This window comes from Pseudoxanthomonas sp. PXM02 (assembly GCF_014851805.1).
Lineage (GTDB): Bacteria > Pseudomonadota > Gammaproteobacteria > Xanthomonadales > Xanthomonadaceae > Pseudoxanthomonas_A.
The window spans coordinates 57,139-277,081 of the sequence record NZ_JACVAK010000004.1 but is presented as its reverse complement, the minus strand read 5'-3'; the positions used below and the strand labels follow the sequence as shown (position 1 = coordinate 277,081).

Annotated in this window: 199 protein-coding genes, 2 tRNA genes and 3 pseudogenes (1 of these 204 cut by a window edge); 105 read left to right on the top strand and 99 right to left on the bottom strand. The window is 66.7% G+C overall.

Features of this window, described 5'->3' with window-relative positions:
• Positions 1-285: 285 nt before the first annotated feature.
• Both IB225_RS20675 and IB225_RS18335 read right to left on the bottom strand, forming a co-directional pair.
• A complete protein-coding gene (locus IB225_RS20675) occupies positions 286-1,872 on the bottom strand; it encodes an EAL domain-containing protein (protein ID WP_192313659.1) in 1,587 nt (528 codons plus the stop codon).
• Positions 1,873-3,060: 1,188 nt separating this feature from the next.
• Positions 3,061-3,843, bottom strand: coding sequence for a hypothetical protein (locus IB225_RS18335; RefSeq protein ID WP_192313654.1), 783 nt, complete (start codon positions 3,841-3,843; stop codon positions 3,061-3,063).
• Between the two features lie 345 nt (positions 3,844-4,188).
• On the opposite strand from IB225_RS18335, the gene IB225_RS18330 reads away from it, so the two are divergent.
• The 3 genes from IB225_RS18330 to IB225_RS18320 all read left to right on the top strand — a co-directional run bounded on the left by IB225_RS18330 (position 4,189) and on the right by IB225_RS18320 (position 6,051).
• Positions 4,189-4,785 (top strand): hypothetical protein, encoded by a 597-nt coding sequence (locus tag IB225_RS18330; protein WP_192313651.1) that lies wholly within the window; start codon positions 4,189-4,191, stop codon positions 4,783-4,785.
• 61 nt (positions 4,786-4,846) lie between these two features.
• Positions 4,847-5,446, top strand: a complete 600-nt coding sequence (locus IB225_RS18325) for a DUF2878 domain-containing protein (RefSeq protein ID WP_192313648.1) — start codon at positions 4,847-4,849, stop codon at positions 5,444-5,446.
• A 116-nt stretch (positions 5,447-5,562) separates the two neighbouring features.
• A complete protein-coding gene (locus tag IB225_RS18320) occupies positions 5,563-6,051 on the top strand; it encodes a TspO/MBR family protein (RefSeq protein WP_192313645.1) in 489 nt (162 codons plus the stop codon).
• A gap of 894 nt (positions 6,052-6,945) precedes the next feature.
• Here IB225_RS18320 and IB225_RS18310 read toward each other — a convergent pair.
• The 4 genes from IB225_RS18310 to IB225_RS18290 all read right to left on the bottom strand — a co-directional run bounded on the left by IB225_RS18310 (position 6,946) and on the right by IB225_RS18290 (position 12,941).
• The gene (locus IB225_RS18310) at positions 6,946-7,191 is read right to left on the bottom strand and encodes a hypothetical protein (RefSeq protein ID WP_192313640.1); all 246 of its coding nucleotides are present in this window, start codon (positions 7,189-7,191) and stop codon (positions 6,946-6,948) included.
• A 700-nt stretch (positions 7,192-7,891) separates the two neighbouring features.
• Positions 7,892-8,635: a response regulator transcription factor gene (locus IB225_RS18300; RefSeq protein ID WP_345776648.1), complete on the bottom strand. Its 744-nt coding sequence runs from the start codon at positions 8,633-8,635 to the stop codon at positions 7,892-7,894.
• Between the two features lie 176 nt (positions 8,636-8,811).
• Positions 8,812-10,917 (bottom strand): catalase, encoded by a 2,106-nt coding sequence (locus tag IB225_RS18295; RefSeq protein ID WP_192313634.1) that lies wholly within the window; start codon positions 10,915-10,917, stop codon positions 8,812-8,814.
• Between the two features lie 1,667 nt (positions 10,918-12,584).
• Positions 12,585-12,941 carry a BON domain-containing protein gene (locus IB225_RS18290; protein WP_192313632.1) on the bottom strand — a complete coding sequence of 119 codons (357 nt, stop codon included), beginning with the start codon at positions 12,939-12,941 and terminating at the stop codon, positions 12,585-12,587.
• Positions 12,942-13,141: 200 nt separating this feature from the next.
• On the opposite strand from IB225_RS18290, the pseudogene IB225_RS18285 reads away from it, so the two are divergent.
• Positions 13,142-13,825, top strand: a pseudogene (locus IB225_RS18285) (response regulator transcription factor); the annotation flags it as partial.
• A 599-nt stretch (positions 13,826-14,424) separates the two neighbouring features.
• On the opposite strand, the gene IB225_RS18280 reads toward IB225_RS18285, so the two are convergent.
• From IB225_RS18280 to glmS, 6 genes are all read right to left on the bottom strand, one after another.
• On the bottom strand, positions 14,425-16,545 hold the full coding sequence (locus tag IB225_RS18280) for a hypothetical protein (protein WP_345776647.1): 2,121 nt from the start codon (positions 16,543-16,545) through the stop codon (positions 14,425-14,427).
• Between the two features lie 545 nt (positions 16,546-17,090).
• Positions 17,091-18,332 carry a GAF domain-containing sensor histidine kinase gene (locus IB225_RS18270; RefSeq protein WP_192313620.1) on the bottom strand — a complete coding sequence of 414 codons (1,242 nt, stop codon included), beginning with the start codon at positions 18,330-18,332 and terminating at the stop codon, positions 17,091-17,093.
• A 260-nt stretch (positions 18,333-18,592) separates the two neighbouring features.
• On the bottom strand, positions 18,593-19,129 hold the full coding sequence (locus IB225_RS18265) for a hemerythrin domain-containing protein (RefSeq protein ID WP_225584033.1): 537 nt from the start codon (positions 19,127-19,129) through the stop codon (positions 18,593-18,595).
• A 264-nt stretch (positions 19,130-19,393) separates the two neighbouring features.
• A complete protein-coding gene (locus IB225_RS18260; protein ID WP_192313617.1) occupies positions 19,394-19,732 on the bottom strand; it encodes a hypothetical protein in 339 nt (112 codons plus the stop codon).
• A gap of 1,353 nt (positions 19,733-21,085) precedes the next feature.
• Positions 21,086-21,364 carry a BPSL0761 family protein gene (locus IB225_RS20600; RefSeq protein ID WP_305076730.1) on the bottom strand — a complete coding sequence of 93 codons (279 nt, stop codon included), beginning with the start codon at positions 21,362-21,364 and terminating at the stop codon, positions 21,086-21,088.
• Positions 21,365-21,667: 303 nt separating this feature from the next.
• Positions 21,668-23,494 carry a glutamine--fructose-6-phosphate transaminase (isomerizing) gene (glmS, locus tag IB225_RS18255; RefSeq protein WP_192313615.1) on the bottom strand — a complete coding sequence of 609 codons (1,827 nt, stop codon included), beginning with the start codon at positions 23,492-23,494 and terminating at the stop codon, positions 21,668-21,670.
• A 194-nt stretch (positions 23,495-23,688) separates the two neighbouring features.
• Between glmS and IB225_RS18250 the strand changes: the two genes are divergently transcribed.
• From IB225_RS18250 to IB225_RS18220, 7 genes and pseudogenes are all read left to right on the top strand, one after another.
• Complete coding sequence (locus IB225_RS18250) at positions 23,689-24,957, top strand: efflux RND transporter periplasmic adaptor subunit (protein ID WP_192313697.1); 1,269 nt, start codon at positions 23,689-23,691, stop codon at positions 24,955-24,957.
• 72 nt (positions 24,958-25,029) lie between these two features.
• The gene (locus tag IB225_RS18245; RefSeq protein WP_192313612.1) at positions 25,030-25,752 is read left to right on the top strand and encodes an ABC transporter ATP-binding protein; all 723 of its coding nucleotides are present in this window, start codon (positions 25,030-25,032) and stop codon (positions 25,750-25,752) included.
• Positions 25,753-25,762: 10 nt separating this feature from the next.
• Positions 25,763-27,073, top strand: coding sequence for an ABC transporter permease (locus tag IB225_RS18240; protein ID WP_192313609.1), 1,311 nt, complete (start codon positions 25,763-25,765; stop codon positions 27,071-27,073).
• A 23-nt stretch (positions 27,074-27,096) separates the two neighbouring features.
• On the top strand, positions 27,097-28,320 hold the full coding sequence (locus IB225_RS18235) for an FtsX-like permease family protein (protein ID WP_192313606.1): 1,224 nt from the start codon (positions 27,097-27,099) through the stop codon (positions 28,318-28,320).
• Positions 28,321-28,380: 60 nt separating this feature from the next.
• Positions 28,381-29,595 (top strand): ABC transporter permease, encoded by a 1,215-nt coding sequence (locus IB225_RS18230; RefSeq protein ID WP_192313603.1) that lies wholly within the window; start codon positions 28,381-28,383, stop codon positions 29,593-29,595.
• A gap of 3 nt (positions 29,596-29,598) precedes the next feature.
• Entirely contained in the window at positions 29,599-30,936 is a 1,338-nt protein-coding gene (locus IB225_RS18225; RefSeq protein ID WP_192313600.1) for a sigma-54 dependent transcriptional regulator, read from the top strand.
• Positions 30,861-32,261: pseudogene (locus IB225_RS18220) on the top strand (HAMP domain-containing sensor histidine kinase); the annotation flags it as partial. The gene IB225_RS18225 and the pseudogene IB225_RS18220, both read left to right, overlap by 76 nt.
• On the opposite strand, the gene IB225_RS18215 reads toward IB225_RS18220, so the two are convergent.
• Positions 32,258-32,878: a hypothetical protein gene (locus IB225_RS18215; RefSeq protein WP_192313594.1), complete on the bottom strand. Its 621-nt coding sequence runs from the start codon at positions 32,876-32,878 to the stop codon at positions 32,258-32,260. The pseudogene IB225_RS18220 and the gene IB225_RS18215 overlap by 4 nt on opposite strands.
• The gene (gene glmU / locus IB225_RS18210; protein ID WP_192313590.1) at positions 32,854-34,215 is read right to left on the bottom strand and encodes a bifunctional UDP-N-acetylglucosamine diphosphorylase/glucosamine-1-phosphate N-acetyltransferase GlmU; all 1,362 of its coding nucleotides are present in this window, start codon (positions 34,213-34,215) and stop codon (positions 32,854-32,856) included. The genes IB225_RS18215 and glmU overlap by 25 nt, the downstream gene beginning before the upstream one ends.
• Before the next feature lie 121 nt (positions 34,216-34,336).
• Here glmU and IB225_RS18205 point away from each other — a divergent pair, with 121 nt between their 5' ends.
• On the top strand, positions 34,337-34,741 hold the full coding sequence (locus IB225_RS18205) for a GtrA family protein (RefSeq protein WP_192313587.1): 405 nt from the start codon (positions 34,337-34,339) through the stop codon (positions 34,739-34,741).
• Between the two features lie 60 nt (positions 34,742-34,801).
• Here IB225_RS18205 and IB225_RS18200 read toward each other — a convergent pair whose 3' ends face one another.
• The 11 genes from IB225_RS18200 to IB225_RS18150 form a co-directional block, all read right to left on the bottom strand.
• Positions 34,802-35,224, bottom strand: a complete 423-nt coding sequence (locus tag IB225_RS18200; protein WP_192313584.1) for a F0F1 ATP synthase subunit epsilon — start codon at positions 35,222-35,224, stop codon at positions 34,802-34,804.
• Positions 35,225-35,303: 79 nt separating this feature from the next.
• Complete coding sequence (atpD, locus tag IB225_RS18195; protein ID WP_192313581.1) at positions 35,304-36,710, bottom strand: F0F1 ATP synthase subunit beta; 1,407 nt, start codon at positions 36,708-36,710, stop codon at positions 35,304-35,306.
• A 39-nt stretch (positions 36,711-36,749) separates the two neighbouring features.
• Entirely contained in the window at positions 36,750-37,613 is an 864-nt protein-coding gene (gene atpG / locus IB225_RS18190) for a F0F1 ATP synthase subunit gamma (protein WP_192313578.1), read from the bottom strand.
• A gap of 77 nt (positions 37,614-37,690) precedes the next feature.
• Positions 37,691-39,238 carry a F0F1 ATP synthase subunit alpha gene (gene atpA / locus IB225_RS18185; protein WP_192313575.1) on the bottom strand — a complete coding sequence of 516 codons (1,548 nt, stop codon included), beginning with the start codon at positions 39,236-39,238 and terminating at the stop codon, positions 37,691-37,693.
• 46 nt (positions 39,239-39,284) lie between these two features.
• Positions 39,285-39,812 (bottom strand): F0F1 ATP synthase subunit delta, encoded by a 528-nt coding sequence (locus IB225_RS18180; protein WP_192313572.1) that lies wholly within the window; start codon positions 39,810-39,812, stop codon positions 39,285-39,287.
• 17 nt (positions 39,813-39,829) lie between these two features.
• Positions 39,830-40,300 (bottom strand): F0F1 ATP synthase subunit B, encoded by a 471-nt coding sequence (locus IB225_RS18175; RefSeq protein WP_192313569.1) that lies wholly within the window; start codon positions 40,298-40,300, stop codon positions 39,830-39,832.
• A 106-nt stretch (positions 40,301-40,406) separates the two neighbouring features.
• Entirely contained in the window at positions 40,407-40,706 is a 300-nt protein-coding gene (gene atpE / locus IB225_RS18170) for a F0F1 ATP synthase subunit C (protein ID WP_055939490.1), read from the bottom strand.
• A 66-nt stretch (positions 40,707-40,772) separates the two neighbouring features.
• Positions 40,773-41,570 carry a F0F1 ATP synthase subunit A gene (atpB, locus tag IB225_RS18165; protein ID WP_192313566.1) on the bottom strand — a complete coding sequence of 266 codons (798 nt, stop codon included), beginning with the start codon at positions 41,568-41,570 and terminating at the stop codon, positions 40,773-40,775.
• Positions 41,571-41,598: 28 nt separating this feature from the next.
• The gene (locus IB225_RS20670) at positions 41,599-41,970 is read right to left on the bottom strand and encodes a hypothetical protein (protein WP_192313563.1); all 372 of its coding nucleotides are present in this window, start codon (positions 41,968-41,970) and stop codon (positions 41,599-41,601) included.
• Between the two features lie 302 nt (positions 41,971-42,272).
• The gene (locus IB225_RS18155) at positions 42,273-43,862 is read right to left on the bottom strand and encodes a sulfotransferase (protein WP_225584031.1); all 1,590 of its coding nucleotides are present in this window, start codon (positions 43,860-43,862) and stop codon (positions 42,273-42,275) included.
• Positions 43,863-43,895: 33 nt separating this feature from the next.
• Positions 43,896-46,319 carry a TonB-dependent receptor gene (locus IB225_RS18150; protein WP_192313556.1) on the bottom strand — a complete coding sequence of 808 codons (2,424 nt, stop codon included), beginning with the start codon at positions 46,317-46,319 and terminating at the stop codon, positions 43,896-43,898.
• 544 nt (positions 46,320-46,863) lie between these two features.
• Between IB225_RS18150 and IB225_RS18145 the strand changes: the two genes are divergently transcribed.
• Entirely contained in the window at positions 46,864-47,805 is a 942-nt protein-coding gene (locus IB225_RS18145; RefSeq protein WP_192313553.1) for a hypothetical protein, read from the top strand.
• Between the two features lie 107 nt (positions 47,806-47,912).
• Positions 47,913-48,116, top strand: a complete 204-nt coding sequence (locus IB225_RS20575) for a DUF2061 domain-containing protein (protein WP_192273739.1) — start codon at positions 47,913-47,915, stop codon at positions 48,114-48,116.
• A 36-nt stretch (positions 48,117-48,152) separates the two neighbouring features.
• Here the strand turns inward: IB225_RS20575 and IB225_RS18135 are convergent, their stop codons facing one another.
• The 10 genes from IB225_RS18135 to IB225_RS18090 all read right to left on the bottom strand — a co-directional run bounded on the left by IB225_RS18135 (position 48,153) and on the right by IB225_RS18090 (position 62,238).
• A complete protein-coding gene (locus IB225_RS18135; protein ID WP_192313550.1) occupies positions 48,153-48,761 on the bottom strand; it encodes a hypothetical protein in 609 nt (202 codons plus the stop codon).
• Positions 48,758-50,902 (bottom strand): dihydrolipoyl dehydrogenase, encoded by a 2,145-nt coding sequence (gene lpdA / locus IB225_RS18130; RefSeq protein ID WP_192313547.1) that lies wholly within the window; start codon positions 50,900-50,902, stop codon positions 48,758-48,760. Before lpdA ends, IB225_RS18135 begins: the two co-directional genes overlap by 4 nt.
• Before the next feature lie 13 nt (positions 50,903-50,915).
• Complete coding sequence (locus tag IB225_RS18125) at positions 50,916-52,346, bottom strand: dihydrolipoyllysine-residue acetyltransferase (protein ID WP_192313544.1); 1,431 nt, start codon at positions 52,344-52,346, stop codon at positions 50,916-50,918.
• Between the two features lie 208 nt (positions 52,347-52,554).
• On the bottom strand, positions 52,555-53,076 hold the full coding sequence (locus IB225_RS18120; RefSeq protein ID WP_192313541.1) for a DNA-deoxyinosine glycosylase: 522 nt from the start codon (positions 53,074-53,076) through the stop codon (positions 52,555-52,557).
• 3 nt (positions 53,077-53,079) lie between these two features.
• The gene (locus IB225_RS18115; RefSeq protein ID WP_192313538.1) at positions 53,080-53,535 is read right to left on the bottom strand and encodes a DMT family transporter; all 456 of its coding nucleotides are present in this window, start codon (positions 53,533-53,535) and stop codon (positions 53,080-53,082) included.
• Between the two features lie 70 nt (positions 53,536-53,605).
• Complete coding sequence (locus IB225_RS18110) at positions 53,606-54,847, bottom strand: MFS transporter (protein WP_192313535.1); 1,242 nt, start codon at positions 54,845-54,847, stop codon at positions 53,606-53,608.
• 168 nt (positions 54,848-55,015) lie between these two features.
• Positions 55,016-57,418, bottom strand: a complete 2,403-nt coding sequence (locus IB225_RS18105) for a TonB-dependent receptor (RefSeq protein WP_192313532.1) — start codon at positions 57,416-57,418, stop codon at positions 55,016-55,018.
• A gap of 75 nt (positions 57,419-57,493) precedes the next feature.
• Positions 57,494-60,502, bottom strand: a complete 3,009-nt coding sequence (gene pgmB / locus IB225_RS18100; protein ID WP_345776646.1) for a beta-phosphoglucomutase — start codon at positions 60,500-60,502, stop codon at positions 57,494-57,496.
• A gap of 246 nt (positions 60,503-60,748) precedes the next feature.
• The gene (locus tag IB225_RS18095; protein WP_345776645.1) at positions 60,749-61,783 is read right to left on the bottom strand and encodes a LacI family DNA-binding transcriptional regulator; all 1,035 of its coding nucleotides are present in this window, start codon (positions 61,781-61,783) and stop codon (positions 60,749-60,751) included.
• Between the two features lie 5 nt (positions 61,784-61,788).
• On the bottom strand, positions 61,789-62,238 hold the full coding sequence (locus tag IB225_RS18090; protein ID WP_192313526.1) for a DUF1801 domain-containing protein: 450 nt from the start codon (positions 62,236-62,238) through the stop codon (positions 61,789-61,791).
• A 299-nt stretch (positions 62,239-62,537) separates the two neighbouring features.
• Between IB225_RS18090 and IB225_RS18085 the strand changes: the two genes are divergently transcribed.
• A complete protein-coding gene (locus IB225_RS18085) occupies positions 62,538-63,170 on the top strand; it encodes an OmpW family outer membrane protein (RefSeq protein ID WP_192313523.1) in 633 nt (210 codons plus the stop codon).
• A gap of 91 nt (positions 63,171-63,261) precedes the next feature.
• Here IB225_RS18085 and IB225_RS18080 read toward each other — a convergent pair whose 3' ends face one another.
• Together IB225_RS18080 and IB225_RS18075 are read right to left on the bottom strand one after the other, a co-directional pair.
• Positions 63,262-63,819 carry a DUF1453 domain-containing protein gene (locus tag IB225_RS18080; protein ID WP_192313521.1) on the bottom strand — a complete coding sequence of 186 codons (558 nt, stop codon included), beginning with the start codon at positions 63,817-63,819 and terminating at the stop codon, positions 63,262-63,264.
• A gap of 30 nt (positions 63,820-63,849) precedes the next feature.
• On the bottom strand, positions 63,850-64,734 hold the full coding sequence (locus tag IB225_RS18075; protein ID WP_225584030.1) for a DMT family transporter: 885 nt from the start codon (positions 64,732-64,734) through the stop codon (positions 63,850-63,852).
• A 70-nt stretch (positions 64,735-64,804) separates the two neighbouring features.
• Here IB225_RS18075 and IB225_RS18070 point away from each other — a divergent pair, with 70 nt between their 5' ends.
• Genes IB225_RS18070 through IB225_RS18060 form a run of 3 tightly spaced genes read left to right on the top strand, consistent with a single transcriptional unit; the run spans position 64,805 to position 66,569 of the window.
• Positions 64,805-65,503, top strand: a complete 699-nt coding sequence (locus tag IB225_RS18070; protein WP_225584029.1) for a DUF2306 domain-containing protein — start codon at positions 64,805-64,807, stop codon at positions 65,501-65,503.
• Between the two features lie 30 nt (positions 65,504-65,533).
• On the top strand, positions 65,534-66,016 hold the full coding sequence (locus IB225_RS18065) for a YajQ family cyclic di-GMP-binding protein (RefSeq protein ID WP_192313519.1): 483 nt from the start codon (positions 65,534-65,536) through the stop codon (positions 66,014-66,016).
• On the top strand, positions 66,009-66,569 hold the full coding sequence (locus IB225_RS18060; protein WP_192313517.1) for a DUF1415 domain-containing protein: 561 nt from the start codon (positions 66,009-66,011) through the stop codon (positions 66,567-66,569). Before IB225_RS18065 ends, IB225_RS18060 begins: the two co-directional genes overlap by 8 nt.
• Positions 66,570-66,691: 122 nt before the next feature.
• Here IB225_RS18060 and IB225_RS18055 read toward each other — a convergent pair whose 3' ends face one another.
• From IB225_RS18055 to IB225_RS18040, 4 genes are all read right to left on the bottom strand, one after another.
• The gene (locus IB225_RS18055; RefSeq protein ID WP_192313515.1) at positions 66,692-67,144 is read right to left on the bottom strand and encodes a transposase; all 453 of its coding nucleotides are present in this window, start codon (positions 67,142-67,144) and stop codon (positions 66,692-66,694) included.
• 120 nt (positions 67,145-67,264) lie between these two features.
• Complete coding sequence (locus IB225_RS18050; protein WP_192313513.1) at positions 67,265-67,957, bottom strand: HAD family phosphatase; 693 nt, start codon at positions 67,955-67,957, stop codon at positions 67,265-67,267.
• The gene (locus IB225_RS18045) at positions 67,954-68,661 is read right to left on the bottom strand and encodes a pseudouridine synthase (RefSeq protein ID WP_192313511.1); all 708 of its coding nucleotides are present in this window, start codon (positions 68,659-68,661) and stop codon (positions 67,954-67,956) included. Before IB225_RS18045 ends, IB225_RS18050 begins: the two co-directional genes overlap by 4 nt.
• A gap of 4 nt (positions 68,662-68,665) precedes the next feature.
• Positions 68,666-69,679 carry a class I SAM-dependent methyltransferase gene (locus IB225_RS18040; RefSeq protein WP_192313684.1) on the bottom strand — a complete coding sequence of 338 codons (1,014 nt, stop codon included), beginning with the start codon at positions 69,677-69,679 and terminating at the stop codon, positions 68,666-68,668.
• A 217-nt stretch (positions 69,680-69,896) separates the two neighbouring features.
• Here IB225_RS18040 and IB225_RS20570 point away from each other — a divergent pair, with 217 nt between their 5' ends.
• From IB225_RS20570 to IB225_RS18015, 6 genes are all read left to right on the top strand, one after another.
• Positions 69,897-70,022, top strand: coding sequence for a hypothetical protein (locus tag IB225_RS20570; protein WP_255527990.1), 126 nt, complete (start codon positions 69,897-69,899; stop codon positions 70,020-70,022).
• Between the two features lie 432 nt (positions 70,023-70,454).
• Positions 70,455-70,524, top strand: a tRNA-OTHER gene (locus IB225_RS18035).
• Between the two features lie 2 nt (positions 70,525-70,526).
• Positions 70,527-70,592: transfer RNA gene (locus IB225_RS18030), tRNA-Tyr, on the top strand.
• Between the two features lie 373 nt (positions 70,593-70,965).
• Positions 70,966-72,084, top strand: a complete 1,119-nt coding sequence (locus IB225_RS18025; RefSeq protein WP_192313509.1) for a slipin family protein — start codon at positions 70,966-70,968, stop codon at positions 72,082-72,084.
• A 153-nt stretch (positions 72,085-72,237) separates the two neighbouring features.
• The gene (locus IB225_RS18020; protein WP_192313507.1) at positions 72,238-73,461 is read left to right on the top strand and encodes an RtcB family protein; all 1,224 of its coding nucleotides are present in this window, start codon (positions 72,238-72,240) and stop codon (positions 73,459-73,461) included.
• A 130-nt stretch (positions 73,462-73,591) separates the two neighbouring features.
• Positions 73,592-73,885 (top strand): hypothetical protein, encoded by a 294-nt coding sequence (locus IB225_RS18015; protein ID WP_192313505.1) that lies wholly within the window; start codon positions 73,592-73,594, stop codon positions 73,883-73,885.
• Positions 73,886-73,895: 10 nt separating this feature from the next.
• Here IB225_RS18015 and IB225_RS18010 read toward each other — a convergent pair whose 3' ends face one another.
• Positions 73,896-76,397, bottom strand: coding sequence for an FtsX-like permease family protein (locus IB225_RS18010; protein WP_192313502.1), 2,502 nt, complete (start codon positions 76,395-76,397; stop codon positions 73,896-73,898).
• A complete protein-coding gene (locus IB225_RS18005) occupies positions 76,394-77,110 on the bottom strand; it encodes an ABC transporter ATP-binding protein (protein ID WP_192313681.1) in 717 nt (238 codons plus the stop codon). Before IB225_RS18005 ends, IB225_RS18010 begins: the two co-directional genes overlap by 4 nt.
• Before the next feature lie 100 nt (positions 77,111-77,210).
• Between IB225_RS18005 and IB225_RS18000 the strand changes: the two genes are divergently transcribed.
• From IB225_RS18000 to IB225_RS17990, 3 genes are all read left to right on the top strand, one after another.
• The gene (locus tag IB225_RS18000) at positions 77,211-77,843 is read left to right on the top strand and encodes an arylesterase (protein ID WP_192313487.1); all 633 of its coding nucleotides are present in this window, start codon (positions 77,211-77,213) and stop codon (positions 77,841-77,843) included.
• A 140-nt stretch (positions 77,844-77,983) separates the two neighbouring features.
• A complete protein-coding gene (locus IB225_RS17995; RefSeq protein ID WP_192313484.1) occupies positions 77,984-78,196 on the top strand; it encodes a hypothetical protein in 213 nt (70 codons plus the stop codon).
• 92 nt (positions 78,197-78,288) lie between these two features.
• Complete coding sequence (locus IB225_RS17990) at positions 78,289-78,786, top strand: DUF1579 domain-containing protein (RefSeq protein WP_192313481.1); 498 nt, start codon at positions 78,289-78,291, stop codon at positions 78,784-78,786.
• Here the strand turns inward: IB225_RS17990 and IB225_RS17985 are convergent.
• The 4 genes from IB225_RS17985 to IB225_RS17970 all read right to left on the bottom strand — a co-directional run bounded on the left by IB225_RS17985 (position 78,776) and on the right by IB225_RS17970 (position 82,708).
• Positions 78,776-79,432, bottom strand: coding sequence for a DsbA family oxidoreductase (locus IB225_RS17985; RefSeq protein WP_192313479.1), 657 nt, complete (start codon positions 79,430-79,432; stop codon positions 78,776-78,778). The two genes, IB225_RS17990 and IB225_RS17985, sit on opposite strands and share 11 nt — an antisense overlap.
• A 10-nt stretch (positions 79,433-79,442) precedes the next feature.
• Positions 79,443-80,738: an amidohydrolase family protein gene (locus IB225_RS17980; protein WP_192313475.1), complete on the bottom strand. Its 1,296-nt coding sequence runs from the start codon at positions 80,736-80,738 to the stop codon at positions 79,443-79,445.
• A 99-nt stretch (positions 80,739-80,837) separates the two neighbouring features.
• Positions 80,838-81,872: an aldo/keto reductase gene (locus IB225_RS17975; protein WP_192313457.1), complete on the bottom strand. Its 1,035-nt coding sequence runs from the start codon at positions 81,870-81,872 to the stop codon at positions 80,838-80,840.
• Positions 81,873-81,973: 101 nt separating this feature from the next.
• Positions 81,974-82,708 (bottom strand): SDR family oxidoreductase, encoded by a 735-nt coding sequence (locus IB225_RS17970; RefSeq protein WP_192313453.1) that lies wholly within the window; start codon positions 82,706-82,708, stop codon positions 81,974-81,976.
• Between the two features lie 199 nt (positions 82,709-82,907).
• On the opposite strand from IB225_RS17970, the gene IB225_RS17965 reads away from it, so the two are divergent.
• The 7 genes from IB225_RS17965 to IB225_RS17935 all read left to right on the top strand — a co-directional run bounded on the left by IB225_RS17965 (position 82,908) and on the right by IB225_RS17935 (position 87,731).
• Positions 82,908-83,816: an AraC family transcriptional regulator gene (locus IB225_RS17965; protein ID WP_192313450.1), complete on the top strand. Its 909-nt coding sequence runs from the start codon at positions 82,908-82,910 to the stop codon at positions 83,814-83,816.
• 108 nt (positions 83,817-83,924) lie between these two features.
• On the top strand, positions 83,925-84,497 hold the full coding sequence (locus tag IB225_RS17960) for a DUF3016 domain-containing protein (RefSeq protein ID WP_192313447.1): 573 nt from the start codon (positions 83,925-83,927) through the stop codon (positions 84,495-84,497).
• Between the two features lie 143 nt (positions 84,498-84,640).
• Positions 84,641-85,108 carry a peptide-methionine (R)-S-oxide reductase MsrB gene (gene msrB, locus IB225_RS17955; RefSeq protein WP_192313444.1) on the top strand — a complete coding sequence of 156 codons (468 nt, stop codon included), beginning with the start codon at positions 84,641-84,643 and terminating at the stop codon, positions 85,106-85,108.
• Between the two features lie 88 nt (positions 85,109-85,196).
• Positions 85,197-86,240 carry a CorA family divalent cation transporter gene (locus IB225_RS17950; protein WP_192313441.1) on the top strand — a complete coding sequence of 348 codons (1,044 nt, stop codon included), beginning with the start codon at positions 85,197-85,199 and terminating at the stop codon, positions 86,238-86,240.
• A 33-nt stretch (positions 86,241-86,273) separates the two neighbouring features.
• Positions 86,274-87,047, top strand: coding sequence for a HipA family kinase (locus IB225_RS17945; protein WP_192313438.1), 774 nt, complete (start codon positions 86,274-86,276; stop codon positions 87,045-87,047).
• On the top strand, positions 87,034-87,441 hold the full coding sequence (locus tag IB225_RS17940) for a DUF3037 domain-containing protein (protein ID WP_192313435.1): 408 nt from the start codon (positions 87,034-87,036) through the stop codon (positions 87,439-87,441). The genes IB225_RS17945 and IB225_RS17940 overlap by 14 nt, the downstream gene beginning before the upstream one ends.
• The gene (locus tag IB225_RS17935) at positions 87,438-87,731 is read left to right on the top strand and encodes a DUF4031 domain-containing protein (RefSeq protein WP_192313432.1); all 294 of its coding nucleotides are present in this window, start codon (positions 87,438-87,440) and stop codon (positions 87,729-87,731) included. Before IB225_RS17940 ends, IB225_RS17935 begins: the two co-directional genes overlap by 4 nt.
• A gap of 42 nt (positions 87,732-87,773) precedes the next feature.
• On the opposite strand, the gene IB225_RS20595 is transcribed toward IB225_RS17935, so the two are convergent.
• Both IB225_RS20595 and IB225_RS17925 read right to left on the bottom strand, forming a co-directional pair.
• On the bottom strand, positions 87,774-89,624 hold the full coding sequence (locus IB225_RS20595; RefSeq protein WP_192313430.1) for a M56 family metallopeptidase: 1,851 nt from the start codon (positions 89,622-89,624) through the stop codon (positions 87,774-87,776).
• Between the two features lies 1 nt (position 89,625).
• On the bottom strand, positions 89,626-90,021 hold the full coding sequence (locus IB225_RS17925) for a BlaI/MecI/CopY family transcriptional regulator (protein WP_192313427.1): 396 nt from the start codon (positions 90,019-90,021) through the stop codon (positions 89,626-89,628).
• 163 nt (positions 90,022-90,184) lie between these two features.
• Here IB225_RS17925 and motA point away from each other — a divergent pair, with 163 nt between their 5' ends.
• Together motA and motB are read left to right on the top strand one after the other, a co-directional pair.
• On the top strand, positions 90,185-91,039 hold the full coding sequence (motA, locus tag IB225_RS17920) for a flagellar motor stator protein MotA (protein ID WP_192313424.1): 855 nt from the start codon (positions 90,185-90,187) through the stop codon (positions 91,037-91,039).
• A 9-nt stretch (positions 91,040-91,048) separates the two neighbouring features.
• Positions 91,049-92,053, top strand: a complete 1,005-nt coding sequence (gene motB / locus IB225_RS17915) for a flagellar motor protein MotB (RefSeq protein WP_192313421.1) — start codon at positions 91,049-91,051, stop codon at positions 92,051-92,053.
• A 13-nt stretch (positions 92,054-92,066) separates the two neighbouring features.
• Here the strand turns inward: motB and IB225_RS17910 are convergent, their stop codons facing one another.
• The 3 genes from IB225_RS17910 to IB225_RS17900 form a co-directional block, all read right to left on the bottom strand.
• A complete protein-coding gene (locus IB225_RS17910) occupies positions 92,067-92,489 on the bottom strand; it encodes a VOC family protein (protein ID WP_192313418.1) in 423 nt (140 codons plus the stop codon).
• Positions 92,490-92,555: 66 nt separating this feature from the next.
• Positions 92,556-95,027: a mechanosensitive ion channel domain-containing protein gene (locus tag IB225_RS17905; RefSeq protein WP_192313415.1), complete on the bottom strand. Its 2,472-nt coding sequence runs from the start codon at positions 95,025-95,027 to the stop codon at positions 92,556-92,558.
• Between the two features lie 59 nt (positions 95,028-95,086).
• Positions 95,087-95,635: a hypothetical protein gene (locus tag IB225_RS17900; protein WP_192313678.1), complete on the bottom strand. Its 549-nt coding sequence runs from the start codon at positions 95,633-95,635 to the stop codon at positions 95,087-95,089.
• Positions 95,636-95,791: 156 nt separating this feature from the next.
• Between IB225_RS17900 and IB225_RS17895 the strand changes: the two genes are divergently transcribed.
• From IB225_RS17895 to IB225_RS17885, 3 genes are all read left to right on the top strand, one after another.
• On the top strand, positions 95,792-96,502 hold the full coding sequence (locus IB225_RS17895) for a DUF6445 family protein (protein WP_192313412.1): 711 nt from the start codon (positions 95,792-95,794) through the stop codon (positions 96,500-96,502).
• A gap of 51 nt (positions 96,503-96,553) precedes the next feature.
• Positions 96,554-96,802: a DUF3297 family protein gene (locus IB225_RS17890; RefSeq protein ID WP_192313409.1), complete on the top strand. Its 249-nt coding sequence runs from the start codon at positions 96,554-96,556 to the stop codon at positions 96,800-96,802.
• Positions 96,803-96,881: 79 nt separating this feature from the next.
• Positions 96,882-97,256, top strand: coding sequence for a YciI family protein (locus tag IB225_RS17885; RefSeq protein ID WP_192313406.1), 375 nt, complete (start codon positions 96,882-96,884; stop codon positions 97,254-97,256).
• 1 nt (position 97,257) lies between these two features.
• Here the strand turns inward: IB225_RS17885 and IB225_RS17880 are convergent, their stop codons facing one another.
• The 10 genes and pseudogenes from IB225_RS17880 to IB225_RS20660 all read right to left on the bottom strand — a co-directional run.
• Positions 97,258-99,195: a prolyl oligopeptidase family serine peptidase gene (locus IB225_RS17880; RefSeq protein WP_192313403.1), complete on the bottom strand. Its 1,938-nt coding sequence runs from the start codon at positions 99,193-99,195 to the stop codon at positions 97,258-97,260.
• 97 nt (positions 99,196-99,292) lie between these two features.
• A complete protein-coding gene (locus IB225_RS17875; RefSeq protein WP_192313400.1) occupies positions 99,293-100,468 on the bottom strand; it encodes a DUF2235 domain-containing protein in 1,176 nt (391 codons plus the stop codon).
• Between the two features lie 198 nt (positions 100,469-100,666).
• Entirely contained in the window at positions 100,667-101,329 is a 663-nt protein-coding gene (locus IB225_RS17870) for a hypothetical protein (RefSeq protein WP_192313398.1), read from the bottom strand.
• An 88-nt stretch (positions 101,330-101,417) separates the two neighbouring features.
• Complete coding sequence (locus IB225_RS17865) at positions 101,418-101,825, bottom strand: glyoxalase/bleomycin resistance/extradiol dioxygenase family protein (RefSeq protein ID WP_192313396.1); 408 nt, start codon at positions 101,823-101,825, stop codon at positions 101,418-101,420.
• Between the two features lie 10 nt (positions 101,826-101,835).
• A complete protein-coding gene (locus IB225_RS17860; RefSeq protein ID WP_192313392.1) occupies positions 101,836-102,261 on the bottom strand; it encodes a YciI family protein in 426 nt (141 codons plus the stop codon).
• Between the two features lie 115 nt (positions 102,262-102,376).
• Entirely contained in the window at positions 102,377-104,476 is a 2,100-nt protein-coding gene (locus IB225_RS17855) for an SMP-30/gluconolactonase/LRE family protein (RefSeq protein WP_192313390.1), read from the bottom strand.
• Between the two features lie 73 nt (positions 104,477-104,549).
• On the bottom strand, positions 104,550-106,277 hold the full coding sequence (locus IB225_RS17850; protein WP_192313387.1) for a DUF11 domain-containing protein: 1,728 nt from the start codon (positions 106,275-106,277) through the stop codon (positions 104,550-104,552).
• A gap of 268 nt (positions 106,278-106,545) precedes the next feature.
• A complete protein-coding gene (locus tag IB225_RS17845; protein ID WP_192313384.1) occupies positions 106,546-107,286 on the bottom strand; it encodes a TonB family protein in 741 nt (246 codons plus the stop codon).
• A gap of 46 nt (positions 107,287-107,332) precedes the next feature.
• Positions 107,333-108,313 (bottom strand): isoaspartyl peptidase/L-asparaginase, encoded by a 981-nt coding sequence (locus tag IB225_RS20665; RefSeq protein ID WP_345776650.1) that lies wholly within the window; start codon positions 108,311-108,313, stop codon positions 107,333-107,335.
• A 201-nt stretch (positions 108,314-108,514) separates the two neighbouring features.
• Positions 108,515-109,090, bottom strand: a pseudogene (locus tag IB225_RS20660) (cyanophycinase); the annotation flags it as partial.
• Between the two features lie 303 nt (positions 109,091-109,393).
• On the opposite strand from IB225_RS20660, the gene IB225_RS17835 reads away from it, so the two are divergent.
• The 3 genes from IB225_RS17835 to IB225_RS17825 all read left to right on the top strand — a co-directional run bounded on the left by IB225_RS17835 (position 109,394) and on the right by IB225_RS17825 (position 114,203).
• A complete protein-coding gene (locus tag IB225_RS17835; RefSeq protein ID WP_192313381.1) occupies positions 109,394-109,987 on the top strand; it encodes a sigma-70 family RNA polymerase sigma factor in 594 nt (197 codons plus the stop codon).
• On the top strand, positions 109,965-111,017 hold the full coding sequence (locus IB225_RS17830; protein WP_192313378.1) for a FecR domain-containing protein: 1,053 nt from the start codon (positions 109,965-109,967) through the stop codon (positions 111,015-111,017). The genes IB225_RS17835 and IB225_RS17830 overlap by 23 nt, the downstream gene beginning before the upstream one ends.
• 99 nt (positions 111,018-111,116) lie before the next feature.
• On the top strand, positions 111,117-114,203 hold the full coding sequence (locus tag IB225_RS17825) for a TonB-dependent receptor (protein ID WP_192313376.1): 3,087 nt from the start codon (positions 111,117-111,119) through the stop codon (positions 114,201-114,203).
• 75 nt (positions 114,204-114,278) lie between these two features.
• Here IB225_RS17825 and IB225_RS17820 read toward each other — a convergent pair whose 3' ends face one another.
• Positions 114,279-114,839: a lysophospholipid acyltransferase family protein gene (locus tag IB225_RS17820; protein WP_192313673.1), complete on the bottom strand. Its 561-nt coding sequence runs from the start codon at positions 114,837-114,839 to the stop codon at positions 114,279-114,281.
• A gap of 40 nt (positions 114,840-114,879) precedes the next feature.
• A complete protein-coding gene (gene arfB, locus IB225_RS17815; RefSeq protein WP_192313373.1) occupies positions 114,880-115,314 on the bottom strand; it encodes an alternative ribosome rescue aminoacyl-tRNA hydrolase ArfB in 435 nt (144 codons plus the stop codon).
• A 125-nt stretch (positions 115,315-115,439) separates the two neighbouring features.
• On the opposite strand from arfB, the gene IB225_RS17810 reads away from it, so the two are divergent.
• Positions 115,440-115,997, top strand: coding sequence for a DUF2059 domain-containing protein (locus tag IB225_RS17810; protein ID WP_192313370.1), 558 nt, complete (start codon positions 115,440-115,442; stop codon positions 115,995-115,997).
• A gap of 117 nt (positions 115,998-116,114) precedes the next feature.
• Here the strand turns inward: IB225_RS17810 and ung are convergent, their stop codons facing one another.
• The 5 genes from ung to rhlB all read right to left on the bottom strand — a co-directional run bounded on the left by ung (position 116,115) and on the right by rhlB (position 121,101).
• Positions 116,115-116,822 (bottom strand): uracil-DNA glycosylase, encoded by a 708-nt coding sequence (gene ung, locus IB225_RS17805; protein WP_192313368.1) that lies wholly within the window; start codon positions 116,820-116,822, stop codon positions 116,115-116,117.
• A 4-nt stretch (positions 116,823-116,826) separates the two neighbouring features.
• Complete coding sequence (locus IB225_RS17800; RefSeq protein ID WP_192313366.1) at positions 116,827-117,666, bottom strand: response regulator; 840 nt, start codon at positions 117,664-117,666, stop codon at positions 116,827-116,829.
• Positions 117,667-117,681: 15 nt separating this feature from the next.
• Positions 117,682-118,626: a permease-like cell division protein FtsX gene (gene ftsX, locus IB225_RS17795; RefSeq protein ID WP_192313364.1), complete on the bottom strand. Its 945-nt coding sequence runs from the start codon at positions 118,624-118,626 to the stop codon at positions 117,682-117,684.
• Positions 118,623-119,309 (bottom strand): cell division ATP-binding protein FtsE, encoded by a 687-nt coding sequence (gene ftsE, locus IB225_RS17790; protein WP_192313362.1) that lies wholly within the window; start codon positions 119,307-119,309, stop codon positions 118,623-118,625. Before ftsE ends, ftsX begins: the two co-directional genes overlap by 4 nt.
• Before the next feature lie 103 nt (positions 119,310-119,412).
• Positions 119,413-121,101 carry an ATP-dependent RNA helicase RhlB gene (rhlB, locus tag IB225_RS17785; RefSeq protein ID WP_192313360.1) on the bottom strand — a complete coding sequence of 563 codons (1,689 nt, stop codon included), beginning with the start codon at positions 121,099-121,101 and terminating at the stop codon, positions 119,413-119,415.
• 226 nt (positions 121,102-121,327) lie between these two features.
• Between rhlB and trxA the strand changes: the two genes are divergently transcribed.
• Positions 121,328-121,669: a thioredoxin TrxA gene (gene trxA, locus IB225_RS17780; protein ID WP_062350453.1), complete on the top strand. Its 342-nt coding sequence runs from the start codon at positions 121,328-121,330 to the stop codon at positions 121,667-121,669.
• Positions 121,670-121,875: 206 nt separating this feature from the next.
• Positions 121,876-123,579, top strand: coding sequence for a transcription termination factor Rho (rho, locus tag IB225_RS17775; protein ID WP_192313358.1), 1,704 nt, complete (start codon positions 121,876-121,878; stop codon positions 123,577-123,579).
• Positions 123,580-123,711: 132 nt separating this feature from the next.
• Here the strand turns inward: rho and IB225_RS17770 are convergent, their stop codons facing one another.
• Positions 123,712-124,584, bottom strand: a complete 873-nt coding sequence (locus IB225_RS17770) for a protein tonB (protein ID WP_192313356.1) — start codon at positions 124,582-124,584, stop codon at positions 123,712-123,714.
• Positions 124,585-124,657: 73 nt separating this feature from the next.
• Here IB225_RS17770 and IB225_RS17765 point away from each other — a divergent pair, with 73 nt between their 5' ends.
• The gene (locus IB225_RS17765; RefSeq protein WP_192313354.1) at positions 124,658-126,454 is read left to right on the top strand and encodes a monovalent cation:proton antiporter-2 (CPA2) family protein; all 1,797 of its coding nucleotides are present in this window, start codon (positions 124,658-124,660) and stop codon (positions 126,452-126,454) included.
• A gap of 12 nt (positions 126,455-126,466) precedes the next feature.
• Here the strand turns inward: IB225_RS17765 and IB225_RS17760 are convergent, their stop codons facing one another.
• Both IB225_RS17760 and IB225_RS17755 read right to left on the bottom strand, forming a co-directional pair.
• Complete coding sequence (locus tag IB225_RS17760; protein ID WP_192313352.1) at positions 126,467-129,766, bottom strand: ankyrin repeat domain-containing protein; 3,300 nt, start codon at positions 129,764-129,766, stop codon at positions 126,467-126,469.
• A complete protein-coding gene (locus IB225_RS17755) occupies positions 129,759-130,016 on the bottom strand; it encodes a YcgL domain-containing protein (RefSeq protein WP_192313349.1) in 258 nt (85 codons plus the stop codon). Before IB225_RS17755 ends, IB225_RS17760 begins: the two co-directional genes overlap by 8 nt.
• A 163-nt stretch (positions 130,017-130,179) precedes the next feature.
• Here IB225_RS17755 and IB225_RS17750 point away from each other — a divergent pair, with 163 nt between their 5' ends.
• The 3 genes from IB225_RS17750 to hemF are packed head-to-tail and all read left to right on the top strand — an operon-like array spanning position 130,180 to position 134,056.
• Positions 130,180-132,543: a S9 family peptidase gene (locus IB225_RS17750; protein WP_192313346.1), complete on the top strand. Its 2,364-nt coding sequence runs from the start codon at positions 130,180-130,182 to the stop codon at positions 132,541-132,543.
• Positions 132,544-132,546: 3 nt separating this feature from the next.
• Positions 132,547-133,116 (top strand): hypothetical protein, encoded by a 570-nt coding sequence (locus tag IB225_RS17745; protein ID WP_192313332.1) that lies wholly within the window; start codon positions 132,547-132,549, stop codon positions 133,114-133,116.
• Positions 133,117-133,126: 10 nt separating this feature from the next.
• Positions 133,127-134,056 carry an oxygen-dependent coproporphyrinogen oxidase gene (gene hemF / locus IB225_RS17740; RefSeq protein WP_192313329.1) on the top strand — a complete coding sequence of 310 codons (930 nt, stop codon included), beginning with the start codon at positions 133,127-133,129 and terminating at the stop codon, positions 134,054-134,056.
• A 59-nt stretch (positions 134,057-134,115) separates the two neighbouring features.
• Here the strand turns inward: hemF and IB225_RS17735 are convergent, their stop codons facing one another.
• Together IB225_RS17735 and polA are read right to left on the bottom strand one after the other, a co-directional pair.
• The gene (locus IB225_RS17735) at positions 134,116-134,628 is read right to left on the bottom strand and encodes a YetF domain-containing protein (RefSeq protein ID WP_192313326.1); all 513 of its coding nucleotides are present in this window, start codon (positions 134,626-134,628) and stop codon (positions 134,116-134,118) included.
• Positions 134,629-134,997: 369 nt separating this feature from the next.
• On the bottom strand, positions 134,998-137,775 hold the full coding sequence (gene polA, locus IB225_RS17730) for a DNA polymerase I (protein ID WP_192313323.1): 2,778 nt from the start codon (positions 137,773-137,775) through the stop codon (positions 134,998-135,000).
• A gap of 106 nt (positions 137,776-137,881) precedes the next feature.
• Between polA and IB225_RS17725 the strand changes: the two genes are divergently transcribed.
• On the top strand, positions 137,882-138,175 hold the full coding sequence (locus IB225_RS17725) for a DUF2782 domain-containing protein (protein WP_192313319.1): 294 nt from the start codon (positions 137,882-137,884) through the stop codon (positions 138,173-138,175).
• Positions 138,176-138,185: 10 nt separating this feature from the next.
• Here IB225_RS17725 and IB225_RS17720 read toward each other — a convergent pair whose 3' ends face one another.
• The 4 genes from IB225_RS17720 to IB225_RS17705 all read right to left on the bottom strand — a co-directional run bounded on the left by IB225_RS17720 (position 138,186) and on the right by IB225_RS17705 (position 142,089).
• Positions 138,186-138,632, bottom strand: a complete 447-nt coding sequence (locus IB225_RS17720; protein WP_192313316.1) for a universal stress protein — start codon at positions 138,630-138,632, stop codon at positions 138,186-138,188.
• 80 nt (positions 138,633-138,712) lie between these two features.
• Positions 138,713-140,914 carry a DNA helicase II gene (gene uvrD / locus IB225_RS17715; RefSeq protein ID WP_192313313.1) on the bottom strand — a complete coding sequence of 734 codons (2,202 nt, stop codon included), beginning with the start codon at positions 140,912-140,914 and terminating at the stop codon, positions 138,713-138,715.
• 49 nt (positions 140,915-140,963) lie between these two features.
• The gene (locus tag IB225_RS17710; RefSeq protein WP_345776644.1) at positions 140,964-141,464 is read right to left on the bottom strand and encodes a GNAT family N-acetyltransferase; all 501 of its coding nucleotides are present in this window, start codon (positions 141,462-141,464) and stop codon (positions 140,964-140,966) included.
• A 4-nt stretch (positions 141,465-141,468) separates the two neighbouring features.
• Complete coding sequence (locus IB225_RS17705) at positions 141,469-142,089, bottom strand: TIGR00645 family protein (protein ID WP_192313307.1); 621 nt, start codon at positions 142,087-142,089, stop codon at positions 141,469-141,471.
• 109 nt (positions 142,090-142,198) lie between these two features.
• Here IB225_RS17705 and IB225_RS17700 point away from each other — a divergent pair, with 109 nt between their 5' ends.
• The 3 genes from IB225_RS17700 (at position 142,199) to IB225_RS17690 (ending at position 145,663) form a co-directional block, all read left to right on the top strand.
• Positions 142,199-142,915 (top strand): glutathione binding-like protein, encoded by a 717-nt coding sequence (locus IB225_RS17700; RefSeq protein WP_192313304.1) that lies wholly within the window; start codon positions 142,199-142,201, stop codon positions 142,913-142,915.
• 64 nt (positions 142,916-142,979) lie between these two features.
• Positions 142,980-145,205 (top strand): S9 family peptidase, encoded by a 2,226-nt coding sequence (locus IB225_RS17695; protein WP_192313301.1) that lies wholly within the window; start codon positions 142,980-142,982, stop codon positions 145,203-145,205.
• A gap of 20 nt (positions 145,206-145,225) precedes the next feature.
• On the top strand, positions 145,226-145,663 hold the full coding sequence (locus IB225_RS17690) for a cytochrome c oxidase assembly factor Coa1 family protein (RefSeq protein WP_192313298.1): 438 nt from the start codon (positions 145,226-145,228) through the stop codon (positions 145,661-145,663).
• Positions 145,664-145,712: 49 nt separating this feature from the next.
• Here the strand turns inward: IB225_RS17690 and IB225_RS17685 are convergent, their stop codons facing one another.
• Entirely contained in the window at positions 145,713-151,646 is a 5,934-nt protein-coding gene (locus IB225_RS17685) for an alpha-2-macroglobulin family protein (RefSeq protein WP_192313296.1), read from the bottom strand.
• An 89-nt stretch (positions 151,647-151,735) separates the two neighbouring features.
• Positions 151,736-152,200 carry a hypothetical protein gene (locus tag IB225_RS17680; RefSeq protein ID WP_192313293.1) on the bottom strand — a complete coding sequence of 155 codons (465 nt, stop codon included), beginning with the start codon at positions 152,198-152,200 and terminating at the stop codon, positions 151,736-151,738.
• A gap of 131 nt (positions 152,201-152,331) precedes the next feature.
• On the opposite strand from IB225_RS17680, the gene IB225_RS17675 reads away from it, so the two are divergent.
• The 3 genes from IB225_RS17675 to hemB all read left to right on the top strand — a co-directional run bounded on the left by IB225_RS17675 (position 152,332) and on the right by hemB (position 154,759).
• Complete coding sequence (locus IB225_RS17675; RefSeq protein ID WP_192313290.1) at positions 152,332-153,351, top strand: pteridine-dependent deoxygenase; 1,020 nt, start codon at positions 152,332-152,334, stop codon at positions 153,349-153,351.
• Positions 153,352-153,423: 72 nt separating this feature from the next.
• The gene (locus IB225_RS17670; protein ID WP_192313288.1) at positions 153,424-153,672 is read left to right on the top strand and encodes a hypothetical protein; all 249 of its coding nucleotides are present in this window, start codon (positions 153,424-153,426) and stop codon (positions 153,670-153,672) included.
• Positions 153,673-153,769: 97 nt separating this feature from the next.
• Positions 153,770-154,759, top strand: coding sequence for a porphobilinogen synthase (gene hemB / locus IB225_RS17665; protein ID WP_192313285.1), 990 nt, complete (start codon positions 153,770-153,772; stop codon positions 154,757-154,759).
• Between the two features lie 132 nt (positions 154,760-154,891).
• Here the strand turns inward: hemB and IB225_RS17660 are convergent, their stop codons facing one another.
• Positions 154,892-155,617, bottom strand: coding sequence for an outer membrane beta-barrel protein (locus IB225_RS17660; protein WP_192313281.1), 726 nt, complete (start codon positions 155,615-155,617; stop codon positions 154,892-154,894).
• Positions 155,618-156,050: 433 nt separating this feature from the next.
• Here IB225_RS17660 and IB225_RS17655 point away from each other — a divergent pair, with 433 nt between their 5' ends.
• From IB225_RS17655 to IB225_RS17635, 5 genes are all read left to right on the top strand, one after another.
• Positions 156,051-156,842, top strand: a complete 792-nt coding sequence (locus tag IB225_RS17655; protein ID WP_192313278.1) for a hypothetical protein — start codon at positions 156,051-156,053, stop codon at positions 156,840-156,842.
• A gap of 266 nt (positions 156,843-157,108) precedes the next feature.
• Entirely contained in the window at positions 157,109-157,957 is an 849-nt protein-coding gene (gene aroE / locus IB225_RS17650) for a shikimate dehydrogenase (RefSeq protein ID WP_192313275.1), read from the top strand.
• A 10-nt stretch (positions 157,958-157,967) separates the two neighbouring features.
• Positions 157,968-158,831 (top strand): hypothetical protein, encoded by an 864-nt coding sequence (locus tag IB225_RS17645; RefSeq protein WP_192313272.1) that lies wholly within the window; start codon positions 157,968-157,970, stop codon positions 158,829-158,831.
• A 63-nt stretch (positions 158,832-158,894) separates the two neighbouring features.
• Positions 158,895-159,245: a hypothetical protein gene (locus IB225_RS17640; RefSeq protein ID WP_192313269.1), complete on the top strand. Its 351-nt coding sequence runs from the start codon at positions 158,895-158,897 to the stop codon at positions 159,243-159,245.
• A gap of 79 nt (positions 159,246-159,324) precedes the next feature.
• Positions 159,325-160,098, top strand: coding sequence for a ThuA domain-containing protein (locus IB225_RS17635; protein ID WP_192313266.1), 774 nt, complete (start codon positions 159,325-159,327; stop codon positions 160,096-160,098).
• 13 nt (positions 160,099-160,111) lie between these two features.
• Here the strand turns inward: IB225_RS17635 and IB225_RS17630 are convergent, their stop codons facing one another.
• From IB225_RS17630 to IB225_RS17595, 8 genes are read right to left on the bottom strand one after another with little or no spacing between them, the layout of a single operon-like run.
• The gene (locus IB225_RS17630) at positions 160,112-161,128 is read right to left on the bottom strand and encodes a DUF4380 domain-containing protein (RefSeq protein WP_192313263.1); all 1,017 of its coding nucleotides are present in this window, start codon (positions 161,126-161,128) and stop codon (positions 160,112-160,114) included.
• Between the two features lie 8 nt (positions 161,129-161,136).
• Complete coding sequence (locus tag IB225_RS17625) at positions 161,137-162,435, bottom strand: DUF58 domain-containing protein (protein WP_192313260.1); 1,299 nt, start codon at positions 162,433-162,435, stop codon at positions 161,137-161,139.
• Entirely contained in the window at positions 162,432-163,433 is a 1,002-nt protein-coding gene (locus tag IB225_RS17620; protein ID WP_192313257.1) for a MoxR family ATPase, read from the bottom strand. Before IB225_RS17620 ends, IB225_RS17625 begins: the two co-directional genes overlap by 4 nt.
• Positions 163,430-164,629 carry a DUF4350 domain-containing protein gene (locus IB225_RS17615; protein ID WP_192313254.1) on the bottom strand — a complete coding sequence of 400 codons (1,200 nt, stop codon included), beginning with the start codon at positions 164,627-164,629 and terminating at the stop codon, positions 163,430-163,432. Before IB225_RS17615 ends, IB225_RS17620 begins: the two co-directional genes overlap by 4 nt.
• Positions 164,626-166,200 (bottom strand): DUF4129 domain-containing protein, encoded by a 1,575-nt coding sequence (locus IB225_RS17610; RefSeq protein WP_192313251.1) that lies wholly within the window; start codon positions 166,198-166,200, stop codon positions 164,626-164,628. The genes IB225_RS17615 and IB225_RS17610 overlap by 4 nt, the downstream gene beginning before the upstream one ends.
• On the bottom strand, positions 166,190-167,188 hold the full coding sequence (locus IB225_RS17605) for a stage II sporulation protein M (RefSeq protein ID WP_192313249.1): 999 nt from the start codon (positions 167,186-167,188) through the stop codon (positions 166,190-166,192). Before IB225_RS17605 ends, IB225_RS17610 begins: the two co-directional genes overlap by 11 nt.
• Positions 167,185-167,865 carry an RDD family protein gene (locus IB225_RS17600; RefSeq protein ID WP_192313246.1) on the bottom strand — a complete coding sequence of 227 codons (681 nt, stop codon included), beginning with the start codon at positions 167,863-167,865 and terminating at the stop codon, positions 167,185-167,187. Before IB225_RS17600 ends, IB225_RS17605 begins: the two co-directional genes overlap by 4 nt.
• The gene (locus IB225_RS17595; protein ID WP_192313241.1) at positions 167,865-168,371 is read right to left on the bottom strand and encodes an RDD family protein; all 507 of its coding nucleotides are present in this window, start codon (positions 168,369-168,371) and stop codon (positions 167,865-167,867) included. The genes IB225_RS17600 and IB225_RS17595 overlap by 1 nt, the downstream gene beginning before the upstream one ends.
• A gap of 81 nt (positions 168,372-168,452) precedes the next feature.
• Here IB225_RS17595 and IB225_RS17590 point away from each other — a divergent pair, with 81 nt between their 5' ends.
• Together IB225_RS17590 and IB225_RS17585 are read left to right on the top strand one after the other, a co-directional pair.
• Positions 168,453-168,737 carry a YkgJ family cysteine cluster protein gene (locus IB225_RS17590; RefSeq protein ID WP_192313239.1) on the top strand — a complete coding sequence of 95 codons (285 nt, stop codon included), beginning with the start codon at positions 168,453-168,455 and terminating at the stop codon, positions 168,735-168,737.
• 10 nt (positions 168,738-168,747) lie between these two features.
• The gene (locus tag IB225_RS17585; RefSeq protein WP_192313236.1) at positions 168,748-169,392 is read left to right on the top strand and encodes a Pr6Pr family membrane protein; all 645 of its coding nucleotides are present in this window, start codon (positions 168,748-168,750) and stop codon (positions 169,390-169,392) included.
• Between the two features lie 6 nt (positions 169,393-169,398).
• Here IB225_RS17585 and IB225_RS17580 read toward each other — a convergent pair whose 3' ends face one another.
• A complete protein-coding gene (locus IB225_RS17580; RefSeq protein ID WP_192313233.1) occupies positions 169,399-169,776 on the bottom strand; it encodes a VOC family protein in 378 nt (125 codons plus the stop codon).
• A gap of 38 nt (positions 169,777-169,814) precedes the next feature.
• Positions 169,815-170,363, bottom strand: coding sequence for a gamma carbonic anhydrase family protein (locus IB225_RS17575; RefSeq protein ID WP_192313671.1), 549 nt, complete (start codon positions 170,361-170,363; stop codon positions 169,815-169,817).
• A 61-nt stretch (positions 170,364-170,424) separates the two neighbouring features.
• Between IB225_RS17575 and IB225_RS17570 the strand changes: the two genes are divergently transcribed.
• From IB225_RS17570 to IB225_RS17530, 9 genes are all read left to right on the top strand, one after another.
• Entirely contained in the window at positions 170,425-171,951 is a 1,527-nt protein-coding gene (locus tag IB225_RS17570) for a coniferyl aldehyde dehydrogenase (protein WP_192313230.1), read from the top strand.
• 6 nt (positions 171,952-171,957) lie between these two features.
• Complete coding sequence (locus tag IB225_RS17565) at positions 171,958-172,446, top strand: hypothetical protein (protein WP_192313227.1); 489 nt, start codon at positions 171,958-171,960, stop codon at positions 172,444-172,446.
• 75 nt (positions 172,447-172,521) lie between these two features.
• Positions 172,522-174,078 carry an MFS transporter gene (locus IB225_RS17560; RefSeq protein ID WP_192313224.1) on the top strand — a complete coding sequence of 519 codons (1,557 nt, stop codon included), beginning with the start codon at positions 172,522-172,524 and terminating at the stop codon, positions 174,076-174,078.
• Positions 174,079-174,218: 140 nt separating this feature from the next.
• Positions 174,219-175,019, top strand: a complete 801-nt coding sequence (locus IB225_RS17555) for a DUF4198 domain-containing protein (RefSeq protein WP_192313221.1) — start codon at positions 174,219-174,221, stop codon at positions 175,017-175,019.
• A 24-nt stretch (positions 175,020-175,043) separates the two neighbouring features.
• Positions 175,044-175,946 (top strand): EF-hand domain-containing protein, encoded by a 903-nt coding sequence (locus IB225_RS17550; protein WP_192313218.1) that lies wholly within the window; start codon positions 175,044-175,046, stop codon positions 175,944-175,946.
• A 31-nt stretch (positions 175,947-175,977) separates the two neighbouring features.
• A complete protein-coding gene (locus IB225_RS17545) occupies positions 175,978-177,420 on the top strand; it encodes a DUF2271 domain-containing protein (protein ID WP_192313215.1) in 1,443 nt (480 codons plus the stop codon).
• A 127-nt stretch (positions 177,421-177,547) separates the two neighbouring features.
• A complete protein-coding gene (locus IB225_RS17540) occupies positions 177,548-179,917 on the top strand; it encodes a TonB-dependent hemoglobin/transferrin/lactoferrin family receptor (protein ID WP_192313212.1) in 2,370 nt (789 codons plus the stop codon).
• 115 nt (positions 179,918-180,032) lie between these two features.
• A complete protein-coding gene (gene xth, locus IB225_RS17535) occupies positions 180,033-180,803 on the top strand; it encodes an exodeoxyribonuclease III (protein WP_192313209.1) in 771 nt (256 codons plus the stop codon).
• 137 nt (positions 180,804-180,940) lie between these two features.
• On the top strand, positions 180,941-181,549 hold the full coding sequence (locus IB225_RS17530; RefSeq protein ID WP_192313206.1) for a hypothetical protein: 609 nt from the start codon (positions 180,941-180,943) through the stop codon (positions 181,547-181,549).
• A 69-nt stretch (positions 181,550-181,618) separates the two neighbouring features.
• On the opposite strand, the gene IB225_RS17525 is transcribed toward IB225_RS17530, so the two are convergent.
• Positions 181,619-181,885 carry a GlsB/YeaQ/YmgE family stress response membrane protein gene (locus tag IB225_RS17525; protein WP_192313203.1) on the bottom strand — a complete coding sequence of 89 codons (267 nt, stop codon included), beginning with the start codon at positions 181,883-181,885 and terminating at the stop codon, positions 181,619-181,621.
• 174 nt (positions 181,886-182,059) lie between these two features.
• Between IB225_RS17525 and IB225_RS17520 the strand changes: the two genes are divergently transcribed.
• The 19 genes from IB225_RS17520 to IB225_RS17430 all read left to right on the top strand — a co-directional run bounded on the left by IB225_RS17520 (position 182,060) and on the right by IB225_RS17430 (position 198,929).
• Complete coding sequence (locus IB225_RS17520; protein WP_192313201.1) at positions 182,060-182,674, top strand: 4'-phosphopantetheinyl transferase superfamily protein; 615 nt, start codon at positions 182,060-182,062, stop codon at positions 182,672-182,674.
• 7 nt (positions 182,675-182,681) lie between these two features.
• Positions 182,682-183,338 (top strand): 16S rRNA (guanine(527)-N(7))-methyltransferase RsmG, encoded by a 657-nt coding sequence (rsmG, locus tag IB225_RS17515; RefSeq protein WP_192313199.1) that lies wholly within the window; start codon positions 182,682-182,684, stop codon positions 183,336-183,338.
• A gap of 185 nt (positions 183,339-183,523) precedes the next feature.
• Positions 183,524-184,321, top strand: a complete 798-nt coding sequence (locus IB225_RS17510; RefSeq protein WP_192313197.1) for an AAA family ATPase — start codon at positions 183,524-183,526, stop codon at positions 184,319-184,321.
• Positions 184,321-185,217: a ParB/RepB/Spo0J family partition protein gene (locus tag IB225_RS17505; RefSeq protein WP_192273861.1), complete on the top strand. Its 897-nt coding sequence runs from the start codon at positions 184,321-184,323 to the stop codon at positions 185,215-185,217. Before IB225_RS17510 ends, IB225_RS17505 begins: the two co-directional genes overlap by 1 nt.
• A gap of 175 nt (positions 185,218-185,392) precedes the next feature.
• The gene (locus tag IB225_RS17500; RefSeq protein WP_345776643.1) at positions 185,393-187,156 is read left to right on the top strand and encodes a DUF885 family protein; all 1,764 of its coding nucleotides are present in this window, start codon (positions 185,393-185,395) and stop codon (positions 187,154-187,156) included.
• 278 nt (positions 187,157-187,434) lie between these two features.
• Complete coding sequence (gene rpmB / locus IB225_RS17495) at positions 187,435-187,671, top strand: 50S ribosomal protein L28 (protein ID WP_093489741.1); 237 nt, start codon at positions 187,435-187,437, stop codon at positions 187,669-187,671.
• Positions 187,672-187,684: 13 nt separating this feature from the next.
• Positions 187,685-187,849, top strand: a complete 165-nt coding sequence (gene rpmG, locus IB225_RS17490) for a 50S ribosomal protein L33 (RefSeq protein WP_027070918.1) — start codon at positions 187,685-187,687, stop codon at positions 187,847-187,849.
• Between the two features lie 257 nt (positions 187,850-188,106).
• A complete protein-coding gene (cls, locus tag IB225_RS17485; RefSeq protein ID WP_192313193.1) occupies positions 188,107-189,516 on the top strand; it encodes a cardiolipin synthase in 1,410 nt (469 codons plus the stop codon).
• A gap of 49 nt (positions 189,517-189,565) precedes the next feature.
• On the top strand, positions 189,566-190,960 hold the full coding sequence (locus IB225_RS17480) for an FAD/NAD(P)-binding protein (RefSeq protein WP_192313191.1): 1,395 nt from the start codon (positions 189,566-189,568) through the stop codon (positions 190,958-190,960).
• A gap of 63 nt (positions 190,961-191,023) precedes the next feature.
• On the top strand, positions 191,024-194,488 hold the full coding sequence (locus IB225_RS17475; protein ID WP_192313189.1) for a PAS domain-containing hybrid sensor histidine kinase/response regulator: 3,465 nt from the start codon (positions 191,024-191,026) through the stop codon (positions 194,486-194,488).
• A gap of 127 nt (positions 194,489-194,615) precedes the next feature.
• Positions 194,616-194,960, top strand: a complete 345-nt coding sequence (locus tag IB225_RS17470) for a hypothetical protein (RefSeq protein WP_192313187.1) — start codon at positions 194,616-194,618, stop codon at positions 194,958-194,960.
• Between the two features lie 62 nt (positions 194,961-195,022).
• Entirely contained in the window at positions 195,023-195,508 is a 486-nt protein-coding gene (locus IB225_RS17465; RefSeq protein ID WP_192313184.1) for a hypothetical protein, read from the top strand.
• 24 nt (positions 195,509-195,532) lie between these two features.
• Positions 195,533-195,967: a hypothetical protein gene (locus IB225_RS17460; RefSeq protein WP_192313181.1), complete on the top strand. Its 435-nt coding sequence runs from the start codon at positions 195,533-195,535 to the stop codon at positions 195,965-195,967.
• Between the two features lie 57 nt (positions 195,968-196,024).
• Positions 196,025-196,465: a hypothetical protein gene (locus IB225_RS17455; protein ID WP_192313178.1), complete on the top strand. Its 441-nt coding sequence runs from the start codon at positions 196,025-196,027 to the stop codon at positions 196,463-196,465.
• 210 nt (positions 196,466-196,675) lie between these two features.
• Positions 196,676-197,170, top strand: a complete 495-nt coding sequence (locus IB225_RS17450) for an HIT family protein (RefSeq protein ID WP_192313175.1) — start codon at positions 196,676-196,678, stop codon at positions 197,168-197,170.
• A 113-nt stretch (positions 197,171-197,283) separates the two neighbouring features.
• The gene (locus IB225_RS17445; protein ID WP_192313173.1) at positions 197,284-197,511 is read left to right on the top strand and encodes a hypothetical protein; all 228 of its coding nucleotides are present in this window, start codon (positions 197,284-197,286) and stop codon (positions 197,509-197,511) included.
• Positions 197,512-197,606: 95 nt separating this feature from the next.
• Positions 197,607-198,080: a hypothetical protein gene (locus IB225_RS17440; protein WP_192313170.1), complete on the top strand. Its 474-nt coding sequence runs from the start codon at positions 197,607-197,609 to the stop codon at positions 198,078-198,080.
• A 41-nt stretch (positions 198,081-198,121) separates the two neighbouring features.
• The gene (locus tag IB225_RS17435; RefSeq protein WP_192313166.1) at positions 198,122-198,496 is read left to right on the top strand and encodes an antibiotic biosynthesis monooxygenase family protein; all 375 of its coding nucleotides are present in this window, start codon (positions 198,122-198,124) and stop codon (positions 198,494-198,496) included.
• A 40-nt stretch (positions 198,497-198,536) separates the two neighbouring features.
• Positions 198,537-198,929 (top strand): Na+:solute symporter, encoded by a 393-nt coding sequence (locus IB225_RS17430; RefSeq protein WP_192313163.1) that lies wholly within the window; start codon positions 198,537-198,539, stop codon positions 198,927-198,929.
• A 33-nt stretch (positions 198,930-198,962) separates the two neighbouring features.
• Here IB225_RS17430 and IB225_RS17425 read toward each other — a convergent pair whose 3' ends face one another.
• Both IB225_RS17425 and acs read right to left on the bottom strand, forming a co-directional pair.
• Positions 198,963-199,631, bottom strand: a complete 669-nt coding sequence (locus IB225_RS17425; protein ID WP_192313160.1) for a response regulator transcription factor — start codon at positions 199,629-199,631, stop codon at positions 198,963-198,965.
• A 117-nt stretch (positions 199,632-199,748) separates the two neighbouring features.
• Entirely contained in the window at positions 199,749-201,692 is a 1,944-nt protein-coding gene (gene acs / locus IB225_RS17420) for an acetate--CoA ligase (RefSeq protein WP_192313157.1), read from the bottom strand.
• Positions 201,693-202,013: 321 nt separating this feature from the next.
• On the opposite strand from acs, the gene IB225_RS17415 reads away from it, so the two are divergent.
• The 4 genes from IB225_RS17415 to IB225_RS17400 all read left to right on the top strand — a co-directional run bounded on the left by IB225_RS17415 (position 202,014) and on the right by IB225_RS17400 (position 206,166).
• Positions 202,014-203,396: a DcaP family trimeric outer membrane transporter gene (locus tag IB225_RS17415; protein ID WP_192313154.1), complete on the top strand. Its 1,383-nt coding sequence runs from the start codon at positions 202,014-202,016 to the stop codon at positions 203,394-203,396.
• Positions 203,397-203,407: 11 nt separating this feature from the next.
• Positions 203,408-205,072, top strand: coding sequence for an MFS transporter (locus IB225_RS17410; RefSeq protein ID WP_192313152.1), 1,665 nt, complete (start codon positions 203,408-203,410; stop codon positions 205,070-205,072).
• Between the two features lie 123 nt (positions 205,073-205,195).
• The gene (locus IB225_RS17405; protein WP_192313149.1) at positions 205,196-205,576 is read left to right on the top strand and encodes a tautomerase family protein; all 381 of its coding nucleotides are present in this window, start codon (positions 205,196-205,198) and stop codon (positions 205,574-205,576) included.
• Between the two features lie 173 nt (positions 205,577-205,749).
• The gene (locus IB225_RS17400) at positions 205,750-206,166 is read left to right on the top strand and encodes a hypothetical protein (protein ID WP_192313146.1); all 417 of its coding nucleotides are present in this window, start codon (positions 205,750-205,752) and stop codon (positions 206,164-206,166) included.
• Positions 206,167-206,192: 26 nt separating this feature from the next.
• Here the strand turns inward: IB225_RS17400 and IB225_RS17395 are convergent, their stop codons facing one another.
• The gene (locus IB225_RS17395; RefSeq protein ID WP_192313143.1) at positions 206,193-206,525 is read right to left on the bottom strand and encodes a hypothetical protein; all 333 of its coding nucleotides are present in this window, start codon (positions 206,523-206,525) and stop codon (positions 206,193-206,195) included.
• Between the two features lie 119 nt (positions 206,526-206,644).
• Here IB225_RS17395 and IB225_RS17390 point away from each other — a divergent pair, with 119 nt between their 5' ends.
• From IB225_RS17390 to IB225_RS17375, 4 genes are all read left to right on the top strand, one after another.
• Positions 206,645-207,478 carry an ATP-binding cassette domain-containing protein gene (locus IB225_RS17390; protein WP_192313141.1) on the top strand — a complete coding sequence of 278 codons (834 nt, stop codon included), beginning with the start codon at positions 206,645-206,647 and terminating at the stop codon, positions 207,476-207,478.
• Positions 207,471-208,289 (top strand): bifunctional DNA-formamidopyrimidine glycosylase/DNA-(apurinic or apyrimidinic site) lyase, encoded by an 819-nt coding sequence (gene mutM / locus IB225_RS17385; RefSeq protein WP_192313138.1) that lies wholly within the window; start codon positions 207,471-207,473, stop codon positions 208,287-208,289. Before IB225_RS17390 ends, mutM begins: the two co-directional genes overlap by 8 nt.
• An 80-nt stretch (positions 208,290-208,369) precedes the next feature.
• Positions 208,370-208,936, top strand: a complete 567-nt coding sequence (locus tag IB225_RS17380; protein WP_162338950.1) for an ECF-type sigma factor — start codon at positions 208,370-208,372, stop codon at positions 208,934-208,936.
• Between the two features lie 24 nt (positions 208,937-208,960).
• Complete coding sequence (locus IB225_RS17375) at positions 208,961-211,765, top strand: serine/threonine-protein kinase (protein WP_192313135.1); 2,805 nt, start codon at positions 208,961-208,963, stop codon at positions 211,763-211,765.
• Positions 211,766-211,771: 6 nt separating this feature from the next.
• Here IB225_RS17375 and IB225_RS17370 read toward each other — a convergent pair whose 3' ends face one another.
• Positions 211,772-212,395, bottom strand: coding sequence for a thymidine kinase (locus tag IB225_RS17370; protein WP_192313132.1), 624 nt, complete (start codon positions 212,393-212,395; stop codon positions 211,772-211,774).
• 55 nt (positions 212,396-212,450) lie between these two features.
• On the bottom strand, positions 212,451-213,191 hold the full coding sequence (locus tag IB225_RS17365; protein ID WP_225584022.1) for a sel1 repeat family protein: 741 nt from the start codon (positions 213,189-213,191) through the stop codon (positions 212,451-212,453).
• A gap of 111 nt (positions 213,192-213,302) precedes the next feature.
• Between IB225_RS17365 and IB225_RS17360 the strand changes: the two genes are divergently transcribed.
• From IB225_RS17360 to IB225_RS17350, 3 genes are read left to right on the top strand one after another with little or no spacing between them, the layout of a single operon-like run.
• Entirely contained in the window at positions 213,303-215,279 is a 1,977-nt protein-coding gene (locus IB225_RS17360; RefSeq protein ID WP_192313128.1) for a UvrD-helicase domain-containing protein, read from the top strand.
• 56 nt (positions 215,280-215,335) lie between these two features.
• The gene (locus IB225_RS17355; protein ID WP_192313125.1) at positions 215,336-215,716 is read left to right on the top strand and encodes a hypothetical protein; all 381 of its coding nucleotides are present in this window, start codon (positions 215,336-215,338) and stop codon (positions 215,714-215,716) included.
• Positions 215,717-215,736: 20 nt separating this feature from the next.
• On the top strand, positions 215,737-216,111 hold the full coding sequence (locus IB225_RS17350) for a VOC family protein (protein ID WP_192313122.1): 375 nt from the start codon (positions 215,737-215,739) through the stop codon (positions 216,109-216,111).
• A gap of 14 nt (positions 216,112-216,125) precedes the next feature.
• Here the strand turns inward: IB225_RS17350 and IB225_RS17345 are convergent, their stop codons facing one another.
• Both IB225_RS17345 and IB225_RS17340 read right to left on the bottom strand, forming a co-directional pair.
• Positions 216,126-216,518: an Imm50 family immunity protein gene (locus IB225_RS17345; protein ID WP_192313119.1), complete on the bottom strand. Its 393-nt coding sequence runs from the start codon at positions 216,516-216,518 to the stop codon at positions 216,126-216,128.
• A 7-nt stretch (positions 216,519-216,525) separates the two neighbouring features.
• Positions 216,526-217,179, bottom strand: coding sequence for a DUF480 domain-containing protein (locus IB225_RS17340; protein WP_192313116.1), 654 nt, complete (start codon positions 217,177-217,179; stop codon positions 216,526-216,528).
• 114 nt (positions 217,180-217,293) lie between these two features.
• On the opposite strand from IB225_RS17340, the gene IB225_RS17335 reads away from it, so the two are divergent.
• From IB225_RS17335 to IB225_RS17325, 3 genes are all read left to right on the top strand, one after another.
• Positions 217,294-218,208, top strand: coding sequence for a 5'-nucleotidase, lipoprotein e(P4) family (locus IB225_RS17335; protein ID WP_192313113.1), 915 nt, complete (start codon positions 217,294-217,296; stop codon positions 218,206-218,208).
• Positions 218,205-218,930: an orotidine-5'-phosphate decarboxylase gene (gene pyrF / locus IB225_RS17330; protein ID WP_192313705.1), complete on the top strand. Its 726-nt coding sequence runs from the start codon at positions 218,205-218,207 to the stop codon at positions 218,928-218,930. The genes IB225_RS17335 and pyrF overlap by 4 nt, the downstream gene beginning before the upstream one ends.
• Before the next feature lie 259 nt (positions 218,931-219,189).
• Positions 219,190-219,943, top strand: the 5' portion of a protein-coding gene (locus IB225_RS17325) for a hypothetical protein (RefSeq protein ID WP_192313098.1). It continues 179 nt past the right edge of the window; 754 of the gene's 933 nt are visible here — the first part of the coding sequence; it begins with the start codon at positions 219,190-219,192; its stop codon lies beyond the right edge, outside the window.

The window sequence follows — 219,943 nt, the reverse complement described above, 5'->3', positions numbered from 1 at the left end:
CAGCGATCCCACATCAGTGCCTTCTGGGTGTCGGTGTAGTAGATCCTTTTCCTGCGCTTCATCCGCAACACTCCTGCTGCCTACGCAGCTATCCGTGTGTTGCGTCGATCATATGAATCCGCGGTCGGAAGCGGACACTGAGCAACCGCACTTACCCGCTGGCCGCCGGGGGGGCCACTACGTAGTGGCAGGGGCACGAGCGCGTCGACATCGATAGGGAATACCGCACTGGTTGTGTTCAAGCAGTCACAATGCTGGTTGGACGCGCTCGGAAGATTCCTTTTCTCAGGAGCCAGGTCTTGGACTTCCCAAGACAGCTTCCAGCTCTGCGACCCTTTGCTCTAGCTCCACCTCGCGAGTGATATCGGAGAAGGCTCCGAACCATCGCTCTACTACGCCATCTACAATTTGAGGGCGCGCTCGGCTACGAACCCAACGCCAAGTGCCCACAGGCCACTCCACACGGAACCGCGTTTCGAACGGCAAGCCCGTGGGTAGCCAGGCCAACCAATGCTCACGAACCCGCGCGCGATCATCCGAGTTCATCCTCAAGTACCAGGAGTTAAGTCGGTCCTCGAGGCTACGGCCTTGCGGTTCGTCGGCCATCGGGCTGATATAGCTAAGTGAACCGTCCGGCTCGGCTATCCACATGACGGTCGGACTGAGTTCAACAGAGTTCCTGTACTGACGCTCGCTGTCGTGAAGTGCCAGCTCCGCACGCTTTCGCGCTGTTATGTCGAGCGATACGACCGAAAGACCAAGAAGCAAGCCTGCGTCATCCACGACTCTGTGGTGATAGATGAGGTAAATCTCCTGAGTCCCGGGAAACTGAAACTCCAGAGGATCTCCTTGCTCGCCAAGTAGCTTTCTATCGACGATCTCCTCAATCATCGTCGCCACTTCTGTACTAAAAATCTCCCGAATTGTTCTGCCCACAACTTGCTCGGGTGGCTTATCGAGCATTTTGCAAAACGCCCCGTTCGCTGCGACATGGCGTTTGGCGGTATCGACGAAACAGAGACCCACAGGCGAAGCCGTGTACAACGTTTCCAGCTGATACTGGCGGTGATATGGGGACAGGGTGACTGAACTTTCGACGCTTACCGGAGTCGCTCCCGGACCCAGAAAAAGATGCGCATCCTCCGCTGCAGCCGGCCGCCCAAATAGCCAGCCCTGGCCGTACTCGCAGCCGAGCCGCCTTAGAAAATCAGCGTGTTCCGGTGTCTCGACGGATTCGGCAACCACTGGAATTTCAAGAGAATGACCCAGCCCGACAATTGCAGAAATGATTCTTCTGCTATCAGCGTCGATGTCAATTCTTCGGATGAACCCACCATCTATCTTGATCTCGTCGAAATCAATCTCGTTGAGCCTTGCTAGGCTCGAGAAGCCCGCTCCGAAGTCGTCCAGGACGACCTTCATTCCCTTCTTCTTAAGTAATTGGACGGCACGCCTAACTGCCTGCTCGTCTTCAACCAGCTCCGCCTCCGTCATCTCAATTCGAACGCGGCTGAAAGCGAAGCCCGCTTCAGTAACTGCATCCGCTAGCAGGGTCATCGCCTGAACATCCTGCATCAGGCTGGGTGGGACGTTGAAGGCCAGGTAGAAATCATGGGGCCACGCGCTAGCTGAAGTGCACGCGCTTCGGATCAAGTTGTAGGTCAGAATTGCGAGAAGAGACTTTGCCTGTGCTGCGGGAATGAACTCTTCAGGGGAGACTGGACCGAGTTCGCTGTCAGTCCAGCGAGCCAACACCTCAAACCCGACCGTTCGGGTGGAACGAAGATGGACGATAGGCTGAAAGACGGGCGCTATGTGTTGGAAGCATACTGCCTCAGCAATACGGTCATGAACTGATCGGCGAACTATCACTTTACTGCCTCATCAATTCAGGGTGCTCAGTGTAAGTCAGCAGTCATCTTGTTAGTTCTGCTTAGCGATGGACGGTGCAAACGGCCCGTCTGAGGGACCCGTGCTCAACTAGATGTACGAGGCAGATTGTCTCAAGACATTGGGCAAGCACCCACGTGTACCAAGCATAGCCCATGCGTCACAACCCATCGCGCTGCACTTCTTTGGACGCGCGCACAGATTCCGATATGTGCGTTCAGTGCATCTGGGTCAAGCTATAGCCCGATAGAAGATGTCTTTGGGTATAGCGTTCGCGTTTCGATTTTCTTTGTATTGAGGTTGAAATGCGTAGGCGAGCACCAGGAGGCGCGTTCATGAGTACGCGTACGGAGTTCAGCGACGAAGACCTTCCACCTGTTCTCAGAAGACTAATTTCAGAAGGAAGACTTAGAGACTATGTGCTCATTGAGCTATACGCCGCGCCGCCATTGAGCATGGAGCGTCTAGTCAAGTTGCAGGCGGGAGATCTACTTCCCCGCCCCGACGATTCGGCTTCACTCTACTTTCTCCATGGAGGTGGACTTCGAAAGATCCATGTGGATGACGACGGACTGTTTGCTATCCGCGCATGGGTCGAACTCGCCAAGTTGGAAGCTACGGACTACCTGTTTCCTTCCGCGAGATCGATGCGTGGACACCTTTGCTCGAGGCAAGCTCGCAGGATCATTGCCGCGCAGTTCCATAGTGCTGACGGAACCATTGTTGACAGCGAGCAAGCTTGGAAAGCCGAACTAGGGAACAGCTTCAAGTGTAGAGTGAGCCGCCGGCCTTGGATCGAATGTGTAAGAGCTCAGTCTGGCGAGAAATGCGTCACGCACTGTGAAGGCATGCCAGCTCCAAAGGTCATACGGCCCTTCCGCAAGCACGGCGTCTTGAAGCCGATATAACCGCGCGAGCAAGAGTGAGTTCTAGCATTTGGAAATTCTCCCTAAGTATCGGCCATCGCAGGTACGACTTTAAGGATGCAGTTGCCGTGCCCTCCCAAAGTAGGGGTTCGAACAAGCCAGTCGGCCGACGTCCGCTGTCGACCGATAACGGACATGGATCTGGATTAATGGAGGCGCCTGCTTGATGGGCGCCTCCATTGCGTCAGTGATCAACGTCGAGCGTTGGCGACGGCCACGTTGCCGTGCCCGCCGTTGGATGTTTTCAAAAGTCCCAGCGGCCGGCGATGGAAAGAGGTATTGAGACGCGACTGCCGGTGTCGTTGATGGCCGCCAGACCGAGCCCGCCGATCGCGGAATCGTCGTCGGAGAGATCGTCGATGTAGTTCACCCCTGCAGCGAGTGTCATGCTGAAGCGCTCGGTGAACGAGATCTGTGCGCCGGCCTCAAGCCCCCCGCTCAGCGCCCAGCCCTTCTCGTAGAAAGGCGCATTCGGGATCGTGATCGCGGCGTCGGGGATCTCGAAGGTGGCCCGGATCACGTCGGTTTCGGTCGCACCCAGGCGTGCCGCAAAGAACGGCCTGACCCGGCCACCGCCGCGAAAGAAGCGCCGGTAACCCGCCTCCCACGTGTACGCGTCATAGCTCGAGAACCTTCCGAAGACGTCTAGCTCGGCATCGAGCGCCGGCACGTATGCCGCACCGACGCGCACGCGGCCTTCGTCGGCGCTGGTCTCCCTCGCCTGAAGGAATACTTCGCTCCGATCACTCAGTCCATAGCCCAGTTCCAAGCCCAACGACCTGGCCGTGCCGTAGATCTGCTCGTGGCTGCGGGAGCGAATGCGCAACTCCGCACTGACACCTGCAAGTGCGGGATTCAACGGACCGAGATCCGGCACCTGCGCCACAGCGCCGGAGTGGACGTCGCCGCTGATCGGCATGTCAACGCCGCCCGAAACCGACATGGAGAACTTGCCTTCTTCTGGACCTGCCGCGTAGACGGGGCCGGCCACCACCAACATCAATGCGCCAAGAATCTTGGTATTCATGTGCCACTCCCAGGGGTTGAGTCAGCTGCTTACTGTCTGTAAGCCAATCCGCTACGCGCTGACCGAAGGAGAAGATTCAAGGGAGAGCGCGAATGTAAGCGGGGTTTCAAAAGACCTCACGCGTTATGCACGTTGCTGTATCGGCTGGCGCCGCTAGTCGGCACACGTTGCTGCTTGCTTTGCAGCCGCATCTATCCGACACCGCCTTTCGTAAGCGCAGCACCAAACGTCTCACGCGCCGTTTGCTGAGGCAGGTCGTGTAATCCCTGCCGCTCGCATGACCGATCTCGCGTGTCCTTGTTGAAGGTTCTTCCCCTGAGTACTTACATCACAGGAACACAGACCATGAATACGCTTCGGCTTTGCTGCTATGCCCTCGTTACGGCAGCCCTCATCCCCGCATCCGCCTTGGCCGCGCCCACGGTCAATACGCTGGGCGGCGACACCCGTGTGCAGCTTTCCGGCGACTTTGTCGGTGCACTTACCTCCCTTGGTGTTTCAGTGCGTGCCTCTTATCCGGCCCGCTTGCGTGGGGCCAACGCCGCCTTTCCCATTCCGGGAGGCGAACTGGATCTGGGCAACCTGAAAGGCGAAGTGGATCATGCCGGCGGATTGTCCCTGCAAGCGGGCGGCACTCAGGTCAACCTCAGTAGCTACACCATCGATACGACCGGCGCTGCTCCAGTACTCACCGGGCTGGTGAAAGTCAATGACAGCGTGCTGGGACGGCTGCCGTTGTTCGACATCACGCTGGTCAGCGCTCCCATCGTCCGAGGGCTGCATTCGCGCGCGGGCTCGGTGCAGCTGAATGACGTGCAGCTGACTCTCAACGCCGATGCTGCTGTCGCGCTGAATACTGTCTTCAATGTCACCGCATTCCAGGCCGGATTGCCAATAGGGACCGCGAGGGTGAATACGTACTTCTACGAACCTTCGCCTTGAGGGTTCTTGCGTGGACGAAGACCGGGGGCGTACTCCCGGTCTTCCTACTATTGGACACGCTATGAGCGAGCGTCATACGCCTGTCGAACTAAGCGCTCCGCAGCGGCATGGCGTATTGCCCATCCTCGTCAATGTGCTGGGCAATCAACTTGTATGGCTGGTCGCAGTCATTGCAGCTGGGAAAGACATGGCGTGGCCGGGCGTACTGGCGAGCGCTGTCTTCGTCGGCCTTCATCTAAGAGTGGCGCGCACGCCTTTGGTAGAGCTCAAGTTGGTTGTAGCAGCCATCGGCTGCGGATTGCTGGTGGACGGCGTAGCCGGCTCACAAGGATGGCTGGTGTATCGCGCTGCCCCACTGGGTAGCGCGATCGCTGCACCCTGGATTCTCGCGCTGTGGGCGGCGCTGGCAGTCACCCTGACCGTGTCGATGCACGGTCTGCAGCGTCGGTTGTGGTTGGCGATGATAGTGGGCGGCATCGGCGGACCGCTCGCTTACCTTGCGGCGGCACGAGGTTGGGGATCTGTGGCGCTGGTAAATCCGGAATGGGTGGGTCTGCTTTGGCTGGGCTCGGCGTGGGCAGTTGCACTGCCCGGACTGCTCTGGGCGGCTCGTTACTTAACCGCTACCACCTTACGACGTCGCAAAACCTCATCTGCGTGATTCCAGGATCTCTTCTTTGTCGTCGGCATCACGCCAAGGTGCTCCACACTAGCGAGGCAGGCTGGAGCTCTGCACTCCTCTCGTCTCAAGTCCGTAACTTCATCTAGGAAGGTCTCATGACGCGTACGCAACAGGTGGTTGGCTTGGCTGGGTGGCTACTGCTTTGCTACGCCGCGGCAGGGGTCGGGGCGGTGGCCTCGGTACACGCGGACGTCTTCTATAAGAGTTTGACGCTGCCTTCGTGGGCACCGCCTGCGAGTGTCTTTGGGCCGGTGTGGACCGTGCTCTACGGCGCCATGGGTGTGGCCGCCTGGCTGGTGTGGCAAAACGGTGGCTGGGCGAAGCACCAAGGGGTGTTGACCCTGTTCCTAGCGCAGTTGGCAGTGAACACCTTGTGGAGCTGGCTGTTCTTTCATTGGCAACGAGGCGATTGGGCGTTCGCCGATATCGTCGCTCTATGGCTGCTCATCATCGCTACCCTGATCGGCTTTTGGCGGGTGAGGCGAAGTGCGGGGCTGTTGATGTTGCCTTACCTGGCCTGGGTCAGCTTCGCATCGGTACTGAATCTCGCCGCCTGGAAGCTCAATCCACTCGTGCTTGGTTGAGCAAGTACTTGGCTTGGTAGTAAAGAAGAAAGACTAAATATCTGTAGCCCTCGCTACACAGGGACTCGCAGGTCACTTTAGCTGGCCGAGAATGGGCCAATAGTAGCTGTATGCTCGGATATCTCAGGTTTTTAAGGGAGCGAAACGATGTCAATAAATGCCAAGCTGCCTCCTGAGCTCTCCTGGCGTCAGGAGTTGGATCAACACACGCTCTATTTGGATGACATTCCAGTTGTCCGTGTGGAGCCCATGGTTCGCGGCCTGATGGTTCGTACACTTGTTCATGGGCCACGCTTGAGTGCCCAAGAGATGATGGTTCGCTCGGTGGATCGCGGTAAGGTCCTGGCAAATCGCTGGGCAACGGCACGCCTTACCGTAATCCGGGAAACGTGCTCTAACTGCATCCAGCACGGAATAGACAGTAAGAATGAGGCTTCCGAACCGCCCTCTATTGCCCGCTGGCTTCAGACATGATCGGCCGTCCAGCGCTACGCAAAGACCCCCACATTCCCTCAGAGCGAGCTGTCAGGTGACAGGATCCATGGCAAATCGCATTCGTTAGGCCAGGTTGGATGCCTCCCTGACACAGACGCAGTTAGCTGAGCCTTTAGGCGTCAACCGAAGTGCAGTGGCGCAATGGGAGCGAGTAGAGGGCGGAACCCAGCCCAGTATTAGCCATCTCATCCAGATTGCTGAGATGACCCAGGTTGCTTTTGAGTGGCTGGCAACGGGACACGGAAATGCTCAAAAGCGCCGTCCCTCAAAACCACTTAAGAACGAGATCGATTACGCAAGAGACGCCTACGAATCTGCCTGTCTTCAGTCGCTCAGGCGAATACCTGCTCGCCGTCGCGGCTTGGTCGCTCATCTGCTGAGCGAGCTCACGAGTAGACGCTAGAACGAGCGGTTCAACCAGCCCGGGTACCCAGCGAGCATGATGTTCGCCACTCGCTCATCCATCAGGATCGCGCCGTTCAAGCGCATGTGATCTTCAATAAACTTCCGGCCGGCGGTATCCCGAGAGAGGAATCGCATGTCGGGTGCGCGATCCTTCAATTCGGAAGTGTGCGAGGCAGGTATCGGATCGTCAGCCGGGCACACGAAGTACCCACCGTCAACGCGGTAGAGGTTCAGTCTCATGGAGCGGCTAATGCGGTTCCCGGCCGCTAGGTGTACTGCAGGTCGCAGTAGATGGGGCGCACAATATCAAAGAGCCCTTGGCGAAACCTGAATTATTCAGGTTCGCGCTTTTAGCCAGATTGCACGAGCGGGTTGCCCCCTTCTGGCTGTGTAAAATCGCCTCCCGCAGGGCGTCTGCCCGGACATGGGAAAACCAGGGTGTCTTCGAAGTTAAGTGCGCTCGCCTACGTGAGTCGAGCAACCGAGCAGTTGGACAGCACTAGGCTCAGGAGCCTATTAACAGACGCTATCGAATTCAATGGAAAGCACGATCTTTCGGGCGCTTTGGTCTTCGACGGCTCCTGCTTTTTTCAGTACATCGAGGGACCCCGTGGCAGCCTATCCGAGGCAGTCTCGCGCATCCGCGCGTCTCGATCCCACTTAGTTCTGCTTCATCTCATGGACGGTCCGGTTGCCGCGCGGCGCTTCGAGGGATGGGAGATGTTTTACCGCGACGGCGCTGCGTCCGGGATCGAAGGGTTGAATTGGCTGCCAGGCAGGGAACCGCAAGGCGACCTCAAAAGGGATTTGGTTGCAAATTCACTAAGCTACTTCTGGCGTAACTTCGACAAGGATGTTTCGCCAGCCCGCCACATCTGAAAAGCGCCGGCCTCTGACCAAGAAGCCGGACAAAGTCCCGAGCGAATGGAGATGGAGCGAATCAGCCCGCCGCAGAAGCTAGCGGGGGCTGGTCGTTAGTGTCCTGACTTTGGCTGTGACTGAGGTCCGCGAGGCGATAGCCTGCACTTTGAACCGTTTGCAGAAGCGGACTACTGAAATCCTTATCGATTCCCTTCCGAAGATTGTAGAGATGGCTTCTCAGCACATCCGAATCAGGCAGGTCGTCACCCCAGATTTCGCGCTCGATCTCTCGACGGGTCACCACGCGTGGAGACTCGCGCATCAAGATCTGAAGCAATTGGGTGGCAACGCGCGAAAGATGAAGCTCTTTGCCCGCGCGTATCGCCCGCTGACTCGCGGGGTCGTAAGTGAGATCACCGACGCGCAAGGCTTTTCCACACAGTTGCTTACGGTTGCGACGGATGACCGCGCGCAGACGGGCCTCTAGTTCCTGCGCAGCAAAGGGCTTGGTGAGGTAGTCATCTACTCCGAGCTCCAACCCTCGGATCTTGTCCTCAAGCGTGTCGCGGGCCGTCACCATGATGATGGGGGTCGACATCCGGGACTCTTTCCGCAGTTTACGAACCACCTCCAGACCGTCCATACGCGGCATGTTGCCATCGAGCACGATCGCGTCGTAGCGGTTCTCCAGAGCTAGCCGATAGCCCTCAATGCCATCTACCGCATAGTCAACGTCCAGTCCCCTGGTCTCTAGGTAGCTGCCGACCGCTTCTGCAAGGATTCGATTGTCCTCAACAAGAAGGATGATCCCGGAATTAGACACGCTGTCGCCCCACCCCTGTCAGTTTCACTAAACTGAATCAAGGCTCGTCATGGCGATGTGAAGAAGACGGCGGCGACCCGAGACGTTGCCTTTGAGACTCACGGCCGGCGCGACAGATGGGAACCACCGCTCCCGGCTAGAAAATGGTGGTTGTGAGATATCGATCATCCCCACGGTCAAGCCAAGGATCGCACTTTCTTCTCCCGGTCCCACTGGCGCTTGCGTGCGGCCGCGATGAAGGCCTGCGTCAGATCGGCATCCATCACGCCGGCATCGCGACCGATGCCAGCCGCTTTCAACACAGGCTGCGCGCCGGCATCGGCGCCGATCGCTTTCAGGTGTCCGAACGCGTCGCGCACGAAGTCGACGGCGGCGGCTTCCTTGGCCAACCGCTTGCCCGCGTCGGGGGACAGGATCAGCGCCACCGCATCAAACAGCACCGACGGGGTACCGGCCAGTTGCCCGTCGGCCGCCAGACGCGAACCATCGTCCAGCGTCGCGCCGTCCAGCCGCGGGGCGACGATCTTGACGGTGGCGCCTTCGCGCTCGATCGCCTTCCCCAGCGCCTTGACCACGGCGGCATCCGAGCCATCGTCCACCAGCAGGCCGATGCAACGACCCTCCAGCGTGTCCCGCATCCGGTCGATGATGCGCAATGCCGGCGACGGCGGCAGGTCCTTCGGCTTGACGGCGGCAGGCGGGGCGTCCGGCAGCGACGTCATGCCCAGTCCATCGCGCACCCGTTCCGCCAGTGCCGGGTCGACGTGGCGAAGGTGACCGACGACGGCATCGCGCACATGCGGCGTCTGCACCTTGGACAACTCGAACACCAGCGCCGACGCGATGTGTGCCTGTTCGTGCTTGCCCTGGCTGCGGAAGAACAGGCGTGCCTGGCTGTAGTGATCGGCGAAGGACGCCGGCCGGAGGCGTTGCTTGCCGCCCGCCTCCGTCGTCGTGGCATGGCTGCGGAACCCCTGCGGCGTCTCGCGCGGCGAATCGGGCTGCAGCGAACTGGGCTCGTAGTTGACCCGCCCTTTCGGAACGGACATCTGCATGTGGCCGTCGCGTTGCAGATTGGCGAAGGGACACTTCGGCGCGTTGACCGGGAGCTGGTGGAAGTTGGGACCGCCCAGGCGCGAGAGCTGGGTATCGAGGTAGGAGAACAACCGCCCCTGCAGCAGCGGATCGTCGCTGAAGTCGATACCGGGCACGATGTTCGCCGGGCAGTATGCCACCTGTTCGGTCTCGGCGAAGAAGTTGTCGGGCCAGCGGTCCAGCACCATGCGGCCGATGATCGTCAGCGGAATCGTCTCTTCGGGGATCAGCTTGGTCGGGTCCAGATGGTCGAACGGAAATCCGTCCGCCTGTTCTTCCGTAAACAGCTGCACGCCCAGATCCCACGCCGGGAACGCGCCGGCCTGGATCGCCTCGAACAAGTCGCGTCGGTGGAAATCGTTGTCGGCGGCCTGCAGCTTCAGCGCCTCGTCCCACACCGTGGACTGGATGCCGAGGACAGGACGCCAGTGGAACTTCACGAAGGTGGAGCGTCCCTGCGCATCGAGCAGCCGGAAGCTGTGCACGCCGAAGCCTTCGATGGTCCGCAACGAGCGCGGGATCGTGCGGTCGCTCATCGCCCACATGATCATGTGCATGGTCTCCGGCGTCAGCGACACGAAATCCCAGAACGTATCGTGCGCACTGCCGGCCTGCGGAAAGCCGCGGTCGGGCTCCATCTTCACCGAGTGCACGACGTCGGGGAACTTCATCGCGTCCTGGATGAAGAACACCGGGATGTTGTTCCCCACCAGGTCCCAGTTGCCCTCGCCTGTATAGAACTTGACCGCGAAGCCGCGGACATCGCGCGGCGTGTCCACCGAGCCCGCGCCGCCGGCCACCGTGGAGAAGCGCGTGAATACGGGCGTGCGCACGCCCACCTCGCTGAGCACCTTGGCCGTCGTGTACTTGCCCAGCGATTTCTTCAGTTCGAAATAGCCGTGCGCGGCCGTGCCCCGCGCGTGGACGATCCGCTCGGGAATGCGCTCATGGTCGAAGTGGGTGATCTTCTCCCGCAGGATGAAGTCTTCCAGCAGCGTCGGCCCGCGCGGCGCGCTGCGCAGCGAGTTCTGGTTGTCGGCCACCGGGATGCCCTGATTGGTGGTCAACGGCGGATGCCGCCCGCCCGCCAGGTCATGGCGCTCGTCGCCGCCGCCACGCGTCGCCGCCTGCGTCTTGGATGTCTTGGCTGTCTTGGGGGTACTGGCGGGCTTCTTCTGGCTGGCCATGGCATATCCGTCCGGAGTCGAGGGGGGAACGTACGGGGGCTGGCGCGAGCGTCGCGTCGCGGACGATCGGCGAGCATGCTGTGTGCGGCCGCCAGCCCGGCACCGAGCCGTCGCTGCATCCGGCCGGATCCTCGCCCATCTGCTACGCGCATCTTCCACAGGCGGCGTGACTACGATGTGCACTCTGGATTGTCGCGCGGTAGCTGAAAGCGTTGCACCTAGTTGCCGGCCGCATTGCTTGAGGCCTCGTAAAGCTTCGATGTTCGCAGTTCGGCCGGACCAGACCTTGCCTATGCCGGAGGCGTAGCAGAAGCCAGCTAGGCGTTGACATGGCATCTACACGAACTCCGTAACGTTCAGCTTTCACACTCACCAGATGGAGGATGAAAGCCATGTCCACTAGCGTCCAGCTGCCGCCGGACTACGTCTGGGAAGAAGACAACGGTGAGCAAATCCTCTCTCTCAATGGTTATCCCCTCGTGCGCGTCGCCCCTGTAGGGTCGGCCTGGCGAGTCGAGACGCTACTGGAGGTTCCGGATATCACGCCTCAGCAGGTGGCTGTGCGACGTGCGGAGTACGGAAGGGGCTGGGCCAACCGTTGGGTGTTGCAGCGTCAGCGGCTTATAGCTCCGGCATGCGGACGCCCGGAATTGGCACCGCCCGTGGTCCATGGACCGCCCCGCCGGATCTTTGCTTGGCAAATGCCCAGTTGGGCGCGAGCATCTTGACGGGGCATTCGATCTGGTCGCTCAAGTCGTCAACTGCATTTAAGGACAGGGCTCGCACTCTGCATGGTGTTGGCTTGAGGGGGCACGGCTTGGAAGCGACCGGAACAGGCGTGATTCCGCTATATGCCTCTACCAACCGTTTTGCCGGCCAAGTTCACGAAGATGCGATGCGGCGACCGCTGTCGTGAGGACGTGCTCAAATTCCGTTGCGTCTGAGTAGATCATAGAGGCGGCGGCCTAATCGGTTGGCACGTGTCGGCGATGCGTTGACGCTAGCACTACATCCAACGCGAGAAAATTCCTCAAATCACTCGCAGGAAATCAGCATGAACACGTCTCTGGCGCCCAGCTTCTATTGGCGCGAGAGCCCGCATGATGGCGACCCGTTCAAGGTCAACCCCCATCGCACGGCCCACACGCTTTACTGCGCCCAGCATCCGATCGCTCGAGTACAGCCCTCGGGCTTAGGGCTTGCTGTCCACTTCCTGGGTCAGACTATCGACACCCCCGGTCGACCTGTGGCGGTCCCGACGGTCAAGAGGGGGAAAGTGTTTGTAGAGAACTGGATCCGTGATCGAGAAGCGAGTGTGATCGCTGCGTATCAGGCACAGCAATTCCCCTACCTCTCAGGGCCGTGCGGCTCGCTTTCAACCGCTCGCAAATGCGTAGGCCCGTAGTCACCGCCTTAGTCGCGATGAAATCTGAGCTCAACTGGATCAATCTTGGAGCTCATTCGCGAAGGTCAATCTGAGTTCCAACTGCGCGAGTGCATAGAAGATAAAGGCCTATGCCAGGATACGCGGCGAGGTCTAAGACCGTCTTTCCTGAGACAACGAAATCTCCCCGCTGCGCATGTAGTCATCGACTACGCGAGCAGCGGGGGAGGCATGAAGCCCTTAATAGCGACGCGCTCACACGAAACGCATCGCGCCTGCAAGCTCAGCGGGCAGCAATCTTCAAGCCTGCCGATTCCACTGTCTTGACGCCCTTAATTCCACGAGCAACCTTCAGCGCCTTGTCCTTCTCAGCCTGAGACGAGATGGTGCCCGAAAGGGTAACCACGCCGTTGACGGTCTCGACCTTGATTTCCGTGCCGGGCACATTGGAGCTGGCCAGCAAATCAGCTTTTACCTTCGTTGTAATCCAAGTGTCATCGACCGGCTGGGCCGACTCCTTGTGCTGCGAGTGTTCCGCCGTCGTTTTTGGCTTATCACCTTCTCCGTAGGCGGAAGCCAGGCCTGGCATCGCGAGCACTGCAACTGCAAGCGCGGAAAGCGTCATGTTCGAAATTTTCATCAGTCTTCTCCAAGGTGTGAGGTCTAGAATTCGTAGTCCTCAGCGTCGCCCTCGATTGCAGCGCTTCGGACTTGCAGGCTGACCCCCAACCTGTAGCTGCACCGTGAATTCTCTCGCTTAAGCTGAACGGGTGCCTTTCACGGTCGGATGACGATTGGTGAAGCAAAGTCAGTAAAGATGACTTAAGGGAAGGTAGTGCCATGTCTGCTTTTGCACTCGTTCTAATCGTCGAGGACGACCATTTCGTCGCTGAAAGAGTAGGCAGCTACCTGGAAGCCAGAGGGATGCAAGTCGACTATGCCCATGACGGCGCGGAATGCTACCGACTAGCAGCCGAGAATCGATACGACGCGATTGTTCTGGACGGACATCTTCCCCGCCTAGATGGTTTAGAGATCGTGAGAATGCTCCGGAACGAAGCTCGCATCTCAACGCCGATCATCATGGTGACAGGCAGAGATCAATTAGAAGACAAGGTCGATGGCTTGGAACGAGGGGTAGATGACTACCTGACGAAGCCGTTCTCCACACGCGAGCTGGAAGCGAGACTGATCGCAGTGATTCGTAGGAATCGTCGGGAGATCGGGCGTGAGGTGCTCAGAGTAGGAGATCTATCGTTTGATCCGGCTTGCCATCGCATTCAACGAGGAGGTAAGGAGATTGAGCTGTCACCCTCCGCTACCAAGCTTTTGAACATACTAATGCGAGAGTCGCCCCGGGTTGTAAGCCGTCGAGAGATCGAACGCGAGCTCTGGGGGGATGCCGTCCCAGATTCCGATGTTTTGCGTAGCCAGCTCTACAACCTCAGAAGGGTGATAGATCGTGGCTTTGAGAATCAGCTCCTACATACAGTACAGAGTTCTGGCTATCGCATCGCCGACCTTGACGCCACTCGCAAAAGGCCGGCATCCGCGTTGGCGGCATATAGATCTTCGAACTCAGCGATGAGTGCAGATACCTTGCTTTCTGATTCTATGGGCAGCGCGCACTAAGCATCAGCGTGCGCTGATCTTTTGTTTCGGCGTTCGCGCATGTTCTCCACCCCTGCGACGCATCTCTGATAATTGTCAACTTAGAAGCGACGAAGGTGGTGCGCGTTGCCGCCCTGCGTATGCACAGCAATCACTTCTAGAATGAAGGCCTGCTCCTGGGATCTAGAGACTGAAGCTCAGCGCGACAGCTATGGCTGATCAGCGCTACACATGTCCGCTATAGGCCAGAAGCGGACTCTGAGCCGGAGGCTTACCCCAACATGCCCTCGACGGGTGCCATCTTTTAGTCCATCACGCCGGTTCGGCCTCCGCAATTTCCAGCTGCCATCGAGGATGGCTTGGTGCGATACATGCAGACGGTGTAGTTCCAACCGGGAACGGTCCTTCAGGCGACGCGCGATTTTCCCACAGATGCCAAGGGTCGCCGCGCTCCCTCCCGAAAAGACTGCCCAGCCGGCGAAATGTACGCACCCGCTGCGCCGCGCGACCGACTACTCGCTCTCCTTCAGCAGGGCCGGGCGAGCGTCGTACCAGTCGCGCGCACCGACGATATGCATCTTTCGCTGTCCGTCATGCAGCTCCATGCCCATCCCGAGCAAGCCCCAGCGTGCGTAGAGGTCGCCCGCTGGCGCGCCCGCCGCGATGCGCATGCGCGCCTTCAGGTCGAAGCGTTCGTTGCTGGCTTCGACGCGGTCCAGCACGATCTCTCCGCCGCGAATGCGCAGATCGCCAGTGGCCCGCGCCTGGCCAGCATCGACCAGGTTGCCTACCCATCCAGGGAAAGCGTCGTGCTCTGCGAACAGGCCCAGCAGCACGCTGGCGTCGCGCATCTCCACCTGGCCGCGGCCGGCCACTTCGAACGGTTCCTGCCAGTCGATCTCCCCTTGCGTTAGCCGCATGCGTGCCCACCAGCCGGCATCGGCGCCGGACGATTCCAGCCGCACGCCGTCCAGATGCACCGCCATTTCGTCGAGAGCATAGCGACGCCCGCCCTTCGCAACCCGCGACAGACGGCTGTCCAAGACTAGGTTGCCGGCTAGGCGCGACGGACCCAGCGCAAAGCGCACGTCCTGGCCGCGCATTTGCATGCGTCCACCGAGCATTTCGCCGGCATGGTCCAGGCGGATGTCGGCGCTGGCGCTGGCGCTGCCACCGAGCAGTCGCGCGCTCTGGGCAGGCATGTAGCGGTTGTAGCTGCGCAGGTCCGGCACCTGTGCGTCTACGAAATGCAGGTGCGCATCCAGGTTCTCGTGGAACTGGGCCAGTGGACCGGTGGACAGCAGGTCCAGGCGCAGGTCACGGCCGCGCAGGTCGATGCTCTCCGGAGCCGCGATGGGAGCTAAGGTGAATTGCTGCATCACAATCGCGATGGTGGTGTGCCGTGAGGCGTCGTCCTCGCCACGCATGCGCAGGCGTGCCCGGGCCTGCCCACTGAACCGGTTGTCGAGGACGCGCGCCTGCAGCTGCGCATCCTCCACGTCGACGCGGCTGCCCGCCTGCATTGCGCCAGCGTCCAGACGCACGTCGGCATCCAGGTTGGCGCGGCCGTTGATCTCCAGCCACGGGATGTCGTCCAGGAACACGTCGATCCAGCGCAGCGGCATCGCCGGCCAGCGGGTGCGCACGGTGCCGCCCAACGCGCGCAGCGGCCGCAGCCAGTCGTCTGGGCCAAGGCGGCGATCGTCCACGCGCAGGTCGGCCGCCAGCCAAGGCGCGCCCTCGGAGGTGGGCGGCATCCGTGCCGCCAACGCGATCGCTTCGCGCCGAGTGCGCAGGGCCACGCCCAGCGGATGCCGCACTGCCTCCCCGTCGACGCCGCGCGAGAAGACCGGCGCCGACCAGTCCAGCCAGCTGTCCGGCATCAGCGCGCCGCGGCTCAGGGTCAGGTTGGCTCGCAAACGGCCCGTGGCGCCGCGGGCACCCAGCGGTAATGCCTGGCCGTGGTGGGCGACCAGGTCGATGCCCGGCGCCGGGCCGTCCACCCGCATGCGCGCGTGCATGAGTCCCACTTTCTCGGCCCCGTGCGCGCGCTCGCGCGTGTGCAGGGGCAGCGAGATCTCGAAGTCCAGCCGCCCGTCGCGCATCACCTCGACCTCGCCCACCTGCAGGATCGCATCGGGCATATGCAGGGTAGACGGGCCCACTTCCATCGCCCCGCCCTGCAGCCGTTTGCGGAAGACAAAGCGCGCCTGCCCATGCCCGCGTACGCGGGCATCATAGAAATCCATGCGCAGCAAGCTGGGGGTGGTGATCGCGTCGAAACTCAGCTCCCACGGCAGCTTACCCGGGCGTTTGATGGTGGGTTTATCCTCGGCCACGCGCTGCACGTGCACCGAGACGTCCGCGGCACGGATAGTGCCGAAACCCACTTCGCGCCACAGCAGCGGCACCAGCTTAATCCGTCCGTCGGCACGGGGACTGGCGACAAACCAGCGGTTGGTACGTGCATGGCCGCCCAGGACCACGCCGTGGGCATGGATGTGTCCCGGGTAGGCACTAAGGGCCCAGTCCCACCGTGCCTGGAATCGATCCGGCTTGCGGTTGATGACCTGCTCGCCAATGGACGTGTTGAGGAACACGTTGGCGGCCAGCAGGTACACAAGGTACAGCACCAAAAGCACAGAGCCGGCGCGGCGCAACGAGCGGCGGTGTCTGCAGCACCACGAGTTGAAGGATTCCATGAACATGCGCCAAGTATTACCGAGCCGCCGTGAGGATGGCCTGCAAAAGGGGCGTTCGCGCGGCGATCACCCCTCTTTGCGGTGCAGGCGACGGGCATGGGCATGCGGACGCCGTTAGTGGATACGTAACCTCCCAGCGCGAAACCCGGTCTCAGCTTCAGTAAGGGGCTTGGTTCGCGAGGCTGCTTCTGACCCGCGACTCGGACCATGGCTCTCGGACTGGATCATTACCCTGCATTTCGGTTCAGTGTGGGGACTACCAATGAAACTATTGGTCAGCGCAATCGGTGTCATCATTTGCATACTGAGTTTGACCGTCGTTGTCGCCTGGTGGCGAGAGGCGCACGGTCAGAGACGAAGGCTGGAAGGTCCAAGCTTGGAGGGGCTCGCCGCTAGGTGTATGTCAGCTATCGGCCAGAAGCGGACATGCCACCTTGCACCGAATTACGTTCATCCGGCGATGACCTATCTCTGAATCAGAGGCTCGAGAGAGGCATCTGAAATTCGAAGATCGTGCCGCTGTCTTCAGCGGACATGACGTGTAAGGTGCCGTCGTGCGCGATGGCGATCTGGGATGCGATGTACAAGCCAAGACCCAAACCCTCTTCCGGTCGAGCGGCCCCCTGGCGATCGAATGGTTCGAATATGCGTCCGATCTTGGTTGGCGGAATCGCCCCGCGATTGGCGACACTGAGACAGAACACGCCGTCCTCCGTGCTACTGATGACTTGTATGACTGACTCCGGGCTCCCATGGATCACCGCGTTGATAAGCAGGTTGCTCAATAGCTGGGAAATTCGATACTGATCGCACAAGACCCTCTCCGTAATGTCGGTCGATGAGGTGAATGTGCGCTCAGGATGTGCCTGCCTGATTTCGTCGATTACCGCATCCAGGCTACGTGCGAGATCCTCGTTCACTTCCTTGCGCACAAGCATTCCCCCACCTAGGCGCCCGCGCGCAAAGTCCATGGTGACTTCAACGAGCTCGTATATGCGCGCCGCACTTTGCTTGACATGACCAACAAGCTTGAGTTGCTTCTTGTCCAGCTTACTTGTACCTATGATCTCGGCCGCCATGGTTATTGACTGCAATGGGTTGCGGAGATCATGAGCCAGGACAGCAATGAACTCTTCGCGGAGTTTTGCTACCCCGTTGGCGAGCAGTAGGCTATTCTTCGACTCGTCGAGATCGAGTCTTGACTGCGCGAGCGACATCTCGCGTGACGTTGCCTCCGAACTCGCGCGTGTCCGGTCATCCGCACTGTCGACATGCAAGCCGTACAGGTTGGCAAGCCTCTGCATGGATTCCACCTCTTTCATGGAGATGGGGCGAGGATCCGGATCGAAGGCGCATAGCGTTCCAAATAGCGCGCCATCGCGAGTTACCAAAGGCACGGCCACATAACTCCGAAAGCCCATAGTCGCGGGAATGTAGTCATGGTCCAGGCTCGGACCCTTCTCCGCGTCGGAAATGCAGAGGGGGGTGCGTGTATCTTTTACCTTCTTGCACAAAGTAAGTTCGGCATCGAGTCGGGTGCCCCTCCGGATGCCATAACCGGCTCGATCAATAGCATCGAGCGCGATCCAGCTTTCGCGTGTGACGCGAGCGGCCACCGCGCACCGCATCCCGGTAATAACTGCAACAAGCTCCAGGATGTCGCGACTTCCCGTAGAGGAAGTCACGACAGACCCCTCAATCACTGCCTCGCTATGCATGCTCTTCCCCTTGGACTACGAGGAAGGTGCGCTACTTAAGGATCACTGTCCAATCACAGGTCAAGCGAAACTGAATCGTTAAGCTTTGTGCGCAACAAAGCGGGTGCGTCTTACTCGATCCGAAAGGCAAATCGAAACCGTCGCCTATTCGTCGGGACTTATCGACGCTCGACTGGCGCCGCAGCTTGATAGAGAGTGGCATATGCATGGCGAAGACCCTCCTTGTCCTTCCATGTGCATCGCCTTGCAAGCCGGCTCCCTTACGCTACAGGTTTGGGGCTCGGCTGCTTCAATGCATTTGCAAGCGCGGCATCCGCATCCGGCGAACCCTTCCATTGATCATATTCCTCGTCCATGACGGCCAACTCTTCCTTGGAAAACAGCTTCCTGGCCATCTTGAACATCGTGGTTTCCTCTTCCTTGGCATGGTGATCAACAAACTCGCCCAGCACCTTGGCAGACCCCGCGAACTCGACCGAGCCGGTGTCTTTCGTCTTCAGATCCGGCAGCACCGCAAGTTCAACCGCGCGATGCTCCTGCAATGCTTCCGCGTGCGACTTGAGACCCTCCCTATCTGCTCGCGCTTTGAATGCCGGGTAGAACACGAGCTCTTCCCACTTGGCATGCGGGATCAAACCGCTCTCGATCTCGTTAAGTATGTGGCCGCGTGACTTCTTCGCCCGATCAGTGGTCTTTTCCATATCGGCGAATAGCTGGCGAAGTTCATCGTGCTCGCTCTTCAACGTTTTGAGGATGTCGCGCATCTGGCTAGTTTCCTGTTGATGGGTAAGCAGCATGCGCCTATCGGGTGAGCGCGGGGTGACGAGTTCGGAGTAGCGAATCCTAGAGAGATGTCGAGGCGGGAAGAAAGCCGCACGCAACCAGGTAGCGCGTAGCATCCTCCCGGATCCGTATCTGATGTTCTCGATCACCAGAGGCAAGCAGGGGCTTCATGGCACTTTCCAAGCGTGCACGCAGCGCCTCGTCACGAAGTCCGGCTCCATGCATCGCGCGAGCTTCAGTCTCGAATGATTCCCATGCCTCGTTGGACCAAAGAGGCGTCATGTTCTGCGTGGCGTCCAGTCAGCCAGCTCCCTGGCATAGGAAAAGCGCGGAACTAAGTACGGCAGCAGCGGCACGAGATCGTCTCGTCCGCACGCATGGGCGATGATGTGCTGCCGCTCCATCGTCCAGCTCTCTGCCTTCAATTTTCCAATCTCGACGGTTCGCACAGCGAACCGAAGCGGCGTAAGACCAGGGGCTTTGAGCAATGATCGGAGCACCCAAACGTCGCGATCAGGGTCAATTTGTATGAGGGCGTGTTCGCCCAGATGCAGGATGTGCTGATCTCCCTCCTGCCGCCATTCATACTCCAGCGAGAGCTTACGAGTGCTAGGCATGTGCAGGATACCTACGATGGGACAAACCACACTACGCCGTCGTCGTTGCGCTACCGTGAGGACGCCGCATTGACGACCGACGACATTTCCCGTCGAGGGGCAAACAACAACTGGGGCAACAACTGACGAAAGACTACCGCCCGTCGGTCCAGCGAACGGACTGTAGACTGCCGTCTAGCCCTAAGGCTGCACACGGTCGTCATGTTAGTCGGCGCATGGTGAGTTACCGACAACCTTGTCGGTGGAGATGCATCATGAGCAGCATCAAGAGCAGACCGGACCAACCACAGCGAAAGACGCCCGCGGCAGTCGCCGGCGAACGACCAGAAAAGGCCGTAACGGGTAAAGATATGAAGCCCGCTAACTCGCCAGGGAAGGGCCAGCAGCGCAATCCCAGCAAGCGATCCTGAGCGGGAAAGCGATTCGACATCGCTTTGGCGCTGGCCGTCGTTTTCGTAAACGTCCAGCGCCGGATTCAGCACTCGGCGAGCCGCACTCATGACCGTAGACCATACCAGCGCGGCTGGTGCGCTCATGAAGAAGATCTGCTACCAACTGACGCCTTCGGCCAGCACCACCATGTCGCCTTGCTCCCGCTGTTCCAGGCCAAGCCCTGGCGGACAACCTTGCGCCTACTGCTTGACGAGCGAGCTCGGGAAACTGATAGAGAATCATGGGGCGGCGGTGCGCTGGCTCGAATCTACCAGGCAAACCACCCAGGACGAGAACACGGTCCTTAGATACGCCCGTCAACTTCCTGAAGTCGGCTGACCATAGCCGCTCCCCAAGGGAGGGCAAGTACGCAAGGATGCGTCAAATGCATGCCCGCCAAACCTAGAGTGAGCTGGATATGAGAACGCCATCGGAGATTCGCTCTCTGTTGCAAGAAAGCTTGGCTCGGCTACGAGATGGTCAGGTCGGGAATCCTCGCGAGTTCCTGCAGAAGCTGAGAATCCATCTGCTGTGTGACGTGCCTGGAGAGATGGAGCTCAGCATTCTTGAGGGTTTGGCACTGTTGGACGCTAGGTTTGACGCCCAGGCGTCTGAACTATTCACTTTGAGTGAGCTAGCGCCTCCGCCTGACTAAAACCCTTATGCAGAGCGCCGCCAAGCTTTCAACTGTGGATGTCCGCTTTGGGTCGGTAGCTGCCATCAGCGTCGATCAAAGCCACGTAGCTTCACATGATCGAGCGGATTCTCTGACCGCGCCCAGCTTTACGTTCGCCATGGAGTTCTGTCCAGCGAGTTGGGAGATGTCCAACAGGCTGGCGGAGGTGCCCAGTTCATTTGGTGCCGCTGCCCAGAGTGTTTGGCGGCGATGTCCAGCATGCTTGTGGATGAATACCCAGGGTCTTAACCCTCTCCCGGCCATCCGAGCCTTGTGGAGTGTCGCAGGACGGTGAAACACCAATCACCCTCTTCAGGTAGGGCGTTCTCTGGCGATGCCAGTCCAATACTCAGGACCGAATCTCGTAGGGACTCGACTATCCACGCGACATCTTCGATCGTTGGGAAATGCCGCGAGATCGTCACGGCCCTTCGCCGAAGAGCCAGCGGGAGTGACTCGTCCTGGGCGATGTCGATAAAGAAGCCACCGGCCCACAGCAGCGCCCTAGTTCTCTCATCTGGCATGGTCATGCTTGATCCCCGTTCTAGAACGTTTCGAAGACCATCCCCCATGCTTGTCGCGCAAGCTGAGACTAAACGGAACATGCTTGGCATACAGCGAGCTGCATGCCCCACGCAATGAGCTGCGATGTTGCTTGGCAGCCCTCGGGCCTGTAGATGGCTACCGACCCCGGGGCAACTCACTCGTACACGCACTTCTCGTGAGTTGGACCATCTATTAGTTCGAACCTCCAAGCTAGTTGGACCAACTATTAGCAAGTTGGACCAACTATTAGCTCGTACCATTTCCGGCATTGCAGGGTGCGGTTACTCCACCGTCACCGACTTGGCGAGGTTGCGTGGCTTGTCCACGTCGGTGCCGCGCGCCAGCGCGGTGTGGTAAGCCAGCAGCTGCACCGGGATGGTGTGCACGATGGGGCTGAGCACGCCGACGTGGCGCGGCGTGCGGATCACGTGCACGCCTTCCGATTCGCTGAAGTGGCTGTCCTGGTCGGTGAACACGAACAGCTCACCGCCGCGCGCGCGCACTTCCTGCATGTTGGACTTCACCTTCTCCAGCAGCACGTCGTTCGGCGCGATCACCACCACCGGCATGTCGGCATCGACCAGCGCCAGCGGACCGTGCTTCAGCTCGCCGGCCGGATAGGCCTCGGCGTGGATGTAGGAGATTTCCTTCAGCTTGAGCGCGCCTTCCAATGCGATCGGATAGTGCAGGCCGCGACCGAGGAACAGCGCGTCCGACTTCGGCGCGAAACGCTCCGCCCACGCCGCGATCTGCGGCTCCAGGTTCAGCGCATGCTGCACGCTGCCCGGCAGATGGCGCAGCTGCTCCAGGTAGTCGGCCTCCTGCTCCGGCGTGACCTTGCCGCGCAGCTTGCCCAGCACCACAGTCAGCTGGAACAGCGCCGCCAGCTGCGTGGTGAAGGCCTTGGTCGACGCCACGCCGATCTCGGCACCGGCGCGTGTGTAGCAGACCAGCTCGCTGGCGCGCGGGATCGCGCTTTCCGGCACGTTGCAGATCGACAGCGTGTGCTGGTGACCCAGCGACTTGGCGTACTTCAGCGCTTCCATCGTGTCCAGCGTTTCGCCGGACTGCGAAATGGTGACGATCAGGTGCTTCGGATTCGCATACGCAGCGCGGTAGCGGTACTCGCTGGCGATCTCGACGTTGCACGGCAGCCCCGAGATGGCTTCCAGCCAGTAGCGCGCCGTCATGCCGGCGTAGTAGCTGGTGCCGCAGGCGAGGATCTGTACGCCCTCGATATCGCGCAGCGCCGCTTCGGCGTTCGCGCCGAACAGCGCCGGCGAGAAGCCGCCGTCGACCACCGCCTCGATGGTGTCGGCGATCGCGCGCGGCTGCTCGTGGATTTCCTTCTGCATGAAGTGGCGGTACGGGCCGAGCTCCAGCGAGGCCAGCGACACGTCGGAGACGTGCACGTCGCGTTCGACGGGCTGGTCCTTGCCGTCGAACACCTTGACGGCTTCGCGCGTGACCTCGGCGGTGTCGCCCTCTTCCAGGAAGATCACGCGGCGCGTGGCCTGGATGATCGCCGAGACGTCCGACGCGATGAAGTTCTCGCCTTCACCCAGGCCGATCAGCAGCGGGCAGCCCATACGGGCGCACACCATGCGATCCGGTTCCTTGCGGCTCACCACGGCCAGCGCGTAGGCACCCGTCAGTTCCTTCACTGTGCGCTGCAGCGCGCCCAGCAGGTCGTCACCGCCCTTCAGGTGATGGTGCATCAGGTGGGCGATCACTTCCGTGTCGGTCTGCGACTCGAACACGTAGCCGAGCGCGCGCAGCTTCTCGCGCTGTTCCTCGTGGTTCTCGATGATGCCGTTGTGCACCAGCGCCACGCCGTGGCTGATGTGCGGATGCGCGTTGGCTTCGGTGACGCCGCCATGGGTGGCCCAGCGCGTATGCCCGATGCCCAGGCTGGCATTGAAGCCCTCGGCGGCGGCGGCGCCCTCCATCTCGGCCACGCGGCCGGTACGGCGCACGCGGCGGACGTCCGGTCCGTCGACCACCGCGATACCCGCGGAATCGTAGCCCCGGTATTCCAGCCGCTTCAGTCCCTCGATCAGTACCGGTACCACGTCGCGATCGGCGATCGCGCCCACAATTCCGCACATAGGCCTGTGTCTTCCATCAGAGTCAAACGAGTGGACATTCTACGTGTCCGGTACTGGACAGGCCCTGTCCGCACGGTGTCCGCGGACACCCGGACAGTCGTCCGCACTGGACAACCCCCTTTCAAATCAACCGCTTGCGTTTGGCACGCATCCTGCTGATACCTGCAGGTCATTCCAAAGAACGCATGCCACCGATGATTCGGGACACCTCCGCGCAAGACCGAGTGCTCAGCTCCTCGCAGATCCGTCCGGCCTGGCGCCGCTGGGTGTGGCCCGCGGCCGGTGCCGCCCTGCTGCTGGTCGGCATCGTCTTCGCCGCCCGCGGCTGGCTGGCGGGGACGGCCTCGGTGGACGGCGCGCGACTGCGCATCGCCGAGGTAACCCGCGGCGACCTGGTCCGCGACATCGCCGCCGACGGCCGCGTCATCGCCGCCAACAGCCCCACGCTGTATGCCATCGCCGGCGGCGTGGTCACCCTGAAGGTGGTCGCGGGCGACAAGGTCACCCAGGGCCAGCCGCTGGCCGAGATCGACAGCCCCGAGCTGCGCAGCAAGCTGGCGCAGGAGCAGACCACGCTGGCCGGTCTGGAAGCCGAGGCGAGCCGCGCGATGCTGGACGCCAGCGTCACCCGCGCCAACGCGCAGAAAGCGCTGGATCAGGCCGGTATCGAACGCCAGGCCGCCGAGCGCACGCTGCAACGCTACCAGCGCGGCTACGACGGCGGCGCGGTGCCGCAGGTCGACGTGCTGGAGGCGCAGGACAACCTGCGCAAGAGCGAGATCGCGCTGTCTCACGCGCAGAAGGATGCCGGCCTGCAGGGCCAGGGTGCCGGTCTCGATGCACGTAACAAGCAGTTGCTGGCCGAGCGCCAGCGCGCGGTGGTCGCCGAAGTACAGCGCCAGGTCGATGCGCTGACGCTGCGTGCGCCCTTCGATGGCCAGGTCGGCCAGGTGCAGGCCGTGCAGCGCTCCAACGTGGCGATCAACGCGCCGGTGCTGAGCGTGGTGGACCTGTCGGTGTTCGAAGTCGAAATCAAGGTGCCGGAGAGCTTCGCGCGCGACCTCGCCATCGGCATGCCGGCCACGCTGACCAGCGCCGGCCAGCCGTACCCCGGCGAGATCTCCGCGGTATCGCCGGAAGTGGTGGGCGGCGAAGTCGTCACCCGTCTGCGCTTCTCCGACAAGCAGCCGCCGGGCCTGCGCCAGAACCAGCGCCTGTCCGCACGCATCCTGATGGACACGCGCCGCAACGTGCTGATGGTCGAGCGCGGCCCGTTCCTCGAACAGGGCGGCGGTCGCTACGCCTACGTCATGGACGGCAGCTCCGCCGTGCGCCGTCCGGTGCAGCTGGGCGTCAGCAGCCTGAGCAATGTCGAAGTGCTGGGCGGCCTGCAGCCCGGCGACAGGATCGTGGTGTCCGGCAGCGACCTGTTCGGCGATGCCGAGCGCGTCTCGGTCAACTGATCTCTCTTCCCATCCTCCCCCGCTCCCTCCCCCACGTCCTCCCGAACCCGACACCCGAAGAAGGAACCCGTCATGCTTGAGATGCGCCAAGTCGCCAAGGTCTACCGCACCGAACAGGTGGAAACGCATGCGCTGCGTTCGCTCGACCTGCATGTCCGCGAGGGCGAGTTCGTCGCGGTCACCGGCCCGTCGGGTTCGGGCAAGACCACCTTCCTCAACATCGCCGGCCTGCTGGAGACCTTCACCGGCGGCCAGTTCCTGCTCGACGGCCAGGACGTCAGCCATCTCGGCGACGACGCGCGCTCGCGGCTGCGCAACCAGAAGATCGGCTTCATCTTCCAGGGCTTCAACCTGATCCCCGACCTGAACCTGTTCGACAACGTCGACGTGCCGCTGCGCTATCGCGGCATGCCCGCGGCCGAACGCAAGCAGCGCATCGAGGACGCGTTGGCCCGCGTGGGCCTGGGCTCGCGCATGAAGCATTTCCCGGCCGAACTGTCGGGCGGCCAGCAGCAGCGCACCGCGATCGCGCGCGCGCTCGCCGGCAGTCCGCGCCTGCTGCTGGCGGACGAACCGACCGGCAACCTCGACTCGCAGATGGCACGCGGCGTGATGGAACTGCTGGAGGAGATCAACCGCCAGGGCACGACCATCATCATGGTCACGCACGATCCCGAACTGGCCGCGCGCGCGCAGCGCAACGTGCACATCGTGGACGGCATGGCCACCGACCTGTCGGTGGAACCCGCGCTGATCCGCGCGGCGCACGCCACCGAAGCCAACGCCTCCGCCTGAGGACACCGCCATGTTCGGCTACTACTTCACCCTCGCGCTGCGCAGCTTCAAGCGCAACAAGGCGCTGACCTTCCTGATGGTGCTGGCCATCGCGCTGGGCATCGGCGCCAGCATGACCACGCTGACCGTGTTCTACGTGCTGTCCGGCGACCCGATACCGCAGAAGAGCGACAAGCTGTTCTATCCGCGCCTGGATCCGCGCTCGATGAACGGCTTCACGCCCGGCGAGGAGCCCGAAGACCAGTTCACCCGCTTCGACGCGGAACGGCTGCTGCGCGACAAGAAGGGCGATCGCCAGGCGCTGATGACCGGCGGCGCATCGTCGGTGGAATCGGAAGACGGCAAGATCGAGCCGTTCCGCATTGATTCGCGCTACACCACGGCGGACTTCTTCCCGATGTTCGACGTGCCGTTCCGCTACGGCAATGGCTGGTCGGCCGCCGACGATGAATCGCGCGCCCGCGTGGCGGTGATCTCCAAGGCGCTCAACGACAAGCTGTTCGGCGGCGCCAACAGCGTCGGTCGCGACCTGAAGGCGTCGGGCAACACCTTCCGCATCATCGGCGTGCTGGATGAGTGGCGTCCCGCACCGAAGTTCTACGACATGACGCAGGATCGTTTCACCGAAGTGGAACAGCTGTTCGTGCCGTTCTGGACCTCGCGCACGCTGAAGATGGGCACGCAGGGCAACATGAACTGCTGGGGCGATTCGAGCACCGAAGAGGAAGGCTCGCAGGGACCGAATGCACCGTGCTCGTGGCTGCAGTACTGGGTGGAACTGGGTACGCCGGCGAAGGTGGAAGCGTACAAGCAGTACCTGGCCAACTACTCCGACCAGCAGCGCGCGGCGGGCCGCTTCGAGCGTCCGACGAATGTCGATCTGCACAACGTGATGCAGTGGCTGGACAAGCAGGGTGCGGTGCCCGGCGACGTGCGCCTGCAGGTGTGGCTGGCGTTCGGCTTCCTGGCCGTCTGCCTGCTCAACACCGTCGGCCTGCTGCTGGCGAAGTTCCTCGGCCGCGCCTCGCAGATCGGCGTGCGCCGCGCGCTTGGCGCCACCCGCAAGGCAATCTTCGCGCAATGCCTGGTCGAAGCCGGCACGGTCGGACTCGTGGGCGGCGTGCTGGGTCTGGTGCTGGCCTGGCTGGGCCTGCTGGCGGTCCGCCAGCAGCCAGCGGGTTATGCCGACCTGGCCCACATGGATCTGAAGATGCTGCTGGCCACCTTCGCGTTGGCGATCATCGCCAGCCTACTCGCGGGGATGTTGCCCGCGTGGCGCGCGATGCAGGTGACGCCCGCCATCCAGCTCAAGAGCCAGTGACCCATCCATCCAAGAGGCACGTCATGGACATCCGCCCCATTCTTTCCACCCTGGCCCGCCACAAGACGGCCGCCGCGCTGATCGTGCTGGAAGTGGCGCTGTCGTGCGCCATCATCTGCAACGCGGTCTTCCTGATCACCCAGCGACTGGAGCGCATCGACCGCCCCACCGGCCTGGCCAACGAGGAGATCGTGCGCATCAGCATGGGCAACCTCGGCGAGAACCCCGAGGCCGATGCACTGGTGAAGCAGGACGTCGCCAGCCTGCGCGCACTGCCGGGCGTCAAGGCCGCCGGCAGCATCAACCATGTGCCGTTCGACAACTCGTCGTGGAACAGCTCCATCCAGCTGGCGCCGGAACAGGAGCGGCCAAGCGCGCTGGCCAACGTCTATCTCGGCGACGCGGTCATCGACACGCTGGGGCTGAAGCTGGCGGAAGGCCGCGACTTCAACGCCGACGAGTACGTCAACTGGACCGAGATCAACAAGCAGAACGCCAGGGTGATGATGCCGGCAGTGATCATCAGTCGCGAGCTGGCGAACAAGCTGTTCCCTGGCGAGAGCGCGATCGGCAAGAACATCTACGCGTGGAATGCCGACAACGCGCCTCATCGCGTGATCGGCGTGGTCGACCGTCTGATCCGCACCAATGACAACGGCGGACCGGCCGAAGCCGGCTACACGATGATCCTGCCGGCGAAGGACCTGACGATGGGCGTGTTCGTACTGCGCACCACGCCGGATCGTCGCGCCGAGGTGCAGAAGGCGGCGATCGCCACGCTGGAGAAGAACAGCGCACGCCGGCTGATCCTGCGCGAGGGCACGTTCACCGACATCATGCAGGACTACTACCGCGGCGACCGCGCGATGGCATGGCTGCTGCTGACCGTGATCGTCTCGTTGCTGGTCGTCACCGCGTTGGGCATCGTCGGCCTGGCCAGCTTCTGGGTGCAGCAGCGCACCAAGCAGATCGGCATCCGCCGGGCGCTGGGCGCGACGAAGGGACAGATCCTGCGTTACTTCCAGACCGAGAACTTCCTGCTGGCGACCATCGGCATCGTCATCGGCATGATCCTCGCGTACGGCATCAACCAGCTGCTGATGGGCAAGTACGAGCTGCCCCGCCTGCCGCTGCTGTACCTGCCGGTCGGTGCAGTGCTGCTGTGGCTGCTCGGCCAGGTCGCGGTGTACGGGCCCGCGCGCAAGGCCGCGTCGGTACCGCCGGCGGTGGCGACGCGCACCGCCTGATCCCACGTTTCCATCACGCCGTGCACGCCCGTGGGCGTGCACGGCCGAAGGGATACCTCCATGCCCGCTTCTTCCTTCCTGCTGCTGGGTCGTCCCCATGCAGGCACGGGATGGCTCGCGCTGCAGCTCGCCATCGGCATGGTGCTGTGCGCATACGCCTGGCAGGCCTTGCTGGCAGCGCACGCGCAAAGGGCGGCACCCACCGGCATCGATGACGACCGCGTGCTGGTCGTGCCCTGGTTCCAGCCGGCGCATGGCGAAGATCCCGGTAGCGCTTCGGTCGTCCGGACGTTGCGTGCGTTGCCGGACGTCGAGTCGGTCGCGGTCGGCAACCAGACGCCATACGGCACCAGCGCCTGGAGCGCACACGTATGGGCCGGCGACGAAGTGCGATCGCGCCCGTTGGCCACCGTCTACCTTGCGGACGAGGCCTTTCTGTCGACACTGGGGTTGGCGCCCTCGCAAGGCCGTCGTTTCGCAACATCCGAGTACCAGGACTACACCGGCGACCAGCGTCGCCTGCATACCGATCCGGCGCCAGCCCTCCTCTCTGCAGCACTCGCGCAGCGCCTGTACGGCACGGCCGATCCCGTGGGGCGTACGCTGCAGGTGCTACCCGGCAAACAACTGCGTGTCGTCGGCGTGATACCGACGATCCCGCTGCCCGCCACCGCGCACCGCCCGGATGGCACGGCGCTCGTGCTGCCCGTCCGCATGACGCGTGCCGGCGACGCCCACTTCTTCGTACGCCACACGGGACATACCGATGCTCTCGCCATGCGGATACGCAGTCAGCTTGCCGCGCGGTATCCCGACGCCGCGATCGCCGCGCCCGTCAGCCTGATGGAACTGCGTGCGCACGCATCCTCGGGAGCGATGCGGCATGCCTGGACATCGGTGATCGCCTGCCTCGCCTGGTGGCTGTCGACACTGGGAATGCTGGTGCTCGGCGGTCACCGCTGGGTACACGATCATCGGCAGGAACTCAGCCTCCGCCGGGCCTTCGGCGCGAGCAGTGCGCAGCTGGCCCACCGGCTGCGATGGGAATACCTGCTGCTGGCAGCCGTCGCAGCGCTGTCCGCCGTCATCATCGCCGCCGTGCTGTTGCCGCGCCTGGTGCCGGCATGGATGGCGTCGGCCTCCTCTCCCTGGATCCTGCCGGTGGCAACGGTTGTCACCGCCGTGCTTGTGCAACTCGCCGCCACGTGGCCCGCCCGCATGGTCCGGCGCATTCCACCGCACCTCGTCAGTCGCAGCCCTTCGGTTAGGCTATAGCGCATGCCCACCATCCTCGTCATCGACGACAACCTGGCCGTCAGCACGGCCCTCAACGTGCTGTTCTCGCTGCACGACATCGACACGCTGCATGCCGAGTCGCCGGAAGCGGGGCTGGCACTGCTGCGGGAACAGCACGTCGACCTGGTCATCCAGGACATGAACTTCACCCAGGACACCACCTCGGGGGATGAAGGCGAGCAGCTGTTCACCGACATCCGCGCGCAGTGGCCGGACATGCCGGTGATCCTGCTGACTGCGTGGACGCATCTCGAAGCCGCGGTGAACCTGGTGAAAGCCGGCGCCGCCGACTACGTCGCCAAGCCCTGGGACGACCGCAAGCTGCTGGCCACGGTCAACACGCTGCTGGAGCTTTCCGAAGCGCGCAGCGAACTGGAACGGCGCCGCAGCCGCGAGCGCCGTGGCCGCGACCAACTGTCCAGCAAGTACGACCTGCGCAACCTGGTGTTCGAGGACCCCGCCAGCGAACGTGTCGTCGCGCTCGCCTGCCAGGTGGCGCGTTCGGACCTGCCGGTGCTGATCACCGGACCGAATGGCGCAGGCAAGGAGAAGATCGCCGAAATCATCCAGGCCAACTCCAGCGTCCGCGCGGGCGCCTTCGTCACGCTCAACTGCGGCGCGCTGCCGTCGGAGCTGATCGAAGCGGAACTGTTCGGTGCGGATGCCGGCGCCTATACCGGCGCCAACAAGGCGCGCGAGGGCAAGTTCGAAGCCGCCGATGGCGGCACGCTGTTCCTCGACGAGATCGGCAACCTGCCGCTGACCGGACAGATGAAGCTGCTGCGCGTGCTGGAAACCGGGCGCTTCGAACGCCTCGGCTCCAACCGCGAGCGGCACGTCACCGTGCGCGTGATCAGCGCAACCAACGCCGACCTGCCCGCGATGATCCGCGACGGCAGCTTCCGCGAAGACCTGTACTACCGGCTCAACGCGATCGAACTGGCGTTGCCGCCACTGGCCGAGCGACCCGGCGACATCCTGCCGCTGGCCGAGCGCTTCCGGCCCGCCGACAAGCCGCTGGGCGAGAGCGCGCGCGCCGCGCTGCTGCGCCACACGTGGCCCGGCAACGTGCGCGAGCTGCGCAACGTCATCCAGCGCGCCGGGCTGCTGGCGATGGGCGACCGCATCGAAGCCGCGGACCTCAACCTGCCGCGCCCGGCGCCCGTCCGTGCCGCTGTCATTGCAGAACCCGAGCGCGCGGATATCGAAGCCGCCATCGCGCGCGCCGGTGGTGTTATCGCGCAGGCCGCCGCCGACCTGGGCATGAGCCGGCAGGCGCTGTACCGGCGCATGGAACGCTTCGGCATCAAGGCGCCATGATCCGTCGCTCGCTCGCCGGCCGCGTGCTGTCCTGGCTGCTGCCGCTGCTCGCGCTGGCGGTGGTGATGCCGGTCGTGCTGTCGCACTGGATCGGCGACGATGTCGTGGCCGTGCTGGTCTCCGCCATCGTCGTGCTGCCGCTGGCGATGTGGGCGATCCGCCGCGGCCTGCGCAGCACGTACTCGCTGTTCCGCGCATTGGCCGGCAGCGTCAACAGCTACCGCGACGGCGAATACAACTTCGGTATCCACTGGCGTGGCAACGACGAGCTTGCGGAACTGGTGCAGGCGCATTCGTCCCTGGGCGACGTACTGCGCGAACAGCGCCTGAGCCTGGTCGAGCGCGAGCTGCTGCTCGACACCATGGTGCAGAACACGCCGGTGGCCATGCTGCTGGTCGCGCCCGGCGGCGACGGCGTCCGTCGGGTCGTCTTCGCCAACGTGGCGGCACGCAAGCTGCTGCACAGTGGCTGGAAGCTGGAAGGCCAGGACTACGACGCGTTGATCGGCGCCGCGCCGGTCGAGATGCGCGAAGCCCTCGCCCGTGGCGGCGACAGCCTGTTCGCCATCGGCAGCGAGGAAGAAGACGGCGAGGAACAGGTCTACCACCTCGCGCGCCGCAGCTTCCGCCTCAACGGACGCCCGCACGAACTGCTCCTGCTGCGCCTGCTGACCAGCGAACTGCGCCGGCAGGAAGTGATGACGTGGAAAAAGGTCATCCGTGTGATCAGCCACGAACTCAACAATTCGCTCGCGCCGGTAGCCTCGCTCGCGCACTCGGGTGCCGAACTCGTGCGCCGCGGCCGCCACGAGCGGCTGGAGGAAGTGTTCGGCACCATCGAGGACCGCGCGCGTCACCTGGAAGGCTTCATCCGCGGCTATGCCCGCTTCGCCAAGCTGCCCTCGCCGCAGCTGCAGACGGTGCACTGGCGTGCGTTCTTCGAAGGACTGCAACGGCAGATCGGTTTCGATCTGCTGATGACCGAAACGGAGATCGATGGCCGCATCGACGTGGCGCAGCTGGAACAGGCGCTCCTCAACCTGCTGAAGAACGCGCACGAGTCCGGCACGACGCCCGAGGGCGTATCCGTGCGACTCACGCGCCTGCCCGGCTGGCTGCGCATCGAGGTGATGGACCGCGGCACCGGTATGAACGATGCCGTGCTGCAGAACGCGCTGGTGCCGTTCTATTCCACCAAGCGCAACGGTACCGGCCTGGGCCTCGCACTGACCCGCGAGATCATCGAAGCGCACGGCGGGCGACTGTCGCTGCATAACCGCGAGGGTGGCGGGTTGTGCGTGTCGATCCAGCTGCCGGAAGTCTAGATCCGTCCGTACCGCTCGTGGGCCAGGTTACGCATGATGCGCCGCCGCGCCATCGCGCCCGCGAACAGGCTTCCCTTGTGGATCAGCAGTAGTTCGGCGCGCCGGACCTTTGCCACGTCTGACGACAGCAACGTCGCGGATACGGAAGACCAGAATCTGTCCCTCCCCCGACGGTGCATGAATTTGCACATCGCGAAGAACTCGCGGGATGCCGCCCGGTCGAGGTACCGCAAGGCTGCCCGTTCAAGCTGGGACAGTTCTCTTGCTTGAAGCGGACAATGCGCCAGCCAACGCCAGAGATGCTCCTTCAGGTAGCCCGAACGAAAGTGCATCGGATCAGCGAGCAAGAAGACGACGGCAGTCTGCAGCGCCACAAGATCCTGCTGCCTGACGCGATTCAGCATCACAGTCCCACCCGGGTACACCAAGTGTTCGAACTCCCGGTGGAAATCCTTGCAGGCATCGGCCCATACCGACCAGTGCTCCTTGGACAGTTGCCGATCCAAGAACGTGGCCTTGATGCGGCTTCTCAGCCGATTGAGCTCCGCCGAGCCGCGCAGGATGTGGCCGACGCTCACCATGCGAACGCGAGCTACTTCTTCACCGGCCGCTGCCACCCTTCGATGCTGACCTGGCGCGCACGCGCGACCGTCAACGTGTCGGCCGGCGCATTCTTCGAGATCACCGAGCCCGCGCCGATCGTGGCGCCGTCGGCCAGCGTGACCGGCGCGACCAGCGACGAATTGGAGCCAACGAAGACGCGGTCGCCGATGGTGGTGACGAACTTGTTCACACCATCGTAGTTGCAGGTAATGGTGCCGGCACCGATGTTGGTGCCGGTGCCGATCACGGTATCGCCGAGATAGGTCAGGTGGTTGGCCTTGCTGCCCACGCCGATGCGCGCGTTCTTCGTTTCCACGAAGTTGCCGACATGCACGCCGTCCGCGAGTTGCGTGCCCGGGCGAAGACGCGCGTAGGGACCGATCAATGCGGCGCCTTCGCTGACGACACCTTCCAGGTCGCAGTGCGCGCGCACCAGCGTGCCGGCAGCGAGCTTCACGTCCTTGAGACGGCAGAACGGACCGATGACGACACCGTCGCCCAGTTCGACCTCGCCTTCCAGCACCACGTCGACGTCGATCTGCACATCGCGGCCGACCGTCACCGTGCCACGTTGATCGAAACGGGCGGGATCGATCAGGCGCGCGCCCTGCGTGCACAGCGCACGCGCGGCGCGCAGCTGGTAGGCGCGTTCGAGCTGCGACAGCTGCCAGGGATCGTTGGCGCCTTCGGCTTCGATCGGCTCGCCGACCAGCACCATTTCCGCGGGCGTGAACTCTTCCGCCGCCATCGCGAACACGTCGGTCAGGTAGTACTCGCCCTGCGCATTGTTGTTGGACAGCCGTGCGAGCCAGCCCTTCAGCGCGCTGGCGTCGGCGGCGATGATGCCGGTGTTGATGGTGCGGATGCGGCGCTGGTCTTCGTCGGCGTCCTTGTGCTCGACGATGGCGGCCACGCGACCCGCTTCATCGCGGACGATGCGGCCATAGCCGGCGGGATCGATCGGTTCGGCGACCAGCACCGCCAGGCGACCCGGCGCATCCAGCAGGCGCTGCAGGGTTTCACTGCGGGTCAGTGGCACGTCGCCGTACAGCACCAGCACGCGCGCACCGTCGGGAATCTCCGGCATCGCCTGCGCCACCGCATGGCCGGTGCCGAGTTGCTGCGCCTGGTGCGCCCAATGCAGATCGGGCTGGTCGGCGAACGCGGCCTGCACCTGGTCGCCCCCGTGGCCGTAGACCACGTGCACACCCGCCGGCGACAGCGCACGCGCCGCGTCGATCACATGCCCCAGCATCGGCCGTCCGGCAACCGGCTGCAGCACCTTGGGCAACGCGGACTTCATGCGCTTGCCCTCGCCGGCGGCGAGGATCACGACGTGCAATGGCTTCATCTGGACTTCCCTGGGTAAATGCGTGGTGCGAAGAGATCGCATGGTAACAACTCCTTTCCCGAACGCAGATCGCGTCCGGGGCGTGCCACCGGGACCGATACCCGCAGGTAACATGGCGTGTATGACGCCTTCCGCCCCCCGCCACACGCTGTTCCGCCAAGGCGGCAGCTTCATCGTGGTCGGCCTGCTGCAACTGCTGCTGGACTGGCTGCTGTTCGTGGCGCTGACCGCACTGGGCATCGCCGCCGCGCCCGCTAATCTGGCCGGCCGCATCGGCGGCGCGGTGCTCGGTTTCTGGTTGAACGGGCGGGTGACGTTCGCGCAGGCGGGCAACGCCCGGCTGGGCTGGTGGCGCTTCGCCAAGTTCCTGCTGGTCTGGATCCCGTTGACCGCGATCAGCACGCTGGCCATCACCTGGGTCGCCGGCACGCTGGGGCTCGCGCATGCCTGGCTGGCCAAGCCGTTGGTGGAGGGCGCACTGGCGGTGGTCGCGTTCTTCCTGTGGCGGCACGTGGTGTACCGCTGACGACGGAAACGAAAACGCCGGCGCGAGGCCGGCGTTCCGATGACGCGATGGCGACCGACCTCAGTGCTTGAGGTTCTTGCGCAGGCGCTCCAGCGCGCTGAGCTGGGCGATGCTCATGGCCAGCTGGGCCTGGGCTTCCTCGATGCTCATCTTCGGATCCTGCTTGGACAGGATGCGCTCGGCTTCTTCCTTGGCCTTGCGGACCGAGGCTTCGTCGATGTCCTGCGCGCGGATCGCGGTGTCGGCCAGCACGGTGACGACCTGCGGCTGCACTTCCAGGATGCCGCCGGAAATGGCGAAGTCCAGCTGCTCGCCGGAGGCCAGCGTCACCACCACCTTGCCCGGCTTCAGGCGGGTGATCAGCGGCGCGTGCTTCGGCGCGATGCCGAGTTCGCCCAGCTCGCCGGTGGCGACGACCAGGGTGGCTTCACCGTGGAAGATCTCCTGCTCGGCACTGACGATGTCGCAACGGATGGTGCTCATGGAACTCTCTTTGGCTCGTGGGGCGGGCCGAAGCCCGCCGGACGTTCACGCGATGGCGGAGTGACCCGCCGCGCGTCGCTTACGCCTTTTCGGCGAGCTTCTTGGCCTTCTCGACCGCTTCTTCGATGCCGCCGACCATGTAGAACGCCTGCTCCGGCAGGTGGTCGTACTCGCCGTCGACGATCGCCTTGAAGCCGCGGATCGTGTCCTTCAGCGCGACGTACTTGCCCGGCGAACCGGTGAACACTTCGGCCACGTGGAACGGCTGGCTGAAGAAACGCTCGATCTTGCGGGCGCGCGACACGGCCTGCTTGTCTTCTTCGGACAGCTCGTCCATGCCGAGGATGGCGATGATGTCCTTCAGTTCCTTGTACTTCTGCAGCGTCGACTGCACGCGGCGCGCGGTGTCGTAGTGCTCGTGGCCGATGACGTTCGGGTCCAGCTGGCGGCTGGTCGAGTCGAGCGGATCCACGGCCGGGTAGATACCCAGCGAAGCGATGTTACGGCTCAGCACGACGGTCGCGTCCAAGTGGGCGAACGTGGTGGCCGGCGACGGGTCGGTCAGGTCGTCCGCGGGCACGTACACGGCCTGGATCGAGGTGATCGAACCGGTCTTGGTCGAGGTGATGCGCTCCTGCAGGACGCCCATTTCCTCGGCCAGCGTCGGCTGGTAACCCACGGCCGACGGCATGCGGCCCAGCAGCGCCGACACTTCGGTACCGGCCAGCGTGTAGCGGTAGATGTTGTCGACGAACAGCAGCACGTCCTTGCCCTTGCCGGACGCGTCCTTCTCGTCGCGGAAGTACTCGGCCATGGTCAGGCCGGTCAGCGCGACGCGCAGGCGGTTGCCCGGCGGCTCGTTCATCTGGCCGTACACCATCGCGACCTTGTCGAGGACGTTGGAGTCCTTCATCTCGTGGTAGAAGTCGTTGCCCTCGCGGGTACGCTCGCCCACGCCGGCGAACACGGACAGACCCGAGTGCGCCTTGGCGATGTTGTTGATCAGTTCCATCATGTTGACGGTCTTGCCGACGCCGGCGCCGCCGAACAGGCCGACCTTGCCGCCCTTGGCGAACGGGCACATCAGGTCGATGACCTTGATGCCGGTTTCCAGCAGGTCGTTGGCCGAGGACTGGTCCTCGTACGACGGGGCCGAACGGTGGATTTCCCAATGGTCGGATGCCTGCACCGGGCCGGCTTCGTCGATCGGGTTGCCCAGCACGTCCATGATGCGGCCCAGCGTGCCTGCGCCGACCGGCACCGAGATCGCCTTGTCGGTGTTCACGGCCACCAGGTTGCGCTTCAGGCCGTCGGTCGAACCGAGGGCGATGGTGCGCACGACGCCGTCGCCGAGCTGCTGCTGCACTTCGAGCGTGATGGCGGTGTTTTCCACCTTCAGCGCGTCGTACACCTTCGGCACTTCGTTGCGCGCGAATTCGACGTCAACCACCGCGCCGATGATCTGAACGATCTTGCCCTGACTCATTGCTGCATTCCTCTAGATGAATTCTTGTGACTACGCGCGTCAGACTGCCGCCGCGCCGCCGACGATTTCGGAAATTTCCTGGGTGATCGCCGCCTGGCGGGCCTTGTTGTAGACCAGCTGCAGGGTACCGATGAGCTTGTTGGCGTTGTCGCTGGCGGCCTTCATGGCCACCATGCGCGCCGCGTGTTCAGAAGCGATGTTTTCCAGCACGGCCTGGTACACCAGCGATTCGATGTAGCGCGTGATCACGTGGTCGAGCACGGTCTCGGCATCGGGTTCGTAGATGTAGTCCCAGTCGTGGTGCGCGACCTGCGTCTCCGACGCCGGCAGCGGCAGCAGCTGGTCGAACGCGGCGCGCTGGGTCATCGTGTTGACGAAGTCGTTGTAGACGACGAACACGCGATCCAGCTTGCCTTCGGTATAGGCGTCCAGCATCACCTTGATCACGCCGATCAGCTGGTCCAGCTTGGGCGCATCGCCCAGGTGGGACACGCTGGCCAGCATGTTGACCTTCACGCGACGGAAGTACACCGAGGCCTTCTGGCCGATGGTGACCACGTCGACCTCGACGCCCTTCTCGTTCCACTGGCGGATCTCGCCCAGCATCTTGCGGAACAGGTTGTTGTTCAGGCCGCCGGCCAGGCCGCGGTCGGACGACACGATGATGAAGCCGACGCGCTTGACGTCCTTGCGCTCCACCATGAAGGGATGCTGGTAATCGGTATTGGCCTGGGCCAGGTGACCGATCACCTGCTTCATCGCGCGCGCGTACGGGCGCGAAGTCTTCATGCGGTCCTGGGCCTTGCGGATCTTGGAGGCCGAGACCATCTCGAGCGCGCGCGTCACCTTGCGGGTGTTCTGCACGCTCTTGATCTTGGTTTTGATTTCGCGTCCGCCTGCCATCTCTTCTTCCCGTAGAGCGGAGCTCTGCTCCGCTTTAGTGTCCGATCAGCGGAGCAAGCTCCGCTCTACACGTCGTATTACCAGGTACCGGTCTGCTTGAACTCGGCGATGCCCTTCTTGAAGGTGCCTTCGATCTCGTCGTTCCAGTTGCCGGTGTTGTTGACCGCGTCGACCAGCGCACCCTGGGTGTTGGTGAAGTGCGCGTGCAGCGCGTCTTCGAACGCCAGGATCTTGTTGACCGGCACGTCATCCAGGTAACCCTCGTTGACGGCGTAGATGGACAGCGCCTGCAGGGCGATGGACATCGGCGCGTACTGCTTCTGCTTCATCAGCTCGGTGACGCGCTGGCCGCGCTCCAGCTGCTTGCGGGTGGCTTCGTCCAGGTCGGAGGCGAACTGCGCGAACGCAGCCAGCTCACGGTACTGGGCGAGCGAGATGCGGATGCCGCCCGACAGCTTCTTGATGATCTTGGTCTGGGCCGCACCACCGACGCGCGACACCGAGATACCGGCGTTCACGGCCGGGCGGATGCCGGCGTTGAACAGGTCGGTTTCCAGGAAGATCTGGCCGTCGGTGATCGAGATCACGTTGGTCGGCACGAACGCGGACACGTCGCCGGCCTGCGTTTCGATGATCGGCAGCGCCGTCAGCGAACCGGTCTTGCCGGTGACCTTGCCTTCGGTGAACTTCTCCACGTACTCCTCGGACACGCGGGCGGCGCGCTCGAGCAGGCGGGAGTGCAGGTAGAACACGTCGCCCGGGTAGGCTTCGCGGCCCGGCGGACGCTTCAGCAGCAGCGAGATCTGGCGGTAGGCCACGGCCTGCTTGGACAGATCGTCGTACACGATCAGGGCGTCCTGGCCGCGGTCCATGAAGTACTCACCCATGGTGCAGCCGGAGTAGGCGCTGATGTACTGCATCGCGGCCGACTCGGAGGCGGTGGCGGCGACGACCACGGTGTGGGCCAGCGCGCCGTTCTCTTCCAGCTTGCGCACGATGTTGGCCACGGTCGAGGCCTTCTGGCCGATCGCGACGTACACGCACTTGATGCCGGTGCCCTTCTGGTTGATCACGGCGTCGATCGCCATCGCGGTCTTGCCGGTCTGGCGGTCGCCGATGATCAGCTCGCGCTGGCCACGGCCGATCGGGATCATGGCGTCGACCGACTTGTAACCGGTCTGCACGGGCTGGTCGACCGACTTGCGCCAGATCACGCCCGGGGCCACGCGCTCCACCGGCGCGGTCAGTGAGGTGCCCAGCGGGCCCTTGCCGTCGATCGGCTCGCCCAGCGCGTTCACCACGCGGCCGAGCATTTCCGGACCGACCGGCACTTCCAGGATGCGGCCGGTGGTCTTGGCCACGTCGCCTTCGCGCAGGTGCTCGTAGTCGCCCAGGACCACGGCGCCCACCGAATCGCGCTCCAGGTTCAGCGCCAGTGCGTAGGTGCTGTTGGGCAGCTCGATCATTTCGCCCTGCATCACGTCGGCCAGGCCGAAGATGCGCACGATGCCGTCCGACACGGAGGTGACCGTGCCTTCATTGCGCGACTCCGCGGCCAGCTTGACCTTCTCGATACGGGTCTTGATCAGGTCGCTGATTTCAGAGGGGTTGAGCGTGGTAGCCATGGGTAAGTCCTGTGTGCCGGCTTGCGCGCGGCGGTTCAATGGGAATTCAGTGCGTCAGCGCCGACTGCAGGCGCGCCAGCTTGCCCTTCAGCGAGCCGTCGATCACCACGCTGCCGGCATCGATCACGGCGCCGCCGATCAGCGATGCGTCGACCGACGTCTCGACCTCGATCTCGCGGCCGAAGCGCTTCTTCAGCGCCACCTTGATCTGGTCGAGTTCGGCCGACGGCAGCGCCGTCGCCGAGGTGACCTTGGCCTTCACGATGTGCTCGGCCTCGGCCCGCAGTTCCTCGAACAGGCCGGCGATCTCCGGCAGCTGCGCCAGGCGGCGCGCATCGGCGAGCACGGCGAGGAATCGCGAGAACGACTCGCTCGCGCCTTCCGGCGCCAGCAGCGTCACCGCTTCGGCGGGCAGCAGGCGCGGGTTGGGCAGCAGCGCGGCCACGCGCGGGTCCGCCGCGGCATGCGCGGCGAAACCCAGCGCCTGCGACCAGGCAGCGAGAGCACCTTCGCCGTGCGCGGTCGCGAAAGCGGCGCGGGCGTAGGGACGGGCGACGGTAAGGGCCTGGCTCATCGATCAGATCGTCCGGATCAGATTTCGGCAGCGAGTTCGTCGAGCAGCGCCTTGTGGGCGTTGGCGTCGATCTCGCGCTTCAGCAGCTTCTCGGCACCACTGACGGCCAGCGCGGACACCTGCTTGCGCAGGTCTTCGCGGGCACGCGTGGCGGCGGCGTCGATCTCGGCTTCGGCCAGCGCCTTCTGGCGGTTGGCTTCGGCGATCGCTTCGTTCTTGGCCGCGTCGACGATCTGGTTGGCGCGCGCGTGGGCCTGGTCGATGATCTCGTTGGCCTTGACGCGGGCTTCCTTCAACGCCTCGTTGACTTGGTCCTCGGCCTGCTCCAGATCGCGCTTGGCGCGGTCTGCAGCAGCGAGGCCGTCAGCGATCTTCTGCTGGCGTTCTTCGATGGCAGCCAGCAGCGGCGGCCAGATTTTGGTCGCAATGATCCAGATCAGACCGGCGAAGGCCAGCGCCTGGGCGAACAGAGTGAGATTGATATTCATCGTAAACCTGCCGGTGATGAAGGGCCCGCGCAAATCGCGCCGGCCCAGCTACGCCTGGTGACTGACCGCGGGCGGAAGCCCTACGGTCAGGCGTGCACGCGACGGATCAGCCCGCCAGCTTGGCCAGCTGCTCGGTGAAGATCGTGATGAACGGGCTGGCGAAGGCGAACAGCAGGCCGACGGCGACCGAGATGATGAACGCGGCGTCGATCAGGCCGGCGGTGATGAACATGCGCACCTGCAGGACCGGGATCAGTTCCGGCTGGCGGGCAGCCGATTCCAGGAACTTGCCGGCCATGATGGCCAGACCCAGGCCGGCGCCCAGCGCGGCCAGACCGATCATGATGCCGATGGCGAGGGCGGTCGAAGCCTGGACCTGGGCGAGGTTGGTGAGGATGCTTTCCATGGTGATCTCCGGAACTTAAGTGCTTGAAAGGTGGATGGTACGAAGCGAAACGGTGAAGCGGAAACGTTAGTGGCTGTCTTCCGACAAGCTGAGGTAGACGATCGACAGCATCATGAAGATGAAGGCCTGCAGCGGGATGACCAGCAGGTGGAACAGCATCCAGCCGAGGCCGAACGCCGCGCCGCCGAGCATGCCCACGATGCCCGCGCCGCCCAGCACCCAGATCAGCAGGAAGACGATCTCGCCGCCGAACATGTTGCCGAACAGTCGCATCGCCAGCGAAATGGGCTTGCTGACCCATTCGACGATGTTGAGGATCAGGTTGAACGGCATCATCCACTTGCCGAACGGCGCCGTCAGGAATTCGTGTGCGAAACCGCCCAGGCCCTTCGAGCGGAAGGCGAAGACCAGCATCAGGAAGAACACGCTGATCGACATGCCGAGGGTGGCGTTGACGTCGGCGGTGGGAACCGGCTTCCAGTAGTGCACGCCCATCAGTTCGAGCGGCTTGGCGATGAAGTCTGCCGGGATCATCTTCAGCAGGTTCATCATCAGGATCCAGAAGAAGATGGTGATCGCGATGGGCGTCACCAGCTTGCTGGTCCCGTGGTAGGTGTCGCGGGCCTGCTTGTCGACGAACTCGAGCATGATCTCGACGAACGCCTGCCACTTGCCCGGCACGCCGGCGGTGGCCTTGCGCGTGGCCAGCCAGAAGGCGAACACGATGACCAGGCCCATCAGCACGGCGGTCACGAAGGTGTCGACGTTGATCGTCCAGAACGGACCCTCACCGCCCACCTGGGCCGTGAGGTTCTTCAGGTGGTGCTGGATGTAGCTGGTGGGAGTCAGAGCTTCGCCCGCCATGAGTCGGAAACCTTTCGTCTAGATTGGGTTATCGCTGCTTGCCGGCCACGACCAGCACCTGTGCCACCAGTCCGGTGATCACGCCCGCCAGCAATGGCAGCGGGGGCAGCTTGTACAGCCCCGCGCCTATCACCAGCACGCCAATCACCACGACCCACTTCACCACCATCCCCGCGACCAGCCTCAACATCGCCGAGACGGCCCCGAGGACACCGCCACCGAACGCCATCCAGGCCGCCAGCAGCGCACCAGCCACGATCGCCAGCCCTCCGACAGCCGCTGCGACCGCCTGGGGCACGCCCCGGAGCAGGAACAGCAGCGCGACCAGCAGTACCGCCCCCGTCTGCCAGACAGCGGCGCGCAACACTAGCCGCCGGCCCGTAGCGACGGAATTCAGCACACGAAAGCCCTACGGAATTGGCGGGTAAGAGGCAGTAAAGCGCCTCGGCCGAGCCGCAAAAGTATAGCAGCGGGACAATTTCCGGGACAACCGCCAAAGGTCGAAAGACGGTCCGCGGGCACGATCTGCCCGCAGCCCTTGTGCCCGCTGCGTGTAACCGTTTCCCTATTCAGAATTTTCCCGGAAATTCTTCGGAACTTTGACGGAAACCGCCTGTCAGTCCCTGCAAGGCCTGCTGCTCAACTTCCTCGTCCGATGCTCCGCCACAGGCCTTCCACGAAGCCCCGGCTGCCCCCGGGGCTTCACTTTTCCAGGCTGCCGCCGGTCTCCACGCCCCCCGCCTCCAGCAGCCGGCGCAGGTCGGACAACTGGGGCGCATAGTGCCTCCAGCGCCCCAAGGCCGAGCGGTACAGCGGCTGGCGCACCTGGACCGCGCTGGCCGTCGCCACCGGTTGCGGGTTCTGGTGGAAGTCCAGGCAGGCGTCGTCCCAGGGCAACCCGCAGAACGCGAGCAGCCGGCGGGCGGCGATCTCCGGCTCGCTGACGATGTCCTCATACGCCACCTCCAGCAGCCTCTCCGGCAGGATCTCACGCCAGTGCGCGACGAGCCGATCGAAATGGAGGTAGTAGCGGCCGGTGTCCAGCAGATCGTTGGCGTAGTCGAAGTACGGGGTGTTGAGCGCGAACAACTGGCGGAAGTTGGACAGGCAGCTGTCCAGTGGATGGCGCCGCAGGCAAACGATCCGTGCACGCGGCAGTGCACGCGCGATGTACGCGGCGTAGAGGAAGTTGTGCGGCAGCTTGTCGATGAAATGCGCCGTCCCGCCCGTATCCGGTCGGGTGCTGGCCACGTAGTCGGCCCCCAGCTTCCGCCAGTCCAGCGCCGACGCGCGACGGATCGTGTCCGGGTCCAGCAGGTGGCGCGTGGCGCTGCCACTGGCGCGCTTCAGCAGCACGCCGAAGTTCTGCAGCTCGCCCGCCGCATGTACCTGCGGATGCGATGACAGGATGCGTTCGACGAGCGTCGTGCCGGTGCGCGGCAGTCCGACCACGAACAACGGCTCGCGACTGTCATGCCCCTCGTCCGACGGAATCGGCACCGGGAAGGCCTCTCTCAATGCGTCGAACAGCGCCGCGTCGCGCTCCGGCCGGTAGTCCAGCACGCCGCGCCGCGCATGCTTGCCCGCCTGCAGGTGCGAGAAGGCGTGCGCATGGTCGCCCAGATCTTCGTATTCCTTGAACAGTGCGTGATGGACATGCAGCTGTGCATCCGCGTCGCCGCCGGTCTCCGCCAGCACCGCATGCAGTCGCTGCAGGTGGTTGGACTCCGGCGTCTGGCGGCGGAGGCGGGAAAGCGAGGAGTGGGCGCGCCAGTGAAGGGGATCCTGCGCCAGACAGGCTTCGTACTCCTGCTCGGCGGCGTCGAACTCTCCGCAGAAGGTCAGCGACGACGCCAGGTTGTATCGATACGCGGCGTGCGTCGGCATAACCGAGACGGCATGACGGAACAACGCGACCGCGCGCACGTGCGCATTGGCACGACTGTAGACGACGCCCAGCGCATCCAGCGTGCGCGCATCCCGGGGGGCCAGAGCCAACGCCCGGTCCGCCGCAACGACCGCCTCCGCAGGGCGTTGCAGCAACGACAGTGCGCGCGCGTGCTGCGCCCACGCGTCCGCGTGGCCGGGAGCGAGTTCTGTCACGCGCTGGAGCTGGGCGGCCGCGGCCTGCGCCCGCTGTCGCTCCAGCAATGCCACCCCCAGCGCGAAACGCACCGGCACATCGTCCGGACGGGCCTGCAACCAGGCCATGGCCAGCCGCTCCATCGCCCCCCAGTCGCGGCGGCGCCACGCATCGGCCAGCGCCGCCGGCAGCGCCGGGGCATCGCTCATGCGCATGCCCCGGCCGTCACGCGACGCGTGTCGTCAGAAGCGATATGTGAAATCCACGCCGACGCGGCGGGGCTCCAGCACCGCCTTGTAGTAGCTGCGCAGCGCGAAGGAGTAGTCGGCCACGCCATCGCCATCCGGATCGCCGTCGATCGAGCGGATGAAGGCCGGCGTGCTGCGGATACCGGTCGCGGCGTACTTGTCGAACAGGTTGCGCACATACAGGCGGACGTCCCACTTGTCGCCGAACAGCGTCCACGCCACGTTGTGCGTGCTGTAGCCCGGCAGGATTTCGCCATTGTTGCGCAGCCCGACCCGTGAATAGACATCGCCCTGGGCGTGGACGCTGTAATCCATGCTCCAGGCCCAGCCGTTGGCAAGTGGCCGGTAATAGTTCAACGAGAGGTTCGCCTGCTGCTCCGGAGAACCGGGCAGGCGATCGCCGTCGAGCGCATCCTGGCCGCCCACGATGCCGATGGCATCCTGCGTCAGTTCCGCCTGGTTGTACGAGTAGCTGAAGTTCGCGCGCAACCCTTCCAGCAGCCGCGCAGCCACACTCAGTTCCACACCCCGGCTTTCCGCCGTGCCGCCGTTGACGGTGATCGGCAGGTTGCCGTTGACCGTCGTGCCGGCGACCTGGATGTCTTCCCAGTCGATGTAGTACAGCGCGCCATTGACGACCAGCCGACCATCCAGCCAGCTGCTCTTGATCCCGATTTCATGGTTGCGCGTCTTGTCCGGCTGGATCAGCAGTTCGTTGGGCAAGGCGCAGACGTTCTGCTCGGGCGGCAGCGGATCGGGGCAGGAAGGAATGACGTTCGATCCGCCCGGCCGGTAGCCCTCGCTGACGGTGAAGTAGCCCAGCAACCTGTCGTTGAACTGGTAGGCGGTGTTGAACTTGAAGATGGAGTCCTTGTCCGAAACACGCACCGCTTCCAGCGCCGGCACGATTTCGGTCGGGCCGCGCTCACCCAGCGCCGTGTAAAGCAGCGGCAGGTCGAAGCCCGAGGTGGCATCGACCTTGTAGTCGAAGCGTCGTGCACCGACGGTGACGCTCCACTTGTCGGTGATGTCGTAGTCCAGCTCACCGAACAGCGCGCGCTCTTCGAAGCGCGTGTCCGCCAGCGAGTAGTACTCGATCTCGTCGGGGCGATCCACGCCCCAATAGGCCGGCAGGCCTGGCGTGTACTCGATGCTGGTGCCGTAGGTGTCCGCGCGGTTGTAGAACGCGCCGACGATCCAGTTCCACGGACCTTCCGTGTTGGACACCAGGCGGAGCTCCTGGTTGTAGCGCTTCTGCTCGGTCTCCTCGTGGGTGAACGCGGAGAACGTCGGGAAATCCTCGTAACCGTATTCGAAGTTGAGGAGCAGATCGGTCTGGTCGCGCTGACCGTCGTCGGTGTATTCCGAATAGCCGGTGGCCGAGGTCAGCGTCGCGAAGCCAAGATCAGCATTCAGCTCCAGGCTCAGCAGATGGTTCTCGCGATCGTTCGGTTCGAGGTAGCGCTGCGCGGAGACATAGCGTCCGGTGCCGAACGCCTCGCGATGATTGATCGTGCGTCCGCCGGCTTCCTGCTTCTGGTAGTAGTACGACAGGTCCGCCGTGACCGACGGCGTGAATTCGTAGCGGAAGCCCAGCCGGCTGGTCAGCACGTCGGTGTAGTTGGCGTCCTTGACGTAGCGCAGGTTGGCCGCGACGTCGGCAGGATCGGAGGGGTCCGGCTGCGGGTTGGAGACGCCGCCTTCCCGCACCACGTAACCGTAGTCGATGAAACCCGGATCCTCCACGTAGGCCACGGCCGCGCGGAACGCGCCCTTCTCGCCGACCGGCAGGTTGACGGTGAAGCGCGCCTCGCTGCCGACGTCATCCGACTTGCTCATGACATTCAGGCCACCACCGACGACGAACGAGGTCTCGCCCAGCACCGGACGGGCCGGCAGGTAGCGGATGGCGCCGCCCAGCGTGCCCGCACCGTACAGCGTGCCCTGCGGACCGAGCAGGGCTTCCACACGATCGATGTCGATCAGGCGGAAATCCATGAACAGCGGGATGTCGCCGATGTACTGCGCCACCACGCCACCGCCATCGATGTTGCCGTCATAACCGGCGAGACTGTCGACGTTGAGGCCACGCACCACCAGCTTGTTGGCGTCGCGTCCGCCCTGGTCCACCAGGAACAGGCCCGGCACGGTCCGGACCAGGTCGGCGAGATCCTTCAGTCCCTGCTGTTCGATATCGGTCCCGGTGACCGCCGTGATGTTGATCGGCACCTCCTGCACGCTTTCCTCGCGCCGCGTGGCGGTCACCGTGACCGTGTCCAGATCCGTGGCAGAGCGCGCCGCACCCTCGGGCGCTTCCTGCGCCAGTGCAGGCAGCGCGATGGTCGCCAGCAACAGGTGGGTCGCCAATGCGAGTGGCGTACGACGGAACGGCTGGGCGTTGCGGGGGCGTTTCTTCATGCAGCACTCCGGGAAAGGGTCGAGGTGGTGCTCGCACGCGACGCATGCGGCACATCGTCTGAAGCAGGAGCCAGGACATGGGCGCACGCATCATCGGCATGGTCTGGCGACCATGTGCTGCGTGGGGCATGGCGGTGCAGGAGGCAGTGCGATCGCACGACGGCTTTTCCGGGCACACGACGACGGCGCGCATGCAGCGCGCCATGTCCTGTAAAGCCTCCCGATCAACGGAATATCACCGCGCGCGCAGCATCGTCAACGATCCCGCATGCTCATCGCGCAACTTTGTTTCCGCTGCACATCGCAGGTGCACCGATGCACTTTGTTGGGGCGATTTCGCGAGGCTTGGGCGCATCCATGCGACGGCGGGCGCGGCCATCTCACCGCACACGATGGCCGCTGCACCCCATGTTCAAGCCACCGCCGTAACCTCTCTTCGTGTCGGCGCAAGCAGGCGTACGCAGGCGCGGGCCGTTCATTCAATTCACCCTATGACGACCCTTCGATGGCGAGGGTAGAGGCTCTCCCCCTGCATGGAACGCCCATGAAACGGCCTCGCCCCCATCGCACGCACGTGCTCGCGTCCGCTCTCGCCTGCCTTCCGCTGTCGTGCTTCTCAATGACCGCATCGGCACAGGACTTCGCCGAAGACGCGCGCTTCGAGCTCCGGCTGTCGGCCTTCAATCCGGAGGCCAACATCCGATTCGACGGCACGGGGGTCGCCACCGACGGCGAACAGTCGGAAGACCTCGCCGCGTCGGGCGGCATCGATGCCGATGGCCGCTGGCGTCCGCGCGGCGAACTCGCCTTCAACATGACCCCGCGCCAGTCGCTGCGCCTGAACTACTACGACTACCGGCGCGACCAGTCGTGGAATTTCGACGGTGACTGGATCGACCCCGGGAACATCTTCGACGAGGTCGAGGTTCCGGGCGAGCCGGTCGAAGTCCCCGCCATCGACGTGGACGGCCGCATCAGCTTCGAACTGGCCAGCCTGAACTACGACTTCGCCGTCATCGATACGCCCCGCTTCCAGTGGGGCCTGGGCGCGGGCATCACCCATGCGACACTCGAAGCGCGCGGGACAGGCACGAGCACGGGCACCGGCGAGGTGGAGCCCCAATGGGAGACGTTCCACTGGAAGCGCGACGGCACCTCGCCCAACCTGCATACCCGATTGAGCTGGTCGCCCACGCCGCGGCTCCGCCTTGAGGCACAGGCCCAATATCTGGATACCCGCTGGGGCGATTTCATCGACGAGCGCGGCCATTTCGAGCGCGGCGGCCTGCTGGTCGAGTATCTGGTCACCGAGCGCCTCGGCATTCACGTGGGCTATGACTGGTTCCGCCTGAAGCTCAGCGACGATTACCGCGGCTCGTTCGAGGCGCCCGCCGAGTCCGGCGTCGGCACCGTCGATGTCACCGGCAAGATGACGGGCGAGTTCAAGGTCCACGGCCCCATGGCCGGCGTGACCTTCCGGTTCTGAGCGGCGCTCATTGATAGCCATTGGCTATGGAATCGAGCAGATCGTTTCATTGGACGGCCGGCGCGGGGCGCCCATACTTGAGACCAGTTCTCATCTGGAGCCCCACCGTGAACAAGACCCTCAGCTTCGCGATCCTGCATTTCGCGGTGGCCTTCACTCTGGGCTACCTGTTCACCGGCAGCCTGCTGGTGGGCGGCGCGCTGGCGCTGATCGAGCCGGCCACCAATACAGTGGTGTTCCACTTCCATGAAAAGGTGTGGAAGCGGATCGAGGCACGGCGCGCGGCGAAAGCGATGCCATTGCCCGCATGAGGCGCACAACGAAAGAGAAAGAGTAGAGAATCCGGCCTACGGATTGCCCAGCGCCCTGTCCAACGCCTCGGACTGACGTCTGCGCTCGATGCATGTCGCATCGTCGGAAGGTGGCCCCGAATCCAAGTCGCAGGGATGCATGGGGCGGCCTGAGGCGACGTTTTCGCGTAGGCCTGCCAACAGCAGGTGATCGAAGCCCAGGTACGCCCCCAGATTTACGATCCGCGACTCGCACGCCGACGGTTTAAGCACCGTGCCCGGCTGATCCCAGAACAGCAGCAGGAAATCTCCCGGCGCAACGCCCCTCGTGCACCCGGTTGCCAATTCGTATTCCAACCGGGGGATCCCGGTCAGCGCCTTGCCCTTGATCTGCTCCACCAGCACGTAACGAGCGACGGCTCCCCCGGTTTGATACGGGGTTCCGTACAGCCTGGCCGACGAGGGAGTGTCGCCAAGAAAATCCCGCAGCGCGGACTCGCGCACCAGCTCGACAGCAGAAACCCGGACCAAGGCGACGTAGGCGTTCCGCGCCGCCAGATCGTCAAGGTCGCGCGAGTCCACCGGGCCACAGGTACACGCCAGCGCAGCGGCGCTGGAGGCCAACAAGGCCCCCGCCAACCAGACGCGGGCCAGTAGGCGGATCACTTCTTCTTCGGGATGTACAGGTCGGTGATCGTGCCTTCGTAGACTTCGGCCGCCATCGCCACCGATTCGCTGAGCGTGGGGTGCGGGTGGATGGTTGCACCGATGTCGCCCGCTTCCGCGCCCATCTCGATCGCCAGCGCCAGTTCACTGATCAGGTCGCCCGCATGCACGCCGACGATGCCGGCGCCGATGATGCGGTGGGTGTGCTCGTCGAAGATCAGCTTGGTCGAACCCTCGCCGCGGCCGATGCCGACCGCACGCGCGGACGCGACCCACGGGAACTTGCCCACGCCGATCTTCAGGCCCTTGGCCTTGGCTTCGGTCTCGGTCACGCCGACCCACGCGATTTCCGGATCGGTGTAGGCCACCGACGGGATCACCCGCGCGACCCACTCCTTCTTCTCGCCGGCCGCCACTTCCGCCGCCAGCTTGCCCTCGTGCGTCGCCTTGTGCGCCAGCATCGGCTGGCCGACCAGGTCGCCGATGGCGAAGATGTGCGGCACGTTGGTGCGCATCTGCGCATCGACGGGCACGAAGCCACGATCGGTGACGGTAACGCCGGCCTTGTCGGCATCCAGCTTGCCGCCGTTCGGCGAACGGCCGACCGCAACCAGCACGCGATCCCACGTGCCCGATTCGAGTTCCGGCTTCTGGCCTTCGGTGGCGCTTTCGAAGCCGACGGTGATGCCCTTCTTCGACGCTTCGACCTTGGCGGCCTTGGTCTTCAGGTGCACGGCCACGCCCTGCTTCTTCAAACGGTCGGCCAGCGGCTTCACCAGGTCCTTGTCGGCGCCCGGCATCAGCTGGTCCATGAATTCGACCACGGTGACTTCGGCACCCAGTGCGCGGTACACCGTCGCCATCTCCAGGCCGATGATGCCGCCACCGACGACGAGCAGCTTCTTCGGCACGTCGGCCAGCTGCAGCGCGTCGGTGGAATCCATCACGCGCGGGTCGTCCCACGGGAAGTTCGGCAGCTTCACCGCCTGCGAACCGGCGGCGATGATGCACTGCTCGAAGCGCAGCAGCTGCGTCTTGCCGTCGCTGCCCACGATCTCCAGCTCGTTCGGCGAGACGAACTTCGCCACGCCGGTGATCGTACGCACCTTGCGCTGCTTGGCCATGCCGGCCAGGCCCTTGGTGAACTGGCCGACGACCTTGTCCTGCTTGAAGCCGCGCAGCTTGTCGATGTCGATCTTCGGCTTGCCGAAGCTGATGCCGATGTCTTCGGAGTGCGAGGCTTCCTCGATCAGTGCCGCTGCGTGCAGCAGCGCCTTCGACGGAATGCAGCCGACATTGAGGCAGACGCCGCCGAGCGCTTCATAACGTTCGATCAGCACGGTATCCAGGCCAAGGTCGGCGGCGCGGAACGCGGCGGTGTAGCCGCCCGGGCCGGAACCGATCACGACGATGCGGCATTCGATGTCGGCCGGCTTGCCGGTGCCCAGCGCCGGCTTCGGCGCCGAGGTCGTCGGTGCGGCGGGTGCTGCCGGGGACGGTGCCACCGGCGCGGCCTTGGCCGGCGCCGCAGCGGCGCCCTCGCCTTCCAGGATCGCGACCAGGCTGCCCTCGGCCAGTTCGTCGCCGAGCTTGACCTTGATTTCCTTCACCACGCCGGCGGCCGGCGACGGGACTTCCATCGTCGCCTTGTCCGATTCCAGCGTGACCAGGCCTTGGTCCTTCTTCACCGTGTCGCCCACGGCGACCAGGATCTCGATGACCGGCACACCGTCGTAGTCGCCGATATCGGGGACCTTGGCTTCGATCAAACCACCGCCACCGGCAGCTGCCGGTGCGGCCGCCGGCGCCGCGACGACAGGTGCGGGTGCAGCGGCGGGCGTCGGTGCAGGCGCGGCGGGGGCTGCAGGCACAGCCGGGGCCGGCGTGGACGCGGCAGCACCTTCGGCTTCCAGCACGGCCACCACACTGCCTTCGGACAGGGTGTCGCCCAGCTTGACCTTGATTTCCTTCACCACACCGGCGGCCGAGGACGGCACTTCCAGCGTGGCCTTGTCGGACTCCAGCGTCACCAGGCCCTGGTCCTTCTTCACCGTGTCGCCGACGGCGACCAGGATTTCGATGACCGGCACATCGCTGTAATCGCCGATGTCGGGGACTTTGACTTCGATCGTGTTCGCCATGGTCTCGGTCTCCTTACAGCAGCACGCGGCGCATGTCGCCGAGCAACTGGGCGAGATAGGCGGTGAAGCGCGCGGCGGCAGCGCCGTCGATCACGCGGTGGTCGTAGCTCAGCGACAGCGGCAGCATCAGGCGCGGCTGGAACTGCTTGCCGTCCCACACCGGCTGGATCGACGACTTGGACACGCCGAGGATGGCGACTTCCGGCGCATTGACGATGGGCGTGAACGCCACGCCGCCGATGCCGCCCAGCGAGGAGATCGAGAAGCAGCCGCCCGACATCTCGGCCGGGCCCAACTTGCCTTCGCGCGCCTTCTTCGCCAGCTCGCCGCTTTCCTGCGCGATCTCGTTGACGCCCTTCTTGTCGACGTCGCGGATCACCGGCACGACCAGGCCGTTCGGCGTGTCGGCGGCGAAGCCGACATGGAAATACTTCTTCAGCGTGAGGTTCTCGCCGCTGGCATCCAGCGAGGCGTTGAAGTCGGGGAACTTCTTCAGCGCCGAGACGCTGGCCTTCATCAGGAAGGCGAGCATGGTCAGCTTGATGCCGGCCTTCTCGTTTTCCTTGTTCAGCGCCACGCGCAGCGCTTCCAGGTCGGTGATGTCGGCGTGGTCGTGCTGGGTGACGTGCGGGATCATCGCCCAGTTGCGCGCCAGGTTGGCGCCGGAAATCTTCTTGATGCGCGACAGCTGGACGACTTCGGTCTCGCCGAACTTGCTGAAGTCCACCTTCGGCCACGGCAGCAGGTTGAGCCCGCCACCCGCGGCGACCGGCGCGCCTGCGGCTGCCGGCGCGGCCACGCCGCCCGCCAGCGCGCCCTTGACGTACTTCTGCACGTCTTCCTTGCTGATGCGGCCACCGCGCTCGGTGCCTTTCACCTGGTTGAGGTCCACGCCCAGCTCGCGCGCGAACAGGCGCACTGCAGGGCTGGCGTAGGCGACCTTCTCCGGCAGCACGCGGTCGGCCTTGAACTCGACCGGCGGGGTGCGCGGCGGCGACGCTTCGGGATCGATGCCCGGCTTGTCGTCCAACACGCGCGACGCGGCGGGCGCGACCGCCGGTGCGGCGCGCTCCTGCGCGATCTCGCGCTGAGCGATCTTGTCCGGCGTCGGCGAGACGGCGACCGGCTCGACCTTCGCGCCGGTCTCGGCGGCGGCCGTCGGGGCCGGTGCGGCGGCGGCCGGCTTGGCCTCGGCAGCGCCTTTACTGACTTCGATCAGCGCGACGACGGCGCCCTCGGCCAGTTCGTCGCCGAGCTTGACCTTGATCTCCTTCACCACGCCGGAGAACGCGGACGGCACTTCCATCGTCGCCTTGTCCGATTCCAGCGTCACCAGGCCCTGGTCCTTCTTCACCGTGTCGCCCACGGCCACCAGGATTTCGATCACCGGTACGCCGTCGTAGTCACCGATATCGGGGACTTTGGCTTCCTTGATGTCGGACATGGCGTTACTCCGGTGGGGGCGTGAAGAGGGGAACCCCTATTGTGGCCGGCACGACGCGATGCGCCAACCATTCATTGGTGTTATTTGCTGTCCATGGCGGGACATTGCGGGCCGCCGGTGCCGCGTCACGGCGGCATCACGCGCTGCGCCGCACGCAGTGGTATCGCTTTGGTCGGACCCCAGTGCGCCACGATACGCTGCCGCATTGTCAGCCGCGGACACGCAGCAAAGGCGCAATCGCGTCCCATGCCGCGCGCAGCCGCTCGTACTGGAAGGAGGCGTTGGCAGGACTGGTCGATGGCAGCGCGAACACGACTGGCCGCTGCGTCTGCGGCAGCTGCGGCTCGACATGACGACGGAACGCCTCGGCGGCCTTTCCTCCATTCAGCGCGATCGCCTGGATGCTGCGATGCGCCACCAGCAGGTCGGCCACCGGGTTGGCGACCTCGGTCCCGCGCACGATGCTGGCGTCCAGGCTGCCACGACGTTCGCACTGGCCGATGACATCCCATAGGCCGACGCCGCCCTCATGCAAGCCACGCATGCGTGCTTCATACGGCAGGTCGGTCGAGAACCCGCACAGCGACGCCATCAGCGGCCAGAACCGGTTACGGGGATGCGCGTAGTAACGTGCGGCGTGCAACGAGGCATCGCCCGGCATCGACCCCAGCACCAGCACGCGGCAGTCCGCGCCGATGCTCGGCGGCAGACCGGTCAGCAGATCACCCACCCCTCAAGCGCCCGCGGACTGCCAGGGCTTCACCACCAGCAGCGCGCCGGCGACCACCAGCAACAGGCCGACCACGCGCAACGCATCCACCGGCTGCCGCGCGTGCAGCACGCCGTAATGGTCCAGCACGACCGAACCCACCAGCTGCCCGGCGACCACCAGGCAGATCAGCGATGCCGCGCCCAATCGCGGCACCAGCAATGTCGCCGAAGCGACGAACACCGCGCCAATCGCGCCACCCATCCATGCCCACCACGGCACCTTCGCAAGTGCGGTAGGCACGAACACCGGGCGCGTCAGCAGCCACCAGGCAAGCAGGACGCCCGTGCCCACAAGGAACGAGCACAGCGACGCGAACAGCGGCCCGAAGGTCTGCCGGCCGAGCGACGCATTGATCAGTGCCTGCAACGGCAACAGCATGCCGATGAACAGGGCCAGGGCCACGCCGGTCGCGTTCATGCGTCGTCTCGTGTTCGGGGAGCGACACGATACGCCACCCCTCTTGCGAGGTGGCGTCAACGCCCGCACGTTACGCCGCCAGCGGAATGCCTGGACGCTTCGACACTGCGCGCTGCAGCAGCGCCATCGACACTAGCAGCATCGCCATCGGCGCCAGCAGCAGGTAGAACGCCCGCGAGCCGTCGAAGTGCGCGAACAGCTGGCCGGTCACGTACGAACCGGTGGTGCCGCCCAGTGCGGAGAACACGACGATGAGCCCGGTCATCGCTGCGTGCCGCGACTTCGGCAGCGCACTGAGCACCACCGAATTGATCGCCGGGTAGATCGGCGCCATCAGCAGGCCGATCATCGGGAACACGTACGCGGCAGCAGGTGCGTTCCACCACGTCATGCCCTCGCGCGCCTGCACGTTGGCCGCCAGCGGCAGGGCCAGCAACACCAGCACCGCCATCGCCACCACGCACGCGGACAGCAGCCAGAACCACGGGATGCGCCGCAGCAGCACGCCGCCACCCAACCGTCCCAGCGCCAGTGAGCCGGCGAAGATGCTGGCCGCCTGCACGCTGAGCGTGGTGGGCAGGTGCAGGATCTCGCGGTTGAACGTCGGCAGCCACGTGTTGATCGCCTGTTCCATCAGCACGTAGAGGAAGGCCGACACCAGGAACACCACCACCAGCGGCAACGCGAGCAGGCGGAACATGTCGATGAAGGACTCGCCCGCAGCGTGCCCATCCTGCGCCGCACGCTCGTCCAGCGTGCAGGTCGCCAGCAGCACGACAACGGCAATGCACATCGCCGCCAGCACCCAGTAGACATCCAGCCACACCGGATCGCCCGGCATGTCGGCATTGATGAAGGCCGCGAACAGCCACGCGCTGCCGAGGATGCCGACCATGAACCAGCCTTCCACCGTGCTGGTCAACGCGGCATGCGCCTTGGGTCCTTCGGTCAGCAGGCCGATGCTGGAATAGACCGACACCTTCACCAGCGCGAACGCCACGCCCACCGTGGTGAACAGCAGTTTGGTCGCCCAGAACGCCTGCAGCATCGGCATCGCCACGCAGGCGGCGGCGACCAGCAGCAGGCCGAGCATCATCGCGCGGCGGTAGCCCAGTCGCGGCAGGAACGAGGCCACCAGGAACGAGGTGACCGCGATCGGCAGGTCCTTGAACGCCTCCAGCAGGCTGGCGTCGGCCTTGGTGATGCCGAAGCCCTGGATGGACTGCAGGATCACCGTGCCCACGGAGTTCAACAGCATGGCGAAGATCATGTACGTCAGGATCATCGCCAGGATCATGCGGGTGCGCGTCATGGGCGGTACCGGAAGAGTCGTGCGCATCCTAGCCGCATCGGCCGGACCGCGAGGCGGATCGCCGCGCCGGAGCCGGCGCGGCGACCATCAGGAGAGTGCATCCGCCACCACGCCGGGGAGAGACGGCGCAGGGCGGATGCGCGCCCGCGGGGTCGCGGGCGGAAGGCATCACCAGCGGTACGCGACGGAAGCCTGGTACGACGTGCCTTCCAGCGGACGGCCCATGAACACGCCGCCACTGGTCGCGTTGCCCAGCACGCGGGCATTGCCCTCGGTCAGCGCGATCTCGTCGGTGACGTTGCGGCCCGAGAAGGTGAACTCCCAGTGGTCGCCCACATGCGCGCTGGCACCGATGTCCCAGGTGTCGTACGACGGCAGCACCTGGCCGTTCGCGGGATCGGAGTACCGGTCACCCACGTGCGTGTAGGTGGCGAACGCCTTCAGGTCGCCCCACGGCAGCGACCAGTAGTAGCTGGGCGTCAGCCGCGCGCGGAACTTCGGCTGGCGCACTACCTGGTTGCCGTCGTAGGTGGCGAAGTCGCCGTACTTGGCGCGCAGCCAGGTTGCGTTCCACGCCAGTTCGAAACCGCCGGCGGGACGCCACGCACCCTCGAACTCCAGGCCACGCGCCTTCGAGTCGCCGATGATCACGACGTTGTTGCCGTTGTTGTCGAACGCCTGGTAGCGCAGGCCGGTGAAGTCGTTGAAGAACGCGGTCAGGTACATCTCGTACGTCTCGCCGCCCGCCTTCAGGCCCAGCTCGTACTGGTCGATCTCGGTCTTGTTGTTGGCGCCATCGCGCAGGTTGTCGAACTGCGGGAAGGTGAAGCCCGAGTTGACGCGACCGAACAGGCTGACGTTGTCGTTGAGCGTGTAGTTCAGGCCGGCCGTCCAGGACACATCGCTGTCGTTCTGGTCGATGCTGCGCGGCGTGGTGGAGACGGACGTGGCGTTGTCGTACAGCGTGTTCTGATCGCCGTCCAGGTCGACCGTGATCGGGTCCCACACCGTGCCGTTCACTTCCTGCCGCTCGTAGCGCACGCCGGCATCCAGGCGGATGCGGTCGTTGACGGTCCACTCGTCGGCGATGAAGAAGGCGGTGTTCTGGCCGTCGTAGTCGCCGCGGATGTTGTAGAACGCGTTGCCGACGAAGCCGTCACGCGTCGCCACGCGACCATCGGACAGCGCCAGGTTCACCCGGCGGGCGTTGTCCTGCGCCGTCAGCAGCATGTTGTTGCCCAGCCACCAGCGGTCCTTGGACGAGTAGTCCGCGTAGTACACGCCGAAGGTCAGCGAGTTGCTGTCGGTCAGGTCGACGCTGAAGCGCAGGTCGTTGGTGAACGAGCTGATTTCCTTCTCCACCACCCAGAAGCCCGCCGTCAGCACCTGCTGGTTCGGATCCACCGCGCCACCGCCATTGACGAACGTGCCGGTGCCGGTCACGCCCGCGCCGTAGGTGTCGGTGATGTAGGACGACAGCGTCTGCGGGTTGGCGCCGGTGAACAGCGCGTAGGTCGGCGCATCGCCCTTGATGTAGTTGAACTTGTCGCTGATGGTCCAGTTGCCGACGTACCAGTCCAGCGAACCGCCGAACACGTCGATGTCCACGCCGCGGCCATCGGCCAGGTCGCGCGTCATCGTCTGGTTGCCGACGCCGGTCGGCAGCGTCACGCGACGGAAGTCGTCGCCGACCAGCGTGCCGGTGGTCGCGTCCAGGCCGGGGAAGCTGGAGATGTCTTCGCCGTTGTTGCGCGAGACCAGCGGCACCGCGGTGTAGAAGGTGTTCTTGTCATCGGTGTGACGGGCGTAGAGGTTGAACTCGCCTTCGGCCCAGCGCTTGGTCAGCGCGGCGCTCAGCTGGCCGCCCTTCTCGACCGGGAAGCCCGTCTGGCGCACGCCGTCGGTCTCGCGGTAGAAGCCGCCCACGCTGTAGTACCAGCCACTCTCGGCGCTCAGCGGACCGCCACTGTAGAAGTCGACGCGCTGCAGGCTGTCGGTACCCAGCGTCACGCGCACCAGGCCTTCCGGCGTGTCCTCGCCCTTCTTCTGGATGAAGTTGACCGTGACGCCCGGCTGGCCGTTGGAGTAGATCGGGCTGGGACCGCCACGCAGGCCTTCGACGCGCGCGATGGTGTCGTCGATGCGGAACAGCGTGGTGTTCTCGAGGAACGACAGGGTCGGCGGCGGAAAGATCGGCGAGCCGTCCAGCTGCAGGGTGAAGAACGGCGCGTCGCCTTCCGACGGCATGCCGCGCACGAAGACGTTGGCGCCGGTACCGCCGCCGCTGGCCTCGGCCCACACGCCCGGCACGATCTTCAGCAGGTCGGCAGTGCTGGTGGGTGCGGTTTCCTGGATCTGCTCGGGCGTCGCCGTGCTGATCGAGAAGCTGGCGTCGCGCTTGCGCAGTCCCTTGAACTTGGCGGTACCGCTGACGACGACGGCGTCCAGCGTGGTCGCGTCGTCCTTTGCGGCGGCCGGGGCGGCGTCCTGTGCGGCGGCCAGCGTCGGCGCGAGCGCCATCGCGATGGCGGCCGACAGGGCGTAGCGCATCGGGTGCTTGCTGTGTTTCATGGTCTCTCCCTCCACGTAATGCGATTGTTGTTGTAGTGACAGGCTGCCCGCCGCGGCTTCTGTGGCCCCGTGCGGTCAAGGCGAAACGAACGTCCTCAGGTCGAAATCGGCGATGCGGGGAATCACGGCATCGGCGTGGCGCAGCGCACGCGCATCGCCGATCCCGATGGCCGCCATGCCCGCGGCATGGATGGCCTCGACGCCGGCAGCGGCGTCTTCCACGCCGATGCAGCGGTGCGCCGGTACGCCCAGTGCGGCGGCGACATCCAGGAAGATGGCCGGGTCCGGCTTGGCGCGCACGATGCGACCGGCATCGGCGATGTAGTCGAAGCAGTCGGCGATACCCAGCTTGTCGAGCAGCGCCGGCGCATTGCGGCTGGCCGAGGCCAGCCCCAGCTTCAGCCCGGCCGCACGCGCGGCATCCAGCACCTCGCGCACGCCGTCGAACAGATCCTGCGGGCCGACGCTGGCGATTTCCTGCACGTAGTAGCCATTCTTGGTGTCGGCCAGCGCGCGCTTCTCGTCGGGCGTGTAAGCACGCGACGCACGCTCCAGGATGATCTCCAGCGATGCCATCCGGTCCACGCCCTTGAGCCGCTCGTTGACCTGCAGGTCGAAGGGCACGCCGATCTCGTCGGCCAGACGCTTCCAGGCGCGGTAATGCGTGTGTGCGGTATCGGTCAGCACGCCATCCAGGTCGAAGACCAGCGCATCGCAGACGCGCGGAAAGGTCGCCTTCGGCGGTGTCGGCACGGCCAGCGGCAGCACGGCCTCGCGACCCAGCGTGAGCACCACTTCACTACCGGCGTGCCGGAAGGCCAGCCTGTCGCCTTCATCCAGCCGGTAGCGCACGCCACGTGCGTCCACATCCACCCGCAGCGCGCACCCGAGCCAGCGCAGGTTGAAGCCATAACCCGTCCATGCCGCCGGCAGCGTGGGCGCAAATGCCAGGCGTCCGTCCGCCACACGCAAGCCGCCGAAGCCCTGCACCAGGCCCAGCCAGCTGCCCGCCATCGCGGCCATGTGCACGCCGTGGTCGGTGTTGCCGTGCAGGTCGTCCAGGTCCACGCGCAGGCTTGCATCGAAGTAACGCCACGCCTTCTCGTCCTGCCCCACTTCACTGGCGAGGATGCCGAACACCGGCGCCGACAGCGTGGAGTCGTGCGTGGTGACGGCTTCGTAGTAGTCGAAGTCGCGGCGCTTGCTGCCCGCGTCGATGCCATCGCCCGCCAGCACCAGCGCCATCACCACGTCGGCCTGCTTGCAGACCTGGTGGCGGTATAGCGTGAGCGGGTGGTAATCGAGCAGCAGCGGACGATGCGGTCCTTCGCGCTTCGGGAACGGCCAGCGCGGCTTGCCGAGGAAGTCGTCGTCCTGCGGATGGATACCCAGCGCTTCGTCGACCGGCAGATGCATGGCATCGGCGGCGCGCTGCCAGAGAACGACTTCATCGGCATCCAGTCCGATGCGCGATGCCAGCGCGGCGAGTGCCTGCGGCCGTTCGGCCGACAGCCGCGACCACGCGTCCACAGCGCGCTCAAGGTGCCGCTGCGCCATGCGGTTGGTGTACCAGTTGTTGTTGACCAGGGTGGTGTATTCGTCCGGACCGGTCACTTCATGGATGCAGAACGCACCACCGAGTCGCGGATTGAAGTGTCCGGCCTGTGGCCAGATGCGCGCCGTCTCGAAAAGAATCTCGGCGCCAGCCTCGCTGAGGAAGTCGAGATCATCGCTGGCGTCGAGATAAAGCCCGATCCCGTACGCGATGGCGGCGTTGATGTGGTACGCCGCCGAGCCGCTGGGATAGTGCGCGGAACATTCGCGGCCGGCGATCGTGCGCCACGGATAGAGCGCGCCGCGCGGATGGTTCATCGCGCGTGCGGTCTCGCGTGCGCCGTCCAGCGTGCGGTAGCGGTACATCAGCATGGCGCGCGCCACGTCCGGCGCGGTGAACGCCATCACCGGCAGCACGAAGGCCTCGGTATCCCAGAAGCAGTGGCCTTCGTAACCCTCGCCGGTGATGCCCTTGGCGGCGGTGCCGGTGATGCCGTCGCGGCCGGCGGACTGCAGCAGGTGGAACAGATTGAAGCGCAGCGCAAGTTCCGCCGCGGGATCGCCGTCCACCGACAATCCGGCACGCTGCCAGAACGCGCGCATCGCCTCGGCCTGCGCCTCGGCGATGGCCTCGAAGCCCGCCGATTGCGCGCGCGTTAGGACCGCATCCACGCCATCGGCCGCGGTGCCGTTGCCATCGTCGTAGACGACGAACTTCTCGATCACCACCGACGCGCTAGGCGTCAGGGTGGAGACGAAACGCTGCTCGACGCGCCCCACCCCGGCCGTTGCGCTCTCGAAGATCAGGCCCGGCGACAGACGGTGCTGCTGTGCGCAGACCAGCGCCATGTCACTGTGGTGCGTGCGCTGCGCGAGGCGCGCGCCATCGGCATCGGCGTGTTCGTCGGAAACCTGCAGGTCCTTGCCGCCATGCACGCCGATGCGCGGATCATCGCCCTGCTCGATCGCCTGGCGGCCCGTCTCGATGGACGAGCACAGCGCCAGCGGGCCGGTGTAGTCGACGGAGGCCACTTCGAAACGGATCGCCAGCAGCGCGCGCTCCGCCAGCGGCACCACGCGACGTGCGGTGATCTCAAGTGTGTGGCCTTGCGGCGTTTTCAGGCGCAGGCGGCGATGCAATGCACCGGCCTCCAGATCCAACGTGCGCTCGAACTCGAGCCACTCGGTTTCGGACAGGCGCAGCGGCTGGTCGCCGAACTGCAGCCGGATGTGTTTGCCTTCGGCCACCGGCACGCGCGTGTCGGTACTGCGGGTGAAGCCGGGGAAACGCTCGTGGTAGTGGATAGGGTTCTGTTCGTACACGCTGGACAGGAAGGTCCCGTCGCTGGCGCTGTCACCCTCTTCCAGCGCGCCGCGCACGCCCAGCGTGCCGTTTGCCAGGGCGAACAGGGTTTCGTCACGCGCAGCCCGCGCGGCGTCGAAACCCCGCTGCGTGAGCCGCCACGGGTCGGTCGGACCCTGGCGCTCCTGCGTTGCCACCCCTGCTGTCTGTTCCCGACGCTCTTCCACCGACATCCCCACGCTGACCTGATCATTCCGGGCCGACAGCCCGGGGCGGAGGCAAGCTAGGAGCCGTTGTTATCGATGTCAAGTTATCGATGTCAGATCACGACACAGCGGGTAAGCCGGTTCCGCCAACATGGGGGCCAGGGCAAGGAAAAACATTGAGATTCAACGGACTACAGCTCTTTTCCGGTCCCGCACCCGGCCGGACTGTCCACCGGGTGGACGCTGCGATGCAGCAGTTTCCTGCGCTCAGGTCGCGCGGACCACCAGATGCGTGGGCAGCGTCTCGGAGACGGCCGCTTCCCCCTCGATCAGGGCGCGGACCTTGCGCGCCAGCAGCACGCCGGCGTCGATGAAGTTCTGGTGCACCGAGGTCAGCGGCGGCACGTAGGTCGCGCCCAGCGGCGTGTCGTCGTAGCCGATCACGGAGACGTCCTCCGGCACGCGGCGGCCACGCTCGATCAGCGCCCGGATCGCACCGATGGCCAGCAGGTCGCTGGCGGCAAACAGGGCGTCGACCTGCGGATGCGCCTGCAGCAACGCGTGGACGGCATCGGCGCCCGCACCGACGGTGAAGCTGGCGACGCTGGGCGTCAGCGGGGTGATCCCGTGCCGGGCCAGCGTCGCGGCGAAACCGTCCAGGCGTTCGGCGAACTCGCCATGGGCCGGATCGCCAAGGAACGCCGGCCGACGACGCCCCAGCGCGATGAAACGTTCCGCCGCCAGCGTGCCGCCGCGATGGTTGTCGCTGCCGACCACCACCTGCGACTCGTGCCGGCTGACCGCGCCCCAGACGACCATCGGCCGCCCCCAGCGCTGCACGGCATGCATGGCATCTTCGTGCGCGCCCTGGCCGAGCAGGATCACGCCGTCGGCGGCCTGCACGTTCGGCAGCGAACCACCCTGCAGTGACGTCAGCAGCACGCTGTAACCGGTGGAGGTTAGCTCCTGGGTGATGCCGCCCAGCAGATCGAGCGGATACGGCCCCGACATCTGCCGTTCGACGGTGGGTTTCATTTCCACCACCACCGCCACCGTCATACTGCGGCGGAGCTTGAGATTGCGCGCGCTCACGTTGAACGCGTAGCCGTACTGCTGCGCCACCTCGCGCACCCGCGCCCGCGTTTCCGCGTTGACCAGCGGGCTGTCGCGCAGGGCGCGCGATACCGTGATCGCCGATACACCGGCCACTTTCGCCAGATCCGCCATCGTCAGGTGATCGCCGGGCGACGGCATCTCCGTCCGGGCGCGTCCGGTGCGCGGCTTGCGTTTGGCAGGGGGCATGCGGGTCACTTCCGTGCGCGGCTGGCTTCGTATTGTGCAATATGCGCGTCCACTGGCGTCGACGCGATCACCGCTCCGATCACGTCGGGCAGCAGGTCATCCAGCGCCTTGAAGCGCAGGCAGCTCTTGCCCATGTCCAGCCGCTTGCCGGCATCCGCATAGGCATTGCGAAGTACGACGTCCTGGGCGGAGTTCGCGTAGCACGTCGTCAGGTACAGCGCGTAGTACTGCTTCTGCGCCGCCAGCGCGACGTACGACAGCGGCTGCTTGTTGTAGGTGGTCGGGTAGCGCGACAGCGGTATCTCCCAGCAGACCATGCCCCAGCTCATCGTCTCGACATAACCCTCGGGCACATACCGGTTGACCAGGTCGCGTACCGCCGACACCACGATCCGCCGCTCCTCCGGCAGTTCCGCCAGATAGTCCTCGACCGTCTTCGCCTTGCTGCTCGCCATGGTGGACACCCCGTGTTGCGCGAACAGTAGCGCAGCGGCGTGGCCGCGTCATGCCGTTCGGCCAAACGCCCGCCATCGCCCCGACGAATGAACAAATGCGGCGTTCCGGCTCAGCCACATGCAGACACCGTGAAATACCTGCCGTAAACCGCGACATATCCATTGCGTTGTCGATCGATTCACGTCGCGGGGTAGGGGGCATTCATGCGTGGCTGGTTACGGTGCGCTCGCCCTGACGGCAATGACGCATCACGCATTGCACGGAAGGGACATAAGAAAACAGAACAGGAGATTCCTGCATGACGTCCATTCGAACCCTCACGATTGCCCTGGCTTCCCTCATCGCCGTTCCGGCCTTTGCGCAGGACGCAACGACAGATACCGGCGCTTCCACGTCCAGCAAGCGTTTTGCCGTGGTGGGTGGCGCCGCCATCCTCAAGCCCGACCGCGATCCCGCGCCCGGCCTGAAGATCGATGGCGATGTCGCGCCCGTGATCAGCGCCAGTTGGTATGCCACCGACAACATCGCGGTGGAACTGTGGGGTGCGGCCGACAAGTTCAACCATCGCGTGAAGGCCGATGGCGCCGGCAAGATCGGCACTGTCGACCAGCAGCCGATCGCGTTGAGCGGCCAGTACCACTTCGGCACGCCCGACAAGGTGATGCGCCCGTTCGTGGGTCTGGGCTATTACGAGTCCAACTTCAGCAACGAGACGATCGGTGGTGACGGCGCCCATGTGGGCCTCGAGACCGCCAAGGGCGCGATCGCCACGGCCGGCATCGACTTCAACATCAACGAAACCTGGTTCGCGCGCACTGATGCGCGCTACATGAAGGGCGACGCCGGTGTGCGCGTCGCCGGCCAGGGCACCGGCGAAGAACTGACCATCGACCCGTGGGTCGTGGGGGTGGGTATCGGCGCGCGCTTCTGATCCATCGCTCCAACGCGTCGGTACAGCGGCGGGCTTCCGGGTCCGCCGCTTCTTTTTGTGTGGTGCGGAACGTGCCCTGTCGCCGAACCCGTCAGCGCGCGCCGTAGCCGCGCAACCGCTCCAGCCGGGCGACGCGCCACTTCACGCACCAGGCGTAGACCAGGTAATAGCCCAGCAGCAGGCCGCCCACCGCCAGCAGGCTGCCGTGCCCGCTCAGCAGCGCATGCGTGGCCGGCACACTGTCCGAACGCCAGTACTGCACCATCTGCACCGTGCCCCACACGATGCGGCCCGCCACGATGGCGACCAGCAGCAGCGCCAGCCAGGCATTGGGCTGGTAGTACACGCCTTGCGGCGCCACGTCCCAGCGCGTCAGCCATACGCCGATCAGGCCGAGGACGCCACCTGCGGCCAGCCCCATACCTGCGCCGACCAGGCTGTCAGGCCACCAGAACAGGCCGAACGCGCTGACCGCGACGAAGATCGCCACCGACACCAGCAGGCTCCAGGCATTGAGCGTCAGCAGCCAGCCACGCGCCATGCGGCGTGCGCGACCGTAGCGGTAGCGCTGCCACAACGAGAGCGGCAACAGCACCACCCACAGCGCGAGCAGCAGGAACACGAACACCAGGACGAGGACGATAGGCATGGCCGCATCATGCCGCAAAACAACGGATCGTCAGGGATGCTCCGCTTCCACGTGCACCTTTTCCCGCCGCAGCAGGTACAGGCCGCTGGCGACGATGATGCCGGCACCGATCCAGGTGACGCCGTCCGGCAGCACCGACCACAGCGCCACGTCCAGCAGCACGCCCCACAGCAACGCGGTGTACTCCAGCGGTGCGATCAGCGACGCCTCGCCGCGGCGGAAGGCTTCGGTCAGCGCCACCTGTGCCAGCGATCCGGAGACGCCGACGCCCGCGATGATCCAGCCATGCGCCGGCTGCAACGGCTTCCACGCCGGCAAGGCCAGCAGCAAGGCGCCCAGCGAGAGCATCACGACGAACCAGAACACCATCGCCTGCGTACTGTCGCGCTGCGCCAGCATGCGCACGGTGACCGCACCCATGGCGTAGCAGATGGCCGCGATGAGGATCGCCAGCCCGCCACCGGTCAGCATGCCTTCGCCGGTCGGCCGCAGGATCACCAGCACGCCGACCAGACCGATGCCGATCGCAATCCATCGTGCCGTACCCACCTTTTCCTTCAGCAGCGGCCCGGCCATCGCGGTGACCAGCAGCGGTGCGACGAAGGTGATCGCATACGCCGTGGACAACGGCATGGTGCGCAGGCCATAGACGAACCCCGCCATCATCGCCACGCCCAGCGCGCCACGCAGCAGATGCAGTGGCCAGTACACGTGCAGCAGCGAACGCACCGGTACCGTGGCCAGCACCCACAGCGCGACGAGCGGGAGCGATGAAAGGCCACGCAGCGCGGCGACCTGCAGCGGCGGGTAGTGCGAGGAAAGCAGCTTCAGGCCCGCGTCCATCAGGGCGAACATCAGGACGGCCGCCAGCATCAGCAGGACGGCGGAAGCCAGCGAAGGACGGGGCGGAGTCATGCGGCATTATCGCCTCGCCGCGTCGACGCGCGTGCGCTACCCTGCGCCCACCCACCCGAAAGGCAGGCCGATGACAGGGAACGCCGCACGCACCCGTCGATCCCCGCGTTCGCGCCTGCCGTTGCGCCTGACCTGGGCCGCCCTGTGGTTGCTGCTCGGGTTCGTCAGCCTCGAGTTCCTGCTCGCCGCCTACGGCAAGTACCGGCACCTCGATTCGGCTGCCTACGGCATGTTCATGACGCGACGCAGCTGGCTGTGGCTGCATCTCGCCGGCGGCCTCACCACCGTGCTGCTCGGGCCGGTGCAGTTCCTGACGCAGTTGCGCCTGCGCAGTCCACGACTGCATCGTCTGGCGGGCCGCGTCTATCTGGTCGGCCTGCTGGTGGCGGCCATCGGCGCCACTGGACTGATCGCCACCTCACCGGCGCCGTTCGCCATCCGCCTGGCATTCGCTGCAACGGCTCTGGCCTGGCTCACCACCGCCTTGACAGGACTGATCGCGATCCGCCGGCGCGACGTGGACAGGCACCGGCGCTGGATGACGCGCAACTACGCGGTGACGCTGGCCCCGATCATCTTCCGCCTCTCGTTGCCGGTCGCGATCGCCAGCGGATTGGCGCCTTCCCCCACGCTGATCGCCACGCTGCTGTGGTGCAGCTGGATCGTCCCCCTGCTCGCCTGCGAGACCGTCCGTCGCGTGGCAGGCATGGCGCGCTCCCTGTCCCGGCCACCGTCCACGGACGGGGCCGCGCTTGCCGACACACGGTAGAATTCCGCGCCCCGCTACAGGATTTCCCCCATGCCCTCTTTCGACGTCGTCTCCGAAGTCAACGTCCACGAGCTGACCAATGCCGTGGACCAGGCCAACCGCGAACTGTCCACCCGATTCGACTTCAAGGGCGTGGACGCCAAGTTCGTGCTGGAAGAGAAGCTGATCACCCAGTCCGCGCCCAGCGACTTCCAGCTCAAGCAGATGACCGACATCCTGCGTGCGCGCCTGATCGCGCGCCAGATCGATGCGCGCTGCCTGGAGTTCGGCGACGTGGAAACCAACCTGGCCGGTGCACGCCAGAAGATCACCGTCCAGCAGGGCATCGAGCAGAAGCTGGCCAAGAAGATCGTCTCGACCATCAAGGACGCCAAGCTGAAGGTCGAAGCGCAGATCAACGGCGACAAGCTGCGTGTCACCGGCAAGAAGCGTGACGACCTGCAGGACGTCATTGCGCTGCTGAAGAAGACCGAATTCGAGCTGCCGCTGCAGTTTGACAACTTCCGTGACTGATACGCCCGACACCGTCGAGGGCAGCGACCCGATCGACGCGACCCGCCGCTGGGTGGAGCGCGCCGTGATCGGGCTCAACCTGTGCCCGTTCGCCAAGGCGGTGTACGTGAAGCAGCAGGTCCGCTTCGTACTGAGTGATGCCAGCACGCCCGAAGCGCTGCTGGAGGAGCTGGCCGAAGAACTGGTGCTGTTGCGCGACACCGATCCCGATCAGGTCGACACCACGCTGATCGTGCACCCGGATGTGTTGACGGACTTCCTGGACTACAACGACTTCCTCGAAAACGCGGACGCTGCGGTCGAGGCGCTGGACCTGCAGGGCGAGATCCAGGTGGCCAGCTTCCACCCGGACTACCAGTTCGCCGGCACCATGCCGGACGACATCAGCAACTACACCAACCGCTCGCCCTACCCCACCCTGCACCTGCTGCGCGAAGCCAGCATTGACCGCGCGGTGGAAGCCTTCCCTGATCCCGACGTGATCGTCGAGCGCAACGTGAAGACGCTGGATGCGCTGGGGCATGCGGGGTGGCAGAAGCTGTTTGCGGAGTAACGGGATCGCTCGTGATATGGGGCGCGGGGATGTTGGGTGCGGAAATGTTCGGTGCAGCGGTGTCGGGTGTGGGAGCGACGTAAGTCGCGATGCTTTTCCTTCGCCAAAACGCATAGTGGCGATCAGAGCCAGACCGCATCCCACCACGCATACTCCGCCACGCTTCGCGCCAATCCGGCGCGCAAGGGATTGGCCACGATGTAGCGTCCCGCCGCGACAATCGACGGCCCGCTGCGCAATGCATGATCGTGGAATCCCTTCTCCCACACGATGCCGGATTCGGGGTGATTCAGGCGAATGAATCGGCCGCTGTTGGATTTCAATCGCTGCACCGTTGTCGACAAGCTATCCAGCGAACCGAGCTCGATCACGCCATGCCAGTGGTCCGGCATCAGCACCCAGCACAGCAGCCTGGAGCGATACCACAACCGTGATGAGGTCATCGCGCGGCAGGCATCCATGGCGCGTTCCGGCTGAAGGAAGAGCGGACGGCGATTCGCGGTCGTGAAGGTCACCATGTAGACCTGACCGGCCTGGGAGGAGCGGCCTTTTCTCAGTTCCGAATAGCCCGACATCGCTTACCTCCTGTGGACGAAGGTAAGCATGGCAAGCACAGCATAGAGCGCCATCGGAGAACCGCTTGCCGGGGTATCGGCTTTTCACGGGAACGCTTCGCGACTTACGTCGCTCCCACATCAGACATCCGGATGTGTCGTCAGCCGCCGCTCCAGCAACACGCGCGCCTCGTCGAGCGATGGCAGGATCAGATGGCCGAGCGCACGCACGGTGTCGTCGGGCTCGAGCAGATCGGGGATCTGGATCGGGTACATGCCTGCGGCCAGTGCGGCGCGCACGCCGGTCGGTGAGTCTTCGAGGACCAGACATTGCACCGGATCGACGCCCAACGAGCGCGCGGCCAGCAGGTAGACATCGGGCGCGGGCTTGGGGTGCTCGACATCGCTGCTGGTGCAGATGGCATCGAAGCGCGGCAACAGGCCAGAAGCCTCCAGCTTCTTCAGCGCCAACGGCCGGCGCGTCGACGTGGCGACGGCACGGGGAATGCCGCGCGCCTGCAGGAAGTCCAGCATCGCCAGGATGCCCGGACGGTGCGGAACACCAGCAGCGACCACCGCGTCGTACAGCACGTGCGACCGCTGCAGGATGAGGTTGCGCTGCGTCTCTCCGACCGCTTCATCCAGCAGGTGCCGGCACACGGCTTCGCTGTGACCGACCATCGCCAGCCACAGCACGTCCGGCAGATCGTGTCCGAGCTCGCGCGCAGCCTCCGCGAGGCAACCGATGATCGCGCGCTCGCTGTCGAGCATCAGCCCGTCCATGTCGAAGATCACCGCCGTCGGCGTGAACGGCAGCGACAACGACGTCGTCATGCGGCGCCCCCGAACAAACGCTGCAGGTCGCTGTCGTCGAGGATACGCCATTCGCCCGGCGCCAGACCGTCCAATGTCAGTCCGCCGACGCGGCTGCGATGCAGCGCTTCAACGTGGTTGCCGACGGCGGCGAACATGCGGCGCACCTGGTGGTAGCGCCCTTCGGTCAGCGTCAGGTGCCCATGGCGCGGATCGATCACCTCGAGTCCCGCGGGCGCCAGCGGCGTCTGCTCCGACTCCAGCATCAGCGTGCCACTGGCGAAGATCGCACCCTCGTCGCCGCGCAGATCCTGCGCCAGCGTTGCGTCGTACACCTTCGGCAGGTTGGCCTTCGGCGAAATGATCCGGTGCAGCAACCCGCCGTCGTCGGTGAGCAGCAGCAGACCGCTGGTTTCGCGATCCAGCCGCCCCACCGTCGACAGCACCGGCGAGCGATCGCGGAAGCGCGACGGAAACAGGTCGTAGACGATGCGCCCCGTGTCCTTGGTCGAACAGGTGTAACCCACCGGCTTGTGCAGCAGTATGGTCAGGCCGGGCGCAGGATCCAGCGGCTCGCCATCCACGCGGATGGCGTCGTGGTCGACCGGGTCGTCGGCATACAACACCTCGCCGCCTGCATCCGTGATGCGACCCTCGCGGAACATCCACTGCACCTGCTTGCGGCTGCCGTAGCCGAGGTTGGCGATGTGCTTGACGATCTTCATGCGCTCAGCGCCTCGCCTTCGTGGCCGCGATCACCTTGAAACCATCGCGCTCGCCGGCCACCCGTACCTCACCGAAGCTGTCGTTCAAGGTCTGCTCGTACGGCAGGTGACGGTTGGCCACCAGCCACAACCGTCCACCCGGCTTCAGCGCCGAAGCAGCTACGGTGATGAATCGCTGGCCGATGTCGGGTCGATCCGCTCGACTCTGCGTGTGGAACGGCGGATTGCTGACGATGAAGTCGTAACGTTCCGGCAAACCACCGGTCACGTCGTGCCAGCGGAAATCGATGCGTGCGGATGACGTCACCGCGCCCAGGTTCTCTTTGGCCAGAGCGAGTGCTCGCGCTTCTGCCTCGTAGAGATCCAGTCCCGTAATACCCGGGCAGCGTTCCAGCAACGCGAGTGACAGGAAGCCCCATCCCGCGCCGAGATCCGCACCATGGCCGCTGATGTCGTTCGGCAGGCATTCGACGAGCAGCGCGGAGGCAGGATCGATGCGATTCCAGGCGAACACGCCAGGACGGCTGAGGAAGCGACCGTTCTCGATGCGGCGTGGCGCGTCGAGCGCGGCCCACTGCCGTAGCAGTGCCTCATCCGTTCCTTCGCCGAGCGCGCGAGTCCAGAACGTACGGCAATGGAACTTGGTCAGCGTGCCCGCGATGCCGGTGAGTTGCTTCAGGTCCGCCTCTCCAGACTTCGCCCCCTCGTTGTTGGTCATCGAAGCGACGACGATGCCGCCAGGTTGGGCCAGTTGCAGCGCACGCGCCAACAATGCACGCGCCTCTTCGCGCTGTCGCGGCGGCAGTACCAGCACCAGCGGATAGCGCGCACCGTCCGAGGCGGCATCGGCAACGACGCGCAACCCCGCGCGCTCCAGCAGTTCGGCATCCGGACGGAAACTCTGCTCGCAGACCAGTTGCGCCAGCGGGAACTGGCGCAACGCAGCACCGTCGCGCGCACGCAGGAACAGCACCGGTCCGGAAGGCCAGGTGAGCGGACCCTGTGCGAAGGGCAGCATCAATGCGTCGAGCGCGGGATCGGAGAATCGAGAGGCCACGGGCGGCACGCGAGGGGAAGGAGGACGCCATTCTAGCGGCTGGCCACTGGCGACCGTTTCCGACACCGCTCATCGGCTGCGCAAAACAAAATTAAAAAAGTGTTGCGCGAACAAAACAACCGGCGTATCGTGCGCGGCCTTCGGCCCCTGCGGCTGTTTTTTCACCAGACTGATTTCCATGAAGCCCGCGTACGACACCGCCAACACGCTCGACCTGCAGCCATCGCGCTGCGGCCTGCGCGTGCGTGCGTATGCCTTCGATGCCAAGCACGGCAACGAATCCGCACGGCATCTGGATACCTGACATCGGCTGACTCCCTGGGAGATCGGCCACCCCGATCTCCCGAGGAACGCGAACGCCCTCGGGTCGCAAGTCCCGGGGGCGTTTTGTTTTCAGCGTTCGCGGAGGATGCGCATGCATCGACCAGGTTTTTTCCATTCCACCACGGAAGTTTCTTTCCGCCCTGGAGCATCCGGGTAGCGCGTCCACGCGTCCCGAGGCAGGGGCGCGGCTGCGACCGGCGCATGTGCGCTGCGTTGTGATGCTTCGACGCGAGCGGCGCGGGGAATGGACACCACAAGGGCGCATCGCGCCCGAACGAATTGCCGGTTGGCGACAGCCGGCAATGAGGAGCATCGATCGAACACGCTACAGCGGTACGGGTTTGGATCCCGTCCGGTGCGCGCGGCGCTGCCGTGGCGTATGCCGAAGCGTGGGAGAAGGTGTTCCTCGAGCGGACGAAAGCTCAGCGGCAGAGCAGCGGCGCAAGCCGTTGGCCACCGGTTCGAATCCGGTTCGTCCACCACTGGATAGCTCAGATGGGTAGAGCATCGGACAGTAAATCCGACGGTCGCGGGTTCGACTCCCGCTCCAACGCCTGCAAGGGCACATGACCTTTCACGTCATGACACCGGGACGCATGTCCCACCCAGGAAACGCCCCGTGTGGCGCGACGTCTTTCCGCGAAGGACTGCAGGAAGACGACACGTCGCAGCGGGGACGGTGCCGGCACCGCGCCCTCGACGCGGATGCGCGTGGCGCTCGATGCGATCTCCGGATCGGATTGTCGCCACGACGCCTCCGCCGACAGCGCCGGCTGTCCGCACCGTCTCCGTCCAGGGGCGTTTCCGCCTTCTTCCGTCGGCTGCAGGTTGCAGCCGGCACTCCACCGTCGCGGAGTTCGATCCGTCGCGACGATGCAGACAACCCGGATCGAACCACCAGAGCCAACAAGGAGAACAACGCCATGTTCTGGACCAAGAGGGTCGTGATCGGTGACGGCGAGCGCGGCCTGGTGTATCGCAACCGTCGGTTCGAGCGTGTGCTCGCGCCGGGTGTGTACCGCTGGTTCGACCCGATGGGTCGCACCGAGGTGCGCTTCTTCAACATCGCCGCGCCGGAGTACAGCGGCCACGACGTCGACGCGCTGATCGTCGGCCTGGGCGAGCGCCTGGGCGAGACCTTCGTCTGCGCCGACATCGGGGTGGACCAGGTGGGCCTGGTGCTGAAGAACGGCAAGCTGGAAGACGTGCTGCCGCCCGGCACGCGGCGCCTGTACTGGATCGGCCTGGTGAAGGTCGAGGTGCAGACGGTGACGCTGGCCTCGCTGGAAGTGGACGCCGCCGTCGCGCGTCGTCTGCGCCAGCTGGGCTCGCTGTCGAAGCTGGCCGTGGTGGCCGATGTGCCGGCGGAGTTTGCCGGCCTGGTGTTCATCGACGGCAAGCTCGAGCGCACGCTCGCGGCAGGTAGCTACGCCTTCTGGAACTTCCGGAAGAACGTGGTGGTGGAGGTGGTCGACCTGCGCATGCAGACGATCGAGGTCTCGGGCCAGGAGCTGTTGACCCGTGACAAGGTCAGCCTGCGCGTGAACCTGGCCGCGAGCACCCGCGTCACTGACGTGGTGGCATCGCGCACCAAGGTGGCCAAGGTCGGCGACTTCGTCTACCGCGAACTGCAGTACGGCCTGCGCAAGGCGGTCTCCGCCAAGACGCTGGACGAACTGCTGGGCGACAAGGCCTCGCTGGACGCCGACATCTTCGCCTACGTGCGCGGCCAGTTGACCGGCCTCGGCGTGGACGTGCTGGGCGTCGGCGTGAAGGACGTGATCCTGCCGGGCGAGATGAAGGAGATTCTCAACGCGGTGGTGCAGGCGGAGAAGCAGGCGCAGGCCAACGTGATCCGTCGTCGCGAGGAGGCGAACGCCACGCGTTCCCTGCTCAACACCGCCAAGCTGATCGACGAATCGCCGGTGCTGATGCGCCTGAAGGAGCTCGAGGCGCTGGAAAAGGTCACCGAGAAGATCGACAAGCTCACCGTGTTCGGCGGCCTGGATGGCGTGCTGAAGCAGCTGGTGACGTTGAAGTAGTAGTGCGCTGCCCCTTCCCCCGCATGCGGGGGAAGGCTGGGATGGGGGCAAACGGAGCACGGGAGACGGATCGACCGCGCATGTGTACGCCCCCACCTCAACCCTCCCCCGTGAACGGGGGAGGGGGCTTTATCCATTCAATGGAATGACGACATGAACATGCAATCCCAATTCGAACTGCTGCATGCCGAGCACAGCACCACGCCGATCAAGGGCTGGGTGCGCGGCGTGCCGCTGGACCAGGGCGCCCACGAGCAGCTGCGGAACATCGCGGCGATCCCCTTCGTCGGCCCGTGGGTCGCGGTGATGCCCGACGTGCACCTGGGCAAGGGCGCCACCGTGGGCTCGGTCATCCCGACCCGCGGCGCCATCATCCCGGCCGCCGTCGGCGTGGACATCGGCTGCGGCATGGCCGCAGTACGCACCACGCTGCGCGCGAAGGACCTGCCCGACAACCTGGCGCAGTTGCGCTCGAGCATCGAACGCAGCGTGCCGGTCGGCAACGGCCGCGGTGGCGAGCACTGGAAGCTACCCGACAGCATCGCCACCCGCATCGCGCAGTCGGGGCTGGAGCCGCGCCTGGAGGCGATCAAGCAGAAGCACCGCAAGATCCGCACCGACAAGCTGGACCGCCAGATCGGCACGCTGGGCGGCGGCAACCACTTCATCGAGATCTGCCTGGACGAGGCCGACGCGGTGTGGGTGATGCTGCACAGCGGTTCGCGCGGCACCGGCAACCTGATCGGCACGTACTTCATCGAACGCGCGCGCGAGCAGTTGGCGCACCGCGTGCTCGGCTTCCACCTGCCGGACAAGGACCTGGCCTTCTTCATGGAAGGCGAGCCCCTGTTCGACGACTACGTGGAAGCGGTGTCGTGGGCACAGGACTACGCCCGCGAGAACCGTGAAGCGATGATGTCGCGCGTGCTGGCCGAGATGCGCCAACGCCTGCCGAAGTTCCAGTTGGAGAAGATGGCGGTCAACTGCCACCACAACTACGTGCAGAAGGAGACGCATGGCGGCGTGGATCTGCTGGTCACCCGCAAGGGCGCGGTGAGCGCGCGTGCCGGCGAGCTGGGGATCATTCCCGGCAGCATGGGCGCGAAGAGCTTCATCGTGCGCGGCAAGGGCAACGCGGACAGCTTCCACAGCTGCAGCCACGGCGCCGGTCGCGTGCTGAGCCGTACCGCCGCGCGCCAGCAGATCACGCTGTCGCAGCACCGCGAGGCCACGGCGCACGTCGAGTGCCGCAAGGACGCCGGTGTGATCGACGAATCGCCGGCCGCCTACAAGGACATCGATGCCGTCATGGCCGCGCAGTCCGACCTGGTGGAGGTGGTCCACACACTGCGCCAGGTAGTGTGCATCAAGGGGTGAGCTTCGGCTCGCCCCTTCTTTTATTCAGCTTTGCCAAACGCTTCGTTCGCACTCGCGCAATGTTTGCTTGACCCTGCGCGAACATCGCGGCTGCCAGACTCGCGATCATCGTCCTGCCGGAGAGTGGAAGATGAGAGCGTTGTTCGTAGGTGGCGTGGTGGATAACAGCGAGATGGACCTGGAAGGCGGACGCCCGCCGGTCCACTATCCCGAGAACAGCGGCGGCGGCCACGCACGCTATCGCCTGCATCAGGTCGGTGAACGTGCGGACGGCAGCATCGCCTACGCGGTGTACGGTGCGCCCGATCTGCCCGAGGACGAGATCGAGCGCGTGATCGAAGAACGGGCTTACGAACGCCGCTTCGATGCGATGCCGGTGCGGGCCGAGGACTTCGCCAGCGACGACGACGGTCGTCGTCACTAGCCTGACTTCATCATCCCTGCAGTTCGCGCAGCGTTACCGATGGCGGTGCGTCCAGCACCTTGCGTGTCGCGAACAGGCCGGCACCCAGCGCGGCCAGCATGCCGAGGCCGCCACCGATGGCGGCCAGCTGCCAGTTCGCCTTCCATGGCAGGTCGAACACCTGCGTGGCCACCACGCCTGAAAGCACGGACGCTGCGATGGCCGCCACCAGTCCTGCCAGCAGTCCGATGGCCGCGAACTCCGACGCCTGCGCCAAACGCAGCTGGCGACGGCTGCCGCCCAGTACGCGCATCACGCCGCCTTCCAGCAGCCGCTCGTCCTGGCTCGCGCTCACCGCGGCCATCAGCACCAGCAGGCCCGCCGCCAGCGAGAACCAGAACACCACCTGCACCACCTGCGAGACCTGCTCCGCCGTGCTGCGCACCTGGTTCAGCACCGCCTCGACGTCGATCACCGACAGGTTCGGGAACTGGTTGACCAGTTCGCGCGTAAACGCGCTATCGCCGGCAGGCACGCTGACCGCAGTGATGTAGCTGGCCGAGTAGCCGTCCAGCGCGCCCGGCGAGGCGACGACGAAGAAGTTGGGGCGGAAGCTTTCCCAGTCCACGCTGCGCAGGCTGGTGATGCGGCCCTCGAAGCGCTGGCCGGCGATGTCGAACGCGACCTGGTCGCCCAGTTTCCAGCCCAGTCCTTCAGCGAAGTCCTCTTCGACCGACAGTTCGGGCGAGGACGGCGTGCGTCCGGTCCAGAATTCGCCTGCCGTGACCTTGTTGTCGTCGCGCAGCGTCGCGGCCATCGACAGGTTGAACTCGCGATCCGCGCGACGCTGGGTGCGCTCGTCGGCCTCTTCGTAGTCGGCGCCGCTGGTGGGCTTGCCGTTGAGCTCGACCAGGCGACCGCGGATCATCGGGTACAGGTCGACCGTCGACAGCCCACGCGCCTGCATGAATGTCTTCACCGGATCCACCTGGTCCGGCTGCACGTTGATGATGAAGCGGTTCGGCGCGTTGGCGGAGAGCGCCAGCTGCCAGCGATCCAGCAGGTCGGTGCGCACGAAGGTCAGCAACAGCAACGCCATCAGCCCGAGGCCGAGTGCGGACACCTGCGCGATGGACGTCCCCGCGCGACGGCTGACATTGGCCAGCCCGTAGCGCAGGCTGCCCCGCAGGCGCGAACGCAGGCGGCGCACCAGCACGATCAGCATCCATGCCAGCAGCGCGAGCACGGCCAGCGTCCCGATGATGCCGACCAGCATCGCCGTGCCGAGCGTCGGTGAACCCGCCTTCCACCACAGCAGCGCACCCAGGCCAACGAAGCCGGTCAGTGCCACCAGCCAGGCGCTCGGCTCGGTACGGTCGAGATCACGACGCAGCACGCGCAGCGCAGGAACACGGCGCAGCGCCAGCACCGGCGGTGCGCCGAAGGCAAGCAGCACGATCATGCCGACGCCATAGCCTTGCAAGGCCGGCATCACGCCCGCCGGCGGAATATCGATCTTCAACGACTGCTGCAGCCAGCTGCCGATACCCCACTGCAGTCCGAACGCGATCAGCACACCGACCGTGCAGGCGGCCAACCCCAACAACACCAGTTCGCCGACATGGATGCCGACCAGCGTGCGCTGCTGCGCACCGAGGCAGCGCATCACCGCGGTGCCCGACAGATGGCGCTCGCTGTGCCGGCGCGCCGCCATCGCGACGGCGACGGCGGCCAGTACGACGGATACCAATGCGGCTAGGCCGAGGAAGCGGCTGGCGCGATCCAGCGCGGAGCGCACTTCCGGGCGTGCGTCCTGGATCGTCTCCATGCGCTGGCCGCGCACGAGCTGCGGCTTCACCGCCGCGGTGAAGGTTTCGACCGCTGCGGCGTCACCCGCGACGACCAGGCGATAGCGCAGGCGACTGCCTTCCTGCACCAGGCCGGTGGACGGCAGGTCGGCGAGATTGAGGAAGACCTTGGGTGCGACATTGAAGTAATCGAGCGCCGCATCGGGCTCTTGCGCCACCAGCGCTGCGAGCTTCAACGAGCGCGTGCCGATGCCGATCTCGTCGCCCAGCTTGGCGCCCAGCGTCTCCGCGCCTGCCTGGCTGATCCATAGTGTGCCCGGCGCAGGAATGCCGCCGGCATCGCGTTCGGCGCCACCAGCGCGATCGATCACGCGGAAGCTGCCGCGCAGTGGAAAGCCCTCGCCCAGCGCGCGCAGGTCGCCCAGCGACAGCGATTCGCCGGCGCGGATCATGCTCTGCAGTTCCTGCGTTTCGGTCACACGGAGGCCGGGCGCTGCGGCGAGTGCGCGCAGGGCATCGGTTGGCGGCGCATCACCGCGCACGACGACATCGCCGCCCAGCAGCCGGTTCGCTTCGATCGCCAGCGCACGTTCGGCGCGATCGGTGACGAAGCCGACGGCGGTGACGGCGACGACCGCCAGCACCAGCGCCGCGAACAGGATGCGGACGTCACCGGCAGCGAGATCACGCCGCAGTTGGCGCCACGCCAGCGCCAGCGTCCTCATGCGGCAGCGCCCTGCAGGCGACCGGCATCCAACCGGATCAGGCGCTGGCAGCGCGCCGCGAGATGGTCGTCATGCGTCACCAGCACGAGCGTGGTACCGGCATCGGCATTCAGCGCGAACAGCAGTTCGACGATGGCCTGCCCGGTGTGCGTGTCGAGGTTGCCGGTGGGCTCGTCCGCGAACAGCAACGACGGCCGCGTGACGAACGCACGTGCGAGCGCCACGCGCTGCTGCTCACCCCCCGACAACTGGCGCGGGTAATGGCCGAGGCGCTGGCCGAGGCCGACCTTCTCCAGGATCTGCCGTGCCGGGCCTTCCACATCGGTGTCGCCACGCAGCTCCAGCGGCAGCATGACGTTCTCCAGCGCTGTCAGCGACGGCAGCAGCTGGAAGCTCTGGAACACGAAGCCGACCTTGTCGCCGCGCACGCGGGCGCGGCCGTCTTCGTCCATGTCGGAGAGGCGCTCGCCGTCCAGCGTCACCGTGCCCGCACTCGGGACGTCGAGGCCGGCCAGCAGCGACAGCAGCGTGCTCTTGCCCGAGCCCGACGCACCCACGATCGCGACCGTATCGCCATGTTCGATGCGGAACCCGATGTCGTCGAGTATCGTCAGTGCGCCCTCGGGCAGCGGTACATGCTTGCCAAGTCCCTGCACATCCAGGACGGCGTGGCGGGTGGCGGCTTCAGGGTGGAGTCTGCTGGCGTCGGCCATGATCGTCTCGTCGGTCATTTCGTGAATCATCGGGAGCGTGGATTAAATGTTTCTTAATTTGATCAGGTATGGGGTCCCTCGCGCACGCCTGCAATGGGCCATGGGCTTGTCGCTGCTGCTGCTCGTCGCATTATTCGCACGTCCGGTCGCAGCGCAGACGGCATCGGCTGCACCGGCGAAGGGCGCTCGCACCATCCTGGTGATGGGCGATTCGTTGTCCGCCGCTTACGGGCTGGCGCCGACGCAGGGCTGGGTGTCGCTCACGGCAGACCGCATCGGCAAGACCAAGCCTGGCTGGCGCGTGGTCAATGCCAGTATCAGCGGCGAAACCACCGCGGGTGGTGCGGCACGCATCTCGGCGGAACTGCAGCGCCACACGCCTGCCGTCGTCGTCATTGCGCTGGGCGCCAACGACGGCCTGCGCGGTCTGCCGCTCGCACAGAGCCGCGCCAACCTGGAAAAGATGATCAAGGCGGCGCAGGCCACGAAGGCGAAGGTGCTGCTGGTCGGGATGCGCATGCCGCCCAACTTCGGTCCCGAATACACGCGCGGCTTCGAACAGAACTTCACTGCGCTGTCCAGGCAGTACAGCACCGCGCTGCTGCCGTTCCTGCTGGAACCGATCGCGCTGGACCGCAACGCCTACCAGGCCGACAACCTGCACCCGGTCGCCAGTGCCCAGCCCAAGCTGCGCGACCACGTGTGGAAGGCGCTGGAGCCGCTGCTGCGCTGACGGCAGCCCGGGTATCGCGCCTACAGCGGCGTAGGACTTTTCCTACCCGCATTCGGGGCGTCCGCCGAATGTGATAACTGACACATTCGCGCACAGTGCGCACGCCGGTTCCCTGCCCGGCGTGTTGACTGGAGTCCGTTATGCCCCGCCTGCTGTTCACCATCGCCGCCAATGACAAAGGCTGGCAACTCTACGAAGGCCAGTACGGCCGCAACTGGTTCGACAACCTCGGCGATGCGCGCGAGAGCGCCAAGCTGCTCGCCGCCACCCTGCACCAGCACCATGGCATCCCCACCGCCGTGGTCGTCGAGATGCCGAGCAACGAAGCCATCCTGCTGGCCCGCCACGGCTGATCCCTGACCCTCGCGCAATGCGGACATGCCACCGCGGCCGGGCGCCTCGACCGGGTGGCATGATGCCCGCTCCCTTCACGGAGGCGGGCACCATGGGAAAAGAAGCATTCGAAGCATCGCTTGCGAGCGGCCCGCACCGGCAACTGGCGCAGATGGCCGGCGACTGGGAAGGCAGCTTCCGCCTGTGGTTCATCCCGGACGAACTCGCCTGCGAAGCGCCGCAGCGCGGGCGCATCCGCAGCGTGCTGGGCGGTCGCTTCCTGATCCACGAGTACGAAAGCTGCTACAACGACGAACCGATCGAAGGTGTCGTGATGTACGGCTACCACCTGGACGAAGGACGCTGGGAATCCGCCTGGGTGGAAAGTTTCGGCACTGGCAGCAGCATCATGTTCTCGACCGGCGGCGGCGGCTCGCTCCCCGATGTGCTCGGCAGCTACGGCGACGGGCAGGGTGGCCCGCGCTGGGGCTGGCGCACGACGCTGGAGCAGCCCGATCCGGACACGCTGGTGATCACCATGTTCAACATCAACCCGCAGGGCGAAGAGACGCGTGCGGTGGAGACGCGCTACACCCGCGTCAGCCGTTGAGTCCGGCCAGCTGCCGCAGGGCCTGTTCGAACACCTCGACCGGCTGGCCGCCCTGCACCAGGTGGCGGTCGTTGAAGATCACCGACGGCACCGCACGAATGCCGTGCTGCTGGTAGAAGTGCTCGCGCTCGCGGACCTGCGCAGCGAAGGCATCCGTCTCCAGGACACGTCTCGCTTCGACGACGTCGAGACCCGCTTCGCCCGTGATCGCCACCAGGGTTTCGCGGTCGGACACGTTGCGTCCTTCGCCGTGGTAGGCCTGCAGCAGCGCACGCTTGAGCGCGTGCTGCGGCGCTTCGCCGAGCCCGCCCGCCCAGTGCAGCAGGCGGTGCGCGTCGAAGGTGTTGTAGATATGGTCGCGCTTCTGCAGGTCGATGCGCACGCCCAGCGCTTCGCCGCGCTGGCGTAGTGCCTCACCGTTCTGCGCCAGCTGCTCCGCGCTCATCCCGTACTTCCTGCCGAGATGCTCGGCGATCGACTCGCCCTGCGGCCCCATGTCGGGATTCAACTCGAACGGCTGGAAATGCAGTTCGACCTGCAGGTCGCCACCGACATTCGCCATTGCGCGCTCGAGGGCCGCCAGACCGATCGCACACCAGGGGCAGGCGACGTCGGAGACGAAATCGATCTTCACGGGGTTGGACATGCGGTGCGCCTCATTCGCTCGCGGTGTTCTTGTAGACGCGACCCTGCTTCATCACGAAGCCGACGTTCTCCAGCACGGCCACGTCCTGCAGCGGATCGCCATCGACGGCGATCAGGTCGGCGTAATAGCCCGGCTTCAGCACGCCCGCGTCCTTGTCGACGCCGAACAGGCGCGCGTTGACGACGGTGGCGGAGCGGATCGCCTGCAGCGGGGTCATGCCGAACTGCACCATGCGCGAGAACTGGCGCGCATTGAGGCCGTGCGGATAGACGCCGCCATCGGTGCCGAACCCCATGATCACGCCGGCCTGGTGTGCCTTGCGGAAGTTCTCGCGCTGGGTCGCGCCGACGCGGCGCTCCTTCTCCAGCGACTCCGGCAGGAAGCCGGCCTTCTCGCCTTCACCGAGGATGTATTCGGTGTTGTAGATGTCCATCACCAGCACGGTGCCGTTCTTCTTCGCCAGCGCGATGCCGGCGTCGTCGATGAAGCTCGCGTGCTCGATGGAGTCCACGCCGGCCAGCAGCGCGTTGCGGATGCCGGTGGCGCCGTGCGCGTGCGAGGCGACCTTGCGGCCCAGCGCATGCGCCTCGTCGACGAGCGCCGTCAGTTCTTCCAGCGAATACTGGGGCGCGCCGACTTCAGTGCCCTTCGACAGCACCCCGCCGGTGGAGCAGGTCTTGATGAAGTCGGCACCGAACTTGACGTTCTGCCGCACCTTCTGGCGCGCGGCCCAGGGACCGTCGGCAACACCCTCGCCCACCGCCTTGTACTCGGCCGGCAGCAGGTTGTTGTCGCTGCAGTGGCCACCGGTGATGCCGATGGAGACGCCACCGGCAAGGATGCGCGGACCGTCGACTTCACCCGCGGCGATCGCATCGCGCAAGGCCACGTCGGCGTAACCGGGCGAGCCCGGTACGCGCACGGTGGTGAAGCCGGCCAGCAGTGTGGTGCGCGCGTTCTTCGCGCCCTTGATGGCGGCCGCCGGCAGCGAGATTGCCAGGCGGCGATAGCCTTGCAGATCGGCATCGCCATGCAGGTGCACGTGCGCATCCATCAGACCTGGCAGCACGGTCCTGTTCGACAGGTCGTGGACGGTGGCGCCGGCGGGCACCGGCGTACTCGCCGCGGGACCGATGGCGGTGATGCGCGCATCCTCGATGACGATGGCCTGGTCGGTCAGCAGGCGGCCGGACTCGACATCCAGCAGGCGCCCTGCCTTGACGTACGTGGTGGCCGCGAACGCGGGCGCACAGGCGACGGTCAGGACAGCGGCAAGGACATTCACCACACGAGCGTGCAGGCGCATCGGCACTCCAGGGACGGAAACAGGACCGCGCGACTCTAGCAGGCCGCGCGATCCTTCAAGACGAAGCAGGGCGAGCATTCCCGCCCTGCGCCCACGACATCAGACCGGCGTGGGATTGCGATAGGCGAAGCCGGCCTGGTGCCAGTACGGGTACGGCTTCGGACGCTGGCTCGCCTTGTCCAGCTTCGCCACCTGCTCGGCCGACAGGTTCCAGCCCACCGCGCCGAGGTTCTGCTTCAGCTGCTCCTCGTTGCGCGCGCCGATCACCACGGTACTGACGGTGGGACGCTGCAGCAGCCAGTTCAGTGCGACCTGCGGGATCGACTTGCCGGTTTCCTGTGCGACCTCGTCCAGGGCATCGACCACGTCGTACAGATACTCCAGATCGACCTGCGGACCCGCGTCCTGCGCGGTCTGCGATTGCAGGCGACTGTTCTCCGGCAGCGGCTGGCCACGGCGGATCTTGCCGGTCAGGCGACCCCAGCCCAGCGGGCTCCATACGACCGCACCGACACCCTGGTCGGCAGCCAGCGGCATCAGCTCCCACTCGTAATCGCGACCCACCAGCGAGTAGTACGCCTGGTGCGCCACATAGCGCGACCAGCCGTGACGGTCGGCGGCCGCGAGCGACTTCATCAAATGCCAGCCGGAGAAATTGGACACGCCCAGATAGCGGATCTTGCCGGCCTTCACCAGCGTGTCCAGCGTGGACAGCACTTCTTCCACCGGCGGGCGCGCATCGAAGCCGTGCAGCTGGAACAGGTCAATGTAGTCGGTGCCGAGCCGCTTGAGTGCGGCATCGACGGCGTTGATGAGGTGGTGGCGTGAGGAGCCGACCTGGTTCTCGCCGTCACCGAAGCGGAAGGTGGCCTTGGTGGAAATGATCAGCGCATCGCGCGGCTTGCCCTTGATGGCTTCGCCGAGGATTTCCTCGGCCGCGCCCTTCGAGTAGACGTCGGCGCTGTCGAACATGTTCAGCCCGGCATCGAGGCAGACATCGACCAGGCGGCGCGCTTCGGCCACGTCGGTGCTGCCCCATGCACTGAACAATGCGCCTTGCCCGCCGAACGTGCCGGTACCGAAGGAAAGGACGGGCACGCGGAAGCCGGACGCGCCGAGATAGCGGTATTCCATGGAGGGGTGTTCCAGAAGCGGGGGAGTGCGCCATTGCACTCCCCCGCCGCTGCCGCGGCAACCCCGACGATGGAAAACTTCGTTGCCGGCAGATGGAACGGTCAGTAGGCGCTGGCGGTCGGACGCACGATGATCTCGCTGACATCGACATCAGCGGGCTGCTCGATCGCGTAGGCCATCGCGCGCGCGATGGCGTCCGCGGGGATCGCGATCTGGCGGAACTGCTCCATGCCTGCCTTCGCATCGGGATCGGTGATGGTGCTGGCCAGTTCGCTGGTGGTCACGCCGGGCGAGATGACGGTGACGCGGATGTCCTGGTGCTCCTGGCGCAAGCCTTCGGAGATGGCGACCACCGCGTACTTGGTGGCGCAGTAGACCGCTGCGGTCGGATAGACGGCATGGCCGCCGATGGAGGACACGTTGATGACCTGCCCACCACCCTGCGCCTGCATCACCGGCAAGGCCGCTGCGATGCCGTGCAGCACACCACGGATGTTGACGTCGACCATCGCGTTCCATTCGTCGATCTTCAGCGCGGCCAGCGGCGACAGCGGCATCACGCCTGCGTTGTTGATGATCACGTCGAGCCGGCCGAATTCGCTGCGGGCGAAATCGACGAACGCCTGCACGTCATCAAGGCGGGTGACGTCGAGCGCACGCTGGCGCGCGACGCCGCCATCCGCTTCGATCTCGGCGACGAGCTTTTCAAGACGGTCGGTGCGGCGCGCACCCAGCACGACCCTGGCGCCACGGCGGGCGAGTTCGCGCGCGGCGGCTTCGCCGATGCCGCTGCTGGCGCCGGTGATGGCGATGACTTTTCCTTCGATTCCGGACATGGGACACCTCGTTGGGGGAAGCTCGGCACGGGCTGTGCCGGGACGGAGCGCAGTCTGGGCGCCATGACGGGAACGCCGATATCCGGTTCCTCCACGATCCTTGCCCGATCCTGCGGGGGTCGCCCGCGAGCCATTCCATCCCGCGGCCCGCTGCGTAGACTCGCTCCCATCCCTTCTGCCCGTCCCGCAGGCACGCCCCATGCCCGATACCCCCCCGCAACTCGACGACCGCGTCCGCGAACTGGCCCGGCTGATTGAACGATCCACCGGCGAGGACGGTTTCCACACCACCGCGATCCCGGCTCTGAACTTCTCGCGGCTCAGCGCGCCGATGGCGCTGCCGGCGCGGGGCGTGCAGGAGGCGGCGCTGTGCCTGATCGTGCAGGGCGCCAAGCGCGCGATCCTCGCCGACGAGGTCTACGAGTACGACGCCAGCCGTTTCGTGGTGGCGTCGGTCGACCTGCCGGTAACCGGGCAGGTGACGGAAGCCTCCGCCGAAGCGCCCTACCTGTGCCTGGTGCTGAAACTGTCCGCCGCCACCATCGCCGAGATGGTCACCGAAGCCGAGTCGGCAAAAGCGCCGCTGCCACCGCCGTCGCGCGGCCTGTTCGTGCAGCCCAGCAGCGTCGAGATGGTGGACGCGGCGATCCGGCTGGTGAAACTGCTCGACACGCCGCGCGACATCCCGTTGCTGGCGCCGCTGATCGAACGCGAGATCCTCTACCGCGTGCTGTGCAGCCCGCAGGGCGCGATGCTGCGCCACATCGGCATCGCCGACAGCCAGGGCCAGCGTGTGGCCAAAGCCATCCATTGGCTGCGCGAGCACTACGCCAAGCCGCTGCGCATCGACCACATCGCGCGCGAGGTGCACATGAGCGCGTCGGCGTTGCACCACCACTTCAAGGCCGTCACGGCGATGAGCCCGTTGCAGTACCAGAAGCAGCTGCGCCTGCAGGAAGCGCGTCGGTTGATGCTCAGCGAAGTGCTGGATGCCGCCAGCGCCGGCCACCGCGTGGGCTACGAAAGCCCGTCGCAGTTCAGCCGCGAGTACAGCCGCATGTTCGGCGCGCCGCCGGTGCGCGACGTGGAGCGTCTGCGCAGCCTCTGAACGGCTCGGAAACCGCGACTGAATGCGGTGCGACGCGGAGCGGCCATCCCCGTTGTCCGACCCTGCCGCCGGGCGCACACTCCATGTGACACCCACGGAGGATCCGCCATGAAGGCGCCTGCCCTGCTGCTTACCGCCCTCGTCGCGCTGGCTTCCGCTGCGCCCGGCATGGCGGCCCCCAAGAACGTGACCGATCCCGACCTGCCGCGCAGCGTGCCTGCGGATGGCGGCGCCGTCAGCGTCAGCTGGACCGACCCCGCGAAGTTCAGCGACATCAAGTACAGCGGTAACCGCTGGGAATCCGCGCGCGGCACCTGGGTCACCCAGCTTGCCACCTACCTGCGCGACGAGGCGGGTCAGCGTCTCGCGCGCGGACAGACCCTGGACGTCACCATTTCGGACATCGACCGAGCGGGCCGTTACGAGCCTACGGCCCGCGCCGGCCTGGATGACATCCGCATCGTCAAGGACATCTATCCGCCACGCATGACCCTCACGTTCACCCTGAAGGGCGCGGATGGACAGGTGGTCGCCGAAGGCGAACGCAAGCTGGTCGACCACGCTTTCCTGATGGGCGCACAGATCAACAGTAACGACAACCTCCGCTACGAAAAACGCCTGATCGACGACTGGTTGCGCAAGGAGTTCCGCGACAGCCCGGCGCTCACTTCGACGCCCTGATTCCGCTTCCGGGCGTCACCACGACCTGAAGGCCCCGCTCAACGCGGGGCTTTCGCGTTTCCGCCGCTGCGCATGGGAGCGCGCGTCTTGCGCGCCATTGCACCCGGCACCATATAAGGGCTGCATACCCAAGGAGTCTCCGCATGACCGCCTTCGACCTGACCCCGCCCACCGATGCGCAGCGCGACACCCTGGTCGCGGGACTGAGCGACGAGGAAGCGCGCGTACTGCTGCACCACGGCACCGAGACGCCGTTCTGCGGCGTGTTCCTCGACAACAAGCTGGATGGCGTCTACACCTGCCGCCTGTGCGGACTGCCACTGTTCCGCTCGAGTGCGAAGTTCGACTCGGGCACAGGCTGGCCCAGCTTCTTCCAGCCCGTCGACGAGGCCCATGTCGGCCGCATCCGCGACGCAAGTTACGGCATGATCCGCACCGAGATCGTCTGCGCCCGCTGCCAGTCGCACCTGGGCCATGTGTTCCCCGATGGCCCGCCACCGACCGGCGAACGCCACTGCCTGAATTCGGTCTCGCTGGCCTTCACCCCCAACGGCGAGGCTTTGCCAGACCCGTTGCAGCGTGGCGGCGCGGAAGCACAGCCTGCCGGATAGCTGGCCCTGCGCCTGTCATAAGACCGGCACATGACGGCGGTAGCCTGACCGTCATTTCCCTGACCCGTGGCTGCCGCACGCCTGCAACATGTTGCCGCCTGTCGCACCGAACGCGTCCGCCGCGCCACTCGCCGCCCTTCCGGGCGCCCTGTGGCTGTACCGCATCGATGCGGAGGGTCGCGCGCAGCCCGCGAGCGCGGTGGCGCCTGACGCCGCGGAACCGGACGCCTGGCACTGGCTGCACCTGGATCTCAGCGATGCGCGGAGCGCCCATCTGGCTGCGACGCTGCCGCTTCCCGACGAAGCGCGCACCGCGCTGCTGTCTCCCGACACCTACGTCAGCCTGCAGCGCGACGAGGAGGCCACGCATGGCGTGTTCGTCGACTGGACGCACCAGCGCGGCGTGGACCTCGCGGCTGAGGGCCAGCTGCGCGGCGATGACGGCATCGGCTGGCTGCATTTCGCACTGACGCCCGCGTTGCTGGTCACCGCGCGCCGCCAGCCGCTGCGGTCGGTGGAAGCCGCACGCCGCAGCATCGCCGGGCAGGCTCGCGTCGGCTCTCCCGTCCGGCTGCTGGAGGCGATCGTCGAGCGCTTCGCCGATACGGTGGAGCGCAGCAGCGACAGCCTGTCGACGCGGCTGGACCGCATCGAGGACCGTGTGCTCGCCGACAGCATCGGCGAGGAACGGCGCGACCTCGCCCAGTTGCGGCACCAGACCGTCCGCCTGCATCGGCCGCTCACCGCCATGCGCCGCGTGCTCAAGCAGTTCGAGCAGCGCCACGTCACCGAGGAGGACGACGACCTCCTGGCGACGGTGTCCCGCCTCAACCAGCGCTTCGATGACCTCGACGGCGACGTCGCCACACTGCAGGAACGCGCGCGCCTGCTGCAGGATGAAGTGGCCGCGAAGCTGGCCGAGCGCACCAACCGGCATCTGTACGTGCTGTCGATGGTCACGGCGCTCCTGCTGCCGCCCAGCCTGGTCGCCGGCCTGTTCGGCATGAACCTGCCCGGCCTGCCGTTCGCGCACAGCACGCATGGCCTGGCCTTCGCCCTGCTGCTCGGCGTGGCATCGAGCGTGGCCGTATATCTGGCGCTGCGTCGCATGGGAGTGTCGCGTTCCACCTGAGCCATCGACCCGGTCGGGTATCCTGACGGCCTGATGACGCTCCCTCTCCGCACTGCCACCCGTTACGTCACCCCGCTGCGCGAAGGCGGCTCGATGCCCGCCGTGGTCGAAGCCGACGACGACGGCCTGTATGTCCTGAAATTCCGTGGTGCTGGCCAGGGCCCGAAAGCGCTGGTGGCCGAACTGATCGCCGGCGGCTTGGCCAAGGCGCTGCAGTTGCCGATGCCCGACCTGGCGCTGATGGAACTGGACGCCGATCTCGCGCGCACGGAAGGCGATCCGGAAATCCAGGACCTGATCAAGGCCAGCGCCGGGCTCAACCTGGCGATGGATTACCTGCCCGGCGCGGTGAACTTCGACCCGGTCGCCGAACAGCCGGATGCCGACCTGGCCTCGCGCATCGTCTGGTTCGATGCCTTCATCAGCAATGTCGACCGCACCGCGCGCAACACCAACCTGCTGATGTGGCATCGCAGGCTGTACCTGATCGATCACGGGGCGGCGCTGTACTTCCACCATGGCTGGGACGGCGAAGTGTCGGGCGCCGGCAGACCGTTTCCGCTGATCCGCGACCACGTACTGCTGCGCTGGGCCTCGCGCTTGGCGGATGTCGATGCGGAACTGGCGTCGCGCCTCTCCGACAACGTGATCGCCGACATCGTCGCCAACGTGCCCGACGCGTGGCTGCAGGGCCCGGATGCCTTCGGCGATCCGGCGACGCAGCGCGCGGCGTATGTGGCGTACCTCACGCGGCGCGTGGCGGAGCGCGATGCGTTCGTGCAGGAGGCGATCCGTGCACGCGCATGACACCTACGACTACGCGGTGATCCGCGTGGTGCCGCGCGTGGAGCGGGAAGAGTTCGTCAACGTCGGCATCATCCTGTCGTGCGAGCGCGCGGGCTTCCTCGAGGCGCGCATCGAACTCGACGAAGCGCGCCTGCGCGGGCTCGATCCCACGCTGGACATCGAATCGCTGCGCCGCCACCTGGACACCATTCCCGCCATCTGCCGTGGCGGCGAAGCCGCCGCGCCGATCGGCCTGCTGGCGCCGCGCGCCCGCTTCCACTGGCTGACGGCCAAGCGCAGTTCCATCATCCAGACCTCGCCGGTGCACATGGGCCGCTGCGGCGACCTGCCGGCGACGCTGGAACACCTAATGGACCGCATGGTGCGGCCACCGAAGGCCACCGCGCCGCGATGAGCGTCTACGTGGACGATCCGGTGACGCTCTGGCGCGGACAGCGCTGGGCCCACCTGATGGCCGACACGCTGGACGAGCTGCATGCGATGGCGGCACGACTGGGAATGCCGCGGCGCGCCTTCCAGGACAAACGCAGCGGCGCGCACTACGACGTCAACGAAGCCTTGCGCGAGGAAGCATTGCGACTCGGCGCCGTCGCCATCTCGCGCCACTGCGACCGCGAACAGGTCCGCGCGATCATCCGCGTCGCGCGATCGCAGTGGAGCGGGCTGGACGCGGACGCGTCCTGATCGGCGTGCCGCGGACACCACGGTCCGCGGCGACCCCATTCTTCAGAGTTGCTGCGCCTTGCCGCTGCGGATGGCTTCGCCCAGCAGACGATCCACGTCGCGGTGCATCTTGTCGGTCGCCGCCATCTGCTTGCGCGCCAACGCTTCCTGCTGCCGCGCGAGCGGCTCCTGCTGGCGGGCCAGGACTTCCTGCTGGCGGGCCAACGCTTCCTGTTCGTCCTGCAGCGCCTTCATGCGGCGGTCGTTGGCAGCATCGCGTGTGGCGTCGCCGCGCAGGGCGGCGGCGGCCTGCCCGGTGGCGATCTCCGACATCTTCTCGCCCAGCTCGCCCTGCTTCGAGCCCAATTCGCCCTGGCGTTCGCCGAGTGCACCCTGCTGTTCGCCGAGCTTGCCCTGCTGCTCACCCAGCGCCTGGACGGGCGCATGCGCCGCCTTCATCTGCTGCACCGTGGCGGCATCGCGCACCACGTATTGCTTGCCGTTCTTCCGCACCCAGATAACCGGGGCATTGCCCTGCTGCAGACGCTGCGCCGTGCGGATGTCGTCGCTGTGGCCGGCCATGGTCACGTCGTCGCCGTCGATGAGCACGTAGGCATCGCCGTTGCGCGAGTTCCCGATGCTCATCGTGCCGGACATGCGGAGTGCCGGCGGCGGCGGCGGCGACGGCGGCGTAACCTTTGGCGCCGGCGGAGGTGCAGGCGGCGCGGGCACTGCGACCTTCGGCGGCGCGGGTGGTGCGGGCGGCGCAGGCATGTCGGTCGCAGCTGCGACGAGGACCGGTTGCGGTGCCGCCGTCGGGGTGGGCGCAATGACGGGATCGGCGACGGGGGCAGGTGTGGGCGTCGCTGCGGGCGCCACCACCGGAGGGACCACGGGCGCGGTGCGCGCGGTCACGCGGTAGGGAATGACGGCCAGCGCCATGATGCCGATGATCAGCACCAGCGCGCCTTCGCGGAGTGGGGAATCGGTGGACTGCAACATCATCAGTCTCCTCTTGAGAATGCGGAACGTGGGGGAGGCACCCGCAAGCGCGGGAGCGGAGGCAGGCGAGACGCCCAGCTTCACCAGCAGGCGTCCGTAGTCGTGGGCGGCGTGGTGTTCGTCCGCGAGCACGACGGCATCGCAGGCGACCTCACGGGCAAAGCCGTACTCGCGCGCCGCCAGGTGCGCGACGGGATGGAAGAAGAACAGGTGCTGCGCCAGCGCCGGCATCCACGCCCACCACAGGTCGCGACGCTGCAGATGGGCCAGCTCGTGGTGCAGCACCATGTGCAGGTCGTCGTCGCCCATGCCGGCGATGTTCGCGGCCGGCAACATCAGCACGGGGCGCCAGGGACGGGCCAGCATCGGCGAATCGATCTCGTCGCTGACCAGCAGCACGGGAGCGGCCGCGACATCCAGTCGACGCACCAGGGTGTGGTAGACCGCGCGCGCACGGCGATCCCGGCACGGGCGGGCGCGTTCGATCTGACCGCGCAAACGCCAGGCATGGCGCAGCGTGTTCGCCAGCATTACCGCGATACCCGCCAGCCAGGCGGCCAGCAGGAGGACACCGAGATCGAACCGGGATTCCTGCATCACCGGCGCGGAGAGGTCCAGCGCGGTCGTGGCGGATGCCGTCGCCATCGTCGCGGGCAGGGACGCGGCCGTGATCGTCGCAACCGGCACCGTGACGGACTCCGCCGGTAGCAGCGGCAATGCGACCGGTGCATGCCAGACCAGCCCGACCACCATCTGTGTGGCGACCAGCCACCACAGCCAGGCGCGGGTACGCGCATCCAGCCGCGGCAGGTAACGGCACAACGCCCAGACGAGAGCGGCGAGCATCAGGGATTGCAGGCCGACCGCGAGCAGGCGGTCCATCACGGCATCGGCGAAGGCGACGAGGTCCATCTCAGCCCTCCTTCCGCTTCGACTGCAGGTTGGCGACGAGCGCTTCCAGTTCCGCCAGTTCGTCGTCGCTTACCTCGGTGCGCTGCGACATCCACGCCACGAACGGCGACAGCGAGCCCTGCAGCGTCTTCTCGACGAAGCTGCCCACCGCGCTGCGCATCACGTCCTCGGACTGCGCGACCGGTGCATAGCGATACACGCCGTCCACCTGGCGACGCCGCAGATAGGTTTTGGCACGCAGCCGCTCCATCATGGTCAGCACGGTGGAGCGGGCCAGTCCGCGGGCCTCGCCGAAGGCGGCGGCCACCTCGCCAACGCTGGCCTCGCCGTGCTCGGAAAGATGCTGGAGCAGCGCCAGTTCCTGGTCGCCGATGGACTTGCGGGCCTTGCCGGACATGGGTTCACCTGGTGACTACAGTTGTCGTCAACATGCCCGTGACGACAATTGTAGTCAACCCTGCCGAAGGTCATCCCGAAGGGCTGGCCGACGAACGGTCGCCGCTCAAGAAACCGGGCGACAGGCCGATCCTTGGGTGACCCCACCCTGCGGCCGCGTCGTCATGCTCATCATCGTCGGATTCATCATCGTCACGCTCAGCGTGATCGGCGGCTACCTTGGCGCGCACGGCAAGCTGGCCGCCCTGTGGCAACCGTTCGAGCTGGTCATCATCGGCGGCGCCGCACTGGGCGCCTTCATGGCGAGCAATCCGACCAAGGTCGTCAAGAGCACGCTCGCGGCCACGCTGTCGGTGTTCAAGGGCGCCAAGTACAAGTCCGGCGACTACCTGGACGTACTGACGCTCATCCACGAGATGCTCAACAAGGCGCGCCGCGACGGCTTCATGTCGCTGGAAGAGCACATCGAGAACCCGGCCAACAGCCCACTGTTCCAGAAGTACCCCAAGATCCTCGCCGACCACCACCTGCTCGACTTCCTCACCGAGTGCCTGCGCCTGATGGTGGGCAGCAACATCGAACCGCACGAACTGGAACCGCTGCTCGAACTGGAGCTGGAAAAGCACCACCACGAGGCGATGGCGCCCGCGCACGCGCTGCAGAAGGTCTCCGACGGCCTGCCCGGCTTCGGCATCGTGGCCGCGGTGCTGGGCATCATCGTGACGATGGGTTCGATCGGCGGCGACATCGCCGCGGTCGGCGCGCACGTCGCGGCCGCGCTGGTCGGTACGTTCCTCGGCATCCTGCTGGCCTACGGCTTCGTCTCGCCGCTGGCCGCTGCGATCGAAGCGCAGGTGGAACAGGACAGCCGCATGTACGAGTCGGTGAAGACCGCCCTGCTCGCCTGCCTGCGCGGCTACAACCCGGCCGTCGCGCTGGAGTTCGCCCGCAAGACGCTGCCCTCGGACGTACGCCCGCCGTTCGCCGAGTTCGAAGCGCACCTCAAGGCCAACAAGTAAGCCACGGCGATGAGCGAGCAGCGTCCCACCATCATCGTCCGCCGCGTCAAGAAGGTCGCCGGTGGCGGTCATCATGGCGGCTCGTGGAAGGTCGCCTATGCGGACTTCGTCACCGCGATGATGGCGTTCTTCCTGGTGATGTGGCTGATGGGTGCCACCACCAACAAGGATCGCGCCGCGATCTCGGAGTACTTCCGCAATCCCAGTCCGCTGAGCGGCAAGAGCTTCTCGCCGGCACCGGGTCCGAACGGGCCGGGCGGCGCCAGCACCTCGATGATCAAGCTCGGCGGCACGATGGACCTGCCCAAGGGCGACAGCGACGAGCCGTTCGCCAAGCCGCCAGGCCAGGGCGAGGAGGCCAGCGAGGAACAGCAGAAGGCGCAGGAGAAGCAGCGCCTGGAAACGCTGATGCAGGCGTTGCAGGAAGCCATCGGCAAGAGCCAGGCGCTGGAACCGTTCAAGGACCAGCTGCTGCTGGACCTCACGCCGGAAGGCCTGCGCATCCAGATCGTCGACCAGCAAAACCGGCCGATGTTCGACCTGGGCGGCACGGTGCTGAAACCGTACACGCAGGCCATCCTGGCCGAGCTGGCCGGCTTCGTGAACCAGGTGCCGAACCACATCAGCATCACCGGCCATACCGACACCACCCAGTACGCGTCCAACCGCGGCTACACCAACTGGGAACTCAGTGCCGAGCGTGCCAACGCCGCACGTCGCGCCCTGGTGATCGGCGGCATGCAGGAAGACAAGGTGTCGCGCGTGGTCGGCCTGTCGTCGTCGGTGCTGTTCGACAAGCAGAATCCGCAGAACCCGATCAACCGCCGCATCAGCATCGTGGTGATGACCAAGGCCGCGGAAGAAGCACTGCAGGGCGAAGGCAACCTGCTGGCGCCGGGCGCTCCGCTGCCGGACGCTGACACGGCGATGCCGGATGCGCCGGTGGAAGCGGTCGCCGAGTCCACGTCGGCGCCGGCCATGCCCGCCACCGCACGGGATGCGGTAGCGCCCTGAGCCATCGCGTGGCTCAGCGGCCCTCGGCGGCCCCTTTCAACTCGATCGTGTTGCCGTCCGGATCCTTGAAGTAGAGCGACAGTCCGTCGCCCTCTGCACCGAAGTTCACCTCGGCCGGCCCGTCGGGTGTGATGCCGAACTGCGCAAGGTGCGCGACCAGCGCGGGTTCGTCGAACGGCTCGATGCGCAGGCACAGATGATCGACGTTGCGCCCCTCGTTCCCCGCGGGGGCGCCACCGCGCGCACCGAGTTTCCCGTCGATGCCCACCAGATCGATCATCGACGTGCCCGCGCGCAGGTGCACCAGCCCCAGATGCTCGCGCCGTCGCTCGACCTGACATCCCAGCACCTCACCATAGAAATCGACACTGCGTGCAAGGTCGCGTACGCGCAGCACCACATGGTCAATGCGCTGGAGGTCGAAGGGTCGTGTCATGGCGATGTTCCTGGGGCTTTCCCTGGCGACGAACGGCGGCGCACGGGATCGACAGGACCGGCGTGATCACTTCGGCGCAGGATCCGCAGGCGGCTCCGTTCGTGGCAACAGCGAACGAAGGATGTCGTCGGAGACCGAGCGCACGTGCAGGTCCTGTTGCGGGAACGGGATCTCGATGCCGGCCTCCGCCAGCGCCGCATGCAGCCGCGTCATCAGCTCGCTGCGGATCGTGGACCAGTCGTCGAAGCGCTGCGTCCATGCGCGGATGGCGAAGTCCAGCGAACTCGCACCGAAGCCGGTGAACAGCACCGCCGGCGCCGGATCCTCGGCGATGCCCGGCGTCGAGCGCGTGGTTTCCTGCAGCAGCTGCATCACCCGCGTCACGTCACTGCCGTAGGCCACACCCAGGTCGACGTCGACGCGTCGGTTCTGGTCGGTCAGCGTCCAGTTGGTCAGCTTGTCGGCCAGCAGCATGCCGTTCGGCACGACCACGTCGGCGCCGTCGTACGTGCGAACCGTGGTGGCACGCATGCCGATGGCGCGGACGCGACCCGTGGTGCCGCTGATGTCCACCGCGTCGCCCGGTTGCACCGGGCGCTCGAACATCAGGATCAGGCCGGACACGAAGTTCTTCACTACGTCCTGCAGGCCCAGACCGATGCCGACGCCCAGTGCTCCGAACAGGAAGGCCAACTGGCCGATCTTGAAGCCCGCGGCCGACAGTGCGGCCAGCAAACCCAGCAGCAACAGCGCGTAGTAACTGAGCGAGGCCACGCTGTTGCCGACACCGCGCGGCAGCGACATGCGCGGCAGCACCTCTTCGCGCAACAGCGCGCGCAGCGTCCGTGCGACCCACACCGCCATCACCACGCCGATGACGAAGACGAGCACGTGTCCCAGGCTGATGGACAGTTCGCCGTACTCGAACCGGTGCGTCACGATCGCCTTCACCGTGTCGTACACCGGCCGGAACACGCGGAAGCGGCTCATCGTGTAGGCGAACCAGCCGATCACCGCGGCCACCCGCGCCCAGCGCGCGACCGATTCCAGCAGCGTCCCGCCATGCCGGCGCATCAGCCACAGGCGCCGCACGGCCCGTCGCGCGCCCAACCGTCGCAACAAGGCCTCGAACACGGTCACCGCCGCGTAGAGCACCAGGGCGAAGTAGCCGCTTTCGATGATGCCGGACGCGAGCATCTCGGCCAGCGACACGTTGCCCACCACGTTGGCGCCGATCGATACCAGCAGGACGGCGACGCCCGCCCATGCGAGTGCATGCACCAGCCGGCCCGCGCGCCCCGCGAGGCCGGCAAACCGCTGACCACGCGAACGCCACAGCAGCCAGCCCGTCGCTGCCAGCGCCAGTACCGCCAGCACCAGGAAGTACATGCGGTACAGGTAGTCGCTGGCCATCAGCAGCACCGACAGTCGCTGCAGCAGATAGAACGCCGTCGCCAGGTACGGCCACGGGCCGAGCAGTCGCCGCCCCTGCTGCGGCATCAGCCGCAGCACCGGCACCAGTGCCACCAGCATGGCGACCTGGTGCACGAACAGAGGCGCATTCGGTTCCAGCACCAGCACGCCGATCATCGACAGCAGCAGCCAGGTCGAGAACGGACGCCGGATGACGCGCGCCTCGGCATCCGTCGCCAGCACTGCAGAGGGATCCACACCGCGGCGCCGATGGCGCCATGCCACCCACAGCAGCACGGGCAGCAACAGGATCTGCAGGATGTGCAGCAGCCGTTGGTTGCCCATGTCCGCGGCGGCGTACTGGGCGACGAAACTGTTTTCCGACTGGATCTGGCGGGTCAGTGTGCCCGCCAGATCCTCGCGCAGCGTCGTGGTGTCCTGCGCACGCCACAGCGGCGATGCGTCCAGCCGCAGCAGGCGACGATCGGCGTAGGCGATCGCATCATCGACCGCCTGCTGGCCGGACTGGATGCGGGCCGCCAGCAGGTTGGCGCGCCGTCCCAGGCCGATCTGTTCGGCCAACGGCGCCGACAGCGCCTGCTCGGCCTGCTGCAGCCGTGCCGCCACCGCGTCCACGCGCGAACTCAGCGCAGCCGGCGTGCTGTCGGCCGCCATACTTTTGCGTGTCAGGTCCCAGTCGGCGCGTCGCAGTGCCAGTTCGGCAGCATCCTCCGCGTAGGGCGCGACCGCCGCCTGCATGTCGGCGCGCCAGCGCGCGTACTGCCGCGCGTCGAACTTCCAGTGGCGCTCCATGCTCTCCAGTCGCACCACCGGCAGCGTCCGCAGTTCACCGTACGCGAACAGGCCGTTCTTCTGCGCCACCGACTGTTCGATGGCCGCCAGCCGCGGCACCAGCCGGCCCAGCGGGTTGCCGCGGGCCGCGCGCAGCGACACTTCTTCCGCATAGCGCTCGTCGGCATCGGCGCGCCCGGGAACATCGGCGAGTGCGATCGCTTCGGGCGCCTTGGGCTTGGCCGGCGACAGCAGCGTGGTCGCGTCCTGCGCCCACGCACCGGGCACCGCGGAGAACAGCAGGCAGACAAGGCAGGCCAGCAGCACGCGCATCACGGGATCCTTCCGGTGCAGGGACTCCCGGAGTCTAGCGCGGCCGCCACGGGCGGCGATCAGAACGCGTCGCTGCCCGGCCGGATCTCAACGCCCATCACGGCGGCCAGCTGCTGCATGCCGTCGTCGTCGCGACGCAGCGCCATCCATCCGGCGTAGGCATCGCTGCCGGTGTTCCAGTTCCACAGCGTGTAGCCGTGCTCGCGCAGGCGGTCGTAGGCGACGGCCATCAGCGCGGGGACGTCGGTGGCGTCAAGGAAGTCCTCGTCGCTGCTGTCGCCGCCCCAGTCAATCTCGATGGCATAGCGCGCGGCGAGCTGGTTGACGCAGTCGATGAAGGACTCCGCGTCCTTCCAGTCCACATAGAAGCCGGACGTCCAGTCGATCGCGTCCTTCAGCGTCCACAGCACCTGGTCGGGCTCCGTGCCCTCCTCGCCGCCGGCATCGCGGTAAACCGCGAACTGCCGCAGCGCGGTTTCCTCGTCGCCGGGATTGATCAGGACCAGCAGGTTCCAGACCAGCGCCTCGGTGTCGTCCAGGTCCATGTCGTCGTCATCGTCGAACGCATGGCGGAAGTTGTCGTCGGGATCGAACTCGTGGTCGGGCAGGCTCATGGCGGGCGGTACGGAAGCGGACAGGCGGCGCCATGGTACGCGCCTGTTCCCGTGAAGTCCGTCGATATGCCCGGGTGGTTCCGTCGCGGCCCTCCCGGGTCTATCGTGTCGTCGCCGGCCCACATGCCGGCCTGCCGGGGAGGCCGCGCCATGTTCAACCCGCGTCCCGAGGTGCAGCAGGTGGCCATCGGCCATGGCCATGTCTGCATCATCATCGACGACGCACTGCTGGCACCGGAGCGGCTCCCCGCCTTCGCCGAGGCGTACCGCGAAGACTTCCAGCCCGCGCCGCCCGCGCTGTTCCCCGGCCTGCACCTGCGCATGCCGGAGGACTTCACCGCGCTGCTGCACGAGGTGGTCCGTGATCACGCGCGTCGCGCCCTGGGTGTACGCCGTGTGCTGCGCAGTGCCAGCCTGCTGTCATTGGTCACCTCGCCCGTGACGCAGCTCGCGCCGACGCACTGGCTGCCGCGGCGGCAGCGCGCCTTCGCGCCGGACCAGTGCCTCGTGGCAGCCGAACTGTTCCTGTTCCACGACGCCGCGCTCGGCGGCACGCATTTCTTCCTGCCGCGCGTATCGCCGCAGCAGGTGGAGCAGCTCGAACACGACGCCGACGCGCTGTCGCCGGAGGAATTCTCCGCGCGCCATGCGCTCGCGGCCGGCTATCCGCAGGCATCGGGTGCCGCGTTCACCCATGCCCTGACGGTGCCGGCTCGCTGGAACCGGCTGCTGATCCACGATGGGAGCGCCTTCCGCGCACCCGCGATCGCCGATCCCGCCCGGCTCAGCGCCGATCCGCGCCACGGCAGGCTGACGCTGCGGGCCACGCTGGCCTGCAGCCGCAACCGCGTGGCCTGGTGAACGCCACGCTTCGGTTATCCTTGCGCCCCGTTCTCCGCACGATGCCCTCCCATGTCCGATACGCCTCCCGACCGCCTGTCCTCCGATCCGCGCAGCCCGTTCCATGATGCGGTCGCCATGGATCGCGGCGTGGGCATCCGCTTCAACGGCGTCGAGCGCGACAACGTGGAGGAGTACTGCATCAGCGAGGGCTGGGTGCGCGTGCCGGTGGGCAAGTCGAAGGACCGTCGCGGCAACCCGATGACGATGAAGGTCAAGGGCGCCGTGGAAGCCTGGTACCGCTCGCCCGCCGCGGAGTGACCGCGACCGGGCCGCGGCACATGGCCTGAACCTGAGCGCGTGGCACAATCCCGGCCTGCATCGCATGCCGGGAGGGCGCATGAAGTTCCTGTTGATGATCTACACGGACGATTCCCTGCTCGAAGCGCTGCCCGATGGCGCGTTCGACCAGATGATGCACGGCTGCATCACCCACGCCGACGAACTGAAGGCCGGGGGCACCCTGATCGAATCGCAGCAGCTGGAGCACGGCAGCACCGCGCGCACCGTGCGCGTGCGTGATGGCAAAACGAGCATCGTCGATGGCCCGTTTGCCGAGACGAAGGAAATCCTGGGGGGCTACAACCTGATCGAGGCCGACAGCCTCGACGAGGCGGTGAGGATCGCGCAGGAGTTTCCGTGGATCGGCACCGGCAGCATCGAGGTGCGGCCGGTGCGCGACTTCGACGAAGTGCGCAGGCGCGTCGGCGCCTGAGCTACTTCGCCTTCGCGCCACCCAAGTGGCGCGACAGGAAATCCAGCAACCGGGTGTAGTAGGTGCGCTGGTTGGCTTCGGCGTAGAAGCCATGCCCCTCGGTACGCACGTACAGCGTTTCCACCGGCACGTTGGCGGCCTTCAGGGCCTTCTCCATGCGCTCGCTGTGGGCTTGCGGCGCGATCTCGTCCTTGCCACCCGCCGCCAGGAAGACCGGTACGCGGATGCGCTGTGCCAGCAGGTTGGGCGACACCTCAGCCAGCGTGGCGCGGTCGTCGCTTATCCAGTCGTCCGCCCAGTTGCGACCGGCCTGGCTGTCGCGGGAATCCTGCTTGTGCATCAGCGCCAGGTCGTACACACCGACATAGCCCGCGGCGCAGCGGTAGAGCTCCGGCTCCTTCGCCACGCCCATCAGCGATGCGTAAGCACCGTAGCTGGCGCCGTACAGGCAGATCCGCTGCGGATCGGCGATCTTCTGCTCGATCGCCCAGCGCGTGGCGTCGGTGATGTCGTCCTGCATCGTGCGGCCCCATTGCCGTGCCCCCACGTGCTGGAAGCGCCGGCCATAATTGCCTGATCCCCGGTAGTTCAGGCGCAGCACCGCGTAGCCTGCGCGCACCAGCATCTCTGCCTCGTCATTGATTTCCCAGCCGTCGGCAATACCGAACGGGCCGCCGTGCGGCATCACGACCAGCGGCATGGGGGCATCACGGCCCTCGCGCGGCCGGTTCAGGTAGCCGTACAACGGCAGTCCATCGCGCGCGCGCAGGGAGACCAGTTCGCTGGGCGCCAACGTCGCCGGATCCAGCCAGCTGCGACGACTGAAAATCAGGTCGGCAGAGTTGTCGGTCGTATCGAACAGGTAGAAGTCGCCCGGACTGGTGTCGCTCCACACGTACACCACTTTCAGCCGGCCATCGCGCGTACCGGAGGTGACCCGGATCGACGAGCCGGGAAATGCGCGCTCCAGCTTGCGGTAAAGGCGCGCCGTCGGCGACTTCTCGTCGAAGAACGCCGTACGCAACTTCCCGTGCATGAAGAAACTGCCGACCGGTGTGCGCCCGTCGTCGGCATAGATGATGTCGTAAGGATCGACGACCGGATCGCGCAGGATCTCCGTGCGCGTGCCGGCAACGGTATCCAGCGCGACGATGGCATCCGGTCCGTTCGCCCGCTGCGCCTGGAGGTAGGCGGTCACACCATCGGCAGACATCCCGAGCGGCCACTCCACCAGACCCGTCTTCGCCTCGTCGTTGACCAGCGCCCATGACGCATCTTCGTTGGCGCGGTGGTAGAGCTTGCTTACGTTGTCGTCGCCTGCTCCGTGCGCGAAACGCACGTGGCGGGCCGCATCGACAGTAAAGCTGGCCCTGCGCACCGGCGCGGTCGCCACGGTCGTCATGCTGCCACTGAGCACATCCAGCCTTTCCACCCGCGTGCTGGGTGTCGATGTATCCAGCGCATACATGCCGACCAGCACCTTGCGAGGATCTTCGGGGAGCGTGTCGATCAGGTAGGCGGCACGGGGTTGCAGTTCCGTGCCGTCCAGTCCGTAGCGTCCGAAGATCTGGCGCCGCTTGGTACCGTCCGCATCGGTCGCGTACAGCTCGCCGGTGGGATACGGCTTGTCGCGGGAACCGTATTTCTTTGCGACAGACACGACGACGCGCTGGTCGCTGACCCACCACACGTTGCTGATGACGCTGTCGCTACCGGCGTGGATCTTGGACGTCACCTCTTTGTCGGCGCGCCGCACCACCGCCAGGATGGTCTGGTCCTCCAGCGGCACCGTCATCGCGTAGTACTCGCCGGTCGGCGAGATCTTCAAGGTCTCCAGCACGTCCCTCTTCAGGAACGGCTGCAGATCCACCTGTGCCTGCGCCAGCGGCGCCAGCAGGCATCCCAGCAGGATGCCCGCACTCCTTGTTCCCCACCCCATGGACGCCTCCCGTGGCATCGCGTATCCCCGCGCGGATTAAAGCGCAGCGCCCCGGTGGCGGACAAGCGCACGCGGTCACGTCACCGCAACGACGGACTCAGCGCGCCAGCGCGGCCGGCTCCTGCTGCCGCTCGACCGGCGGCGCCCGCGTGGCGGCCTCGGCCTCCAGCCGCTGCTGGCCACCCTGCAGCCATGCCTGTCCGGCTTCGCCCTGCAGTTCATCGCGCGAGATACGTTCGATCGCGCCACCGTCGCCGCGCTTCGCGGCTTCGAGCAGCCGTTCGACCATGCCGCCTTCGCGGGCGGGCTCCGCCGATACCGGCTGCGTCGTCGGTGCCGGGCCGATCTCGACCGGACGCCACGACAGTGCCGACGCCATCGCCTCGTTGCGCGGCTGCGCATCCAGGCAGTCGATCCTGCACAGCGAAGAGGGGGCCAGCTCTTCCTGCATGCCACGCGTCCCGGCCTTGTCGTAGACCGAGGTGCGGTAGAAGAACTGGTGCTCTTCCGAGCGATGGATGACGTTGCGGGCGGGATCGGTCGGCTCTTCGCGCTTTTCCAGGTAAGGCCGGTCACTCAATCCGTTGAGGTAGTCGATCATCACGTTGCCACTGCTGATGGCGATACCGTCCTGCGTGTAGCCGCCGCCGATATCGCTGTGCGCGCCGGCCACGGTGACATTGAGGAAGCGTCCGCCTTCGGTCACACCGGGATCGAGGATGCGCGTGGACTGGAACAGGTTGCGCCGCTCGTCGTCGGCGGTGATCTGGAAACCCGACACGACCGACGGCGGCAACCGGCGATCGTGGTCGCGCGGTTCGCCGGTACCGACGGGATCGAACAGGCCGACGGCCTGGATGACGGTGCCGGGTTCGCGCAAATTGGGACGCGTGGGCTCAAGCCGCTCGATATGGCCATTGCGGTCGCGTACCACCTTCATGTCCGCAGGGTCCTGAATGCCGCGCTCCTCCACCATTCGCGTGAACCCCGCAGCCTGTTCGGCGCCACGACTGAATCCGATGGCGGCGAGACGAATGTCCGCATCGGGGTTGTCCCTCAACCATAGCGCGGACTTACGGATGAACTGGAGATACATCTCCTCCATGCGTGACTCATAAGTCCCGCCGTGCATCAAGTCGACAACGCCAGCCAGTCCTTCCTGCGTGCCGGGACCTTCGACGTATCCATGCCCAATGGTGGGATCTTTCAACTGTTCAAGCTGTTTTGCGATCAGCGCCACATTGGTGTGGTTCTCGGGCGCATCCTTGGACATGCTGTTGCCTGTTCCATCGAAAGCAGCAACAAAAAGTCGATGGTTTGGCTCGCTGCCATCACGCAACAGCGGCACTGAGAAATCTCCCAGCTGCCTGCTGGCTTCGGGGAAACTCGCGAGGTCGGATGCCGCTGCCGGTATCGTACTGACCCCATCAGGATGCCGTTCTCCGCCCATGCTCCACTCCTTGGAGGTGTGTCAGTATGTTTTCGTCCAGGCCAGGACCAGATCGTCGCGAAAACCGCTGTACTTGTTCCCCGGAATCTGCAATTCCCGCGTAGGTATGAATGCCCGCATGTAAACATTGATGGTGCGATCGTTCACTTCCAGGATTACGTCGGGATCCGTGATGGATACGCCCTCCCGGATGTCCTCGCGCGGTACCCGATGCAGGATCTTCCTGTCGTGGAAGATATCGGCAACATCCACGTCGGCTTCGTGCTCCACCCCATCCTTCGACCGCCATTTCACATGGGCGGGAGGCGGAAAGTTCCGTCGCGCAATGTGACCCGCGCTGAGCAACTGCGAGTGCGTCCCCTTGTACGACGACACCGGGGGACTGACCTCGTCGTCCCGGTCCACGCCATGAGTGAAGCCGCTATAGGTAATCCTGCAGCCGATCGTGTCGAAGCAGTGCGCGCCGAAGTTGTGCTGTACGAACGTCAGCGGCCAGTCGGCGACCGTGTTGTCGATCTTGCCGATCGTCCTTCCGTTGTCCGATTCCTGCGTCATCGCCATGCCCTGGCATCCTGCGGTTGAAATGATCATCGCCGAGACCAGCGCCAGCGAACGTGCTTGGCGCGGCGAACCTCGATGGGGTGACGGCTTCCTGCCCTGCATGGGATCGGCCTCTCGCGTCATGCGTGACGTCTTCTGTACGACAGAAGCGCCATGCACGCAAGCTTTCACCTGTGAATTACTGCACACGCGCCGCGTACATTCATGTACATCAAGCCGATGGCGCTGCCGCATCATCCATGTGCACGACTTCCCACTGATGACCATCCAGGTCCTGGAAACTGCGCTGGTACATGAAGCCGTAGTCCTTGGCCTCGAGCGTCTCGCTGCCGCCCGCCGCAAGCGCCTTGTCCGCCAGCGCATCGACGCCGGCACGCGTATCGGCCGACAGACACAGGATCACTTCTGTCTGCGCGCGCGCATCGCAGATCGTCTTGCGCGTGAAGCCCTGGAAGAACGGTTCCACCAACAGCATCACGTAGATGGTGTCGCTGATGACGATGCAGGCGGCGTTCTCGTCGGTGAACTGGGGGTTGTTCGCATAGCCGAGGGCCGCGAAGAAGGCCTTGGATTTTTCCAGGTCGCGGACCGGCAGGTTGACGAAGATCTGGGTGGTCATGGTCGATGCCTCAGGCCTGGGTCTGCGACTGGATCTGCGCGGCAAGGCGCGCTTCCTGCTCGCGAAGCTCGGGGGTCAGTTCGTCGCCGAAATCATCGGCTTCGAACACGGGTCGCAGCTCGATCTCCTCGCCGCCGTCGAACGGCGCACGCTTGATCCATTCGATCGCCTCGTCGAAGTTGCGCACCTGCCACAGCCAGAACCCCGCGATCAGTTCCTTGGCTTCGCCGAAGGGTCCATCGATGACGGTGCGCTGCCTGCCGTCGAAACGCACGCGCGCGCCGCGCGAGGTGGGGTGCAGGCCTTCGCCGGCCAGCATGATGCCGGCCTTGACCAGCGCTTCGTTGAACTTGCCCATCTCCGCCAGCTGTTCGGTGCTGGGCATCCGACCGGCTTCGGTATCGGCGTTTGCTTTCACGATGACCATGACGCGCATTGCAGTCTCCTGTCATGCAACCGGACGCTCCGGCCGCTTTCAGGATAACGACGAACGGACATGGCGCGGATCGACATGGTCCGGCGCGATGGGCAGCGACGGGTTGGGCGTCGCCCTACTGCAGGCGCAGCTTCAGGTCGCGACGGCCTTGCGCTTCGTTGCCACTGTAGTCGCGCGCGGTGATCCTCAGGAGGTAGTCCCCGGGCGACAGCTCACCTGCCTGCCACGTGCCCTCGCCCCACGCACCCTCGCGGACGGTATTGGTGACGCTGTACTTGAAGCGGGTCACCGCACTGCCGTGCACCGTGATGCCGCTGCCCGCCGCATAGGCGACCTGCACGGCGTCGTCGGACGGCAGCCGGCGGAAGTCGAGGTTCATGCGCGGCGACTCGAAGCCGGCGACCGGCGTGCCGTCGTCGTGGAGCAGCTGGTAGCCCACGGCGTACAAGCCCAGCCGACGACGCGGCAGATTGCCGTCCACCTGGTCCCACGCGTCCACCACGATGCGTACACCCTGCAGTTCGCGCGGCACCAGCACGCGGCCATCCTGGCGCTGGTCGATGGGCTGGTCCAGCGTGTCGAACAGCGCGACTTCGTCGATGCGTGGCGGATAGGTGTCGGTGAAACCGGTGAAGCCGAGCGCGATGGCATTGCGCTCGTAGCCTGAGGGTCCGATCGACAGGTGCACGTGCGCCATGCGGTTGATCGTGCCGAGTGCGTCGCCCGCGGCGAAACGCGTGCCCCGACGCACGCGGATGCGGCTGGGGTCACCGCTCAGGTCGTGCAGCAGCTGGAAGCGCGTGGGATCGAGCAGATCGCCACGCGGCGTGCGACCGACACGCATGTGGATGTAGTCCAGCGGCCCCACGCCCAGTCCTTCGCTCAGGCCATCGAAATTCCACGCGGCGGACGGACTGCTGACCTTGCCGTCGGCGATGGCAAGCACCGTGGCGCCGACATCGCCCCGGATGTCGAGACCGCCATGCAGGTGATGCCGGCTCTCGCCCTGGTAATCGCCACGCACTTCGCCCAGCGTGCCTACGACTTCGTGCCAGCCATCCTGCGGTTGCAGCGGCCACCGACCGGCGGTGGCGGGCAAGGGATCGTCCTGCGACGGTCCGACGATCGCGGCCACGGGCGTCGCGCCCGCCGGCAGCGGCGCGATCCCGTGCACGCGATGACTGCCCGCGTCGGTGAACTGCACACGGCCTGCGGGATCCACGGCCAGTCCGGCTGTGCGCGACAGCCGTTGTCCGGGCAGATGGCCGGCAAGCGCGTGCCAGCGACCGTCGCGCATCACCTGCATCACGCGACCGGTGAACAGCTCGCCGACATACAGGTTGCCGTCGTGCGTCAGCGCCAGCGACAGCGGGCGGCGCGGACCGGCCTGCGTCGGCAGGTCGGGCTGCATCGGCAACGTAACGACGTTGCCCTGCGGCCCGATGCGGCGGATGGCGTCGTTGCGCAGGTCGGCCACCCAGACCACGCCGGTCGCATCCACGGCTATCCCGGTGGGCGTGTCGAAGCGCGCCTCGCTGCCCGAACCATCGAAAAAACCGGGGGCATCGCCACCAGCCAGTGTGGTGACCTGGCCATCCCGGTCGATCAGGCGGATGCGGTCGTTGTAGGTGTCCGCCACATAGATGCGGCCGCGGCCATCCACCGCCACGCCGATGGGACCGTTGAACTGTGCCTGCAGCGCCGGGCCGTCACGGAAGCCAGCCTCGCCGGTCCCGGCGATCGTGGTCACGACGCCGGCCGGGGTGACCTTACGGATGGCATGGTTGCCGGTGTCGGCCACGTAGAGGTTGCCGTGGGCGTCCCGCGCCAGCGCGGACGGCGTGTGGAATGCGGCGGCCGCGCCCATGCCATCGGCAAAGCCTTCATTGCCACCGGCGAGCGTCGACACGACGCCATCGCGCGCGATGCGCCGGATACGGTTGCTGTCGCCGGCGTCGGCGACGTAGCGCGTGCCGTCCTCCATCACGACGATGCCCCAGGGATCGTCGAAGCGGGCTTGCAGGCCCGGGCCATCCTGCGTCCCTCGCACGCCGTCACCGGCGACCAGCGACAGCTGGCCGGCCCAGCCGAAGGGCGTGACGGGCGGACCTGCCTCGGGCACGGGAACGGGAAAACGCGGCGTGACCAGGAAGGTCGCGGCCAGGGCGAGGGTGGTCAGTATCACCACCGCCCACAGCCAGGCGGTACGGCTCATTGCATCAGGACGGCGAAGAACGGTGCCGCATCATGGGGACTCGGGGCGCGCTTGGGAAGCGCGCCCGCTGCCCTCACAGCCCGCTGGCGGTCACCTGGCACGGCACGGTGAAGGTCAGCATGCCGCCCGAGGGAAGCGTCGGCACCGCCACGCCGCTGCTGACGAGCGTCGGCAGCGCGGCCGCACCAGGACACGCGGCGCCGCCGCTGGCGGTGCAGCTGATCGGATTGCCGGACGCCGGACAGGTCAGGCCCGCGCCCGGCGTGTCGCTGACCACGGTGCCATCGGCGGCGGAAGGGCCGGCATTGGAGACGACCACGGTGAAGTTCCTCACCTGCCCGCTGGTCACCGCGCCGCCGGTGGTCGACTTGACCACCGACACGTCGGTCACGCGCGCGCTGTTGGTGATCGTGCACACGATCGCCTGGCCCGCATGTGCACTGGCCACGGTCAGCGTGTTGCCGCTGAGGCTGCCGCCGCTGCACGACCAGGCGCTGGCCGTGTAGGTTCGCGCATTGCCCGCGCCCAGCGTCTCCGCCAGCGTGATGACGTTGCCCGGCACGACCTGCACGGGGGTGCCCGTATCCGTCTCGGCTGCGCTGTTGGCAACGGACGACAGGGAAGCGGCGTTTGCGCCGCCCGTGGCCGACAGCGCCGCGGTGTCGTTGATGGCCGCGTTCACCCAGGTCTTGGCCAGTGCCAGCGACGCGGTCGCACTGTTGGTCAGGGTGCAGGTGATGGTCTGGTTGGCGCGGTAGTCACCGGCGGCGACGGTCAGCTGGCGGTTCGCCGCGTTGATCGTGGCCGGCACCGTGGCGCCGCTCTGGTCGGTGCAAGCCCCTGCGGTCAGCACGTAGCCGTTGGGCACGGTGGGCTCGGCCAGCGTGATCGCCGCGGCATGGTTGGTCACGGCGAACGTCGACGAGGAAACCGGCGTGTTCTGCGCCGTCGTGGCCAGGTTGAACGTCTGCGACAGGGCGCCGCTCGCACTGAGGCCGAACGTACCGGTGCCGCCCGTCGACTGCTTGCGCACGATGAGGTTGGAACCGGCAAAGCTCCAGCGCAGTTCCAGTTCGTCGCCCGCGCCCGGATCGCCCACCATCTCCACCGAGAACGTCAGGCTGGTGATGCCGGTGCCGTTGAAGCGGATCGATCCGCAGCCGGTGCCGTTGGTGGACGTCAGGCAGTCCGACGTGCCCGAGGCGTTGCCGAAGGTGCCACCCGTCGTGCGCTGGAAGCGCGACTGCGCCGGGGTGACCGAGAACTGCGTGTTGCCCGACAGGCGCTCCAGCGCGACCGCGCCGCCCGTCGCAGCGAACGAGGTCAGCTGCCAGCGCGTGCTGTTGGGCCGGTTGGTGTCGTAGAAACCGCCGATGCGGTCCACGTGCAGCACCGGGTTGTCGACCGGCTTGCTGAAGGTGAACACGTAGTTCCGCGCGCCGGAGGCGTTGTAGACCATCGTCAGCGAGGTGCCGCCGTTGACGGTGCCGCCGTAGGGGTCGTTCCAGTAATTGGTGTTGTTGAACGTCCCGTTCGCGTACGCCTCGCTGGCCACGCCGGTCAGGGTTACGGTGATGCCGTTGACGGTGGTGCTCGCCGAGGAGGCGCCGGTGGTCGTCCAGCTGCCGGTGATCAGCGCCAGCGCCGATCCCGCCACCAGCAGGCTGGCGAGCAGCAGGCCGGCCTGCGAGGCGCGACGACGCCAGCCGCGATGTGCGGCGAGCGGGGCGTTGACGGAAGAAGGCAGACGTGTGGAGCGAGCGCCCTGCGGACGCAAGGCATCAATAGCGCGGTACGACATCGATGAACGGATCCCCTGACGCTTCTGTGGAAGAGGCGCTCCCCAGGTCTCGTCCGACACAGACCTTATTGCTTGCCCCCTGTGGCAAGCCGACCCAAGACGCCTTCCAGGCAAGGAGGGGCCGACCGCAAATGTGATCTGTATCTTAACTTACAGGGTTCACATTTGCGACACGGGTCACAGTGGGCTCCGCCGTACCCACTCCGGAGGGATCAGCGGCTGCCAGCCCGCCACGCAATCCCTGCCCCGCCCCGAACCGGATCGGCCGTCAGCCTGCGTCCCGCAGCTTGAACGGAGAATCCAGCACGACAGGGCGCGGCGCATTGCCGTCCTGACCGGTGGCCGCCTGGCATTCGGCGGATTGCAGGTCGGCCTCACGACGCTCTTTCCTGAGTCGACTGAGGGATCCCCCGGGAATAGCGAACGTGACCGGATACGCCACCCGCGTGGCAATCGGCATGCCGGCTACCTGTTCCGGCAGGTAGCGGATAGACGCCACCCATTCCCGCAGCGCCGGCTCGAAAACCTTCAACGAACCGGACACCGTTTCTATCGACTCGATCTTCGCGCGACCATCCGTTTCAATCCGGGTCACCACACGGAAGCTGCCCTCCTTGTCGTCACGGGCAGCTCTGGCGGGATAGCGCGGCGGCGGCGGCAGCGATGCGCCGCCTGCATAACCCGGCCCATGGTTCCGGTAATTCATCGCCAGACTCATGCCGTCGCCCGGAAGCGGGGCCAGGCAGGCATTCAGGAATACATGGGTGACACCTGCCATCGGTACGCCGTTGACCTGCGCCGGTTCGAACCGCCATGTCATGACGCGCTGTTCGACGAGTGCGCGGATGGCCTCAGGCAGCGTTTCACCCGCCTGCACCTGTTGCGGCACACCTTGATCATCAAGGATCACGCGTGCATTGGCATGGAACTTGACTGCCTCGTTCTTTGCCTCCCCTGCTGACGCCGCTGACGCGAACGCCAGCAGGCCGACCCACAGCGCCCTCTTCATGCCCGCCCCCTCCTTGATGGTGAGACGAGCATAACGCCATCCCGCCTCAGCGCGCAGGCAGCGGATCTTCCTTGTAGATCGCCACGTGCGGGACGCCGTCGGCGCCGATCCAGCCGCGGTACATGCCTTCGGTGTTGAACGGGAAGGCCATGCTGCCGTCGGCGCCCAGCGCGATGGCGCCGCCGTCGCCGCCGGCCTTGGGGATGTCGCGGTTGATCACGCCTTCCGAGGCGCGCGCGATGCTGTGCCCGGCCAGGCGCACGCGGGCGCAGACTTCGTGGGCGGCGGCCGCGCGGATGTAGTACTCACCCCAGCCGGTGCCCGAGAACGCGCAGCGGTCATCGGCCCAGGTGCCCGCGCCGATGATCGGCGAGTCGCCGACGCGGCCGTAGCGCTTGTTGGTCATGCCACCGGTCGACGTACCCGCGGCCAGCTGGCCCTTCGCGTCGAGCGCCAGTGCGCCGACGGTGCCGAAGTAGGCCTTGCCCGGCAGTTCGAGCGACGTGTTGCTCGCCTGCGCCTGCTTCTCTTCCTTCAGCGCGTTCTGCAGCTGCTGCCAGCGCTTCTCGGTGCGGAAGTACGAAGGATTGACCAGTGTGATGCCCTGCTCCTTCGCGAACGCCTCGGCGCCGCCACCGACCATCATCACGTGGCGCGACTTGTCCATTACCGCGCGCGCCAGCGTGATCGGGTTCTTGACGCGGTGCACGCCGGCCACGGCACCGGCCTTGCCGGTGGCGCCGTCCATGATCGAGGAATCCAGTTCGTTCTTGCCGTCGTGGGTGAACACCGCGCCGCGACCGGCATTGAACTGCGGCGCATCCTCCAGCACGGTGATCGCGGCAGTCACGGCATCCAGCGCCGGCTTGCCGGCCGTGAGTTGCGCGTGGCCCGCGCGCAGCGCCGCTTCCAGCGCTTTGCGTGCCGCGTCTTCGTCAGCCGGCGTCATGCCGGCGCGCTCGACGCCGGCACCGCCGTGGATCACCAGCAGCGGCGAATCCAGCGCCACCAGCACGCCGTTGCGCACGGCGTAATGACGCTCGGCGGCGGGCCTGTCGACGCGACCGCTCGGCAGGTGCAGTACGGAGTCGACACCGGCGATGACCGTGTCGACGCGATCGAGGTTCATCGCCTCGTCTTCGACCTGCTTCTGCGCGAAGCCGCCCTTGACCACCGTGGCGCCAGCACCCGGCGCAGTGGCATACACGCGCGCGCTGCCGTCGCCTTCCACCGCGACCGCAGCGTCCTCGTCCACACCGAGTCCGAGGATCGGGCGACCGGCCATCGACTCGGCCTTGGCGACGAACGCGATCAGGCGGCCGAGACGGTTGCGCTCACTGAAGTGCGTGTCGGTCAGCACGCCCTTCAGCAGGGCCAGCTGCAGGAAGCCGGTCTCGATGGTGTTGTCGGCACCGAGCGGATCGGCCAGCGCGCGCGGGCTGATCTGGCTGCCGCCGTCCATCGCGCCGTACAGGTACTCGCCCTGCATCGCCAGGCCGGCGCTCGTTCCGCCGAGCGGCTTGCCTGCGCGCACATGCGCGTCCAGCGCCGCACCCACCGGCGTGCCGCGCCAGTAGCGCACGTAACGCGACTGGTCGCCACCGGCCAGAAAGATGCCGTCGGCGCGCTTCAGGCTGCGCAGTACGGCGGGATCGCTGGCGCTTTCGCGATCGCTGAACACGTAGGTTTCAACGGAAACGATGCCGCCGACCTCGTTGAAGAATTCCTCGCCGATCTCACCGGCCTGCGACGCACGCAGCACGACGATGTGGCCATTGCCGGCCTTCTTAATGAACCAGTGCATGGCATCGAAGTTGCGGTCGCCGCCGCCCATCAGCAGCAGGCCCGGCTGCACCTGTCCCGGCGTTTTCGCCGTGGTGTCGCCGAGCACGTAGTGCGCGGGCTTGGCGGCGAGCGCCGGCAAGGACAAGGCGAGCGCCACCACGCAGATCGCGCCGCGCTGCAACATGCCGAAGACTGACACCATGCCGTCGTACTCCCAGGTCGAAGGTCGCGGCAGGATGCCACGCACCGATGACGAAGTGAGACGAACCGGCGGCGGTGTTCCCCCATGCGGAAGCGTTCGCGCTTGGGCTAGAGTGCGGACATGCCCACCGAATTCGACGATTGGTTCGTCCGCGAAGTGCTCGTCCACGAACGGGCGCTGGCGATGTTCCTGCAGCGCAGCTGGCCGCACCGCGACGAATGGCACGACCTGCGCCAGGAGGTCTACGCGCGGGTCTATGAAGCCGCCGGGCGCGCGCGTCCCGATGCGCCCAAGGCCTTCCTGTTCGCCACCGCGCGCCACCTGATGACCGACCGCCTGCGCCGCAGCCGGGTGGTGTCGATCGAGCCAGTGGGTGATTTCGAGTCCTCGAACGTCTACCTGATCGACGAGGTGTCGCCCGAGCGGTGGACCGGGACCCGACAGGCGCTCAAGCGCGTGGTCGAGGCCCTGGACCGGCTCCCCGACCGTTGCCGCGAAGTGGTGTGGCTGCGGCGCGTTGAGGAACTGCCGCAGAAGGACGTCGCCCGTCGACTGGGCATCAGCGAGAAGACCGTGGAAAAGCATTTGGCCAAAGGGATGCGCCTGATCGCCGACCACCTGTACGGCGGCGACGCCGTGCCTGCGCTGGACGGGCGACGTGCCCGGCCCGTCATGGACGAGGACGAAGCACATGGCCGACAGCAGACAGATTGAAGCGCAGGCCGCCGACTGGCTGGCCCGGCGCGACGCGGAGGACTGGACGACAGGCGAGCAGCAGGCACTGGATGCCTGGCTGTCGGCGTCGTCGCGGCACAAGGTCGCCTTCCTGCGCGTGCAGTCCGCCTGGAACGAGACCGGTCGCCTGCAGGCACTGGCCGCCGGCCTGCCCGCGGGCACGCTGCCGGCGCGTGCGGGTTCGGCGATCGCCTCTGACGCAACCGGCGCGGCTCCCGATCTGCGCGATCTCCGCTTCGCTCCCCGGGACCGCAGCACCCCGCGCCGCCGCGGATGGCAGCACGGCATCGCGGCGGCGCTGACCCTGGTCGCGCTCGGTTCCGCCGCGTGGGGCAGCTGGCAGCTGACCGGTCGCGAGCAGGCCAGCTATGCCAGCGGCGTCGGCCAGATCCAGACCGTCACGCTGCCGGATGGCTCCGTCGCCACGTTGAGCAGCGACAGCCGCGTGGATGTGCAGATCAGCCGCGGCGAGCGGCACGTAGCGTTGGCGAAAGGCGAAGCGTTCTTCGACGTCGCCCACGACACGCGGCGGCCGTTCGTGGTCGAGACGGATGGACGTCGCGTCGCAGCGGTAGGCACGCGCTTCTCCGTGCGGCGGGATCCGCAGGAAATCCGTGTGGTGGTGACCGAGGGCAAGGTGCGGCTGGAGAGCCGCCCCGCTCCGGACGGCACCGCGCAGCCGGTGTCGCTGCTACCGGCCGGCAGCGTGGCCACCGCCGGTCGCAACGGCGTGCTGGTGCGCTCGCTGCCGGTGGCCGAGGCGGAGCGCTTCCTGGAATGGCGCGACGGTTTCCTGACCTTCGACGACACCTCGCTGGCGGACGCCGCCGCCGAGTTCAACCGCTTCAACACGCGCAAGCTGGAACTGGGCGACGCCGCCGTCGCCGACCTGCGCGTGGGCGGCAACTTCCGCTGGTCCAATGCCGACGGCTTCGCGCACCTGCTGGAGCAGGGATTTCCGGTGCGCGCGGAGCGGCATGCGGACCGCATCGTGCTGCACACACGCTAGGCCCCCACCGCCACGACGAAGGTCATGGGGGGATTTGCGCGGTTCGTTCGTCCTGATAGCCAACAGGCGCCATTCCGAGCGCCCCCGGGGAGAGAGTCGATGCGGTATCCAGTGCGCATGCTGTTGTTGAGTGCGGCCTGTAGTGCGGCGCTTGCCGCGCAGGCCCAGGCGGCCCCGGGCCGCATCGATCTGCCAGCAGGGGAGCTGGCTACGGCGTTGAACACGTTGGCCAAGCAGTCCGGCACGCAGCTGGTCTACCGTGCCGATCAGTTGAAGGGCCGACGCACCACGGGAGTGCAGGGCGCCACCTCGACCGACCAGGCGCTTGACCGCCTGCTGCAGGGCAGCGGCTTCCAGGCCAAGCGCGATGCCTCCGGCGCCGTGCTGATCGTGCAGGCCGACACCGCGCCCCGTCGCGCACCGGCGCCGCGTCCCGCGCCTCAGGAGGCGCCTCCCGGCGGCGGCGCGCAAGCCGAAGAACCCGTAACCCAGTTGGAGACCCTGCAGGTCACCGGCTCGCGCATCAAACGTGCGGAAATAGAGGGCCCCGCGCCGATCACCGTGGTGACCGCCGAGCAGATCCAGGCCGCCGGCCTGACATCGGTCGCCGATGTGCTGCGCTCGCTGAGCCAGAACAGCGGCAGTGTCTATGGCCAGCAGAACACCACCAACGCGCAGTCCACGCCTGGCGCACAAGCCGTCGATCTGCGAGGCCTGGGCCCCAACCACACGCTGGTGTTGATCAATGGCCGCCGCGTCGCCGACTTTCCGCTGCCATTGAACGGACGCAGCAACTTCACCGACATCGGCAACATCCCGCTCGGCATGATCGATCGCATGGAAGTGCTGACCGGCAGCGCGTCTGCCGTCTACGGATCCGACGCGATGGCCGGCGTGATCAACTTCATCCTGAAGAAGTCCACCGACGGCACCATCATCGACTACCGCTACGGTGATACCGAACGCGGTGGTGGCGAATCCCACAAGCTGACGCTGACCACCGGCTTCGAACGCGGCAACTTCAGTGGCATCGTCGGTGTGGAATTGCTCGACAAGCGACCGTTGTGGGGTTTCGAACGGCGTAACCAGGACTCGACCTTCGATGCCCCGACGGAGGAGCGCCGCCTCCCCCGCATGACAGCGCAGCTCTACGACTGGGACAACGACCTCAACGTGTCGCCGACCGACGACTGTGCCAGCATGGCCGGCTTGAACGAAGGCACCACGGTGCTGGCGGAAGATCCGGACTACGGCACGTACTGCGGCAGCGACCGCGCCATCGCCTACCGCACCATCCAGAACGAACGTCGCGGCATCACGGCCTACGGCGCGTTCGAGTACCGGATCAACGACAACCTGTCCTGGTTCGCCGACGTGCAGGCCGGCCGCCAGACCGTCAAGCTGCTGACCGGCACCAACGGCAATCTCGCGGCCAGCGACCACATGGGCTGGGAGTTCCACGATCCCGCGTCGACCAACAACTACCGCAACAAGGTCTTCTACAACGCCGCCACGGAGCGCTACGAGATCTGGTCGCGCCAGTTCACGCCGGAGGAGACCGGCGGCCTGCGCAACCGCATGAACACCACCACCCAGAAGACGCTGGCGGTGACTACCGGTTTCACTGGCGCCTTCGGCGACGCATGGAACTGGGAAGCGGCCTACAACCACTCCGAGTACAAGGCCGACGTGGAAATGCCGCGGATCCGCGCGGCGGCGGCCAACGAACTGTTCCTCGGCCCGCTGCTGGGTTACGACGACGACGGCTACGCCATCTACAACGCCGATCCGTCGCGTCTGTTCAGGCCGCTGACGACTGCCGAGTTCGACTCGATCGCCGCGATGTCCACCTGGCATCCCGTGGCGAAGAACGACAACGTCAGCTTCACCACGGACAACTCCAACCTGTTCTCCATGCCGGCCGGCGACGCCGGCTTCGCGGCGGCGATCGAGTACGGCCGCCAGTCGTATCGCATCAACCCTGACCCGCTGGCGTTGACCGAAGATGCCTACTACGGCCCGCGTTACGGCGACGGCAGCGGTGACCGCAATCGCTGGAGCGCCGCGGCCGAACTGCGCCTGCCGGTGGCCTCCACGCTGGAAGCCAGCCTTGCGGGTCGTTACGACCGCTACAGCTACGGCAACAAGAATCCAGGCAAGTTCACCTACAGCGCCGGCCTGGAGTGGCGCCCGGTCGACACCCTGCTGGTGCGCGGCTCCTATGGCACCGGCTTCCGTGCGCCTGACATGCACTACTTGTTCGCCGGAGACGACTACTACCGCACGCGCTACGCGACCGACTACTACATGTGCCGGACCGACGAGCCGGGCTACAGCAACGACGAGTGCTACGACGATGGCAGCTGGGATGGCGCCACGTTCGACGTCTATACCGGCAACATGGACCTGGACGTCGAAACCAGCCGTTCGGCCTCGGTGGGCTTCGTCTGGTCGCCGACTGCCAACTTCGATCTGGCGGTGGACTACTACCGGATCCGCGTGATGAACCAGGTCCAGACACAGGACCGCGAACTGCTGCGCAGCACCGAAGCCGACTGCCGCCTCGGCGTCACCGACAGCGGGGCGAGCGTCGACATCAATTCGCCCACCTGCGTGGATGCGCTGGCCCGTGTGATCCGTGATGCCGACGGCTACATCACCAGCGTGCACTTCAGCCCGATCAACATCGCCAACGAAGAAACCTCGGGCATCGACGTCACCGCCAACTACCGGCTGCAGACCGCCAATGCCGGCGACTTCCGCTTCAGCGGCAGCTACACCTGGGCCGACGAGCACACGCGCCAGCAGTACCCGGGCGACCCTGAAGAAGACATGCTGGACGTCAGCTTCAGCGCCACCACCCTGCCCCGCCACAAAGGCAACCTGGGCATGAGCTGGGACCGCAACGCGTGGGGAGCCAGCCTGTTCGGCAACTATCTGGGCAAGGTGGCCAACTACGCCAACGATGCGTGGACCGAAGCGACCTGGCGCTTCAATGCGGGCGCGCGCTACGACGTTACCGATCACCTGCGGGTATCGCTGACCGTCAACAACCTGCTGGACAAGATGCCGCCACGCGACGCAACGTGGTCCAACTACCCGTACTACGACACGTCATGGTTCGATTCCATGGGCCGGAGTTATTACCTGCAGGTCACGTGGAAGCTGGGTGGCGAGAAGCTGTAACTCATTGCCTGCGCCATCTACAACGAAAACCCGCCGAAAGGCGGGTTTTTCTTTGCCGTTGAGGCGGATCGGCGTCTACACCGTCCCGCGATTCTTCCCTTGCCACGGCCGGTACCACGCCCGGATCGCCGCCATGTCGGTCTCCATGTCGCCGGTCGGGTAGTACACATCACCAATGCCGACGATCTTGTCCGGATAATGGAAGTACGCCATCAGGATCGGTACCTGCGCCTGGTGGGCGATCTTCAGGAAACCGCCCTTCCACTTGTCCACGCGCTTGCGCGTGCCTTCCGGCGTCAGCGCGAACCACATCTTCTCGGAGGTACGGATCATCCGCACCGCCTGCTCCACCGTGCCCTGCGGCGAACTGCGATCCACCGGCACCACGCCGAGCTTGCGCAGCAGCGGCGACAGCGGCCACCAGAACAGCTGCGCCTTGCCCAGCACGCGTACCTGGAAGCCCATCGCGATCTTCGCCGCCATGCCCCAGATGCCGTCCCAGTTGGACGAGTGCGGCGCGACGATCATCACCAGCTTGGGCAGGTCCGGCAGCGTGCCCACGATCTTCCAGCCGAAGATCCGCAGGAAGGTGCGGCCCATCCAGCGGGTGAACCGGTTGGGCGGCACCTGCGGCATGTTGGGCGGGATGACAGGAACGATGTCGTGGCTCAAACGGTTACTCCCAAGTGTTCTTCTGCGAACGTCCGCGCTTGACCTGGCTGCGCTCGCGCTTGGCATCCAGGCGACGCGCCTTCGCCGCACGCGACGGTTTGGTGGCGACGCGCTTCTTCGGCACGATCAAGGCGGCGGCGATGATGGCCGCCAACCGCTCGCGCGCATCCTGCCGATTGCGGTCCTGCGTGCGGAAGCGCTGGGCGTCGATCACCAGCACGCCCTCGTCGGTCAGGCGACGGTCGCGCCGGGTCAGCAGACGCTCGCGCAGCGCATCCGGCAGCGACGGCGAACCGGCCACGTCGAAGCGAAGCTCCACCGCGGTCGCCACCTTGTTGACGTTCTGGCCGCCGGCCCCGCTCGCACGCACGAAGCGCTCGACCAGTTCGTCGTCCGGAATCGCCAGCGTCGGCGTGATCTCGAGTGCGGTGCTCCCCATGCGGCGGATTGTAGTCAGGATGGACGTCAGTTCGTAGCGTACTGGCGCAGGATGGGCGCCAGTTAACACCAGATTTACTCCCCGGCAGGCACCCTGTGCCCCCGTTCCAGTCCGCCCGCCACCGCATGATCGCCTCTTCGCCGAACGCGGCCCGCCTGCTCCCCCGCCTCTTCGTCATCGTCGCGCTGGCGGTTGCCGCGCCGGCCTTCGCCGCCGAACCCTCCGATGCCGATATCGACCGCCTGCTGAAGGCCTCGCGCGCCGAGAGCCTGCTGGCGGGGGTGGTCCCGCAGATGGAGGCGGTGCAGCAGCAGGAGTTCGACAAGCATTTCGCGGGCAAGGAAATGACCGAGGAGCAGAAGACCGAGGTCGCCCGCATCCAGGCCAAGACCCAGGAGATCGTGCGCAGGGCGCTGTCGTGGGAAGAGATGCGGCCGGTCTACCTGGACGTCTACAAGAAGACCTACACGCGCGACGATGTGCGCGCGATCACCAAGTTCTACGAAAGCGCGGCCGGCCAGCGCATGCTCGACAAGAATCCGGCGCTGATGCAGAACATCATGAGCGCCGTGCAGCAGAAGATGGTGCCGATGCTGGAAGAGCTGCAGGGCGAGATTAAGAACATCCCGGTCACACCGCCGCCGCCTGTCTCGCCGCCGCAGAAGCGGCGTCGTACGCGCTGAGGCCGGATCCAGGATCTTCGGCTGTGAGAGCGACGTAAGTCGCGATGAAGCCTTACCGGTGGATCATCGCGACTTACGTCGCTCCCACACCAACCTGCACGACAGCACACGCTCGCCTCAGAGCACCAGCTGATCCTGCGGCGGCAGTCGCCAGTCGATCGGCGTCTGCCCGCGCTGCGCGAGGTACTGGTTGGTCGCGCTGAAGTGCCCGCAACCCAGGAAGCCACGATGTGCCGACAGCGGTGACGGGTGCGGCGCACGCAGCACGCGATGGCGGCGCGTATCGATCACCTTGCCCTTGGCCTGCGCGTAGCTGCCCCACAGCAGGAACACCAGCCCCTCGCGCTCGCGAGCCAGCGTCTCGATGGCGTGGTCGGTGAAGCCTTCCCAGCCCTTGCCCTGATGGGCACCCGCGCGGCCGTCCTCTACCGTCAGCACGGCATTGAGCAGCAGCACGCCCTGCCGTGCCCACGGCAGCAGGCACCCATGGTTGGGCGGCGCGATGCCGAGGTCGGCGTTGATTTCCTTGTAGATGTTCACCAGCGACGGCGGCACTGGCACGCCCGGGAGCACAGAGAAGCACAGTCCATGCGCCTGTCCAGGCCCGTGGTACGGGTCCTGTCCGAGGATCACCACTTTCACTGCATCGAACGGCGTGGCATCGAACGCGGCGAAGATCTGCGGGCCCGGCGGGTAGATGCGCGCGCCCGCCGCTTTGCGCTGGCGCAGGAAGGCCGACAGTTCCTGCATCTCGGGCCGCACCAGCCAATCGCCGATGCGCGCCTTCCACGAGGGTTCCAGCCTGACGCGGTCGTCGTCCGTCATGCGCTCAGACCAGACTGCGCGATTCGTCCATGCGCGCAAGGCGCAACTGGAACAGCACCTTGGTCACCAGCAGGCGTTCGGCGATCGGCTTCAGCACCAGGTCGTTGGCGCCCGCCTGCAGCAGTTCGGCCTGGTTGTCGCGGTTGCTGTCGCCGGTCATCACCAGGATGGGCAGGCGGCGCTTGCCGTAGGCGAAATCGATGCGGATACGCTGCACGATGTCGCGCCCGCTCAGTTCGCCCTTCAGGATCACGTCGGTCAGCACCAGGTCGAACTTGTGCGTGGACAGGCCCAGCGATTCGGCGGTGAGCAGCGCGAAGGCGTCTTCCGCCTTCATCACGTGCACCACGTTGAGCGACTGCCGCTCCAGCATGCGCCGCGTGGTCTCTGCAACGACCCGGCTGTCCTCGATGTAGAGGATGGTCGCGCCGACCACCGGCTCGGGCTGCACGTAGCCGCGGATGAAGGCCGCCAGCGCCTCGTGGCCCAGCGCCTTGTCGAAATAGTCGGTGACGAACTCGGTGAAGCGGCGCTCTTCCAGGTGCTGCTGCGCATCGCCGGAAACGACGATGACCGGCACGTACGCCTGCCCGGCCGCTTCGCGCACACTGCGCGCGATCTCCATGCCGTCGCCATCGGGCAACGCCAGCGCGGTGGTCACCAGATGCACCTCGCCGCTCGCCAGCGCCTCGCGCGCCTCGGCGATGCTGGCGCAGCCGATCACCTCGACGCCCGGCAGCTCGCGCTGCAGCACGTCGGCGATCAACTTGCGGACCAGCTTCGACCCGTCCACCACCATCACGCGGGGTGCGTCGCTGATCAGATGCCGGAGCTCTTGGGCCATGAAGGTGCGGAAGGTTCAGGTTTCAGTCGGGCGAGTCTGCCGCAAGAAGTGGCCGGTCACCAGCCACGCCCCGAGCCAACCGATGATCGTGGCCGCTACGACGACGGCCGTGGCCGCCACCGGATCCAGCCCGACGAGCACGAACGGGCTGCCATAGCTGCGTGCCAGCGCGGCCAGCGGCTCGCGCAAGGCAAGGGCCGCCAGCGTCAGCAAACCGAGCGCCAGCGCACCCGCCGCCAGGCCGTACCAGGCCCCCAGGTAGACGAAGGGCCGACGGATGAAGCCATCGCTCGCGCCCAGCAGCTGCAGCACGCCGATTTCCTCGCGCCGCGACTGGATGTCCAGGCGCACGGTGTTGCCGACCACCAGCAGTGCGCCCAGGCCGAACAACGCCGCGAGCACCCAGACCAGTCGCTTGCCGAAGCCCATCCAGCCCGCGAGGCGCTCGCGCCAGGCGGCATCGTGCTGCAGCAGGTCGGTCTCGGGCAACGCCTCCAGCGCGGCGACCAGCCGTGCCTCGTCACCCTCGGGCACCACCACCAGCAGGCTGGGCAACGGATTGCCATCCAGCAGGTCCAGCGAACCCGCCAGGCCGCTGCGCTCGCGGAACTCCGCCAGGCCCTGCTCGGGCGTGCGCAGCTCGACGCGGGCGACGTCGTCGCGGCCGCGCAGTACTTCCGCCAGCGCCTGCGCACGCGCCACGGAGGTCTCGGTCTTGAGGAACAGATCGATCTCGCGGGACTGCTGCACGTCACCAGCGAACTGCCCGACGTTCTGCAGCGCCAGCCACAGGCCGAGCGGCAATACGAACGCCACCGCCATCACGCCGATCGTCAGCAACGTGGCCCACGGGCGACGCACGGTACGACCCAGGCTGGCGACGAAACTGTAGAGGTGCTGGTCCAGCCAGATGCCGAATCCGGAGCGCGCCTGCGCGCGACTGTTCTTCGCGTCGCTCATTCGGCCAGGTCCGCCGGGGAAATGTCGTCGACCAGCTTGCCGTGGTCCAGGATCAGCACGCGCTTCTTCATGCGCTTCAGCAATGACAGGTCGTGGCTGACGACCAGCACGCTGGTGCCGCGCTCCGGCATGGAGGCGAACAGCGACATGATCTCCGCCGCCAGCGTCGGATCGAGATTGCCGGTCGGTTCGTCGGCCACCAGCAGGCGCGGCTCGGCGACGATCGCGCGCGCGATACCGACACGCTGCTGCTCGCCGGCCGACAGCTGCGTGGGCAATGCGTTCTCGCGATGGCCCAGGCCCAGCCGCGCCAACACTTCGCGCACACGCTTGCCGATGTCGCCACGACGGTCGCCGCGCAGGATCAGCGGTAGCGAGACGTTCTCCATCACCGTGCGCTCGGTCAGCAGGCGATGGTCCTGGTAGACCGCGCCGACCTCGCGACGATGCAGCGGAATGCGGCCGCCGCGCACCTTCAACAGGTTCCTGCCGCCGAAGACCACCGCACCACGGCTGGGTCGCTCGCTCAGGTGGATCAGCTTGAGCAGCGTGCTCTTGCCGGCACCCGAGTGCCCGGTGACGAACAGCATCTCGCCCTCCGCCACCTCGAAGCTGACGTCCTCCAGCGCCGCATGGCCGCCGGGGTACTGCTTGCTGACGTTTTCGAATCGAAGGACGCTCATGTGCGTCGATTATGCCGGACCGGTCGAGACACTGGCGATGCCGTCGAGGAAAAGAAAAAGCCGGGACATGCCCGGCTTCTCCTCATGCACGCGATGCCGTGGCTCAGCCGCCGGACACCAGCGAGCGGATCTTGCGGCCCAGCCGGGTCAGGAAGCCGGCACTGTCGTCGGCGGGCTTGGGCGCGGTCGCGGGTTTCGCGGCAACCGGTGCGGCATTCGCCACGACGCCTTCGGCACCTTCCAGCGGACGACCATGACGGCGACGGCGACGCTTGCGCGGCTTGCGCTCGCCTTCCGGCAAGGCAGCGACACCAGCGCGCGCTTCTTCGTTCGCGGGGCGAGGCGCCTGCGGCTTGGCCGCTTCGCCTTCCGGACGCGGTGCGCGCGGCGGACGCGGCTTGCCATCGGCCGAGCGCGGTCCTTCGCGGCGACCACCCTCACGGCGGCCACCGTCGCGACGACCGGCTCCGCCGGCACCACCCGGCTTGCGGCCACCGCCACGACGCTCTTCGTCGGCGGCTTTCTGCTCGCGCGCTTCGCGGAAGATCTGGCTGACGCTTTCTTCTTCCTCTTCGCCCTCGCCGGCGACCGGCTTCGGACGCTCCGGACGCGGCAACGCGGTCAGCAGCTCCGCGGTGACCGGCTCGGACGGGATCTTCTGCTCGATGTACGCCTCGATATCGGGCAGCGACATCGCATACCGCTCGCAGGCGAAGCTGATCGCATCGCCCTCGGCACCAAGGCGCGCGGTGCGGCCGATGCGGTGCACGTAGTCTTCGGCATCGAACGGCAGATCGTAATTGAACACGTGCGACACGCCGTCGATGTGCAGGCCGCGCGCGGCGACATCGGTGGCCACCAGCAGTTCCAGCTGGCCCGCCTGGAAGCGCTTCAGCAATGACTCGCGCTTCTTCTGCGGCACGTCGCCGGACAGAACGCCGACACGGTAGCCGGCGCGCTCAAGTGCACGCGCAACGCGCTCGACGAACGCCTTGGTGTTGACGAACACCATCGTGCGCGCGCCTTCGCTGCGCGACAGCAGGCCGATCAGCAGCGGGATCTTTTCTTCATCGGCCGGGTAGTACAGCTTCTGCCGCACCTTGGCCGCGGTGATGAACTCGGTCTCGACGACGAGCTTCTCCGGCTCGTTCATATGCTCGTACGCCAGCTCCAGCACGCGGTGCGACAGCGTGGCCGAGAACAGCAGCGTCTGCCGCGTGGTGCGCTCGGGCATGCGGCGCAGCAGGAAGCGGATGTCCTTGATGAAGCCGAGGTCGAACATGCGGTCGGCTTCGTCCAGCACGCACATCTCGCAGGCGTGCAGGCTGACCACCTTGTGCTGCTTGACGTAGTCGATCAGACGGCCCGGCGTGGCGATGATGACGTCCACGCCCTTCTGCAACAGTTCGCGCTGCTTGTCGTAATCCACGCCACCGTAGACCAGCGCGAAGCGCAGGCCGAGGTCGGCGCCGAACTTCACCGCATCCTTGTGGATCTGGATGGCGAGCTCGCGGGTAGGCGCCAGGATCAGCGCGCGCGGATCCTCGGGCTTGCGTTCGGCCAACGCGGGGCGGCTCAACAGGCGGTTCATCACCGCGACCAGGAACGCCAGCGTCTTGCCGGTACCGGTCTGCGCCTGGCCAGCGACGTCGCCGCCCGCCAAGGCGACCGGCAGCGTCATCGCCTGGATCGGCGTGCAACGGGAGAACCCTGCGCCTTCCAGGCCGGCGAGCAACGCCGGATGCAGGTCGAACGAGGAGAAAGTGATGTCGGTTAACGGTTTGTCGCTCATGCCTTCTTCTTTGCGTCGCTGTGTTCCGCGCGCGTCTCTTATGAATGCGGTGGGTGTGCTTGCAACGGCCTGACCGGCGTCGCACACTGCGCCCCCTGTGCCGGGTTGCGCGACCACCTGGGAACCCTTGAATAAGGTCGCGGAACGCCCCAGTTTACCCCAATAGTGGTGGCCGTCCCGGCCCGAACCCGTCCGCGCCCGCCCGCGGACCCCGCAGGAGATCCCCGTGAGCGACAAAGTGACCCACGTCGGCGATGCCGATTTCGATGCTGCCGTGCTGCAGTCCGGCGAGCCGGTGCTGGTGGACTTCTGGGCCGAATGGTGCGGCCCGTGCAAGATGATTTCGCCGGTCCTCGACGAGCTGGCCGAAACCTACGGTGGCAAGCTGAAGGTCGCCAAGGTCAACGTGGACGAGAACCGCGCCACCGCCATCAAGTACCACGTGCGCTCCATCCCGATGCTGCTGCTGTTCAAGGACGGCCAGATCCAGGCTACCCAGATCGGCGCCGTCGGCAAGGGTCAGCTGACCCAGATGATCGACAAGGCCCTGGGCTCCCAGGCCGCCTGATCGCCCCGCGCCCCGTCCATTGCCGGGGCGCTGGCTGAATCCGTTCGAACCCACGCCCCTGGCGCGTCTTGCCGCCATACCGGGCCGGTGGTAGTGTCAAGCCCGAAATCCGGCGCAGGGGATGCGCCGCACCCATCTGAATACCCACTCTTCTTTTCACCCGCCGCCGCAACGCCGGCGCTCGCCACCTAGCGAGGATTCGCAACTTGTCCGACAGCAGCAACGAAACCGGCGCCCCCGCCGAGAAGCGCGTGCGCAAAACGCGCGCCCCGAAAACCCCGACCGCCGACGCCGCCGCACCGGCCGAGCGCGCGCCCGACATCGCGCCGCCGCTCCCGCTGCCGCCCGTCGCGGCCGAACGCGCCCCGGCGCCGCCCGCACCGTCCGCACCCGCACCGTCCCATGACGGCGGCGGCGAAGCCCCCGCCCCGCAGGCGCAGGGCGGCGGCCAGCAGCATGAAGGCGGCGACCAGCGCGACGGCAACCGCTTCAATAACAACAACCGCCGCGACCGTTTCCGCAACCGCCGCGAACGCAATCGCGATCGGCAGGGCCATGACGGCATGCCCCAGGACGGCGGCAACGGTGGCGGCCAGCAGGAGAACTACGTGCCCCGGCAGCCGCCGAGCGTGCCGGAGGGCTTCCCGCAGTACTCGCTGGGCGACCTCAAGCGCATGCCCGCGCCCAAGCTGCTGGATATCGCCGAGCAGCTGAACATCCAGGAAGGCGTGGCCCGCGCGCGCAAGCAGGACGTGATCTTCGCGCTGCTGAAGGTGCTGACCCGCCACGGTGAAGGCGTTGCCGCCGACGGCGTACTGGAAATCCTGCCGGACGGCTTCGGCTTCCTGCGCGCCGCCGAGGCCAGTTACCTGGCCGGTCCGGACGACGTGTACATCAGCCCCAGCCAGATCCGCCGCTTCAACCTGCGCACCGGCGATCACCTGGCCGGCCGCATCCGCTGGCCGAAGGACGGCGAGCGGTACTTCGCGCTGTCGACCATCGACACGATCAACGGCGAGCCACTGGAAGCGTCGAAGAACAAGGTGCTGTTCGAGAACCTGACGCCGCTGTTCCCGCGCCGCCGCTTCACCCTGGAGCGCGGCAACGGCTCGTCGGAAGACATCGCCGGCCGCATCCTCGACCTGATGGCGCCGCAGGGCAAGGGCCAGCGCGCCCTGATCGTGTCGCCGCCGAAGGCCGGCAAGACGATCATGATGCAGCAGATCGCCACCGCCATCACCACCAACCACCCGGACGTGCACCTGATCGTGCTGCTGGTGGACGAGCGTCCGGAAGAAGTGACCGAAATGCAGCGCACCGTGCGCGGCGAAGTGGTCAGCTCCACGTTCGACGAGCCGGCCGCGCGCCACGTGCAGGTCGCCGAAATGGTGATCGAGCGCGCCAAGCGCCTGGTCGAGCACAAGAAGGATGTGGTGATCATGCTGGACTCGATCACCCGCCTGGCCCGTGCCTACAACAACGTCGTGCCCAGCTCCGGCAAGGTGCTGACCGGCGGCGTGGACGCCAACGCCCTGCACCGCCCGAAGCGTTTCTTCGGCGCGGCGCGCAACGTGGAAGAAGGTGGTTCGCTGACCATCATCGCCACCGCGCTGGTCGAGACCGGCAGCAAGATGGACGAGGTGATCTACGAAGAGTTCAAGGGCACCGGCAACAGCGAAGTGCACCTGAACCGTCGCATCACCGAGAAGCGCGTCTACCCGGCCATCGACATCAACCGCTCGGGCACCCGCCGCGAGGACCTGCTGATCGAACCGGAGCTGCTGCAGAAGATCTGGATCCTGCGCAAGCTGCTGCACCCGATGGACGAAATCGCCGCGATGGAGTTCCTGCTGGACAAGATGAAGAACACCAAGTCCAACGACGAGTTCTTCAGCTCGATGAAGCGCTGATCCGGCGAAGGAAAGAAAAACGCCCCGCATTGCGGGGCGTTTTTTCTTCTGCATGCCGGAAGCGGCGGGAACGATCCCGCATCGCGTGCTTCAGCCTGACTCCGTACCCGCCGTCTCCACGGGGTGACTGCGTCAGGCGCCGTCCAGCGGCGTCAACAGCTTGGGGCCGCGGCTCGCGCCCGCCAGATGTATGCCGCCTTCGGCCAGCGTATCCGGGGAGAAGCCGGGACGGTCTTCGTCCGGCGCCCAAGCCGGGCGCGTGCGCGGTCCTGGAATGTAGACCTCCCACTTTCCATAGCGCAGCCGCTCGCTGCCCTGGAACGAGAAGTCCACGGGAACACGCACCAGCCAGTGGGGCTGGCCCGCCTGCTCGCCAGCGGTCGGCGGAACGAACGTCCACTTGCGTGCCGCCTGCATCGCCGCGTCCGCGAACCGCTGGCGGTACTGCGACATCTGCGCCTCACTCCCGATGATGCGCAGGTTGACCTGCTCGGTGGCCACGTCGCCCACGGTGCCGTCACGCTCTACCCGGACCAGCAGGTACGCGATGCCTTGCGCACCACTTTGCGCAGGGCCGACCGGGTAGCGTGGCGGGGTCATCACGTTGCCGCTGACCTGTTCGTTGGCAGGTACCGCCTTGCCGTCGCTGAAATCCGCCCCCCGGATGGACACGCGCATCTGGCCATCGCCGATCGACGTGCCGACCAGCCGCGCGCTCATCTGCGTCACCGCCCGTCGTGCGACACCATCGACCAACGTAGGCTCGAACTGCCAGGCCATGACGTTGCGGTCGACGAAGTCCGCGATGCCCTTGGGCAGTTTGTCCCGCTCATCCAGCACCACCTGTTCGACACCGCCATCGGTGGCGATATGGATGGTTCCGGTCACCCGGAGGCTCGCCTCGGTCTGCTTGCGGACGGCCCCCGGCCCCTGCGCACCCGCCCCTTGCGTCACGACCAGGGCGGCCAGCAAGGCCAGCGCACGCCATACGATTCCCTGCTTCATCACGCTCTCCCTTTTCCATGGAAGCGGCCCATGCCGGGCGCGTCGCCCGCATACTAGCCGCCTGAGGTGATGCATGCACGGTAGTGGTCTGGAGTTGGCGCTGGTGTTCCTGCTGGCCGCGGTGATCGCGGTGCCGGTGTTCAAGCGCTTTGGCCTGGGGGCGGTGTTGGCCTACCTGGTGGCCGGCGTGGTGCTGGGCCCGGACGGGCTGGCGCTGGTGCGAGATGCGGACCGCATCCTCAATGCGGCCGAGATCGGCGTGGTGATGATGCTGTTCGTCATCGGCCTGGAACTGTCGCCGTCCCGCCTGCGCGTAATGCGAAAACCGGTGTTCGGTGCTGGCGGCCTGCAGGTACTGTTGAGCGCCGTGGTACTGGGCGGGATCGCGCTGGCCTTCGAGCACCACTGGAAGACCGCGCTGGTGATCGGGCTGGGCCTGGCGTTGTCATCCACCGCGGTCAGCCTGCAGCTGCTCGCCGAGCACAAGGAGCTCACCAGCGAACATGGCCGGCTCGGCTTCGCGATCCTGCTGTTCCAGGACCTGGTGGCGATTCCGTTGCTCGCCGCGATCCCGCTGCTTGGCGGTGCGAAGAACGAGACGCTGACGTGGACGATGGTGCTCCACGCCGTGGGCGCCATCGCGATCGTGATCCTCGGCGGACGGCTGGTGCTGCGCCAGTTGTTCCGCATCGTCGCACGCACGCGCATGCCGGAAGTGTTCACCGCCACCGCGCTGCTGGTGGTGCTGGGCATCGCCTGGTTCATGCAGCTGGCCGGGCTGAGCGCCGGCCTCGGCGCGTTCCTCGCCGGCGTGCTGCTGTCGGATTCGGAATTCCGCCACGAACTGGAATCGCAGATCGATCCGTTCAAGGGACTGCTGCTGGGCCTGTTCTTCATCGCCGTCGGCATGGACATCGATCTCGACGCGGTGGTGAAGGAACCCGGACTGGTCGCGGCAGGCGTGGCGGTCCTGCTGACGGTGAAGTTCGGCCTGCTGTTCGGCATCGGCCGCTGGCCCGGACGGCTGGATCCCCGCGGTGCGCTGATGCTCGCCGGCACGCTGTGGCTCGGGGGCGAGTTCGCGTTCGTGGTCTTCAGCGAAGCGGCGCGCGTGAAGCTGATGGACGCGGAACTGCGCAACCAGCTGACCGCCATCGTCGGCGTATCGATGGCATTGACGCCGTTGTTGCTGCTGGGCTTGCATCGCCTGCTGGCCGAGGTGAAGCACAAGCCTTCCGCCGCGCCGCGCACGTTCGACGAGATCCCGGACGAACAGCCGCAGGTGCTGATCGCCGGCATGGGCCGCTTCGGCCAGATCGTCGCGCGCCTGCTGACCGCGCAGCGGATTCCGTTCGTCGCGCTGGAGCACAGCCCGGACACCGTCGATACGCTGCGGCGGTTCGGCAACATCCGGCTGTATTACGGCGATCCGACCCGCCCCGACCTGCTGCGGTCCGCTGGTGCGCAGCACGTGAAGGTGTTCGTCATCGCGATGGACGATCCCGACACCAACATCAAGGCGACGCGACTGATCCGTCGCATGTATCCGGACGCACGCGTGCTGGCGCGCGCACGCAACCGCCAGCATGCGTGGCGACTGATGGACCTGAGCGCGGAGGCGTATCGCGAAACGCTGGGCTCGAGCCTGGAGATGGCGCAACAAGTGCTGGTGGAGCTGGGCCTGCCGCCGGAAACCGCGGCAGAGCACGCCCGCCGTTTCCGCCAGCACGACGAGAAACTGCTGCGCGCGCAATACCTGGTCTATGACGATGACGGCGCAGTGATCCAGACCGCGCGCGATGCGGTCAGCGACCTGGAGAAACTGTTCGAAGCCGACGCGACCGGCGAGGACGCGCCACCAGCGCGCTGACGCGGGTCCGCGTCAGCCGCGGTCGCGCAGGAAGCGCGCCATCGAGGCGCCGGCGCCCGGCGTGGCGGGTACGAACTCCGCCGCCACATCGATGAAGCCTCGCATCACCGCGATTTCGCGCGGCGTGCGGTTCAACGTGTCGCGCAGCTCCGGATCGGCACCGGCACGCAGCAGGCGACTGACCACGCGCAACAGGCCGTGCAGCGACGCCAGGTGCAGCGGACCGAAGCCACGCGGGTCCTGCACGTCCAGCGACACGCCTTCGTCCAGCAGGCGCTCCAGGCCGGCCAGCACCACCTCTTCATCGCAGGCGGTGCCCGGTTCGGCGCGGGCGCCCAGCAGCAGGAGCAACGGCGTCACCGCGCCGGCCGCGGTCTGGTCGAACTCCGCGCCGGACAGCAGCAGCGTATCCAGCAGCGCGACCAGTCGCGGCTTCTCGCGGGCCGTGAAGCCGTAGAGCGCGGCGCAGTGCAGCGGCGTCAGCCCCTGCGCATCGCCGGCATGGACGTTGGCGCCCGCCGTGATCAGGCGCGCGGCGATCTCGGGCAGGCCGAGCGCGGCCGCGAGCATCAGCACGGTGACGCCACCGGGCAGGCGATGTTCGATGTCGGCACCGGCCGCGAGCAGCGCGCCGACGATTTCGACCTGGCGCATGCTCACCGCCGCCGACAGCGGCGTCGCGCCCGTGTTGGCGGCGCGTTGCGGATCGGCGCCCCGCGCGAGCAGCAGCTCGACCGTGGACGCAGCGCCACCACCCGCCGCGCGCAGCAGCGCGGTGCAGCCCTGGGCATCCGGCGAATCGACATCGAAACCGAGATCCAACAAACGGCGCACGGCATCGCGGTCGCCCGCCATTGCCGCGGCCGGCAGGTCCGCCGGACGCAGCGCGCGACGTGGCAACGACCACACGCGCCAGTCGAGCCAGTCGGCGAGATCACGACGGCCGCAGGCCAGTGCGACGCCCAGCGGTGTCTGCCCGTCGGCGGCACGGGCATCGGGCGACGCGCCCTTCGCGATGAGCTGCTTGAGTGCGGTCTCGCGCCCCAGCACGGCCGCCAGGTGCAGCGCCGTCATGCCATGGCTGTCGCGCGCCTCGCGGTCCACGCCGATATCCAGCAGGCGGTCGAGCACGCGCTGCCAGCCCAGCCGCACGGCCAGCGACAGCGCGGGATCGCCTTGCGACGAAGACGCGAACGGATCGGCGCCGCGCTCGATCAGGTCGAGCGCACTGGACTCCAGCACACGCGCCGCCTGATCGTCCGCCGCGCAGGCCGCCATGAAGCGCGCGAGTCCACCGGCACCTGCGGGAGATACGCCGCGCGCGAGCAGCGTCGCCACGGCCGGCTGGCCCGCCGGCCCCTCGGACAGCAGCGCGAACAGCAGCGTGTCGCCATCGGCATTCCGGCTTTCCGCGTCGGCACCGTGGCGCAGCAGCCAAGACAGCCGCGCCGGGCGTTGCATGTCCTTGTCATGCAGCAGCGCGCCGAGTTCTTCGCGCGAGCTCAGGCGCGCCAGTGCATCGAGTCCGTCGAACTGTCCGCTTGCCAGTCCTTCCCGCAGCAGCGCCGACGGCGCGCGGTCGGGGGGTGTTTCGTCGTCGGCCGCCGCAACGGCCGTCGGCAGTGCGTAACCGGGATCCAGCGCGGACACGAGTGCCCAGCGACCGGCTTCCGCCGCGACATCGACCGCACGTCGGTCCTGCGCATCAGTAGCGGCCGGGTCCACGCCCCATTCCAGCAGGCGACGCACCAGCACCGGCGACGCGAGCTCGGCCGTGCAGGCCAGCATCAGCGCGGTGCGGCGCTCGGCATCCACCGCGTGGCGATCGGCACCGGCGTCCGCCAGCTTTTCCAGCACCGTCAGGTGTGCGCCGCGCGCCGCGTCCAGCCAGGGCGTGCGCTGCTGTCCATCGCGCGCGTGCACGTCGGCGCCGGCCGCCAGCAGGGTAGTGGCGATCTCGGCATGGCCGGCGAACGCGGCCTCGTGCAGCGCGCTGCGGCGCTGTCCATCGCGCGCATCGACCTTGGCCTTGTGCTTGAGCAGCAGCTGGACGCCGGCCGGATCGTCTTCTTCCGTCGACGCGGCCGCCAGCAGCACCGGTTGTCCGCCTTGCGGATCCGGCCGCGCGCCGCGCTCGAGGAGGAACTTGGCCAACCGCCAGTTGCCTGCCACGCAGGCCACGCCCAGCGGTGTGAGACCGTCGTGGTTCAGCGCATCCAGTTCCGCCGCCGCGTCGCGCAGCAGCGCCACCACGCCGGGATCGGAGCTGCGGGCAGCATGGTGCAGCGGCGTGTTGCCATCGGCATCGGCGATGCGCGGATCGGCACCGTTGGCCAGCAGCGTGGTGACCGCATCGGGCCGGCCATGCCAGCTGTCGCGGGTTGCCGCGAGCAGCGGGGTGACGCCGGCATGCGCATGGTTGAGGTCGACGCCGTGCGCGATCAGCGTGCGCAGCAGGCGCAGATCGGGCAGCACGGCCGCCAGCGCGCCGAGGCTGCGCTGGTCGCGCGCGCCCTCCGCCGGCAATGCGTGCGCGTCAGCGCCGGCGTCGATGAATTCCAGTGCGCGATCGACGCGTCCGGTGCGGGCCGCTTCGAACAGCGCCTGTTCCAGGTCCAGATCCTGCGCGGGGTGTTCGCCTGCCGTCGTAACAACAGGCACCTCGCCGTCGTCGCTATCCGGCATTTCCACCACCGGCAGCACGCCCGCGCCATCGAGACGCTGCACGCCCCAGTGCAACAACGGCAGCAGCAGCGCATACGCCAGCGCGGAACCCGTGCGCGCTGCCTCGGGCACCAGGCCGGGCCAGGCCAGGCAGAGACCGCCACCGACCGCGAGCGCGAGCAAGGTCGCCACGGCCAGACCACGCCAGGCGTGGAAGTCGCGCTCCACCAGGCCCCGCCAGTGCGCGGACAGGGCGCCGCCATCGCGTTCCAGCCCATGCCAGAGCGGCCAGGTGCGCCACAAGCCGACGATGACGGCGCCGACCACCGCGCTGACGCCCAGCGCCGCCGGCAGGCTGCCGCTGTCGTGCAGGGACGCCAGGGGCCAGGCCAGCAGCGCGGCGCTGCCGACGAACGCGACCGCCCAGGCCAGCAGCAGCGCCGGCAGGTCTTCGCGCCATGCGCGGGCGGGCGCCAGCACCCGCGTGCCGCGCAGCCACGAGACACCCAGCGCAACGGCAGGCTGCGCCAGGCAGGCGGTGAGCGCGGCGATCACGCCCCCCGCCCAGCCACCGACGCCCGCCAACAGCAGGCCGGCCAGCAGGGTGGCGATGGCAATGGGGCGGGTCTGCAGGCGCGACTCAGGCATCGGCACGAACGCGGGGATCGGGTTGCGGCGGGAACTGGATGTGGAAGCCGCGCGCCGACAGGTTTTCGCGGACCACGGCGGCATCCTCGCGTGCCAGTTTCCGGTCAGGGGTCAGGGCCACTTCCAGCACGAACGACAGATCACCCAACTGGGTACGCAACGGTTCCGGCACGAGGGTGAAGTCGTCGCGCTTCGCCAGGTAGACGAACGTGTCAGCCTTGCGCTGGCTCTTGTAGACGTAGGCTTGCATCCGCGCGTATCGCGCCCCGCGTGTGGACAAGCGGGGATTGTGCGGGAAATGCCTTATGCGCGAAACCCGCACGCGTTCACGCCGAAGCATGACCATCGGCGGCCGGAGCCGCGTGGCGGGACTGGTACTCTTGGCCTCTTCACTTCGCACTAACGGATGCCCGATGCGCCCCGCCCTGCTCGCCTTGCTGCTGCCGCTCGCCCTCGCCCCGTCGGCGATGGCCCAGACCTCCGCGCCGCTGACGATCGAACAGGCCATGGCCGAGCCGGACTGGATCGGTCCGCCGGTGGAGCGCGCCTGGTGGGCCTGGGACGGCCGGCAGGTGCAGTACGATCTCAAGCGCGACAGCAGCCTCGTGCGCGATACCTTCGAACAGAGCCTGGACGGCAGCGCCGCGCAGCGCGTCGGCGACGACCGGCGCGCGACGCTGGACGCCGCGAATCCGGTCTACGACACCGGTCGCCAGCGGATGCTGCTGTCGCGCAACGGCGACCTGTTCGTACGCGACCTGCGCAGCGGCGCACTGACCCAGGTCACCCGCACCAACGAGGCGGAACAGCAGGCACGCTTCGCCCAGGACGGCGCCGTCATCTGGCGCGCGGGTGCCACCTGGTATCGCTGGACCGCAGGCAACGGCACGTCGACGGTCGCCGAACTCAAGACCGAACGCGATCCGCTCGCACCGCCCAAGGCCGACGCCCTGCGCGAACAGCAGCTGCGCACCATCCGCACACTCGCCGAAGACCGCGCCCAGCGCGAAGCCGCCATGAAGCAGGCCGAGACCTGGCGCAAGGCCGATCCCACCCGTGCACCCGCACCGATCTACCTCGGCAACGAGGTCGAGATCGAATCCAGCTCGCTGTCGCCGAATGGCCGCTGGCTGCTGGTGGTGACGCGCAAGAAGGGCGCCGATGCGGGACAGGGCGGCAAGATGCCCAAGTACATCACCGAGTCCGGTTACGAGGAGTTCCAGGACGTGCGCACGCGCGTGGGTCGCAACGCGCCGCTGCCGCACGCACTGTGGCGGGTGGACCTGGCCGCCGGCAGCGTGAAGCCGCTCGCCTTCGATCCGCTGCCCGGCATCGACAAGGACCCGCTGGCCGCGCTGCGCAAGGCGGCCAACAAGGATCCGTTGAAGGGCAATCGCGACGTGCGCGTGGAGAACGACGGCGACGGCGGCATCGCCTGGACGAACGACGGCACGCAGGTCGCCGTGCAGATCCATGCGGTGGACAACAAGGACCGCTGGATTGCGACGGTCGATCTGGCGGACGCGAAGCTGCAGCCCCGCCACCGACTGACCGATACGGCATGGGTGAACTGGGGCTTCAACCAGTTCGGCTGGCTGCCCGACAACCGCACGCTGTGGCTACTGTCGGAAGAGTCCGGCTACTCGCATCTCTACACCGCGACCGGCGCCGAAAAGTTCCGCGCGCGCACCTCAGGCAAGTGGGAAGTCTCCGAACCCGAGATCGCTCCGGATGGCAACGGCTTCCTGTTCCTCTGCAACCGCGCGTGGCCGGGCGACTACGAAGTCTGCAAGCTCGATCTGGCCAGCAACCAGCTGCGCGAAGTCACTGCGCTGGATGGCGTGGAAAGCTTCAGCACGTCTCCGGACGGACGCCAGCTGCTGGTCCGCCACTCGCGCAGCTACACGCCGGCGCAACTGTCGGTCGTGGGTATCGAGGGCGGTGACGCGAAGGCGTTGACCGACACCCGCACCGCCGCCTTCAAGGCCCGCGAGTGGATCGAACCCCAGTACGTCCAGGTACCGTCCAAGCACGGCGCAGGCGTGGTGTGGGGCAAGTACTACGGCCCGAAGACGATGGAACCGGGCAAGCGCTATCCCATCGTGATGTTCGTGCACGGCGCGGGCTACCTGCAGAACGTCAGCGCGCGCTATCCCAACTACTTCCGCGAGCAGATGTTCCACCACCTGCTGGTGGAGCGCGGCTACATCGTGCTCGACCTGGATTACCGCGCCAGCGAAGGCTACGGCCGCGACTGGCGCACGGCGATCTACCGCAACATGGGCCACCCGGAACTCGAGGACTATCTGGACGGTCTGGACTGGCTGGTCGAACAGAAACAGGGCGACCGCGACCGCGCCGGCATCTACGGCGGCAGCTACGGTGGCTTCATGACCTTCATGGCGCTGTTCCGCGAACCCGGCAAGTTCAAGGCCGGCGCCGCGCTGCGGCCGGTGGTGGACTGGACGCAGTACAACCACGAGTACACCAGCAACATCCTCAACACGCCGGAATTGGATCCCGAGGCGTACCGCGCTTCGTCGCCGATCGAGTACGCCGCCGGCCTGCAGGACCACTTGTTGATTGCGCACGGCATGATCGACGACAACGTGTTCTTCAAGGATTCGGTGGTGCTGACGCAGAAGCTGATCGAACTGCGCAAGGACAACTGGGAACTGGCGGCTTATCCGCTGGAGCGCCACGGCTTCACGCGCTCGGATTCCTGGCTGGACGAGTACAAGCGCGTGCTCAAGCTGTTCGAGCAGAACCTGAAGTAACCGATGGCGCCCGCTCCGGCCAGCACCACCGGTTCGGCTTTCGTCACCGTCACGGCGAAGGTGTCGATCGCCATCGGCATCTTCGCCACGCTTTACGCCGCGGTGCAGGTCATCGCGGCCCTGATCCTGCTGGGCCAGGTGGACAGCGATGCCGTGCTCGGCTTTCTGGCAACCCAGTCGGTGCCTGGACCCGTGCTGTGGGTGCTGACGCACCTGACCACGATCGCCGTCGTCTTCCTCGCCGTGTGCGCCGCGTTCCTCGCCGTATCGGTGGGCCTGCTGCGCCGCCGGGCGTGGGGATGGTGGGGCTTCGTGCTCTTCATGGTCGTCGGCGCGGCCCTCAACTTCGTCGGAATCGCGGCCATCGACGGCACGTTCGCCTGGATACAGGCGCTGCCCCGCCAGCCGGGACTCGAACAGATGCAGGCGGAACTGGTGGCGCTGCGCCTGCTGACGCTGGCCACGCTGTGGGTAAGCGCGCTCGTGTTCGCAGTGCTGCACGCACTGGTGGTCTGGCAGCTCTGCCGGCCAGGCGTGCGGGCGGAATTCGGGATGCTTGGATCGCCCCGTTAGAATGCGCCGCATGAACGACATCACGCCCGTCCGCGACTATCTGACCGATCTGCAGGACCGCATCTGCGCTGCCATCGAAGCTGCCGATGGCAGCGCCCGCTTCCGCGAGGATGCATGGTCGCGACCGCCGGGCGATACGTCACCGATTCGCGGTGGTGGTCGCACGCGGATCCTGCGAGACGGTGCGGTGTTCGAACAGGCCGGCATCGGCTTTTCGGACGTGTCGGGCGACCGGCTGCCGCCCTCCGCATCGGCGCATCGTCCGGAACTCGCGGGCGCATCATGGCGCGCGGTCGGTGTGTCGCTGGTTTTCCACCCGCGTAATCCCTACCTGCCGACCACGCACGCCAACGTGCGCCACTTCCGTGCCGAGCGCGATGGCGAGACGGTGGCATGGTGGTTCGGCGGCGGCTTCGACCTGACGCCGTTCTATCCGGTCGATGACGATGTCCGGCACTGGCACCGCACCGCACGCGACCTGTGCGAGCCGTTTGGCGGCCAAGCGCGCTACGACGCGCACAAGCGCTGGTGCGACGAGTATTTCTTCCTCAAGCATCGCAACGAGACGCGCGGCGTCGGCGGACTGTTCTTCGACGACCTGAGCGAGGACTTCGACAAGGACTTCGCCTACCTGCGTGCCGTGGGCGATGGATTTCTCGACGCTTATCTGCCAATCGTCGCGCGCCGCAAGGATGCGGACTATGGCGAACGCGAGCGGCAGTTCCAGCTCTATCGCCGTGGACGCTATGTCGAGTTCAACCTGGTCTACGACCGCGGCACGCTGTTCGGCCTGCAGAGTGGCGGGCGCGCCGAGTCCATCCTGATGAGCCTGCCCCCGCTGGTACGTTGGGAGTACGGCTTCGCGCCGGAAGACGGCAGCGACGAGCAGCGACTGGCGGACTATCTGCGTCCCCGCGACTGGCTGAGCGAGCTGGCCTGAACTACGCTCTGGTAGGAGCGACGTAAGTCGCGATCGTGATCCCGATGCTCCGTCGCGACTTACGTCGCTCCCACGCCAGGGATTTCCTGCTGTCGCGGCACCACCGTGATGTGGCCATTGTTTTCCAGGACGGCCAAGCGGACATCGGCGATGTCCAGGCAACCGGCATCGCGCATCGCCTTCTCGAAGTCTTCGTGGCTGATCAGCTCTCTTCGCAGCACATCGCGATAGACCTGCCCGTCGCGGGCCAACAGCACGGGCACGCCTTCCACCCAGCGCTCCACCTTAGGCGAACGTGCCGATGCCAGGCCCACGATCCAGTTCAATGCGATCAGCGTGGCCGCAAGCAGCAGCCCGCCGCCCACCGAGGTGTCCTGGCCGAGCAACGCGTTCTGCACCGCATTGCCGAGCAGCACGACCAGCAGCATGTCGAAGGGCGTGAACTGGCCCATCGTGCGCTTGCCGGTCATGCGGATCATCGCCAGCAGGAGGAAATAGACCACGCAGGCCCGCAGCACGAAGGCCCACCAAGGCATGGCGAGATGGAACATGTCGTCGAACGTCGTGCTCATGCCTCACCCGCTGGCTCAGGGACTGAGCGCACGGTAGCGCACGCGGGGCTGGGCAAACGATGGGCAATAAAAAGCCCCGCAGACCAGGGGGAGATCGGCGGGGCCAGGGGAGCGGGACCTGGGGAGGGGTCGTCGCTCCGGGGGAGATCGCTCCAGGGGATGGGAGAGATCAGTGACAGACGTTGCATCTGTCACGGGCTATATGACCACTCCGCACATGGATGGTTCGTGAAGATTCCGGTTAAAAAACCGTAAGATTCAGGAGGAATTCATTTTATTGAACTCATCGGTATACAAATATACCTGACGGGATTTTCCTGAAGCTTGCGCAAGTCCATGTTCCGGAAGGGAAACCGTTTTCAGCCCCGTCTAATGGGCCTCTTCCCAGTTATCGCCGACCCCGCTATCGACCACCAGCGGGACGCTCAGTTGCGCCGCTGCCGCCATCCGGGCTGACGCCTCTTTCAGCAAAGTCGGCACGAATTCGGCTTCGGCCTCGAAGACCAGTTCATCGTGTACCTGCAGGATCATCAGGGCCTGCTCGCGATGTCCGGCCAGCCATGCATCCACCCCGATCATCGCGCGCTTGATGATGTCCGCCGCCGTCCCCTGCATGGGCGCATTGATCGCCGCGCGCTCGGCACCGGCACGCTGCCCCTGGGTGCCCTTGTTGATGTATTCCAGGTACAGGCGGCGGCCGAATACGGTTTCGACGTAGCCCAGCTCGCGCGCCTGCTGGCGGGTGCGCTCCATGTAGTCGCGCACGCCCGGATACCGGCTGAAATACAGCGCGATGTAATCCTGCGCCTCGCCGCGCGCGATGCCCAGCTGGCGCGCCAGGCCGAAGGCGCTCATGCCGTACATCAGGCCGAAGTTGATCGCCTTCGCGGCACGGCGTTCGTTGCCGGTGACGTCTTCCAGCTTCCGGCCGAACACTTCCGCGGCCGTCGCCTTGTGGATGTCCGCGCCCGACTCGAACGCGCGCACGAGACCAGGATCCTGCGACAGGTGCGCCATGATCCGAAGCTCGATCTGCGAGTAGTCGCAGGCGACCAGCTTGCGGCCGGGCGGCGCGACGAAGGCCTTGCGGATGCGGCGGCCATCGTCGGTGCGGATCGGGATGTTCTGCAGGTTGGGATCGGTCGATGACAGCCGCCCTGTCGCGGCGCCCGCCTGGTGGTAACTGGTGTGCACACGGCCGGTATCAGGATTGACCATTTCCGGCAGTTTGTCGGTATAAGTGCTGCGCAACTTGGCGAGGCCGCGATACTCGAGAATCACGCGTGGCAGCTCGTGCTGGTCCGCGATGGCTTCGAGCGCTTCCTCATTGGTGCTGGGCTGGCCGGTCGGCGTCTTCACCAGCACCGGCAACTTCAGCTCGTCGAACAAGAGCGCCTGCAGCTGCTTCGGCGAGTCGAGATTGAACGTGCGGCCAGCCAGCTCGGTGGCCTTCTGCTGCGCGGCCAGCATGCGCTTGGACAGGTCGGCGCTCTGGCGACGCAGTTCGTCGCCATCGATCATCACGCCATTGGCTTCGATGCGCGCCAGCACAGGAACCAGCGGCATCTCGATGTCGCGGTAGACGCTTTCGAGCCCCGGCTCGGACGCCAGCTTCGGTGCGATCACGCGGTGAAGCCTCAGCGTGATGTCGGCATCTTCGGCGGCGTAGCGAGTGGCGTCATCGACGGCCACCTGCGAGAACGGGATCTGCTTGGCGCCCTTGCCCGCCACCTCTTCGTACTTGACGGTGTCGTAGCCGAGGAAGCGCTTGGCCAGGCTGTCCATATCGTGGCGGTTGCTGCCGGCATTCAGCACGAAGCTCTCCAGCATCGTGTCATCCGCATACCCCTGTACCTCCACACCGTGCCGGCGCAGTACGTGCAGGTCGTATTTGCCGTGCTGGCCCAGCTTGCGCTTGCCGGGATCCGCCAGCACAGGCGTGAGCGCCGCAAGTACGGCGTCGCGATCGAGCTGCGGCGGCGCGCCGGGATAGTCGTGCCCCACCGGCACGTACACGGCCTTGCCTGTATCGGTCGCGAAGCTCAGGCCGACCAGATTGGCCTGCATCGGATCAAGGCTGTCGGTCTCGGTGTCGAAGGCGAACTCATCCGCTTTCTGCAGGCGTGCCACCAGCGCATCGAGCTGCGCGGGCTCCGTTACCGCCGCGTACTCGCCCGCCACGCCCAACGCGGGATCGACGGGCGCATCATCGGAGGTGGATGCAGAGACGCGTCCCGTGCCGCGCGCGCGGCCAGGCTCCTTCTCGGCCACCGACGCTGCGTCGATCGCGCCGCCTTCAAGCTCCTTCAGCGCCTGCTTGAAACCATAGCGCGCGTACAGTTCGCGCAGCTGCTCGACATGGCGCTCGCGAAGCTGCAGATCGGAGACCGTCTGCTCCAGCGCCACGTCCGTCTTGATGGTCGTCAGCTCGCGATTCAGCGGCAGGCGATCCAACGCATCGCGCAGGCTTTCGCCGATCTTGCCGCCGATCTTATCTGCGTTGGCGATCACGCCATCGAGGGTGTCGAACTCCGCCAGCCACTTGGCGGCCGTCTTGGGTCCGCACTTGGGCACACCGGGAATGTTGTCCACGGTGTCACCCATCAGCGCCAGGTAATCGATGATCTGGTCGGCGCGCACGCCGAACTTCTCGATCACCGCCTCGTCCGAGTCCAACCGGCTACCCGTCATGGTGTTGACCAGCGCCACGTGTGGCCGCACGAGCTGTGCCATGTCCTTGTCGCCGGAGGAGACGATTACCTCGATACCCTGCGCTGCACCCTGCAGCGCGAGCGTTCCGATGACGTCATCGGCCTCGACACCCGGCACCCGAAGAATCGGAAACCCGAGTGCGGTGACGATCTCCAGCAAGGGCTCGATCTGCATGCGCAGGTCGTCCGGCATCGGCGGGCGCTGGGCCTTGTATTCCGGATAGAGCTCGTCCCGGAACGTCTTGCCCGGCGCATCGACCACGAACGCGACATAGTCCGGCCGTTCCTTGAGGTACGCGCGCAGCATGTTCACCACACCGAACAGCGCACCGGTGGGAAATCCGTCCGGGGCGGTCAGTTCGCGACCCTGTGCCTTGATGGCGTGATAGGCGCGGTAGAGGTAGTTGTAGCCGTCGATCAGTACGAGTCGTTTCATGCGGACATTCTACGCCCCGCCCCTGCGCACGGCGTCACGTGCGTGGTGCCGCAATGGGCGCATAATCGGGCCAACACTCCCCCGATCGGACGCCCGCATGAACCGCATGACGACCCTTGCCCTGCCGTTGTCCTGCCTGTTGGCGATGGCGGGCTGCGCCTCGACCGGCAGCAACCCCGCCGATGTGGATCTCGCCAACGCCCAGGTGGCCGTGCGCACGGAGAAGAACGGCGACACCATCGAGGAGTACCGTGTGTCCGGCAACCTGCGCATGGTCAAGGTCACGCCCTCGCGCGGCGCGCCCTATTACCTGTACGACTCCGATGGCGACGGCCGCCTGGACAAGAGCAAGGACAACAGCGACGTCTCGCCGGTGTACTGGAAGCTCTACGGCTGGTGACAATCCGCGCTCAGCGGATCACCAGCACCGGCACACCACAGCGGGCGAGCACTTCGCTGGTCTGGCTGCCCAATAGCAGGCGACCCAGCGCGCGCCGGCCATGCGAGGCCATGACGATCAGATCGCAAGCTTCGCGTTCGGCCGTGTCCACGATCGCTTCCGCCGCATAGCGGTCGGCCACGTGCAGCAGTTGCGGCGTGACGCCCGCCTGTTGCGCCTGTCCGGTGACGGCATCCAGCACCTTGCGGGCGGCCTCGTCGCGGGCGTTCTGGAAATCCGGCAGCGAGGTCGCCACCGCGCTCCAGCCCAGCGCATCGTCGAAGCCGGTGTTGATCGGCTCACTGACCGTCAGCACCGTTGCCTTGGCCTGCAGTTGCCGGGCCAGCGCGAAGCCATGCTCCACACCCTTGGCGGCCCGCTCCGAACCGTCGGTCGCGATCAGGATATGCCGGTACATGCCGCACCTCATGGTGATGGGATGCGGCCATTACACGCGCGGCCGGTGTAGGGCGCCGTGATCTGGATCAATCGCGACGGTTACACCGCCTGAAGGTTCGCGTAGGCCAGCACCAGCCACTTGCTGCCTTCACTGTCGAAGTTGACCTGGACACGCGCATGCGCGCCGCTGCCCTCGTAATCGGTCACTACGCCATGGCCGAACTTCGCATGCGTGACGGTCTGGCCCAGCTTGAGCCCCGGCGTTTCCAGGCTCGCGTGGCCCGGTGTGGCGCGGGTCGCGAAACCCGATGCCGGCCGACTGACCTGCACACGCGGCCGCACCTCGTTGATCAGGCTCGCCGGAATCTCGCGCAGGAAGCGCGACGGGATGCCATACATGTCCTGGCCATGCAGGCGGCGCGCTTCGGCATAGCTCAGCACCAGCTTCTGGCGTGCGCGCGTGATGCCCACGTAGGCGAGCCGACGCTCTTCTTCCAGCCGTCCGCTCTCGTCCAGCGAGCGGTTGCTGGGGAACAGGCCTTCTTCGAGGCCTGCGAGGAACACCAGCGGGAACTCCAGGCCCTTCGCCGAATGCAGGGTCATCAGTTGCACGCCGTCCTCGCCCGCCTCGACCTGCCCCTCACCGGCCTCCAGCGCCGCGTAGGACAGGAACGCCACCAGCTCGCTCATGCCTTCCTGACCATCTTCTTCCGCGGCGATGTCCTCGCGACGCACGAAGCGCGAGGCCACCGACACCAGTTCGTCGAGGTTCTCGGTGCGGGATTCGGAATCCAGTCCGCCCCGGCTTTCGCGCGCCCAGTGCTCGCGCAGGCCGGACCGCGCGAGGACATGGTCGACGCGTTCGGCCAGCGTCATCTCGGCGGTCTCCTCCGCCAGCTGGTCCACCAGCGCGGCGAAGGCCGCCAGGGCGTTGCGTGCGCGACCCGCAAGCTCGCTGCCCTGTGCTGCCAGCGAGGCGGCCCCCCATAGCGACACGCGCGCACCACGCGCGAGCCGGCGCACTTCATCCAGCGTGCGTTCGCCGATGCCGCGCGTGGGCGTGTTGACCACGCGCTCGAAGGCGGCATCGTCGGCACGGTTGGCCATGAGGCGCAGGTAGGCCAGCGCATCCTTGATTTCGGCACGCTCGAAGAAGCGCATGCCGCCATAGACGCGATACGGCACCTGCTCGGACAGCAGCGCCTCTTCGAAGGCGCGCGACTGCGCGTTGCTGCGGTAAAGGATGGCGGCGTCACCCAGACTCCCGCCGTCGCGCACCCACTGGCGGATGCGCTCGACGACGAAGCGCGCTTCGTCCATCTCGTTGTAGGCCGCGTAGAGATCGATCGGCTCGCCGTCACCGGTGTCGGTCCACAGCTGCTTGCCGATGCGTCCCGGGTTGTGTGCGATCACCGCATTGGCTGCGCCCAGGATGTTGGCACTGGAGCGGTAGTTCTGCTCCAGCCGGATGGTCCGCGCGGACGGATAGTCGCGCAGGAACTGCTGCATGTTCTCGACCTTCGCACCGCGCCAGCCGTAGATGCTCTGGTCGTCGTCGCCGACCACGAAGACGTGCCCGGTGTCACCCGCGAGCACGCGCACGAAGGCGTACTGGATGGCATTGGTGTCCTGGAACTCGTCCACCAGGATCTGCCGGAAGCGCGTGCGGTAGTGGGCCAGCAACGCCGGCGTGTCGCGCAGCAGCTCGTGTGCACGCAGCAGCAGTTCGGCGAAATCGACCAGCCCGGCGCGATCGCAGCGCTCCTGGTAACCGGCATAGACCTGCCGGCGTACGTCCAGCCAGTCGTCGTTCGGCGCCGGCTGGATGTGCTCGGGCCGGCGGCCTTCGTCCTTCTGTTCGTTGATCCACCAGGTGAGCTGCTTGGGCGGGTACTTGCCCTCGTCCAGCTCCATCGCCTGCACCACGCGCTTGACCAGTCGCTGCTGGTCATCGCTGTCGAGCACCTGGAAGGTCTCGGGCAGCTTCGCTTCCTGCCAGTGCAGCCGCAGCAGGCGGTGTGCCAGGCCATGGAAGGTGCCGATCCACATGCCGCGACTGCCGGTGCGCAGCTGCAGGTCGGCACGCGCGCGCATTTCGCCGGCGGCCTTGTTGGTGAACGTCACCGCCAGGATGCCGTGGGTGGGCACGCCATGGACTTCGTTGAGCCAAGCGATGCGGTGGGTCAGTACGCGGGTCTTGCCGGAACCGGCACCGGCCAGCACCAGGTAATGTCCGGGTTCGGCGGAAACGGCGTCGCGCTGGGCGGGATTCAGGTCGTCGAGCAGGTGGGAAACATCCATCCGCCCATTTTACGGCCTGTAGCAGCCCACACCCTGAGACGCGGGCCGTTCAGGCCAGTTCGGCGACCTGCATGGACACCTGCTTGCGGCCTTCGTCCAGCCACTGCCGGCCGGTTTCGACGAAGCCGTGGCGCGCATGGAACAGGCGCGACGGCTCATTGGGCGGCACCACGTTGAACTCGCAGGTGATGCGTGGGATGCCGCGCTCGCGGGCGAAGGCGAACAGGTCGGCATACAGGCGCGACCCCAGCCTGTGTCCCTGCACCGACGCATCGACGACGATGCGGTCGACATAGAGGAAGTCCGCATGGCGCGCGGCGAACCAGCCGAAGTTGTCGTTGCGGTAGGCGGCGCCGGCACGCATCGCCAACAGGAAGGCGACGACGCGGCCGTCCAGCGCGGCTACGCGGTGGTAGGCCGACAGGGACGCAAGCTCGCGGACCCTGTCCGCATCCATCGGACTGGTATGACGGACCTCTGATTCGTTCAGCGCGACAATGGCGGCGATATCGCCCTCGTTCGCATCCCGGATCAGCGGTTCGGCCGTCACGGGATCAGTGCGCGGCGTGCTTGGCAGGAACTCCGCCATTCATCAGCTTGTCCGTCCACGCGATGCCGATCGCCGACAGGATGAAGACGCAGTGGATGATCGTCTGCCACAGCACGCCATCCGGCGTCAGCTGGGTGCATTGCGTGCTGGTGATCGCCATTTCGGCCTTCATCTGCGCCAGTTGCGCGGGCGTGCAGAACGGCAGGCCGTTTAGGGCGCCGGCCGCGATGAAGGTCTTCAGCAGGTGGATCGAGGAGATGCCGATGATCGCCATCGCCAGCTTCACCTTCAGCACCGATGCATTGACGTGGCTCAGCCACTCCGGCTGGTCGGGATGGCCTTCCAGGCGCAGGCGCGACACGAAGGTCTCGTAACCGCCGACGATCACCATGACCAACAGGTTGGAGATCATCACCACGTCGATCAGGCCCAGCACGATCAGCATGATCTCCTGCTCGCCAAGTCCAGGCGCGCGATGGATCAGATGCCACAGCTCCTTGCCGAACAGGAACACATAGACGCACTGCGCCACGATCAGGCCCAGGTACAACGGCAGCTGCAGCCAGCGCGATGCGAAGATCAGGCCGGGCAGGAAGGCGGGACGGGCGTTCGGCGAGGGGGACATGGGGGAACAGTCATTTCCAAGGATGGCGCAGGGTACCGGCCGGATTTGACGCTGCCAAGTCTGCGCGGACCGCTAGACTCGGAGGCCTCCCCCTGCTGTGGACTCCGCCATGATCGACCTCTATTACTGGCCCACGCCCAACGGCCACAAGATCACCCTGCTGCTGGAAGAGCTGGCCGAAGCCGGTGCGAAGCTCGATTACCGCATCGTGCCGGTGAACATCGGCAAGGGCGACCAGTTCAAACCGGAGTACCTGGCGTTCTCGCCCAACAACAAGATGCCGGCGATCATCGACCATGCGCCCGCCGACGGCGGCGAGCCGATCAGCGTGTTCGAATCCGGCGCGATCCTGCTGTACTTGGCCAACAAGGCCGGCCGCTTCTTCGGCACCGACACGCGACAGAAGGTGGCGGTGAACCAGTGGCTGATGTGGCAGATGGGCGGCCTGGGCCCGATGAGCGGGCAGTACGGCCACTTCACCGTGTACGCGCCGGAGAAGATCCCGTACGCCATCGATCGCTATACGCGCGAAGTACAACGCCTGCTCGGCGTGCTGGACACGCAGCTGGCGAAGCATGCCTTCGTCGCCGGCGACGATTACAGCATCGCCGACATGGCGATCCATCCGTGGGTCAACGCCTATGACAAGGCACCGCTGGACTTGTCGCCGTATCCGCACCTGCAGCGCTGGCAGGCCGCCATCGCGGCGCGTCCTGCCGTGCAGCGCGCGTACGCGCTGAAGACGCAGGTGAATCCGGATGCCGGCAAGCCGCTGACCGACGAGGAACGCAAGCTCCTGTTCGGCCAGGGCGCGACGAAGGCCTGAGGAACCCGCGCGGGCGTTCGCGGCATAATCCGGGGCTGACCGGCCCCGCCGCCCGAGAAATCCGATGCGCCTTGCCCTGTTCGCCCTGATGACCCTCGCCACTACCCTGCCCGCCCACGCCGAGAAGCTCACGCTGGAAGCCATCACCGGCAGCGCGCCGCTGTCGGGCCCCACGCTGATCAAGCCGCAGGTCGCGCCGGATGGGTCCCGCGTGACCTTCCTGCGCGGCAAGGACAGCGACCGCAACCGGCTGGACCTGTGGGAATACGACATCACCAGCAGGCAGACGCGCCTGCTGGTGGATTCGTCGGTGGTGCTGCCAGGCGATGAAGTGCTCAGCGACGAAGAAAAGGCGCGCCGCGAGCGCCAGCGCATCGCCGCGCTGTCGGGCATCGTCGACTACCAGTGGTCGCCGGACGGCAAGGCGCTGCTGTTCCCGCTCGGTGGCGAGCTGTATTTCTACGACCTCACCAGGTCCGGCAAGGACGCTGTTCGCAAGTTGACGAATGGCGGCGGCTTCGCCACCGATCCGAAGATCTCGCCGAAGGGCGGCTTCGTCAGCTTCATCCGCAACCGCAACCTGTGGGTCATCGCCCTCGCTGATGACAGGGAAGTGCAACTGACCCGCGACGGCAGCGACACGATCGGCAACGGCGTGGCCGAGTTCGTCGCTGACGAGGAAATGGACCGCCACACCGGCTACTGGTGGGCGCCGGACGATTCGGCCATTGCCTTCGCCCGCATCGACGAAACACCGGTGCCGATCCAGAAGCGCTACGAGGTCTATCCCGACCGCACGGAAGTGATCGAGCAGCGCTACCCGGCAGCCGGCGATCACAACGTACTGGTGCAGCTGGGCGTGATCGCGCCGAAGGCGGCCGCGAAGCCGACATGGATCGACCTTGGCGCCGAGAAGGACATCTATCTCGCGTGCGTGGACTGGCGCGATCCGCAGCGCCTGACCTTCCAGCGCCAGTCGCGCGACCAGAAGAAGCTCGAACTGATTGAGACCACGCTGGCCAGCGGCAAGCAGCGCACGCTGGTGGAAGAAACATCGAAGACCTGGGTGCCGTTGCACAACGACCTGCGCTTCCTGAAGGACGGGCGTTTCCTGTGGTCGTCGGAGCGTCACGGATTCGAGCATCTTTACCTGGCGTCGGAGGACGGTGCGGCGCTGTCGCAGCTGACCCATGGCGACTGGGTAGTGGACAGCCTGCTCGCCGTGGATGAGGGACGCGGCCTGGCCTACGTCAGCGGGACGCATGAGGGTGCCATCGAAGGCCACGTCTATGCCGTGCCGCTGTCGGGCGGCGAACCGCGCCGCCTGACGCAGGCGGCTGGCGTGCACGCCGCCAGCTTCGCGCGCAATGCCAGCGTTTTCGTCGACAGCTGGTCCAGCGACACCGTGCTGCCGCAGATCGAACTGTTCAAGGCCGATGGCACGAAGCTCGCGACGCTGCTGGAGAACGATGCCGCCGACGCCGGGCATCCGTATGCCCAGTATCGCGCCGCACACCAGCCGACCACGTTCGGCACGCTGACAGCGGCCGATGGCACCACGCCACTGCACTACAGTCTGATCAAGCCGGCCGGCTTCGATCCGAAGAAGAAGTATCCGGTCGTCGTGTTCGTCTACGGCGGCCCCGCCGCGCAGACCGTTACCCGCGCCTGGCCCGGCCGCAGCGACGCCTTCTTCAACCAGTACCTGGCCCAGCAGGGCTACGTGGTGTTCTCGCTGGACAACCGCGGCACGCCGCGTCGTGGGGCAGCGTTCGGCGGCGCGCTCTATGGCAAGCAGGGTACGGTGGAAGTGGACGACCAGCTGCGCGGCGTGGAATGGCTGAAGTCGCAGTCGTTCGTCGATCCGGCGCGCATCGGCGTGCACGGCTGGTCCAATGGCGGCTACATGACGCTGATGCTGCTGGCCAAGCACAGCGAGGCCTATGCCTGCGGTGTGTCGGGGGCGCCGGTCACCGACTGGGCGCTGTACGACACCCACTACACCGAGCGCTACATGGACCTGCCGAAGGCGAACGAGGCCGGCTACCGCGAGGCCAGCGTGTTCACCCACCTGGACGGCCTGCGCTCGAAGCTGCTGCTGATCCACGGCATGGCCGACGACAACGTGCTGTTCACCAACTCGACCAAGCTGATGAGTGACCTGCAGAAGCGCGGTACCCCGTTCGAGCTGATGACCTACCCGGGCGCCAAGCACGGCCTGCGTGGCAGCGACCTGCTGCACCGCTACCGGCTGACCGAGGACTTCTTCGCCCGCTGCCTGAAACCCTGATCCAACCCAGGAGCCCCGCGATGTCGACGCACGTCCCTGCAGCACCCGGCTGGTGGCAGCGCAACTGGAAGTGGTGCGTTCCCGTGCTGGTCGCGCTGCTGCTTGCCTTGTTCGCCGCCTGCGTCATCGGCTTCCTGGCGCTCATCTTCGGCGCCATCAAGTCCGCCGGCCCCTACCAGCACGCAGTGGCAAGGGCGCAAGCCGACCCTGCCGTGATCGCCGCATTGGGCGAACCGATTGCGACCGGCTGGTTCGTCCAGGGCAACATCAGCGTTGACGGCGCGAGTGGCAAGGCCGACCTGGCGATTCCGCTGGACGGCGCACGCGCCGACGGCACGCTGTATGTCGTTGCGGAAAAGCGCGCCGGCGAATGGCGCTACGAAACGCTGGCCGTGAATGTCGACGGCGGCGAACGCATCGTGCTGGAGGACGACGCGTCGCCCACGCCAGACCGCTGATTCCTCCGCAAGACCACACGGTGGCCCGAAGACCACCGTGTGTGCGGACTCAGGGTGAAGTCGAAGGCAAGATCCGGAGGCGATCCGCCGCCGTGCGCGCATGGCTGGCATTGCCGTACATCAACTCCGCCGTGGCCGGCGCGGCCAGGTAGTCGCCCGCGTTCCCCACCCGCGCGAAGTAGTGCACTTCGTGCCGCCCCGCCGGCAGGTAGTCGGCGTAGAACTTGGGCGCACGCGGATCCAGCTTGCGCGTGCGGAACGCCCCACCGCCGGTCGACGACACCTGCTGGAGGTCGAGCCCCGCCACCGCGGACAGCGCGAGATCGGTCGGCCGCAGGCCACCGGGCACGTCGTCGGTCAGCGCGACGAAGTGGCGTGGCGAGGCCGTCTGTACGACCAGCGTGACGCGGATCCAGTCCCCTTCCTGCACAGGCTGCGCGCCTGGCACCTGCCACTGCCCGCCGCGCAGCACCTCGTAACGGCGCGCAAGCGACAGGCCGACGGCCGAGGCACGCGCACGCGTGGCGTCCTCGTGGTAGCCGACGTCGGCCACGTATCCCAGCCATGCGCGTTGGCCGGGCGCCTGGGCCAGGGCGAGTGTTTCGCCCGGCGCGGGCGCCTGCGGAACCGACCAGCGCGCGCGGTTCTCGCCCGCCGGCAACGACAGCGTGGACTGCTGCGTCCCCAGCGACGCCTGCACCGTCGCCGGCTGCGCCGGACCTGTCGCCGTCGCGCCCTGCATCGCCACCAGGCAGTACGCGCCTGTCTGCGTGTCGACGCTGGCCGTCCCACCGGCGTACAGATCCACCAGGCCCTTCAACAACGCGTCGCGCACCTGCGCATCCGCGAGCGCGGGATGGTCGTTCAACACGCCGATCAGCGCGCACTGTTCGCGCATCCGCGAGCCCATCCAGCGGGCCCAGCCGTCATCGCGATCGAGTCGCCGGGCCAGGCCGCGCGCGGGGAACCGCGCCAGCACCGACGCCAGCGCGTCGGGCGCCGCCGTGTGCCGGGCGTCCGCCAGCGCGCGCAGACCGCTGATCCGTGCAGGCAGCGCCAGCGAATCCCACGACACCCACAGGTTGTCCAGGCTCGCACGATCCGAGCGCACGGCCGCCGCCGCGAGGGCGGCGTCGTTGCGGTCACCGGGCTCGATGCCCTGCGCGCGCGCCGCGGCCTCATCGCCGGCCCTTGCAGCAGCATCGGCGGCATCAGCCGCCGCGTCAGCCGCGGCGGCCGCTGCGAATCTGGCCTGCGTTTCTGCATCGGCGTCGGCCGGCGGTGCGACCAACCGACGCGGTGTCGCGTCCTCCGGCGAAGGCAGCGGCTGGTCGCGGAGGAAGTCGCGCGCATCCTCCTCCACCTGCCCGGGTACGGCGTACCCTCGCTGGCGCAGCCAGGCGAAGGCCTGCAGCGTGTAGGCGGTCAGCGCGACCTGGCCGCGCGTGCCGAAGCCGCCGTCGTCCATGGCTGCCTCTTCCGCGAAGTAGCGCATGCCGCCTTCTTCGCCCTGGAAGACGGCCGCGTTGTCCAGCGCCTCCTTTACCGCCGCGGCTGCGTCCGGCCAGGTAGCGTTATCGCCGCGTTCGACGGCCAGCGCCGCGCCCACCGCGCGGCTGAGGATCTGTTCCCAACAGCGGTGCGGATAGGCATGCAGGTCGCGCGTCCAGCGCTCGACCAGGCCCGTGCCGCCACGACTGACCTCCACCACCAGACGGGGATCACGGGCGTCCGCAGGCAGGGCCGGCACATCGAGCGCGACCGGCGCATCGTCCAGCCATCCCGCCTGCACGCGACGTGCGGCAACCAGCGGCGACGCCACGTCGATCGGGGCGGCAATGGCGTCGCGGCCCGTCGCGGCCTCCACCGACGCCACGACCTGTACCGACCCCACCTGGGTGGGTTCGATGGTGGTGGCGATACCGGCCTGGCCGCGTGCGGCCAGCGTCAACGCGTGTTCGCCGGCTTCGGTCTGGGTGACGCCTTCGCCCTGGATCGCGATGCGCGCCTGCACCGGGAGTGCGCTGTCACCCGCCTGCCGCAGGTGCGCGGCCAGCCGTGCGCGGTCGCCCGGATACAGGCGCACCGGCACCTGCAGCCGCGCTTCCACCGGCAGGCCGACTTCCAGCGCCGCATCGGCCTGCTCGAAGCCGTCGTCCACGTCGCCACTCCAGGCCACCGCGCGCCACCGGGTCAGGTTGTCGGGCAGCGCGACATCGAAGCTGCGCGACTCTCCCGGCGCCAGCACGATACCGGCCTGCCAGAACGCGGTATCGGCGAAGTGCGTGCGGACGCGCGCCAGCGGCGACTGCGTGCTGCCCTGCTCGCGCGGCCGCAGGTCGGTCGGCGGGCGCTCGCCGGCCTGGAAGACGTCGGACGGCTCGATGCGGGAGCCGGTGACTTCCACCTTGTCGAGCGCGGCACCGCCGGTTGCGTCAAATGCCAGCGAGGCGGCCGGCGGAGGCGGGGGTGGCGGCGCGGGTGGCGAAGGTGCAGAGAGGATGTCCGTCGGCCGCGGTTCGGCGATCTCCATCAACGGCGCCTGGGGCGGTGGCGGCAGCGATGAGGTGCGGGGCGGAGACAGTGCCCTGCCCTGCGCAGGCGCTTCGCGGTCGCCCTCCACCGCGCGCGGCCATGGCAACGCCCAGGTCCAGCCGTTGCTGCGCCACTGGTGGAAACCGATCGGCCACGCGAAACCGTATTCCTGCTCGCGTCCCAGCCAGTGGGTGCCCAGCGGATCGGCGTACGCCAGCCATTGCCCGGCCATCGCACGCAGGGCGTCGTCGGTGACGGCGACCGCGACCTGCCGCGGACGGTCGCTGGTGTTGGTCAGCACCAGTCGCGCCGGTTGTCCGGGACGTGCCTCGTCTGCCCGCAGCGACACCGTCACCGCCGGCGCGGCCTTCGGACGGGGAGCGGTGATGTCGATGCTGGCGCTGCGCAGCGGCAGCGGTGCGCGGTACCCGGGGGCGGCTTCGGCGACCTCACCGCGGTCACGGATATGCACGCCGATGGTCAGGCGTCCTTGGGTGCCCGGCGGCAGACGCAACGCGACGTCCTGCGTACCGGCCTGCACCTCGGCCACCTGATAGCCGACCAGCGCCCCGTGCTGGCGGAACACGAACAGTGCGGTGGCCCGCGCTTGCGGCTGCGTCAGCACCACGCTGATCGGCTCGCCCGGGAGCGCCTCGCTGCGACCCGGTGCCAGGCTGATCTCGCGCGACGCGGCGGCGACGGAATCGCCAGCCCAGACGTACTGCACCATCGTCGCGGGCGCGGCGTCGCCGCTGCGGGCCACCAGGCGGTAGCGGCCGCTGCGTGTGCGCGGCACGTCGCAGGCGGCGCGTTGCCCTGCAACGAGTGTGCAGATCGCCACCCGCTTGCCGACCACGTCCTCGCGTACCTGCCAGTCCTGCCCCAGGTAATCCACCTGCACCTCGACGGGCGCGGCATCGACCTCGTTGCCGTTGGCATCGATGACGACTGTCTGCAGTTGCAGCGGCGAGCGTGCATCCCACCAGCGCGGGTCGGTGCGCAGGCCGACGTAGCGTGCATGGCGGGCGTAGCGGCTCTTCGCGGCGTTGCTGACCGTGCCTTCGCGCTCGTCGGGCTTGGCCTCCACCACCGCCTGCAGGGTGCCAAATGCGGGCGGCTGCAAATACGGCTCCTTTCCTTCCGGGAAGGCCACCGGCAGCGCGATGCGCGCCTTGCCATCGGCATCGGTGCGCACACGCGTGGCCGGCGGTGCCAGCGCGATGCCGCCGCGCCCCGCGCCCGAGAGGACATCAACGAAGGTGTAGTCCGCATATCGCGGATAGGCCTCGCCCAACGGCAGGCCGGTCAACAGGGTGCTGATGCGCTCGAGCGGCATGTCGGCCGCCGGGCCGCCGGAGTAGTACCCGGCTTCGACGTCGAACACGAACGTGTCGCCCTCGCGCAGCACGCGGTCTTGAGTGTCGGCGCGCGCCCACAGATCCTGCGCGCGATACGTGCCGACGAAGAAGCAGGCGCCGCTCTCTTCGTCGGTATCGGGCAGCCCGATGCAGTAGGTGCCGTCGGTCAGGTGCACGGGCAACGCCAGTTCGGCATGGATGACGCCTTGCGCATCCGGCGTCGCCTGCCATCGCAGGATGGTCTTGGCTTCTTCCGTGGCGACCAGGGCCAACTCGAGCGGCTCCGGTCGCGCGATGTGCTGCAGTCGACCCCCGACGCGTTCGCGTTGCCACAACTGGTACTGGACCTTGGCGCCGGCGATGTACAGCGGCCGGTCGCTGACGCCCCACAGATGACGGCGCGCCGACGCACCCAGCCTCATGCCGTAGCGCTGGCTTGCGCCCAGCGGCAACACCGCGCGCTCGGCCCGGGCACCGCTGCCGCGCGTGGCGCGCAGCCACCACCGCGGATACTCCCCCTCCAGCGCGTCCGGCAGGACATAACCTGCCGGCAGGGACAGCCGGGCGACGCCATCCCCATCCGTGCGGGCTTCCGACAGCGTGCTGGCCACCGCGTCGGCGGACGCCTGCAGCATGAGTTCGACGCGCGCACCGGCGACCGCGTCGTCCTCCGCCCAGGCCTGCGCCCAGACGATCACTTCGCGCTCGCCGGTCCACGCGGTCAAGTCGAAGGCCGGTGCGGCGAACTCCACGCCAGCGGACTGGCGCGTGTAGCGCGAACGACCGGCGGCGGCGGACTGGACCTCCCAGCGCGTCCATCCTCCCTCGCGCAGCGCGCGATCATCGACCGGCGATGTCACCGCCACACGGCTGTTGGATGGCGCGGCCGGCACGCGTGCCTCGCCCGCCTGCATGGCGTTGCCCAGCGCGGTGACACGCAACGGCGCACCGGTCGCGTTGATGCCCTCCAGCCGCGACGCGGGCAACGCACGGCCATCGAGCAGCACACGTTCACCGGGCGCCTTCAGACTCGGTTGCGCATCGGTCGTGGTCACGTCGAGCGTCAGCGGAACCAGCGACGCGCCGGTCGCCGTGACCATGTCATCCCACGCCAGCGACAGCTGCGTCTTGGCCGCCGCCACGGTCAGCTGCACGACCGCGCCCGGTGCCAGCACGTCGTACGCGGCACGCCCTCCGCCGTAATAGGGACTGCCCGCATGCCAACCGGCCACGACCACACCGGCCGGCAGACGCGCAGCGAACCGCTCGCGCGACGCGGCATCGGGCATCCGCGACAACACCACCTGGATCGGTTCGCCCGGCAGGCACGCCAGCGTCGCGCGCGTGACCGGTCCGTCGAGCGTGCGCACCTCGTCGCGCTGCCGGCACGAGATTTGGCGCACGCGGAAGGATTCGTTCGCATGTGCGGACAGCAACGTCGCGTCCTGCGTTCCCCTCAGTTCGCCCGCCTCGCTCCGCAGCCCGGGCAGCACGTGCAGTTGGACACGCGTGTCGCTGCCGACGTCGCCGGAAAGCCGCACTTCGAAGCGATGCCCGCCTCCCTCGTAGCGGTACCGCTGCCGGCGTTCGATCGCATAGGGCACGTCACGCTCGCCGATCCGCACGCGCAGCACGGCCTGTACGTCGGCAGCCGTCATCGCCATGTTGCCGACGACGCTGAAACGCGGCGTGCCGTCGTCGCCCCACGCTTCCACGTAGGCGTTCAGTGCCGGACGCTCGGTTTCGGCGTGCAGCACCTGCGCCGGGATGGCCTTGCCCTGCTGGGTCAGCAGGCCCGGGGCGAGGTCGATGCGATAGCGGGTCGCGAGGCGCGGTTCGGCGGGACGCTCGATCGCGCACAGCAGCAGGACGTCATCGTCCCAGTGGCACGCCAGCGGCAGCGCAGGCGTTGTACGCACGACATCGCGGTGGACCTGGTTGTCCCAGACCCGCATGGGCTCTGCGAATTCCAGTTGCAACCCGCCATAGGAGAAGTCGGCTTCGACCGGCGGATCCGCCGCGTGCACCGCGAAGGCCCATCCCGCCATCCCCAACAGCCAACCCCATGCCGCAATGCGCTGACGTCGCATGCCGTCCCCCATCGGTGTCCGTTCCGGACCCGATGCTGCCTGCGATCAGGCGCAAACGCCACCCGGCCCGACGGGGCCGGCGCGGCGGATCAGGGATTCTTCGGCGGTGCGTCGGGCACTACGAGGGTCGGATCGACCGGCGTGCCGGGCGGCACGTAGATCGCCACGCCCGCGGCCTGCTTCTGCGTGGTCGGGATGCCCATGCTCAGGCCACCACCGGAATGGCGACCGTAGCTGCCGGCACCCACCGACATGCCGACCGGCGAACCGCTGGAGCCGACGCCCAGCAGCACAATGCCGTTCGCGCCGAGGGCGGCGGCTTCGCGCTTGAGGCGGGCCACGGCGGCATCGGTCTGGCCCTGGGTGCCGAAGCCGACGGCGCTCTTGGATTCCAGCTGCGCGATTTCCTGCGATCCCGCGGGCGCGGTGCGGTAGACCTGCACCTGGGCGGGATCGACGGCGGGACGTGCCTGACCGAGCATGACCTTGGAGCTGCTGGCACAACCGGCCACCAGCAGGGCGGCGAACAACACGGGTGCGATGCGGAGCGTCATGGGGCTTCTCCCTTCGGGTCAAGGCGATCTTCCGCCGCAGGGCCTGAATGTTGGCACAGCCCGGCAACGCCGGGCGTGACGGGGTGGGCGGGTTATCATTTCGCCCAGACCATGTCCCCGTTTCCTGCACGATGAGCTCCGCCCCCGACCATCCACCCGCACCGCAGCGGCTGGCCGTCGACTACATCCACGCCCCGACGCCGCAGGCGTTGCTGGGCCTGCCGGAAACCCTGGCCGTGTTCGGCTTCGGCGCACTGGCCCCCGCGACCAGCGCCATCGACGATCCGCGCTATCTGCGCGTGCCGCTGTCGCCGCTGCGCGAAGCGGCGGCGCCCTATGAAGTCTGGCGCGCGACCGGACCGGTGGTGACCGGCCGCGACGGCGCGGTGCGCTACAGCCACGACGGCACGCTGATGTTCGGCGTGGTGGAGTGGGAAGAGCCCGAAGGCGGCATCCTGCACGCCAGTGCGCATGCCTACGCGGCGATGGCCGCGTTCTGGCGCGACAGCGGATATCCGCACCTGCTGCGGATATGGAACTATTTCGACGCGATCACCGATGGCGACGGTGATGCCGAGCGCTACCGGCAATTCTGCGTTGGCCGCGTGCAGGGCCTGGGTGAAGTCGACACCCGCGTGCTGCCGGCGGCCACCGCGATCGGCAGCCGCGACGGACGCCGCATCTTGCAGGTGTACTGGCTGGCCGCGCGCGAGCCCGGTTTGCCACTGGAAAATCCGCGCCAGGTCAGCGCCTACCGTTACCCACGCGAGTACGGTCCGCAATCGCCCAGCTTCGCGCGCGCCCTGCTGCCGCCCTCGCCGCGCGTGCCGCTGCTGCTGTCGGGCACGGCCAGCATCGTCGGCCACGCCTCGCAGCACGCCGACTCGCTGCGTGCGCAGCTCGACGAAACACTGACCAACCTCGACAGCCTGCTCGGCGCGGCGCGCACGCACGCCCCCTCGCTGCCGCCGCACATGGACACGAGCTCGCGCCTGAAGGTCTACGTGAGCGATGCCGACGATGCCGATGCCGTCGCCGCGCAGCTCGAAGCCCGGCTCGGCACGCGCGTACCGTGGCTGATGCTGCACGCCGACGTCTGCCGGCGCGAACTGCTGGTCGAGATCGAGGGCATGCACGGCGTCGTGGCTTGAAGCCACGGTCGCGCGTCCGCATAGTGGGTCCATGAGGCGCCACGTCGCGCGCCGTATCGCGGAGCACGTTCGATGGGACTGATCAGCCTGCTGTGGGGCATCGTGGCGATGCTGTGGATGGTATTGGCCCTCATTCCGTTGCTCGGATGGGGCAACTGGTTCCTGATCCCCTTCGCCGCCGTGGGCGCGATCATCGCCGCCGTCGGCATCCTGTTCACCCGCACCGAGAACCGCGGCCGCGCCAAGGCCGGACTGGTGCTCAACGGCATCGTCATCGTGGTGGGCATCATCCGCCTGTCGCTGGGCGGCGGCGTCATCTGATCCCGGGGCGGACGCAGCGTTCCGCGCTGCGACCGCCTGTCGCAGGCCGCTTCCACGGGCACCGGCGTATCATTCGCCGCTCTGCCAGGAGCCCGTGATGGCCTACCCCCACATCCGCCCCCGCCGCATGCGCCGCGACGAGTTCTCCCGTCGCCTGATGCGCGAGCACGTGCTGAGCACCAACGATCTGATCTACCCCGTGTTCGTGCACGAGGAGAAGGGCCGCGCGCCCGTGGCGTCGATGCCCGGCGTCGAGCGACTGTCGATCGATGAGCTGCTGCGCGTGGGCGAGGAAGCGCTGGAACTCGGCGTGCCGGTGCTGGACCTGTTCGGCGTGCCCGATCCTTCAGCGAAGACCGCCGACGGCCGCATCGCCTGGGACGAGGACGGCATCATTCCGCGCGCGATCCGCGCGCTGAAGGCGCGTTTCCCCGAACTGGGCGTGATGAGCGACCAGGCGCTGGACCCGTACACCACGCATGGCCAGGACGGCCTGATCGACGACACCGGCTACATCCTCAACGACGAGACGATCGACGCGCTGGTGAAGCAGTCGCTGGCGCACGCGGCCGCAGGCGTCGACATCCTGTCGCCCAGCGACATGATGGATGGCCGCATCGGCGCGATCCGTGCGGCACTGGAGAACGCGGGCTACATCAACACCCGCATCATGTCGTACGCCGCCAAGTACGCCAGCGCTTTCTATGGCCCGTTCCGCAGCGCAGTGGGCAGCGCCGGAAACCTCGGCAAGGGCAACAAGTTCACCTACCAGATGGACCCGGCGAACTCGAACGAAGCACTGCACGAGATCGCGCTGGACCTGGAGGAAGGCGCCGACATGGTGATGGTCAAGCCCGGCCTGCCCTACCTGGACGTGATCCGCCGGGTGAAGGACGAGTTCGGCGTGCCGACGTTCGCGTACCAGGTCAGTGGCGAGTACGCCATGATCAAGGCCGCGTCTGCGAACGGCTGGCTGGACGAGAAGGCTTGCGCACTCGAAGCACTGACCGCCTTCAAGCGCGCCGGTGCCGATGGCGTGCTGACTTACTTCGCACTGGATGCGGCGCGCTGGCTGCGAAGCGGCTGAGAGGGACAGCGTCGTCATCCGCGATGCGCGGCATGACGATGCAGGCGAGTCGGTGGGTCTGAGCGCCCGACCGGATGTCGCATCACCGCAAGGAAAAACGGGAGCCTGTTGGCTCCCGTTTCCGTTGCTGCCTCAGAAGCGGGCTTCGATGCCTAGCATCACCGTGTCGGCACGGTTGAAATCGCAGTCGTAGTCGTAGTCATCGCAGTCCTCATCCGCATACTCGTCCGCGTAGACGAACGCGGTGTAGCCCAGGCTGACGTTGAAGTGGCGATTGATGTCCACGCCGATGGCCAGGCCGGCGTAGCCGCCGTCCGTGGAGAAGGTGCTATCGGAGTACTCCTGTTCGGCATCGAAGTAGCCGCCGCGCACCGTGGCGAACCACGGGCTGTCGCCGAAGTTCATGCGGGCATTCGCACCGACGGCCTTGTAGGTGGCCTTCGACACGTCATAGCCACGGTAGTTCGTGCTGTCCAGCCGACCACCCGACAGTTCCACGCCGACCTGCGCCCACGGGCCCGCCTGCCAGCGGTAACCGGCGCTGACCGCCACGGTGTCCTGTTCGACGTCTTCATAGATCCAGCCCTGGCCAGCCTGCAGGCCGACGAAGAAGCCGCCGTTTTCTTCGGCTTCACGCGCCGGGGCAGGCGCGACGTAAGGCGCCGGTGCGGCGTATGCCGGCGCTGCCGCGGGTGCGGGTGCGGCCGGCTGCGTCGTCGGTGTCGCGGCCTGGGTGGGCGCAGGCTGCGGCGCTTCCTTGTTGCGGAACGCTTCGTACGCCGGCGAGACGGACTGCGCCTGCGCGTGCAGGGCAAAGGCCGCGAGTGCGAGCGGCAGGTAACGGAACAACGGCTTCATCGTGTTTCCCCTTTCGATAGTGGTGGATTCCCCGCGTCCTCGCGGTATCGGCGGGGCGGATCGGTGTCGTGCGGCTGACGATGCCGACGGATGTGCGTGCGTCGGCCTGCCGCCGCTCCGTTTCCGGTCGACGCGCATTCCTCGCAGTGGCAGAGTTCGTTGGAAGGCAGTCGGACTCCCCAGTCCGCCTGCCTGTCGCCATGCTCCCTGGCACACCCCCTCCGGCGGCGGCACATTGCAGCGCGGTGCACAGCCTGTCAAGCGGACGCCTGTTGACCCACGTTGCGCTGGATGGGACACCTTGCCTCCGCGACAACTGAAGATGATCTTGCACCGTCGCGCACCGACCCGACCCACTCCGTGTCGCCAACGGCTTCCCAGGCCCACGCATCCTCACAACCAATCCCTAGTAGAGTGGGATAAGGAGTCCCAAATGAAAACGAACAGGAACCGAGTACTGGCTGTCGCGGTGATTCTGTTGGTGATGGTGGCGGGCTTCACCTGCTTGCGTGACCCGGTCCGCCACAAGACATCCTCCAATGGAGAAGGAACGCTGGAGGGCTCTGGGAACACAGGCTACGGTGAAGTTGATAGCCGGGTTGGCGGGCAAATTCATATACCGCCTTCCGCTGGCGCACCCCATCGGGGTGGCATCAAGGCTTCGGAGTCCGGATACAAGTGGGACGCCTCAAATCCTGGCATCGCCTCAAGCGCGGAGGATGCGGCCTGGCTAGAGCAGAACGGCTTTCCCGGCCCTGCCGTTGAGGCACACCTAAGAAGCATCCCGATGACGGAACTCAAGGCTCTGGCGGACATGGGGAACCAAGCAGCGACCGCCATCTACGCCTACCGAGCATCTACAGAGGGTGCGAGCAAGGTGGACGTTCTTAGGCTTCTCAATAAAAGTGCAAGTTCTGGATCGGTCTATGCCATTAAAACAGCCGGGGACATTTTTCTGACCGTTGATGGGTTTCGCGACCCGGTTATGGCAAGCGCCTATTACCGGCTTCAGGCCAGAGCAGGCGACCAAGCCGGATTTGCGCAGAACGCTTTGGTTCAAGGACAGCTTGCAGACGAACAGCGCTTGCGTGCAATGACACTTGAAGAAGCGTTGTGGCGGGACTCACGTCTCTCCGATGCATTTCCTGCCAGCGGGGATCCACGCCCGGGCTTCAGGGCATTCATAGACCAGGCTACTGAACCATCTGCCAATCAGGGAGGCTGACGGATCTTGATGAGGCGGCCGTTCGCTTAGGTGTAGTGCACACTCCCGTGAACAGTATCTCTCGCACGAAGCCTGCGATACGTTGTCGCCAAACACGGAGAGGTTGCTAGGTGCGTTAGCCCATGATCGGCGTCAGCGGAGCCCTCGAACATCCGGACCAGGCGCGTGGCTGCGCAGCCGTAGCGACGCAGAGTAGACTGCCTGCACAAGCGGGGGCTGCACGTGTTTCCCCGCGCCCTCCATCCAACGACGGGATCTAGCACTCCATGTCCAGCCATCGCTACGCCGTCTTCGGCCACCCCGTCGCCCACTCGCTGTCGCCGCGCATTCATGCAGCCTTCGCGCAGCAGGTGGGCATCCCGCTCGAGTACACGGCCATCGACACCGCGGCGCACGACTTCGTCGCCACGCTCGACCGCTTTGTCGGCGAAGGGGGATCAGGCGCGAACGTCACCCTGCCGCTGAAGGAGGCTGCTTTCGCGATCTGCGCGCATACCAGCGATCGCGCCCGGCGCGCCGGTGCGGTCAACACGCTGATCCGCAACGACGGCCAGTGGCATGGCGACAACACCGATGGCGTTGGGCTGGTGCGCGATCTCACCGACCGGCATGGCCTGGACCTGCGCGCCCGCCGTGCACTGCTGCTCGGCGCCGGTGGGGCCGCGCGCGGCGTCGCCCCCGCGCTGCTGGATGCGGGCATCAGCGAACTGATCATCGTCAACCGCACCGCGGAACGTGCGGACGCGCTGGCCGACGCGCTGGGCGAACCCGACCGCGCGCACTCGCGCTACTGGGACGACCTGCGCAACCTCGGCGACTTTTCGCTGATCGTCAACGCCACGTCGGCCGCGCGCCAGGACCAGGGCGAGTTCACCCTGCCGTTCGGCCTCGCCACGCCGCGCACGCTGGCGGTGGACCTCAACTATGGCGAAGCTGCGATTCCCTTCCTTGCCTGGGCGCGCGCCGCCGGCTGCCACGACGCGGTGGACGGGCTGGGCATGCTGGTCGAGCAGGCAGCGGAAGCCTTCGAACGCTGGCACGGCGTGCGACCGGAAACCGATGCGGTCTATGCGGCGTTGCGCGGCAAGGACAAAGTGCTGGTGACGGCGGATTGAGGACGCGTCCTTGCTGCGTTGTCTCACCTGTGCATGGCTGGTCCTACTCTCGTTCGCCGCGTGGGCGGGCGACGAGCGGACCGACGACGCACCGCTGAGCGATTGGGTCGAGATGCCGATTCCCGCCGAAACCCAGCGCGCTGATCGTCTTGTCTGGGAATACGCGGGCAACTACTCGCCGATCACTTGGCATGTGTCCCGCCGCGACGGCGTCACCATCGCCACCCGAGAGTCGTGCTCCTCCTCGGCTGCCGCCAGGCCATCGTTCCTGCCCTCTCCCGGAAAGCACGATGACGGGATCCTCGCCCAGCGCGTCGACGATGGCTGGCTGGTGGCGTTCAACATGGGCGAGTTCGGCGCGACGCTCTACTGGTACAGCGTCGACGGCGCGTCGCGCTACCAGATCTCTTCCGATCACATCGTGGCCTTCTTCCCATGGAAGGGCCAATGGCACGCTATCGAGGGCCTCGCCCATCTGGGGTCGTCGGACGGCACGCTTGTGGCGCTCGACAACTTCCAGGGCCAGTGGCGAGCGCAAGCAGTCATGACCCTGCCTGGCGCACCCTGCGCCGTGGCCGTCACCGACAACGACGACCTGCTGATCACGCTGTACGAGGCTCTGGTGCGCGTCGATGCGGCGTCCAATCTACATTTCCTCCTGACACCAGCACCTTGGAGCTTCTTCGGCCCCACCTCGTCGGCATGGGACGAACGCACGGGTGCCCTGCACATCGGCATGCGGCAGTACGTGGCCCGTTACGAACCGGCGACCTCGACGCTGACGATGCTCGCACCCTCGCCTTCGGACATCCATCGGCTTACGCCGGATGAAGAGCGTCGCATCCGCCGACAAGCCCTGCTGACAGGCGAGTGACGCCGCGCTGAAGGTCTTGATGGCTTTGCGATAAAGTGGACATCCATCGACGCGGAGTGATTCATGGACGGATTTTTCACCCAGATGCTGACCATGCTCGGCTATCAGCTGCCCGAACTGCTCGCTTGCGTGGCAAGCGCCGCGATGCTGGCGATGTGGGCACCCCCGGTGCCGGGACGCAAACTGGCGCTGGCCGGCATCGCGCTGATGCTGCTGACCACGCTGCTGCGTGGCGTGACGAGCGTTTGGCAGGCATGGGTGATCAACAGCGCCACCGACGGCTATGCCTCGCTGAGCGGGATGATGGGTTTGTTCAGCGCCTTCGGCATGCTGCTGGGCGTCATCTCCGCGGCCGGCCTGGTCATGCTGGCCTGGGGCGCCTGCAAGGCGATGCAGGCGGCGCGCGCGGCCTAGGCGATATCCGCATACACGGCGCTGAAAACGGAATAGCGCGGCGACACCCGGCGAGGACCCGCCGGGCTAGCATCGCGCCATGAAACGCTTCCTGCTGCTGGTCCTGCTCTGCCTCCCTGCCCCTGCCCTGCCCGCGTTCGCGCAGGGCCAGTTCAAGGTGCTGGTGGTCGCCATTCCCAACCGCTACCACCACGACTACGCCGTGGTGGCCAAGCCGCAGTTCGAACGCATGGCGCAGGTGCATGGGTTCGACCTGACCTGGTCATGGAACAGCACGCCCTTCGACGGCGACCTGTCGCCCTACGCCGCGATCGTGCTGCTCAACACGCCCGGCGACGAACTGAAAGGCGAGCAGCGCGGAAAGCTGGAAGCCTATGTGCGTAGTGGCGGCGGCGTGATGGCCGTGCACCGCGCACTGATCTTCAATCCGCCGGGCGACTGGCCCTGGTTCGAACGGCTGATCGGCCGCACCTTCCGCATCCATCCGATGGTGCAGACGGCCACCGTGCATGTGGAAGACCCCGCCTTCCCTGCCACGTTCGGCCTGCCATCGCGCTGGGTGTGGACGGACGAGTGGTACGAGTTCAACGCACCGGTCACGCGTGGTCTGCGCACCGTGCTCAGCGTGGACGAGGGCAGCTACGACCCGACCCGGATCTGGCCGGGCCAGACCGCCCACGGCATGGGCAAGGAGCACCCGGTCGCGTGGTACCACGTCTACGACGGAGGCCGCGTGTTCGTCACGTCGCTCGGACATACCCCTGCGCTGTACGACGAACCGCGCTACCTTGCGCACCTGTACGGCGGACTCTGGTGGACGGCGACCGGCAAAGGCATCGACGCGTCGCGCTGAGGCAGTGCCTCGCTCAGTGCGCGTCGACGCAGAGATCCAGCTGTTCGCACAGGAATGCGACCTGCGCCTCCTGCGTCTCCGGTCCGTCGTAAGGCCGCACCGTCCAACGCTCCTGCGCCTGCATCGCCTCACCGGGCTCGAGCGTGCGGAAGGGCGCATGCACTTCCATTTCCAGCAGACCGGCCTGCAGATCGAGTGCGTGGTCGAGATAGAGCTCGACCTGGCCCTGTTCGGGATGGATCGCCGAACGCGGCTGGTGCTCGAAGCGGATCACGAACGCCTGTCCATCGGCGAAGCCCGCCATCCAGCCCGCCGAAGGCTGCAGGAACACCTTGCCACGACGCAACGCCGCGTCGGGTGGCGCGGGCAGGAGCGAGAACACGCCACCCTCGATCCGCCAGGCCGGTGCGGTTTCTTCGGCTGCCTCAACGCGCACGTCGCGCGCATCGGCGACCGGCACGTAGACGCGCGTGGCGGCCGACGTCCGTGTGTTGAACCACAGGTCACGCGACAGAGGACGTTCGCGGATGTTGCGCGCGATCGCCGTCACGACAAGGGTGGATGGATCTGCGGGGTCGAACGCGAACGATTTGAGCAATCGCACGCCGGTGACCGGGCTGTCGACGCCCTCCAGCACCAGTCGCTCGGGCGAGCGCGCGACCACATGTGTGGTCGCGAATGCGAGGTACGGATCCGGCGGCCAGACCGCCTTCGCGGCGCGACGCGAGGAGTTCACGTCCTGGTCGGACCACCAGCCGCTCTGCGGCCCCAGCCACACGTCGTGGCCGAGATAGCCGATGTCATCGGCCTCCGGCGACACCGCCGGCGCGGGTTGCGACACGACCGGCTCGCCGATCTTGATCAGGTTGGGGCGACCTATGCGCCCGGCATGCAGCAGACGGCCACCCAGTGCGGGCGTGATCTCGACGACCATCTCCGTCGACTGCAGGCGGATGCGTTCGACCTCCGCCGCGTGCGCGAACCCGGTGGCCAGGCAGAGCGCGAGCAGGGGCGTGGCGAGCGTGCGCATGCGCGCGACTACAGCACGCCGTCGCGCTTGACCGCCAGGTAGCGCTCCACCAGCGCGCCCGGCAGTTCGTCGCTGGTGACGTCCAGCACCATGACCCGATGGCTGCGCAACGCGTCGTGCGCCGCCGTGCGCTGCTCCAGATAGCGCGCGACGGCGCCGGCATGGATCGCGCCCTGCAGGTCATGCACGTCGTTGTCCAGCGCATCGTCCAGCGAGGTCTCGCGCAGGCTGGCCACGCACACCAGGTGCCGCTTCTGCAGCAGGCGTACCGCAGCGAGCAGGTCGTCGATGTCCTCGTCGCGAACGTTGGTGACCAGCATCACCAGCGCGCGGCGGCGCTGGCGCAGGCTCAGCTCAGTGGCGGCGGCCAGGTAGTCGGTGGCCACCGGGCGTGGCTGCAGGTCGTAACTGGCGCGCAGCAGCGTGTCGATCGCGGCCATGCCGCGTTGCGGCGCGACCCAGCGGCTGTCGCCGCCGGCGGCGAACAGGCCCACGCCATCGCCCTGCCGCAGCGCCAGGTACGACACCACCAGCGACGCATTGAGCACGTGGTCGAAATGGCCCAGTTCGTCCTCGCGCGCCATCATCCGGCGACCGGTGTCGATCAGCATCACCAGCTGCTGGTTCTTCTCGTCCTGGTACTCGCGCGAGATCAGCTTGCGCGAGCGCGCCGTGGCCTTCCAGTCGACCTGGCGCAGGCTGTCGCCGACGCGGTACTCGCGCATCTGGTGGAAGTCGGTGCCTTCGCCACGTCGCCGCTTCAGGTGTGCGCCGACAAGCCGCGAGGCCTGTTCGGCACTGAACAGTGCAAAGCGCGTCAGCGGCGCGAAGTTGGGGTACACGCGCACCCGCTGCGGCGCACCGGTGACGCGCAACTGCCGCCACAGCGCCAGCGGCGAGCGCAGGCGCAGCTGCACGCCATCGAAATGCGCATCGCCGCGCGCCGCGGGACGCAGGCGATAGGTGATGCGGGTCGCCGACATCGGCGCCAGCGTCAGCTGACGCGGCAGGCCGGTCGACGGCCAGGCGCCCGGATGCAGGTCGAACACCTCCAGCCGCTGCCGCACCCGCGACTCGAACAGCAGTGCGACGTCGCGGTCGATGCCCAGCGGCAGCGCCTCAGGCACTTCGCGCACGATCTCCGGCGTGGGTCGGGTGCGCAGCCTCCAGGCATCCAGCCCCGCGATCACCAGCACCGTGGCGCCGACCAGCTGCCATTGCCACAGCGGCCAGCCGAGGAACGGCACGGCCAGGCCGGCCAGCCCCCAGCCTGCCATCAGCGCGACGAGCAGCGGCGCAGGCCTCATTTACGCGGCGCGTCTACTTTCGCCAGCAGCGCACGCAACGCATCGTCCGGCGACTGCCCTTCGATCTGCAGTTCGGGGGCGAGGGTGATGCGATGGCGGAGCGCCGGGCGGGCGATGTCGCGCACGTCGTCCGGCGTGACGAAATCGCGCCCCTGCAGCACCGCCTGCGCGCGTGCCGCGCGCACCAGTGCGATGCTGCCGCGCGGACCCGCGCCCAGCGCGATGCCCGGCCACTTGCGGGTGGCGGCGACGATGCGCACCGCGTAGTCGATCACTTCCGGATCCACGCGCACGGCCGCGGTCTCGCGCTGCATGGCCGCGATATCGGCGGCGCCCACGACGCGCTTGACCTGCGACAGATCGAAGTCGGCGGCGGTGCGGCCGGTGGTGATCGCGTCGACCATGCGCTTCTCGTCGTCCAGCGCGGGGTAGTCGATCAGCACTTTCAGCAGGAAGCGGTCGAGCTGTGCTTCCGGCAGCGGGTACGTGCCTTCCTGTTCCACCGGGTTCTGCGTGGCCAGCGCGATGAAGGGCGGCGACAGCTCGAACGATTTGCCTTCGATGGTCACCTGGCCTTCCTGCATCACTTCCAGCAGGGCCGACTGCGTCTTCGCGGGTGCGCGGTTGATTTCGTCGGCCAGCAGGATATTGGTGAACACCGGACCGCGTCGGATCTGGAAACTCTCGGTCTTCGGGTCGTACACCGCGTGGCCGCTGACATCGCTGGGCATCAGGTCGGACGTGAACTGCACGCGCGCGTAGCTCAGCTCCAGCGCCTGCGCCAGCGCGCGGACCAGCAGCGTCTTGCCGAGGCCGGGCACGCCCTCGATGAGTACGTGGCCGCCGGCCAGCAGTGCGATCAGGATCTGGTCCAGCACGTCGGGCTGGCCAATGAAGGCCTTGGACACTTCCTCGCGCACGGCCTCGACGCGCTGGGACAGCGCGTTGCCGGGCGTCGGCGGAAGCGCGGGCGGCGCGGCGGCGGTCTCGTCGTTCATAGGCGGTTTCTCAGTTGGATCAGCAGGGAGATGCGGTCACGGAATGCCTGCCGGTCGTGCGAGGCAGGAACATTGAGGGCGGTGCGGATGCGCTCGGCGGGCTGGCCGGTGCGCTCGGCGATGGCAACGATCTGCGGCTCGCCGGTGAGTGCGGCGGCGACCGGATCGCGGCGGCGCAGGCGCGCGAGGAAGGCCTGCCGCACGGCGGCATACAGCATGACGCCGCGGCCATAACGATAGAGATGCTCGCCGCTGGCGCGCACATGCTCGAGCAACGAACGGCGCTCGCCGGCGGGCGACGGCAACGCCGGGCCGAACCGCTGCATGCGCATCCACAGCCAGGCCGCGAGCGCGAGCAGCAGCGGCGCCCACACCATCCAGCCGTGCAGGTACAGCGTGCGCCACAGCGACGGCATCTCGGCCGCATAGACCAGGTGCATGGTGCCCTGGCGATAGTTGGGGGCCAGCACCTGCCGCGCGAGCGCGCGGTGCGGGCCATCGCGCAGGCCACCGTTCGGCGGCGCGTCCAGCGCTTCCTGCATGAAGCCGCGCGCGCCCGTATTGGCGAGGAAATCGAAATCGGCCAGCACGTCGACGTGACCCTTCCCCACGGCGAGGCGGGCATAGACGTAGCCGCCCTGCAGGTCGCCCCACGCCAGTTCGGGCACCACCTGGTCGAAGGCGAAGCGGCGGCCGCGGCAGAACTCCACGTGATGATCCTCGCCTTCCACCTGGAAGTCCTCGCATGACGGCGTCTCGTCCACCAGCCATGCCGACAGCAGGTCCAGCATCACCGATTGCGGTGCATCCTCCCCCGCGGTGTCTTCGCCCGGCGAGTACAGCGGCGTCCGGATCAGCAGATGGCCACCGTCCTCCACCCAGGCAAGCAGCCGCTCGGCCTCCGGCGGCGACAGCGCGCGTGGATCGTTGAACAGCAGCAGCGTGTCGCTGCGTCCGAGTGCGTTGTCGTCCAGCATCAGCCGCTGGCGCGCGTTGACCTTCACGCCGTCGGCTTCCAGTGTTTTCGCCAGCGCGTACAACGGGTTGTACGCGGCCTCGCCGGAGGGCGGCAGATGCAGCGTCTTGTCGACGCGATGGAACGTGTGCCGGAACCACGCGCCGAGCAGCGCCAGCACCACCAGCAGGAGGAGCACGCCCGCGCCCACCACGCGACCATTGCGGCGCGCGGCGGTCATGCGGCCCACCCGTAACGCTGCTGCAGCTCGCCGACCAGCGCATCGAACTCGTCGTCGCCAGGCAGCCGTTCGCCGTAAGCCGCGTACTGCCAGATGCGCACGATGCGCGCGAAGACCTGGCGATCCTCCGCCTGCGGCATGCGTCGCGACGCGCGCAGGCATTCGGCTTCGGTCGCACCCGGCGGCAGCACGATGTCGGCGCGCTGGCTCATGCTGTCCACGCTTGCCCGGTAGAGCAGCGCCAGCGCATGGCGCGGACGACCGTCGCGCCACAGGGCGCGCGCCGCGGTGCCGATGTCGTCGGGCAGCGCCTCCGGCAACACCAGGGCATCGGTCTGCGGGGCTTCCGGCGCAAACGCCGCAGGCCGGGCGATACCGCGCATCCACGGCCACCAGTAGCGCACGGTGACCAGCAGGGCCAGCACCAGCACGCCGACCACGATCCACAAGCCCCATTCACCGATGAACGCCAACACTGCGCCGATGCCACCGAGCAGGGCGCTGTCGGGATTCCGTGCCTGCTCGGGCTTCTTATCGGCAGGGTTGCGGCGCTCCCAACCGGACTGCACGTGCTCGCGGCCGAGCAACGGATCGCGATAGGCCTCGTCAGCGGCCTTGCGGAAGGCACGATCGTCGACGCGCTGGTCGCCGAACACGATCGGCAGGGTCGGCGGCGTCGGCTTCCCTTCGTCCTCTTCCGCGTCCTCCGCGGTGGGCGCCGACGCGACCGGCGGCGCACCGTGACGCTCCTGCGCATCCGCGACGCCGCTCATGCTCATGCCCACTGCGACGACCAGCACGAGCGGTGCGGCCGCGGCCAGTCGCGCGCGCAGCTTGCGGAACACGATCTCCAGATCCCAGGCCTCGATCTGCGTGCGCCGGTTGAGGTACAGGCCGAAGCCGGCGCCGACGTAGAACGGTTCGACCACGCTGATCGCGGCCCAGACCAGCACGTTCCACGCCAGCTCCAGCCAGACCGGCCATTCGATGGCCACTATCCGGAATGCCGCCTGCATGCTGTCCGGCAGCAGGTCCTGCGGCAGGTACATCACCACGGCCAGGACGCCGCCCAGCACCAGGGCACCCTGGAACAGCAGGCAGATCCAGGTCAGCAGAATTGCCGTGCCGTAGGCCTGACCGCCCAGCACGCGGCGACGCTGGCGCAGGCGCTCGCCCTGCACGCCTTCCAGCAGGTCGATCGGCATATACAGCGAGCGCACCGGACTGAGGCGGCGCCAGGTGAGCAGGTGCGGCAGCGTGCGCAAACCCCATCCCAGCTGCGCACGCAGGGTTTCGCGCGTGCCCGGCACGCTGCCGAACACCGCGCGCGACATGACGTACAGCGGGATGCGGTCGAACGCCGGCTTCAGCCACCACATCACCAGCGCGGCCAGCCAGAACTGGTCGATCCACCAGGCGCCCAGGTTCAGCAGCGCGAACACCGGCAGCGTCAGCCACAGCCACGGCTTCCAGATGGCGCCGGCATGCCGGCGCACCAGCGCCATGCCGAGCTCGATGGCCTCCCAGTCCGAGCGCGCACGCAGGCGGACGGTGAGCTGTTCAATCCTCATCGGCCACCCCGCGTCCGGCGACGCCCAGCCACACCGCCACCAGCGTCCACAGCACGCCGGACACGCTGTACTTCACCGCGGCCGGAATCGACTGCGTCGACGACCAGAAGGCTTCGATGAACGCCGCCACCAGCAGCATGAAGGCCACGCCCAGGCACAGCTTTGCGCCCTTCACGCCGGCGACGGCCAACGCATCTATTCGGCTTCGCTGTCCCGGAGCCACCAGGCTCAGGCCGAGGCGAAGTCCGGCGCCGCCCGCCAGCACGATGGCCGTCAGTTCGAACGGCGCGTGCCCGCACACGAAACGCCACAGCGGATCGCCGTAACCGATCTGCTGCAGATGGCCGAACACGGTGCCGATGCCGATGCCGTTGACGATCAGCACGACCAGCGCACCGATGCCTGCCACCAGTCCCCCGGCAAAGGTCTTCAGGCCGATGCTGATGTTGTTCCAGATGTAGAGGCCGAACATCTGCCAGTCGCTGCCGCTCTCGCGGCCGAGCGCATGACTCGGGTCGCTGGGGTCGTACATGCGTTCGTACATCGCCACCTGCTCGGGCGACGCGATGCTGTACACCAGCTCCGGCCGGAACTGCAGCAGCACGAACATCAGCACCAGCGGGAACACGAACACCGCCGCCGCCACCCACATGCAGCCGGCCTCGCTGCGTACCAGCCGCGGGAACTCCGCCAGCAGGAAGCGCACCGCACGCTGCCAGCGCGGCGGCGGCGTGCGGTACAGCACACCATGCCCGCCCTGCATCAGCGCCTGCAGGCGATCCACCACCATCGGGCTGTAACCGCGGCGGCGCGCCAGCGCGAGATGCTGGCAGATGCGCCGGTAGCGCGCCGGCACGTCCTCGTCGGTCAGCTCGCCGGCGTTGCGCTCGCGACGGGCGCGCCGCGCGTTGTCGCCGCGCGCATGCAGCCACGATTCGAAGGCGAGCCATTCCGCCTGGTGGCGGGCGACGAACTGTTCCTGCCTCATCGACGCCCCAACAGCCAGTTGGCCATGCCGTACAGCCGCTGCACGCCCGCCTGCCCCTGGGCGGCGGTGATCGGCTGGGCGAGATTGGCCAGTTCCTCCTGGCGCGAGGCCGTCAGCTGCGGCGCGCGCTCGCCGAACGCGACGATCGCGCCCTGTTCTTCCGGCAGCAGTTGCGCCGGGGGCACGAATACCGTGTTGACCGGCGCGGGCACATGGCTGGGCTCGCGTTCGACATGCACGACCAGCGTGCCGGCCACCATGTCGCCGAGCCGGCGTGCGTAAGGATCGGCCAGGCAGGCGACCAGCCCGGTCGCGTAGCCGAAGGGCAGCATGTCGACGGTCCGCAGCAGATTGCGCGTGATCGCCGCCAGCCAGCCTACCGGCGCGCCATCGGCCGCCACCACGCGCAACCCCAGCGCCTTCTTGCCGGGCGTCTGTCCGCGCCAGACCGATTCCAGCACGATCGGATAAGCCCAGAACAGCAGGAACATCACGATCAGGTGCAGGCCCTCGCCCACTTTCCCCAGTAGGGTGAGGAATATCGCCATGACCATGACGATGCCGAGGCGGATCGCCAGGTCGATGCCCCATGCCAACGCGCGCGGCACCGGTCCGGCGGCCGGCAGGTGCAGGCCGACGCCTTCGGGCGTGACCACTTCGCGGTAGGTATCCAGCATCAGGCCTGCACCACGATCGTGTCGGCCATCCGGTCGTGCAGGCAGCGGCGATCCTCGCTGAAGATCATCAGGGGATCGATCAACGAGAACAGATGCCCGATGCAGGGAATGGCGCTGATGATCATCGGAATGACATAGCGCAGGCCCAGCAGTCGGGCGGCGCCGCACCGCGTGCCGTCGGGGCGGACCACGCGCAGGCCGAACCAGCGTTTCGCAAGCGTTTGTCCGTCGCGCACCAGCAGGACGATATTGAGGATGACCAGCGCGATGCCCAGCGGCGTCCCGATCCAGGCCGCGGGCACCAGCACCTCCGTCCACCGGGACAGGTCTTCCAGCAGAAGCAGATAGGCCGGCAACAGCAGGATCGTGATCATCAGGTTGTCCACGATCACCGCGCCCAGCCGCACCGCACGGCTGCCCGGCACCAGCGGCGCCGTGCCGGCCGGAATCTCGGCGATGGGCGCGGGTGCGGCATACGGATTGGCGTGCTGGTTGGCGCTTTCCATGCGTGATCCCCTGTACCCCGCGACTTTAGCCGCGAACGCCATCCTTGCCCAGCCACGACAGGCCCTACACTGCGCGTCATCGTGAATACCGCCTTCTCCTGTCGATCCGGTTGCGCCGCCTGCTGTACCGCGCCGTCGATCACCTCGCCGATCCCGGGCATGCCGCAGGGCAAGCCGGCCGGTGTGCCATGCGTGCAGCTGGACGAAGCCTTGCGCTGCCGGCTGTTTGGCAAGCCCGAGCGCCCGGCGTTCTGCGGCACGCTGAAGCCCGGCGCCGACATGTGCGGCGCCAGCTGGCAGGACGCGATGGCGCTGCTGGCCGCGCTCGAACGCGCCACCGCCCCGGTCACCGCTTCCCCTCCCTAGGAGACGCCGCATGCAGCGGATCTGGAACCTGATCCTCGCCGTGGCGATCGCCGCCACCGTGATCGCCCAGCTGGTACTGCTGCTCGCGGGCGGCGCGGACGTGAACACCGCGCCCTCCGCGGCACCGGTGCCGCTACCGACACGGCTGCTGCGCTTCTTCAGCTACTTCACCGTGCAAAGCAATCTGCTGGTGCTTGCCGCGGCGATCACCCTGGTCATCGATCCGCAACGCGACGGCAAATTCTGGCGCGTACTGCGGCTGGATGGACTGCTGGGCATCGCAGTGACGGGCGTGGTGTCCGCGACGTTGCTGGCGGGACTGATCCATCCGGTCGGCATCGGCGTGTGGATCAATGCCGGCTTCCACCAGTTCTCGCCGGTGTGGACGCTGGTCGGCTGGCTGCTGCTGGGTCCGCGACCGCGGGTGGACATGGGCACCATCGCGCTCGCTTTCATCTGGCCGACGGCATGGCTGGCCTACACGATGGTGCACGGCGCACTGACGGGCTGGTACCCGTATCCCTTCCTCAATGCGGACAAGCTGGGCTACGGACAGGTCAGCATCACGCTGGTGGTCATCCTGGCCGCCGCGCTCGCCACCGCGTTCGCGTTCCATGTGCTGGAACGGTGGCTGCCGCCGTCGCGCACGCGCTGACCCGCGCTACGCCACCTGGGTGGAAATCCACCAGGTGGTGCCGCCGGCATCGCGGAAGCCGCCGCGGCGATCACCGTCGCCTTTCTCTCCCGGCGCCTGCACACGCTCCGCGCCCGCTTCCAGTGCGCGCGCCCAGGTCGCATCGACGTCGGGTACATAGAGATGTACGTGGCTGGCGATGGGCGGCCACCCATCCATGCGGTCGGCCAGCATCAGCACGGTGTCGTCGATACGGACTTCCGCGTGCCCCAGCCGGTCGCCCATGGGATGCATCCGCAGCGGCTCGGCACCGAACACGGTCTTGAGGAAATCGATCGTGCGCTGCGCGCCATCGACCACGAGATACGGGGCCACCGAGGTGTAGCCGTCCGGTTTCCAGGCCATGTGTTTCTCCCAGGCGGCGCGGGGCGCGCCGCCGGCCATCATGCCGTCGGGGATGTTGGCGACAGGTAACGGTCTTTCAGCTTGACGTAGTGGCCGGCCGAGTAATGCAGGCTCTCGATTTCCTTGTCGGTGAGCTTGCGTGCGAAGCGGGCGGGATTGCCCAGCCACAGCTCGGCTTCACCGACCACCTTGCCCGGACCCAGCACCGCACCGGCACCGAGGAAACCGTACTTTTTCACCGTCGCACCGTCGAGGATGCAGGCGCCCATGCCGATCAGGCAGAGGTCCTCGACAGTGCAGGCATGGATGATGGTGCCGTGGCCGATGGTGACGTCGGCGCCGATCAGCGTGGGATAGCCGGCCTTGTTGTACGGACTGTGGTGGCTGACGTGGACGATGGTGCCGTCCTGCACGTTGGTGCGCGCACCGACCCGGATGAAGTTGACGTCGCCGCGCAGGATGGTGCCCGGCCAGACGGAGACGTCTTCGGCCAGTTCGACATCGCCGATCACCGTGGCGGCGGGGTCGACATAGACACGCGGCCCGAGGACGGGAAAGCGGTCAAGGTAGGGGCGCAGGGCGGTCATCTTCGTATCCATGCCGGGATTGTAGTGCGCCGGCCCGAAAGGGAAGGCATACACTCGGCCCATGACGACCTTCCCGCACGCCGCCACGACCGCCGCCAATGCGGCCATCACCGCTGCCAACGCCGCGATCGCGGCGGCGACGACGGACGATGCCTCCGCTCCCGCCAGCAACGCACCCGAGCCCGACGGCGATACGCCGGTAGCCGACCTGGCCCCCACGCTGCAGCGACTGCGTGAGGCCTGGCAGGCGCGCAAGCCCGACTACGCGCAGCGTCGCGACGACCTCCAGCGGCTGCGCGATGCGCTGAAGCGGCGACTGCCGGAGATGGCCGACACCATCGCCGCCGATTTCGGCCACCGCTCGCGCCATGAAACGCTGATCGCCGACGGCATGACGGTGCTCAACGAGATCGACCACCTTGCCTCGCACCTGCGTCGCTGGATGAAACCGAAGCGTGTCGGCGTCGGCTGGCGCTTCTGGCCGGCGCGCGCCGAGATCCGGCAGGCACCGGTGGGCGTGGTCGGCGTGATCGCGCCGTGGAATTACCCGGTCAACCTGGCGCTGATTCCGCTGGCGACCGCGATCGCCGCCGGCAACCATGTCTATCTGAAGCCTTCGGAACACACGCCGCGCACGACCGCCTTCCTGCGCTCGCTGCTGGCCGAGGTCTTCCCGCCGGAACGCATCAGCGTCGCCGCCGGTGGTGCCGAGGTGGCGGGCGCGTTCGCCGCATTGCCGTTCGACCACCTGGTGTTCACCGGCTCCACCGCGGTCGGCCGCAAGGTGATGGCCGCCGCCGCGCCGAACCTGACGCCGTTGACGCTGGAGTTGGGCGGCAAGTCGCCGGCCATCGTCTGCGACGATTTCCCCGTGAACCAGGCGGCGGCGCGACTGGCGACCGGCAAGTGGTTCAACGGCGGGCAGACCTGCATCGCGCCGGACTACGTGCTCCTGGTCGGCCCGCAACGCCGTGACGCGCTGGTGCAGGCGTTGCGGGACGAGGTCGCTGCACGCTACGGCGATCTGTCCGACGCCGGCGACTTCACCCGCATCATCAACGACGGCCAGTTCGCGCGCCTGGACGGCTACTTGGACGACGCGCGCCAGCGCGGCCATGAGGTCATCCCGCTCGCGGCGAAGCACGACCGCGCGCAGCGCCTGTTCGCACCGACCGTGGTGATCGAGCCGGGCGACGACGCGAAAGTGATGCAGGACGAGATCTTCGGCCCGATCCTGCCGATCCGCACGGTCGGCTCGCTGGACGAAGCGCTGGCCTACGTCAACGCGCACGACCGGCCGCTGGCGTTGTACCCCTTCAGCCACGACCGCGCGCGGGTGGAGAAGATCCTGCGCACGACGCTGGCCGGCGGTGTGACCGTCAACGACACGGTGCTGCACTTCGGCATCAACGCACTGCCGTTCGGCGGCATCGGCCCCAGCGGCATGGGCGCGTACCACGGTCGCTCGGGGTTCGATGCGATGAGCAAGGCGCTGCCGGTGCTGTGGCAGCCGCGCCGCGCCGGCAGCGACCTGCTGAAGCCGCCGTACTCGAAGGTCGCGCGGTTCATCGATTTCATCATCCGCTAGCCACGCATGCGCAAGCTCCTCCGCAGCAGCACCCGCACTGACCTGCGCGTCTACATGTTGTTGCTGGTCGGCGGCATGTTCGTATACGCCGGCCTGACCGTGGACCCTGCCAGCAACTGCGACCCCAGTGGGCGCGAGTGCGCCCCTTGGCTGGTACCGGTGGTCTTCGTGATGGGTTTCGTGTTTGCCGGCACCGCGCTGGCGATGCTGGTGCATGTGCGTCGCTGGGGCAGCCGACTGGATCTGGATACTCGCACGCTGTGGTGGTGGGACGACGAGATCGCTCCTGGCGAACACGCGATTACGCTGGACCGGATCGCGAGGATCCGCGTGCAACGCCCGGAGGAGAGCGACGACCGCGTTTTCCTCTACGACCACGATGGCGCGCTGCTGCGCTTCCCGTCCGAGCGTGGCGTCCCCTACGATGCGATCCAGTGGGCCAAGGACCTGGCCACGCACTTCCCGCATATCCGGGTGGACGTGGAAGGCGGCTGAGCCGCAGCGCCACTCCAGGTCGAAAGCCGCTCCGCCCGTTCGTCGTACGGGATAACACGCTGCTGACGGACTCCCATGTCGATCTCTTCCGTACCTGCCAAAGCCACCCGCCGCGAATGGATCGGGCTGGCGATCATCGCCCTGCCCTGCATGGTCTACGCGATGGACCTGACCGTGCTGAACCTGGCGCTGCCGGCCATCAGCGCCGAGCTGGACCCCAGCGCCAGCCAGTTGCTGTGGATCGTCGATGTCTACGGCTTCCTGGTCGCGGGCTTCCTGATCACGATGGGCACGCTGGGCGACCGCATTGGTCGGCGCAAGCTGTTGCTGATCGGCGCGGCCGCGTTCGCCGCGGCATCGGTCCTGGCCGCGTTCTCGCGCAGCGCGGAAATGTTGATCGCGATGCGCGCGCTGCTGGGCGTGGCCGGCGCCACCCTGGCGCCCTCGACGATGTCGCTGATCCGCAACATGTTCCATGACGAGCACGAACGGCAGTTCGCGATCGGCGTGTGGATCGCGGCGTTCTCGGTGGGCGGTGCCATCGGGCCGCTGGTCGGCGGCCTGCTGCTGCAATGGTGGTGGTGGGGCGCAGCCTTCCTGGCGGCGGTGCCGGTGATGGTGCTGCTGCTGGTACTGGGTCCGAAGCTGCTCCCCGAATACCGCGATCCCGACGCCGGCAAACTCGATCCACTCAGCATGGTGCAGTCGCTGTTCGCGGTGCTCGCAGGCGTGTACGGCCTGAAGCGCATCGCCGAGTACGGCATCGATCCGCGCGGCATCGCCGTACTGCTGGTCGGTATTGCGCTGGGCGTACTGTTCGTGCGGCGACAGAAGCACCTGCCCTATCCCTTCCTCGACGTGACCCTGTTCCAACGGCCCGCGTTTTCCGCCGCCATCGTCGCCTACGCGCTGGCGGGCCTGTCGATGATGGGCGTGTACATCTTCATGACCCAGTACCTGCAACTGGTGCTGGGCCTGACGCCGCTGCAGGCCGGGATCGCGACGATTCCGTGGTCGCTGTGCTTCACCGTCGGGTCGCTGCTGGCACCGCGGCTGGCCCGGCACTGGGGCGCGCGACGGGTGATGGTGCGCGGGCTGCTGTTCGCCGCGCTCGGTTTCGGCATCACCGCGCTGGTGGCGCCACCGTACGGACTGTGGATCCTGATCGCCGGCATGCTGGCGATGAGCCTGGGCATGGCGCCGGTGTTCACCGTCGGCAACGAACTGATCATCACCACCGCGCCGCCGGAGCGCGCAGGTGCGGCATCGGCGCTCGCCGAGACCAGCGCCGAACTCAGCGGTGCGCTGGGCATCGCCGTGCTCGGCAGCGCCGGCATGCTGGCTTACCGGTTGTGGCTGGACCCCGCCCTGCCCGCGACGCTGGGCGAGGCCGATGCCGTGCGTGCGCTGTCGACGCTGGGGGGCGCGGTGACGGTCGCCGGCGAGCTCGGCGGCACGGCGGGCACGGTCGTCGCCGACACCGCGCGCACCGCCTTCACCGGTGCCATGCGCGCCATCGCGGTGTTCGGCATGGCGATGATGCTGCTGGCCGCGTGGATGGCCGCGCGGCTGATGCGCGACGGCGAGGGAGCGGGTCATGCGGTGACGATGGCGGCCGACGCGGACGGCTGATTCCGATGACCTCCGCCGCATGCGGAGGACGCGATTCAGTTGTGTGACGACTCATTCATCGTCATACTTCACGCGTTCAGCCAGCACTCGACCGTCTCTCCCGGTCCCGCCAGCGATTCACCGTCTGACAGGACCCGCACATGAGACTGGCGCCCCTCTTCGCCGGCATTTTCGCCTGCGTCTTCGCCGCATCGGCTTCGGCCCACACGCCCTACCTTGCTCCCAGCACGTTCGCGCCACGCGCGGGCGACACCGTCGCGCTGGATGCCGCGTTCGCCGAGACCTTCTTCGTTCCTGAAACGGTCTTCGACAACAGCCGCTTCACCGTCATCGGTCCCGACGGCAAGGAAGCCGCGCTCGACAGCGTGCAATTGCTGAAAGTCCGCGCGGTGGCCGAGCACACGCTGCCGAAGGGCACGACCGGTACCTACCGCTTCAGCACCGGGCCGCGCCTGGGCGCGCTGTTCCGCACCTGGGAACTCAACGGCAAGCAGGAAAGCTCGCGCGATCCCGCGGCGAAGATCCCGGCGGGTGCGAAGGTGATCTCGAACTTCCAGTCGCTGACGCTGGCTGAAACCTACGTCACCGTCGGAGAACCCGGGCAGGCCGCATTGCAGCCGCGCGGCAAGGGCATCGAACTGGTGCCGGTCACCCACCCCAACGATCTGTTCGTCGGCGAGACGTTCGATTTCACCGTGCAGTACGACGGCAAGCCGTTGGCCGACCAGAAAGTGGAAGTCACCGAAGCGGTGTGGACCTCGGACCGCAAGCCGCAGGTGGTGACGGTGCTGACCGACGCGCAGGGCAAGGCCAGCATCAAGCTGGAACGCGCCGGTACCTGGCTCGCGCTGACGCGCTATCGCACCAAGGCCCCGGCCGGCGGGCCGGTCGACGAATACAGCAACAGCTACACGCTGACGTTCCGCGTGCTGGAACAGTAACCCCCCACTTCACCGGAGACCTCCATGAAACCTGGCCTGCTCGCCAGCGCGTGCACATGCGCGCTGCTGTCCGCCCCCGCCTTCGCCCAGCAAGGGCCCGCGCCGCGTCCGCTCGTCGGCGGCCATGGCAACAACATCACCGCCTTCATCGCGCAGCATGACGCGAACGCCGATGGCCGCCTGACGTGGGAGGAGTTCGACGCCTTCCGCCGCGACCGTTTCGACGCCACCGACGCCAATGGCGACGGCACCGTCGACGTGGAGGAGTACGTGCAGGAGTTCGAGGACCGCATGCGCGAGGAGATGGAACAGGGTCGGGGCGAACAGGTCGAGCAGACCCGGCGTCGCTTCGCGGCGCTGGACCCCGACAAGGACGGCCACGTCTCGCGTGCCGAGTTCGACGCGTCCGGCGAACGCGTCTGGACGGAGGGGCAGAAGGCCCTGGCGGGCAGCAAGGACGCCAAGGACGGTGACGCGAAGACCGAGGCCGCTGCCGAACGATTCGACCGCCGCCCCAACCGCCTGGCACTGCCCAGCAGCCATACAGCCGAAGGCTTTCTGGCGCTGTACGACGGCAACGGCGACGGCAAGGTGGAGCGCAGCGAGTTCGACCAGGCGCGCACCACGCAGTTCACGCGCACCGACACCAACGGTGACGGGCGCCTGGGCCGGGACGAGTACCTGGCCGAGTACGAGGACCGCCTCGATCGCCACATCGCCACGCAGACCGGCGGCTCGGACAAGCAGACGCGTGTGCGCTTCGGCGCGCTGGACACCGACAAGGACGGCAAGATGACGTTCGCCGAGTACCAGGTGTCGGGCAAGCGCACGTTCGATGCGGCAGACCGCAACCACGACGGCGTGGTCGATGCTGCGGACGCCAAGCTGCCGCCCCCGCCGCGTACAGAGCGGCCTGCCGCGAACTGAGGCGGAAGATCGCATGGGGATGCGAGTGTCGATGAGGCTCCAGGGGATGGGCCTGTGGCTGGCTCTGGTCAGCCCAGGCCTCATGGCCGCACCGGTGCAGGTGCAGCGCGAGGGCGTACTGGGCACGTCGTTCGAGATGCAGGTCGACGGCGGTGGCGCACGCGGCGCACGCGCGGTCGATGCCGCGCTGGACGAAATCGCCCGGCTCGAACAGCAGCTCAGCACTTGGCGCGATGACAGTGCGTTGTCGCACTACAACGACGGCCACCTGCGCACCGAGCGGCTGCCTGACGCCGTTGCAGGCGTGCTGGCGGCATGCGAGCGCTGGCGGATCGAGACGGACGGTGCTTTCAGCTGCCGTCTCGGCGGCCTGATCGCGCAATGGCGCCAGGCGGACGCGAGCGATCAGTTGCCCGAACGGGCGGCGCTGCGTCGTCAGGCACGCGCACTGTCGGCCTTGCCCGCCCCCACGGACGGCCCGCTGGATCCGGCTGCCGGCCTGCGCTTCGATGTCGACGGCATCGCCAAGGGCTACATTCTGGATCGCGCGCTCGCGAGCGCCCGGCGCGCTGCACCGAAGGCCTCCGGCATCCGCATCGATATCGGCGGCGACGCCGTCTACTGGGGTCATCCGGAAAACCGTGACGCTTGGCGCGTCGACGTCGCCGACCCGAAGCAGCCCATCGACAACCAGCCCGGCATCGCGCACGTGCGACTGGCCTCGCAAGCCATCGCGGCGAGTGGCCATCACAGTCGCGGCTACGCCATCGGGCGGCGGCACCTGAGCCACATCCTCGATCCGCAGGACGGCTGGCCCGTGAGCTACGCGCCGACTGCCACCGTCATCGCCACGGACGCCGCCACCGCCGACGCACTGGCGACCGCCCTCAGCGTGATGCCGATCCGCGAGGGCATTGCCCTGGTGGATCGCATCGACGGCGCCGCCGCCCTGGTGGTGTCGGACGCCGGGATTCCGTTTGCATCGGCGCGCTGGCCGGCAGCTCTGGTGAAGGACGAGGCCGCGCCTTCGCCTGCCGTCCCGACCGTCGTCATCGACTATGAAATCCCCGCGATCAAGGCAGACCGCTACCGCAAGCCCTATCTCGCGGTGTGGATCGAACGCGAGGACGGACGCGCGGTGCGTCAGCTGCATGTCCTGGGCGACCGCTCGCGCTGGTTGAGCGAACTGCCGCGCTGGTGGCGTCACTACGGCCGCAACGATCCGGCCGGCGCCCTCGGCATTGCGCGCCCGACCCGTGCAGCCGGTCACTACACCCTGGCGTGGGATGGCCGCGACGACCGTGGCGAACCGATGCCGGCCGGACGCTACGTATTGCGGGTTGAAGCCGCACGCGAGCACGGCGGACACGAAGACATCGCGCTGCCCTTCCCGCTGGGCGGCGGCGCCTCGCCCCTGCAGCACCAGGGTACGACCGAAATCGGCCGCCTGCTGCTGCGCTACGACAAGACGTAGCCGCTTTTCCTTCTCAACGGCGCGATCCCGCGCCATCCCAGCGACGTACTTCCGCCATCGCGGCCGCAGCCAGGATTGGAGCGCTCCCATCGAAGCGCATGTTATTTCCTGACTGTGGAGTCACACCATGAAGTTGTCCCCCCACCTGCTGGCGCTGGCCATCGCGTCGTGCCTGTCGCTGCCCGCCCACGCGGATACGCCCGCCGACCCGAATGGCGCGCAGACGCTGGATACCATCGAGGTCAAGGCCCAGCGTGAGCGCCAGCAGTCCACCAACCAGAACGTCACCACCCTGAGCAGCAAGGATCTGCAGCAGCAGGGTGCGCAGAGCATGGAAGATGCGATCCGCTACGTGCCGGGCGTCGAAATGGTCGACCTGGGCCGCGCAGGCTTCAACGGCTTCAACATCCGTGGCCTGGAAGCCGACCGCGTCTCCATCACGCTCGACGGCCTGAGCTTCCCGCAGAGCATGGACCCCGGCACCTACCAGCCCTATGAGTTCTTCCGCTCGGGTCGTGGCAGCGTCGACATGGAAGCCGTGAAGAGCGTCGAGATCATCAAGGGCGCCGACGCGATCACCGCCGGCAGCGGCGCGCTGAGCGGTGCGGTGATGTTCACCACCAAGGATCCATCCGACTTCCTCGCGCCCACCGGCAACGACACCGCGGGTGCGATCAAGTACGCGTACACCGGCAGCAACGACGAGAGCGCCGGCACGCTGACCTTCGCCAACCGCACCGGCCGGTTCGAATCGCTGCTGGTCTATACCAAGCGCGAAGGCCACGAAACCGAATCGTTCTACGACACCACGATCAACCGCATGGGCCCGGGCCGTCGCACGCCGGATCCCATCGATCGCGAAAGCGACAACCTGCTGGCCAAGGCGAATTTCCTGATCAGCGACACGCAGACGTTCGGCCTGATCTACGAGCGCGCGCGCACCACCGGCCATGTGAACAACTGGACCCGCAGCGACGGTACGGGTTCGTACTACGAGCGTTCCGCGGTGGACCGCAGCGATCGCGACCGCTATGGCGTGAAGTACACGTGGAAGGCCGGCGTGGCGGCTTTCGACACGCTGGAAGCGACGGTCGACCGCCAGGAGAACTACATCCAGGGCCAGACCAACGTGCTGGTCGCCAGCGGCATGTCAGGCAACACGCGCTGCTCGGTGACGGCGCTGTGTTCGCGACAGGAGTTCCGCTGGGACACGCAGGAGCGCGACCGCGCCGCCGTGGACCTGGACAAGTCGTTCGAAACCGGCGGCGTGCGCCACGCACTGGTCTACGGTGCGGCCTGGCAGCAGGCGGACATCGACTGGAACTCGGTCGACTCGCGCTGGAACAACGCGGGCCAGCTGGTCAGCCGCGATACCGATCCCTCGCTGTGGCCGAATACCCGCGAGACGTCCTGGACGGTCTACGCCCGCGACAAGATCCGCCTGCTGGAAGATCGCCTGACGCTCACCGGCGGACTGCGCTACGACAGCTACAAGTACACGCCGAAGGCGCGCCCCGGCTCGGACGGCGATTCCGGCTACACGGACGGCGGCGGCAGCGTCGGCGTGTCCGAATTCCGTTCGCCGACCTGGAACCTGGGCGCCGATTTCCGCATCACCGACACGCAGTCGCTGTGGGCGCAGGTGGGCCGCGGCTTCCGGGCGCCCAGCGTCAACGACATGTACGGCACCTCGTCCACCACGCAGGTCACGCGCGTCTCCGACGGTGCCACGGTCACGGTGCCGGACGGCAAGAGCAATCCGGATCTCGATGCCGAGCGCAGCCTCAACCTCGAACTGGGCTGGCGCTACAGCAGCGACCGCCTGCGCCTGGGCGTGTCGGCCTTCCACGACACCTACAGCGACTTCATCGACACTGCGGACTTCGTCGGCGACCCGACCGTGCAGTACAGCACCGTCGTGGGCGGCCAGACGGTCATCACCAACGGCTACATCTACACCATGCCGATCAACCGCGGCGAAGTGAAGGTCAAGGGCATCGAAGCCGAGGGCATGTGGCTGCTGGCCGACGACTGGATGGCGCGTCTCGCTTACTCGTACAACGAAGGCGAAGACAACGACGGTGAGCCGCTGGGCAGCATCGTCCCGGCCAAGGCCGTGCTGGGCCTGAACTACGTCGCACCCTCGCGGCGCTGGAACGTCACCGCCAACGTCACCCACCAGGAAGACAAGGATCCTTCGGACTACGGTCGCAGCATCACCAACTCCAGCTACGGCGCGGAAGTGGTGCCGGTGTACGCCTACAAGGCGCGCGCCTACACGCTGCTGGACCTGTTCGGCAGCTACGACATCACGAAGAACCTGCATCTCACTGCCGGTGTCTACAACGTGTTCGACAAGGAGTACTACCTGTGGAACCGCGTGCGTACCGCCGGCGCCGGCAATGCGGTGTTCTCGGGCTCCACCAGCGCCGCCGGCATCGGTCGCTGGTCGCAGCCGGGCCGCAACGTCCGCGTGACCCTCAGCTGGTCGTTCTGAGGCATTGAGTGGAAGGGCTGGCCCCACGTGGGCCAGCCCGCCGCTCGCCGGAAGTGATGCGCGGTAAGATGCGCCCGCGGACTCACGCCTCGTCCCGGGCACACTGACAACGAACATGCGCATCGCCAGCTGGAACGTCAATTCGCTCAACGTGCGCCTGCCGCACCTCACGCAGTGGCTGGGCACGTTCGCACCGGACGTCGTCGGCCTGCAGGAGACGAAGCTGGAGGACCACCGCTTCCCCGATACCGCACTGGCGGAAGCGGGCTACCGCAGCGTGTTCGCCGGGCAGAAGACCTACAACGGCGTGGCACTGCTGTCGCGCGAGCCGATCAGCGATGTGCACATCGGCATTCCCGGGTTCGAGGACGAGCAGAAGCGCGTGATCGCCGCGACCGTCGGCGATGTACGCATCATCAACCTGTACGTGGTCAACGGCCAGGACGTCGGCACCGACAAGTACGCCTACAAGCTGCGCTGGCTGGACGCCGTGCACGACTGGATCGCCGACGAACTGCAGGCGCATCCGAAGCTGGTGGTGATGGGCGACTTCAACATCGCACCCGACGACCGCGACGTGTTCGACCCCAAGGTCTGGAACGACGACCACATTCTCACCTCCACCGCCGAGCGCGCGGCGCTGCAGCGCCTCTACGGCCTTGGACTGCACGATGCCTTCCGCCTGCACAGCGACGAAGCCAACGTCTACAGCTGGTGGGATTACCGGATGGGCGGCCTGCGCCGCAACCTGGGACTGCGCATCGACCTGACGCTGGTGTCCGATGCGCTGCGTGCGAGTGCGGTCGAATCCGGCATCGATCGCGAGCCGCGCACCTGGGATCGCCCCAGCGACCACGCACCGGCGTGGGTGCGGCTGGGCGGCTGATCGGAAGCACTGCGCCTCGCCACGTTTGCGACGAAGAGTGGCTGTGCGTCGCCAGGACGAACGCCGACGCCGTCATCTCACAGCGGGTCCCGCACTACGCTGCCACGGCCACTGAGGCAGCACCCACAAGGACCTTCATGCATCGCTTTCCGCGTGCGGCCGCTCCGGACCGCGCCATTGCCACACCGTTGTCGATCCGCGTCCGTCGCGCGCTCTGTACGGCACTCATCGCGTTCTCATGGCCGCTCCCGGCCATCGCGGACGACACCCCGGCGCAGGCTGCGTTCGCTCAACTCAAATCCCTTGTCGGGGAGTGGCGCGGCGTATTTCCCAGCGGCAGGGAACACACGGTCAGCTACCGGCTCACCGCTGGCGGCAGCACGCTGGTGGAAACCTGGACCCTGTCGCCCACGCGCGAGTCGATGACGCTCTATGCGCTGGACGGCGACCGCCTGTTGGCGACGCACTATTGCCCGCAGGGCAACCAGCCGAGACTGCGCTTCGAGGGGATCGATGAAGAGGGTCGCTATCGCTTCGAGTTCGTCGACGGGACCAACCTGCAGGTGGCGGATCGCAGCCATCAGCACCGTTTCTGGCTGGCGTTCGATGACGCGGACCACTACCGCCGTGCCGAGCACTATGTCCGCAACGTGCCGTCCGGAGAGTCACCGATGGAAAGCGCCGCATCCGAGGACGACGATGCGGTCGTCTACACGCGGATCGTGGCGGACAGACCCGCGCACTGACGCGATAAGGAAAAGGCCCGGATGATCGGGCCCTTTCCATCGCGCTGCAGGTAGAGCGCGGCGGGACCGCTACCTCGCGCGACCGCGGGTGAACAGGTTGACGATCAGCAGCAGGACCACGGCGCCGATGAACGCGGTGATCAGGAAGCCGACCCAGCCGCCACCAAGTCCAAGTCCCAGCGTCGGCAGCAACCAGCCGCCGAGGAAACCACCGATGATGCCGACCACCACATTCAGGATGATGCCTTGCGACCCGTCGCGCTTCATCACGATGCTGGCCAGCCAACCGGCGATGCCACCCACGATCAGATAGATCAGAATACCTGTAGGACTCATGACGCTTCCTCCCTTGAATGGACAAGGCCCCACGACGCGGGGCACGCTTGAATCTTCGACCTACGACGTGAAGCCGTCGTTATTCCACATGGGGGAAGCGTCCGTGCCTGCGTTTCATAACGCCAACCCTGCGGGCATGCACGCTGTGCCGCACCACGCGACGGATGCCCGAACGTGAACTGGCGTGACGCCCCCGCAGATTGGCGGCTCGACGATGTGTCGCTCTGGCTGCTGCCGCACGCCGCCCGTCAGCGCGGCGAACCCTCTGCCCGCGAAAAGCTTGCACAGGTCCTCGCACAGCCGCCGCATGCCCTGCCGATCACCCGTGACGCACAGGGGCGGCCGCATTTCATCGCGCCGCTGCATCACCTGGAGACCGGCTGGAGCCACAGCGGCGACGCGCTGCTGCTGGCGCTGGGCGAAGACGTGGAACTGGGCGTGGACATCGAACGCCTGCGCCCGCGCCCGCGCGCGATGGAAGTCGCCGAGCGCTTCTACCACCCCGAAGAGATCGCGTGGCTGCGCGCGGTCGACGACGATGCGCGCCTGCTGGCCTTCGTGCGCCTGTGGTGCTGCAAGGAGGCGGTGCTGAAGACGCACGGCCAGGGCATTTCCTTCGGCCTGCACCGCTTCCATGTGGCGCTCGGCGACGGATCTCCCCGCCTGGTGGCGTGCGATCCGGGGCTGGGCCGACCCGACGACTGGCGCCTGCACGAGTGGGCACCGCAACCGGACTATCGCGCCGCGCTGGCCTGGCACCCGCGGGGCCGGCGCGAAGGCCTGCGATAATGCCGCGATGAACGACACCGCCTTTCCCGCCGACCTGCGCGACACCCTGCACCACGGGCTTGCCGCACTCGGCCTCGATGCCGACGCGCTGGCGCCGCGCCTGCTGGCCTACCTGGCCCTGCTCGACCGCTGGAACAAGACCTACAACCTCACCGCGATCCGCGACCCGCGCGAGATGGTCACGCGCCATCTGCTGGACTCGCTGGCGATGCATCCGTTCGTCGACGATCTCGCCGCCGGTGGCGGTGCGTTGGCCGACCTCGGTACCGGCCCCGGCCTGCCCGGCATTCCGCTGGCGATCGCCAAACCCGGCCTGCGCGTCACGCTGGTGGAGAGCAACGGCAAGAAGGCGCGCTTCCTGCGCGAAGCGGTGCGCACGCTGAAACTGGACAACGCGCGCGTGGCGGAATCGCGTGCCGAAGCACTCGACGAACCGCAGGCCTACGACGCGCTCACTGCGCGCGCACTCGACGTGCTCGCCGGCATCATCGAGGTCGGCGGTCATCTGCTGAAGCCCGGTGGCGCGCTGCTGGCGATGAAGGGCGTGCGACCCGACGAAGAGATCGCCGCCCTGCCTGCCGGCTGGTCGGTGGCCACCATCGAGCCCCTCACCGTGCCGGGCCTGGTCGGCGAACGGCACATGGTCGTCGTTCGCCGCGACTGAACCGCGCACCGCACCGGTGCGCGCGGCGTAACTCCTTGATATGACTGAGCGCCCCTCGGGGTCGTCGTTGGGGAACGCGGCCCGATGACCGGACGCAGCCCGCGCGTCCGTTGGGATGATTTCGCACGCCCGCTCCCGAGCCCGCATAATCCCCCCTCACCCCGTATCCGATAAGGCGCCCTCGCATGGCCCGCATCATTGCCATTGCCAACCAGAAAGGCGGTGTCGGCAAGACCACCACCGCCGTGAACCTGGCCGCCGCGCTCGCGCGCGCGCCGCAGCGGGTGCTGCTGGTCGACCTGGATGCGCAGGGCAACGCGACGATGGGCAGCGGCGTGGACAAGCGCGAGGTCGAGGCCTCGACCTGCGACGTGCTGCTGGGCGAGGTGGAAGCGAAGGCGGCGGTGGTGACCACGGCCGAAGGCTTCGACCTGATGCCGGGCAACATCGACCTGACCGCGGCGGAAATCCAGCTGATGGAATCCGACGGTCGCGAGCAGCGTCTGAAGAGCGCGCTGCAACCGCTGCGTGGCGACTACGATTTCATCATCATCGACTGCCCGCCGGCGCTGTCGCTGCTCACGCTCAATGCGCTGACCGCGGCCGACTCGGTGCTGGTGCCGATGCAGTGCGAGTACTACGCGCTGGAAGGCCTGTCGGCGCTGATGGAAACCATCGACGCGCTGCGCGCGCGCCTGAATCCCGGCCTGGAGATCGAAGGCGTGCTGCGCACGATGTTCGACATCCGTAACAACCTGGCCAACGCCGTCTCCGGCGAACTGACCACGCATTTCGGCGACAAGGTGTTCCGCACCATCGTGCCGCGCAACGTGCGCGTGGCCGAGGCGCCCAGCCACGGCCAGAGCATCGTCGGCTACGACCGCGCCTCGCGCGGCGGCGTGGCCTACCTGGGCCTGGCCGGCGAGATCCTGCGCCGCGCGGCCGACCGCAAGAAGCAACAGAAGCACATGGAGCACGCGTGATGAGCGCCCCGAAGAAACGCGGCCTGGGTCGCGGACTGGAAGCCCTGCTCGGCCCGAAGGCCGCCGAGACGCCGCCGCCGGAAGCCCAGCCGGGCGAAGCGCTGCGCACGTTGCCGGTGCAGCAGCTGCAACCGGGAAAGTACCAGCCGCGCATGCAGATGGATGCCTCCAAGCTCACCGAGCTGGCGGAATCGATCAAGGCGCAGGGCGTGATCCAGCCGATCGTCGTGCGCGAGCTGTCGCCGGGCAAGTTCGAGATCGTCGCCGGCGAACGCCGCTGGCGCGCCTCGCAGGAAGCTGGCCTGGCCGAAGTGCCGGTGGTCGTGCGCGAACTGGACGACCGCACCGTCATCGCGATGGCGCTGATCGAGAACATCCAGCGCGAAGACCTCAATCCGCTGGAAGAAGCGCAATCGCTGCAGCGGCTGATCAACGAATTCTCGCTGACCCACGCCGAAGCGGCGGAAGCCGTCGGCCGGTCGCGCGCCGCCGTGTCCAACCTGCTGCGCCTGCTGGAACTGCCGCCGGCGATCCGCGCGCTGCTGGAAGCGCGTCGTCTGGAAATGGGCCACGCACGTGCATTGCTGACACTGTCGCCGGACCTGGCCAGCAAGCTGGCGTCCGATGCGGCCGAACAGGGCTGGTCGGTGCGCGAAGTCGAGCACCGCGCGCAGCAATTCGCCGCGGGCAAGGTGCCGGTCACCGGCAAGAAAGCCAAGCCGACCAAGGCTGCGCCTCAGCCCGACATCGCCTCGCTGGAGACCGAACTGTCCGAGAGCCTCGGCACCCGCGTCACCATCGCCCACGGCCGCGGCGGCAAGGGCAAGCTGATCATCCAGTACACCGACTTGGACACGCTGGACGGCGTGCTCGAGCGCCTGCGTCCGAAGGCCTGACGCGCGCAGGATGCCGGCTGTGGGAGCTACGTAAGTCGCGAGCTTTTGCCGATCGGCGCGTCTGCCTCACCGCTATCGCGACTTACGTCGCTCCCACAAGGACGGGTGTTACCGCCCGGACGGGCACATCGGCCCTGCATTACCATCCGGTTTCCGCTTCCACCGGATGTACGCCTTGAACCTCCGCACCGCCGCCCTCCTGCTCGCCTGCGCCCCGCTGCACGCGCTCGCCTTCGCTCCGTCCGATGCCGACAAGCGCTTCCAGGCCTTGTATGAGAAGGAGTGGAAGTGGCGCCAGGAGCAGACCGGCCAGGCCGACGAAGACACCGACACCAGCGGCGACAAACGCGGCCTGCCGGACGTCGGCGCCGACGCGCAGCAGGCACGGTTGAAGGTGTGGGAGCAGGTGCTGAAGGACCTCGACGGCATCGACGCCAAGGCGCTGTCGCCGGAAAACCGCATCAACCTGGCGATCTATCGCCCACAGGTCGAGAACCTGGTCGACGAAGTACGTCTGGGCGCCTACGAGATGCCATTCAATTCGGACTCGTCGTTCTGGTCGAACCTGTCGTTCATGGCGCGCCGCCCGATGAAGACGGCGAACGATTACCGCGCCTACGCCGCGCGCCTGCGCGACGTGCCGCGCTACTTCGACCAGCACATCGCGAACATGCGCAGCGGCCTGAAGCGCGGCTTCACCGTGCCGCGCGCGGTGCTCGACGGCCGCGACGTGTCGATCGCCGCGGTCGCGGATCTGAAGGATCCGGAACAGTCCACGTTCTACGCGCCCTACAAGAAGATGCCCGCCAGCATTCCCGCTGCGGAGCAGGAGGCGCTGCGCAAGGAAGTGCGTGATGCCATCAGCCAGCAGGTGGTGCCGGCGTTCGGCACGCTGCTGACCTTCTTCCGCAGCGAGTACGTGCCGCAGGCACGCACCACGCTGGCGGCGGAAGCCATGCCCGGCGGTAAGGCGTTCTACGCACAGCAGATCCGCGAATACACCACGCTCGACCTCAGCGCCGAGCAGATCCACCAGATCGGCCTGAAGGAAGTGGCGCGCATCCAGGCCGAGATGCAGGAGGTCATCAAGCAGACCGGCTTCAAGGGCACGTTCGCCGAGTTCCTGACCTTCCTGCGCACCGATCCGCAGTTCTACGCGAAGACGCCGCAACAATTGCTCGACCGCGCCGCGTGGATCTCCAAGCGCGTCGACGGCGAAGTCGGCAAGTACATCGGTACGCTGCCGCGCGGGCGCTTCACCATCGTCGAAGTGCCGGCCGACATCGCGCCGTTCTGGACCGCGGGCCGTGGCGGCCTGGGCACGTACTGGCTGAACACCTACGACCTGCCCTCGCGTCCGCTGTACAACCTGCCGGCGCTGACGCTCCACGAGTCCTCGCCGGGCCACTCGCTGCAGGCCGCGCTGGCGCAGGAGCAGGGCGAGCAGCCCGCCTTCCGACGCGACAACTACATCTCCGCCTATGGCGAGGGCTGGGCGCTGTACACCGAGAAGCTGGGCAAGGAGATGGGCATCTACGAGACGCCCTACGAGGACTTCGGCCGGCTGACCTACGAGATGTGGCGCGCCACCCGCCTGGTCATCGACACCGGCGTGCACCACAAGGGCTGGACCCGCGACCAGGCCCTGGCCTACCTGCGCGACCACACCGCCCTGTCCGAGCACGAGGTCACCACCGAGGTGGACCGTTACATCTCCTGGCCGGCCCAGGCGCTGAGCTACAAGCTGGGCGAGATCGCCATCGTCCGCCTGCGCGGCGAGGCCGAGCAGGCACTGGGGCCGAAGTTCGACGTGAAGGCCTTCCACGACGCCGTGCTGAAGCAGGGCTCGGTGACCCTCCCGGTGCTGGAAAGCCAGATCCGCGCCTTCATCGCCGAGAGCAAGGCCGGCCCGGCCAAGCCGGCGGCGGCCGCGCCCTGAGGCGGGGTGGGCCCGGACCCACCTTCCCCGATCACGCATCCGCGCCCTTGTAGGAGGGGCGGATCTGCCCTAAGTGGTTGCGGCACAAGGGAAACATCGGCATAATGCGCGGCTCGCTGCGTCCGGCCTTGCCGGATCTGCGGCCGGAAACGCGATTCCGGCTTGTGTCCGCAGCGGTTTACCTACCGTATCGCGTGGTGTCCGACCTGCTTTGCAGGCCGTCCGCCGGGCCGCCGTCTCCCGGGCTATGGGCGACACAATTACCTATCGAGGTGCGTATGTCCCGCGTATGCCAAGTCACCGGCAAGCGTGTGCAGACCGGTAACAACGTCTCGCACGCCAACAACAAGACCCGTCGTCGTTTCCTGCCCAACCTGCACGAGCGCCGCTTCTGGGTCGCCAGCGAAAACCGCTGGGTCAAGCTGAAAGTGTCCGCGCACGCCCTGCGCACCATCGACAAGAACGGCATCGACTCCGTTCTGGCCGAGCTGCGCGCCCGCGGCGAAAAGGTCTGAGGAGTAACTACACATGGCATCCAAGCGCGACAAGATCCGTCTGATCTCCTCGGCCAACACCGGCCACTTCTACACGACGGACAAGAACAAGAAGAACACCCCGGGCAAGATGGAAATCAAGAAGTACGACCCGGTCGTGCGCAAGCACGTGATCTACAAGGAAGGCAAGATCAAGTGATCTAGTGGCGCGTTCGCGACGCGAACGCCTTTGCCACCAGGTCATCCCCGCGCAGGCGGGGATCCAGCGCCTCAAGGAAAACCCCGCTTCGGCGGGGTTTTCTGTTTTCCGGCTTCGGCTGGCGAAAAGCCGCCCCTCATCCGCCCTGCGGGCACCTTCTCCCCGCGCCGCGAGGAGAAGGGATCATCGTTCGGGTTTTCTTTTGCCCGCTCCCGACGCCAGAATCACCGCAGCCCCTTTCCGGACGGATGCGCTGCATGGAGTGGTCCTACGGCACCGCCCTGCTGATCGTCGACTGGCTGATCCGCTTGGCCGCCCTTTGGTGGATTCCCAGTCGCACCTCACCTGCCGCCGCGCGCAGCTGGCTGCTGCTGGTAGGCTTCGTGCCCCTGCTCGGGTTGCCGTTGTACCTGCTGCTCGGCCATCCGTGGCTGTCGCGCGAACGCATCGAGCGCCAGGCGCGCGCGTCCGACCTGATTCGCGAGGAACAGCGCCCGCTCAGCGCGCTGCGCTGGACCCCGCACGACGGCGCCGCCGCCGAAATGGCCCCGCTGATCGAACGCCAGGGCGCCTTCATGCCCACCCACGGCAACGCGGTGACGCTGCTGGACGATTACGACGCCTCGTTGCGCGCGCTGCTCGACGATGTCGACGCGGCCAAGCAGCAGGTGCACCTGCTGTATTACCTGATGTTCGACGATGCCGTCGGCGAAGCCGTCACCGCCGCGCTCTGCCGTGCAACGGCGCGCGGCGTGACCTGCCGGCTGCTGCTGGATGCGGTCGGCGCCAAGCGCGGCCTGCGCTCCTATGCCCCGCGCCTTCGCGCGGCCGGCGTGCAGGTGCACGCCATGCTGCCCGGCGGCCTGCAGTGGCGCCGCAGCGGACGCATGGACCTGCGTAACCACCGCAAGGTGGCGGTGATCGACAACCGCGTCGGCTATGTCGGCTCGCAGAACCTGGCCGATGCCACCTTCGTGGCCGGCCATCCGAACCGCGAGCTGGTCGCCCGCGTCCAGGGGCCGGTGGTGTCGCATCTGGAAGGCGTCTTCGCCAGCGACTGGTACATCGAGACCGGCGAACGTCTCGACGTGCAGCCCGACCTCAGCGTGCAGGCGCAGGATGTCGCCACGCAGCTGCTGCCCAGCGGGCCAGCCTACCCATTCGAGAACGCGCGCGACACGGTCAATGCGCTGATCCATCTCGCCAGCCGCAAGGTCGTGCTGACCACGCCCTACTTCGTGCCCGACGACGCCACGCTCAGCGCGCTGCGGATCGCTGCGCTGTCCGGCGTCGACGTGCAGCTGGTGCTGTCCGCCACCAACAACCAGACGCTGACCGCGTGGGCGCAGCAGTCGTATTACGAGGAACTGCTTGCCTGCGGGGTAAAGATCGCGCTGTACCGGCCGCATTTCCTGCATGCGAAACACCTGACGGTGGACGACGACATGGCCCTCGTCGGCTCGATCAACCTGGATATCCGTTCGTTCGCACTCAATGCCGAGATCGGCCTGGTCTGCTACGACGCCGGCGTGGTGGCGCGCATCCGCGCGATCGAGGCCGACTACCTGGCGCACGCCGACCATGTCGATCGCGACACCTGGCGCCGACGGCCCGGCTGGCAACGCAGCCGCGAAGGCGTCGCCCGGCTGGCCGACTCGCTGATGTAGCGGCATCGCGCCGCAGGGGCGCCGGCGCCTGTTCGCCTACAATGGCGGCATGACTTCCGCGACCGACACGCCCCTGCCGCCCTGCGACCTTGCGATCATCGGCGGCGGCGCCGGTGGCGTGCTGGCGGCCATGCAGGCGCTGCGCCGCGCCACCACGCCGCTGCGCATCGTGATGATCGAGCCGCGCGACGTGCTGGCGCAGGGCGTGGCCTATGCGACGACCTATGGCGAGCACGTGCTGAACGTGCCTGCCGGCCGCATGAGCGCGTTCGATGATCAGCCTGCGGATTTCCTGGACTACGTCGTCGCCACCACGCCACCGGATGGCCCCGATCGCGAGACGCTGGCGCATGCCTTCATCGCACGCCGTCGCTACGGCGACTATCTGCGCACGCGGCTGCAGGAGACGATCGCGGCCAGCCCTGCCTCGCTGCAGGTCGTGCACGACACCGTGTCCGAACTGGATGCGCGCAACGACAGTGCGACGCTGCATCTGACAAACCACGGCCCGCTGGATGCAAGCGGCGTAGTGCTCGCCGTCGGCAACACGCCGAAGCCACTGCCGGCCCGCGGCGCGCCGCAACTGCCCGAGGGCCGTTCGCTGGCGGCGTGGGACTTCGACGCGGTGAAGGCGATTCCTGCCGATGCCGAGCTCTGCATCGTCGGCTCCGGCCTCAGCATGGTCGACACCGTGCTCAGCCTGGCCGACAACGGCCACACCGGCGCGATCCACGTGCTGTCGCGGCACGCCCTGCTGCCGCTGCCGCATTGCCACGGCGCCGCGGCAAGCTACGATCCTGCGCCGTTGCAGGCCATGGACCTGCGCGCACGCATGCGCTTCCTGCGCAACGCGGCAAAGCAGGCGGTCGCCGATGGACTGCCCTGGCAGGCGGCGATGGAACGGATCCGACCGCATGGGCAGGCGCTGTGGCAGTCATTGTCGATCCCCGACCAGCGCCGCTTCCTGCGCCATGTCGTGCGCCAGTGGGACGTACACCGCCACCGTATTGCGCCGGAAGTGCACGCCATCCTGCAGGCGCTGCTCGATCGCGGCCAGCTGCGCCTGCATCGCGGCCGCCTGGACACGGTGATGCACGACGGCCGCTATCTGCGCGTCACCACGCACACCCGCGACGGCCGCACCGACGAGTTCGATGTCGACTACGTGGTCAATGCCACCGGCGTGGAGATGCGCGCGCAGACGATGCGCAACCCGCTGCTGCACGACCTGCTCGGCAAGGGCCACGCACAGCCGGGTCCCCATGGCATTGGCCTGAAGGCGGCCCGCGACGGTCGCATGGTCGATGCCGAGGGCACCGCGCAGCCGCGCGTGTTCATCCTCGGCAGCTTGCGCATCGGCTGCGTGTGGGAAAGCATCGCGATCCCCGAGCTGCGCGGCCAGGCCGAAACCGCCGTGCGCGAGCTGCTGTTTCCAACCCCCTGAACGGGCGCCGCGACACGCAACAGCCGGTACACTCGACGGCGTTCTGAGCGCCGGGAGAGGGCGTTGGTTTCCAGCTGGATCCTGCTGTTGGTGTCGGTCGGCTACGCCGCGCTGCTGTTCGGCGTGGCGTGGTGGGGCGATCGCCGCCCGATGTACCCCGACCGCCCGTGGCTGCGTCCGGTGGTCTACAGCCTGGCACTGGCGGTGTACTGCTCGTCGTGGACGTTCTACGGCGCGGTCGGCAGCGCGGTACGCAATGGCCTGGGTTACCTGCCGATCTACCTCGGCCCGGTCCTGCTGCTGCTGTTCGGCTGGCGCATCATCGAACGGCTGGCGCTGATCGCGCGCAGCGAGAACACCGTCTCCATCGCCGACTTCATCTCCTCGCGCTACGGACGTTCGCGCCGTCTCGCCGCGCTGGTCACGGTGATCGCACTGATCGGCGTGGTGCCGTATCTCGCGCTGCAGTACAAGGCCGTGGCGATGAGCCTGAGCGTACTCAGCGGCGACGGTGGCGACAGCACGCACGGCTTCTTCACCGACCCCGCGCTGTACGTCGCGCTGCTGATGGCGCTGTTCGCCGCGCTGTTCGGCACCCGCCAGGTCGATGCGACGGAGCACCACCACGGCATGATGCTGGCGATCTCGCTGGAATCGGTGGTCAAGCTGGTCGCGATGATCGCGGTGGGCGTGTTCGCCTACCTGTGGCTGGACGACAACGCGTTCCGCGTCACCGACTCGGCACGCACGCTGTTCGAGAACGCCCCACCGGTGGGTTTCATCGCGCAGACCCTGCTCGGTTTCCTGGCGATCGTCTGCCTGCCACGCCAGTTCCACGTGGCGGTGGTGGAATGCAGCGATGTCGGCGACATCCGCAAGGCACGCTGGCTGTTCGGCGGCTATCTCGCCCTGTTCTCGCTGATGGTGGTGCCGGTCGCGGCCGCCGGCGCATCGCTGTTCGGCGGCACCAGCGTGGCCGACGACAGCTACGTGCTCGCGCTGCCGCTGGCGGAAGGACGCACCGCGCTGGCGATCATCGCCTACGTCGGCGGCTTCTCCGCCGCTACCGGCATGGTGATCGTGGCGAGCATCGCACTGGCGACGATGGTCAGCAACGATCTGATCATGCCGGTGTTGCTGCGTCGCGGCTGGGGGCAGCGGCATGCCGAGGCCGACGTTGCTTCCCGCGTGCTGTGGATCCGCCGCGTGGCGATCCTGCTGCTCGCGCTGACGGCCTACTCGTACTACCGCAGCAGCAGTAACGACAGCACGCTGGCGTCGTACGGCCTGATGGCGTTCGCCGCGGTCGCGCAGTTCGCACCCGGCCTGATCGGTGGCCTGTATTGGCGCGGCGCCAGCCGCCGCGGCGTGGAAGCCGGCATGGTGCTCGGCTTTGCGACATGGATCTACACGCTGCTGTTGCCGACGATGACGCAGGCCGGCTGGTTCGGCCTGACCTGGCTGCACGACGGTCCGTTCGGCATCCACTGGCTGCGTCCCCAGCAGCTGTTCGGCCTGAGCGGCTGGGACACGCTGACGCACGGTACGTTCTGGTCGCTGCTGGTCAACACCGGCACGATGATGATCGTGTCCGCGCGCTCGCGTCCTGGCGTGGACGAGCGCCTGCGTGCCGCGCCGTTCCTCGATCCGTACGCACAGCGTCCTGCGCTGGTCGCTGGCGAGTGGCCAGGCAGCGTGCGCGTCGGCGACCTGCGCACGCTGGCAGAACGCGTGGTCGGCGAGCGTCATGCGCGTCGTGCCTTTGCCGAACAGGCGCAGGTGCTGGAACGCGAACTGCAACCGAACGCACCGGCCGATCGCGCCTGGGTGCAGTTCACCGAGCGCCTGCTTGCCGCCGCGATCGGCGCCGCGTCCGCACGCATCGTGCTGACCAGCGTGCTGCGCGGCTCGGGCATGGAACTGGGTGAAGTGGTGGCGGTGCTCGACCAGGCCGGCCAGGAACTGCGCTTCAACCGCGAGATCCTGTCCACCACGCTGGAGAACATCAGCGCCGGCGTCAGCGTGGTCGATCCCGACATGCGCCTGGTCGCCTGGAACCGCCGCTACCAGCAGATGTTCGGCTATCCGGACGGCATGCTGTACGTGGGGCGCCCGGTCGCCGACCTGATCCGCTACAACGCCGAACGCGGCGAGTTGGGCGAGGGCGACATCGATGCGCAGATCAACAAACGCATCCGCTACATGCGCGCCGGTTCGCCGCATATCTTCGAGCGCGTGCGCGCCGATGGCCAGGTGATCGAAATGCGCGGCCAGCCGCTGCCCGGCGGCGGCTACGTCACCAGCTACAACGACATCACCGACTTCAAGCACGCCGAAGCGCAGTTGCTGGAAACCAACGAGACGCTGGAACAGCGCGTCGCCGAACGCAGCGAGGCGGCCGAACATGCGCAGCAGTCGCGCACGCGTTTCCTCGCGGCGATCAGCCATGACGTGCTGCAACCGCTGAACGCCGCGCGCCTGTTCGTCAGTGCCCTGCGCGACAGCGAACAGGGTGCGGACGATCAGGCACAGGAGCGCAAGCACCTGGCCGAACGCGTCGATGCTTCGCTGCGCGCCGCGGAGGAACTGCTGGACGGCCTGCTCGACGTCTCGCGTCTGGATGCGGGCGGCCTGCATACGCAGATCACCGACTTCGATGCCGGCGAACTGCTGCGCGAACTGGCGGCGCAGTACGCACCGGTCGCATCTGGCCGAGGCCTGAAGCTGCACGTGCGCGCGCGCGCGATCCCCGTCCGCAGCGACCGTCGCCTTCTGCGCCGCGTGCTGCAGAACTTCCTCGCCAACGCGCTGCGCTACACGCGCGAGGGCCGCATCGTGATCGGCATGCGCGTACACGGAGAGCGCATCGCGCTGCAGGTATGGGATACCGGCCCTGGTATTCCCGAGAACCACATGCGGCAGATCTACAACGAGTTCCACCGCTACCAGCAGCCGTTCGACTGGGGCGAGCGCGGCCTCGGCCTGGGCCTGTCGATCTGCCAGCGCATCTCGCGCCTCTTGCAACATGAGCTGGACGCACGCAGCACGGTGGACCGCGGCAGCATGTTCTCCATCGTCGTGCCGCGTGGCGCGGCGCTGAGCGAACGACGTACATCGCGCCGCGCGCTGTCCAGCGATTCGCTGGCCGGCCTGCGCGTGCTGTGCGTGGACAACGACCGCGAGATCATCGATGGCATGCAGGCGCTGCTCGGGCGCTGGCAGGTGGACGTCATCACCGCAACGACGGTGGATGAGGCGCTGGAGAAGATCGCCGAAGGTCCGGCGGTGATGCTGGTGGATTACCACCTGCACGACCGCCTCGATGGCCTCGCCACGCTCGACGCGCTGCGCGCCGCCAGCCCCGGCCCCATCGCGGGCGCTCTGCTCACTGCGGACGGCCGCGATGAACTGAAGCGCGAAGCCCGCGAGCGCGGCTACCGCCTGCTCACCAAACCGGTGAAGCCCGCCTCGCTACGCGCGTTCCTGGCGGCACATCATGTCCCGGCGGCGTTGCCCTCCGCTGATTGATCAGGCGGCCGACAGCGCGCATCACCTTCACTGATCGGAAAGCCTTCCGTCGTTGACGCCCTTCCCTTCCCAGCTGAATACTCCGCGCTATCACCCCGAAATGGGGCCTATTAGGCGTTAGGTGCTCATGAAGCCCATCGAGGTTTTCGTTCTTTTCGGCTCTGGTTACCTGTGTGGCCTGTCCACCACTAGTGGTTTCATTCTGCAAGGGCTCAAAAAGATCTTCGCAAACCGCTGGAACAAACGCCTTGAGGCGACATGGATCGCGGCCTGGGCCTTCCATGCCATTGTCTGCAGCCTGATGACCGTATTGCTCATCGCGCTCGCCGTTGTTGGGGATCAGCCGGGCCGCCCAGACTACTGGCCTCGCTTCACGGTCTATGCCCTAGGCGTCCTCGGCGGAATGGCGTTTGTTTTCTTGTCCGCTCATTTGGTAAACATTGGCGCGCGCAATTGGCGGGAGCGCGCCTAACAATCCATCCAAGCCGAACCCGCTTCGTGGGTCGGCTTAGTACGGGCCATAGCCGTCACACCATGACCGACTCAGCTGAAACATTCGCACGCGATAGAATTCTTGCTGCGCAAGCAATTCTGGCAAGCGTCTTTGCATCGCAGAAGGCGTTACGCGCTCTGGCGCCGGAGTATTCCTGGTCAGGGTTAGGCAACCTGCTCGGAGACTTCGGCGAGCTTCTAGCAACTGATCATTACAAATTGCAGAAAGCACCCGCTGGATCTGGCGACTTTGATGCTCGGACAGCAGATGGACTGTCGGTTCAGATCAAGACTAATTTTGCGTCTAGCCAAATTGGATTTCGCGGGCAAGCTGACTTGCTTCTGGTGCTTGGCATCCGCCATGACGGCTCGTGGGAGGAGATCTATTTCGGCCCATATGCTGCAGTCAAAGAGTTGGCGCGCTTTTCCGGCCGAGACAATAAACACATGATCTCAGTCACCAAGCTGAAAGCTCTAGTGACGGCCAACAATTCATTCAAACCGAACCAAGTTCGTGGGTCGGCTTAGTTCAGGCGCTGGGGAGGGTTAGAAATGAATGACGCGCAACCTGGACGACCAAAGCGACTTTGGTTGGCTGCGTTGATGAACATCGTAGTTGGTCTGTTGGGCCTGTTCTTTATTTCCTTCGTTTCACTATCGTCGCGCGTGCCTGATGAGGCGAGGCTCGGGAGTGGCACGGTCGCTATGGCCCTTGTTACAGCCTTGTTCCTGGTCGCATCATCGGTTATCGCGCTGATTGGCAGGCGAGGATGGGATCGCCTTATGCTGGCCGCGGCACTGGTTTACTACGGTGGCGTGCTAGCGCAGAACACTTATTTGCTTATCCAAGCGCATAAGCTGATCGTTCCTACGCAGAAGATTGCGTCTAACATTGTTCGTAGCGGGATTGAGATTGCAATAAATCTCTGGGCGGTACTGAGCGTAAAGACTCGCGTATTCTTTCGTGGCGTAACGGCTGCCTCCTAACAATTAATTGAGGCCGACGCCGCTTCGCGGCTCGGCCTAGTTCAGGCGCTAGGCAACATGGCAAACACATATCTGTTGACGGGAGCCTCGCTGAGCGCGACCGCCGCGCTCTTGCATCTCGGATGCATCGCGTTCGGCCCATCCTGGTATCGCTTCTTCGGGGCAGGCGAGCGCATGGCGCAACTGGCTGCGGCTGGCGACATTTTCCCGACCCTCGTTACCGCCGGAATAGCGGTGGTGCTGGCACTGTGGTCGCTCTATGCGCTCTCGGGTGCCGGCGTGATCCTGAGACTTCCCTTGCTCCGCACCGGGCTCTGCGTCATTACCGGCATCTACCTGTTGCGTGGCATCGCAGGATTCTGGCTTGCCGCCATGGCGCCCGGCGAACGCAGCGTGGCCTTCTGGTGCTGGAGCTCTGTCATCTGCCTTGCGATCGGCGCGCTGTACCTTCTAGGTACGAGGCAGGCCTGGACAGCACTGTCCCGGGGCACGGCCTGATCATGGCTTCAAACGGATAGGGTCTCGCGACGCATAGGTTGGGGGGAACGAAGTGAAGCCCAACACCATGGCGACTGGATCGCTCTGCTGTTGGGGTTCGCAGGCTCACCCCAACCTATCGTGATGCTGGGCCGGCTTCGTGCGACCACATCCGACTATTGAATCAGATCGAGTTCGCCCGGCAGGAGAAGACAGGTGATCGAACTTCCCGTGAAAGATCCCTGCGACCTGTGCGTGGCGGCGCGCGACGAGCCATGGAAGATCATCGACGAGGGCGAACACACGCTCACGGTGATCAATCCCTGGCAGTTCGAGGCGGGCCAGTGTTGCGTCATCACGCGGCGCCATGTCGCGACGCTGCTCGATCTGTCGCAGGCCGAGTGCGAGGCCGTCCTGCTGGCCGCGCAACGCGTCGCCGGGGCGCTGGTGAGGGCCTACGATCCGCTCGGCATCCTGACGTTCCAGAACAACGGCGTGTACAGCGGGCAGGAAACACCGCACTTCCATTTCCATGTCGTGCCGCGGCAGGAAGGCAGCGACTGGGGCATCGGTCCGCCGCAACTCGCGACGTTCCAGGATGCAGGACGACAACGCGGCACGCCGCATGATGCCGGCGACGATGCCGCGCGTCGTCAGCGCGTGCTGGCCTCCGACAGGCAGCTCGCCGACACCGTGGCGCTGATCCGGTCGAACTTGCCGGCCTAGCCTCCCGGGTTGCAGGCGCGCCTGCGATACGACGAAGATGCAGGCTCCACGGTGATCGCCACGGACATCTTCTGGCGCGATCCGTTATCGACCGCGCGACGCAAGGATGGATCATGCAGAAGGACGACTACTGGTTTCCGCTGCGCAGCCACGGCTGGGGCTGGGGCCTGCCGGTGCGGTGGCAGGGCTGGCTGGTCTACGGCGTGGCGTTCGTCCTGCTCGCCGCGATGTTCTTCGTATTCCCGCCGGCCACGCATGCCGTGCCGTTTCTGATCGGCACCTGGGCCGTGATCCTGGTGCTCGTGTTCGTATGCTGGCTGAAGGGCCAGGCGCTGCAATGACACCCGCGCATTCTTACGAGCGAGGGTACCTCGAGGCTCGCCGTGTTCCCGTCGTTGTGCGCAGGAAGACTTTCGTTCGCCACGTATGTTTTCTCGTGCCCATTCTTGTTCTGGCGACATCCTGCTCCACGGATCCCGAGCGCACCGAGGATCAGATGTGCGCGCAACTGGCTGCATTCGCCGCGACGACACAATCCGGGCAACGCCATGAAGTCGTCTTGCGCGGCGGATGGGGTGGAGACACCGCAGACGTGCTCAAGACGCACGACTGCCGTCATTCGGGTGACGCGCCGGGACAGGCGCTTTGCGCGTACCTGATGCCCAACACCTCGTGGGAGTTCGGCCACTACAACGCAAAGCGGGCGGCCGCATGCCTGGACTCGGCAAGCCGCAAGGACTTTATGACCCGCCTGGACAGGGGCGAAGTGCCGGTGGAAATAACCTCGTCACTCCAGATGCTGTCCAACAAGCGAATCCTGCTGACCGTGCGCCTGGCGGCCGCGCCTCCTTCGGCATCCGCGGTTTCCGGTCTGTCGGTCCTGACGCTGTTGGCGGAAAGCCGCCACTGATCCGGATGGCGCAGCCCCCAACACGAACAGAGGAATCCCCAATGGTGGAAGGACTCGGTTTCTGCGTGATCTACCGCGCCAGGGTGCATCCGGAGAAAGAGGCGAAGTACGTCGCCGCCTGGTCACGGCTGACCTCGCGCATCCGCGACGAACGCGGCGGGCTGGGCTCGCGCCTGCACAAGGGTGACGATGGCCTGTGGTATGCGTACGCACAATGGCCCAGCGAGCAGGCACGCGCCGACGCGTTTGCGCGGCCATCCGCCGACCCGGCCGCGCAGGCGGATATGGCGGACTGCATCATCGAGCACTTCCCCGAGATTCGCCTGACACCGGTCAACGACCACCTGGTGCCGGCATCCACGTGGAGCGCCGATCCTGCCGGCGACCTCCCACCGCCCGCGTCACCGCCAGCATGAGCCCGCTGAAGACAGTGTTCACGGGACACAGGTGTATTCCATGACGATCTCCCGCAAACATGCATTGCTCGGTGGCGTTGCTGCCATCGTGGCGGTGATCCTGTTGCAGGCCTTTAACAGCTTCGGCTGTTACGACCACACGCTGCTGACCTTCCTGCAGGTGCTCGGCGTGTTCCTGCTGGTCCCGCTGCTGCCGGCCTTCATCTCGCTACTGAGCGCCAATCCGCTGCGTGCAGTCGGTGCCTGCCTGCTGTTCGCACCGTGGCTGCTGCTGGCCTACTACACGGACTGCGTGCGGCCGTATCAGGGCGGCGGCGCGTCGATGATCTATGTCGCCGTACTGCTGTGGGGCACGCCATGCGCCATCGTGGGAGCGTTGCTCACCGGGCCGGTGATGCGGCTGTTCGGTCTTTCGGTAGCGCCGTCGCGGTGACAGACCGCGACTGGACTCGCCGAAGCGAGTGCCCTACTCCGCCTCTTCCGGCGGCAGCACCAGTCCATCCGGATCCACCGCCAGACGACCGGCGGCCAGCACGGCTTGGGTGCGGTTGGTGACGTGCAGCTTGCGCAGGATCGCGGTGACGTGGGCCTTGATGGTGGCCTCGGACACGCCCAGGTCGTAGGCGATCTGCTTGTTGAGGCGGCCGGCGCCGAGCATCTGCAGCACCTTGAACTGCTGCGGTGTGAGATCGCGCAGGCGCTGTGCGGTTTCCTGCTCGTCGCGGCTGGTGGCCGGTGCGTTGTGCGCTTCGTCCGGCACCCAGCGCTCGCCGTCGAGCACCGCGCCGATGGCCTGGCCGATGGTGTCCGAATCGGCGGACTTCGGAATGAAGCCCAGCGCGCCATGGTCCAGCGCGCGACGCATCACCGCGGGCTCCTCGCGCGCCGACACGATGACCACCGGCAGCTGCGGGTGCAGTGCGCGCAGGTGCACCAGCGCATTGAAACCGTACGCGCCGGGCATGTTGAGGTCCATCAGCAGCAGGTCGGCGTCGGGGTGCGCGTCGACCAGCACGTACAGCGCATCGACGCTGTCGGCTTCGTGCAGCTTCACGCCCGGCATGACCCGTTGCACGGCGCCGCGCAGCGCCTCGCGGAACAGCGGGTGGTCGTCAGCGATCAGCAGGGTGGGCATGGCATTGCGGTCCATCGTGGGGGAAGGGTAATCCGTGGGGGTCGTGCTGCACAGGTGCGGGCGTCTCGTGCCCGCACCGTGCTGGTCCTCCGCCTCCCCGCGAAGGGCCGGTCGTGCTTACTTGACCTTGCGCTCGGCGACCAGCGACTCCACCACCGACGGGTCGGCCAGCGTGGAAGTGTCGCCCAGCTGCTCCGGCGCGTTCTCGGCGATCTTGCGCAGGATGCGGCGCATGATCTTGCCCGAGCGCGTCTTCGGCAGGCCGGGCGCCCACTGCAGGTGGTCGGGCGTGGCGATCGGGCCGATCTCCTTGCGTACCCACGCCACCAGTTCCTTCAGCAGCTCGTCGCTCTGCGCTTCGCCGGCCTTGAGGGTGACGTAGGCGTAGATGCCCTGGCCCTTGATGTCGTGCGGGAAGCCGACCACGGCCGCTTCGGCCACCTTCGGATGCGCGACCAGCGCGCTTTCCACTTCGGCGGTGCCGATGCGGTGGCCGGAGACGTTGATGACGTCATCGACGCGGCCGGTGATCCAGTAATAGCCATCCTCGTCGCGACGGCAGCCGTCACCGGTGAAGTAGGTGCCGGGATAGGTGCGGAAGTAGGTATCGATGAAGCGCTGGTGGTCGCCGTACACGGTGCGCATCTGGCCCGGCCAGGAATCCAGCAGCACCAGGTTGCCTTCGGTGGCGCCGTCGAGCTGTTCGCCGTTGGCGTCGACCAGCGCCGGCTTCACGCCGAAGAACGGCAGCGTGGCCGAGCCGGGCTTGAGGTCGATGGCGCCGGCCAGCGGGGTGATCAGGATGCCGCCGGTCTCGGTCTGCCACCAGGTGTCGACGATCGGGCAGCGTGCGTCGCCGACCACGTCGTAGTACCAGCGCCAGGCTTCGGGGTTGATCGGCTCGCCGACGCTGCCGAGCAGGCGCAGCGAGGCGCGCGAGGTCTTCTTCACCGGCGCCTCGCCTTCGCGCATCAGCGCGCGGATGGCGGTGGGCGCGGTATAGAAGATGGTGACCTTGTGCTTGTCGATCACTTCCCAGAAGCGCGACACGTTCGGGTAGTTGGGCACGCCTTCGAACATCACCGCGGTGGCGCCGTTGGCCAGCGGCCCGTAGACGATGTAGCTGTGGCCGGTGACCCAGCCCACGTCGGCCGTGCACCAGTAGATGTCGTCCTCGCGCAGGTCGAACACGGCCTCATGCGTGTAGCTGGCGTAGAGCAGGTAGCCGCCGGTGGTGTGCAGCACGCCCTTCGGCTTGCCGGTCGACCCGGAGGTGTAGAGGATGAAGAGCGGGTCCTCGGCATTCATGCGCTCCGGCTCGCACTCGGCCGGCTGCGCATCGACCACGGCATCGAACCAGCGGTCGCGCGGCATCTGCATGTCGACGGCGCCGCCGGTGTGGCGCACGACGAGCACGGTTTCCACCGAGTTGGTGCCGGGCAGCTTCAGCGCGGCATCGACGTTCGCCTTCAGCGGCACCTTCTTGCCACCACGCAGGCCTTCGTCGGCGGTGATGATCAGCTTGCTGCTGCAATCGGACACGCGGTCGGCGATGGAGTTGGGCGCGAAGCCGCCGAACACCACCGAGTGGATGGCACCGATGCGCGCGCAGGCCAGCATGGCGACGGCGGCGTCCGGGATCATCGGCAGGTAGATGGTGACGCGGTCGCCCTTCTGCACGCCCAGCGCCCGCAGCGCATTGGCCAGCTTGCAGGTGCGCTCGTACAGCTCGCGATAGGTGACGCCGTAGGACGGCGTATCGGGACCATCGGGTTCGAACAGCAGCGCGATCTTGTCGCCGCGCTCGGCCAGTTGGCGGTCCAGGCAGTTGACGCTGGCATTGAGCTCGCCATCGGCGAACCAGCGGATGCGGAAGTCGTCCAGCGCGTAGTTGACGTCCTTGATCTGCGTGGGCTTCTTGAACCAGTCCAGCCGCTCCGCCGCCTTGCCCCAGAATGCCTCCGGGTCGGTGACCGACGCCTGGTAGTCGCGCTGGTACTGCTCGCGCGTGATGCGTGTCTTGGCGGCGAATTCCGGCTTGACCGGATACAGGTCAGTCATGAGGTCCTCCCGGGACGTTCAAGTAATGCGTCGATTCTGAAGCAAGAAGGCCGGAAGGCGCGCATCCATGGGGACGACGTCGGCGCATCCGGGGGATCGAGTTTGACGCATAGCGGCGTGCGGCATTGCAGCATCCGGCTTAGACAATGGTCTTAAAGCGCGTGCGCCATGCACTGCGACAGAACGCCGCACCCCTGTTTTTGTAGGGGTTTGCTTTTGCTGCACTGCCGTTACGACTAATGGCGAATAGGCGCTGCGGGCATGCAGGCGCAAGTCTCCCCCCAGCCGCGCAACGCGGCCATCAACCTTTCGGGAGGGGTTATGACCCAACGTTCCGCATTCGCGCGACGGCCGCTGGCTGCCGCGCTGTTCGTCGCTTTGATCGCGCCGGGGATGGCGTTCGCACAGACCGCCAAGGAAAAGGCGCTGGAAGCCCGCGTGGCCGACCTGGAGCGGCAGGTGCAGCTGCTGCTGTCCGCACAGCAGCAACAGCAGACGCAGATCACCACCACGCAGGAGCAGGTGACGCAGGTGCAGGCCAAGCAGGCCACCGCACCGGCCGCCGTGCCCGCGGGCAAGCAGCCGATCCAGAACACCACCATCCTGACCGCGTCGAACCCGGGGAGCACGTTCTCCTACGGCGGCTTCATCAAGATGGACGCGATGGTCACCGACACCAGCGACGGCCGCATCGCCGATGGTTCGTCCGGCCGCCTGTTCTACGTGCCCAGCACCATTCCGGTCGGTGGCGCAGGTGCCGACGGCGGCGACCCCTATGCCGACTTCCACGCGCAGTTCTCGCGCTTCTGGTTGAGCGCGGACCACGTCACCGAGGGCGGCGACAAGCTCAAGGGCTTCGTCGAGATGGACTTCTTCGGCGGCGGCAGCAATGCGCTGGCCGGCAACGAGACCGCGACCAATACCTACGCCGTCACCCTGCGCCATGCATATGTCAGCTGGAACAACTGGCTGGCCGGCCAGACCTGGTCCAACTTCATGGACGCGGCGGCGCTGCCGGATGCGGTCGACTTCGTCGGCCCCACCGACGGCACGATCTTCGTGCGCCAGGCGCAGTTGCGCTACACCAAGGGTCCGTGGTCGTTCTCGATCGAGAACCCGCAGACCACCGTCACCCCGTACCTCACCGGTGCGCGCTTCAACAGCGGGGACAACGCCGCGCCGGACGTCACCGCGCGCTGGCTGACCAAGGGCGACTGGGGCCACTTCACCGTCGCCGGCATGGTGCGCCAGTTCAAGCTGCTGGACGAGACCGATACCGGCGCATCCGTCAGCGTCTCGGGCAAGTTCAACCTGGGCAAGAACGACGACATCCGCTATGCGGTGAACGCCGGCCAGGGCATCGGCCGCTACCTCGCCTTCGGCGTGGGCAGCGACGTGGTGACTGAGGCCAACGGGGACATCAACGCGCTGGACGGCTACGGCGGTTTCGTGGCGTGGCGCCATGTGCTCAGCCCGAAGATGCGCACCAACCTGATGTATTCCGCTTCGCACTTCGACAACGACACCGCGCTCACGGGCTGGGGAGTCACCGAGCGCACGCAGTCGCTGCACGCCAACCTGATCTACTCGCCGTTCCCCAAGCTGGATATCGGCGCGGAGCTCATCTACGGCCAGCGTTCGCTTGAGGACGACCGCGAGGGCGACCTGAAGCGTCTGCACACCTCCGTCAAATACACATTCTGAGGGGAATCCACATGAGTTCCACGACTGCGCAGCATTCGCCGAAGGGTGAGCTGACGAAGGGCCACAAGAAGGTCATCTTCGCCTCCAGCCTCGGCACCGTCTTCGAGTGGTACGACTTCTATCTGTACGGTTCGCTGGCGGCCATCATCGCCAAGCAGTTCTTCAGCGGCGTCAACCCGACCACGGGCATGATCTTCGCGCTGCTGGCGTTCGCGGCGGGCTTCTTCGTGCGTCCGTTCGGCGCGGCCTTCTTCGGTAGCCTCGGCGACCGCATCGGCCGCAAGTACACGTTCCTGGTCACCATCCTGATCATGGGCATCTCGACCTTCCTGGTCGGCGTGCTGCCCAACTACGAAACGATCGGCATGGCGGCGCCCGTCATCCTCATCGTGCTGCGCCTGTTGCAGGGCCTGGCGATGGGTGGCGAGTACGGCGGCGCGGCGACCTACGTGGCCGAGCACGCACCGGACGGCAAGCGCGGCCTGTACACCGCCTTCATCCAGACCACCGCCACGCTGGGCCTGTTCCTGTCGCTGCTGGTGATCCTGGCGTGCCGCCTGTCGCTGGGCACGGAGGCGTTCGAGGCCTGGGGCTGGCGCATTCCGTTCCTGGGTTCGATCGTGCTGCTGGGTATTTCGGTGTGGATCCGCATGCAGTTGAGCGAGTCCCCGCTGTTCCAGCAGATGAAGGCCGAGGGCAAGGGTTCGAAGACGCCGTTCCGCGATTCGATGAAGGGCGGCAACCTGAAGCTGATGCTGCTGGTGCTGTTCGGCGCCACTGCCGGCCAGGCCGTGGTGTGGTACGCCGGCCAGTTCTACGCCCTGTTCTACCTGCAGAGCATCCTGAAGGTCGACTCCACCGTCGCCTACCTGCTGATCGCCGCCGCGCTGTTCCTGGCCACGCCGTTCTTCCTGTTCTTCGGCTGGCTGTCGGACCGCATCGGTCGCAAGAAGATCATCATGGCGGGCTGCCTGCTGGCCGCGGTGACCTACTTCCCGATCTTCAAGGGCATCACCCACTTCGCCAACCCGGGCGTGGAAGAAGCCAGCCGTACCTCACCGGCCGTCGTGGTCGCCGACAAGAACACCTGCTCCTTCCAGTTCGACCCGATCCCGGGCACGCGCAAGTTCACCAGCTCGTGCGACCAGGCCACCGCGGCGCTGGCGCGCGCCGGCGTGCCGTACAGCGTGCAGACCGCCCCGGTCGGTTCGCTGGCGCAGGTGAACGTGGGCGCCACCTCGGTGCCGTCGTTCGAAGCCGCCGGCCTGTCCGGCGACGACGTGAAGGCCAAGACCGCCGCGTTCGGTGGTGAGCTGAAGAAGGCGCTGGGTGCCGCCGGTTATCCGGAGAAGGCAGATACGAATCGCATCAATGTCCCGATGACGATCTTCCTGCTGTGGATCCTGGTGATCTACGTGACCATGGTGTACGGCCCGATCGCCGCCTACCTGGTCGAGCTGTTCCCGACGCAGATCCGCTACACCTCGATGTCGCTGCCGTACCACATCGGTAACGGCTGGTTCGGCGGCTTCCTGCCGGCGATCTCCTTCGCGCTGGTCGCGGCCACGGGCAACCTGTACTACGGCCTGTGGTACCCGATCGGCATCGCGGTGATGACGCTGATCATCGGCACGCTGTTCCTGCGCGAGACCAAGGACGTCGATATCACGAAGTAAACGTTCCTCCCCCGCCGGCCCCTCCCAGGGCCGGCAACCTCGACGCCGGTCCTCGTGGCCGGCGTTTTCTTTTGCGTAACGGTCGCCCGCTAAGCTGGCCGCCCTTTCCCGCGGGAGCACGCCATGCCGCTCGTCACCCTCACTGTCCGCGCGCCGAAGGACGACGCCTTCAAGTCGTCGATCCTGGATGCCGTGCACGCTGCGCTGGTCGCCTCCGGCGTGCCGGCCACCGACCGCTTCCAGCGCGTGCTGGAACTGTCGGCGGAAGACTTCCGCTACGACCCGTCGTATCCCGATGTCGCTGGCGCGCGCGACGAGGACTTCGCGCTGATCGAGATCCTGTGGTCCGTCGGCCGCAGCGTGAAGGTCAAGAAAGCGCTACTGGCGGACCTGATGCAGCGACTGACGGCCGCCGGCAGGAATCCGGAGAACGTCATGGTCTGCTTCAAGGAAACGACGTGGGAGAACTGGGCGTTCGCAGGCGGGCGTTTGATTCACACCTGAGGGGTAATCCCCACGCCGGTCCTCATGGCCGCGGTTTTCTTCTTCGTGCGAACTGTCACACAGCACGTGTCACTGTTACTCGAATGACACTTGAGCCTCATGGATTGATTGATGCTTGGCACGTCAACAGAATGACCAGGAAGGTGAACACGCCGCGTAAACAGGAACCCGCCATGTCCCAGGTGCCCCATGAGATCCAGTCCGCGATTTTCGGCAAGGCCGAGGAAGATCATCCCGGCGACTTTTGCGCCCAGAAGCACATGATCGAACTAGAGTGCGCCGCGTACCTCGAGGTTCAGATCCTGCAGAGCAGCCCGTACGAAGAGTCGGACATGCATGCCATCCTGGTCGCCGCCTGCAGCGATTGGCCGGGCAACTACCAGATGCAACTTCGTGCATGCCAGCATCAACTCGAGCACCGTGACCTTCTGGCTCGTTATCAGGACGATCGCTTGCCACACGCGGTTGTCGACACCATCAAGGCCAAAGCCGCGCGTGACTGGCCCCGCAATCTGATGTTCCGTTACCTATCCCTCAATCGGCAGTGCGAGGCGTGGCTTGCCATTGAAGAGCTGCGCGCCAGCGCCTAGAGCGTACGCAGGCCGGCCCTGAGGGTTCACCTGGGCGGCGCCGCCAGTTCCTTTTCGCTCAGGAAGCCATCGCCGTTCGCGTCCTGGCGCTTAAAGCGATCCGCCAGCTGCGCGAGATGGGCTTCGCGCGTGATCGGTTTGCCGCGTCCACCGGGCAACTCCTCGACCGACAGCAGACCGTCGCGATTGCGATCCATGCCATCGAAGGCGTAGCTCATCCAGGCCTGGTACTCGGCCAGGCTGACGCGACCATCGCGATCAGTATCCATCCGCGCGAGGTACTCGCCGGTGGCGGTGACCTGCGCCGGCGCCGCAAACGGCACACAGGCAAGAGCGAGCAGGGGCAGGAGGCGGCGCATGCCCGCATTGTAGGGGGCGTGTCGCCGATCGCGCGACGCGGTCGATTCCACCACCCTGCGGTCCTCGGCACGGCGGCGGATTCGGGTACGCTGGTCGCGCACCAACCCTCCCCGCACCGATGACCCTGCCTGCCTCCCCTGCTGCGGCCACGTCCGCGGCGCCCCTGTTCGAACTGGACCGCGCCACCGTCGTGCGCGGCGCCACCCGCGTGCTGCACAACCTGTCGCTGAACATCCCGCTGGGCCAGCACACGGCGATCCTGGGACCCAACGGTGGCGGCAAATCGACGTTCATCAAGCTGATCAACCGCGAGCTGTATCCGCTGGCGCGCGAAGGCGATGCGCCGGTGAAGGTGTTCGGCCTGCGCCGCTGGAACGTTAACGAACTGCGCAACCGCCTGGGCGTGGTGACCAGCGACCTGACCCGCGACCTGCAGCAGATGCCCTATCTGCGGGTGGAGGATGCGGTGGTCACGGGCTTCTTCTCCAGTTTCGTGGTGCCGCCGCACCGGCAGATCGACGCCGACATGCGCACGCGGGCACGCAATGCGCTGGAACAGGTCCGCGCGTCCGCCCTGGCCGACCGCCACGTTGCGGAGCTGTCGACCGGCGAGATGCGGCGCGTGCTGATCGCGCGCGCGCTGGTGCACGAACCGCAGGCACTGCTGCTGGACGAACCCACTGCCGGGCTGGACCTGGTGGCGCGGCAGCATTTCCTCGGCCTGATGCGTACGCTGGCGCAGCGCGGAATCACGCTGGTGCTGGTGACCCACCACATCGAAGAGATCATCCCCGAGATCGACCGCGTGCTGCTGCTGCGCGACGGTGCCGTTTACGCCGACGGCGACCGCGAAGCCACCCTGACGGACGCGCATCTCAGCCACGCGTTCGGCGGACCGGTACGCGTGCGCTGCGAGGACGGCTACTACAGTGCGGTACCCGGCCATGCCTGAGCTGCCCGAGGTCGAGACCACGCGCCGCGGCCTGGCGCCGCACATCGAAGGCCGGCGCATCCAGGCCGTGACGCTGCGCCGGCCCGACCTGCGCTGGCCGATCCCGACGGAGATCGCGCAGGACCTGCCCGGGCAGCGCATCGACGCCGTGCGCCGACGCGCCAAGTACCTGCTGATGGACACGGCCGCCGGCAGCGCGCTGCTGCACCTAGGCATGTCCGGCAGCCTGCGGGTGCTGCCCGCCGACACACCGGTGACCGCACACGACCATGTGGACATCGCGCTGCAGGGCAAGGAGGCGCGCGTGCTGCGCTTCAACGATCCGCGCCGCTTCGGCTGCCTGCTGTGGCAACCGCTGGGCGAAACCCACCCGTTGCTGCAGGGGTTGGGGCCGGAGCCGCTGTCGGACGACTTCGACGGCGACTACCTGTTCGAACTGAGCCGCGGCCGCAAGGCGCCGGTGAAAACCTTCCTGATGGACCAGGCGGTGGTGGTGGGCGTGGGCAACATCTACGCGGCCGAGAGCCTGTTCCGGGCCGGCATTTCGCCGCTGCGTGCCGCCGGCAAGGTCTCGCGGGAGCGCTATGTGGCGCTGGCCGCGGCCGTGAAGGACATCCTGGCCTACGCGATCACCCGCGGCGGCACCACGCTGCGGGACTTCCTGAGCCCCGACGGGGCGCCGGGCTACTTCGAGCAGGAACTGTCGGCTTACGGCCGGGGCGGTGAACCCTGCCCCCGCTGCGGCCGGCCCATGAAGCAGGCCAGCATCGGCCAGCGGGCTACGGTCTGGTGCGGGCACTGCCAACGCTGACCGCCGTGGGATGCCGTTTCAATCACGTCATGTGAGGTAAATGACGTTATATTCCCGCCCTTGGCACGTGGGGAAGACGGATGGCCGACGCACCTGACATCACCTTGTGGCTGGATTCGGCCCGCGGCGGCGATCGCGCCGCGCTGGACCGCGTGCTGGCCACGCTGTACCAGGAACTGCACACCATGGCGCGCCGCCAGCTGTCCGGCCAGCACGGCTACACGCTGGACGCCACCGCGCTGGTGCACGAGTCGTATCTGAAGCTGCTCGGCTCCACCGGCACCGCCAAGTTCGAGGACCGCGCGCACTTCTTCGCCTACGCGGCCTCGTCGATGCGCAGCGTGGTGGTGGACTACGCCCGCAGCCGTCTGGCGCGCAAGCGCGGCGGCGACCTCAAGCGCGTGGCCGACATCCCGGAAGAAGTCGAAGGCAACCTGCGCCTGGATGAGGACATGCTGGCGCTGAACGACGCGCTGGAGAAGCTGGCCGCCGCCGACGAACGCCTCGCTCAAGTAGTGGAGATGCGCTACTTCGCCGGCCTGTCGGAACTGGAGATCGCCGAACTGCTGCAGCGCTCCGAGCGCAGCATCCGCCGCGACTGGCAGAAGGCGCGGCTGTTCCTGCTGTCGGCGATGGCGGACAGCTGAGGCCGGCCTCCCCGCGCCACACCGATGGACGTCGAACGCTGGAAACGCCTGTCGCCGTTGCTGGACGTCCTGCTGGAGCTGGAGCCTGAGGCGCGCGCCGAGCAACTCGAGATCCTGCGTGCGGACGATCCCGACACCGCACGAGAAGTAGAGAAGCTGCTCGCACTGGAAGAAGAAGGCGACGGTTTCATCGACCAGCCTTTGGTCGACAAGCCCGGCCAGCTGAAGCCCGGCATGCGTATCGGCCCATACCAGCTGGAGTCGCTGCTGGGCGAGGGCGGCATGGGCCTGGTGTGGCTGGCTACGCGCGCTGATGGCCTGTACAAGCGGCGGGTCGCGCTGAAACTGCTGCGCCCCGGCCTGGCCGATCCCAATCTGCGGCTGCGCTTCACCCGCGAGCGCGAGATCCTCGCGCGCCTCGAGCACCCCAACATCGCGCGCCTGCTGGACGCCGGCATCGGCAGCGAAGGCCAGCCCTACCTGGCGCTGGAGTACGTCGAAGGCGTCTCGATCACCGACTACTGCCAGGCCAACAACGTCGGCCTGGAGGGCCGGCTGGCGTTGTTCCTGCAGGTCTGCGAGGCGGTCAGCCACGCGCACGCCAACCTGATCGTCCACCGCGACCTCAAGCCGTCCAACATCCTGGTGACGCCCACCGGCGACGTGCGCCTGCTGGACTTCGGCATCGCCAAGCTGCTCGACGATCCCGAGCCCGTGCCGGTGCATCCGCGCACCGAGGTGCGTGCCTTCACCCTGCACTACGCGGCACCGGAGCAGGTGCGTGGCGAACTCGTCACCACGATGACCGACGTGTACTCGCTCGGCGTGGTGCTGTACGAACTGATCGCCGGCACCAAGCCCTACCGCCTGCGCCGGCAGACCGATGCCGAGTGGGAGCAGGCCATCCTGGCGGTGGAACCGCTCAAGCCCTCGGTCGCTACCCTGCGCACCACCGACGGCAGCCGCAGCCGCTGTCCGGATGCGCGCCGCACCTCACGCAAGCTTGCCGGCGACCTCGACAACATCGCCCTGAAGGCGCTGCAGAAGCTGCCCGAGCATCGCTACGCCTCGGTCGAAGCGCTATCGCAGGACCTGCGGCGGCATATCGAGGGGCGGCCGATCCACGCGCGCCCGCAGAGCGTGGGCTACCGGTTGCAGAAGTACCTCGTACGCCACCGCTGGGCGCTGGCCGGCGGCGGCCTGGCGACCACGGTGCTGGTGGCCGCACTGGCCGCCAGCGTGCTGCAGGGACGGCAGGCGATGCGCGAGACCGCCCGCGCGCAGGCGATGCAGGACTTCGTGATCGGCCTGTTCGACAACGCCAGCGCGTCGCAGCAGGGCAGCACCTTCGATGCGCGAGAGCTGCTGGCGGCGGGTGAGCGCCGCGGCGATCGCGAACTCGCCAACCAGCCGCGTGCGCAGGCCGAACTGCTGGGCGTGATCGCCCGCCTGCGTCTGGGCCTGGGCGACTACCACGAATCACTCGCCCTGCTGGAAAAGCAGCAACGCGTGCTGGCGTCCACCGACGACGCACCGGACAGCCTGCGGCTGCAGGCCGCCACGCAGCACGGTCGTGTGTTACGCCTGCTCGGGCGCTCGCGACAGTGCGTGCAGGCGATGGCGCCGATGGAAACGCGCCTGGGTTCGCTGGAGTCGCGCATGCCGCTGCGGGTGGCGGAGTTCCAGTCGCAGAACGGCCGCTGTCGCGCGGATGCCGGCGAGAAGCAGCTCGCCCGGCAGATGTTCGACCGCTCGCTGGAGATCCGCCGCGGCCTGAAGGATGAGGCCGGCGTCGCCGAGAACATGCGCGACCTCGCGCAGCTCGATGTCGAGCTGGGCAATGCCGACACGGGCGCACGCGGCTACCGCGCCGCGCTGGCGCACCTGCAGGCCAACGGACACGCGCGGCATCCGCTGGTGATCGAGATCCAGCGCAGCCTGGCGCTGCTGTACCGCAACCGCGGCGAAACCGACGCCGCGCTGGCAGCGTTCCAGCGCGCGCGTGCGCTGTCGGAAGACATCCACGGCCCCCGCCATCCGCTCACCCAGGCCCTGCGCCGCCACATCGCCGCGGTGCAGGTCGACATGGGCCAGCTGCACGAGGCGGACGAGGAACTGCGACGCCTGCATGCGATGACGCTGGAGTCGCTCGGCCCGCACCATCGCGACACCGCGTCGAGCTGGAACTCGATGGGCATCATCGCGTGGGAGCGCGGCGACAATGTCACCGCCGTGCGCGACGTGGCGCAGGCCGTGGCGATCTGGCGCGAGAACGAAAGCCTGCAGATCCTGCCCGGCGGCCTGTTCAACTACGGCATGGTGCTGCACAGCGCCGGCCGGTACGACGAAGCGCTGGCGGCGCTGGAGGAATCTCGCCAGATGCGGGTGGGCACGATCGGCGCCAGCCATGCGCTGATCGGCGAGACCGACCGCATGATCGGCGAAGTGCTGGCCGCGAAAGGCGACCTGGAAGGCGCGACGGAACGCTTCGATCGCGCCGTACGCCTGACCCGCGTCGGCTTCGGCCCCGAGCATCCGCGCACCTGGTTCGCGGAACTGTCGATGGCCCACCACCTGACACGACTGGGTCGTCCGCAGGACGCGATCGCCCCGCTGCAGAACCTGGCGGCACATGAAGGCGGCGGCAGTGAGGCACCCAAGCTGCGCTGGCTCGCGCGCGCCTACCTGGCGGAAGCGCGCTGCCGGCTGGGCGAGAAGGACCGCGCACACCGCGAGCTGGACGCACTGGCCGGCGAACTGCGCGTCGCACTGCCGGATGGCGGCATCATCCCGCGCGAGGTCACCGAATTGCGGGCGGCCTGCCGCTGAAGCGACTCAGTCCAGCGGTAACGCCGGCTGCAGGGGCTCGATCCGACCCTCGCCGCGCGCGATCTTCTTGAACTCGGCACGACTGACCGACACGTAGCGCTCGTTGCCGCCGATCTCAACCTGCGGGCCGTCCTGCACTGCCAGCCCCTGCTCGTTGACGCGCACGGTCATGATGGCTTTCTTGCCGGTATGGCAGATCGTCTTGATCTCGCTCATCTCGTCGGCCCAGGCCAGCAGGTACTGGCTGCCCTCGAAAAGCTCGCCGCGGAAGTCCGTGCGCAGGCCGTAGCACAGCACCGGAATGCGCAGGGCATCGACCACCTCGCTGAGCTGCCAGACCTGCGCCCGGGTGAGGAACTGCGCTTCGTCCACCAGCACGCAGTCGAGCTTGCCGTGGGCGGCGATGTCGTCGCGGATCCAGCGTTCCAGGTCGTCGTCGCGCTCGAACGCAACCGCCTCGGAGCGCAACCCGATACGCGAGGCCACCACACCGGCACCGGCACGGTCGTCCAGCCGCGGCGTCAGGATCGCCACGCGCATGCCGCGCTCGCGGTAGTTGTGCGCGGACTGCAGCAACGTGGTGGTCTTCCCGGCATTCATCGCCGAGTAGTAGAAGTAGAGCTTGGCCATGGGGCCATTGTAGACCGCCCCATCACGACCTCTGCCGCGGTATATCCAGGCTGCGTCAGTCGCCGGACTTCTTGGCTTCCGGCACCTGCACCGGGCTGCCGACCTCCACGTTGCCACCCTGCGGTTTGCTCCAATAGCTATCCTGGGTGCACCAGTACTGCTCAGGCTCCCAGTATTCCGGGGCATACATGATCCCGCCAGGGACTTGTTCACCGGCCGCCGGGCCGGTCGTTGGCACGACATACAGGCCTACACCGACGAAGCCTGTTCGACTACCCGTGATCGTGGTACGCACCTTGAGCAGTTGCTCTTCCATCCGCGGCTTGGCAAGGCGGTCGGCATACTGCTCGAAAATCGGCTGACCACGCACGACGGCATCCGCGCGCTGGTCTTCATCCAGCATGCTCCAGTAAAGCTCCCGCTGGTAAAGGAAGTCGTGGTACATGCGCTCGGCGGCCAGGTCCATCCATACATAGGCCAGTGCTCGATCGGATTCGGTGCCCATGCCGTTCCAGTACATGTGCGCCACCATCGACTGGGAGAACTTGTCCGCATACGACGACGCGTGCTTGAAGCTGTTGAGCGCTTCCGGATACTTGCCCTCGCGGTATTCCCCCAACGCGATGCTGCGCCAGCGCAGGTCGGGATGCGCTTCGAAGAAGCCGTCCGTCATGATCTCTGCGGGAACCGGCTTGGCAGGCTTCCTCCTGCAGTCGTCCGTAGTGGCAGCCGTGTTCGCCCACGCAGGCGCGGAAATGACCATCGACAACAGAAGTGCGGCGTCCTTCGGACGCATGGCCTCTCTCCTTGGAAATGTTCCGGAGGATCAGTACCACCACTCACGATGCGCCGCAAGTCTCCTGGCCGCTCGTGGAGACCACGCCCGGACCGCTACAATTTGTCTGACATGCACGGTCTCAATCCCCCCCAACGCGCCGCCGTCCTTCACAGCAAGGGCCCCCTGCTCGTGCTCGCAGGCGCAGGCAGCGGCAAGACGCGGGTGATCGTGGAGAAGATCGCGCACCTGATCGCGGGCAACCACTTCCCGGCGCGCCGGATCGCGGCGATCACCTTCACCAACAAGTCCGCCAAGGAAATGCGCGAGCGCGTGTCGAAGCGGATCAGGGGCGACGCGGCCGAAGGGCTGACCATCTGCACGTTCCATGCGCTGGGGCTGAAGTTCCTGCAGATCGAGCATGCCGCGGTGGGCCTGAAGCGTGGCTTCTCGATCTTCGATGCGGACGACGCCAGCGCGCAGGTCAAGGACCTGATGTACGGCGCCAAGCCCGACGACGTGGAAGCGGCGAAGAACCTGATCTCGCGCGCGAAGAACGCCGGCCTGTCGCCCGAGGAAGCGCTGGCCGAAGCACGCACCAACCGCGAGAAGGACGCCGCGCTGCTGTACCAGCGCTACCAGGATCGATTGACCACGTTCAATGCGGTCGACTTCGACGACCTGATCCGCCTGCCGGTGCAGATCCTGGAGAACAGTCCCGAGATCACCGCCGCGTGGCGCGAGCGCATCGGCTACCTGCTGGTCGACGAGTGCCAGGACACCAACGACGCGCAGTACCGCCTGCTGAAGGCGATCGCCGGCGAACGCGGCGACTTCACCTGCGTGGGCGACGACGACCAGAGCATCTACGCCTGGCGCGGCGCGAACCCCGACAACCTGCTGCAGATGGCGAAGGATTATCCGGCGCTGCAGATCGTCAAGCTGGAACAGAACTACCGCTGCAGCAACCGCGTGCTGCGTGCGGCGAACGCGCTGATCGCCAACAACCCGCACGAGCATCCGAAGGCACTGTGGAGCGACCAGGCCGACGGCGAGCGCATCCGCGTGTGGGAATGCCGCGACAACGAGCATGAAGCAGAGAAGGTCGCTGCCGAGATCTCGTTCGTGCATGCGTCGAAGAGCGCGGCCTGGAGCGACTTCTGCATCCTGTTCCGCGGCAATCACCAGTCGCGCGCGCTGGAGAAGGCGCTGCAGCTGCTGCGCATCCCCTACCACCTGACCGGTGGCACCGCGTTCCTTGAGCGGCAGGAAGTGAAGGATGCGCTGTCGTGGCTGCGCCTGTTGGTGAACCCGGACGACGACGCTGCCTTCCTCCGCGCCGTGCAGTCGCCGAAACGCGAAGTCGGCGCCACGTCGCTCGCGAAGCTGGCGGAGATGGCCCAGCACGCGCACCTGCCGCTGTCGCGTGCAGCGGAATCGATGGGCGCACTGAAAGCGCTGCCGCCGCGCGCGGCCAACGGCCTCAGCGCCTTCGTCGACATCGTGCGCGACCTGCGTCGGCATGCCGAGGAACTGCCGCCCGCCGATCTGGTGCGACGCCTGAGCGAGCGCTCCGGCCTGCTCGCCGACCTGCGCTCGCAGTGCAAGGACGAAGCCTCGTTCCAGCGCCGCCGCGCCAACCTGGATGAACTGGCGGACTGGTTCGAAGGCGGACCACGCGGCAGTTCGGCCGGCGACCTTGCCGCGCAGCTCGCGCTGCTGTCGCGCAACGACAAGGACGACGGCGGCAACCAGGTGAGGCTGATGAGCCTGCATGCGGCGAAAGGCCTGGAGTTCCGCTATGTCTTCATCGTCGGCTGCGAGGACGGCACGCTGCCGCACGAGACCAGCGTGGAGGAAGGCAACCTGCAGGAAGAGCGGCGCCTGATGTACGTAGGCATCACCCGCGCCAAGGAACAGCTGTGGCTCAGCCACAACCGCGAGACGCGCCGCTTCGGCGAGCGCATGCGCCTGCAGCCGAGTCGCTTCATCGACGAACTGCCCGCCGACGAACTGCAGCGCGATGGCGCCGACCCGGTCGCCGATGCGGAGCGAAAGAAGGAACGCGCCAGCGCCGGGCTGGCCGCGATCCAGGCGATGTTCGACTGACACCAGGCGCTCGCCCAACGCGGTACGCTTGGCGCGCCTCCCAGGGAGTACAGACGATGACGCGCAACAGCCGGATCTGGTGGCTGGTGGGTTTCCTGATCGCCCTGGTCGGGGTGGGCTTCCCCTACTGGCGGGCACCCTCGGCGATGATCGCGCTGCCCGGCGCGTTCTATGGACCGGGCCTGGCGGCCATCGCCGTGATCGCGATGATGCTGCGCGCCTTCGGCACCGGGCGCTTCGTTGCTCTCTGGCTGCTGATCGCCTCCGCCGCGCCTGCCGCCGTCCTGCTCCGGATGGCATTCGGCGATTCCGCGGGTACGCCCGTGTCCTGGCCGCGCGAACTGCTGATCGCCAGCGCGCTGGGGCTCGCGGCCTCGCTTGTCGGCACCCTCATAGGCAGCCTGTTCCTGCTGCGCAGCAGCCGGCGCCCGACGTAATCCAGAAGGGAGACGCCACGATGGAACCCCGACTCTCCACCATTCGCCAGATCGCCATCACCGTCGGCGATGTCGAGACCGCGCTCGCGTTCTACCGCGATGCGCTGGGACTGAGCTTCCTGTTCCAGCCCGCACCGACCCTGGCCTTCCTGCAGGCCGGCGATGTTCGCCTGATGCTGACCACACCGCAGGGTGCTGGTGCGGTCGGCGCGAATTCGATCCTCTACTTCACCGTGCGCGACATCGTCGCCACACAGGCCGCCCTGGTCGCGCGCGGCGCGACGGAAGAACGTCCGCCGCAACTCGCCGCCCGCATGCCCGATCACGAACTGTGGACGGGTTTCCTGCGCGATCCGGATGGCAACCTGGTGGGGTTGATGGAAGAGAAGCGCTGACGGTCAGCGCACGCTTACGCGTCTTCGCCGGGATCGTGGTAACCGGACAGGGATTCCACCCTGATCAGTGAAGCGCGAAGCGTCAGCACGACGTCATCGCTCGCGAACGCGACTTTCCATGCGTCACCTGCCGGCTGCACCGACAGTCGCCCCTTCATCGTTGTCGCGAAGCCGGAAAGCGCGAGCTCGCTCACGTCGAAACAGGCCAGCCGCACCTGGGTGCGATTGGCATCTGCATCCCAGCGCGCGGGCACCGGTTGAGGAACAACAGGCAGGTCGAAGCGCAGCCGGACGCTGGGGCCATCGCGATGCGCGATCACTTCATGCAGATCGACGGGCAGCGTGCCGACATCGGTCGGGAGTTGCGCCAGCGACTGCGGATTGGACACCGCGGTGGTCCAGTCCATCCGCGGCTCACTCTGCGCTGCGGCTGCCGAGCAACTGCTCGACCTGCTCGCGCAGCGCGGCGACCTCACCTTCGAGCGCGGCGACACGCGCTTCGAGTTCCGCATTCGCAGGCTCACCTGCAGGCGATGAAGGCAGTCGCGCCGCAATCGCGGCGACATCCACCGGCCCGCTGAGCAAGTGCATGTAGCGGTCCTCGCGCTGGCCGGGACCGCGCGGGATCTGCACGACGAGGGCGGTCTCGCGCTGGATCAGGCGATCGAGGTGATGGCGGACGTCGTCGGCATCGTTGAACTTGAACAACCGCTCGCTGCGCGCGAGCAGTTCGTGCACGGTCTGCGCGCCGCGCAGCATCAGCAGGCCCAGCAGTACCGACTGCTGCTGCGGAATACCGAAGAACGCCGCCGTGCGGTGTTCGTACCGTTCTGCACGCGAAGAGAACACCTGCTTCGCCAGCCCCTTTTGTTCCAACTGGCGCAAGGCATGGTTCACCGCACCCGGGTCCAGCGCCATGACTGGATCGCGCGCAGTCTTCTGGTTGGCGGCCACCTGGGCGGCATTGACCGTCAGCGGATAGGTTTCCGGTGTGGTCGCTTCCTTCTCGATCAGGCAGCCCAGCAGGCGGGCCTCGGCGGCATTCAGGACGGGCGCGGTGTCTTCCATGGAGGCATCGGGAACAGGAACGGGCCGGCAGGATAACCCGCGCATCGCTGCGCGGAACGACGGGTGTAATACCGGTCGGCTAGAATTCCCTCACATTTTTAGACGGGATCTTCCATGCGCGTTTCCCTGCTTGCCGCCGGCCTGGCGGCGTCGTTGCTGACCCTGGCCGCCTGCAAACGCACCGAACCCGCTGCCGCACCGGCCGAGCCCGCTGCGCCTGCCGCTGCCACGACCGAAGCGGCGGCGAAGCCCACCGGCACGCACGACAACCTCAATGCCGTGGCGTGGGTGCAGACCTCGGTCGAGTACCGCGCGATCACCACGCAGACCTTCCGCGCCGCTGCCGATCACCTCGACGCGGCGCTGAAGGAAAAGAACTGGGACGCGCTGGTTCCGGGCGAGCGCGGTAACGCGGCGGCCGGCCTGAAGCCCGCCGTGGTGATGGACGTGGACGAGACCGTGCTGGACAACTCGCCGTACCAGGCGCGCCTGATCCGCGACGGCAAGGAATACGACGAGATCAGCTGGGACCAGTGGGTCGCCGAGAAGAAGGCCAAGCCGCTGCCGGGCGTGGTGGACTTCGCCAGGGCCGCCGCCGAGAAGGGCGTGACCATCCTGTATATCTCCAACCGCGCCGTGCACCTGAAGGAAGCCACGCTGGCCAACCTGCGCGAGGCCGGCCTGCCGGTCGCCGACGACAGCGTGTTCCTCGGCCTGGGCACCGTGCTGGAAGGCTGCGAGCAGAACGGCAGCGAGAAGAACTGCCGCCGCCGTCTGGCCGGCCAGCAGTACCGCGTGCTGATGCAGTTCGGCGACCAGATCGGCGACTTCGTGCAGGTGGAGGCCAACACCCGTGATGGCCGCCAAGCGTTGTTCGACGAATACGACGACTGGTTCGGCGAGCGCTGGTGGATGTTGCCCAACCCGACCTACGGCTCGTGGGAGCCGGCGCTGTTCAACAACGCCTGGGACCAGCCACCCGCCGCCCGCACGCAGGCCAAGCGCGACGCGCTGGACTACGCGCCGTGAGCGCACGCGGTCCCGTCGCGCTGAACGCGCGTGAACGCCTGATCTTCGCGCTGGACGCGCCGTCCGGCACCGATGCGCTGGCGTGGGTGGACCGGCTGGGCGACGCCGTGCAGTTCTACAAGATCGGCATGGAGCTGCTGGCCAGCGGCGACTACTTCACCGTGCTGGACGAGCTGGCCCGCCGCGACAAGCGCGTGTTCGTCGACCTGAAGTTCTTCGACATCCCCGCCACCGTGGCGGGGGTGATCCGCGGTCTGTCGCGCTGGCCGGTGACCTACGCGACCATCCACGGCTGGCACGCCGGGATGATGGAAGCGGCCGCCGAAGCGCGTGGCGGTGATCTGCGCCTGCTGGCCGTAACTGTGCTGACCTCGATGGACGGCGGCGACCTGCGCGCCATGGGCATCAACAGCGGCGAACCGGCCGACATCGTCGTCCAACGCGCGCTTGCTGCCCAGACGGCCGGCATCGACGGGGTGATCTGCTCCGGGCAGGAGGCCGGCATGATCCGCGCCGCGACCGGGGCTGGCTTCTCGATCGTCTGCCCGGGTATCCGCCCGGGTGGTCCGGTGGGGGACGACCAGAAGCGCACGGTCGGCGTAGCCGAGGCGTTCGCACTGGGCGCCGACGCCATCGTGGTGGGCCGGCCGATCAGCAAGGCGACCGATCCGCGTGCGGCGGCCGAGGCCATCCAGGCCGAGATCGCCGCTTCCGTCAAATAAAATCAATAACTTGAAGCAAGTTACTTCAGGTATTGCCTTAGCATTCGGGCGCAGGTAGTCTGTGCGCATCCGGCCTTCGGGCCGGAGATGTGCCACAACACTTCGTCCTCCGGCTTCGGCCGGATTTCAGGAGGTCCGCGGGGTCGCAAGACATCCGGACCTCCTTTTTTATTGTCCGGGCGAAGCGACTTGCGACGGCCATGCTTGCCGCCTCAAGCCCCGGCCGCGAAGATGCGGGGCGACTGGGGAGTCACACCGCATGAAGCCGAAGCCGTCCGCGTCCGTCCTGCGCGTGCTGGCAGCCCTCGGGCTGTCGCTCGTGGTGCTGGCCGCCTGCAAGAAGCGCGAACCCGAAGAACTTGCCGGCGCCGCCACCGAGCCGGCTGCGGCCGTACGCCAGCTGGCGACCCACCTGCAACGCAATGACCTGGTCGGCTTCGCACGCGATGCCGTACCGCCCGACACCCACGCACGGCTCGACGCTGCCTGGCGTGCCGGCCAGAGCCGCTGGCCGCTGACCGAACTGCCGCTGGACGACAAGCTGGTGCCGATGCTGGCCGCGCTGTCGGCGAAGGATGCGGAAAAGACGCTGCAACGTAGCTTCGACCGCCAGTTCGCCCGCCAGGACCGCGACCTGAAGGAAGCCGCGCGCACGCTGGGCCTGTTCGGCGTGCAGTACGTAAAGAACGAAGGCGACTACACCCAGGAAGAGCGCGACCACTACGCGCAGGTGATCGCCGCACTCGGCGACTGGGCGCAGCAGGCGCCGCTCGGCGACCCGGCCCTGGCGCGGACCACCTTGGCCCGACTGGCGCCCGCGGCACGCCGCAGCGGCCTGACCACGGACGACGCACTCAACCAGGCCGGCATGACCGCCAGCCTGCAGCGGCTGACACCGTTCTTCATCGAGGCCAAGGCCACGTTCGCCCGCTACGGCTTGCCGCTCGATACGACCTTCACCGATCTGCGTACCGGTCTGGTGGAAGAGAAAGGCGATACGGCCACCGTGCGCA

Excerpts from the sequence above, each read along its gene's own strand:
- IB225_RS18335 (WP_192313654.1), bottom strand. The coding sequence starts at position 3,843 with ATGAATACCAAGATTCTTGGCGCATTGATGTTGGTGGTGGCCGGCCCC.
- IB225_RS18330 (WP_192313651.1), top strand. The coding sequence starts at position 4,189 with ATGAATACGCTTCGGCTTTGCTGCTATGCCCTCGTTACGGCAGCCCTC.
- IB225_RS18325 (WP_192313648.1), top strand. The coding sequence starts at position 4,847 with ATGAGCGAGCGTCATACGCCTGTCGAACTAAGCGCTCCGCAGCGGCAT.
- IB225_RS18320 (WP_192313645.1), top strand. The coding sequence starts at position 5,563 with ATGACGCGTACGCAACAGGTGGTTGGCTTGGCTGGGTGGCTACTGCTT.
- IB225_RS18310 (WP_192313640.1), bottom strand. The coding sequence starts at position 7,191 with ATGAGACTGAACCTCTACCGCGTTGACGGTGGGTACTTCGTGTGCCCG.
- IB225_RS18295 (WP_192313634.1), bottom strand. The coding sequence starts at position 10,917 with ATGGCCAGCCAGAAGAAGCCCGCCAGTACCCCCAAGACAGCCAAGACA.
- IB225_RS18290 (WP_192313632.1), bottom strand. The coding sequence starts at position 12,941 with ATGAAAATTTCGAACATGACGCTTTCCGCGCTTGCAGTTGCAGTGCTC.
- IB225_RS18270 (WP_192313620.1), bottom strand. The coding sequence starts at position 18,332 with ATGCATAGCGAGGCAGTGATTGAGGGGTCTGTCGTGACTTCCTCTACG.
- IB225_RS18265 (WP_225584033.1), bottom strand. The coding sequence starts at position 19,129 with ATGCTGCTTACCCATCAACAGGAAACTAGCCAGATGCGCGACATCCTC.
- IB225_RS18260 (WP_192313617.1), bottom strand. The coding sequence starts at position 19,732 with ATGCCTAGCACTCGTAAGCTCTCGCTGGAGTATGAATGGCGGCAGGAG.
- IB225_RS20600 (WP_305076730.1), bottom strand. The coding sequence starts at position 21,364 with ATGCCAGATGAGAGAACTAGGGCGCTGCTGTGGGCCGGTGGCTTCTTT.
- glmS (WP_192313615.1), bottom strand. The coding sequence starts at position 23,494 with ATGTGCGGAATTGTGGGCGCGATCGCCGATCGCGACGTGGTACCGGTA.
- IB225_RS18250 (WP_192313697.1), top strand. The coding sequence starts at position 23,689 with ATGATTCGGGACACCTCCGCGCAAGACCGAGTGCTCAGCTCCTCGCAG.
- IB225_RS18245 (WP_192313612.1), top strand. The coding sequence starts at position 25,030 with ATGCTTGAGATGCGCCAAGTCGCCAAGGTCTACCGCACCGAACAGGTG.
- IB225_RS18240 (WP_192313609.1), top strand. The coding sequence starts at position 25,763 with ATGTTCGGCTACTACTTCACCCTCGCGCTGCGCAGCTTCAAGCGCAAC.
- IB225_RS18235 (WP_192313606.1), top strand. The coding sequence starts at position 27,097 with ATGGACATCCGCCCCATTCTTTCCACCCTGGCCCGCCACAAGACGGCC.
- IB225_RS18230 (WP_192313603.1), top strand. The coding sequence starts at position 28,381 with ATGCCCGCTTCTTCCTTCCTGCTGCTGGGTCGTCCCCATGCAGGCACG.
- IB225_RS18225 (WP_192313600.1), top strand. The coding sequence starts at position 29,599 with ATGCCCACCATCCTCGTCATCGACGACAACCTGGCCGTCAGCACGGCC.
- glmU (WP_192313590.1), bottom strand. The coding sequence starts at position 34,215 with ATGAAGCCATTGCACGTCGTGATCCTCGCCGCCGGCGAGGGCAAGCGC.
- IB225_RS18205 (WP_192313587.1), top strand. The coding sequence starts at position 34,337 with ATGACGCCTTCCGCCCCCCGCCACACGCTGTTCCGCCAAGGCGGCAGC.
- IB225_RS18200 (WP_192313584.1), bottom strand. The coding sequence starts at position 35,224 with ATGAGCACCATCCGTTGCGACATCGTCAGTGCCGAGCAGGAGATCTTC.
- atpD (WP_192313581.1), bottom strand. The coding sequence starts at position 36,710 with ATGAGTCAGGGCAAGATCGTTCAGATCATCGGCGCGGTGGTTGACGTC.
- atpG (WP_192313578.1), bottom strand. The coding sequence starts at position 37,613 with ATGGCAGGCGGACGCGAAATCAAAACCAAGATCAAGAGCGTGCAGAAC.
- atpA (WP_192313575.1), bottom strand. The coding sequence starts at position 39,238 with ATGGCTACCACGCTCAACCCCTCTGAAATCAGCGACCTGATCAAGACC.
- IB225_RS18180 (WP_192313572.1), bottom strand. The coding sequence starts at position 39,812 with ATGAGCCAGGCCCTTACCGTCGCCCGTCCCTACGCCCGCGCCGCTTTC.
- IB225_RS18175 (WP_192313569.1), bottom strand. The coding sequence starts at position 40,300 with ATGAATATCAATCTCACTCTGTTCGCCCAGGCGCTGGCCTTCGCCGGT.
- atpE (WP_055939490.1), bottom strand. The coding sequence starts at position 40,706 with ATGGAAAGCATCCTCACCAACCTCGCCCAGGTCCAGGCTTCGACCGCC.
- atpB (WP_192313566.1), bottom strand. The coding sequence starts at position 41,570 with ATGGCGGGCGAAGCTCTGACTCCCACCAGCTACATCCAGCACCACCTG.
- IB225_RS18155 (WP_225584031.1), bottom strand. The coding sequence starts at position 43,862 with ATGAGCGATGCCCCGGCGCTGCCGGCGGCGCTGGCCGATGCGTGGCGC.
- IB225_RS18150 (WP_192313556.1), bottom strand. The coding sequence starts at position 46,319 with ATGAAGAAACGCCCCCGCAACGCCCAGCCGTTCCGTCGTACGCCACTC.
- IB225_RS18145 (WP_192313553.1), top strand. The coding sequence starts at position 46,864 with ATGAAACGGCCTCGCCCCCATCGCACGCACGTGCTCGCGTCCGCTCTC.
- lpdA (WP_192313547.1), bottom strand. The coding sequence starts at position 50,902 with ATGGCGAACACGATCGAAGTCAAAGTCCCCGACATCGGCGATTACAGC.
- IB225_RS18125 (WP_192313544.1), bottom strand. The coding sequence starts at position 52,346 with ATGTCCGACATCAAGGAAGCCAAAGTCCCCGATATCGGTGACTACGAC.
- IB225_RS18115 (WP_192313538.1), bottom strand. The coding sequence starts at position 53,535 with ATGAACGCGACCGGCGTGGCCCTGGCCCTGTTCATCGGCATGCTGTTG.
- IB225_RS18110 (WP_192313535.1), bottom strand. The coding sequence starts at position 54,847 with ATGACGCGCACCCGCATGATCCTGGCGATGATCCTGACGTACATGATC.
- IB225_RS18105 (WP_192313532.1), bottom strand. The coding sequence starts at position 57,418 with ATGAAACACAGCAAGCACCCGATGCGCTACGCCCTGTCGGCCGCCATC.
- IB225_RS18095 (WP_345776645.1), bottom strand. The coding sequence starts at position 61,783 with ATGCCCCCTGCCAAACGCAAGCCGCGCACCGGACGCGCCCGGACGGAG.
- IB225_RS18090 (WP_192313526.1), bottom strand. The coding sequence starts at position 62,238 with ATGGCGAGCAGCAAGGCGAAGACGGTCGAGGACTATCTGGCGGAACTG.
- IB225_RS18085 (WP_192313523.1), top strand. The coding sequence starts at position 62,538 with ATGACGTCCATTCGAACCCTCACGATTGCCCTGGCTTCCCTCATCGCC.
- IB225_RS18080 (WP_192313521.1), bottom strand. The coding sequence starts at position 63,819 with ATGCCTATCGTCCTCGTCCTGGTGTTCGTGTTCCTGCTGCTCGCGCTG.
- IB225_RS18075 (WP_225584030.1), bottom strand. The coding sequence starts at position 64,734 with ATGACTCCGCCCCGTCCTTCGCTGGCTTCCGCCGTCCTGCTGATGCTG.
- IB225_RS18070 (WP_225584029.1), top strand. The coding sequence starts at position 64,805 with ATGACAGGGAACGCCGCACGCACCCGTCGATCCCCGCGTTCGCGCCTG.
- IB225_RS18065 (WP_192313519.1), top strand. The coding sequence starts at position 65,534 with ATGCCCTCTTTCGACGTCGTCTCCGAAGTCAACGTCCACGAGCTGACC.
- IB225_RS18055 (WP_192313515.1), bottom strand. The coding sequence starts at position 67,144 with ATGTCGGGCTATTCGGAACTGAGAAAAGGCCGCTCCTCCCAGGCCGGT.
- IB225_RS18050 (WP_192313513.1), bottom strand. The coding sequence starts at position 67,957 with ATGACGACGTCGTTGTCGCTGCCGTTCACGCCGACGGCGGTGATCTTC.
- IB225_RS18045 (WP_192313511.1), bottom strand. The coding sequence starts at position 68,661 with ATGAAGATCGTCAAGCACATCGCCAACCTCGGCTACGGCAGCCGCAAG.
- IB225_RS18040 (WP_192313684.1), bottom strand. The coding sequence starts at position 69,679 with ATGCTGCCCTTCGCACAGGGTCCGCTCACCTGGCCTTCCGGACCGGTG.
- IB225_RS20570 (WP_255527990.1), top strand. The coding sequence starts at position 69,897 with ATGAAGCCCGCGTACGACACCGCCAACACGCTCGACCTGCAGCCATCG.
- IB225_RS18025 (WP_192313509.1), top strand. The coding sequence starts at position 70,966 with ATGTTCTGGACCAAGAGGGTCGTGATCGGTGACGGCGAGCGCGGCCTG.
- IB225_RS18020 (WP_192313507.1), top strand. The coding sequence starts at position 72,238 with ATGAACATGCAATCCCAATTCGAACTGCTGCATGCCGAGCACAGCACC.
- IB225_RS18015 (WP_192313505.1), top strand. The coding sequence starts at position 73,592 with ATGAGAGCGTTGTTCGTAGGTGGCGTGGTGGATAACAGCGAGATGGAC.
- IB225_RS18010 (WP_192313502.1), bottom strand. The coding sequence starts at position 76,397 with ATGAGGACGCTGGCGCTGGCGTGGCGCCAACTGCGGCGTGATCTCGCT.
- IB225_RS18005 (WP_192313681.1), bottom strand. The coding sequence starts at position 77,110 with ATGGCCGACGCCAGCAGACTCCACCCTGAAGCCGCCACCCGCCACGCC.
- IB225_RS18000 (WP_192313487.1), top strand. The coding sequence starts at position 77,211 with ATGGGCTTGTCGCTGCTGCTGCTCGTCGCATTATTCGCACGTCCGGTC.
- IB225_RS17995 (WP_192313484.1), top strand. The coding sequence starts at position 77,984 with ATGCCCCGCCTGCTGTTCACCATCGCCGCCAATGACAAAGGCTGGCAA.
- IB225_RS17990 (WP_192313481.1), top strand. The coding sequence starts at position 78,289 with ATGGGAAAAGAAGCATTCGAAGCATCGCTTGCGAGCGGCCCGCACCGG.
- IB225_RS17985 (WP_192313479.1), bottom strand. The coding sequence starts at position 79,432 with ATGTCCAACCCCGTGAAGATCGATTTCGTCTCCGACGTCGCCTGCCCC.
- IB225_RS17980 (WP_192313475.1), bottom strand. The coding sequence starts at position 80,738 with ATGCGCCTGCACGCTCGTGTGGTGAATGTCCTTGCCGCTGTCCTGACC.
- IB225_RS17975 (WP_192313457.1), bottom strand. The coding sequence starts at position 81,872 with ATGGAATACCGCTATCTCGGCGCGTCCGGCTTCCGCGTGCCCGTCCTT.
- IB225_RS17970 (WP_192313453.1), bottom strand. The coding sequence starts at position 82,708 with ATGTCCGGAATCGAAGGAAAAGTCATCGCCATCACCGGCGCCAGCAGC.
- IB225_RS17965 (WP_192313450.1), top strand. The coding sequence starts at position 82,908 with ATGCCCGATACCCCCCCGCAACTCGACGACCGCGTCCGCGAACTGGCC.
- IB225_RS17960 (WP_192313447.1), top strand. The coding sequence starts at position 83,925 with ATGAAGGCGCCTGCCCTGCTGCTTACCGCCCTCGTCGCGCTGGCTTCC.
- msrB (WP_192313444.1), top strand. The coding sequence starts at position 84,641 with ATGACCGCCTTCGACCTGACCCCGCCCACCGATGCGCAGCGCGACACC.
- IB225_RS17950 (WP_192313441.1), top strand. The coding sequence starts at position 85,197 with ATGTTGCCGCCTGTCGCACCGAACGCGTCCGCCGCGCCACTCGCCGCC.
- IB225_RS17945 (WP_192313438.1), top strand. The coding sequence starts at position 86,274 with ATGACGCTCCCTCTCCGCACTGCCACCCGTTACGTCACCCCGCTGCGC.
- IB225_RS17935 (WP_192313432.1), top strand. The coding sequence starts at position 87,438 with ATGAGCGTCTACGTGGACGATCCGGTGACGCTCTGGCGCGGACAGCGC.
- IB225_RS20595 (WP_192313430.1), bottom strand. The coding sequence starts at position 89,624 with ATGGACCTCGTCGCCTTCGCCGATGCCGTGATGGACCGCCTGCTCGCG.
- IB225_RS17925 (WP_192313427.1), bottom strand. The coding sequence starts at position 90,021 with ATGTCCGGCAAGGCCCGCAAGTCCATCGGCGACCAGGAACTGGCGCTG.
- motA (WP_192313424.1), top strand. The coding sequence starts at position 90,185 with ATGCTCATCATCGTCGGATTCATCATCGTCACGCTCAGCGTGATCGGC.
- motB (WP_192313421.1), top strand. The coding sequence starts at position 91,049 with ATGAGCGAGCAGCGTCCCACCATCATCGTCCGCCGCGTCAAGAAGGTC.
- IB225_RS17910 (WP_192313418.1), bottom strand. The coding sequence starts at position 92,489 with ATGACACGACCCTTCGACCTCCAGCGCATTGACCATGTGGTGCTGCGC.
- IB225_RS17905 (WP_192313415.1), bottom strand. The coding sequence starts at position 95,027 with ATGCGCGTGCTGCTGGCCTGCCTTGTCTGCCTGCTGTTCTCCGCGGTG.
- IB225_RS17895 (WP_192313412.1), top strand. The coding sequence starts at position 95,792 with ATGTTCAACCCGCGTCCCGAGGTGCAGCAGGTGGCCATCGGCCATGGC.
- IB225_RS17890 (WP_192313409.1), top strand. The coding sequence starts at position 96,554 with ATGTCCGATACGCCTCCCGACCGCCTGTCCTCCGATCCGCGCAGCCCG.
- IB225_RS17885 (WP_192313406.1), top strand. The coding sequence starts at position 96,882 with ATGAAGTTCCTGTTGATGATCTACACGGACGATTCCCTGCTCGAAGCG.
- IB225_RS17880 (WP_192313403.1), bottom strand. The coding sequence starts at position 99,195 with ATGGGGTGGGGAACAAGGAGTGCGGGCATCCTGCTGGGATGCCTGCTG.
- IB225_RS17875 (WP_192313400.1), bottom strand. The coding sequence starts at position 100,468 with ATGTCCAAGGATGCGCCCGAGAACCACACCAATGTGGCGCTGATCGCA.
- IB225_RS17870 (WP_192313398.1), bottom strand. The coding sequence starts at position 101,329 with ATGACGCGAGAGGCCGATCCCATGCAGGGCAGGAAGCCGTCACCCCAT.
- IB225_RS17865 (WP_192313396.1), bottom strand. The coding sequence starts at position 101,825 with ATGACCACCCAGATCTTCGTCAACCTGCCGGTCCGCGACCTGGAAAAA.
- IB225_RS17860 (WP_192313392.1), bottom strand. The coding sequence starts at position 102,261 with ATGCGCGTCATGGTCATCGTGAAAGCAAACGCCGATACCGAAGCCGGT.
- IB225_RS17855 (WP_192313390.1), bottom strand. The coding sequence starts at position 104,476 with ATGAGCCGTACCGCCTGGCTGTGGGCGGTGGTGATACTGACCACCCTC.
- IB225_RS17850 (WP_192313387.1), bottom strand. The coding sequence starts at position 106,277 with ATGTCGTACCGCGCTATTGATGCCTTGCGTCCGCAGGGCGCTCGCTCC.
- IB225_RS17845 (WP_192313384.1), bottom strand. The coding sequence starts at position 107,286 with ATGAAGAGGGCGCTGTGGGTCGGCCTGCTGGCGTTCGCGTCAGCGGCG.
- IB225_RS17835 (WP_192313381.1), top strand. The coding sequence starts at position 109,394 with ATGCCCACCGAATTCGACGATTGGTTCGTCCGCGAAGTGCTCGTCCAC.
- IB225_RS17830 (WP_192313378.1), top strand. The coding sequence starts at position 109,965 with ATGGCCGACAGCAGACAGATTGAAGCGCAGGCCGCCGACTGGCTGGCC.
- IB225_RS17825 (WP_192313376.1), top strand. The coding sequence starts at position 111,117 with ATGCGGTATCCAGTGCGCATGCTGTTGTTGAGTGCGGCCTGTAGTGCG.
- IB225_RS17820 (WP_192313673.1), bottom strand. The coding sequence starts at position 114,839 with ATGCCGCAGGTGCCGCCCAACCGGTTCACCCGCTGGATGGGCCGCACC.
- arfB (WP_192313373.1), bottom strand. The coding sequence starts at position 115,314 with ATGGGGAGCACCGCACTCGAGATCACGCCGACGCTGGCGATTCCGGAC.
- IB225_RS17810 (WP_192313370.1), top strand. The coding sequence starts at position 115,440 with ATGATCGCCTCTTCGCCGAACGCGGCCCGCCTGCTCCCCCGCCTCTTC.
- ung (WP_192313368.1), bottom strand. The coding sequence starts at position 116,822 with ATGACGGACGACGACCGCGTCAGGCTGGAACCCTCGTGGAAGGCGCGC.
- IB225_RS17800 (WP_192313366.1), bottom strand. The coding sequence starts at position 117,666 with ATGGCCCAAGAGCTCCGGCATCTGATCAGCGACGCACCCCGCGTGATG.
- ftsX (WP_192313364.1), bottom strand. The coding sequence starts at position 118,626 with ATGAGCGACGCGAAGAACAGTCGCGCGCAGGCGCGCTCCGGATTCGGC.
- ftsE (WP_192313362.1), bottom strand. The coding sequence starts at position 119,309 with ATGAGCGTCCTTCGATTCGAAAACGTCAGCAAGCAGTACCCCGGCGGC.
- rhlB (WP_192313360.1), bottom strand. The coding sequence starts at position 121,101 with ATGAGCGACAAACCGTTAACCGACATCACTTTCTCCTCGTTCGACCTG.
- IB225_RS17770 (WP_192313356.1), bottom strand. The coding sequence starts at position 124,584 with ATGAAGCAGGGAATCGTATGGCGTGCGCTGGCCTTGCTGGCCGCCCTG.
- IB225_RS17765 (WP_192313354.1), top strand. The coding sequence starts at position 124,658 with ATGCACGGTAGTGGTCTGGAGTTGGCGCTGGTGTTCCTGCTGGCCGCG.
- IB225_RS17760 (WP_192313352.1), bottom strand. The coding sequence starts at position 129,766 with ATGCCTGAGTCGCGCCTGCAGACCCGCCCCATTGCCATCGCCACCCTG.
- IB225_RS17755 (WP_192313349.1), bottom strand. The coding sequence starts at position 130,016 with ATGCAAGCCTACGTCTACAAGAGCCAGCGCAAGGCTGACACGTTCGTC.
- IB225_RS17750 (WP_192313346.1), top strand. The coding sequence starts at position 130,180 with ATGCGCCCCGCCCTGCTCGCCTTGCTGCTGCCGCTCGCCCTCGCCCCG.
- IB225_RS17745 (WP_192313332.1), top strand. The coding sequence starts at position 132,547 with ATGGCGCCCGCTCCGGCCAGCACCACCGGTTCGGCTTTCGTCACCGTC.
- hemF (WP_192313329.1), top strand. The coding sequence starts at position 133,127 with ATGAACGACATCACGCCCGTCCGCGACTATCTGACCGATCTGCAGGAC.
- IB225_RS17735 (WP_192313326.1), bottom strand. The coding sequence starts at position 134,628 with ATGAGCACGACGTTCGACGACATGTTCCATCTCGCCATGCCTTGGTGG.
- polA (WP_192313323.1), bottom strand. The coding sequence starts at position 137,775 with ATGAAACGACTCGTACTGATCGACGGCTACAACTACCTCTACCGCGCC.
- IB225_RS17725 (WP_192313319.1), top strand. The coding sequence starts at position 137,882 with ATGACGACCCTTGCCCTGCCGTTGTCCTGCCTGTTGGCGATGGCGGGC.
- IB225_RS17720 (WP_192313316.1), bottom strand. The coding sequence starts at position 138,632 with ATGTACCGGCATATCCTGATCGCGACCGACGGTTCGGAGCGGGCCGCC.
- uvrD (WP_192313313.1), bottom strand. The coding sequence starts at position 140,914 with ATGGATGTTTCCCACCTGCTCGACGACCTGAATCCCGCCCAGCGCGAC.
- IB225_RS17705 (WP_192313307.1), bottom strand. The coding sequence starts at position 142,089 with ATGTCCCCCTCGCCGAACGCCCGTCCCGCCTTCCTGCCCGGCCTGATC.
- IB225_RS17700 (WP_192313304.1), top strand. The coding sequence starts at position 142,199 with ATGATCGACCTCTATTACTGGCCCACGCCCAACGGCCACAAGATCACC.
- IB225_RS17695 (WP_192313301.1), top strand. The coding sequence starts at position 142,980 with ATGCGCCTTGCCCTGTTCGCCCTGATGACCCTCGCCACTACCCTGCCC.
- IB225_RS17690 (WP_192313298.1), top strand. The coding sequence starts at position 145,226 with ATGTCGACGCACGTCCCTGCAGCACCCGGCTGGTGGCAGCGCAACTGG.
- IB225_RS17685 (WP_192313296.1), bottom strand. The coding sequence starts at position 151,646 with ATGCGACGTCAGCGCATTGCGGCATGGGGTTGGCTGTTGGGGATGGCG.
- IB225_RS17680 (WP_192313293.1), bottom strand. The coding sequence starts at position 152,200 with ATGACGCTCCGCATCGCACCCGTGTTGTTCGCCGCCCTGCTGGTGGCC.
- IB225_RS17675 (WP_192313290.1), top strand. The coding sequence starts at position 152,332 with ATGAGCTCCGCCCCCGACCATCCACCCGCACCGCAGCGGCTGGCCGTC.
- IB225_RS17670 (WP_192313288.1), top strand. The coding sequence starts at position 153,424 with ATGGGACTGATCAGCCTGCTGTGGGGCATCGTGGCGATGCTGTGGATG.
- hemB (WP_192313285.1), top strand. The coding sequence starts at position 153,770 with ATGGCCTACCCCCACATCCGCCCCCGCCGCATGCGCCGCGACGAGTTC.
- IB225_RS17660 (WP_192313281.1), bottom strand. The coding sequence starts at position 155,617 with ATGAAGCCGTTGTTCCGTTACCTGCCGCTCGCACTCGCGGCCTTTGCC.
- IB225_RS17655 (WP_192313278.1), top strand. The coding sequence starts at position 156,051 with ATGAAAACGAACAGGAACCGAGTACTGGCTGTCGCGGTGATTCTGTTG.
- aroE (WP_192313275.1), top strand. The coding sequence starts at position 157,109 with ATGTCCAGCCATCGCTACGCCGTCTTCGGCCACCCCGTCGCCCACTCG.
- IB225_RS17640 (WP_192313269.1), top strand. The coding sequence starts at position 158,895 with ATGGACGGATTTTTCACCCAGATGCTGACCATGCTCGGCTATCAGCTG.
- IB225_RS17635 (WP_192313266.1), top strand. The coding sequence starts at position 159,325 with ATGAAACGCTTCCTGCTGCTGGTCCTGCTCTGCCTCCCTGCCCCTGCC.
- IB225_RS17630 (WP_192313263.1), bottom strand. The coding sequence starts at position 161,128 with ATGCGCACGCTCGCCACGCCCCTGCTCGCGCTCTGCCTGGCCACCGGG.
- IB225_RS17625 (WP_192313260.1), bottom strand. The coding sequence starts at position 162,435 with ATGAGGCCTGCGCCGCTGCTCGTCGCGCTGATGGCAGGCTGGGGGCTG.
- IB225_RS17620 (WP_192313257.1), bottom strand. The coding sequence starts at position 163,433 with ATGAACGACGAGACCGCCGCCGCGCCGCCCGCGCTTCCGCCGACGCCC.
- IB225_RS17615 (WP_192313254.1), bottom strand. The coding sequence starts at position 164,629 with ATGACCGCCGCGCGCCGCAATGGTCGCGTGGTGGGCGCGGGCGTGCTC.
- IB225_RS17610 (WP_192313251.1), bottom strand. The coding sequence starts at position 166,200 with ATGAGGATTGAACAGCTCACCGTCCGCCTGCGTGCGCGCTCGGACTGG.
- IB225_RS17605 (WP_192313249.1), bottom strand. The coding sequence starts at position 167,188 with ATGAGGCAGGAACAGTTCGTCGCCCGCCACCAGGCGGAATGGCTCGCC.
- IB225_RS17600 (WP_192313246.1), bottom strand. The coding sequence starts at position 167,865 with ATGCTGGATACCTACCGCGAAGTGGTCACGCCCGAAGGCGTCGGCCTG.
- IB225_RS17595 (WP_192313241.1), bottom strand. The coding sequence starts at position 168,371 with ATGGAAAGCGCCAACCAGCACGCCAATCCGTATGCCGCACCCGCGCCC.
- IB225_RS17585 (WP_192313236.1), top strand. The coding sequence starts at position 168,748 with ATGCAGCGGATCTGGAACCTGATCCTCGCCGTGGCGATCGCCGCCACC.
- IB225_RS17580 (WP_192313233.1), bottom strand. The coding sequence starts at position 169,776 with ATGGCCTGGAAACCGGACGGCTACACCTCGGTGGCCCCGTATCTCGTG.
- IB225_RS17575 (WP_192313671.1), bottom strand. The coding sequence starts at position 170,363 with ATGACCGCCCTGCGCCCCTACCTTGACCGCTTTCCCGTCCTCGGGCCG.
- IB225_RS17570 (WP_192313230.1), top strand. The coding sequence starts at position 170,425 with ATGACGACCTTCCCGCACGCCGCCACGACCGCCGCCAATGCGGCCATC.
- IB225_RS17565 (WP_192313227.1), top strand. The coding sequence starts at position 171,958 with ATGCGCAAGCTCCTCCGCAGCAGCACCCGCACTGACCTGCGCGTCTAC.
- IB225_RS17560 (WP_192313224.1), top strand. The coding sequence starts at position 172,522 with ATGTCGATCTCTTCCGTACCTGCCAAAGCCACCCGCCGCGAATGGATC.
- IB225_RS17555 (WP_192313221.1), top strand. The coding sequence starts at position 174,219 with ATGAGACTGGCGCCCCTCTTCGCCGGCATTTTCGCCTGCGTCTTCGCC.
- IB225_RS17550 (WP_192313218.1), top strand. The coding sequence starts at position 175,044 with ATGAAACCTGGCCTGCTCGCCAGCGCGTGCACATGCGCGCTGCTGTCC.
- IB225_RS17545 (WP_192313215.1), top strand. The coding sequence starts at position 175,978 with ATGAGGCTCCAGGGGATGGGCCTGTGGCTGGCTCTGGTCAGCCCAGGC.
- IB225_RS17540 (WP_192313212.1), top strand. The coding sequence starts at position 177,548 with ATGAAGTTGTCCCCCCACCTGCTGGCGCTGGCCATCGCGTCGTGCCTG.
- xth (WP_192313209.1), top strand. The coding sequence starts at position 180,033 with ATGCGCATCGCCAGCTGGAACGTCAATTCGCTCAACGTGCGCCTGCCG.
- IB225_RS17530 (WP_192313206.1), top strand. The coding sequence starts at position 180,941 with ATGCATCGCTTTCCGCGTGCGGCCGCTCCGGACCGCGCCATTGCCACA.
- IB225_RS17525 (WP_192313203.1), bottom strand. The coding sequence starts at position 181,885 with ATGAGTCCTACAGGTATTCTGATCTATCTGATCGTGGGTGGCATCGCC.
- rsmG (WP_192313199.1), top strand. The coding sequence starts at position 182,682 with ATGAACGACACCGCCTTTCCCGCCGACCTGCGCGACACCCTGCACCAC.
- IB225_RS17510 (WP_192313197.1), top strand. The coding sequence starts at position 183,524 with ATGGCCCGCATCATTGCCATTGCCAACCAGAAAGGCGGTGTCGGCAAG.
- IB225_RS17505 (WP_192273861.1), top strand. The coding sequence starts at position 184,321 with ATGAGCGCCCCGAAGAAACGCGGCCTGGGTCGCGGACTGGAAGCCCTG.
- rpmB (WP_093489741.1), top strand. The coding sequence starts at position 187,435 with ATGTCCCGCGTATGCCAAGTCACCGGCAAGCGTGTGCAGACCGGTAAC.
- rpmG (WP_027070918.1), top strand. The coding sequence starts at position 187,685 with ATGGCATCCAAGCGCGACAAGATCCGTCTGATCTCCTCGGCCAACACC.
- cls (WP_192313193.1), top strand. The coding sequence starts at position 188,107 with ATGGAGTGGTCCTACGGCACCGCCCTGCTGATCGTCGACTGGCTGATC.
- IB225_RS17480 (WP_192313191.1), top strand. The coding sequence starts at position 189,566 with ATGACTTCCGCGACCGACACGCCCCTGCCGCCCTGCGACCTTGCGATC.
- IB225_RS17470 (WP_192313187.1), top strand. The coding sequence starts at position 194,616 with ATGAAGCCCATCGAGGTTTTCGTTCTTTTCGGCTCTGGTTACCTGTGT.
- IB225_RS17465 (WP_192313184.1), top strand. The coding sequence starts at position 195,023 with ATGACCGACTCAGCTGAAACATTCGCACGCGATAGAATTCTTGCTGCG.
- IB225_RS17460 (WP_192313181.1), top strand. The coding sequence starts at position 195,533 with ATGAATGACGCGCAACCTGGACGACCAAAGCGACTTTGGTTGGCTGCG.
- IB225_RS17455 (WP_192313178.1), top strand. The coding sequence starts at position 196,025 with ATGGCAAACACATATCTGTTGACGGGAGCCTCGCTGAGCGCGACCGCC.
- IB225_RS17445 (WP_192313173.1), top strand. The coding sequence starts at position 197,284 with ATGCAGAAGGACGACTACTGGTTTCCGCTGCGCAGCCACGGCTGGGGC.
- IB225_RS17435 (WP_192313166.1), top strand. The coding sequence starts at position 198,122 with ATGGTGGAAGGACTCGGTTTCTGCGTGATCTACCGCGCCAGGGTGCAT.
- IB225_RS17430 (WP_192313163.1), top strand. The coding sequence starts at position 198,537 with ATGACGATCTCCCGCAAACATGCATTGCTCGGTGGCGTTGCTGCCATC.
- IB225_RS17425 (WP_192313160.1), bottom strand. The coding sequence starts at position 199,631 with ATGCCCACCCTGCTGATCGCTGACGACCACCCGCTGTTCCGCGAGGCG.
- acs (WP_192313157.1), bottom strand. The coding sequence starts at position 201,692 with ATGACTGACCTGTATCCGGTCAAGCCGGAATTCGCCGCCAAGACACGC.
- IB225_RS17415 (WP_192313154.1), top strand. The coding sequence starts at position 202,014 with ATGACCCAACGTTCCGCATTCGCGCGACGGCCGCTGGCTGCCGCGCTG.
- IB225_RS17410 (WP_192313152.1), top strand. The coding sequence starts at position 203,408 with ATGAGTTCCACGACTGCGCAGCATTCGCCGAAGGGTGAGCTGACGAAG.
- IB225_RS17405 (WP_192313149.1), top strand. The coding sequence starts at position 205,196 with ATGCCGCTCGTCACCCTCACTGTCCGCGCGCCGAAGGACGACGCCTTC.
- IB225_RS17400 (WP_192313146.1), top strand. The coding sequence starts at position 205,750 with ATGTCCCAGGTGCCCCATGAGATCCAGTCCGCGATTTTCGGCAAGGCC.
- IB225_RS17395 (WP_192313143.1), bottom strand. The coding sequence starts at position 206,525 with ATGCGCCGCCTCCTGCCCCTGCTCGCTCTTGCCTGTGTGCCGTTTGCG.
- IB225_RS17390 (WP_192313141.1), top strand. The coding sequence starts at position 206,645 with ATGACCCTGCCTGCCTCCCCTGCTGCGGCCACGTCCGCGGCGCCCCTG.
- mutM (WP_192313138.1), top strand. The coding sequence starts at position 207,471 with ATGCCTGAGCTGCCCGAGGTCGAGACCACGCGCCGCGGCCTGGCGCCG.
- IB225_RS17380 (WP_162338950.1), top strand. The coding sequence starts at position 208,370 with ATGGCCGACGCACCTGACATCACCTTGTGGCTGGATTCGGCCCGCGGC.
- IB225_RS17375 (WP_192313135.1), top strand. The coding sequence starts at position 208,961 with ATGGACGTCGAACGCTGGAAACGCCTGTCGCCGTTGCTGGACGTCCTG.
- IB225_RS17370 (WP_192313132.1), bottom strand. The coding sequence starts at position 212,395 with ATGGCCAAGCTCTACTTCTACTACTCGGCGATGAATGCCGGGAAGACC.
- IB225_RS17365 (WP_225584022.1), bottom strand. The coding sequence starts at position 213,191 with ATGCGTCCGAAGGACGCCGCACTTCTGTTGTCGATGGTCATTTCCGCG.
- IB225_RS17360 (WP_192313128.1), top strand. The coding sequence starts at position 213,303 with ATGCACGGTCTCAATCCCCCCCAACGCGCCGCCGTCCTTCACAGCAAG.
- IB225_RS17355 (WP_192313125.1), top strand. The coding sequence starts at position 215,336 with ATGACGCGCAACAGCCGGATCTGGTGGCTGGTGGGTTTCCTGATCGCC.
- IB225_RS17350 (WP_192313122.1), top strand. The coding sequence starts at position 215,737 with ATGGAACCCCGACTCTCCACCATTCGCCAGATCGCCATCACCGTCGGC.
- IB225_RS17345 (WP_192313119.1), bottom strand. The coding sequence starts at position 216,518 with ATGGACTGGACCACCGCGGTGTCCAATCCGCAGTCGCTGGCGCAACTC.
- IB225_RS17340 (WP_192313116.1), bottom strand. The coding sequence starts at position 217,179 with ATGGAAGACACCGCGCCCGTCCTGAATGCCGCCGAGGCCCGCCTGCTG.
- IB225_RS17335 (WP_192313113.1), top strand. The coding sequence starts at position 217,294 with ATGCGCGTTTCCCTGCTTGCCGCCGGCCTGGCGGCGTCGTTGCTGACC.